Annotated in this window: 222 protein-coding genes, 4 tRNA genes and 1 pseudogene (3 of these 227 running past the window's edge); 84 read left to right on the top strand and 143 right to left on the bottom strand. The window is 60.7% G+C overall.

What is annotated here, in order from left to right:
• On the bottom strand, window positions 1–122 hold the beginning of the coding sequence (locus RAS12_RS22745) for a metal ABC transporter ATP-binding protein (RefSeq protein ID WP_306951574.1). 601 nt of this gene lie to the left of the window's left edge; only the first 122 of its 723 coding nucleotides appear in the window; the start codon lies at window positions 120–122; its stop codon lies beyond the left edge, outside the window.
• Between the two features lie 339 nt (window positions 123–461).
• Here RAS12_RS22745 and RAS12_RS22740 point away from each other — a divergent pair, with 339 nt between their 5' ends.
• From RAS12_RS22740 to hslU, 5 genes are all read left to right on the top strand, one after another.
• Complete coding sequence (locus RAS12_RS22740) at window positions 462–968, top strand: Fur family transcriptional regulator (protein ID WP_306941650.1); 507 nt, start codon at window positions 462–464, stop codon at window positions 966–968.
• A gap of 369 nt (window positions 969–1,337) precedes the next feature.
• Window positions 1,338–2,462, top strand: coding sequence for a CobW family GTP-binding protein (locus RAS12_RS22735; RefSeq protein WP_306941648.1), 1,125 nt, complete (start codon window positions 1,338–1,340; stop codon window positions 2,460–2,462).
• A 126-nt stretch (window positions 2,463–2,588) separates the two neighbouring features.
• The gene (gene dksA, locus RAS12_RS22730; protein ID WP_006216410.1) at window positions 2,589–3,053 is read left to right on the top strand and encodes an RNA polymerase-binding protein DksA; all 465 of its coding nucleotides are present in this window, start codon (window positions 2,589–2,591) and stop codon (window positions 3,051–3,053) included.
• A gap of 166 nt (window positions 3,054–3,219) precedes the next feature.
• Window positions 3,220–3,759 (top strand): ATP-dependent protease subunit HslV, encoded by a 540-nt coding sequence (gene hslV, locus RAS12_RS22725; protein ID WP_306941634.1) that lies wholly within the window; start codon window positions 3,220–3,222, stop codon window positions 3,757–3,759.
• 84 nt (window positions 3,760–3,843) lie between these two features.
• Window positions 3,844–5,178, top strand: a complete 1,335-nt coding sequence (gene hslU / locus RAS12_RS22720; protein ID WP_306941632.1) for an ATP-dependent protease ATPase subunit HslU — start codon at window positions 3,844–3,846, stop codon at window positions 5,176–5,178.
• Between the two features lie 75 nt (window positions 5,179–5,253).
• On the opposite strand, the gene RAS12_RS22715 is transcribed toward hslU, so the two are convergent.
• Window positions 5,254–5,559 (bottom strand): copper-binding protein, encoded by a 306-nt coding sequence (locus tag RAS12_RS22715; RefSeq protein ID WP_306941631.1) that lies wholly within the window; start codon window positions 5,557–5,559, stop codon window positions 5,254–5,256.
• Between the two features lie 208 nt (window positions 5,560–5,767).
• Here RAS12_RS22715 and RAS12_RS22710 point away from each other — a divergent pair, with 208 nt between their 5' ends.
• The 5 genes from RAS12_RS22710 to rfbC are packed head-to-tail and all read left to right on the top strand — an operon-like array spanning window position 5,768 to window position 9,756.
• The gene (locus tag RAS12_RS22710; RefSeq protein ID WP_306941629.1) at window positions 5,768–6,322 is read left to right on the top strand and encodes a cob(I)yrinic acid a,c-diamide adenosyltransferase; all 555 of its coding nucleotides are present in this window, start codon (window positions 5,768–5,770) and stop codon (window positions 6,320–6,322) included.
• Window positions 6,323–6,372: 50 nt separating this feature from the next.
• Window positions 6,373–7,443 (top strand): dTDP-glucose 4,6-dehydratase, encoded by a 1,071-nt coding sequence (gene rfbB, locus RAS12_RS22705; protein ID WP_306941626.1) that lies wholly within the window; start codon window positions 6,373–6,375, stop codon window positions 7,441–7,443.
• A complete protein-coding gene (gene rfbD / locus RAS12_RS22700) occupies window positions 7,440–8,336 on the top strand; it encodes a dTDP-4-dehydrorhamnose reductase (RefSeq protein ID WP_306941625.1) in 897 nt (298 codons plus the stop codon). Before rfbB ends, rfbD begins: the two co-directional genes overlap by 4 nt.
• Window positions 8,333–9,214 carry a glucose-1-phosphate thymidylyltransferase RfbA gene (gene rfbA, locus RAS12_RS22695; protein ID WP_306941624.1) on the top strand — a complete coding sequence of 294 codons (882 nt, stop codon included), beginning with the start codon at window positions 8,333–8,335 and terminating at the stop codon, window positions 9,212–9,214. The genes rfbD and rfbA overlap by 4 nt, the downstream gene beginning before the upstream one ends.
• Window positions 9,214–9,756 (top strand): dTDP-4-dehydrorhamnose 3,5-epimerase, encoded by a 543-nt coding sequence (gene rfbC / locus RAS12_RS22690; protein WP_306941622.1) that lies wholly within the window; start codon window positions 9,214–9,216, stop codon window positions 9,754–9,756. Before rfbA ends, rfbC begins: the two co-directional genes overlap by 1 nt.
• 35 nt (window positions 9,757–9,791) lie before the next feature.
• Here the strand turns inward: rfbC and lipA are convergent, their stop codons facing one another.
• The gene (lipA, locus tag RAS12_RS22685; protein ID WP_306941620.1) at window positions 9,792–10,796 is read right to left on the bottom strand and encodes a lipoyl synthase; all 1,005 of its coding nucleotides are present in this window, start codon (window positions 10,794–10,796) and stop codon (window positions 9,792–9,794) included.
• Between the two features lie 184 nt (window positions 10,797–10,980).
• Here lipA and RAS12_RS22680 point away from each other — a divergent pair, with 184 nt between their 5' ends.
• The gene (locus RAS12_RS22680) at window positions 10,981–11,793 is read left to right on the top strand and encodes a substrate-binding domain-containing protein (protein ID WP_306941618.1); all 813 of its coding nucleotides are present in this window, start codon (window positions 10,981–10,983) and stop codon (window positions 11,791–11,793) included.
• A gap of 83 nt (window positions 11,794–11,876) precedes the next feature.
• Here RAS12_RS22680 and RAS12_RS22675 read toward each other — a convergent pair whose 3' ends face one another.
• The 10 genes from RAS12_RS22675 to RAS12_RS22630 form a co-directional block, all read right to left on the bottom strand.
• The gene (locus RAS12_RS22675; protein WP_306941616.1) at window positions 11,877–12,596 is read right to left on the bottom strand and encodes a tetratricopeptide repeat protein; all 720 of its coding nucleotides are present in this window, start codon (window positions 12,594–12,596) and stop codon (window positions 11,877–11,879) included.
• On the bottom strand, window positions 12,593–13,234 hold the full coding sequence (gene lipB / locus RAS12_RS22670) for a lipoyl(octanoyl) transferase LipB (protein ID WP_306941614.1): 642 nt from the start codon (window positions 13,232–13,234) through the stop codon (window positions 12,593–12,595). Before lipB ends, RAS12_RS22675 begins: the two co-directional genes overlap by 4 nt.
• Window positions 13,235–13,246: 12 nt before the next feature.
• Window positions 13,247–13,519, bottom strand: coding sequence for a YbeD family protein (locus RAS12_RS22665; RefSeq protein WP_306941612.1), 273 nt, complete (start codon window positions 13,517–13,519; stop codon window positions 13,247–13,249).
• Window positions 13,520–13,631: 112 nt separating this feature from the next.
• Entirely contained in the window at window positions 13,632–14,498 is an 867-nt protein-coding gene (locus RAS12_RS22660) for a D-amino acid aminotransferase (RefSeq protein WP_306941611.1), read from the bottom strand.
• Between the two features lie 136 nt (window positions 14,499–14,634).
• Window positions 14,635–15,897, bottom strand: coding sequence for a D-alanyl-D-alanine carboxypeptidase family protein (locus tag RAS12_RS22655; RefSeq protein WP_306941609.1), 1,263 nt, complete (start codon window positions 15,895–15,897; stop codon window positions 14,635–14,637).
• 154 nt (window positions 15,898–16,051) lie between these two features.
• Entirely contained in the window at window positions 16,052–16,705 is a 654-nt protein-coding gene (locus RAS12_RS22650; RefSeq protein ID WP_306941607.1) for an alpha/beta hydrolase, read from the bottom strand.
• A 31-nt stretch (window positions 16,706–16,736) separates the two neighbouring features.
• Complete coding sequence (locus RAS12_RS22645) at window positions 16,737–17,336, bottom strand: ABC-type transport auxiliary lipoprotein family protein (protein ID WP_306941605.1); 600 nt, start codon at window positions 17,334–17,336, stop codon at window positions 16,737–16,739.
• Window positions 17,333–18,289, bottom strand: a complete 957-nt coding sequence (locus RAS12_RS22640) for an MlaD family protein (protein WP_306941603.1) — start codon at window positions 18,287–18,289, stop codon at window positions 17,333–17,335. Before RAS12_RS22640 ends, RAS12_RS22645 begins: the two co-directional genes overlap by 4 nt.
• Window positions 18,276–19,115: an ABC transporter ATP-binding protein gene (locus tag RAS12_RS22635; protein WP_306941602.1), complete on the bottom strand. Its 840-nt coding sequence runs from the start codon at window positions 19,113–19,115 to the stop codon at window positions 18,276–18,278. Before RAS12_RS22635 ends, RAS12_RS22640 begins: the two co-directional genes overlap by 14 nt.
• On the bottom strand, window positions 19,115–20,245 hold the full coding sequence (locus RAS12_RS22630; RefSeq protein ID WP_306941600.1) for an MlaE family ABC transporter permease: 1,131 nt from the start codon (window positions 20,243–20,245) through the stop codon (window positions 19,115–19,117). The genes RAS12_RS22635 and RAS12_RS22630 overlap by 1 nt, the downstream gene beginning before the upstream one ends.
• Window positions 20,246–20,338: 93 nt before the next feature.
• Between RAS12_RS22630 and RAS12_RS22625 the strand changes: the two genes are divergently transcribed.
• Genes RAS12_RS22625 through RAS12_RS22615 form a run of 3 tightly spaced genes read left to right on the top strand, consistent with a single transcriptional unit; the run spans window position 20,339 to window position 22,176 of the window.
• On the top strand, window positions 20,339–21,193 hold the full coding sequence (locus RAS12_RS22625) for a biotin--[acetyl-CoA-carboxylase] ligase (protein WP_306941598.1): 855 nt from the start codon (window positions 20,339–20,341) through the stop codon (window positions 21,191–21,193).
• Window positions 21,190–21,996 (top strand): type III pantothenate kinase, encoded by an 807-nt coding sequence (locus RAS12_RS22620; protein ID WP_306941595.1) that lies wholly within the window; start codon window positions 21,190–21,192, stop codon window positions 21,994–21,996. The genes RAS12_RS22625 and RAS12_RS22620 overlap by 4 nt, the downstream gene beginning before the upstream one ends.
• Before the next feature lie 15 nt (window positions 21,997–22,011).
• Window positions 22,012–22,176, top strand: coding sequence for a hypothetical protein (locus RAS12_RS22615; protein WP_306941592.1), 165 nt, complete (start codon window positions 22,012–22,014; stop codon window positions 22,174–22,176).
• Window positions 22,177–22,225: 49 nt separating this feature from the next.
• Here RAS12_RS22615 and RAS12_RS22610 read toward each other — a convergent pair whose 3' ends face one another.
• Window positions 22,226–23,524: a 3-deoxy-D-manno-octulosonic acid transferase gene (locus RAS12_RS22610; RefSeq protein WP_306941590.1), complete on the bottom strand. Its 1,299-nt coding sequence runs from the start codon at window positions 23,522–23,524 to the stop codon at window positions 22,226–22,228.
• 1 nt (window position 23,525) lies between these two features.
• Entirely contained in the window at window positions 23,526–24,554 is a 1,029-nt protein-coding gene (gene waaC / locus RAS12_RS22605; protein WP_306941588.1) for a lipopolysaccharide heptosyltransferase I, read from the bottom strand.
• 118 nt (window positions 24,555–24,672) lie between these two features.
• On the opposite strand from waaC, the pseudogene RAS12_RS31085 reads away from it, so the two are divergent.
• Window positions 24,673–25,153, top strand: a pseudogene (locus RAS12_RS31085) (Gfo/Idh/MocA family protein); the annotation flags it as partial.
• Between the two features lie 229 nt (window positions 25,154–25,382).
• On the opposite strand, the gene RAS12_RS22590 reads toward RAS12_RS31085, so the two are convergent.
• From RAS12_RS22590 to RAS12_RS22520, 15 genes are all read right to left on the bottom strand, one after another.
• Entirely contained in the window at window positions 25,383–26,249 is an 867-nt protein-coding gene (locus tag RAS12_RS22590; protein WP_306941581.1) for an NAD-dependent epimerase/dehydratase family protein, read from the bottom strand.
• Window positions 26,249–28,135: a polysaccharide biosynthesis protein gene (locus RAS12_RS22585; protein ID WP_306941580.1), complete on the bottom strand. Its 1,887-nt coding sequence runs from the start codon at window positions 28,133–28,135 to the stop codon at window positions 26,249–26,251. The genes RAS12_RS22590 and RAS12_RS22585 overlap by 1 nt, the downstream gene beginning before the upstream one ends.
• A 62-nt stretch (window positions 28,136–28,197) precedes the next feature.
• Window positions 28,198–28,773 carry an acetyltransferase gene (locus RAS12_RS22580; RefSeq protein ID WP_306941578.1) on the bottom strand — a complete coding sequence of 192 codons (576 nt, stop codon included), beginning with the start codon at window positions 28,771–28,773 and terminating at the stop codon, window positions 28,198–28,200.
• A 452-nt stretch (window positions 28,774–29,225) separates the two neighbouring features.
• A complete protein-coding gene (locus RAS12_RS22575; protein ID WP_306941576.1) occupies window positions 29,226–30,251 on the bottom strand; it encodes an MraY family glycosyltransferase in 1,026 nt (341 codons plus the stop codon).
• A gap of 22 nt (window positions 30,252–30,273) precedes the next feature.
• Complete coding sequence (wecB, locus tag RAS12_RS22570) at window positions 30,274–31,401, bottom strand: non-hydrolyzing UDP-N-acetylglucosamine 2-epimerase (protein ID WP_306941574.1); 1,128 nt, start codon at window positions 31,399–31,401, stop codon at window positions 30,274–30,276.
• Window positions 31,394–32,404, bottom strand: a complete 1,011-nt coding sequence (locus RAS12_RS22565; protein ID WP_306941572.1) for a polysaccharide biosynthesis protein — start codon at window positions 32,402–32,404, stop codon at window positions 31,394–31,396. Before RAS12_RS22565 ends, wecB begins: the two co-directional genes overlap by 8 nt.
• 19 nt (window positions 32,405–32,423) lie before the next feature.
• Complete coding sequence (locus RAS12_RS22560) at window positions 32,424–33,290, bottom strand: dTDP-4-dehydrorhamnose reductase family protein (RefSeq protein ID WP_306941571.1); 867 nt, start codon at window positions 33,288–33,290, stop codon at window positions 32,424–32,426.
• A gap of 13 nt (window positions 33,291–33,303) precedes the next feature.
• The gene (locus RAS12_RS22555) at window positions 33,304–34,536 is read right to left on the bottom strand and encodes a glycosyltransferase family 4 protein (RefSeq protein WP_306941569.1); all 1,233 of its coding nucleotides are present in this window, start codon (window positions 34,534–34,536) and stop codon (window positions 33,304–33,306) included.
• Window positions 34,533–35,594 (bottom strand): glycosyltransferase, encoded by a 1,062-nt coding sequence (locus RAS12_RS22550; protein ID WP_306941567.1) that lies wholly within the window; start codon window positions 35,592–35,594, stop codon window positions 34,533–34,535. The genes RAS12_RS22555 and RAS12_RS22550 overlap by 4 nt, the downstream gene beginning before the upstream one ends.
• Window positions 35,595–35,659: 65 nt before the next feature.
• The gene (locus tag RAS12_RS22545; protein ID WP_306941566.1) at window positions 35,660–36,928 is read right to left on the bottom strand and encodes a glycosyltransferase family protein; all 1,269 of its coding nucleotides are present in this window, start codon (window positions 36,926–36,928) and stop codon (window positions 35,660–35,662) included.
• A gap of 13 nt (window positions 36,929–36,941) precedes the next feature.
• The gene (locus RAS12_RS22540; protein WP_306941563.1) at window positions 36,942–38,018 is read right to left on the bottom strand and encodes an acyltransferase; all 1,077 of its coding nucleotides are present in this window, start codon (window positions 38,016–38,018) and stop codon (window positions 36,942–36,944) included.
• The gene (locus tag RAS12_RS22535) at window positions 38,015–39,313 is read right to left on the bottom strand and encodes a glycosyltransferase family 4 protein (RefSeq protein WP_306941562.1); all 1,299 of its coding nucleotides are present in this window, start codon (window positions 39,311–39,313) and stop codon (window positions 38,015–38,017) included. Before RAS12_RS22535 ends, RAS12_RS22540 begins: the two co-directional genes overlap by 4 nt.
• Before the next feature lie 113 nt (window positions 39,314–39,426).
• A complete protein-coding gene (locus RAS12_RS22530) occupies window positions 39,427–41,313 on the bottom strand; it encodes a class I SAM-dependent methyltransferase (protein ID WP_306941560.1) in 1,887 nt (628 codons plus the stop codon).
• Window positions 41,314–41,345: 32 nt separating this feature from the next.
• Window positions 41,346–42,731: an ABC transporter ATP-binding protein gene (locus RAS12_RS22525; protein ID WP_306941558.1), complete on the bottom strand. Its 1,386-nt coding sequence runs from the start codon at window positions 42,729–42,731 to the stop codon at window positions 41,346–41,348.
• A complete protein-coding gene (locus tag RAS12_RS22520) occupies window positions 42,721–43,512 on the bottom strand; it encodes an ABC transporter permease (RefSeq protein ID WP_306951572.1) in 792 nt (263 codons plus the stop codon). The genes RAS12_RS22525 and RAS12_RS22520 overlap by 11 nt, the downstream gene beginning before the upstream one ends.
• A 515-nt stretch (window positions 43,513–44,027) precedes the next feature.
• On the opposite strand from RAS12_RS22520, the gene RAS12_RS22515 reads away from it, so the two are divergent.
• From RAS12_RS22515 to RAS12_RS22505, 3 genes are all read left to right on the top strand, one after another.
• Complete coding sequence (locus RAS12_RS22515) at window positions 44,028–44,597, top strand: SRPBCC family protein (RefSeq protein WP_306941556.1); 570 nt, start codon at window positions 44,028–44,030, stop codon at window positions 44,595–44,597.
• A gap of 99 nt (window positions 44,598–44,696) precedes the next feature.
• A complete protein-coding gene (locus tag RAS12_RS22510) occupies window positions 44,697–46,049 on the top strand; it encodes an MFS transporter (protein ID WP_306941554.1) in 1,353 nt (450 codons plus the stop codon).
• A 51-nt stretch (window positions 46,050–46,100) separates the two neighbouring features.
• Entirely contained in the window at window positions 46,101–46,970 is an 870-nt protein-coding gene (locus tag RAS12_RS22505; RefSeq protein WP_306941552.1) for a DMT family transporter, read from the top strand.
• An 11-nt stretch (window positions 46,971–46,981) separates the two neighbouring features.
• Here the strand turns inward: RAS12_RS22505 and clsB are convergent, their stop codons facing one another.
• From clsB to msrC, 12 genes are all read right to left on the bottom strand, one after another.
• Complete coding sequence (gene clsB, locus RAS12_RS22500) at window positions 46,982–48,193, bottom strand: cardiolipin synthase ClsB (protein ID WP_306941550.1); 1,212 nt, start codon at window positions 48,191–48,193, stop codon at window positions 46,982–46,984.
• A complete protein-coding gene (locus tag RAS12_RS22495; RefSeq protein ID WP_306941548.1) occupies window positions 48,190–49,056 on the bottom strand; it encodes an endonuclease/exonuclease/phosphatase family protein in 867 nt (288 codons plus the stop codon). The genes clsB and RAS12_RS22495 overlap by 4 nt, the downstream gene beginning before the upstream one ends.
• Before the next feature lie 115 nt (window positions 49,057–49,171).
• Window positions 49,172–50,959 carry an aspartate--tRNA ligase gene (gene aspS / locus RAS12_RS22490; RefSeq protein ID WP_306941546.1) on the bottom strand — a complete coding sequence of 596 codons (1,788 nt, stop codon included), beginning with the start codon at window positions 50,957–50,959 and terminating at the stop codon, window positions 49,172–49,174.
• Between the two features lie 40 nt (window positions 50,960–50,999).
• The gene (locus RAS12_RS22485; RefSeq protein WP_371321312.1) at window positions 51,000–51,665 is read right to left on the bottom strand and encodes a DUF502 domain-containing protein; all 666 of its coding nucleotides are present in this window, start codon (window positions 51,663–51,665) and stop codon (window positions 51,000–51,002) included.
• A gap of 15 nt (window positions 51,666–51,680) precedes the next feature.
• Entirely contained in the window at window positions 51,681–52,016 is a 336-nt protein-coding gene (locus RAS12_RS22480) for an FmdB family zinc ribbon protein (protein WP_306941544.1), read from the bottom strand.
• Window positions 52,017–52,220: 204 nt separating this feature from the next.
• Window positions 52,221–53,504 carry a putative Na+/H+ antiporter gene (locus RAS12_RS22475; RefSeq protein ID WP_306941543.1) on the bottom strand — a complete coding sequence of 428 codons (1,284 nt, stop codon included), beginning with the start codon at window positions 53,502–53,504 and terminating at the stop codon, window positions 52,221–52,223.
• Window positions 53,505–53,658: 154 nt separating this feature from the next.
• Window positions 53,659–54,555 carry a DUF6999 family protein gene (locus RAS12_RS22470; protein WP_306941541.1) on the bottom strand — a complete coding sequence of 299 codons (897 nt, stop codon included), beginning with the start codon at window positions 54,553–54,555 and terminating at the stop codon, window positions 53,659–53,661.
• Entirely contained in the window at window positions 54,552–56,495 is a 1,944-nt protein-coding gene (locus tag RAS12_RS22465) for an iron-containing redox enzyme family protein (protein ID WP_306941540.1), read from the bottom strand. Before RAS12_RS22465 ends, RAS12_RS22470 begins: the two co-directional genes overlap by 4 nt.
• Before the next feature lie 34 nt (window positions 56,496–56,529).
• The gene (locus tag RAS12_RS22460) at window positions 56,530–57,438 is read right to left on the bottom strand and encodes a fatty acid desaturase family protein (RefSeq protein WP_306941538.1); all 909 of its coding nucleotides are present in this window, start codon (window positions 57,436–57,438) and stop codon (window positions 56,530–56,532) included.
• A complete protein-coding gene (locus RAS12_RS22455) occupies window positions 57,422–58,198 on the bottom strand; it encodes a sterol desaturase family protein (RefSeq protein WP_306941535.1) in 777 nt (258 codons plus the stop codon). The genes RAS12_RS22460 and RAS12_RS22455 overlap by 17 nt, the downstream gene beginning before the upstream one ends.
• Before the next feature lie 124 nt (window positions 58,199–58,322).
• Window positions 58,323–59,216: a 4-hydroxy-tetrahydrodipicolinate synthase gene (dapA, locus tag RAS12_RS22450; RefSeq protein WP_306941534.1), complete on the bottom strand. Its 894-nt coding sequence runs from the start codon at window positions 59,214–59,216 to the stop codon at window positions 58,323–58,325.
• Window positions 59,217–59,535: 319 nt separating this feature from the next.
• Window positions 59,536–60,021 carry a free L-methionine (R)-S-oxide reductase MsrC gene (gene msrC / locus RAS12_RS22445; protein WP_306941532.1) on the bottom strand — a complete coding sequence of 162 codons (486 nt, stop codon included), beginning with the start codon at window positions 60,019–60,021 and terminating at the stop codon, window positions 59,536–59,538.
• A gap of 169 nt (window positions 60,022–60,190) precedes the next feature.
• Between msrC and RAS12_RS22440 the strand changes: the two genes are divergently transcribed.
• The 5 genes from RAS12_RS22440 (at window position 60,191) to RAS12_RS22420 (ending at window position 64,955) form a co-directional block, all read left to right on the top strand.
• Window positions 60,191–61,393 (top strand): aminotransferase-like domain-containing protein, encoded by a 1,203-nt coding sequence (locus RAS12_RS22440; RefSeq protein ID WP_306941530.1) that lies wholly within the window; start codon window positions 60,191–60,193, stop codon window positions 61,391–61,393.
• 99 nt (window positions 61,394–61,492) lie between these two features.
• Window positions 61,493–62,419: a 4-hydroxybenzoate octaprenyltransferase gene (gene ubiA / locus RAS12_RS22435; RefSeq protein WP_306941528.1), complete on the top strand. Its 927-nt coding sequence runs from the start codon at window positions 61,493–61,495 to the stop codon at window positions 62,417–62,419.
• Between the two features lie 71 nt (window positions 62,420–62,490).
• Complete coding sequence (locus RAS12_RS22430; RefSeq protein ID WP_306941526.1) at window positions 62,491–62,895, top strand: DUF1090 domain-containing protein; 405 nt, start codon at window positions 62,491–62,493, stop codon at window positions 62,893–62,895.
• Window positions 62,896–63,240: 345 nt separating this feature from the next.
• Window positions 63,241–63,633 carry a DUF4148 domain-containing protein gene (locus tag RAS12_RS22425; RefSeq protein ID WP_306941524.1) on the top strand — a complete coding sequence of 131 codons (393 nt, stop codon included), beginning with the start codon at window positions 63,241–63,243 and terminating at the stop codon, window positions 63,631–63,633.
• 203 nt (window positions 63,634–63,836) lie between these two features.
• Window positions 63,837–64,955, top strand: coding sequence for a saccharopine dehydrogenase family protein (locus RAS12_RS22420; protein ID WP_306941522.1), 1,119 nt, complete (start codon window positions 63,837–63,839; stop codon window positions 64,953–64,955).
• A gap of 27 nt (window positions 64,956–64,982) precedes the next feature.
• Here the strand turns inward: RAS12_RS22420 and glcC are convergent, their stop codons facing one another.
• A complete protein-coding gene (gene glcC, locus RAS12_RS22415) occupies window positions 64,983–65,747 on the bottom strand; it encodes a transcriptional regulator GlcC (protein ID WP_306941520.1) in 765 nt (254 codons plus the stop codon).
• Window positions 65,748–65,985: 238 nt separating this feature from the next.
• Between glcC and RAS12_RS22410 the strand changes: the two genes are divergently transcribed.
• From RAS12_RS22410 to RAS12_RS22400, 3 genes are all read left to right on the top strand, one after another.
• Window positions 65,986–68,160 (top strand): malate synthase G, encoded by a 2,175-nt coding sequence (locus tag RAS12_RS22410; protein ID WP_306941519.1) that lies wholly within the window; start codon window positions 65,986–65,988, stop codon window positions 68,158–68,160.
• 115 nt (window positions 68,161–68,275) lie between these two features.
• Window positions 68,276–68,893, top strand: coding sequence for a TetR/AcrR family transcriptional regulator (locus RAS12_RS22405; RefSeq protein ID WP_306941517.1), 618 nt, complete (start codon window positions 68,276–68,278; stop codon window positions 68,891–68,893).
• 250 nt (window positions 68,894–69,143) lie between these two features.
• Window positions 69,144–70,001, top strand: coding sequence for a cysteine hydrolase family protein (locus RAS12_RS22400; RefSeq protein ID WP_306941516.1), 858 nt, complete (start codon window positions 69,144–69,146; stop codon window positions 69,999–70,001).
• A 76-nt stretch (window positions 70,002–70,077) separates the two neighbouring features.
• Here the strand turns inward: RAS12_RS22400 and RAS12_RS22395 are convergent, their stop codons facing one another.
• The 6 genes from RAS12_RS22395 to RAS12_RS22370 all read right to left on the bottom strand — a co-directional run bounded on the left by RAS12_RS22395 (window position 70,078) and on the right by RAS12_RS22370 (window position 75,184).
• A complete protein-coding gene (locus RAS12_RS22395) occupies window positions 70,078–70,665 on the bottom strand; it encodes a TetR/AcrR family transcriptional regulator (protein WP_306941514.1) in 588 nt (195 codons plus the stop codon).
• Between the two features lie 131 nt (window positions 70,666–70,796).
• A complete protein-coding gene (locus tag RAS12_RS22390) occupies window positions 70,797–71,108 on the bottom strand; it encodes a DUF4148 domain-containing protein (RefSeq protein WP_306941513.1) in 312 nt (103 codons plus the stop codon).
• Between the two features lie 75 nt (window positions 71,109–71,183).
• Window positions 71,184–71,495 (bottom strand): DUF4148 domain-containing protein, encoded by a 312-nt coding sequence (locus tag RAS12_RS22385; protein WP_306941511.1) that lies wholly within the window; start codon window positions 71,493–71,495, stop codon window positions 71,184–71,186.
• A 319-nt stretch (window positions 71,496–71,814) separates the two neighbouring features.
• Window positions 71,815–72,771, bottom strand: a complete 957-nt coding sequence (locus tag RAS12_RS22380) for a DUF3829 domain-containing protein (protein WP_306941509.1) — start codon at window positions 72,769–72,771, stop codon at window positions 71,815–71,817.
• Window positions 72,772–73,171: 400 nt separating this feature from the next.
• Window positions 73,172–73,693, bottom strand: a complete 522-nt coding sequence (ssb, locus tag RAS12_RS22375; protein ID WP_306941508.1) for a single-stranded DNA-binding protein — start codon at window positions 73,691–73,693, stop codon at window positions 73,172–73,174.
• A gap of 306 nt (window positions 73,694–73,999) precedes the next feature.
• Window positions 74,000–75,184, bottom strand: a complete 1,185-nt coding sequence (locus RAS12_RS22370) for an MFS transporter (protein WP_306941505.1) — start codon at window positions 75,182–75,184, stop codon at window positions 74,000–74,002.
• A gap of 177 nt (window positions 75,185–75,361) precedes the next feature.
• Here RAS12_RS22370 and uvrA point away from each other — a divergent pair, with 177 nt between their 5' ends.
• Both uvrA and RAS12_RS22360 read left to right on the top strand, forming a co-directional pair.
• Window positions 75,362–78,220 (top strand): excinuclease ABC subunit UvrA, encoded by a 2,859-nt coding sequence (uvrA, locus tag RAS12_RS22365; RefSeq protein ID WP_306941503.1) that lies wholly within the window; start codon window positions 75,362–75,364, stop codon window positions 78,218–78,220.
• 56 nt (window positions 78,221–78,276) lie between these two features.
• Window positions 78,277–78,939, top strand: a complete 663-nt coding sequence (locus tag RAS12_RS22360; RefSeq protein ID WP_306941500.1) for a glutathione S-transferase family protein — start codon at window positions 78,277–78,279, stop codon at window positions 78,937–78,939.
• 5 nt (window positions 78,940–78,944) lie between these two features.
• Here the strand turns inward: RAS12_RS22360 and RAS12_RS22355 are convergent, their stop codons facing one another.
• Genes RAS12_RS22355 through RAS12_RS22345 form a run of 3 tightly spaced genes read right to left on the bottom strand, consistent with a single transcriptional unit; the run spans window position 78,945 to window position 81,811 of the window.
• Window positions 78,945–80,072, bottom strand: a complete 1,128-nt coding sequence (locus tag RAS12_RS22355; RefSeq protein ID WP_306951570.1) for a deoxyguanosinetriphosphate triphosphohydrolase — start codon at window positions 80,070–80,072, stop codon at window positions 78,945–78,947.
• Between the two features lie 24 nt (window positions 80,073–80,096).
• Window positions 80,097–81,173, bottom strand: coding sequence for a 3-dehydroquinate synthase (aroB, locus tag RAS12_RS22350; protein WP_306941499.1), 1,077 nt, complete (start codon window positions 81,171–81,173; stop codon window positions 80,097–80,099).
• Window positions 81,170–81,811, bottom strand: a complete 642-nt coding sequence (locus RAS12_RS22345) for a shikimate kinase (protein WP_306941498.1) — start codon at window positions 81,809–81,811, stop codon at window positions 81,170–81,172. Before RAS12_RS22345 ends, aroB begins: the two co-directional genes overlap by 4 nt.
• Before the next feature lie 114 nt (window positions 81,812–81,925).
• Here RAS12_RS22345 and RAS12_RS22340 point away from each other — a divergent pair, with 114 nt between their 5' ends.
• On the top strand, window positions 81,926–84,376 hold the full coding sequence (locus RAS12_RS22340; protein WP_306941495.1) for a penicillin-binding protein 1A: 2,451 nt from the start codon (window positions 81,926–81,928) through the stop codon (window positions 84,374–84,376).
• A 51-nt stretch (window positions 84,377–84,427) separates the two neighbouring features.
• Here the strand turns inward: RAS12_RS22340 and cyaY are convergent, their stop codons facing one another.
• Entirely contained in the window at window positions 84,428–84,757 is a 330-nt protein-coding gene (cyaY, locus tag RAS12_RS22335) for an iron donor protein CyaY (protein ID WP_006216501.1), read from the bottom strand.
• On the opposite strand from cyaY, the gene lptM reads away from it, so the two are divergent.
• Window positions 84,708–84,971 (top strand): LPS translocon maturation chaperone LptM, encoded by a 264-nt coding sequence (gene lptM / locus RAS12_RS31080; protein ID WP_371321216.1) that lies wholly within the window; start codon window positions 84,708–84,710, stop codon window positions 84,969–84,971. The genes cyaY and lptM overlap by 50 nt on opposite strands.
• Window positions 84,968–86,260 carry a diaminopimelate decarboxylase gene (gene lysA / locus RAS12_RS22330; protein WP_306941493.1) on the top strand — a complete coding sequence of 431 codons (1,293 nt, stop codon included), beginning with the start codon at window positions 84,968–84,970 and terminating at the stop codon, window positions 86,258–86,260. The genes lptM and lysA overlap by 4 nt, the downstream gene beginning before the upstream one ends.
• A gap of 55 nt (window positions 86,261–86,315) precedes the next feature.
• Here lysA and ccsB read toward each other — a convergent pair whose 3' ends face one another.
• The 3 genes from ccsB to RAS12_RS22315 form a co-directional block, all read right to left on the bottom strand.
• Window positions 86,316–87,683 carry a c-type cytochrome biogenesis protein CcsB gene (gene ccsB / locus RAS12_RS22325; RefSeq protein WP_371321215.1) on the bottom strand — a complete coding sequence of 456 codons (1,368 nt, stop codon included), beginning with the start codon at window positions 87,681–87,683 and terminating at the stop codon, window positions 86,316–86,318.
• Between the two features lie 7 nt (window positions 87,684–87,690).
• Window positions 87,691–89,769 carry a cytochrome c biogenesis protein ResB gene (locus RAS12_RS22320; RefSeq protein WP_306941491.1) on the bottom strand — a complete coding sequence of 693 codons (2,079 nt, stop codon included), beginning with the start codon at window positions 89,767–89,769 and terminating at the stop codon, window positions 87,691–87,693.
• A 116-nt stretch (window positions 89,770–89,885) separates the two neighbouring features.
• On the bottom strand, window positions 89,886–90,587 hold the full coding sequence (locus RAS12_RS22315; RefSeq protein ID WP_306941489.1) for a c-type cytochrome: 702 nt from the start codon (window positions 90,585–90,587) through the stop codon (window positions 89,886–89,888).
• 223 nt (window positions 90,588–90,810) lie between these two features.
• Here RAS12_RS22315 and yihA point away from each other — a divergent pair, with 223 nt between their 5' ends.
• Window positions 90,811–91,434 carry a ribosome biogenesis GTP-binding protein YihA/YsxC gene (gene yihA, locus RAS12_RS22310; RefSeq protein ID WP_306951567.1) on the top strand — a complete coding sequence of 208 codons (624 nt, stop codon included), beginning with the start codon at window positions 90,811–90,813 and terminating at the stop codon, window positions 91,432–91,434.
• On the top strand, window positions 91,431–92,447 hold the full coding sequence (hemB, locus tag RAS12_RS22305; protein WP_306941488.1) for a porphobilinogen synthase: 1,017 nt from the start codon (window positions 91,431–91,433) through the stop codon (window positions 92,445–92,447). Before yihA ends, hemB begins: the two co-directional genes overlap by 4 nt.
• A 48-nt stretch (window positions 92,448–92,495) precedes the next feature.
• Here hemB and RAS12_RS22300 read toward each other — a convergent pair whose 3' ends face one another.
• From RAS12_RS22300 to cutA, 3 genes are all read right to left on the bottom strand, one after another.
• Window positions 92,496–93,365, bottom strand: coding sequence for a DMT family transporter (locus RAS12_RS22300; protein ID WP_306951565.1), 870 nt, complete (start codon window positions 93,363–93,365; stop codon window positions 92,496–92,498).
• 128 nt (window positions 93,366–93,493) lie between these two features.
• Window positions 93,494–95,308 carry a protein-disulfide reductase DsbD gene (dsbD, locus tag RAS12_RS22295; protein WP_306951564.1) on the bottom strand — a complete coding sequence of 605 codons (1,815 nt, stop codon included), beginning with the start codon at window positions 95,306–95,308 and terminating at the stop codon, window positions 93,494–93,496.
• 89 nt (window positions 95,309–95,397) lie between these two features.
• Entirely contained in the window at window positions 95,398–95,745 is a 348-nt protein-coding gene (gene cutA, locus RAS12_RS22290) for a divalent-cation tolerance protein CutA (RefSeq protein ID WP_306941486.1), read from the bottom strand.
• A 122-nt stretch (window positions 95,746–95,867) separates the two neighbouring features.
• Here cutA and RAS12_RS22285 point away from each other — a divergent pair, with 122 nt between their 5' ends.
• Window positions 95,868–96,305, top strand: a complete 438-nt coding sequence (locus tag RAS12_RS22285; RefSeq protein ID WP_306941484.1) for an HIT family protein — start codon at window positions 95,868–95,870, stop codon at window positions 96,303–96,305.
• Between the two features lie 111 nt (window positions 96,306–96,416).
• Here the strand turns inward: RAS12_RS22285 and rplQ are convergent, their stop codons facing one another.
• The 19 genes from rplQ to RAS12_RS22190 form a co-directional block, all read right to left on the bottom strand.
• Window positions 96,417–96,809, bottom strand: coding sequence for a 50S ribosomal protein L17 (gene rplQ / locus RAS12_RS22280; protein ID WP_306941482.1), 393 nt, complete (start codon window positions 96,807–96,809; stop codon window positions 96,417–96,419).
• 189 nt (window positions 96,810–96,998) lie between these two features.
• Entirely contained in the window at window positions 96,999–97,985 is a 987-nt protein-coding gene (locus RAS12_RS22275) for a DNA-directed RNA polymerase subunit alpha (RefSeq protein ID WP_169270117.1), read from the bottom strand.
• Between the two features lie 217 nt (window positions 97,986–98,202).
• Window positions 98,203–98,826: a 30S ribosomal protein S4 gene (rpsD, locus tag RAS12_RS22270; RefSeq protein ID WP_306941479.1), complete on the bottom strand. Its 624-nt coding sequence runs from the start codon at window positions 98,824–98,826 to the stop codon at window positions 98,203–98,205.
• Window positions 98,827–98,837: 11 nt separating this feature from the next.
• The gene (rpsK, locus tag RAS12_RS22265) at window positions 98,838–99,239 is read right to left on the bottom strand and encodes a 30S ribosomal protein S11 (RefSeq protein ID WP_006216516.1); all 402 of its coding nucleotides are present in this window, start codon (window positions 99,237–99,239) and stop codon (window positions 98,838–98,840) included.
• A 15-nt stretch (window positions 99,240–99,254) separates the two neighbouring features.
• Window positions 99,255–99,620, bottom strand: a complete 366-nt coding sequence (gene rpsM / locus RAS12_RS22260; protein WP_006216517.1) for a 30S ribosomal protein S13 — start codon at window positions 99,618–99,620, stop codon at window positions 99,255–99,257.
• 43 nt (window positions 99,621–99,663) lie between these two features.
• The gene (rpmJ, locus tag RAS12_RS22255; protein WP_003806928.1) at window positions 99,664–99,777 is read right to left on the bottom strand and encodes a 50S ribosomal protein L36; all 114 of its coding nucleotides are present in this window, start codon (window positions 99,775–99,777) and stop codon (window positions 99,664–99,666) included.
• A 34-nt stretch (window positions 99,778–99,811) separates the two neighbouring features.
• A complete protein-coding gene (gene infA, locus RAS12_RS22250) occupies window positions 99,812–100,030 on the bottom strand; it encodes a translation initiation factor IF-1 (RefSeq protein WP_003806927.1) in 219 nt (72 codons plus the stop codon).
• A gap of 7 nt (window positions 100,031–100,037) precedes the next feature.
• Window positions 100,038–101,363, bottom strand: coding sequence for a preprotein translocase subunit SecY (secY, locus tag RAS12_RS22245; protein WP_039882533.1), 1,326 nt, complete (start codon window positions 101,361–101,363; stop codon window positions 100,038–100,040).
• A gap of 14 nt (window positions 101,364–101,377) precedes the next feature.
• Window positions 101,378–101,818, bottom strand: coding sequence for a 50S ribosomal protein L15 (gene rplO / locus RAS12_RS22240; RefSeq protein ID WP_042884491.1), 441 nt, complete (start codon window positions 101,816–101,818; stop codon window positions 101,378–101,380).
• 9 nt (window positions 101,819–101,827) lie between these two features.
• Window positions 101,828–102,013 carry a 50S ribosomal protein L30 gene (rpmD, locus tag RAS12_RS22235; protein WP_006216520.1) on the bottom strand — a complete coding sequence of 62 codons (186 nt, stop codon included), beginning with the start codon at window positions 102,011–102,013 and terminating at the stop codon, window positions 101,828–101,830.
• A 3-nt stretch (window positions 102,014–102,016) separates the two neighbouring features.
• Complete coding sequence (gene rpsE / locus RAS12_RS22230; protein ID WP_006216521.1) at window positions 102,017–102,538, bottom strand: 30S ribosomal protein S5; 522 nt, start codon at window positions 102,536–102,538, stop codon at window positions 102,017–102,019.
• A 15-nt stretch (window positions 102,539–102,553) separates the two neighbouring features.
• Complete coding sequence (gene rplR, locus RAS12_RS22225) at window positions 102,554–102,919, bottom strand: 50S ribosomal protein L18 (protein WP_306941391.1); 366 nt, start codon at window positions 102,917–102,919, stop codon at window positions 102,554–102,556.
• A 21-nt stretch (window positions 102,920–102,940) separates the two neighbouring features.
• Complete coding sequence (gene rplF, locus RAS12_RS22220; protein WP_306941390.1) at window positions 102,941–103,474, bottom strand: 50S ribosomal protein L6; 534 nt, start codon at window positions 103,472–103,474, stop codon at window positions 102,941–102,943.
• 12 nt (window positions 103,475–103,486) lie between these two features.
• Window positions 103,487–103,882 (bottom strand): 30S ribosomal protein S8, encoded by a 396-nt coding sequence (gene rpsH, locus RAS12_RS22215; protein ID WP_006216525.1) that lies wholly within the window; start codon window positions 103,880–103,882, stop codon window positions 103,487–103,489.
• A 10-nt stretch (window positions 103,883–103,892) separates the two neighbouring features.
• Window positions 103,893–104,198: a 30S ribosomal protein S14 gene (gene rpsN / locus RAS12_RS22210; RefSeq protein ID WP_306941375.1), complete on the bottom strand. Its 306-nt coding sequence runs from the start codon at window positions 104,196–104,198 to the stop codon at window positions 103,893–103,895.
• Between the two features lie 12 nt (window positions 104,199–104,210).
• On the bottom strand, window positions 104,211–104,750 hold the full coding sequence (gene rplE / locus RAS12_RS22205; RefSeq protein ID WP_306941372.1) for a 50S ribosomal protein L5: 540 nt from the start codon (window positions 104,748–104,750) through the stop codon (window positions 104,211–104,213).
• A gap of 12 nt (window positions 104,751–104,762) precedes the next feature.
• Window positions 104,763–105,083, bottom strand: coding sequence for a 50S ribosomal protein L24 (gene rplX, locus RAS12_RS22200; RefSeq protein WP_306941370.1), 321 nt, complete (start codon window positions 105,081–105,083; stop codon window positions 104,763–104,765).
• Between the two features lie 11 nt (window positions 105,084–105,094).
• Window positions 105,095–105,463 (bottom strand): 50S ribosomal protein L14, encoded by a 369-nt coding sequence (rplN, locus tag RAS12_RS22195; protein WP_306941368.1) that lies wholly within the window; start codon window positions 105,461–105,463, stop codon window positions 105,095–105,097.
• Between the two features lie 414 nt (window positions 105,464–105,877).
• Window positions 105,878–106,663, bottom strand: a complete 786-nt coding sequence (locus tag RAS12_RS22190; RefSeq protein WP_306941366.1) for an aspartyl/asparaginyl beta-hydroxylase domain-containing protein — start codon at window positions 106,661–106,663, stop codon at window positions 105,878–105,880.
• A gap of 156 nt (window positions 106,664–106,819) precedes the next feature.
• Between RAS12_RS22190 and RAS12_RS22185 the strand changes: the two genes are divergently transcribed.
• Both RAS12_RS22185 and RAS12_RS22180 read left to right on the top strand, forming a co-directional pair.
• Complete coding sequence (locus RAS12_RS22185; protein WP_306941365.1) at window positions 106,820–108,247, top strand: NAD-dependent succinate-semialdehyde dehydrogenase; 1,428 nt, start codon at window positions 106,820–106,822, stop codon at window positions 108,245–108,247.
• A 191-nt stretch (window positions 108,248–108,438) separates the two neighbouring features.
• Complete coding sequence (locus tag RAS12_RS22180) at window positions 108,439–110,604, top strand: metallophosphoesterase (RefSeq protein WP_306941364.1); 2,166 nt, start codon at window positions 108,439–108,441, stop codon at window positions 110,602–110,604.
• A gap of 116 nt (window positions 110,605–110,720) precedes the next feature.
• Here RAS12_RS22180 and RAS12_RS22175 read toward each other — a convergent pair whose 3' ends face one another.
• On the bottom strand, window positions 110,721–111,680 hold the full coding sequence (locus RAS12_RS22175; RefSeq protein WP_306941361.1) for a helix-turn-helix domain-containing protein: 960 nt from the start codon (window positions 111,678–111,680) through the stop codon (window positions 110,721–110,723).
• A gap of 183 nt (window positions 111,681–111,863) precedes the next feature.
• On the opposite strand from RAS12_RS22175, the gene RAS12_RS22170 reads away from it, so the two are divergent.
• Genes RAS12_RS22170 through RAS12_RS22145 form a run of 6 tightly spaced genes read left to right on the top strand, consistent with a single transcriptional unit; the run spans window position 111,864 to window position 117,551 of the window.
• On the top strand, window positions 111,864–112,742 hold the full coding sequence (locus RAS12_RS22170) for an alpha/beta fold hydrolase (protein ID WP_306951562.1): 879 nt from the start codon (window positions 111,864–111,866) through the stop codon (window positions 112,740–112,742).
• A gap of 15 nt (window positions 112,743–112,757) precedes the next feature.
• Window positions 112,758–113,930 (top strand): substrate-binding domain-containing protein, encoded by a 1,173-nt coding sequence (locus RAS12_RS22165; protein WP_306941360.1) that lies wholly within the window; start codon window positions 112,758–112,760, stop codon window positions 113,928–113,930.
• A 15-nt stretch (window positions 113,931–113,945) separates the two neighbouring features.
• On the top strand, window positions 113,946–114,716 hold the full coding sequence (locus tag RAS12_RS22160) for an ABC transporter ATP-binding protein (protein WP_306941358.1): 771 nt from the start codon (window positions 113,946–113,948) through the stop codon (window positions 114,714–114,716).
• Complete coding sequence (locus tag RAS12_RS22155) at window positions 114,713–115,465, top strand: ABC transporter ATP-binding protein (protein WP_306941356.1); 753 nt, start codon at window positions 114,713–114,715, stop codon at window positions 115,463–115,465. Before RAS12_RS22160 ends, RAS12_RS22155 begins: the two co-directional genes overlap by 4 nt.
• Complete coding sequence (locus RAS12_RS22150; RefSeq protein ID WP_306941354.1) at window positions 115,462–116,472, top strand: branched-chain amino acid ABC transporter permease; 1,011 nt, start codon at window positions 115,462–115,464, stop codon at window positions 116,470–116,472. The genes RAS12_RS22155 and RAS12_RS22150 overlap by 4 nt, the downstream gene beginning before the upstream one ends.
• 11 nt (window positions 116,473–116,483) lie before the next feature.
• Complete coding sequence (locus RAS12_RS22145) at window positions 116,484–117,551, top strand: branched-chain amino acid ABC transporter permease (protein ID WP_306941352.1); 1,068 nt, start codon at window positions 116,484–116,486, stop codon at window positions 117,549–117,551.
• Window positions 117,552–117,582: 31 nt separating this feature from the next.
• Here RAS12_RS22145 and RAS12_RS22140 read toward each other — a convergent pair whose 3' ends face one another.
• The 12 genes from RAS12_RS22140 to rplC form a co-directional block, all read right to left on the bottom strand.
• Entirely contained in the window at window positions 117,583–117,999 is a 417-nt protein-coding gene (locus tag RAS12_RS22140; RefSeq protein WP_306941350.1) for a hypothetical protein, read from the bottom strand.
• Window positions 118,000–118,092: 93 nt separating this feature from the next.
• Complete coding sequence (locus tag RAS12_RS22135) at window positions 118,093–118,719, bottom strand: hypothetical protein (protein ID WP_306941349.1); 627 nt, start codon at window positions 118,717–118,719, stop codon at window positions 118,093–118,095.
• Window positions 118,720–118,823: 104 nt separating this feature from the next.
• Window positions 118,824–119,105 carry a 30S ribosomal protein S17 gene (rpsQ, locus tag RAS12_RS22130; protein WP_306941348.1) on the bottom strand — a complete coding sequence of 94 codons (282 nt, stop codon included), beginning with the start codon at window positions 119,103–119,105 and terminating at the stop codon, window positions 118,824–118,826.
• A 2-nt stretch (window positions 119,106–119,107) separates the two neighbouring features.
• Window positions 119,108–119,299, bottom strand: coding sequence for a 50S ribosomal protein L29 (gene rpmC, locus RAS12_RS22125; protein ID WP_003806912.1), 192 nt, complete (start codon window positions 119,297–119,299; stop codon window positions 119,108–119,110).
• An 11-nt stretch (window positions 119,300–119,310) separates the two neighbouring features.
• Complete coding sequence (rplP, locus tag RAS12_RS22120; protein ID WP_006216552.1) at window positions 119,311–119,727, bottom strand: 50S ribosomal protein L16; 417 nt, start codon at window positions 119,725–119,727, stop codon at window positions 119,311–119,313.
• A 2-nt stretch (window positions 119,728–119,729) separates the two neighbouring features.
• A complete protein-coding gene (rpsC, locus tag RAS12_RS22115; protein ID WP_306941285.1) occupies window positions 119,730–120,524 on the bottom strand; it encodes a 30S ribosomal protein S3 in 795 nt (264 codons plus the stop codon).
• A 9-nt stretch (window positions 120,525–120,533) separates the two neighbouring features.
• The gene (gene rplV, locus RAS12_RS22110) at window positions 120,534–120,863 is read right to left on the bottom strand and encodes a 50S ribosomal protein L22 (protein WP_006227021.1); all 330 of its coding nucleotides are present in this window, start codon (window positions 120,861–120,863) and stop codon (window positions 120,534–120,536) included.
• A 3-nt stretch (window positions 120,864–120,866) separates the two neighbouring features.
• A complete protein-coding gene (rpsS, locus tag RAS12_RS22105) occupies window positions 120,867–121,142 on the bottom strand; it encodes a 30S ribosomal protein S19 (protein ID WP_006216555.1) in 276 nt (91 codons plus the stop codon).
• A 12-nt stretch (window positions 121,143–121,154) separates the two neighbouring features.
• Complete coding sequence (gene rplB / locus RAS12_RS22100) at window positions 121,155–121,982, bottom strand: 50S ribosomal protein L2 (protein ID WP_306941281.1); 828 nt, start codon at window positions 121,980–121,982, stop codon at window positions 121,155–121,157.
• The gene (gene rplW, locus RAS12_RS22095) at window positions 121,983–122,279 is read right to left on the bottom strand and encodes a 50S ribosomal protein L23 (RefSeq protein WP_006216557.1); all 297 of its coding nucleotides are present in this window, start codon (window positions 122,277–122,279) and stop codon (window positions 121,983–121,985) included.
• Window positions 122,276–122,896 carry a 50S ribosomal protein L4 gene (gene rplD / locus RAS12_RS22090; protein ID WP_306941274.1) on the bottom strand — a complete coding sequence of 207 codons (621 nt, stop codon included), beginning with the start codon at window positions 122,894–122,896 and terminating at the stop codon, window positions 122,276–122,278. The genes rplW and rplD overlap by 4 nt, the downstream gene beginning before the upstream one ends.
• 4 nt (window positions 122,897–122,900) lie before the next feature.
• Entirely contained in the window at window positions 122,901–123,590 is a 690-nt protein-coding gene (gene rplC / locus RAS12_RS22085) for a 50S ribosomal protein L3 (protein WP_306941273.1), read from the bottom strand.
• 452 nt (window positions 123,591–124,042) lie between these two features.
• On the opposite strand from rplC, the gene RAS12_RS22080 reads away from it, so the two are divergent.
• Window positions 124,043–124,849, top strand: coding sequence for an aspartate dehydrogenase (locus RAS12_RS22080; RefSeq protein WP_306941271.1), 807 nt, complete (start codon window positions 124,043–124,045; stop codon window positions 124,847–124,849).
• Window positions 124,850–124,953: 104 nt separating this feature from the next.
• On the opposite strand, the gene rpsJ is transcribed toward RAS12_RS22080, so the two are convergent.
• The 6 genes from rpsJ to RAS12_RS22050 all read right to left on the bottom strand — a co-directional run bounded on the left by rpsJ (window position 124,954) and on the right by RAS12_RS22050 (window position 130,956).
• On the bottom strand, window positions 124,954–125,265 hold the full coding sequence (gene rpsJ, locus RAS12_RS22075) for a 30S ribosomal protein S10 (protein WP_003806903.1): 312 nt from the start codon (window positions 125,263–125,265) through the stop codon (window positions 124,954–124,956).
• A 74-nt stretch (window positions 125,266–125,339) separates the two neighbouring features.
• On the bottom strand, window positions 125,340–126,530 hold the full coding sequence (tuf, locus tag RAS12_RS22070) for an elongation factor Tu (protein WP_306940817.1): 1,191 nt from the start codon (window positions 126,528–126,530) through the stop codon (window positions 125,340–125,342).
• 77 nt (window positions 126,531–126,607) lie between these two features.
• Window positions 126,608–128,710: an elongation factor G gene (gene fusA / locus RAS12_RS22065; protein ID WP_306940874.1), complete on the bottom strand. Its 2,103-nt coding sequence runs from the start codon at window positions 128,708–128,710 to the stop codon at window positions 126,608–126,610.
• Window positions 128,711–128,728: 18 nt separating this feature from the next.
• A complete protein-coding gene (gene rpsG / locus RAS12_RS22060) occupies window positions 128,729–129,199 on the bottom strand; it encodes a 30S ribosomal protein S7 (RefSeq protein WP_006216561.1) in 471 nt (156 codons plus the stop codon).
• 166 nt (window positions 129,200–129,365) lie between these two features.
• Entirely contained in the window at window positions 129,366–129,743 is a 378-nt protein-coding gene (rpsL, locus tag RAS12_RS22055) for a 30S ribosomal protein S12 (RefSeq protein ID WP_025513351.1), read from the bottom strand.
• 514 nt (window positions 129,744–130,257) lie between these two features.
• Window positions 130,258–130,956: a response regulator transcription factor gene (locus tag RAS12_RS22050; protein WP_306940842.1), complete on the bottom strand. Its 699-nt coding sequence runs from the start codon at window positions 130,954–130,956 to the stop codon at window positions 130,258–130,260.
• 266 nt (window positions 130,957–131,222) lie between these two features.
• Here RAS12_RS22050 and RAS12_RS22045 point away from each other — a divergent pair, with 266 nt between their 5' ends.
• Genes RAS12_RS22045 through RAS12_RS22035 form a run of 3 tightly spaced genes read left to right on the top strand, consistent with a single transcriptional unit; the run spans window position 131,223 to window position 135,419 of the window.
• A complete protein-coding gene (locus tag RAS12_RS22045; RefSeq protein WP_306940840.1) occupies window positions 131,223–131,939 on the top strand; it encodes a response regulator transcription factor in 717 nt (238 codons plus the stop codon).
• Window positions 131,940–131,974: 35 nt separating this feature from the next.
• A complete protein-coding gene (locus RAS12_RS22040) occupies window positions 131,975–133,084 on the top strand; it encodes a FecR family protein (RefSeq protein ID WP_306940838.1) in 1,110 nt (369 codons plus the stop codon).
• 10 nt (window positions 133,085–133,094) lie between these two features.
• Window positions 133,095–135,419 carry a CHASE2 domain-containing protein gene (locus tag RAS12_RS22035; protein ID WP_306940837.1) on the top strand — a complete coding sequence of 775 codons (2,325 nt, stop codon included), beginning with the start codon at window positions 133,095–133,097 and terminating at the stop codon, window positions 135,417–135,419.
• 6 nt (window positions 135,420–135,425) lie between these two features.
• Here RAS12_RS22035 and RAS12_RS22030 read toward each other — a convergent pair whose 3' ends face one another.
• Window positions 135,426–136,700 carry a serine/threonine-protein kinase gene (locus RAS12_RS22030; RefSeq protein WP_306940836.1) on the bottom strand — a complete coding sequence of 425 codons (1,275 nt, stop codon included), beginning with the start codon at window positions 136,698–136,700 and terminating at the stop codon, window positions 135,426–135,428.
• A gap of 155 nt (window positions 136,701–136,855) precedes the next feature.
• On the opposite strand from RAS12_RS22030, the gene RAS12_RS22025 reads away from it, so the two are divergent.
• On the top strand, window positions 136,856–137,251 hold the full coding sequence (locus RAS12_RS22025; RefSeq protein WP_306940835.1) for a TssQ family T6SS-associated lipoprotein: 396 nt from the start codon (window positions 136,856–136,858) through the stop codon (window positions 137,249–137,251).
• 107 nt (window positions 137,252–137,358) lie between these two features.
• On the opposite strand, the gene rpoC is transcribed toward RAS12_RS22025, so the two are convergent.
• The 17 genes from rpoC to hisN all read right to left on the bottom strand — a co-directional run bounded on the left by rpoC (window position 137,359) and on the right by hisN (window position 156,171).
• Window positions 137,359–141,603 carry a DNA-directed RNA polymerase subunit beta' gene (rpoC, locus tag RAS12_RS22020; RefSeq protein WP_306940834.1) on the bottom strand — a complete coding sequence of 1,415 codons (4,245 nt, stop codon included), beginning with the start codon at window positions 141,601–141,603 and terminating at the stop codon, window positions 137,359–137,361.
• Window positions 141,603–145,715: a DNA-directed RNA polymerase subunit beta gene (gene rpoB, locus RAS12_RS22015; RefSeq protein WP_306940833.1), complete on the bottom strand. Its 4,113-nt coding sequence runs from the start codon at window positions 145,713–145,715 to the stop codon at window positions 141,603–141,605. Before rpoB ends, rpoC begins: the two co-directional genes overlap by 1 nt.
• Before the next feature lie 161 nt (window positions 145,716–145,876).
• Window positions 145,877–146,254, bottom strand: a complete 378-nt coding sequence (gene rplL / locus RAS12_RS22010) for a 50S ribosomal protein L7/L12 (RefSeq protein ID WP_306940831.1) — start codon at window positions 146,252–146,254, stop codon at window positions 145,877–145,879.
• An 82-nt stretch (window positions 146,255–146,336) separates the two neighbouring features.
• Window positions 146,337–146,861: a 50S ribosomal protein L10 gene (gene rplJ / locus RAS12_RS22005; protein WP_306940829.1), complete on the bottom strand. Its 525-nt coding sequence runs from the start codon at window positions 146,859–146,861 to the stop codon at window positions 146,337–146,339.
• Between the two features lie 256 nt (window positions 146,862–147,117).
• The gene (rplA, locus tag RAS12_RS22000; RefSeq protein ID WP_306940827.1) at window positions 147,118–147,819 is read right to left on the bottom strand and encodes a 50S ribosomal protein L1; all 702 of its coding nucleotides are present in this window, start codon (window positions 147,817–147,819) and stop codon (window positions 147,118–147,120) included.
• 2 nt (window positions 147,820–147,821) lie between these two features.
• Entirely contained in the window at window positions 147,822–148,253 is a 432-nt protein-coding gene (gene rplK, locus RAS12_RS21995; RefSeq protein WP_046806050.1) for a 50S ribosomal protein L11, read from the bottom strand.
• A gap of 63 nt (window positions 148,254–148,316) precedes the next feature.
• Window positions 148,317–148,850 carry a transcription termination/antitermination protein NusG gene (nusG, locus tag RAS12_RS21990; RefSeq protein ID WP_306940820.1) on the bottom strand — a complete coding sequence of 178 codons (534 nt, stop codon included), beginning with the start codon at window positions 148,848–148,850 and terminating at the stop codon, window positions 148,317–148,319.
• Between the two features lie 9 nt (window positions 148,851–148,859).
• The gene (gene secE / locus RAS12_RS21985) at window positions 148,860–149,240 is read right to left on the bottom strand and encodes a preprotein translocase subunit SecE (protein WP_306940818.1); all 381 of its coding nucleotides are present in this window, start codon (window positions 149,238–149,240) and stop codon (window positions 148,860–148,862) included.
• Window positions 149,241–149,304: 64 nt separating this feature from the next.
• Window positions 149,305–149,380, bottom strand: a tRNA-Trp gene (locus RAS12_RS21980).
• Between the two features lie 163 nt (window positions 149,381–149,543).
• On the bottom strand, window positions 149,544–150,734 hold the full coding sequence (tuf, locus tag RAS12_RS21975) for an elongation factor Tu (protein ID WP_306940817.1): 1,191 nt from the start codon (window positions 150,732–150,734) through the stop codon (window positions 149,544–149,546).
• Window positions 150,735–150,791: 57 nt separating this feature from the next.
• Window positions 150,792–150,866, bottom strand: a tRNA-Thr gene (locus RAS12_RS21970).
• Window positions 150,867–150,879: 13 nt separating this feature from the next.
• A tRNA-Gly gene (locus RAS12_RS21965) sits at window positions 150,880–150,953 on the bottom strand.
• A gap of 145 nt (window positions 150,954–151,098) precedes the next feature.
• Window positions 151,099–151,185 (bottom strand) — tRNA-Tyr (locus tag RAS12_RS21960).
• Between the two features lie 113 nt (window positions 151,186–151,298).
• Window positions 151,299–152,462, bottom strand: coding sequence for an iron-containing alcohol dehydrogenase (locus RAS12_RS21955; protein WP_306940816.1), 1,164 nt, complete (start codon window positions 152,460–152,462; stop codon window positions 151,299–151,301).
• A 24-nt stretch (window positions 152,463–152,486) separates the two neighbouring features.
• Entirely contained in the window at window positions 152,487–153,875 is a 1,389-nt protein-coding gene (locus RAS12_RS21950) for an aldehyde dehydrogenase family protein (RefSeq protein ID WP_306940813.1), read from the bottom strand.
• A 46-nt stretch (window positions 153,876–153,921) separates the two neighbouring features.
• Window positions 153,922–155,307 carry a glutamine synthetase family protein gene (locus tag RAS12_RS21945; RefSeq protein ID WP_306940812.1) on the bottom strand — a complete coding sequence of 462 codons (1,386 nt, stop codon included), beginning with the start codon at window positions 155,305–155,307 and terminating at the stop codon, window positions 153,922–153,924.
• A 57-nt stretch (window positions 155,308–155,364) separates the two neighbouring features.
• Entirely contained in the window at window positions 155,365–156,171 is an 807-nt protein-coding gene (hisN, locus tag RAS12_RS21940) for a histidinol-phosphatase (protein ID WP_306940811.1), read from the bottom strand.
• A 148-nt stretch (window positions 156,172–156,319) separates the two neighbouring features.
• Between hisN and RAS12_RS21935 the strand changes: the two genes are divergently transcribed.
• The 4 genes from RAS12_RS21935 to RAS12_RS21920 are packed head-to-tail and all read left to right on the top strand — an operon-like array spanning window position 156,320 to window position 160,865.
• Window positions 156,320–157,330 carry an ABC transporter substrate-binding protein gene (locus RAS12_RS21935; RefSeq protein ID WP_306940809.1) on the top strand — a complete coding sequence of 337 codons (1,011 nt, stop codon included), beginning with the start codon at window positions 156,320–156,322 and terminating at the stop codon, window positions 157,328–157,330.
• A 46-nt stretch (window positions 157,331–157,376) separates the two neighbouring features.
• Entirely contained in the window at window positions 157,377–158,384 is a 1,008-nt protein-coding gene (locus tag RAS12_RS21930; RefSeq protein ID WP_306940807.1) for an ABC transporter ATP-binding protein, read from the top strand.
• 19 nt (window positions 158,385–158,403) lie between these two features.
• Window positions 158,404–160,086 (top strand): ABC transporter permease subunit, encoded by a 1,683-nt coding sequence (locus RAS12_RS21925; RefSeq protein WP_306940806.1) that lies wholly within the window; start codon window positions 158,404–158,406, stop codon window positions 160,084–160,086.
• Between the two features lie 17 nt (window positions 160,087–160,103).
• Window positions 160,104–160,865, top strand: a complete 762-nt coding sequence (locus RAS12_RS21920; RefSeq protein ID WP_306940804.1) for a DeoR/GlpR family DNA-binding transcription regulator — start codon at window positions 160,104–160,106, stop codon at window positions 160,863–160,865.
• 61 nt (window positions 160,866–160,926) lie between these two features.
• Here the strand turns inward: RAS12_RS21920 and RAS12_RS21915 are convergent, their stop codons facing one another.
• The 4 genes from RAS12_RS21915 to RAS12_RS21900 form a co-directional block, all read right to left on the bottom strand.
• The gene (locus tag RAS12_RS21915) at window positions 160,927–161,940 is read right to left on the bottom strand and encodes a Bug family tripartite tricarboxylate transporter substrate binding protein (RefSeq protein WP_306940803.1); all 1,014 of its coding nucleotides are present in this window, start codon (window positions 161,938–161,940) and stop codon (window positions 160,927–160,929) included.
• 163 nt (window positions 161,941–162,103) lie between these two features.
• Window positions 162,104–163,702 carry a rhodanese-like domain-containing protein gene (locus RAS12_RS21910; RefSeq protein WP_371321311.1) on the bottom strand — a complete coding sequence of 533 codons (1,599 nt, stop codon included), beginning with the start codon at window positions 163,700–163,702 and terminating at the stop codon, window positions 162,104–162,106.
• Complete coding sequence (metC, locus tag RAS12_RS21905; protein WP_306940800.1) at window positions 163,702–164,895, bottom strand: cystathionine beta-lyase; 1,194 nt, start codon at window positions 164,893–164,895, stop codon at window positions 163,702–163,704. Before metC ends, RAS12_RS21910 begins: the two co-directional genes overlap by 1 nt.
• Before the next feature lie 2 nt (window positions 164,896–164,897).
• Window positions 164,898–165,485 carry a cysteine dioxygenase family protein gene (locus RAS12_RS21900; protein ID WP_306940798.1) on the bottom strand — a complete coding sequence of 196 codons (588 nt, stop codon included), beginning with the start codon at window positions 165,483–165,485 and terminating at the stop codon, window positions 164,898–164,900.
• Window positions 165,486–165,605: 120 nt separating this feature from the next.
• Between RAS12_RS21900 and RAS12_RS21895 the strand changes: the two genes are divergently transcribed.
• A complete protein-coding gene (locus RAS12_RS21895) occupies window positions 165,606–166,499 on the top strand; it encodes a LysR substrate-binding domain-containing protein (protein WP_306940797.1) in 894 nt (297 codons plus the stop codon).
• Here the strand turns inward: RAS12_RS21895 and RAS12_RS21890 are convergent.
• The 8 genes from RAS12_RS21890 to RAS12_RS21855 form a co-directional block, all read right to left on the bottom strand.
• Window positions 166,493–167,497, bottom strand: a complete 1,005-nt coding sequence (locus RAS12_RS21890) for an asparaginase (protein ID WP_306940795.1) — start codon at window positions 167,495–167,497, stop codon at window positions 166,493–166,495. The genes RAS12_RS21895 and RAS12_RS21890 overlap by 7 nt on opposite strands.
• Complete coding sequence (locus RAS12_RS21885) at window positions 167,490–168,413, bottom strand: ParB/RepB/Spo0J family partition protein (protein ID WP_306940793.1); 924 nt, start codon at window positions 168,411–168,413, stop codon at window positions 167,490–167,492. The genes RAS12_RS21890 and RAS12_RS21885 overlap by 8 nt, the downstream gene beginning before the upstream one ends.
• Window positions 168,414–168,456: 43 nt before the next feature.
• Complete coding sequence (locus RAS12_RS21880) at window positions 168,457–169,281, bottom strand: GNAT family N-acetyltransferase (RefSeq protein WP_306940791.1); 825 nt, start codon at window positions 169,279–169,281, stop codon at window positions 168,457–168,459.
• A gap of 9 nt (window positions 169,282–169,290) precedes the next feature.
• Window positions 169,291–170,091 carry a ParA family protein gene (locus tag RAS12_RS21875; protein ID WP_306940789.1) on the bottom strand — a complete coding sequence of 267 codons (801 nt, stop codon included), beginning with the start codon at window positions 170,089–170,091 and terminating at the stop codon, window positions 169,291–169,293.
• Window positions 170,088–170,789, bottom strand: a complete 702-nt coding sequence (rsmG, locus tag RAS12_RS21870) for a 16S rRNA (guanine(527)-N(7))-methyltransferase RsmG (RefSeq protein WP_306940787.1) — start codon at window positions 170,787–170,789, stop codon at window positions 170,088–170,090. Before rsmG ends, RAS12_RS21875 begins: the two co-directional genes overlap by 4 nt.
• A complete protein-coding gene (gene mnmG / locus RAS12_RS21865) occupies window positions 170,786–172,705 on the bottom strand; it encodes a tRNA uridine-5-carboxymethylaminomethyl(34) synthesis enzyme MnmG (RefSeq protein ID WP_306940785.1) in 1,920 nt (639 codons plus the stop codon). Before mnmG ends, rsmG begins: the two co-directional genes overlap by 4 nt.
• Before the next feature lie 2,650 nt (window positions 172,706–175,355).
• Window positions 175,356–175,562: a cold-shock protein gene (locus tag RAS12_RS21860; protein WP_306940783.1), complete on the bottom strand. Its 207-nt coding sequence runs from the start codon at window positions 175,560–175,562 to the stop codon at window positions 175,356–175,358.
• Between the two features lie 233 nt (window positions 175,563–175,795).
• Window positions 175,796–176,830 (bottom strand): AbrB family transcriptional regulator, encoded by a 1,035-nt coding sequence (locus RAS12_RS21855; protein ID WP_306940782.1) that lies wholly within the window; start codon window positions 176,828–176,830, stop codon window positions 175,796–175,798.
• Between the two features lie 112 nt (window positions 176,831–176,942).
• On the opposite strand from RAS12_RS21855, the gene RAS12_RS21850 reads away from it, so the two are divergent.
• Window positions 176,943–178,109, top strand: a complete 1,167-nt coding sequence (locus RAS12_RS21850; protein WP_306940780.1) for a pyridoxal phosphate-dependent aminotransferase — start codon at window positions 176,943–176,945, stop codon at window positions 178,107–178,109.
• A gap of 212 nt (window positions 178,110–178,321) precedes the next feature.
• On the opposite strand, the gene RAS12_RS21845 is transcribed toward RAS12_RS21850, so the two are convergent.
• The 5 genes from RAS12_RS21845 to RAS12_RS21825 all read right to left on the bottom strand — a co-directional run bounded on the left by RAS12_RS21845 (window position 178,322) and on the right by RAS12_RS21825 (window position 183,703).
• Window positions 178,322–179,848: a tripartite tricarboxylate transporter permease gene (locus tag RAS12_RS21845; RefSeq protein ID WP_306940779.1), complete on the bottom strand. Its 1,527-nt coding sequence runs from the start codon at window positions 179,846–179,848 to the stop codon at window positions 178,322–178,324.
• Window positions 179,845–180,282 carry a tripartite tricarboxylate transporter TctB family protein gene (locus RAS12_RS21840; protein WP_306940777.1) on the bottom strand — a complete coding sequence of 146 codons (438 nt, stop codon included), beginning with the start codon at window positions 180,280–180,282 and terminating at the stop codon, window positions 179,845–179,847. The genes RAS12_RS21845 and RAS12_RS21840 overlap by 4 nt, the downstream gene beginning before the upstream one ends.
• Window positions 180,283–180,436: 154 nt before the next feature.
• Window positions 180,437–181,435: a Bug family tripartite tricarboxylate transporter substrate binding protein gene (locus RAS12_RS21835; protein WP_306940775.1), complete on the bottom strand. Its 999-nt coding sequence runs from the start codon at window positions 181,433–181,435 to the stop codon at window positions 180,437–180,439.
• Window positions 181,436–181,551: 116 nt separating this feature from the next.
• Window positions 181,552–183,036: a sensor histidine kinase gene (locus RAS12_RS21830; RefSeq protein ID WP_371321214.1), complete on the bottom strand. Its 1,485-nt coding sequence runs from the start codon at window positions 183,034–183,036 to the stop codon at window positions 181,552–181,554.
• Complete coding sequence (locus RAS12_RS21825; RefSeq protein ID WP_306940773.1) at window positions 183,026–183,703, bottom strand: response regulator; 678 nt, start codon at window positions 183,701–183,703, stop codon at window positions 183,026–183,028. The genes RAS12_RS21830 and RAS12_RS21825 overlap by 11 nt, the downstream gene beginning before the upstream one ends.
• A 489-nt stretch (window positions 183,704–184,192) precedes the next feature.
• On the opposite strand from RAS12_RS21825, the gene RAS12_RS21820 reads away from it, so the two are divergent.
• Window positions 184,193–185,569 (top strand): ClcB-like voltage-gated chloride channel protein, encoded by a 1,377-nt coding sequence (locus RAS12_RS21820; RefSeq protein WP_306940772.1) that lies wholly within the window; start codon window positions 184,193–184,195, stop codon window positions 185,567–185,569.
• A gap of 31 nt (window positions 185,570–185,600) precedes the next feature.
• On the opposite strand, the gene RAS12_RS21815 is transcribed toward RAS12_RS21820, so the two are convergent.
• Both RAS12_RS21815 and mnmE read right to left on the bottom strand, forming a co-directional pair.
• A complete protein-coding gene (locus RAS12_RS21815) occupies window positions 185,601–186,053 on the bottom strand; it encodes a GNAT family N-acetyltransferase (RefSeq protein WP_306940771.1) in 453 nt (150 codons plus the stop codon).
• A gap of 20 nt (window positions 186,054–186,073) precedes the next feature.
• Window positions 186,074–187,426 (bottom strand): tRNA uridine-5-carboxymethylaminomethyl(34) synthesis GTPase MnmE, encoded by a 1,353-nt coding sequence (gene mnmE, locus RAS12_RS21810; RefSeq protein WP_306940770.1) that lies wholly within the window; start codon window positions 187,424–187,426, stop codon window positions 186,074–186,076.
• Between the two features lie 115 nt (window positions 187,427–187,541).
• Between mnmE and RAS12_RS21805 the strand changes: the two genes are divergently transcribed.
• The 10 genes from RAS12_RS21805 (at window position 187,542) to RAS12_RS21760 (ending at window position 198,327) form a co-directional block, all read left to right on the top strand.
• A complete protein-coding gene (locus tag RAS12_RS21805) occupies window positions 187,542–189,128 on the top strand; it encodes an ABC transporter substrate-binding protein (RefSeq protein ID WP_306940769.1) in 1,587 nt (528 codons plus the stop codon).
• A gap of 22 nt (window positions 189,129–189,150) precedes the next feature.
• Window positions 189,151–190,125, top strand: coding sequence for an ABC transporter permease (locus tag RAS12_RS21800; RefSeq protein ID WP_306940768.1), 975 nt, complete (start codon window positions 189,151–189,153; stop codon window positions 190,123–190,125).
• Window positions 190,122–191,042: an ABC transporter permease gene (locus tag RAS12_RS21795; protein ID WP_306940766.1), complete on the top strand. Its 921-nt coding sequence runs from the start codon at window positions 190,122–190,124 to the stop codon at window positions 191,040–191,042. The genes RAS12_RS21800 and RAS12_RS21795 overlap by 4 nt, the downstream gene beginning before the upstream one ends.
• Window positions 191,043–191,053: 11 nt before the next feature.
• A complete protein-coding gene (locus RAS12_RS21790; protein WP_306940764.1) occupies window positions 191,054–192,064 on the top strand; it encodes an ABC transporter ATP-binding protein in 1,011 nt (336 codons plus the stop codon).
• Entirely contained in the window at window positions 192,061–193,080 is a 1,020-nt protein-coding gene (locus tag RAS12_RS21785; protein ID WP_306940762.1) for an ABC transporter ATP-binding protein, read from the top strand. Before RAS12_RS21790 ends, RAS12_RS21785 begins: the two co-directional genes overlap by 4 nt.
• Before the next feature lie 50 nt (window positions 193,081–193,130).
• Window positions 193,131–194,330 carry a M20 aminoacylase family protein gene (locus RAS12_RS21780; protein ID WP_306940761.1) on the top strand — a complete coding sequence of 400 codons (1,200 nt, stop codon included), beginning with the start codon at window positions 193,131–193,133 and terminating at the stop codon, window positions 194,328–194,330.
• Between the two features lie 232 nt (window positions 194,331–194,562).
• Entirely contained in the window at window positions 194,563–195,489 is a 927-nt protein-coding gene (locus tag RAS12_RS21775) for a TauD/TfdA dioxygenase family protein (protein ID WP_306940759.1), read from the top strand.
• A gap of 50 nt (window positions 195,490–195,539) precedes the next feature.
• Entirely contained in the window at window positions 195,540–196,583 is a 1,044-nt protein-coding gene (locus tag RAS12_RS21770; RefSeq protein ID WP_306940757.1) for an ABC transporter substrate-binding protein, read from the top strand.
• Window position 196,584: 1 nt separating this feature from the next.
• Window positions 196,585–197,427, top strand: coding sequence for an ABC transporter ATP-binding protein (locus tag RAS12_RS21765; RefSeq protein WP_306940754.1), 843 nt, complete (start codon window positions 196,585–196,587; stop codon window positions 197,425–197,427).
• 21 nt (window positions 197,428–197,448) lie between these two features.
• On the top strand, window positions 197,449–198,327 hold the full coding sequence (locus RAS12_RS21760; protein ID WP_306940752.1) for an ABC transporter permease: 879 nt from the start codon (window positions 197,449–197,451) through the stop codon (window positions 198,325–198,327).
• Window positions 198,328–198,415: 88 nt separating this feature from the next.
• On the opposite strand, the gene RAS12_RS21755 is transcribed toward RAS12_RS21760, so the two are convergent.
• The 5 genes from RAS12_RS21755 to rpmH all read right to left on the bottom strand — a co-directional run bounded on the left by RAS12_RS21755 (window position 198,416) and on the right by rpmH (window position 202,753).
• Complete coding sequence (locus RAS12_RS21755) at window positions 198,416–199,861, bottom strand: catalase (RefSeq protein WP_306940750.1); 1,446 nt, start codon at window positions 199,859–199,861, stop codon at window positions 198,416–198,418.
• Between the two features lie 269 nt (window positions 199,862–200,130).
• Window positions 200,131–201,813, bottom strand: a complete 1,683-nt coding sequence (gene yidC / locus RAS12_RS21750; protein ID WP_306940748.1) for a membrane protein insertase YidC — start codon at window positions 201,811–201,813, stop codon at window positions 200,131–200,133.
• A 48-nt stretch (window positions 201,814–201,861) separates the two neighbouring features.
• Window positions 201,862–202,134 (bottom strand): membrane protein insertion efficiency factor YidD, encoded by a 273-nt coding sequence (gene yidD, locus RAS12_RS21745; RefSeq protein WP_306951558.1) that lies wholly within the window; start codon window positions 202,132–202,134, stop codon window positions 201,862–201,864.
• Window positions 202,134–202,505, bottom strand: coding sequence for a ribonuclease P protein component (locus RAS12_RS21740; protein ID WP_306951557.1), 372 nt, complete (start codon window positions 202,503–202,505; stop codon window positions 202,134–202,136). The genes yidD and RAS12_RS21740 overlap by 1 nt, the downstream gene beginning before the upstream one ends.
• A 113-nt stretch (window positions 202,506–202,618) precedes the next feature.
• A complete protein-coding gene (gene rpmH, locus RAS12_RS21735) occupies window positions 202,619–202,753 on the bottom strand; it encodes a 50S ribosomal protein L34 (RefSeq protein ID WP_003816025.1) in 135 nt (44 codons plus the stop codon).
• A 439-nt stretch (window positions 202,754–203,192) separates the two neighbouring features.
• On the opposite strand from rpmH, the gene dnaA reads away from it, so the two are divergent.
• The 3 genes from dnaA (at window position 203,193) to gyrB (ending at window position 208,305) form a co-directional block, all read left to right on the top strand.
• Window positions 203,193–204,650, top strand: coding sequence for a chromosomal replication initiator protein DnaA (gene dnaA, locus RAS12_RS21730; RefSeq protein WP_306940070.1), 1,458 nt, complete (start codon window positions 203,193–203,195; stop codon window positions 204,648–204,650).
• A gap of 2 nt (window positions 204,651–204,652) precedes the next feature.
• Window positions 204,653–205,762 carry a DNA polymerase III subunit beta gene (gene dnaN, locus RAS12_RS21725; RefSeq protein WP_306940068.1) on the top strand — a complete coding sequence of 370 codons (1,110 nt, stop codon included), beginning with the start codon at window positions 204,653–204,655 and terminating at the stop codon, window positions 205,760–205,762.
• A gap of 95 nt (window positions 205,763–205,857) precedes the next feature.
• A complete protein-coding gene (gene gyrB / locus RAS12_RS21720; protein ID WP_306940066.1) occupies window positions 205,858–208,305 on the top strand; it encodes a DNA topoisomerase (ATP-hydrolyzing) subunit B in 2,448 nt (815 codons plus the stop codon).
• Window positions 208,306–208,411: 106 nt separating this feature from the next.
• Here the strand turns inward: gyrB and RAS12_RS21715 are convergent, their stop codons facing one another.
• Window positions 208,412–209,317, bottom strand: coding sequence for a LysR family transcriptional regulator (locus RAS12_RS21715; protein WP_306940065.1), 906 nt, complete (start codon window positions 209,315–209,317; stop codon window positions 208,412–208,414).
• A gap of 163 nt (window positions 209,318–209,480) precedes the next feature.
• Between RAS12_RS21715 and RAS12_RS21710 the strand changes: the two genes are divergently transcribed.
• Window positions 209,481–209,999: a VOC family protein gene (locus RAS12_RS21710; RefSeq protein ID WP_306940063.1), complete on the top strand. Its 519-nt coding sequence runs from the start codon at window positions 209,481–209,483 to the stop codon at window positions 209,997–209,999.
• A gap of 18 nt (window positions 210,000–210,017) precedes the next feature.
• Window positions 210,018–210,686 (top strand): flavin reductase family protein, encoded by a 669-nt coding sequence (locus tag RAS12_RS21705; RefSeq protein WP_306940061.1) that lies wholly within the window; start codon window positions 210,018–210,020, stop codon window positions 210,684–210,686.
• A 36-nt stretch (window positions 210,687–210,722) separates the two neighbouring features.
• Here RAS12_RS21705 and RAS12_RS21700 read toward each other — a convergent pair whose 3' ends face one another.
• A complete protein-coding gene (locus RAS12_RS21700) occupies window positions 210,723–211,655 on the bottom strand; it encodes a LysR substrate-binding domain-containing protein (RefSeq protein WP_306940059.1) in 933 nt (310 codons plus the stop codon).
• A gap of 171 nt (window positions 211,656–211,826) precedes the next feature.
• On the opposite strand from RAS12_RS21700, the gene RAS12_RS21695 reads away from it, so the two are divergent.
• The 6 genes from RAS12_RS21695 to RAS12_RS21670 all read left to right on the top strand — a co-directional run bounded on the left by RAS12_RS21695 (window position 211,827) and on the right by RAS12_RS21670 (window position 217,117).
• Window positions 211,827–212,738 (top strand): amino acid ABC transporter substrate-binding protein, encoded by a 912-nt coding sequence (locus RAS12_RS21695; protein ID WP_306940057.1) that lies wholly within the window; start codon window positions 211,827–211,829, stop codon window positions 212,736–212,738.
• Window positions 212,739–212,824: 86 nt separating this feature from the next.
• The gene (locus tag RAS12_RS21690) at window positions 212,825–213,592 is read left to right on the top strand and encodes an amino acid ABC transporter permease (RefSeq protein ID WP_306940055.1); all 768 of its coding nucleotides are present in this window, start codon (window positions 212,825–212,827) and stop codon (window positions 213,590–213,592) included.
• A 9-nt stretch (window positions 213,593–213,601) separates the two neighbouring features.
• A complete protein-coding gene (locus RAS12_RS21685; RefSeq protein WP_306940053.1) occupies window positions 213,602–214,291 on the top strand; it encodes an amino acid ABC transporter permease in 690 nt (229 codons plus the stop codon).
• Window positions 214,292–214,369: 78 nt separating this feature from the next.
• Entirely contained in the window at window positions 214,370–215,104 is a 735-nt protein-coding gene (locus RAS12_RS21680) for an amino acid ABC transporter ATP-binding protein (RefSeq protein WP_306951555.1), read from the top strand.
• Window positions 215,105–215,110: 6 nt separating this feature from the next.
• Window positions 215,111–216,169, top strand: coding sequence for a threonine aldolase family protein (locus tag RAS12_RS21675; RefSeq protein WP_306940051.1), 1,059 nt, complete (start codon window positions 215,111–215,113; stop codon window positions 216,167–216,169).
• Window positions 216,170–216,211: 42 nt separating this feature from the next.
• The gene (locus tag RAS12_RS21670) at window positions 216,212–217,117 is read left to right on the top strand and encodes an EamA family transporter (protein ID WP_306940050.1); all 906 of its coding nucleotides are present in this window, start codon (window positions 216,212–216,214) and stop codon (window positions 217,115–217,117) included.
• A gap of 97 nt (window positions 217,118–217,214) precedes the next feature.
• On the opposite strand, the gene RAS12_RS21665 is transcribed toward RAS12_RS21670, so the two are convergent.
• Entirely contained in the window at window positions 217,215–217,511 is a 297-nt protein-coding gene (locus tag RAS12_RS21665) for an acylphosphatase (RefSeq protein WP_306940049.1), read from the bottom strand.
• 163 nt (window positions 217,512–217,674) lie between these two features.
• Here RAS12_RS21665 and RAS12_RS21660 point away from each other — a divergent pair, with 163 nt between their 5' ends.
• Together RAS12_RS21660 and RAS12_RS21655 are read left to right on the top strand one after the other, a co-directional pair.
• The gene (locus tag RAS12_RS21660) at window positions 217,675–218,571 is read left to right on the top strand and encodes a phytanoyl-CoA dioxygenase family protein (RefSeq protein ID WP_306940047.1); all 897 of its coding nucleotides are present in this window, start codon (window positions 217,675–217,677) and stop codon (window positions 218,569–218,571) included.
• A gap of 206 nt (window positions 218,572–218,777) precedes the next feature.
• A complete protein-coding gene (locus RAS12_RS21655) occupies window positions 218,778–219,941 on the top strand; it encodes an alpha-hydroxy acid oxidase (protein WP_306940045.1) in 1,164 nt (387 codons plus the stop codon).
• A 91-nt stretch (window positions 219,942–220,032) separates the two neighbouring features.
• Here RAS12_RS21655 and RAS12_RS21650 read toward each other — a convergent pair whose 3' ends face one another.
• Window positions 220,033–220,875, bottom strand: a complete 843-nt coding sequence (locus RAS12_RS21650; RefSeq protein WP_306940043.1) for an IclR family transcriptional regulator — start codon at window positions 220,873–220,875, stop codon at window positions 220,033–220,035.
• Between the two features lie 214 nt (window positions 220,876–221,089).
• On the opposite strand from RAS12_RS21650, the gene RAS12_RS21645 reads away from it, so the two are divergent.
• The gene (locus tag RAS12_RS21645) at window positions 221,090–222,157 is read left to right on the top strand and encodes an ABC transporter ATP-binding protein (protein WP_306940041.1); all 1,068 of its coding nucleotides are present in this window, start codon (window positions 221,090–221,092) and stop codon (window positions 222,155–222,157) included.
• Between the two features lies 1 nt (window position 222,158).
• Window positions 222,159–223,046: an ABC transporter permease gene (locus RAS12_RS21640; protein WP_306940039.1), complete on the top strand. Its 888-nt coding sequence runs from the start codon at window positions 222,159–222,161 to the stop codon at window positions 223,044–223,046.
• Between the two features lie 19 nt (window positions 223,047–223,065).
• Window positions 223,066–223,860, top strand: coding sequence for an ABC transporter permease (locus RAS12_RS21635; RefSeq protein ID WP_306940037.1), 795 nt, complete (start codon window positions 223,066–223,068; stop codon window positions 223,858–223,860).
• A 37-nt stretch (window positions 223,861–223,897) separates the two neighbouring features.
• The gene (locus tag RAS12_RS21630; RefSeq protein WP_306940035.1) at window positions 223,898–224,239 is read left to right on the top strand and encodes a (2Fe-2S)-binding protein; all 342 of its coding nucleotides are present in this window, start codon (window positions 223,898–223,900) and stop codon (window positions 224,237–224,239) included.
• Window positions 224,236–225,621, top strand: a complete 1,386-nt coding sequence (locus tag RAS12_RS21625) for an FAD/NAD(P)-dependent oxidoreductase (RefSeq protein ID WP_306940033.1) — start codon at window positions 224,236–224,238, stop codon at window positions 225,619–225,621. Before RAS12_RS21630 ends, RAS12_RS21625 begins: the two co-directional genes overlap by 4 nt.
• Window positions 225,618–226,788 carry the 5' portion of an NAD(P)/FAD-dependent oxidoreductase gene (locus RAS12_RS21620; RefSeq protein WP_306940032.1) on the top strand. Its footprint extends 2 nt past the window's final position, so only the first 1,171 of its 1,173 coding nucleotides appear in the window; the start codon lies at window positions 225,618–225,620; the stop codon is cut by the window's right edge — 1 of its three bases falls inside, at window position 226,788. Before RAS12_RS21625 ends, RAS12_RS21620 begins: the two co-directional genes overlap by 4 nt.
• Window positions 226,787–226,788, top strand: partial view of an ABC transporter substrate-binding protein gene (locus RAS12_RS21615; protein ID WP_306940031.1) — a 2-nt sliver only. The gene runs 1,069 nt beyond the window's last position; a 2-nt sliver of its 1,071-nt coding sequence is all that appears in the window; only part of the start codon is in view: it crosses the right edge, with 2 bases visible at window positions 226,787–226,788; the stop codon falls past the right edge of the window. The genes RAS12_RS21620 and RAS12_RS21615 overlap by 4 nt, the downstream gene beginning before the upstream one ends.

Genomic DNA, 226,788 nt, shown 5'->3' with positions numbered 1-226,788 from the left:
GGGCCAACCACGGCCGTCATGCCACCCGCGGCAAAGCGCCCGGACACCGACTTCAGCGCGGCATGACCGTGCCATCCAAAAGACGCGTCGGCCAGTTCAATCGTGATGGGCGCCGCGCTCACCGCGGCCACCAATCCAATGCCCACCCAGTCAGCGCCCACAGCGCCAAGGCGGCAAGCAGCGCAAACGCCATGCGCCGCCAGGCGGAGACCAGAAATGCAGAACGGGGCGGGGGGGCTTGCCGCGATGCAGCGCCAGGCCGCGCGGGCAGAAGCGAAAAGTGAGACATAAGGAAACGCAGGGCGAACCGCAAAGAAAAGCCGTGAAGCCAGAATTCATTATGTTATATCATAACCATACTTGCTTGATTCCGCCGCATTCGCCCGCATAAGAAGGTTTTCTGCTACCTTCCAGGCATCTCGCGCGCGTTGCGCGCGTCTTCCATTCAGATAAAGCCCGCCATGCCCGCTCCGCCCCGTTCCCCCCGCAGCGACACCGTAGGCGCCCAGCTCAGCGTCGCCGAGACGTTGTGTGAGCAACGCGGACGCCGCCTGACCCCCATCCGCCGCAAGGTGCTGGAATTGCTGTTGCGTCACGGACGCAGCTTGAAGGCGTACGAATTGCTGGACGCCATGCGCGCCGTACACCCCGGCGCCGCGCCTCCGACCGTATATCGCGCCCTGGACTTTCTGATGGACGAAGGCCTGATACACCGGCTGGACGCCGTCAACGCCTGGAGCGCCTGTCATGACGCCGGCGGCGCCCCGCATGACCTGCTGGTAGTCTGTACAGGTTGCGGCGCAGTGGCCGAAATTTCCGATCCCGCCATGAGCCGCCAACTGGCCGAACGTGTCGCCCAAACGGGTTACGCCCTGGCCACGCACGAAACGGAAATCCGAGCGCTGTGCCCTCAATGCCAGCAGAAACAACCGGCGGACGCCGGGCATGACCACCATCATCATCATTAAGCATTAACCACGCCGGCGGATCTCATCCGCCGGGTGCAACATGCCAGCCACATGGCCGGCTTGCAGGCCGCCAATCTCAAGGGCGGGTTCCACCCTTGAAATTCGGAAATCCGCCCCAAAATAGTGATATCGCCCGATACTTGACGGTGTACAGCCGCGATCCGGACAGCTATCGCCCCTGGGTTGACCCGGGGTTTGCCCCCTGCCCCCGACTGTGCTGTAATCCTGCGTCCGGCCGCTATCGGCGGCTTACGCAGCCTGTGGCAAACATCATCCGGCAGCCTTGCAACACACCCTGCCGGGTCTTCGTAAGACACCTTTTTTCGGGTCTTATGTTTAACGCCTTGACTTCACGCTAGCAGCTTCGCCATGAACACCCCGCGCAGTTTGGACAAAATGGTTCCCGTCACCATCCTCACCGGTTTTCTCGGTGCGGGAAAGACCACCCTGCTCAAACGTATCCTGACCGAATTTCACGGCCGCCGCGTTGCGGTCATCGAAAACGAATTCGGACCGGAAAGCATCGACAACGACCTGCTTGTGCAAGACAGCGATGAAGAAATCATCGAACTGTCCAACGGCTGCGTCTGCTGCACGGTGCGTGGCGATTTGATGCGCACCCTGTCCGAGCTGCGCGTCAAACGCGAAGCCGGCGAACTGAAATTTGAACGCGTCATTCTGGAAACGACTGGCATGGCCAACCCCGGCCCCGTCTGCCAGACGTTCTTCATGGATGACGACATCGCCGAGTACTACCGCCTGGATGCGGTGGTTACCGTGGTTGATGCCAAGCACGGCATGGCCACCCTCGACGCGCAGCCCGAAGCCCAGAAGCAGGTCGGTTTTGCCGATCGCATCCTGATCTCGAAGCGAGACCTGGTCAACGAAGTCGACTACGAAGCGCTGCGCCACCGCCTGGTTCACATGAACCCGCGCGCGCCGATCACGCCGGTCAACTTCGGCGAAGTCGACCTGAAGTCCATCATCGACATCAGCGGCTTCAATCTGAATTCCATTCTGGACATCGACCCGCAGTTCCTGGCCGATGAACACCCCGACGCCGCCCATGACCATGGTCATGACCACGGACACGATCACGGCCATGACCATGACCATGACCATGATCACGACCATGAAGGCGATTGCGGGGCGCAATGCAATCATGCCCACCATCATCACCATCACCAGCACGACGACGAAATCGGCGCGTTTGTGTTCCGTTCCAACAAGCCGTTCGATCCCGCACGTCTTGAGGAATTCCTTGGCGGCGTTGTGCAGGTCTATGGTCCCGACCTGATGCGCTACAAGGGCATCCTGTACATGAAGGGCATCAACCGCCGCATGTTGTTCCAGGGTGTACACATGATGATGGGCGCCGAACCCGGCAAGCCGTGGACCGCGGCCGAAAAACCGTCCACCAAGATGGTATTCATCGGACGTAAGCTGCCCCAGGAGATTTTCACCCGGGGCTTGGAGCAGTGCCTGGCGGGGTAATCCCCCTTCCCGACGTGACGCAATGCGACGAAGGCAGTACTGTGAGGTACGGATAGCGTAGTCAACCAGCAACACGGACCGGGAAAGGACGCCCGCGCCAGGATCGATTCATAGTGGAGTGTTTTCATGGCTACCAAGGCAGCAACCAAAAAATCAAGCAAGTCGACGAGCGATACGGCGATTGATCTGCCCAGCGAGAAGGAATTGCTGGCCATGCCCGAGTCCGACTATATGAATGAACGCCAACTGGCTTTCTTCAAAGAACGGCTCAAACAACTCGAACAGGACATCCTGGCCAACGCCGGCGAGACCACTGAGCACCTGCGCGAAACGCAGTTCGTGCCCGATCCCGCCGACCGCGCAACCATCGAGGAAGAACACGCCCTGGAGCTGCGCACCCGCGACCGCGAGCGCAAGCTGCTGAAGAAGGTGCAACAGTCCATCGCCCGCATCGACAGCGGCGAATACGGCTGGTGTGAAGAAACGGGCGAACCCATCGGCGTACCCCGCCTGTTGGCGCGCCCCACGGCCACCCTGTCGCTGGAAGCGCAGGAACGCCGCGAAATGCGCCAAAAGCTGTACGGCGACTAATCCGTCCCGTTATTTTGGCCATGCCTGAAGGGCTATGCTGGTTTCCGGCATAGCCTTTTTTATTTGGCAGCAAGCACTCGAAGCGCGCGCGGCGTGGGGGCAAGGTCCCTTTTCCCTTGATTTCCGCATAACCGCCCCCAGCTAGTTCTTTCAAAGGAAGGAACGCATGGAACAATTTCACGCCACCACCATCTTGTGTGTACGCCGCGGCAATCGCGTCGCGCTCGGCGGCGACGGCCAGGTCACCCTGGGCAACATCGTCGTCAAGGGCACGGCCCGCAAGATCCGCCGTCTGTACCACGACAAGATACTGGCCGGTTTCGCCGGCGCCACTGCTGATGCCTTCACGCTGCAGGAACGCTTCGAAGCGAAGCTGGAAAAGCATCAGGGCAATTTGATGCGTGCGGCGGTCGAACTGACCCGCGACTGGCGCACCGACCGCGTCCTGCGCCGGCTGGAAGCCATGCTGATCGTGGCCGACGCCGAACACACGCTGGTGCTGACCGGCAACGGCGACGTGCTGGAACCCGAGCATGGCCTGGCTGCCATCGGCTCCGGCGGCGCCTACGCCCAATCGGCCGCACTGGCGCTGCTGCGCAACACCGAGCTGCCACCTGAAGTCGTCGTCAAGCAATCGCTGGAAATCGCCGGCGACCTCTGCATCTACACCAATCAGAACCACGTCATCGAAACGCTGGGTGACTGACGCCCGTCACGCGGTGCGCGGGGCTTCCCCCCTTGCGCCGCGGCCGTCTCCCCAGCCCGCCACCAGCTTCAAGGATTCGCCCTCATGTCCGCATCCAACATGACGCCCGGAGAGATCGTCTCCGAACTCGACAAGTACATCGTCGGCCAGAACCGCGCCAAGCGCGCGGTTGCCGTGGCGCTACGCAACCGCTGGCGCCGCCAGCAGGTCGCCGAGCCTCTGCGCCAAGAGATCCACCCCAAGAACATCCTGATGATCGGCCCCACCGGCGTGGGCAAGACCGAAATCGCTCGCCGACTGGCCAAGCTGGCCAACGCGCCCTTCATCAAGATCGAAGCCACCAAGTTCACCGAAGTGGGCTACGTCGGCCGCGACGTCGACACCATCATCCGCGACTTGACCGAATACTCGATCAAGCAAACGCGTGAATTGGAAATGCGCCGCGTGCGCACCCAGGCCGAAGACGCCGCCGAAGACCGCATCCTGGACGCCCTGGTGCCGCCCGCGCGCGGCGCCTCCGGCGAGCCGGAACGCGGCGAAGACAACAGCGCCCGCCAGACCTTCAGGAAGCGCCTGCGCGAAGGCAAGATCGACGATCTGGAAATCGAGATCGAAGTCGCCCAAGCCGCGCCGCAAATGGACGTCATGGCGCCCCCCGGCATGGAAGAGATGGCCGAGCAGCTGCGCGGCATGTTCGCCGGCATGGCGCGTGACAAGAAAAAACCCAAGAAAATGAAGGTGCGTGAAGCCTTCAAGCTGATCGTCGACGAAGAAGCCGCCAAGCGCGTCAACGAAGAAGATCTGCGCACCGTGGCCATTAACAATGTCGAACAGAACGGCATTGTCTTCCTGGACGAAATCGACAAGATTGCGGCCCGCCAGGAGTCCGGCGGCGCCGACGTGTCGCGCCAGGGCGTGCAGCGCGATCTGCTGCCGCTGGTTGAAGGCACCACCGTCAACACGCGTTACGGCATGGTTCGTACCGATCACATCCTGTTTATCGCCTCTGGCGCTTTCCACCTTGCCCGCCCGTCGGATTTGATTCCGGAACTGCAAGGCCGCTTCCCGATCCGCGTTGAACTGGAATCGCTGACCGCCGAAGACTTCGTCCGCATTCTGTCCGACACGGACGCGTCCCTGACCAAGCAGTACACGGCGCTGATGGCCACCGAAGACGTGCAGCTGGAATTCACCGAAGAAGGCGTGCGCCGCCTGGCCGAGCTGGCTTTCGACGTGAACGAAACCACTGAGAACATCGGCGCCCGCCGCCTGTACACCGTGATGGAAAAGTTGCTGGACGAACTGTCGTTTGACGCTACCGCCAGCAGCGACAAGAGCGTGAAGATCGACGCGGCCTACGTGAACGCGCAACTGGCAGAAGCCGCCAGCAGCCAGGACCTGGCGCGCTACGTGCTGTAACCCGCGCCCTCCATCTGGCAAAACGCCGTTTATCGCAATGCGATAAACGGCGTTTTTTCCTGGCGGCGGTATTGATCAGTTCGCGATCGCCGTCACGACGTATTTCCCATCCTTGCGGGTAGCCGTGAAGCGGACCTTGTCGCCCGCCTTGATCTTGACCAGCAAGGCAGGATCGGCGTCATAGACCAACGTCATCGCAGGCAGGTCCAACGCCTTGATTTCGTCATGCTTGATCGTCACCTTGCCTGCAGCGGGGTCTACCCGGCGGACTTCTCCGCTCGCATCGGCTTGTTGGGCGAACGCCAGCGGCGCAGCCACCGTAACAACCGCTATCGCGGCAGCGACAGCCATGGGCATTGCATATTTGCGGTCAAAAGCCATACGGCATCCTCCATTGACAGCGAAAGCCGGCGGCCGGAACCTGCACCGTACCTGCTTTCCACAATGCTAGGATACCGCCGTTATGAAACAGTTCCGGCAGTAGAACGAAACAGTTCTGACCGATGTTTGCGAACCTGCCCCGCTTGGCCGTAAATGCTTACCGCCTGACGCAAACCTGCCTTCTTCCACACCCCAATCAGGAATTTCCATGGCCAACCGCTTATCTGTCATTGCCACCCGCACGGGGGACGACGGCACAACTGGCCTGGGGGACGGATCACGCACGCCGAAGGATGCCCCCAGAATCGCCGCAATGGGCGATGTAGATGAGCTGAACAGCGTCATCGGCCTGCTGCTGACAGAATCCCTGCCAGCCGACATATCCACAGATCTCCTGACGATTCAACACGACCTGTTCGACATGGGCGCCGAGCTTTGCATTCCAGGCCATACGGCCGTCAAAGACGAGCAGATCGCGCACCTGGATGCGCGCCTGGCCCACTACAACGCCGCTCTGCCGCCCCTGCGCGAATTCATCCTGCCTGGCGGTACGCGTGGCGCTGCACAAGCCCACGTGGCGCGTACGGTGTGCCGGCGCGCAGAACGCGCCGTGGTGGCGTTGGCAAAAGTGGACAATGTGAACCCGCCGGTCCGCCAATATTTGAACCGGCTGTCAGACCTGATGTTCGTGCTGGCGCGTTGTATAAACCAGCATGCAGGGCAGAAAGATACGTTTTGGGCAGGCGCCCAGGCGCGCCGATAGTCCACAGCCGGGACTGATCAGCCGCCATCAGTCGTAAAGGCTTGAGGTATATGAGTATTCTTGTCACCGGCGGTGCCGGCTTCATCGGTTCCAACTTCGTGTTGGACTGGCTTGCGCATCACAACGAGCCGGTCGTCACGCTGGATAAGCTTACGTATGCAGGCAACCTGGACAATCTTGCATCCTTGCAAGACGATCCGCGACACGATTTTGTCCAAGGCGACATCGCTGACCAAGACGCGATGTTGCGCCTGCTGCAGGCTCACCAACCGCGCGCCCTGATCAACTTTGCCGCCGAGACCCATGTCGACCGCTCCATTGCCGACCCGGGCTCATTTGTCCAAGCCAATATTGTTGGCACCTTCCATTTACTTGAAGCGGCTCGCCATTACTGGACGGCGCTAGACGGCAGCGCCAAAACTGATTTCCGCTTTTTGCACGTCTCAACCGACGAGGTTTACGGCTCGCTCGCCGCTGGCGATCCGCCATTTACGGAGCAGACCTGTTACGCGCCGAACAGCCCCTATTCGGCAAGCAAGGCAGCCAGCGATCATCTGGTCCGCGCATACCATCAGACCTACGGTCTGCCGGTATTGACGTCGAATTGTTCTAACAACTACGGTCCGCTGCAATTTCCCGAGAAACTGATTCCGCTGGTGATTCACAACGCATTCGCCGGCAAACCGCTGCCTATCTACGGCGATGGATTGCAGCGCCGCGATTGGCTTTACGTGGGCGACCATTGCGATGCCATACGCAGAATGCTTGAAGCCGGCGTGCCAGGGGCCACCTATAACGTAGGCGGTTGGAATGAAAGGACCAACCTGGAAGTCGTCCACGGCCTGTGCACGCTGCTTGATGAACTCAGCCCACGGGCAGACGGGCATTCCTACGCGACGCAAATCGTCCATGTCACGGACCGCCCGGGCCATGACCGCCGCTACGCCGTAGACGCCACCCTGCTACAACGCGAACTGGGATGGATACCCGCGGAGACTTTTGATTCCGGCATCCGGAAAACGGTCCGCTGGTATCTGGATCATCCGCAGTGGGTGGCGCGCATAACAAGCGGCGCCTATCGCCAGCCACCAGCTGGCTGCGCACAGGCAGAAACCGCGTGAAAATTCTCCTGTTTGGCAAAGATGGGCAGATCGGCCGCCACTTGCGGGGTTTGTTGCCCACGCTTGGGGAGCTGGCAGCATTGGGACGCGACGATGTGGATCTCCGTGACCAGAACGCCTTGATGCTGGCGCTGTCGGTGCACCGTCCTGACGTGATCGTGAATGCCGCAGCCTATACGGCCGTAGACCAAGCGGAAACCGATCAGGACACAGCCACGCAGGTCAACGTGTTGGCGGTATCCACATTGGCCAGCTATGCAAAAAATGCTGGCGCGCTACTGGTGCACTATTCCAGCGACTACGTATTCGATGGCGAGAAATCGCTGCCTTATACGGAAGCCGATGCCCCCAATCCTTTGAATGTTTATGGGGCAACCAAGCTGGCGGGCGAGTCTGCGATTCTGCAGAGCGCTTGTGATGCCCTTATCCTGCGTTGCAGTTGGGTATATTCGTCGCAAGGCAAAAACTTCCCGGCCACGATTCTTCGACTTGCGCGCACCCGGCAAGAGCTCGACGTCGTAGCGGATCAGCATGGCACCCCGACGTCAGCCGCGCTGATCGCCGACGTCACCACGATGGCAATCCAACAGCACCGCAAAGACGCCTTGGCCTCTGGCATCTACCATCTGGCCGCTGCCAGCGACACCACCTGGCACGCGTTCGCCCAGTATCTGGTTGCCGGAGCGGCGGCGCGCGGCGCCGTCCTTGCGCTGTCGCCTGATCGGATTCGCGCCATCGCGTCAAAAGACTATCCAACCGCAGCGCGCCGCCCGCACAATTCACGGCTGGACGCGACGCGGCTTTCGCACGCGCTCGGCATTCAACCTGACTCCTGGAACGTCTACGCAGACCGCGTACTGGATCAACTTTTCAAACGCGGAGGTGCCGCATGAGGCGCAAAGGCATCGTGCTGGCCGGCGGCTCTGGCGAGCGGCTGTACCCGGCGACGCTGGCAATGAGCAAGCAATTGCTGCCGGTCTTTGATAAACCCATGATCTATTACCCGCTGACCACACTGATGCTGGCGGGCATCCAGGACATTCTGATCATTGCGACGCCGCAGGACGCCCCTCGGTTTCAACAGCTGCTCGGAGACGGGTCGAAGTGGGGGCTGAACCTCAGCTATGCGGTTCAGCCGTCGCCCGACGGTCTGGCCCAGGCGCTCATCATCGGCGCGCCATTTATCGGCCAAGGCCCGTCTGCACTGGTGCTGGGAGACAACGTCTTCTATGGGCACGAACTGCCCAAGCTGCTGCAAAATGCCAATGCGCGCACGGACGGCGCCACCGTCTTCACCTACCATGTGCAAGATCCGGAACGCTACGGCGTCGCGGAATTTGATCGGGACGGCAACGTGCTGTCCATCGAAGAAAAGCCGGTCAAACCTCGATCAAACTATGCGGTGACCGGGCTGTATTTCTATGACAACGATGCCGTCGATTTCGCCAGCAGTATCCGGCCGTCCGCGCGCGGCGAACTCGAAATCACTGATCTGAACCAGCGTTATCTGGAACAAGGCCGCCTTGCCGTGGAGATCATGGGGCGCGGCTTTGCATGGCTGGACACCGGCACGCACGAATCGTTGCTGGAAGCCAGCCAATTCATCGCGACCCTGGAACATCGCCAGGGCCTTAAAGTCGCCTGCCCGGAAGAAATCGCTTTCCGGCAAAAATGGATTACGGCTGAAGCGCTGGAAAAGCTGGCCGCCCCACTCGCTAAGAGTGGTTACGGCAAATACCTGATTCGCATTTTGGTGGACAAGGTGTTCTGATGAAAGTCATCCAACAAACCATTCCCGATGTGCTGATTTTGGAACCCCGAGTCATGACAGATGACCGTGGCTTCTTTTTCGAGAGTTTCAATCAGGCTGCGTTCGAAGCATGTACCGGCTTGCAGCGCCGCTTCGTACAGGACAATCACTCGCGTTCCGCCAAGGGCGTGTTACGCGGCTTGCACTATCAAGTGCAGCAACCACAAGGGAAACTGGTGCGTGTATGCGCTGGAGAGATTTTTGATGTCGCCGTCGACTTGCGCCGCGCCTCACCTACATTCGGGCAATGGACCGGTGCGGTGCTCAGCGCGGACAACAAGCGCCAGCTGTGGATACCCGAAGGATTTGCGCACGGCTTCCTGGCGGTGTCAGAGTGGGCCGAGGTCTTATACAAGACCACCGAATACTACGCGCCGCAACACGAGCGGTGCATACGCTGGGATGACGCCACACTGGCAATAGCCTGGCCTTGGAAGGACACGCCGTTGCTATCCGCAAAGGATTTGAAGGGCGTATCTTTGAACAACGCGGAAACCTGCTGAACCCAGCAGGTTTCCGCGCAGACGCGAACCTGAACTCAATTCACCCCAGCCGCATGCGCCTGTTCGTCCGCATGGTACGACGAGCGCACCATCGCGCCCACCGCTGCATGCGAGAACCCCATCGCATAGGCTTCACGTTCAAACATCGCAAACGTGTCCGGGTGCACATAGCGCAGCACGGGCAGGTGATGTTCCGACGGTTGCAGATACTGGCCGATCGTCAGCATGTCCACATTGTGTTCACGCATGTCGCGCATCACCTGCAGGATTTCCTCGTCCGTCTCACCCAGCCCGAGCATCAGGCCGGACTTGGTCGGAACTTCCGGATGCAGCTTCTTGAACTCGGCCAGCAGTTTCAACGAGTGCATGTAGTCCGAGCCCGGACGGGCCTGCTTGTATAGACGCGGCACCGTTTCCAGATTGTGATTCATGACGTCCGGGGGGCCAGCGTTCAGAATAGTCAGTGCGCGGTCCAGACGGCCGCGGAAGTCGGGCACCAGGACTTCGATTCGGGTCGTGGGGGACAGTTCGCGGATATGGGTAATGCAATCCACAAAGTGGCCAGCGCCGCCGTCGCGCAGGTCGTCGCGGTCGACCGAGGTGATTACGACGTAGGACAACTTGAGCGCGGCGATGGTGCGGCCCAGGTTCTCGGGTTCTTTGGTGTCCAGCGGGTCGGGGCGTCCATGGCCCACATCACAGAACGGGCAGCGGCGCGTGCACTTGTCGCCCATGATCATGAACGTGGCGGTGCCCTTGCCGAAGCATTCGCCGATGTTCGGGCAGGACGCTTCCTCGCAGACCGTGTGCAGATTGTGTTCGCGCAAGATACGCTTGATGTCGTAGAAGCGCGAGCCGGGCGCTGCGGCCTTCACACGGATCCATTCGGGTTTTTTCAGGCGTTCGGCCGGAATGATCTTGATGGGAATGCGTGAGGTCTTGGCCTGCGATTTTTGCTTTTGCGTCGGATCGTAGACTGCCTCCGCGGGCGCGGCAGCGGGTTCGTTCGAGGGAACAGGGGACTCGGCGAGCGTAGACATGGGGCACCTTCGCAACCGGTGCGCAAGACGGCCCGGTCTAGACAAAAAAAGGCATTTTACCCTCCAAGGCCAGGATTCGCGACGAAGGGGCCCGTTCACGGGATGCGCCCCCCTGCCCGCCACGCGCAAGGCCGTGCCCGGGCTGGGTTATCGTCACGCCTGACAAATCCGTAGAATTTCCCCCATGTCTTCCCTGCCTACGCTACGCGCTATTGCGCTCATCGCCCCCCGCCTGGACGCCGGCCCGGCCTTACGCGCCATCCAGGCTTGCGCCGAACGTTTGGCGCCTGCCGGTTATTACCTGGCTGCCGGCCCCTGGCACGACGCTCAAATGCTGCCTCAATTGGCCGCCTTGCGTCCGGCGGCGGCGCTGGTCATCGGACCGCTGGACGAACCCGCCGTGCGCGAGTGTGTGGCCGCCCTGGAAATTCCTGTGGTGGAAACCTGGAGCGCGTCCGCGCACCCGCTGGATAGCGCCATCGTCATCGACAACGAGGAAGCGGGACGCGCGGCGGCTCGCCACTTGTCGGAAAAGCGCCATGCGCTGGTCGCTTGCATCAGCGCCGATAATCCCTGGGAACGGGCTCGCCGCGCAGGATTCATCAGTGCCGCCGCGTCTTTGGGGCTGGAACTGGTGGCCGATATCGTTCAGCCGGAAGTTCAGCAAATGAATGACGGCCGCATGGCCTTCCTGCGCCTGCTGGCCACCAATACGATTTTCGACGCGGTTTTCTGCACATCGGATCTGCTCGCCGCAGCGGCAGTGTCGGAAGCGCACAACCGCGACCTGCATGTGCCGCAGGATCTGGCGGTGCTGGGTTTCACGGACGACGGCAGCGCGGCGCAATGGGCGCAGGGGCTGACCACGCTGGGCGTGGATGCGGCGGGACTAGGCGCAAGGGCTGCCCAGTTGCTGCTGGACCGGCTTCAAGGCGAACTAGGCGCCAGCCAGTGGGAAACGCTGGACGTCGTGTTCCAGGCACGTTTGAGCACGTAGGACGGGTTTTGCGGCGGGGGGAATGCCAGGGTTCTTGCCCTTGCCCCCTCGCGCTGCATCCACCTACGGCAGATATCGCCGTTTCAGATCTCGTACAACGCCGGAAACCCCAAGTCCTGCAACATGCCGTTGGCTTCCTTAAGGAACGCCGGCGTCGAGGTCTCGGGAACGCGCACCAACCATTGCACTGCGTCTTCCTTCTCGCCGCGCAGCAACAGCAGACGGCCCAGGTGGAACATGCCGCGGAAGTCGCCGCCGTCGGCGCAACGCTGATAGCAATCGAACGCACGATCCATGTCTTGCGGCACGACATCGCCCGCTTCGTAAAACCGGCCAACCACGCCAATGGACTTTACGTGCCCGGTCTGCGCTGCCTGCTGATATAGGGCCAGAGCTGCGGCGCGGTTTTGCGTAACACCCCCACGGCCGCTGCGCAGCATGTGGGCGTAGTTGTACATGCCCCAATCCAGCCCGCGATCAGCGGCCAGCCGGAACCAGTAAGCGGCAACGGTGTCGTCCTGGGCCACGCCCCAACCGTTTTCGTAGCAGCGGCCCACCATATTGATGGCCATTACGTTGTCTGCATTGGCCGCGCGCTTGAACCACGCCAGCCCCTCTTCGGGTTGACGATCAACGCCCACCCCGTCCAACAGCATCTGCCCGTAGATCGTCTGCGCTTCGACCAGCCCCAGATTTGCGGCGGCTTGGATCCAGGCGGCGTAGTCTTCGGCCGGGCCTTCGCGCAAGCGGGCCAATTGTTCGGGCGAGGTCGAGGCGACATCCGCCGCGGTGTAGGTTTTCATGTTGTGCTCCATGCGCGGCGGCGCCAGGCGTTCGCCAGATTTTGCGCCAGCGCGTCGCCAACTTCAGTAGGCGTGCGCTGTACGCCACAGGCTGCCATATCAACGGTGCGCAGGCCTTCGTACCCACAGGGGTTGATGCCCAAAAAAGGCGCCAGGTCCATCGCCACATTCAGCGACACGCCATGATAGGCCCGTCCGTTGCGAATCTTGATACCCAAAGCGGCGATCTTGGCCGGCGCGCCCCCATCGGGATCAGGCACGTAGACGCCCGGCGCGCCGGGTTTGCGACAGGCGCCTTCGACACCATGCTGGGCAAGCGTGTCAATGACAGCGCCTTCGAGCAGGGTGACGTATTCCTTCACGTACATATCAATGCGGCGCAGGTCGAAAAGCGCGTACGCCATCACTTGGCCTGGCCCGTGATACGTCACCTGACCACCACGGTCGCAGTGCACGATGGGGATGTTGCCCGGGTTGAGCACATGTTCCGGCAAGCCCGCCTGGCCCAGCGTGTAGACGGGCGCATGCTCGCACAGCCAGATCTCGTCAGGCGTATCGGCGCCGCGCAGATTGGTGTAGGCCTGCATGTCCTGCCAGACCGGCAGATAATCCGCCGGCCGCGCGAGCCACTTGATCACGACGGTCTTGCCTTACAGAACGATGGACACCATCGGATGGCCGTGCAGCGCTTGGTAAAGCGCATCCAGCTGTTCGCGCGAGGTCGCGCGCACGGTGAAGGTCAGCCCCATGTAGTTGCCGCCCTTGCTGGGGCGCATCTCGACCGTGGCGGCGTCAAAGCCGGGGTCGAACTTCAGGACGACTTCGGTCAGCGTCTGCGCGAATTCGGGGTGCTGCTTACCCATAACTTTGATGGGGAAGTCGCTGGGATATTCAATCAGTGAATCTTCGGGCGGAATATGCATGATGTGCCTTGAGAGGTAGTTGCCCTGAATCTTCTTATATGGGGGCAAGCCGCGCGCTGGCAAGTGCCGTCAACAACAGCGGGCGGCCGTGACAGCCGCCCGGGGCAACGATTTACAGCGCGGCGATGCGGGCATCATAACCCGCTCGCAATTGCTCAAAAACGGGGCCGGGCTTGCCCGTTCCGACGGGTTTTCCGTCCAGCGTGACGATCGGCAGCACTTCCTTTGTAGCGGAAGACAGCATCAATTCGTCAGCCTGCAGAACCTCTTCCTGAGAGATCGGGCGCGACTCAAACGGAATGCCCGCTTCGGCGGCCAGTTCGCCCATCAACCCGTAACGGATGCCCTCCAGGATCAGGTTGTTCTTGGGCGGGGCCAGCAGCTTGCCGCCGGACGCCACCCAGATATTGGTCGACGAGCCTTCGGTCAGGAAGCCGTCGCGGAACTGCACGACTTCGTCGGCCTGCGCGTCCACGGCCTGTTGCTTGGCCAGCACGTTGCCCAACAGCGACACCGACTTGATTTCACAATGCAGCCAGCGCTCGTCCGGAATGCTGATGGCGGTCAGGCCTTGGGTACGCTGCGCGGCTGGCGGCGGCGACCACGGCGAAATCATGCCGAACACGGTGGGCGTGACGGGTGTAGCCGGAAACTGGTGATCCCGTTTTGCGACGCCGCGCGTCACCTGCAAATACACGATGCAGGTATCCAGGTTCGTGCGTGCCAGCAGTTCTTCGATCAGGTTGATCCAACCCGCCCGGTCAAACGGCTGCGTGATCCGCAACGCAGCCAGGCTGCGATCCAGACGGTTGAGGTGCTCGGCCATACGGAACGCATTGCCGTGATAGACGGGCACGACTTCATAGATGCCATCGCCAAAAATAAAGCCGCGGTCGAGGACGGAGATTTTGGCCTCGTCCACACGCAGGAACTCACCGTTTAGATACACCTGGCTTTCGCCTGGCACGCCCGGAATCATGAGGCACTCCTGAAAATAGCGTCAAAAGCGATAGGGACGGACCACGTGGTCCGTCCCCATGAAATGAAAACGGGCGTTTCGCGTACGAAACGCCCGCTGCTAGCTTACACCCGCGGCTACGCCGATGGCGCGCCGTTTATTGGAACCAGCGCTTGACGGTATCTGCCATGCGGCCGAAGAAGCCGGCGCGTTCCACGGCGTCCTGCACCACCAGGGGTTCAGTGCGCAGCACCTTGCCGTCCAGCGTGAATTGCAGCGTGCCCACCTGTTGGCCCTTGGCCAGCGGGGCGATCAGCGGATCGGTACGTTGAGCAACCGGCTTGAGATCGCCGGCCTTGCCGCGCGGCACCGCGATCGACACCGGGTTGGGCGGGCCCAGCTTGACGTTGTCAGCCGTGCCTTCCCACACGCGGGCATCGATGCCGGGCTGGCTCTTGTCGAAAAGCTTCACGGTATCGAAGTTCTGGAAGCTCCAGTTCAAGAGCTTCAGACTTTCTTCAGCGCGCGTGGCTTCGCTGTCCGTACCCACCACGACGACCAGGATGCGGCGGTCGCCACGCACTGCCGTAGACACCAGGCAGTAGCCGGCCGAATCGGTGTGACCCGTCTTCATGCCGTCCACCGACGGATCAGCCCACAGCAAACGGTTGCGGTTCGGCTGAGTGATCTTGTTGTACGTGTAGCTCTTTTGCTTGTAGTAGTGGAAGTAGTCCGGGTGATCGGTGATCAAGTGCGACGACAGCGTCGCCAGATCGCGCGTGGACGTTGTGTGCTGCGGATCAGGCAGGCCGGTCGCGTTCATGAAGTGCGTGCCCTTCATGCCCAAACGTTCCGCTTCTTGATTCATCAGCGTTGCAAAGGCGGCTTCGCTGCCCCCAACCGCTTCAGCCAGGGCCACCGACGCGTCGTTGCCCGACTGCACGATCATGCCCTGGTTCAGCTCATCCACCGTAACCGGCTTGCGCGGCTCGATGAACATGCGCGAACCGCCAGTGCGCCAGGCGTGCTCGGACACCGGCACGGTTTGTTCCAGCGTCAGGCGTTTTTCTTCCAGCGCGTTGAACACGACGTAAGCCGTCATGATCTTGGTCAGCGAGGCCGGTTCGACCTTCATGTCGGGGTTGGACGCCGCCAGGGTCTGGCCGCTGTTCACGTCGATCACGATCCAGGCCTTGGCCGCGATAGTGGGCGCCGGCACCGCCGACACATCACCCACAGGAACCACGGCGGAGGTATTGGGAGCCGGCGCGGCAGCGCCAGCCGCGGCCGGTGTGGCTGCGGGAGCCTGTTGCGCAAAAACCGGCATCGAGGCCGCGAGCATCGCCGACAGCACCGCGCCAGAAAGCAGGCGGCGGGCAAAAACAGCGGGGGATTGAGCGGAGTAAGGCAAGTTCTTCATCGGCAACGTGGGTCCAGGAAAGACGCCCGCTGGCGCGGGGCTAGTGGCTGACAATTATAGGCAGTCGATTGGACCCGTCCGGCCCCTGCGGGGTTCCGCGCGCACTTAAAACATGCAACCTGATGCAACCTGGGGCCGCTCGGCGGCGCTGACGTTAATCCAGCGCGACTTTTAAGCGCGCTTGCACCAACTGGCGCAGCACAAGCAGCTTGCCGTGGAAGAAGTGGGATGCTCCGGGCACCACCACGACCGGTATGGAACGCGGGCGCGCCCAGTCCATCGCTTCAGACAGCGGCACGACTTCGTCTTCTTCGCCGTGCACCATCAGCGTGTCGTCAGGCACCTGCACTTCGTGCGACTGGAAGCGATTCACGGCGGGCCCCATCAGCATGAGCGCGACGGGCAAGGCCGCATCGCCCTGATCCGCCAGCGCAGCGTAGGTTTGCGCGGCCACTGCCGTGCCAAACGAGAAACCGGCCAAGACCCAAGGCGCCTGCGCCAGTTCAGGGTGCAGCTCGCGCATCTGCGCCACAACCGCCAACATGTCTTGCGTCTCGCCCACCGACTTATCGAACACGCCTTCGGACAAACCCACGCCACGGAAGTTGGGACGCACCGCCACCAGGCCATGCTGCACGCAGGCGCGCGACAACGTCGTGACCACCTTGTTCTCACGCGCGCCGCCCTGCAAGGGATGCGGATGCAGGACCAGGGCCCAACCACGCGGCGTGCCGGCAGGCCAGTCAATGGCGCAGTCAATGCGGCCGGCGGCCCCGGTGAAGGCGTGGGTATCAGTACGTGCGGACATGGATCAACTCAGCGTGCAAAAAAAATCGATGTTAACCGCCCGGCTTACCGGCGGGCTTCAAGGTGACGGCCAGCCATTGGGCCAGTTGATCAGCCGCTTCGTCAGTGGCTTGGCGCAGCGCCGCCACCCCGCCTGCCGCATCCTGCGTGGGGGCAGGCGCCTGCACCATGATGCGCTTCTGATCCACTACGGAACGGCCGCTGACCAGCACCGCTTGCAACAAGACGCGCCCCTGACTGGACTGGCCGTCTTCGGCGTAGACCTGCTCAAACTGCGACAGCGACACCTGTAATTGCGGCGTCTGGAGATTGATGCGCTCTGTCAATACCGGCCCTTGCCGCGACAAGCGGTCGGTAATGCGCTGGCGCACCAGCTCCGCCGGCGCCGAAGCCCAGCGGTAGGTTGCATAGGCCTTGGGGGCAGCGCTATCGCCCACCCGCCAGATCACACTGGTGTCGGACAGCGCGGGCGACGACTGGAACATCAGCGCAACCGGTTCGCGCGATGGCAAGGCCGGCACCGGCCTGGCATCCAGCCCCAGGTCGAATACGGCGGGCGGCGCCGCCACGCGGCCCACGCTGCAACCCGCCAGGGCCAGCGTCAAAACAAGAATGGCGCTACGCATCTTCATTTGGTTGGTCTCCCGAAACCGGCAAAGCCAGGTTCGCCTGGCCCGGGCTGTATGGGCGCCGGGCCGAACAAGAATGATTGCGGCGTGTTGTCCACACGGCGCAGGGTAACGGCGGCGCCACGCGCCGCCGCCGAGACGCTGGTTGCCATCCCGGTGATGGCGGGCAAGGTCTCGCCGTCCAGCCGCGCCGCGGCAAGTGCAATATCGTTAAGACTGCGCGTGGCCACTGCCAAGGCGCCATCCGGCGCGTTCAAGCGCGCCAGCGCTTGGCGCGCCTGCTGCGCCAGATCACCGATTTCGCGCGCGGCTCGATCAGCCTGGCGCGACGTATTGCCCAGCGAATCCACCAGCGGACCCAGCTTGGCCATCATCGGCGCCAGATCGCGGCTGGCGTCTTTCAGCGATTGGGTAATGTCGGTAGCGTTTTGCAGACTGGCGGTCAGCGCCTGCACGTTTTGTTCGCTGAGCACGCGGCGTAGTTGTTCGGTCGCCTCTTCCACGTTCGAGATCAGCTTGCCGCCTCGCTGTTCGATGCGATCCAGAAAGCCTGGGCGCAACGGAATCGCGGCGGGGTGCTGTGCCGTGGACGCCAGGCGCTTTAACGAGGTGCCGTCGTCGCGCAATTCAACATTGGCCATGCCCGTCACCCCCTGCACGCCCAGTTCGGCCCAGGTCGATTCGGTAATAGGCGTATTCGGCGCGACACCAATGCGAATACGCACCTGGCCCGGCTTTTCCGGATTCAACGCGAGCGACTGCACCTTGCCGACAGGCACGCCCTGATAGCGCACGGCCGATTGCGGATTCAAGCCGCTGACCGCGGTGGCCGAGACGATTTCGTACGTTTGCAGCTGGGTCCGGTCCCGGCCGATCCAGATGGCTACCAATGCGGCAGCGGCCAGCAAGACCAGCGTGAAGATACCGGCCATGAGCGCATGACTACGGTTTTCCATGATGCAATCCCTTCGGCGCCAGATCCCCAAGCGCGCGCAAACCGCGTTCGCCCAGGAAGAATGTGTGAATGAACGGGTGATCGACCTTCAGAACTTCCGGCACCGTGTCGCACACGATCACCCGCTTGTCCGCCAGTACTGCCACACGCGTGGCCAACGCCAGCAGCGTGTCCAGATCGTGCGTCACCATAACGACGGTAAACCCCAACTGCCGGTGCAGACTGCGCACCAGATCCACGAACTCGTCTGAGCGCAGCGGATCCAGGCCCGCCGTGGGCTCGTCCAGGAATAAAAGCTCTGGATCCAGCGACAACGCTCGGGCCAACGCTACCCGCTTGACCATGCCGCCTGACAGGTCCGACGGCCGCTTGTCCGCATCGCGAGACGACAAGCCCACCATCGCCAGCCGGCACATGACGACGTCCTGCACCAGATCTTCCGGCACTGTGCGCAACTCGCGCAGCGGCAACGCCACATTGTCGAACACGGATAGCGCCGAGAACAGCGCCCCCGCCTGAAACAACATGCCCCAGCGGTACGACAGGCGGCGGCGTTCGCCAGGCGACAGATCGAACAACGAGTGCCCCAGCACCTTCACCGTGCCCGCCGCGGGCTTATCCAGCCCGATGATCTGGCGCAGCAACACTGTCTTGCCGGTACCTGACCCGCCCACCAAAACCAGGATTTCGCCCGGAAAGACGGTCAGATCCAGATTGTCGTGAACGACATGGTCGCCAAAAGCAGTGCGCAGACCCCGGACCGTGATGACGGGTTCGACTGTGACGCTGTCGTCAGTGAAAAGCCGATGTTGGGCGGCGCTGCTCATCAGATGCCCACCGAGCTGAAAATAATGGCGTATAGCGCGTCGAGCAGAATCACGCCGGTAATGGAGGTCACGACAGAGGTTGTCGTGCCGCGCCCCAGGCTTTCCGTATTGGGTTGGATGCGCAGACCGAAGTGGCAGGCGATCAACGCAATCAATATGCCGAACGTTACGCCCTTCAGAATGCCAATCCAATAATTGGTCAGCGAAATCGCGTCGGGTAACGAACTCAGGAACCACTGCGCCGACACGCCCAGCTGCATCTGCGCCGCCAGCATGCCGCCCAGGATCGCCATGGCATCCGTCCACAGCACCAGCAGCGGCATGGTCACGGCCAGCGCCACCACGCGTGGCAAGATCAGCCGCTGGCCGTGTGAAATGCCCATCACCAGCATGGCGTCCAATTCCTGCGTCACGCGCATTACGCCGATCTGTGCGGTTATTGCCGACCCGGACCGGCCCGCCACCAGAATGGCCGCCAGCACAGGTCCAAGCTCGCGCACGATCGAAACGCCCAGCAGGCGCACGATGAACCGGTCGGCCCCTATCATCTGTAATTGCTGGGCAGACAGGTAGGACAGCACCACGCCAATCAGAAAACCCACCAGCGCCGTAATCCCCAGCGCCTGGGCGCCGGTGCGGTATACCTGCGCTGAAATCTCGCGCCAGGGTCCCAGCCGCGGGCGGCGCAGCATGCCGCCCAGGTCCAGGATCAGTTGGCCCAGCATGACCAACAAGGCTTTGCCGTTCTCGGCGCCCTGAAGAATGGCGCCGCCCAAGGCGCGCACCCAAGCCCAGGATTCGGCTTTGGGCGCGGCCGCCTGGGCCTCGCCCTTGTTCATCGCCAGCGCGTTGAACACGTCCTGCTGGCCAGCAGCCCAGCGCACGCGCTCCGGCAGCTTTTCGCCCCAGGCCTGCCAGATCAGCAGGGCGCCGATCGTGTCCAGCCGGCTGATACCGTGCAAATCCCAGCGTACGCCGTCATTCGCGGCACGGGCCATTGCATCGCGTCTGCGCTCGACCTCGCCCGCCTCGGCCAAGGCCAGGACACTCCAGTCGCCCGCCACATGGCAGACGTTCCCATCCTGACGGAACGGCGTAGCGGCGCGAGCGGATGTAGCAGAATGCGGCATGAAGACAGGATACAGATGCAAAATGTATCGCCAATGATATACGCAGGGGCCCTAAGACCGCGAGTGCGAGCCATGTGCCCTACAATCGCCGCCATGTCCGATCACGTCCGCCCTATCGACCTGCCCGCGCCGGAAACCCTGGCCCGGGCGCTAGGCTCGCGCCTGCCCGCATTCCAAGACATTGCCTGGACAGGCAGCACCGGGTCGACCAACGCCGACCTGCTGGCCCGAGCTCGCTCGGGCGCCGGTGGCGGCAAGCCCTGGCTGCTGGGTACCCACTTGCAGGAAGCCGGCCGGGGACGCGCCGGCCGCCCTTGGCAAAACAGCAGCGGCTCCACGCTGATGTTCTCTTGCGCGTTCGATGTGCACCTGCCCGCCGCGCAATTGCCGGCGCTGTCTCCGCTGGCCGGCGTCGCCGCCTGCGAGGCGCTGCGCGCTGTTGCCGGTCCGCAAGCGAAAGGCCTGTGCATGAAATGGCCCAATGACGTGCAATGGCATGACGCCAAGCTGGCTGGCGTGTTGGTAGAGACCACCCGCAACCCGGGCGGCCGCGAAGCCGGTTATACCGTCGTCATCGGCATGGGCATCAACCTGATTGATGCGCCCCAGCTGTCGCTTGCGCTGGGCCGCGAGGTTGCTGACTGGACGCAGGTCCAAGCGGCATCACCCGATCGCGTGTCGATCGCTGCGGACCTGATCTGCGCCAGCGCCATGGCCTGGCACGACGCCGTCCAAATGCTTGAGCGAGAGGGTTTTGGCGCGTTCAAGCAGCGCTTTGATCAGGTGGACGCGTTAGCGGGCCGCAAGGTCAACGTGCTGGACAAGGGCGATATTATTTATAGCGGCACTGCCTGTGGCGTGGATGAACAAGGCCGCCTGCTGGTGCAAACGCCCCAGGGCGCCACACCGATCTCGGTGGGTGAAATTTCGATTCGACGCCAAGCATGATTATTCTCATCGACTCCGGCAACAGCCGTCTCAAGGTGGGTTGGCTGGACGCCAGCAACCCCGATATGCCGCGCGAACCGGCGGCGGTCGCTTTTGACGGCCTGGATCTGGACGCGCTGGACCGCTGGCTTACCGCCCTGCCGAGCCCGCCGCTGCGCGCCCTGGGCGTCAACGTGGCAGGCGAGGCGCGTGGCACGGCCATTTCCGCCATTCTGCAGAAACACGGCTGCGCCATTACCTGGTCGCCTTCCCAGGCCACCACACTGGGTCTCATCAACAGCTACCGCAATCCGACGCAATTGGGCGCCGACCGCTGGGCCTCGTTGCTGGGCGTGTTATCGCGCTTGCCCGGCGCCCACCCGCCCTTTGTGCTGGCCAGCTTTGGCACCGCCACCACGATCGATACGGTCGGCCCGGACAATGTCTTTGCTGGCGGCCTGATCCTGCCCGGCCCGGCCATGATGCGGCATGCGCTGGCTCATGGCACCGCCAACCTGCCCATCGCCAACGGTCAAGTCGTGCCCTACCCCATCGATACTCACGAAGCGATTGCGTCGGGCATTGCCGCGGCCCAGGCAGGCGCCGTGGTGCGCCAATGGCTGGCCGGACGCCAGCGCTACGGCCAAACCCCGCAGATCTATGCGGCGGGCGGCGGATGGCCCGAAGTCCATCAGGAAATTGAACGCCTGTTAGCGGATGCCGGTGGCGCATTTGGCGCAGCACCCGTGCCGGTTTATCTGGATCACCCCGTCCTGGACGGACTGGCGGCAGTCGCACGCGCCACCCTGGACACCAACGCCTGAGCGAGGACGCCCGCCATGCGAGTGCTCTTCATCCTGATCCTGCTCGCGAATCTGTGGGCACTTGCCTTGGGCCAAGGCTGGGTCGGCATGCGCCCGGAAGATGAAGGGCGAGATACGCGGCGATTCAGCCAGGAATTGAATCCGGGCGCGGTGACGTTGGTGCCTAGGAACAACTCTTAACGCTGTGGTTCCCGCCGGGTAGCGCACCGCATGATGATGGCGGACACGCTTATTTCAGCCAGGGCATTAACGCGCTCAACGTGCGACTGGTGGCGCCGGCATGCTGCTCGAACCAGCTTCGAGCAGCGCGGCTGGCTTTTTGCCGCCGCCCCTCATCAGCCAGCAAAGACAGCGCAGCATCAACTGCCTGTGCTGGGTCAGACACACGAAACACAGCGCCCGCAGCAATTGCATCGTCTGCGGCCTGCTTGAAGTTGAACGTGTGCGGCCCCACGATAACCGGCACGCCGGCGGCGCAGGCCTCAATCAGGTTCTGGCCGCCCAACGGCGCAAAACTGCCTGCCACAATCGCCACGTCGGAGGCGGCGTAGTAAAACGCCATTTCTCCCAGCGTATCGCCCAGCATGACCGCCGTATCCGGGCCCGGCTCGGCGCCTTGTGCGCGCCGGACGTAAGGCACGCCCGCACTCGCCAAAAGTCCGGCCGCCTCGTCAAAACGTTGCGGATGGCGGGGGATCAACACAAAGAGCGGCGTGTCCGGCGCGCCGCTGCAACGCTTGATAGCGTCGATAAACAGCGCATCCTCGCCCTCGCGCGTGCTGGCGACCGCGACGATCCGGCGGCCCAGTCGTTCGCGCCAAGCCTGACCGGCCTGCACTTGCGGCGCAGGCAGGACCAAGTCGAATTTCAGATTCCCAGTCACGACCGGCGCCGGCGCGCCGGCCTGCACCAGCCTGGCCGCATCTTCTTCAGTCTGCGCCAGCACGGCATCCAGTCCGGAAAGCGCTTCGCGCATCACGCTACCCATTCTGGCGGCTTGGCGCAGTGAGGACGCGGAATACCGAGCGCTGACCAACGCCACTGGGACGCCCGCCTGGCGCGCTGCGGCAAGCAGGTTGGGCCAAATCTCGCGCTCGATCAGCAAGCCGCAGCGCGGCTGGTGGCTGGCCATGAATCGGCGGGTTGCACCGGGAAAGTCATAGGGCAGCCACGCTTGGCGCAATTGCGATCGCGCGATGGCATCCTGGAAAAGCCGCTCGCCCTCGGCGCGCCCAGTAGCAGTCATGTGCGTCAACAGCACCGGCAGACCCAAATCGAGCAGCGCCTGAAGCAGTGGTTGCGCCGCGCGGGTCTCGCCCAGACTGACGGCATGCACCCAAACAGGCCGATTGGCGGTCTGCGACTCGGGAGTGGAAGCCGAAGATAAACCGGGCTCGGCAGCGTGACCGAAGCGCTCTGGGGAAAAGATCTCCCAGCGGCCGCCAGCGCGCTTGGCGCGTCTCGCCATCCACAACCAGACCAGCGGCGCCAACGCTCTTAGCGCCAGTGTGTAGACGCCGCGATTCATATCACTGAGCGGCCAGCGCCTGCTCGACCGACGCCATCACCGCTTCGCGCGATGGCGATGCGCCACGGTCGCCTAGGCTCGCGGTGTAGTTCGAACCGATCAGCGGCGTACGCACGGGGGTGGACGCGCGGTAGATGCCGATAGTCGGTCTACCCAGCGCGGCCGACAAATGCGTCAAGCCGCTGTCCAAGCCCACCATCAGGCGTGAACCGGCCAACAAGTGCGCCACCGAGGTCAGATCCATACGAGGCATCACTTCGGCCCCTTCCATGCCCGCGACAAGCAGTCGGGCGCGCTCAGCCTCTTTTTCGTTGCCGCACAGCAGACGCAAGGTGCAGCCCGCATCGCGCAGGCGGCGAAAGACCGCACGCCAGTCGTCTTCGGGCCAGAGTTTATCGTCGCGGCTGGCGGAAGGCATGATCACCGCGTAACCGTGGTCGGTGTCCAGATGGTGCAAACGAGGGGGGTCAGCTTGCTCGGCATCCACCTGCGCATCCTTCTCGCGCGAGAGTGCGGCCTGCTTGGAAAAGGCCTGCAAACCGAAGTCTGGCAATCCGGCATATTGGTAACCAAATGTTAGTGCAGCGAGCTTGCGTTGACGTATGACTGCCGGCTGCCAGAACTCCACTCGATGGCGCACATTATAGAAAAGCGATGCCAGGGGTTCTCTTGCCGAACGCCAGTCCAGCCCGTGCCGGACCCCGCGCGCCTGACGCACGAGCCAGGCGGATTTCAGCAACGCCTGCATGTCCAGCACAACATCGTATTCCTTGGACCGCAGCCGTTCTCTCAACGCCTTGCGCTCTGCCTTTACCTGGCTCGACCACCACGACTTGCGCCATCGGCGGTGCGCAACCTTGATTACCTCGTTTACGGCGGGGTGCCAGGCCGGAATATCTGCAAATGCCTCTTCCGCCACCCAGTCGATCTCAGCGTCCGGCACGTGTCGGGCGATGTCGGATATTGCGGGCAGCATATGCACCAGATCGCCTAGCGACGATGTACGAACAATAAGAATTCGATTTGGCATCAATAAGAAAGCAGGTGTTTTCAAGCCGTGAATTGCGAACTTATCACGGGTATATTGGCCGCAAACCGGCAGCGGAAAGTCTGAGAATTCCGGCAATTTACAACAAACCGTTCGGCTAATGAGTCCTTCCCCCATCACCGAGCGAAAAATCCGCTTTGCCTTGGTTGGCTGCGGACGTATATCCAAGGACCGCTTCGCCGCGATTGCGCGACACGCAGATCGCGCTGAAATCGTGGAAGTCTGTGACACGCACGAGCCATGCCTGGCTGCCGCAGTAGAGGCGACCGGCGCCAAAGCCTACAGCTCACTGACCGAACTGCTCGCGCATGGCACAGCCGACGCGGTCATTCTGGCCTCGCCTTCCGGTTTGCATCCACCGCAAGCCATTGAGGTGCCCACGCAGGCCGTCACGTAATCAGTGAAAACCATGTCTACCCGTTGGGAAGACGGCAAAAAACATGGTCAAGGCGTACGACGAAGCAGGCGTCCATTTATTTGTGGTCAAGCGGAACCGCCGCAACACCACGCTGCCATTTCTGAAGAAAGCCATCAATGCTGGCCGTTTCGGCCGTATATACATGGTGACCGTCAATGTCTTCTGAAGTCGCCCACAAGAGTACTACGCGCCGCAAGGTGGCGGGGTTAGCTGGGCCTGGCGTTTGCCGCGCTGGTCTTGCTGCTGGATGCGGACTGGCGCAAGACGCTGCTGGCCTTTTCGCTTCAGGACACCGCCTTCAATTGGGGTGCGCGGCCGACGCGGGCAAAGCAAGCGGATGAACAATGCGCATCGGTCTACAAAGACGCCGCGGTGACAGCCATAGCATCTGGTCAGGGCTCAAATGCCGACGGGCGGTATCCAAGATCACGGCGGGCATCGTCGTGGGGAAACACCAGGTCTTCATTCATGCGCTGCGCCATGCCGACCGTCCAGTGCCGGTAGCGCGGAAGGCGGCGCGCCAGCGTCAACGCCAGCCGAAATACGCCTAGCGGCACCGTCAAAATACGCGGGCGCAACCCCAACGACGTAAACACCCGCGCAACCATTTCCCGGTAGGTCAGCGTTTCGCCGCCCGACAGGTTGTACGCCTGATTCGCTGCCACGGGCGCCATCAAAGCCGCCACGCTTGCCGCGGCGATATCGGCGGCTTTTACCGGTTGGCGCAGTCCGCGCGCGGCGCCAAATACGGGAAACAAACCAAAACGCCGGATAAAGCGCGAGATTTCCGAAACGTTGCCGTCATGTTCCCCGCCGTAGATCAGGGTCGGCCGAAGAATCACGTATTCGATCCCGGCGGCCGTTGCCCATTCAATCAAGGCGGCCTCGGCGTCGGCCAGCCGGCGCGCCAAGGCTTGTTCCTTCGGCACAGACGAGGTGGTCTTGGTAAACCGGCTGGTGGAAGACAACGCGACAATTCGCTTCGCTCCAGCGGCCTTCAGCTCGTCGAAATACCTGGGCAATATCCAGATCGGGGCCAGCGACACCCACAACGAAATAGGCAGGTCGCCGAAAACAGGCGCTGACGCGTTCTCGGAATCCGGCAATGAACACCACTGAATCCGATCACTGTCGGGCAAGGGCAATCGTCGGGTGAATGCAACCGGGGCCAATGCCTGGGCGAGCAACTCGTCCAGGAGCGCGCCGCCAACAAGGCTTGTCGCGCCCAGCACTCCGACGCGGCTTGCCGCAGCGTCCATCACAACACACCAGCAACGTGCGCTGTCTTGGCCGGAGCGTCCTGAATCGCAGCATCAGCAATCCTGGGCGTGTACTCAGGCACCCAGCGCAACAGACCCGTGCGCACGGCTTCGTCGCTGGCGCCGGATTCGTTGTCCAGCCATGTCGTCAACTCAAGCAAAAAGTCCGGCGGCACCTCGCGCGAACGCGCGATCCGCAATTTCGTATGAGGCGTGGGCCCGGTCTGTTCACAATCCGCCAACAGTTCTTCGTACAGCTTTTCTCCGGGCCGCAAGCCCGTGAATTCAATTCGGATCTGCTCTTCGTCGTAACCGGAAAGCCTGATCATGTTCCGCGCCAAATCGACGATCTTTACCGGATAGCCCATGTCCAGCACATAGACCTCGCCGCCCTGTCCCATGGAAGCCGCCTGCAGCACCAGCTGCGCCGCTTCCGGAATGGACATGAAATAACGCGTGATGTCGGGGTGCGTGACGGTCACGGGCCCGCCGCGCTGAATCTGCTCTTGGAACTTCGGGATGACGCTGCCAGTGCTGCCCAACACGTTGCCAAACCGGACCATGCCAAAACGTGTTGGGCCTTTACAGACGTGAAAGGCCTCGCAGACCATCTCTGCCAGCCGTTTGGTTGCGCCCATCACGTTGGTGGGATTGACCGCCTTGTCCGTGGAAATCAGAACAAAACGCTCAGCTTCGTATTTTTGCGCGCACCTGGCGACCACCAGTGTCCCGCCAACGTTATTGCGCACCGCCTGCCATGCATTGCCGACTTCCATCAACGGTACGTGCTTGTAAGCCGCAGCGTGGAACACCACTTGCGGCCTGTACAAGGTGAATATCTCGTCCATGCGATGCGCATCTTTAACGTCGCCCGCCAGCGCGACGATGCGTATGTCGGGCCGATGCTGCGTGAACCACTGTTCAATCACGTACAGCGCAAATTCACTGGTTTCGACCAGAACCACCTGCGACGGCGCAAACCGGACCAACTGATGACACAGTTCGCTGCCGATCGAGCCGCCGGCGCCCGTTACCAATACGGTTCTGCCGTTCAGCATCGTGCTGACGTGCGCGGTATCGATATGCACAGGATCTCTGCCCAGCAAATCCTCGATTTCCACCGGCCGCATCTGACTGATGGCGACTCGTCCGCTCATCAGGTCGTCCACTTCGGGCAGCACAAAGACCTGCGCGCCGGAATGCACCGCCAACTGAGTTACGCGGCGCCGGACCTCGGGCGCCGCACTGGGCATCGCCAGAATGATGTGGCGCGCCTTGAACTCCTCCAGCACCGTTGGCAGGCTGTCGAGCGAACCCACCACCGGATGGCCGCCCAGCTCGCGCCCCCACTTGTTGCGATTGTCGTCCACCAGCGCAACCACTTTCCAGTCCGGGCTGCGTTCCAGCTCTCGCACCAGGGATGCCGCCCGGCTGCCCGCCCCAACCAGCACGACGGGCTTGCCCTGCGCGATCAAGCCGCCATACAGGCGATGCTCCTTCCACATGCGCCACGCGGCGCGGCCGCCTCCCATGAAGAGCAGGAGCAGCAAGGGATACAACAGGAACAAGGAGCGGGGAACCGAGAAATTCGGGGGCACCAGCTGCGCAACTATCAGCAACGCCAACGCGGAAACCGCTACCGCCTTGAGCACCCGCTTCAGATCCGGCAGGCTGGCGAATACCCACATTCCGCGATACAACCCCGCCCACCGGCAGGCCACCGTGTGAACGACAAGCAGCAAGGGCAATCCGAACAGAATCTGATTCACATACCCGACTGGCCATTCGAAATTGAAGCGCAGCAAGAAGCCGCCTACCCACGCGACGAACGCCGCGAACAGGTCGAACAGAAATACCAGAAGCGAACGAAATGCGATGGGTAACAAAACGGCCTACGCTTTCCAGCGTCCTATTAAATGAATCACAACAACATCCCGGCCGCTGCAGATCAACTGCTTAGCGCGGTCCCGGGCGGAGACACCTGACCCTCCGGCACCACCACGCCATATCCGGCGCAGCAGCCGGCCTGAAGCCAGGCCCCTGCTCCGATCTTCACGCCTCCCGCAAGATGCACGCCAGTGCCCAAGTGGGCATATGGCTCCAGCAGAGTGTCATGATCGGCGGTGCAATGCGCGTTCAGGATCGAAGCGGTACCAATATAGGCGCCTGCTCCGACCATCGCCATCGCCAGAATGGCTGTCCCTGCCTCGATAGTGGCGCTGGGACTGACGCTTGCCGCGGGATGGATGACAGTGGCCAATGACACCCCCGCGTCTTGAATGGTCTGCACCCACTTGGCTCGCAGCGCATTATTGCCAACTGCGGCAATCGCCTGGGTGTCATGGTCTGCAATGCCAGGCAGCCCTGCAAGATTGCAGACAACCCTACGTCCGCCTGTCTCCTGCAACTCAGGCCAACGATCATCCACAAACAGAATTTCCGCCCACATCCCGCTTAGCTGAGCGGCCTCTGCTACTGCGCGTCCATGCATGCCCGCGCCGACAACCAACAGCGATCTCGCCATCGTCTTTATCTGTCCCTATTCAGTCGTCCAATCTACCCGCAGAGCGCCTGTTAGAAAGGTTGTCAGCTGTGGGGGCAGTGCCTATTTCGCTTATTTTTCCTGGTGTTTCGACCGCTAAACGACCGCCGGATACATCATGAAAATAGAATTGTAACGATATGGTCGTAATATTAGGAAATATTTCGCGCCCAATTCCCGACCACAGCGAAAGTTCACCCTGGCCAGCACGCAGACGTTATCACGCAGATCGGCAAAGAAGCGCTAGAAGGTGTACCAATTCGCGGCGCGTTCATGCAGAGAATTACGCTGCAAAACGCACCATGAATGGCCCGCGCACATCGATATCTCCATACAGGCGTAGCTTGGCCAAACCTGGCCTGAGGCTGGCGTGCATAGATACCGCGCGCGGCTTGCGACATCTTCAGAAACACACGCCGCTAACGGCTGGAGGCTCACGCTTCGCGTTCGCCTGCCTTGCAGCCAATCGCCAGCGCCAACAGCGGTCCATAGGCCAGGGGGACGCCGGCCCACGCGGGCAACCAGCCGTAAGCCACGCATAGCGCCATGGGAAAAAGCCACACTGCATTCAGCGCAATGACCGTCAGCAGCACGGGTCTGTGACCGCCAAACCGGCGCGTCGCATGCTGATATGCGTGCATCCTGTGGGCCAGATACACGCGCTCACCGCGTGCGAGCCGCCGCGCAAGCGTCCAAGTGGCATCCACCACGAACACGCCCAACAAGATGACCCACGCCCAAAACAAAGAAGGGTCCTGCCACGCAGCCTGCAAAGCCAGTCCGCCCAGCACAATCCCAAGGAAGCTGCTGCCCGCGTCACCCATGAAAATCCGGGCGGGCGGAAAATTCCACAACAGGAACCCCACCACTGAGACCGCAAGCAGAAGCGGCGCCGCCACGGCGCCCGCATGGCCGGTCAATGCATATAACACTGCTCCGCCGCCCGCCACGCAGATGGCTTCCGACGCAGCCAGGCCGTCGATCCCGTCCATGAAGTTGTACAGGTTCAACAGCCAGACCAACGCGAACAATCCAACCGCGCTTGCTGCCAGCGCCCATGCAGTCGAACTGCTGGAAAACACGTCCGCCGGCAGCCCCCCGAACCAGACCAGCAGCCAAAGGGCGCTGCCAAAGTGCACCAGCAACCGCCACCGGACCGCCACATGGCCACGGTCATCCAGAAAGCCAATCATCGCCACGGCGGCGCCGGCGCCGCCCAAAGCGATAGCGGCAGGCTCGGTCAACAAACCCAACCAGATCAGCACCGGCAAACCGGCAAGAAAGCTCAACACGAAAGACACCCCGCCGCCCCGAGGCGTCGGAACGACGTGTGAACTGCGGCTGTTGGGAACGTCCAGCAAACGGCTGCTGGCCAGCGCATAACGGCGCAACGCCCCAGTCAGCAGCCATGCCGCCGCCAGGGCTACCGCCAGAACGCACCAAAGAAACAATGAAGGCATGACTCAGCTAGCGGATATCGGGTCAGGACTTCGACCAGACGGTCCGGTTCACATAGTCGGTGTAGCTCAGCACCACGCGCACGACCTGCTTGGACACCGGCCCCCCCTCGTAATCTTTGACGATGGGAATGACGCGTTCGTCACGCCGATGCTGACTGGTCACCACCCGAACCGCGTCGGCAACGCGATCCGCCTTCAGGCCGCTCATGATCAGCGTGCCTTCGTCCATGCCTTCAGGACGCTCGTGCGCATTGCGCAACGTGATGGCCGGCAAGTTCAGCAGCGAAGCCTCTTCCGTGATCGTGCCGCTATCGGACAACACGCAGAATGCGCCCATTTGCAGCTTGATGTAATCAAGCAGGCCAAACGGCTTCACAAAGCGGATCAGCGGATGATCCAACGCGTCGCCCAAAGCCTCCAGACGCTTGCGCGTCCGCGGATGCGTCGACACGATGATGGGGTGCCCGTGCGTATCCGCAAGATTGCGCAGCGTCTCAAGCAGGTCGCGCAGGTTTTGCGGCGTATCGACGTTTTCTTCGCGGTGCACGCTGACGACAAAATACTTGCCTTCCGTCAGGCCTTCACGCGTCAGCACATCCGACGCCAGGATGTCGGCCATGTAGTAAGCCAGCACTTCTTGCATGTGCGAACCGGTCTTGATGATCGTTTCCGGGCGAATACCCTCGGCGATCAGGTAACGGCGCGCATGCTCCGTCAGGACCATATTGATGTCGCTCAGATGATCCAGCACCTTACGGTTCAGTTCTTCTGGCACACGCTGGTCAAAGCAGCGGTTTCCCGCTTCCATGTGAAACACCGGGATCTTGCGGCGCTTGGCTGCGATCACCGCCAGGCAGGTATTGGTGTCGCCATACAGCAGCAAGGCATCCGGCTTTTCTTGATCGAAGATCTCGTCGGACTTGATGATGACGTCGCCAATTGTCTTGGCCGCGGTATCTCCCGCTGCGCCCAGAAAATAATCGGGCTTGCGGATGCGCAGGTCATCAAAAAAGACCTGGTTGAGTTCGTAGTCGTAGTTCTGGCCGGAGTGCACCAGTACGTGATTGACTTGAGCGTCGAGCTCGGCAATCACGCGGCTCATCTTGATCAATTCAGGCCGCGTGCCGACCAGGGTCATTACCTTAAGCATTGATCTGCCCCCGGATGTATTCCAGCTTCAACAGCAACTCCTTGACCCCTTCGACGTCCAGCCGGTCCGTATTATGGGACGTGTAGTCGTCCAGTTCCGAGATATGGGTTTCGCCTTCGACGAAGTACTTCTTGTAGTTCAGATCGCGGTTGTCGGCAGGAATGCGGAAATAACGGCCCATGTCCTCGGCCTTTGCCATCTCTTCACGCGAAATCAACGATTCGTACAGCTTCTCGCCATGGCGCGTGCCAATAACCTTGACCGGGCTGTCACCGCCAACCAGTTCCTTGAGCGCGACAGCCAGATCCGCGACCGTCGAGGCTGGCGCCTTCTGAACAAAAATGTCGCCTTGCTGCGCATGTTCGAATGCGTACAGCACCAAATCGACTGAGTCTTCAAGCGACATCAAAAAGCGCGTCATGTTCGGATCAGTGACCGTCAACGGCTCGCCCGCCTTCAGTTGGCTGACAAACAGAGGAATCACCGAACCGCGCGAGGCCATGACGTTACCGTAGCGCGTGGCACAGATCACAGGACCGGACTTGATGTTGATGCGCGACTTGGCCACGACCAGTTTCTCGGCCATGGCCTTGGAGATACCCATGGCATTGATGGGATACACCGCCTTATCCGTGCTCAGCACAACCACGCGCTGAACGCCCGCGGCGATTGCCGCATTCAACACGTTCTCGGTGCCAAGGACGTTGGTCTTTACGGCTTCCATCGGATAGAACTCGCACGACGGCACTTGTTTAAGCGCTGCCGCGTGAAACACGTAATCCACGCCTATCATCGCTTGCGCAATGCTGTCGTAGTCGCGGACGTCACCGATGTAGAACTTCACCTTGTCATCGGCAAGCGCGATGCGCATGTCTTCTTGCTTCTTTTCATCACGGCTGAACACGCGAATTTCGCGCACATCCGTGGAAAGGAACCGCTTCAGCACCGTGTGTCCGAACGAACCAGTGCCGCCGGTAATCATGAGAACTTTATCGTCAAACATAGATCAACCATTCAATCTGTTAATGAATCTCACGACGGGCGTGCATTTCTTTAATCAATTCCGGCCAGGAAGGCGGCTTGTATCCGGTCGCCTGCAACAGGCGGCTGGCATCCAATGACCGGTCAATTTTCACCTGATCATCGGGAATAATATCTATTTGCTTGCCGTACACCTGAGCCACCAGCGTCAGGAGCGAATACTTGTCGATCGGTGCGACAGCGCAATGGTAAAGCCCGTGCAATGAGGGATTCGGAATTACGAAATCCTTCATCACACGCGCAAGTTCGGTGGTCGGCAGGCCGGAAAACACGGCGTGCTTGTAACCCTTTACCGGACCCGCCTGAGACAAGAACCAATCAACCAGCGCAACATTGCTGCCAATCTCGTGGCCAATGATCGATGTCCGCAGGGTAATCGCGTGGGGATCGGAGACGACCTCGCCAATATACTTCGACTTGCCATAGAGGTCTTCGGCATCGGAAGAATCCGATTCCAGATACATACCCTTACGGCCATCAAAAACGCAGTCGGTGCTCACGTGAATCAAGCGGGCCGAACTCAATGCGCAAAGACGCGAAAGACGGTGCGGCAGCATCGCGTTCACCGGCAACGCCACCAAGGGATCGTTGGCGTCCGCAAGCTGCTTGATAAGGCCGATGCAGTTGATCACGACGTCGGGCTTGACCCGGCCCATCGCCGCAACGAGAGAATCGTTGTCCAGCACATCGACACCCGTCAGCAACCTGGGGCGCGCAGCTTCATTGAAATGGCGCAATCCCGCCGCGCTGCGCAGCGTTCCCCAAGTTTCGAATGCAGGGTCCTCGCTGAAGCGCGAAAACACCGCGCTGCCCAGCATGCCTGTTACACCTAGAACTAATATCTTCATGCTAAGCCTTCTCTTAATGCGAATTCATGTTCTCGGAAAGAATACTCACTAATCGGCGCGCCTGCCGGCCTATCTCGAAATGCTCAAGATAGTAGGCCCGGCCTGCGGCGCCCAGGTCGCCGCGCTGCCCGGCGTCCATTGCGTACATACGCCCAATGCAATCGGCCAGGCCGTCCGCGTCTTCGGCGGCGCATACCAGCCCGCCGCCGGACGCATTAATGATCTCTGCGCCCGCCCCGTCCAGCGCGCCAATGATGGGGCGGCCTGCGGCCAGGTAGGCCTGAACCTTGCTGGGTATGGTCTGCGTCAGGATGGCATCGCGCTTCAGGGTCACCAGCAGCGCGCCCGCCCGATCAAATATATGCGGCATCTGCTCATTCGGATATCGCCCAGCCAGCACCACGTTATCTAGGCCTTCGCGTTCCACCTGTTCCCGGATCTGGCCCGACATGCTTCCGCTGCCGACCAGCACGATCTTGCAAGCTCCCAGCTCGCGAACCTTGCGCGCGGCTGCCAGGACGGTGTGCAGGGATTGCGCGGTGCCCAGGTTTCCGGCAAATACCACGCAAAAGTGGCTTTCCAGCGTGGCTAGCAACACCGGATTCACCGCGCAGGCGACGGGGGCTTCAGCCTTGGGATCGCGGCTCGAATTCGGGTAGTAGACGATTTTTCTGGCCTCAGCCAAGCGGGCGACGGGTGCGCGAAAGGCCTCGGACTGCACCAGCAATTGCGATGCGGCACCGTATATCGCCCGGACCATCAAGCCCACTCCGGCAAGGATGGCGCGGCTACGTACAAATCCGGTGGCGCTCAGGCTTTCGGGCCACAGGTCCTGAATCCAGATGGACAACGGCCGCCTCAATCGCCACTTCAAGTAGATCGCGGGAATGACCGAGGTAATCGGCGAAAAAGCGACGGCCAGAATTACGTCAAAGTCCTTTCCACGCACGGCGCGATGCCCGAAACGCAAGCCGTTCACCACGAACGACAGATAGTTCAACACCAGATTCTTGCCGCCGCCCTGACGCCGGGCGCGCAATGGCACCCGATGAATCACCGTGCCATCGTTTAACCGCTCCTGAGTGCAACCGCGCTCGTCATAGCCGTCGAATACCTTGCCATCCGGATAGTTGGGTTTGCCGGTCAGGACTTCGACCACGTGGCCCTGCGCCACGAGCGCGCGCACGAAGTCGTTGACAAAGAATTGCTCAGGCCAGAAATACTGGGTGACGATCAGGATCTTCAATCGATGCTCGCTTGAGGGCCACTACCGCGCAGCATGGACCAAAATTGTTCTGGGCTCACCGGTTCCGCGGGACCCGACTCCTGCCCCAACTGGCGTCGCACTGCACGCGCAATCGACACCGCCGAGCCGGGGTCAAACGTCTGAGCCGGCACACATACGTCGCGCACGTAATCCAACTCTGATGCCACGATCGGCAAGCCAGCCTTGGACGCCTCGATCAGCGGCAATCCGAAAGACTCTCCAAATGACGGGAACACAAGCGCGCCAGCCTGCGCATATAGCCGCGACACATCCTCGCGGCTCAACTCACCTTGGTTGTCGATGCGCAATCCGTGTTTGGCGGCAATGGCCAGCAGTTCGGCTGCAAGCGACTCGTCCCTTGGGCCCAGCGTGACGGCAAGAGACGGGTAAAGCCCCTTTTCGGCCAACAGGGCCCAAGCTTGGACCAAACGCCGGTGATTTTTGTGCGCCACACCATCGGCCACATACACAAAGTCCCAGCGGATGGTTTCACGGCCGTCCGGCACAGCGTGAGCCGGCATGCTGCCGGCGAACGGCGAAATGCGCACCATCGGCGACTGGGCCGGTTCCCCGAGCCAGTCCAGGACCGCGCGGCGCATTGTCGGTGTTTGCACGACATACTCGGCCACGCGATGGCGGAACAAGCGGCCGATGGATCGCTCGAACATCAGCCGCAGACGCGTCTTCAATGGAAACTGGGACAGCTTGATGCCACCCAGATAATTCCGGTTCTGCAGAAAAACCACGACCCGCGCCCGTGATGGGAGAACCGGGGGCAGTCCATGAAAACAGAACAGAATCGAGCCTGCCTCGGCAGCGCGCCGCGCGGCAAATTCCCCAGCAAGGCGCGCTAGCGCCTGCGGGCGGACCCAATACACCGACGCTCCTTCCGGCACGGCCAGCCGCCCCTCTACGCGGGCATCCAGAAACAGGCGGAGCGGCGCAGCGGACGGCCACGCGCCGAGCAGTGCCTGCAACAGCACAAACCCGCCGCCGGTATGCACATTGGGTGCGTAGAGGACGACTTCCGCCGGCATGATCAAAAGTGATTGGGAAGCATGGTTGTGATCGGAATCAGCGTTCGCGCGGCAAGGCGCGAGCGTCAGAGCCTCTCCAGGATGTCGCCAAACTGCTGCGCGATTTGCCGGCCGCTAAAAGAGTCGCGGTACGTTTGATCACACCAAGCGGCTCCATCGCGGCGCAGGACGTGATCCACGGCGCCCTCAACCGCTTTTTCAATTCCTTCGACGTCTGAGGGCCGGGCATGCCAGCAACCCAGCTGCTTCATCGCGTCTTCGGAGCCTCCGGGCGGCGTCAGGCCGACGATCGGCGTATCGGCGCCGATATAGTCGGACAACTTGCTAGGCAGGAACAAGTTCTGCCGAATATCGGCCTCGATCAACAGCAGAATATCCGCGTCGTACATTTGCTCTAACGACTCGACAAACGAGACGTTGCCCATCGCCTGCACGGTACCCTCGGGCAGGCTCTTGGCCGCCTCGCTGGCAAGCATCTCGGGCGGGACCAGGCCGATCAGTTCAACGCGAAGCTGGCCACGCAACTCAGGCCGTCTGTTGAACAGGCCCGCCAAAGCCTTGAACAAGGGCTCGGGCGAACGCCTGCCGTACAACACGCCCACATAACGCAACACGATGCGATCATTCTTCGCCTTCATCCGCTGCGGGAAGAGCGCTTCGTCGTACGCGTGGGGAATCACCTCTGTGCGCCGGCGCGCTGCCTCAGGCTGATCGCGCATCATAAGATCCAGCGAATAGCGGGAGCTGTGCACGATAAAGTCGGCGGCGGCCACAGCACGCGGCTCATTTCTGGCATTCCACATCTTGGTCAGACGGCTGATCTCAAGCGGGTTGCCCGCCCAAGGGTCGCTGAACTGCGCCAGCCATTTGACGTTCGGACGCGCTTTCTTGACGCGCGTCATGACGGCATTGATCGAATGGAAAGGCGACCACGTCATCACCGCATCGTACTGGCTCAGATCCGAATCCATCAGCTTGCTGTAGGCGGACTCTCGCAACACGGTCATCAAATCCGGCACACGGTCCAGGACTCGCGACGCTTTGCGCAGGCGGCTTACCAGCCCATCGGCCGGACGAAGCCGCTCGATCTTTCCGAACGTCTTTTCAGCAAATGCCAGCAGACTTTGATCCAGGGGCAGCTCTGGGCAGAATGAGTCTGCGCACAAGACATCGACGTCATAGCCAGAACGGGCAAGAGCGGCCATCGGCTTATACACAGCCGCGGTCATCTGCACCTGCATTGGCGGGAAGGCGTAGCTGAAAAGCAGGATTTTGCCTTTGGAAGCAGCCAGTGCCTGACCTGCCCCATCCGGCACAGCGGTCCGAGTATTCATAGTGTTCGCAACGTTACCCGGCAACACGGCTGGCTCCCGGAATCAATCGAATGACAGCTGCAATAAGGCAACTGAAGAAAAAGGTGCTCAACGAAATCAGCAGGATCACGAAGAACATGGGCAAGTGTTCGGTCAGCATCCGGATTGTGGCGCTGTAGCGCACATGTTCCAGCACGACCACGTGCACGAAGAAAATAATGAAGCTGCGGTCTCCCAGCCATTGAAAGAACGCGGCAGGCCGGCCGGAGAGCTCAATTGTGGAAAACGCCAGGAATGCCGCGATAGTGCCAATCACGACGTTCGGCGTGAAGTACACGTAAGCCCGCTCGACAGCCACGCCCGCTTGCTCGCTGAAGCGCCAGGTCAGGTAGAACGTGATGGCGGAGCAAGCCGCGTACACAGCCACACATAACCAGCGCGGTATGGATTCGCGTCTGATGCCGTTGATCAGCCCGCCCAAAATGAAGAAGCCGCCATACCCTAAAAAACTGCCTTGCTGCATGATGCCAAGCACCCGCAACGGCCAATACAGCGGCACGCAGGTAATCACGAACCACACCACGAAGAAATAGACACTGAGGGCTGGCTTGGTGCGCAGCGCTTCGTAGATCGCCTGGAAAAACGGCAACAACAGGTACAGCCCGACAATCATGTACACGAACCAAAGGTGATACATGGCGGGCTGGGTAAAGATCGTCAACAGACCTTCACCGTAGCTGCCCAGCGCATTATTGCGATACAGATGCGCCGCGCTCCAGAAGATCAGCGGAATCAGCACCTTCAGCACACGGCGAAGAATATCCCGCGGTGTCGCGATGGGCATGCCGGGTTTGAGCAGCATCGCACCCGAGATCATCACAAAAAGCGGGACCGCTACGCGCACGACCGAATCCAGCGCATTGGCGGACAGCCAGTCCGTCAGGGGCGACTTGCCAAACGCATAAAACGCCGCGCCGCAAGAATGGATCAGGATCACGCCATAGATGGCCACCACGCGGCACAAGTCCGCCCACGCCACTCGCTGGCCTCGCTGCACGCCGTCGGGTTTTGCGCTGGCCACGGGTTGGATCGATACGCTCTGAGCCGTCATTGCGCCTTCCGTCTGTTGTTGATCACGCGTTCGTACACGGCCGCCATACGCTCGGCCTGCAAGCGTATGTCGTAATGCTGTTCGGCCAGTTGACGAGATTTTTCGCCTCGGCGCAGACGCTCTTGCGGGTCGTGAATAAGTCGTTCGATCGCTGCGCACAATGCAGCGGAGTCGCGAGAAGGCACGGCTAAACCCGCGTCCGGCGTAAAGATCACATCTGGCAATGCCGTTCCTTCGAAACAAACCGACGGCTTGCCGCTGGCCATGGCCTCGACAGCCATCAGGCCGAATGAATCCGCCAGCGATGGCATAAGGAAAAGGTCGGTCGCGCTGTAGACGTCCTGCATGACGGTGTCGTCATTGGTCCAGCCCAGCTCGACCATCTGGAAACGGTTCTTGAACTGGTCGACCCGGCCCTTGTCATTGAGCGTCAGCAGACAAATCGGCACTTGCGTCTGCAGCCTTTCCAACGCCTCAATGACGTATTGCAGGCCCTTGAAGTCATTCACAACGGAACGGAAACACAGCACAAGCCGATTTTGCTCTATGCCCAACCGGGCCTTGGCTTCAGCCTGATTACCCGGCTTGAAGAAGTTCAAATCCAGGCCGAAGGGAATCTTGTGGACAGGCACGCCTTCCATCAAAGGCGATTGGCGCACCATGTTCTCCATCCAGGTCGAAGCGACCAGCACTTCGAACTGCGAGCGCTTATAGGCGAAACGCTTCAGACGGAAATTAAGCGCCGTGGTGTCGCGATGGATGGCGAAATCCGTCTTGAGGTCCGGGCACTGGCCACAACCGGTCTTCCAGCGCTGGCATGCAAACGGATGGATGCAATGGCCGGTCATGGCCCACGGATCGTGCAGCGTCCAGAGCGTAGGCTTGTCGGCCGTCAGCGACGGCAGGGACTGCATGCTCAAAAAGCCGGAATGGATGATGTGGTAATGGACCAGATCGGCTTCGCGAAACGCTTCCATCCGGCGCATATGCATACCGTTGGAATAGAGCTGCGACTGCAACGAGAGCGTCTTTTCCACTCCCCGCGTAAAGCGGTTGATCTTGCGCAGGATTTTGCCATCAAGGCTCACGACATCCTCTTCCTGCCTGTCGTGCTCCCACACGAAATGCTTGGAGAATACGCCATGCGCCTCGAGATGCGGTTTCAGGGATAACCCATTGAAACGACGTCCGGGGGACTGATATCCGTTTACTTGCAAAACCTTCATGGTATGCCCGCCTATCCTCTTATGCCGAACCAGGCTTTGCGCAAGCGCACACGACGCGCCTGATGTCATACGCAAGCGATCTGCCTGGTACTGCAAGGGATCTGAATTGCTTTTATAGGAGGAGCAACGAGACTAAAACCCGACGTTCCCGCTCCCGGAAAACACATTTGTATCAGGCAAAACTAGCTTGATTTGCTAAACAGCGCTCTATAGGCGCGCGTCCAGCGCGATCCGGCTTCTGCAAGTGCCCTGCTTTGATACTGTTCCACCGTGCCGCGCAACGCAGCAATTTCAGCGGCTTGCGCCTGCAATACCTGCTGCTGGCTGACATCGTGACCTTCGGCCTGTTCCAGCAATGCCCGCATGTGGCGGCTGTCAACACGCACGAGCAGCTTTGCCGTCTTGACGTAAGCCACCCAGGGCTCGCCAATGCGCCCTTCAACGCCGCCATTGATCCAGTGCTGCACGCTCGATTCCTGCGCGATGTAGCTCTCGATGTGATGATCCGTAATGCCAATGCTCTGCATCCGCAACGCTTCACGCAGCAACTCAAGAATATGCAGCGGCGTACCTTCGGCCGGTCTGGCGACACTGGCAACGCTTGCCATGCTGCCAAACAAACCGCGCAAAATAACGTAGGACAGGCTCAGTTCCGACTCGATCGTCCATTCTTTATCAAAGAATGTCAGCTCGCCTGGAGCTGTCTCGATGCAATTGAGCGGCGTCCAATCGAACAGTGCGCCAGGCACTGACTTATCTAACGACAAAGATACCGCAGCGCCCAGATTGGCTTCCCGGCAAAGCGCATCGATCCAAGGCCTGGCCCATTCACAGACGTCCGCGACAGACCATCCCGGCGTGTTCAGGATTTTGCAGAGCCCCAACCACCAGACCGGCCCGTTCAGGTAAGGGCCGTCCTCGATCGTATGCGACACAGGCACGGCAGGCGCCTCAGCCTGCGCGACGCGATGCCGGGCAGTGTGCACCGTGCCATCTTGAAGGAAGAAGCGCTTGGCGGTGGCGAAAGCGGGATGACGCTCCACGCTGTAGTGCCACGCCAGATCCGGAGCTTCGCGCACAGGCTCGACCGCCTTGGGCGTCTTGCCGGCAATGATCAGGAACGAATTCGCCAGATCTTCAGCCAGCCCGTTTTCGTGGATGGACTCCCAGACCTGCTCCAGCGAGAACGACGGAATGATCCAATCCGGCCGGGCGCGGTCGCGTCCAACCGTACCCGACAGGAACGCCCGAGCGCCGAACGGACCCTTGGGATCCATCCCTTTTGAGCTCAGCAGCGAGACCGGCATGTGGTAATCCGGGAGCGGGAACAGCACTTCCTGCGCGCTCAGGCCCACCGAACCCAGAATGCCCTTCAACTCGTCCAAACCAAACCGGATGATCGTATCCGGACCATATTGGCCTTCAATGCCGTAATACGGCACATCAACGTTAGGCTCCGGAAAACCCGAGAAGTACTTGAGTCCCAGCTTGTTCTGGATCGCGATGACCAAAACGCCGTCGTCCTTGAGCTGGCGAGCCGCGTTCTGGAGCAAATCCAGTTCGGCGCGATCGCCGCAATGGGAAAAAATGCGGGCGTATTGCAACACGCCAATCATCGTCACCACGTCGAACTTCTGCTCAGCATTGAAGTCTTCAATGCGGTCACAGACAACAGACACGTTCTTCAGGTCAGCCGTGCGTTGACGCGTAATCGAAGCGCGATGCGCAGAGGCTTCCAGAGCGACAACGTCGCCTCCAAGCTCGCCAAGATAGCGCGTAATGATCCCGCAGCCCGAGCCCAGTTCAAGCACTCGCCCGCGGCACAACGCTTCCAGCGGCCGCAAGATATTGGCGCGCACCGGCGAAAGATGACAGGCGGACCGCCAGTCCCAGATCGCACCCGTCAACTCGCGTGAAAACAGCGAACGATCTTGCGCTCGGGCAATGATCCGCTCAATTTCCAGCTCGAAGTCCGCGCCATCGGTATAGGTAAATTCAGGAATGCTGCCATCCGTTTGCGGAAACAGCATCCCATTCATTTCTTTGTAATCGGTCGGAAGATTGTGCATATGTATTCTTTAATTGCGGGAACGTTACGCGTTCACTTGGTCGAGGCATCCAACACGATTCGGGGCTGAAAACCAATATCAAAAAGACCAGTGGATGGCTTAGGTTCGTCCGCCATGACTCTGAAGACGAGCGCATCGACGATACGGTGATGCAGCGAACCGTCTTCACCTTGCATTGCAAACGTGCAGAAATAAGTCGCAGGATTCAACGAGCACTCAAATTCGAATTCAAGATCCAAAGTTGTGCCCGCCGTGAAATCGATGCCGTGGTCATCCAACATGGGATGCGCGCAGCCCGCCAGATCGATACCCGACGTGGTGCGGATCAGCGCATAAAATCGAACAGCCGAACAATCCTCGACGACTTGGACGCTGCACTTCAATTTATAGCGGTGACCACGAAGGATGTGGTTTACGCGAGCCCCAGCCATCGTTTGCAGTTCGGGAGCCGTAAGCTTCGCGCCGACCTCATCATAGGACAGCGTGTCTGGCACAAAGGTCGCGTCGTAGAACGGCTCCAGGCCGCCAACAGGCGCTTTGTTGGATTCCTGGGTATCGGCGCTTGTTTGCGGTGCAGCAGGGGCGGCGGCAGCGGCATCCCCTTCGGCATCAGTCCGACGAATTTCGGCGATCAGCTCCAGGGCCTTGTCGCTGGTTGTATTGCCCAGCTTCTGTCCGAAATAAACAGCGCGCTTGGGAATACCGGTATACAGACGTTCACCCGCATTCAACAAAACAGCGCGATCGCACAGATTGATAATAGCGGCGCCGGAATGCGAGACAAACAAAATCGTGGCGCCACGATTTTTGATTGCATCGATCCGCGCAAAACACTTCCGCTGGAATGGCTCGTCGCCCACAGCGAGCGCTTCGTCCACTACCAGAATGTCCGGATCAACGTTGATCGCCACGGCAAAGGCCAAGCGTGCGTACATCCCGCTTGAATAGTGCTTTACGGGCTGCTCGATGAATTGGCCAATGTCGGCAAAGGCGGCAATAGCATCAAAGCGGGATTCAATTTCGGCCTGATTCAGACCAAGCACCATCGCGTTGAGAAAGACGTTTTCGCGGCCGGTGAACTCGGGATTGAACCCTGCCCCCAGCTCCAACAGCGCGGCCACACGGCCGTTCGTTTCAACCTTGCCCGAAGTTGGCGCCAGCGTTCCGCAAATCATCTGCAGCAGCGTGGACTTACCAGAGCCATTGCGGCCGATGATGCCCACGGTCTCGCCGCGACCCACATTGAAAGAAACGTCGCGCAGCGCCCAGAATTCCCGGAAGTAATTGACCGGCGGCCGGCCAAGCATGCTGCGCATACGAGGGGCGACGAATTGCTTCAGCCGATCATGCGGCCGATCATAAATCTGATAACACTTGCTCAGACTGTCAACGCGAATGACATCGCTATCAAAGGACATCAGCAAACCCCTTCCGCGCTTTTTGAAACCACCAGAATCCGGCCCATGCAATCACCAAACTGATTGCCGCATAAATTCCCAGCGCCCCCCAATTCGGAAGCTTGCCATACAGCAGTACGTTTCTGGACTCCTCGATGATCAATGTCAGAGGATTAAGCATGACAATCGCCTGAGCCTTCGGCGGCAAATTCGAAATCGGATAAAACACGGGCGATATGAATAAGAGCACCGACATCACCAAACCGATTGTCTGGCCAATATCGCGCACATACACGCCGGTTGCGGATAAAAACCACGCGAATCCCATCGTCACCAGCAACAGCGGGAACAGCACGATCGGGAAGAATATGGCTGTCCAGGAAATGGAACCGCTCAGGACCAGCTGCGCAATCAACAGCACGCACACACTGATGGCCGCGTGGAATAGGGCCGCGCCCATCGCCACCCAGGGGAATATTTCCAGCGGAAATACCACCTTTTTCACGTAGGTAACGTTGCTTTGAATCAAGCCCGGGGCACGGCTAATGCACTCGGAAAACAATCCGTGCACTATCAGGCCCACAAACAGCACCACCGCGAAGTTGGCGTGGCCGGCATCCTGACTGACACCCCAGCGCGACTTGAACACGACAGTGAAGAAGAAGGTATATACCGTCAACATGAGCAATGGCGTGAAAAAAGACCACGCCAAACCGAAGATCGAACCGCGATATCGGCCCAAGACTTCTCGTTTGCACATTTGAACGGCGAGCTTTCGATTGCTCCAGATGCTGGAAAGCATTGCTGCTGGAGATACACGCTGTGCCTGATGAGGATTCACACTACCTATTCCACTTAAACGTCCTGTTTCTTCAAATGCGAAGACCCGAGCCGGACATGAAGTTATTAGAATGTATACAAACAGGGCGTCGATAAAAACCGTTAGGCGCGTGTCTGACCACCGTTTTTTTGCTGCACAACCGCATCTGGTTGAATATGCCTGGACCGGCTGAAAATCAAAAAATTCAATTCAGCACCCAAGGCAACTGGCAACAATGTCTTAACAAACTATTCAAATTGAAAGCCGGCGATCGCTAAGCGCAAGAACCGCATACTAGGCATCAAATTAACCCTGAATCATAACATGCACGCATGGCCCACCTGACGCGGCTGACTGCTATAACCCGACGCAATCCACGCTGAATAATAGTAAATCTCAATAGCCGCCAATGCCGCGAAAAGACGCCAAGACGTGGCAATTTTCGCAATGCAGGTCCACAATGGGTTCATAACGCCTCTAACAGCAAGGAGACAACCATGCGCATTGCCGATGCCCAGTGGATTCCTTCAACCCAGCACCAGACTTGGGATGCGTTGACCGACCCGAGAGTGTTGCAGAAGTGCATACCGGGCTGCGTAGAAGTCGCAATGCGCAGTCCCACCGAATACGCCGTGACGCTGCGCGCCAAGCTCGCCGGCATCGATACCGACTACGAGGGCGAAATCCTGATGTCGGACGTTGCCGCTCCTGACAGCTGCACGCTAGTCTTCGAAGGCAAAGGCCGAGCAGCCTGCCTGGCGATTGGCACCGCCCAGATCAACCTCACCACTAAAGATCATGGCACGCGTGTGGCCTACACCGTCGCCGGCATGGCGGGTGGCAAGCTGGCGGAATGCGGCGAAGGCCTGCTGCTGAAAGCCGGCGAGAAAATCATCCAGAATTTCTTCGCCGCCTTTATCGACCACATGGCCGTACAACCACGCATCGCGCCACCGCCGCCGCCACCGGAACCCGAACCCCGAGGGCTATCGAATTCGCGCTGGTCCTGGATTCTTGTCGTGCTGGTCATTGCAGTTTTCTGGGGTTATCACTCGTTTTACAAGTGAAAACCCTAGTGGGCCGGTGATATCCTACGCGGCATGACTCCGCCGCCACCATCGCCCTCGCCAGCCGCCGATTCACCACATTCCCGCCGGGATTTGCTGATGGCCATGGCTGGGGTGTCGGCAACCGTGGTGCTTGCCGCGTTGGATTCCACCATCATCAGCACCACGCTGCCGCGGGTGGCCGAAGCGCTGAACGGTATGGCGCTTTACGCTTGGGTGGGGACCGGCTACCTGTTGGCCACAGCCGCATCCATCCTGATTTTTGGCCGGCTCGGCGACATGTTCGGCCGCAAGCCTCTGATGCTGGTGTCAGTGCTGATCATCGCGCTCGGGTCCATCGCCTGTGGCCTGGCGCAGTCCATGACGCAGCTGATCGTATTTCGCACCTTGCAAGGCGTGGGAGGCGGCATGATGATCGCCACGGCTTTCGCCGCGCCCGCAGATCTGTTCCCCGACGCCAAACAACGCGTGCGCTGGATGGCTCTGGTGTCGGCCGCATTCGCCATGGCCAGCGGCATAGGCCCCGTCTTGGGCGGCGCGGCCACGCAAGCCCTGGGCTGGCGCGCGGCCTTCTTCATTTCGCCAATTGCGGCGGCCGGCGCGTTCTTTTTGCTGGCCAGATATTTCCCCCGTATCCGTCCGATTCATGATGGCAGCCGCAAGATTGACTGGCTGGGCGCCATCCTGCTGGTGCTTGCTGTCGGCGCGCCGCTGGCCGCCTTGGAGCTGGCCTTTGCCAAGGGCGAGCACGCGCATCCGTTATTGGGTCTGACCCTGGCGGTCATCGGCGTAATTGCCATTGTTATTCTGATTCCCACTGAACGCCGCGTAACCTCGCCGATTTTCCCGCTCCGCGTGCTGCAAGGACAGGAGTCGCGCCTGCTGAATCTGTCCGCAATGATGGTGGGCGCGGTGATGTTCATTCTGATTTTCTACAGCCCGCTGCTGCTTCAGCAGGTGCTGGGCTACACGCCCAGCGAAGCCGGCCTGCTGTTGACGCCGCTGGTTGCCGCGATCTCGGTGGGTAGCATTGTCAACGGCCGGCTTTTTCCCAAACAAACTGAACCGCAACGGCTGATGGTGTTTGGCGGCGGGCTGTTGGCGGCAGGAAGCCTGATGGTGCTGCTGATCTCCCCGGGCACGTCGGCGTGGTGGATACTGGCCGCGTTTTTCGTCAATGGCTGCGCCTTGGGCTTTCTGTTGCCCAATTTGACGCTTTTCATGCAGATGCTGAGCGAACGCCGCGATGTGGGCGTGGCCTCGGCCTTGGTACAAACGACGCGCGCCATCGGCAGCGCGCTGGGCACCGCCGTGGTCGGCATTCTTATTTCCCACAGCACGGTACTAAACGGAGTGCGCACGGGACTCGTGTTGTGTATTGTGCTGTCCCTGGCCTGTGCGCTTCTGGCGCACAGGGTCAAGATGAAGAACCTGGTCACAAGCCGCAAATAGCGCAGACCCAAGGCCTGCCATGACCAGGCCCAAGACGAATACGAGACAACCATGCGTCAACGCAATTTACTGGACCTGCTGCTTCTGGCGGCCGTCTGGGGCGGCTCCTTTCTCTTCATGCGCGTTGCCGTCAAGGATTTCGGTCCCGTCGCGTTGATTGAATTGCGCGTAGGTCTGGCCGCGCTGTTCCTGCTGCCCGCCGCGATTTGGCGCGGTAAGTTGCCGTTGATTGCCCGCCACTGGAAAGCGTTGCTGGTGGTCGGCACACTGAACGCGGCCGTGCCGTTTCTGCTGTACGCCTACGCCGCCCAGTCTTTGGGCGCGGGCTTCCTGTCGGTCGCCAATGCGGTCACGCCTGTCTGGGGTGCAGTTGTCGGCTGGTTATGGCTGAAGGACAGGCTGCCGTGGATGCGATCGCTCGGCCTGTTGATCGGCCTTGTCGGCATTGTCGTGCTGGTATGGGACAAGCTGAATTTCCAGGCGGGAGGCACTGGGCCTGCCGTGCTGGCGGCGGTCTCCGCACCTGTGTTCTACGGCATTGCCGCCAACTGGACCAAACGTTTCCTGACCGGCGTGGATGCCCTGGCCAGCGCCACGGGCAGCATGATCGCAGCGTCGCTGGTGCTGCTGCCGCTGGCCATCTCTGCATGGCCCGAAGCGCCCGCTTCGATGGCCGCCTGGATTTCCACAGTTTTGCTGGCGGTGGTCTGCACCGGCGCCGCCTATATCGTCTTCTTCCGCCTGATTGCCAACGTCGGGCCCACGGCAGCCGTCAGCGTCACCTTCCTGGTGCCGATTTTTGGCGTGGTATGGGGCGCATGGTTCTTGGACGAGGTCATCACCCCGTCCATCGCGGTAGGCGCAGCCATCATTCTGGTAGGCACCGCGTTGGCGTTGGGGCTGATCAAACGACGCGCCTGAGCCGCGAGCGTTCAGTATTTGTCCGACGTGCCCGTCAACGCCACGCCGATCCGCAGCAGCGTGTAGGACGCCGCATCGACCCAGCGCCTCACCCAGCCGCGGCGCTGATAATCCAGCGGACGAATGAAGTGCCCGCCTTCGGCAATCGCAGTCTCAAGCCGTTCCTGCAAATCCCAGGCAAAGGCCGGGTTGTCCACAACCACGTTGGCCTCGCGCGCCAGCAACAGGCTGAATGGGTCCAGGTTAGAGGAACCCACCGTAACCACGTCGTCGATCACCGCGACCTTGGCATGCAGATAGCTGGGCATGTATTCATAGATCTCGATGCCATCGCGCAGCAGCTGGTCATAGAGCGAGCGTGTGGCGTGATACTGCATGCGGTATTCGACCTTGCCTTGCAGCAGCAGCCGCACTCGCACGCCGCGCGCCGCGGCCTTGGCCAGTGCGCGGCGGAATTGAAGGCCTGGAAAGAAGTAGGCGTTCGCGATCAGAATGTCGCGGCGCGCCTGCGATATGCCGAACAAATAGGCGCGTTCAAACGTCTGGCGAAAGCGCAGGTTGTCGCGCAACACCAGCGCGGCGCGTAGTGTTCCGCAAGGCCCCACCCAGGCATGATGCGGTTTTGTGAGCCGCATACGGCTCCAGTCGCGCGGGTGGCGCCGTAACCGCGCCCAGTTCAGACGTACCCACAACAAATCCTGGGCATACGCCGCATCGGTGACCAGCGGACCTTCAACCTGCACGGCAAAATCAAACCGTGGCGCGGCAATGCCGTCGGTCGGGTCCAGGTCATCATAGTCATCGACGACATTGATGCCACCGATGAAAGCAATGCGGCCATCCACGACCGTCACCTTGCGATGCAGCCGTCGCAAGCGGCTGCGCGATGGAATCAGGCGGGCGAACCAGCGGGGTTCGGGACGGAATATGCGGCACTGCGCGCCGGCGTCCAGCAATTGCGCGCGCACATCGTCCACGCTATCGGCGCTGCCGAATCCATCAAGCACGACACGGACCTTGACGCCGCGCCGCGCCGCGGCCGCCAGGCTTTCCAGCACTCGTGAACCGCTGCGGTCCACGATGAAGATGTAGGTCTCAAGATGCACGCTGACCTGGGCCGCATCGATCGCCGCACACAGCGCAGGAAAGAAGTCTCCGCCGTTTTGAAGCAAGCGGATGTCATTGCCCTCTGTCCACTCCAACTTGACCTGCTCGGCCTTCACGGTAGTTCCAACTCGGCCAGCAAAGGAGAGTGATCGGACAGCCGCGCCCATTCCCGCCCGCGCAGCACGCGCGCGCTGCGCACGGCAAAACCGCGTTGATAGATGCGGTCCAGGCGAAACCAGGGAAAGACAGCGGGGAACGTGCGGGGCGGCGGCAACGGCGAACGCGAGCTGCCGTCCATGCCCAACTGATTCGTGCGTTGCGTCGCAGACACGCCGCTGTTGGGCAATCCGCGCAATGCGTTGCTCAGACGTTTGACGGAATCTCGCAAGCGCGGCAGTTCGCCGCCATGACTGCGCGGCGCATGGGAAAACACCTCGTACAAGCCCAATTGCTGCACGAACAACGGCGCCAGGCGGTCGCCCCAGTCATTGAAGTCGCCCGCGATCAGAATGGGTTCGCCGTCCGGCACCATGCGCCCGATACGCTCGGTCAGCGCCAGGATCTGCCGGCTGCGGCTGCCCGCGAACAATCCCAGATGCACCACGAAGCAATGCACCGCGCGGCCATCGACTTCGATGCGCGCATGCAAGAGCCCGCGCTGCTCCATCCGATGATCGGAAATGTCCACGTTTTCGTGGTCAAGAATGGGGAAGCGCGACAACAGCGCATTGCCATGGTCCGTCGTGTCACGAATGGCATTGCGGCCATAGGCAACATCCAGCCGCAAGGCAGCGGCAAGCGATTCGTGTTGGGCGTCGAGCAGCGTTTTGTGCTCGTTGCGGCCTTGGACTTCCTGCAGGAAGACCAGGTCTGGGCGCAGGCCATACAGGCCCAGGCGCAGTTCATTCAGCGAGGCGAGCCGGCCCGATGCCGAACGGCCTTTGTGAATGTTGTAGCTGACGACTCGAATAAGCGACATAGAGGATATGACGCCTTTTCAACATCGGGCGTGCGCCAAAAATCTGGCGCACCCCCCGAGAGAATAGGCTGGCTGAGCGCCACCGCACCAAGCGGCAGCGCTACGCCAGATTACTTCATTTCGGTTCGACGTTACGCAACCGAATGTGCAATTCGCGCAGTTGCTTTTCATCGACTTCCGATGGAGCTTGCGTCAGCAGATCCTGAGCGCGTTGCGTCTTCGGGAAGGCGATCACGTCGCGGATCGATTCGGCGCCGGTCATCATCGTTACGATGCGGTCCAGACCGAAAGCAATGCCGCCATGCGGAGGCGCGCCATACTGCAACGCGTCCAGCAGGTAGCCGAACTTCTCGCGAGCTTCTTCAGCGCCAATCTTCAGCGCGCGGAACACCTTGCTCTGCACTTCTTCGCGGTGAATACGGACCGAGCCGCCGCCGATTTCCCAACCGTTCAGCACCATGTCGTAAGCCTTGGCGAACGCCTTGCTGGGATCGGTTTCCAGGAAGTCTTCGTGACCATCCTTCGGGCTGGTGAACGGGTGGTGGGCAGCGGTGTAGCGGCCGTCTTCCTCGTCGTATTCGAACATCGGGAAGTCCACAACCCACAGCGGCTTCCAGCCGGGGGTGAACAAACCGGTCTTCTTGCCGAATTCGCTGTGGCCGATCTTCACGCGCAGCGCGCCGATGGCGTCGTTGACGACCTTCTCGCGGTCTGCACCGAAGAAAATGATGTCGCCATCTTGCGCGCCGGTGCGCTTGACCAGTTCGGCCAAGGCTGCGTCGTGCAGGTTCTTGACGATGGGCGATTGCATGCCGTCGCGGCCCTTGGCCACGTCGTTGACCTTGATGTAGGCCAGGCCCTTGGCGCCGTAGATGCCGACGAACTGCGTGTAGCCGTCAATCTCGCTACGCGACATTTCGGCGCCGCCCGGCACGCGCAAGGCGACCACGCGGCTGCCCGGCGCCGTAGCGGCGGCGGCAAACACCTTGAAGTCCACATCGCGCATCACGTCGGTAATGTCGGTGAATTCCAGTTGCACACGCAGATCCGGCTTGTCCGAACCGTAGCGGCGCATCGCTTCGATCCAAGGCATGATCGGGAACGGCGACGGCAGATCAACGCCTTGCACCACCGAGAACACATGACGGATCAGGTTCTCGAAGATTTCACGGATTTCGAATTCGTTCAGGAACGAGGTTTCGCAATCGATCTGGGTGAATTCGGGCTGGCGGTCAGCACGCAAGTCTTCGTCGCGGAAGCACTTGGTGATCTGGTAGTAGCGGTCAAAGCCCGACACCATCAGCATCTGCTTGAACAGCTGCGGCGACTGGGGCAGCGCGAAGAAGTGGCCGGCGTTCACACGCGAGGGCACCAGATAGTCGCGCGCGCCTTCGGGCGTGCTCTTGGCCAGCATCGGGGTTTCGATGTCGATGAAACCCAACTGATCCAGGAACTTGCGCGTTTCGATCGACACGCGGTAGCGCAGCATCAGGTTGCGCTGCATCTGCGGGCGGCGCAGGTCCAGCACGCGATGCGTCAGGCGAGTGGTTTCGGACAGGTTGTCGTCATCCAGCTGGAACGGCGGTGTGACCGACGCGTTCAGGATCTCGACTTCCTTGCAGAGCACTTCGATTTCGCCCGAGGCCAGTTCGCTGTTGGCGGTGCCGGCGGGACGCTCGCGCACCAGACCGGTAACGCGAATGCAGAACTCGTTGCGCAGACGCTCTGCGGTGGCGAAAGCGGCGTTGTCCGGATCGAACACGATCTGAGCCAGGCCCGCGCGGTCGCGCAAGTCGATGAAGATGACCCCGCCGTGGTCGCGGCGGCGATTCACCCAGCCGTACAGGGTGACAGTCTGGCCGAGATGGTCACGGCAAACCTGGCCGGTGTAGCAGGTACGCATGCGGGATGACTCCGTTGTGTGCTTAGTTTGAGCGTAAGGGTTACGAATCGGCGCGCGGCGCGTCTTGCACGCCAGGCTCCGGAGAGAGCGGGGCCGGCCGGTCCACGGGCGCGAACGCCTGAGCCGGGGCGACCACGCCCATGGAAACGATGTACTTCAAAGCCGCGTCCACGCTCATCTGAAGATCGATCGCTTCTGAGCGAGGCATCATCAGGAAAAAGCCGGACGTGGGGTTCGGCGTCGTCGGCACATACACGCTGATGTGGTCGCCCGACAGGCGTTCGGCCACTTCACCGCTGGGCGTGCCGGTGACAAAAGCGATAGTCCAGGAACCTGCGCGCGGATACTGCACCAGCACTGCGCGGCGAAACGCCTGGCCATTCGGGGCAAGCACGGTATCGCTGACCTGCTTGACCGAGTTGTAGATGGAGCGCACCAGAGGAATGCGGCCCAGCAGGTTTTCCCACTGATCCACCATGGTACGGCCAATCAGGTTGGCCGCGAATACGCCCGTCAACAACACCACCACAATCACCAGAACGAAGCGGAAGCCAGGAATGTCGATGCCGAACAGCGATTCGGACGACAAAAAGCCAGGCACGAACCCTTCCAGAGTCGTGACCAGCAAACCCAGCACCCACACCGTGATCGCCAGCGGAACCCAGATCAGCAGGCCGGTGATGAAGTACTTTTTGAAGACGCGCATTCGCATCGCGAGCGCCTAGGAAGCGGACGACCCGCCAGCCGGAGCCGCGGGAGCCGCCGCTGCGGGGGCAGCCGCTGGGGCAGCCGGCGTCGCAGACGCTGCAGGCGCAGCAGCCGGCGCGGCGCTTTCAGCGGACGCCGACGGGGCGGCCTGGCCGCCACCGTTGCCATTGCCACGGAAATCGGTGACGTACCAGCCGGAGCCCTTGAGCTGGAATCCAGCTGCGGTCACCTGCTTGGAAAACGAGCTTTGGCCGCATTCGGGGCAAACCGAAAGCGGCGCATCGGAAATCTTCTGCAAGACGTCTTTGGCATGGCCGCAGGCGCTGCATTTGTACGCATAAATGGGCATCGAGGGCTCCCAGGCGCGGGCCCGGTGTTTCAAAAGCCGTCAGTCGCCGGACGGAAGGGTCCGGGGTGGCAGGCGGGCGAGGCCGGAAAAATACGGGAAAGTCTTGAATTTTAGCGGTTTTTCATGAACCGTCGGAGTCAGGCTCCGCCGGGCTTGCCCGAAGGGCCTGCACGGGCTCGCAGCCCGGGCAGGCAAGACCCATTTTTAGACGGGAAGCAGGAACATGACGGCGGCCACCAGTGTCGGCCCCAGGGCGGACAAAAACAACCTGCCCGACGAAATACTGCCATCCGGGAAGTGATTCTTAAGAATGGCGAAACCCGCCGGATTCGGCGCGTTGGCAATCACCGTCAGGCCGCCCCCCGTCACCGCGCCAGCCACCAACATATACCGCCAGGCCTCGCTCGTGCCTTCCACCAACGAACCCAGATAGGTCAGCGCGGCGTTGTCGGTGATGGCCGTAAGCGCGGTGGCGCCCCAGAACAGCACGAAGGGCTCCAGCCCCCCCAGCAAATCCTGCAACCACCATTTCTGCAATCCGCCCAGCACCACCAGCCCGGCCAGGAAGAACCCCACCATCAACCCTTCCTTGATCATCAAACGGTTCTGATGGCGCTTATAGGCTTCCGAAAAGCCGATAAACATCATCAACAGCCCAAGAAAGATTGCCGGATGGTGCGCGGTGAGCACCACCGCCACCAGAAACATCAGGTGGACCAGCACGACAATCCACGGCACCGGCGGCCGGTTATCAGCCCCGTCGAGCCCATCCACGCCTCCGCCCGTTCCCACAGAGCGCTCAAGCAGCGCTTTGCGGCAAATAAAGGTCAAGAGGCCCGCATTCAGGCAGACCGCCACGGCGGCGCGCCAGCCAAAGTGCTGAACCATGAACGTGGAATCCCACCCGAAGGTCGAAGCCACCATCAGCACGGGCGGCGCCGCATACGACGTCAGCACCCCGCCAATGGACACGTTCACGAACAGCACACCCAAAGTCAGATACTTGAAGCCCGCGTGTCCGCTTGTCCGGAAATAGGCATCGCGCAACAAAATGGCAGCCAGTGTCATGGCCGCGGGCTCGGTAATGAATGACCCGCCTAACGGCACCAGGGCCATCACCACGAAAAAGGTCGCCAGCGCGCGCGGCAACGGCAGCGCACGCGCCACACACCGCACCACCAGCCCCACCAGTTCCAGGATCGGCCGGCTGGCAGCCACCACCATGATCGCGAAAACAAACAGCGGCTCGGTGAAGTTGCGCGTGTCCATGTAGCCGATTGCCGCGGACGGACCCGACAATGCCGCCATCGTCACGATCAGCGCAAAGGCCCACACGCCGAAAACGGCCTCGACTTCCGAAAACAGGTGCCAGAAACCCGCATGCGGGCCGCCACGATGCGCCAGCCGCGCAAAGAACGGAACGGAAAAGGTATGAAGCACCGCCACGGCAAACAAAATGGTGGCGATGACTTCAATGGACTGGGGCATATCGGAGATTTCCGGAAGAGGAATTTCGCAGCGGCGCTGCACGCGGTAAAGACGCGGCCCGGCAGCTTGACGGGCAAGGGTCGCAATATAACGCGGCGATATGCCCGTGTAACCAGAGGGTCAACACTAAGCCGCCCCCTTCGCGCAATCTTGCTTATGCGATAGGCGCAGGCGGCTCGGCGCCCTGCTGCGCCGCCTTCATCTCCATCAGCAAGCTGTGCAGCATCTCGGTCGACAAGCCATGCAGCACCAGGCGATAACCGGCGCGCAAGGTGGACATCGGCACCAGCGGATGGCTGTTGTTGACCAGAATCAGATGCTGCGGCGCGCCCAGCAGCTTGGCGGCATAGATGCCGATCGTCTCATCCAGCTGCAGCGAATTGGCCGCGCGCCAGAAGTCGTTATCGGTCAGCATCAGCTGGTACAGCGGCGTAAACAACTCGATGGCGCTTTGCAGATCCAGAAAATTGAGTTTGCCCTGCGGCATGTCTTCCAGCTTCAGGGGCGGGTCCTCGAGCATCGAGAAGTCGACCGTCTCCGGCGCGTGCATTTCCACACCCGCATCGCGCAGCGCCTGGTTCAGGCGGATCACGAAATTGAACAGGTTCAAATCGTGTTTAACGAAGAGTTCGTCCTTTAGATCATCGATCTCAAGGGGCTTGAGCGGCGTGGTGGTGATGCTTACCGGCGAGTTCGCGGCAATGAAAGACAGCGCCTGCGCGCCCAGATGGAAGTGGCGCAGAATCAGCCAATTCGCTTCGGGCGACACAAAGCGCTTGAGGCCCCAGGCCAGAATGCGATGCAGCAGTTTGGAATGCGACCAGCGGCGCGGCAGAAAGGTCTTCACCACCTGAATCACGATGATGAAGGCGCGTGCCAGCGGCCTCAGAAACGGCAACAGGTATTGACGCGACGCGCAGCTGGAATCCGTCAGCCAGGCCTTTTTAACCTTGTCCGGCAACGGCGTGCTGCGATCCAGATACAAAGCCAGCCACGGACTGGGATCTTTCGGGTCATGCGGTTTGGCAAGAAAATCGGGGTCCGGAATCATGCCGCATCACCCTCCATCACGTGATGAAATTGCATCAGGTACAACGCGGCCGTGCGGCGCGCCGTAGCAACGATGCGCTGCTCGGCGCGGCCGTCTTCGTCGCAATCCAGCGCCAGTTCCACGGCCGACAACCAACGTGCCAGATGATGTTCGTCGTTATGGCCGTGATACTCCAAGAAGCGGAAGGCATCTGGCGGCAGCTTCAGGCTGGCCTTCAGCAAAGGCAGCAAGGCCGGCACAATGCGCTGGCCCGTGCCCTCAATGATGTAGATCGCGCCCAAGAGGCCGATCGGATCGTTGGTTGCGGCCAAGCTGTGCAGATAGGCGTTCAGCGCTTCACCGCCCGGGTTGCGCCGCAACGTGTCAATGCTATCGACCGTGCCGCCCGCCTTGCGATAGTCCTGGAACAGGATTTCGAAGTCGTTCTGCTCTTCGCCAGCATGCAGGTCGATCAGCGCGGCCAAGGGCGCGTACTGCTCGGACAAGGACGCCGCGCCTTCGCGCATCCATTTGCTGCCTTCTCGCACCTGCGGAATCCAGTTTTCCATCCAATTCAGATAGTCGGCCGTTTCAAACTGGCGATTGCGCAATCGGCGCACGACCGGCGTGCGCCAGACGCGCGAGCGGTAATCGTGCCAGATGGCGGCCAGTTCAGTCAGCAACTGGCCCAGACCTTGCGGGGCCATATCGGGGTCATGCGGCGGGGCAATGGCGTCGGCGTCACCGCTCTGCATATCGGTGGCAGACGCGGTGGCAGACGCGGCGGCGGATGCAGCGGGCTTGCCTGCCGCCACCGCGCCGGTATGCACTGCCTCGGCTTCCAGCAGCATATAGGCCGCCATGAAACGCCCGGATTCGGGGATGTAGCAGAAGATCTGTTCGCCCGGCTTCACCTCGCGGGTTTCCAGGAACTCCGCCAGCATGACCAGAATTGATGCCGCGCCCGTGTTGCCGCGCCAGGCCAAGTTGCTGAACCAGCGTTCACGCGGAATCACCAGGCCCGCTTTCTCCATCAGGTCTTCCACGACCGGAATGAATTTCTCGGACGAGTAATGGCACAGGAAGTGATCCACCTGATCCGGGTCCAGCCAGCCGTCTCGCACCAGCTTGGCGTACTCATGGATGCCAATGTCGAACAAATGCGGCAACAAGCGGATGTCTTGGCGCAATGACAACGCGCCATCGGCCTCGGCCTCATTCCAGGACGGATAATCCAGATGCCCCTTCTGGCGGTCGGCCGACAGCCCCAGCTGCATGCACACAGGATAATCGCCCGAAAACGACCGCTGGTGGACCCACTTCAAGCGCAAGCGCACGCCGCTGGACGCGCCAGGCAGCGCGCGCCCGGTATTGCCCAGCAGCACAGCGCCCGCGCCGTCAGATAGCATCCAGCGCAGAAAGTGCGCGTCAAAATCGGCGTCGTACCCGCGCGCCGCAAAACGCGAACGTTTGAACATGCGCGACGGCAATTCACTGGCCACGGCCAGCGCGCTGGCATGCCCGCCCATTTCGACGCCCTGCGCCGCCACCTGGATAGCCGATACGCCAGCGGCGCAAATGCCGTGGACCGACAGGGTCTCCATCGGCTGCGCGGCCAATTCACCTTGGATCATGTTCGCAAAGCCGGGCATCAGGGCATCACCGCCCGAAGAGCCGCTGGTCAGCAGCGACACCGCCGACAGATCGCTGTCGTGACGCCGCAGGCAGTCGCGAATGGCATGCGCCGCCAACTGCGCGTTGGTGAACACCGTCTGGCCTTCCGGATCAATGGCGTAGTAACGCTGCTTGATGCCGTTCTCGGCCAAGATCCGGCTCTTGATGCGGCTGGACATCCGGTTCAGCGGAGCGATGTAGTCGTCCATGGCTTCGTTGGACACGGGCTCGCCCGGCATGAAATAGCCGGCGCTCTCCAGGTAGACACGATGAAACGCAATGGGCATGGCGGGTCTCTAGTAGGAGTGTAAGGTTGCGGCGCTACCGGACGTGCTCGGGCGCCATGCAAGAACGGCTGCGATAACGCGGCAGGATCGCGCCCAGCACAAAGACGCGGAACATATAAGGCGTCAGACCGCCCTCGTTCAAAGCCGGATTCACGCGCGCACGGTAGTGCTCGCGATGCAGGTGCGTCAGTTCGGACCAGTGCGCGCGCGGATGCTCGTGATGCGCAGTGTGCAGGCCAATGTTGAACAACAGGGGATTGACCAGGCCTTCGAAATTACGCGCGTAGTTCAGCCCGGCCAGCTTGCGCGGGCCGCCATCGGCATGCGCATGCTGCAAATAGTTGGTCGCCAACAGCCAGTGCAGGCCATGCAGCTGCGGCACGATCACAAACACCAGCGCCTTCATCGGGTTCACGGCAAGCAAGCCGCCCCACAATCCCAGCCACGCTCCGTATTGCGCCAGGCAATACCGCCACGCGCCTGGCCAGTGGCGCCGCAAGCGGCCCAACCATGCGAAGAACAAGGGATACAGCACCCAGCCCGCCTGCAAGGGATGGATCAGGTAGCCCCAAAGATGATTCGTATCGCCGCCAAAGCGATAGGTGCGGGCCACATCCTGCGCGCCATGCTTGTAGCGGTGATGGTTGGCCACGTGCGCCGGATAGAAAACGAAGGTCGGATGCCCTTGCAGCAGCGTGATCCAGAAGTCGGTGGCGCGATTGGTCCAGCGCCCGTGCCACATCCGGATATGCGTGTGATTGTGGTGGATAACGCCGATGCCCAACGTCAGAAACAACATCAGCGCGTACAGCGGCCACCAAAAGCCATAGATCCATTGCCAGGCTGACAGCGCAGGCAGCGCCGCCAGATAGGTCAGGCTTTGCCAGTCACGCCGATTGCGCAGCGCCGGCAGCCGACGCCGCAGACTAGGCCCGTCCGCCAATCGATTCTCGCTGCCGGAACGCGTCCAGCTGGGGGCCGGCCGCCTCGGCCTTCAGGCGGGTGCGGAACAAGCGGTCCATGAAGGTGAACTGGAATCCGTAATTGCCGTTGTAGCAGGCATGGTGCAGGTGATGCCTGCGGCTGGCGGCGAACCAGTGGGCGTAGGACACCTTGGGGAAAAAGTCGTAGTTGGCGTGCCCGATGCAGTTAAAGAACAGGCTGAACAGCGGCACGGATGCCAACGCCCAAAAGCTGAAATCATGCAGCACCATGGGCAGCATGATCACATTGCCCAGCATCAGGGCCTCAATGGGGTGAAAGCTATAAGTCGAGAACGGGGTCGTCACGACTGAGCGGTGATGCGGCAAATGGAAGCGGCGCAGCGGCTTGGTATGTAGCAAGCGGTGATTGATCCAGAAATGCACGTCGTTCCAGGCAACCAGCACCAGGATCTCGACCACGACCTTTTGCCAGCTGGGATCTGGGTCCAGATGCGCCCACCCCAATTGCAAGAGGCCCCATGGAAAAATCATGCCTGTCCCGAACAACAGAATGGACAGACCGGACTGCGCAAATTCCCGGCGCAATTGGCCCGCTGCCAAGGGCCGCGGATCGAGCGGACGGCCGATGCCCAACGCCGGCAACACGTACTGCGTAAGCAGCCAGGTTGCCGCGCCGAACACCAGATAAATGCCGCCGAAGAACAGCAGTCCCGCCAGCATCACCTGCCAGGCGGACAAGGCTTCAAAAGCTTGGGCCATGAACGTTTTGTTTCACCCCGAAGAATGGCCGCATCATAAGCAATCCGTCAGCTTCCCGGTAGGTGATTTATTACCAAATGAATCCGGGCACCACAAAGCTGACGAACGAAACGCCAACTTCGGGCTATTGGCAGGGAAACTGCCGGTTCAATCCCGCTACCGCCGCGTCCATGCGAGCCGCCAATGCAGCGCTTGCCGCGGGCATGGGCAGACGCAGCTCGTCGGTCAGCAATCCCTGCCGCCCCAATTGCGCCTTCAGCGGACCCGGATTGGGCTCGGCAAAGGCCAGTTGAATGACCGGCACCAGCGCCTGGAAGAGCTTTCTAGCCAACTCCAGTTGCTGCGCCCGCACGGCTTGATACATGGCGACGAACAGATCGGGGCGGATGTGCGCGGCAGCAGCGATCATGCCTGTCCCGCCCAGACACAGCACGGACAGCGATTGCAGATCTTCGCCCGCCAGCACATTCATTTGCCCATCGGCAATCAGCGCCAGCGTCTTTTCCAGGGTGCCCCCGCAATCCTTGATCGCCGCAATGTTCGGGTGCGCGGCCAGCGCCAGCAACGTCGCCGTATCCAGCGTTGTGCCCGTCCGGTAAGGGATGTCGTAGAGCACCAGGGGCGCGCGCGAGGCATCAGCCAGGCAACGGAAATACGCGGCGGCGCCTTCCTGCCCCGCTCGCACGTAGTAGGGTGCGGGGGCCAAGATGCCAGCCAGCGGCCGAGTGCCAAACGCCGACAGCCGCTGCAATACGTGGCCCTGGTGATTTCCCGCCAGCCCCATGATCACGGGCAACTTGCCGGCCTCGGTCAGCACGGCGTCCAGCACAGCCAGTTGCTCGGCATCATCCAAAGACGCGGCCTCGCCCGTGCTGCCGCATACGACCAGCCCGTCTACGCCAGCGGCGGCATAGTGGCGCACCAGCCGGCGCAGCGCTCCGCCATCCACGGCGCCGCCGGAAAACGGCGTGACGAGAGGCACCCAGACGCCCTGGAACAAAGATTGATGAGATTGCATGTGAACACTCCTTCGGTGTAAGCGGACCGCGGTTGGACCGTACAGAAGTGCTCGGGATACTAGAGGTGCGCGCAGAGGCGCCAATGCGCCGCCAGGAGGCCGCCGTTCCGTCGCCCATCTGACGGAACAGCTGCTCCGGTCAGATGAGCGGCTGTTTTTTGGATTTCAGGCCGGCAGCAGCCAGCGCCACGCACAGGGCGCGGGAGCAAGCAGCGGAAGAAATGGCCTGAGGAATCATGAATGAAATAGACGCCGGAATGGGCGGATGCAGAAATCTACCGGGCGCCCGGCGCCGTGTCAACGGCCGCGCGGGGCTTGCTTAACGCAGGCTGGCCAGAAACACCGCGCACAGCGCTTCCATACCCTGGCGGTCGTCTTCGTCGAAGCGATCCGGCACGGGGCTGTCCACGTCCCACACACCGATCAGCTTGCCATCGCGAACCAGCGGCACCACGATTTCGGAGCGCGACGCGGCATCGCAAGCGATATGGCCCGGAAACGCATGCACGTCCGGCACCAATTGCGTCTGACGCTGGCTGGCGGCGGCGCCGCACACGCCACGGTTCAGCGGAATGCGCACGCAAGCGGGCTTGCCCTGGAAAGGCCCCAGCACCAGTTCCGTGCCATCGAAGAAATAAAAGCCTGCCCAGTTCAATTCGGGCAAGGCCTGATAGGCCAGCGCGCTCAAATTGGCAGCGTTGGCGATGCGGTCGGGTTCGTCTTCCAGCAGCGCGCGGGCCTGGAGGACCAGTTCGGCGTACAGAGCGGCTTTGGAGTCGGCAACGATGGGAGCGGCTTCAAACATAGCGGTAAATGTAACTGTACAGGCGGTTATCGATGCAGGTGATTTTAGGGGTTTCGCGCGTTAAAGGGGCCGGGCTGCTACCGTATGGGACAATACTTTTTTGTTGCAGTCCCCCAAGCATTACCCCTGCAAGTCACTCCCTTTACCCTTCTTGATCAAGAAGCAATCCATGGACAAGCCTTTCGAACCTGCGTTTTCCTTCTCGGAACGCGCTCAGCAACTTACCAGTTCCGCCATCCGCGAAATCCTCAAGGTCACCGAGCGCCCTGAAGTCATTTCGTTCGCAGGCGGCTTGCCCGCGCCCGGCGGTTTCCCGGTAGAAGTGGTACGTGCTGCATTCGACAAGGTACTGGCCACCAACGGCCGCGCGGCCCTGCAATACGGCCCGACCGAAGGTTTTGCGCCGCTGCGCCAATGGGTTGCCGACGACCTGAACCGCGCTGGCGCCAATGTTGCCGCCGATCAGATCCTGATCGTGTCGGGTTCGCAGCAGGCCCTGGATCTGCTGGGCAAAGTGCTGATCGACAAAGACAGCAAGGTGTTGGTCGAAGACCCCAGCTACCTCGGCGCGCTGCAATCGTTCAGCCTGTACCAGCCCAAGTTCGTGCCGGTACCCACCGACGAAGGCGGCCTGGTCCCTGAAGCCATCACCCCTGAACTGGCCGACGGCGCACGCTTCCTGTACGCGCTGCCCAACTTCCAGAACCCCACGGGCCGCACGCTCAACCTGGAACGCCGCATTGCGCTGGTCAAGCGCGCAGCCGAGCTGAACCTGACCATCATCGAAGATGATCCCTACGGTGAACTGCGTTATGCAGGCGAGCCGCAGCCGGGCCTGATCGCGCTGGCCGCCGAATACGGCGCCAATGTCGTGCGTCTGGGTACGTTCTCGAAGGTGCTGGCCCCCGGCCTGCGCCTGGGCTACATCGCAGGCGCCCGCCAGTTGATCAACAAGCTGGTGCAAGCCAAGCAAGCCACTGACCTGCACACGCCCACGCTGACCCAGATGGCCGTGTACGAAATCGTCAAGGACGGCTTCCTGGAAGAGCACCTGCCCAATGTGCGCGAAATCTACCGCGCCCAGGGCAGCTGCATGCTGGAAGCCATTGCTCGCGAATTCCCGTCCACCGTCAGCTGGACCAAGCCGGAAGGCGGCATGTTCATCTGGGTGACCTTGCCCGAACACATCGACAGCACCAAGCTGCTGGAAAAGGCCATCGCGCAAAACGTGGCGTTCGTGCCCGGCGCGCCGTTCTATTGCGGCGCGGGCAAGCAGAACACGCTGCGCCTGAGCTTTGCCACCGTGCAAGAAGACAAGATCCGCACCGGCATCGCCATCCTGGGCAAGCTGCTCAAGGAATACACGGCGTAATTGCCCCGGCCTGACCGGCACTGAAGTTCCACGGCCGGGCGCAATGCCCGGCCGTTGTTTTATGCTGTCGGCTTTCCCTCCCCTACTTTGGCCGTGACAGTGAGCGCCTCGCAACAACCTCCCGTCGATCTCAGCGACATCGTCTTCACCGACTGGGTCGAACGCTGGCTTCCCAAATCGTGGCGGCCTTACGCCCGCCTGTGCCGTCTGGATCGCCCCATCGGCACATGGCTGACGCTGCTGCCTGCCATTGCCGCGCTGATTCAGACGGCAGGCGGCCTGCCCGACTTGCAGCGCCTGATTGTTTTTTCGCTGGGCGCGCTGCTGATGCGCGGCATCGGCTGCACCGTCAACGACATGTGCGACCGCAACTTCGACAAACACGTCGAACGCACGCGCTTTCGCCCCTTGACCAGCGGCCAGCTGTCGATGAAGAACGCTGTGTGGTTCCTGATCGGCCAGTTGCTGGTCTGCGGATCGCTACTGTTTTTCTTGAACGACATGAGCCGCTGGCTGGCTGTGGCCGTGCTGCCTTTCGTCTTCATCTATCCGCTGTGCAAACGCGTCACGTATTGGCCGCAAGTCGTGCTGGGCATCTGCTTTAACTGGGGCATGCTGATGGCCTGGTCGGACACGCAGAACCACGTGCCGCTGGCAGCGGTCGCGATGTGGTTGGGCGCGGTGCTCTGGCAAGTCGGCTACGACAGCATCTACGCCTACGTAGACGTGCGCGACGACCGCAGCCTGGGGCTGCATTCCACCGCCATGCGGTTCGGCGATCAAGGCAAGCTGTGGATCGGCGGCTTCTACTTGGCGACCGTGGTGCTATGGGCTTGGGGCGGCTACGCCATGGGTCTGTCGTGGGCGTATCAGGTGGGTATCGCCGCCGTTGCCGTGCATTTGGCGTGGCAATTGAAGGTGTTTGATATCCAGCGTCCTGATCGCAACTTCATGCTCTTTCGCGCCAACCTGTGGCTGGGCGCCCTGCTGGTCGCCGCCGCGCTGGCAGGCACGCTGATTCGTTGATGCTGCACATTGCGGTCTGCGCGCGCTCAGGCGATGATGGCGCTTCCGCAATACGTTTTCGGAGACACTGCATGCCCTCTTTCATCAAATCTCTGACTGCTGCTGCCGCCGTCTGCGCCCTGTTCGGCGCGTTGCCGGCACAGGCCGCTACCGATTGCTCCGCACAACGGGGTTGCGCCGCCAAGTTCTGCGAGATCGAAAACGACATCGCCGCCGCCAAGGCACAGAACAACACTCGTCGTGAAGCCGGTTTGCGCAAAGCTCTGGCCGAAGCCCGGGCCCATTGCACCGACAGCCGCCTGCAATCACAGCGGGAAGCCGATGTCCGCGAAAAGCAGACCAAGGTGTCCGAGCGTGAACAAGAGCTGAAGGAAGCCCGCGCCAAGGGTAAGCAAGACAAGATCGAGAAGGCGCAACGCAAGCTGGAAGAGGCTCAGAAGGAATACAACGACTCGTTGGTCGAATTGAACCGCTGACCCCAGCCGCAGCCTGCCGCGCTGCTCCCTCGCGTCGACTTTTCGCAGACTTAGCCCCGGGCACGCCCCGGGGCTAGTCATTTCTGCGCCGCGCGTACCGCCCATCGCCGCGCTCCGCAGACCACCAGCTATGGTGTCACCAAATGGAAATATCGCCACCCATGGTGCTATTTGGAGAAATCCAAACCGATTAGGCACGATTTTGGAAATATGTTTTCAGGTAATAAGGGTTTATCCCAGGGTTCTTTAGGGCCAGAATGCATCTCATCGGGACACAGCAAGCGAACCCCCAGCAATGACGCTAGTGGTTCGGATCCCAAGCTCACAAGACACTGGAGGTCTGCTATGAAAACCCTTGCAACCGCATTGATGCTGTCCATGACCGTTCTGGCCGCCGGCGCTCAAGCCGCTGAAGCCGACCAAACCGCCACCCGCGCTCAGGTCCAGGCCGAACTGCAACAAGCCAAGGTTTCGGGCCAATACACGTTCGGCGAAGAAGGCTACCCCGCCCCCATCGCCCAGAAGTCCAGCCTGACCTCGCAACAAGTGCAAGCTGAACTGGCCCAGGCCAAGACCGCCGGCGAAGTCACCTTCGGCAACCTGGACTACCCGCCCGTCGCCGCTGCTGAAACCGCCACGTCGCTGACGCGCGCTCAAGTGCAATCGCAACTGGCGCAAGCCAAGGCAGAAGGCCTGGTCACCTTCGGCAACATGGACTACCCCCCCATGGGCAGCTGATCCACGGGCCTGAACAGGCCGTGTCAGCCCCTGAAAAGCCCTTCGGCCACAAGCCGAAGGGCTTTGTTTTTGACGTTTCGACATCAAATTAAGTCATAACGACGTTAACTTAAACCGTTACGCCACTTTCGGATCTACAAATCGACACTGCTCGCGCATAGGATGAGGCCAACCCATCCCCCTTTGATTGCAGGAGCAGCATCATGTCCACCACCACCCGTCCCGTCGTACTGCTTGGCGCTGGAAAAATCGGTTTCGCCATCGCGCTGATGCTGGAACGCAGCGGCGACTATTCGGTACTGGTTGCTGACCAAGACCCCGCCCGTCTAGCCGTTGTTGCCGAGCTTGGCTGCGAAACCCGCCAGATCAGCGACGACGCCTCGGTGGCGCGCTGCATCGAAGGCGCCTATGCCGTAGTCAACGCCCTGCCATTTCATCGCGCGACAGCAGTCGCCGGTTTGTGCGCCCGTGCTGGCGTGCATTACTTCGATCTTACCGAGGACGTGGCCAGCACCCACGCCATTCAGGCGCTGGCGGAAAACGTACGCAGTGTGTTGATGCCGCAATGTGGTCTGGCACCCGGCTTCATCGGCATCGTGGGCAACGCTTTGGCTCGCCGCTTTGACACCTTGTTGGACCTGCGCATGCGCGTCGGCGCCCTGCCGCGCTACCCCTCCAACAGCCTGCGCTACAACCTGACGTGGAGCACCGAGGGCCTTATCAACGAGTACTGCAATCCTTGCGAAGCCATTGTCGACGGGCAATTGACCAGCGTACCGGCCTTGGAAGGCTACGAAACCTTTGCGCTGGATGGCGTGGAATACGAAGCCTTCAACACATCAGGCGGCCTGGGCACCTTGCCTGCCACCCTGCTTGGCCGCGCGCGCAATGTGGACTACAAGTCGGTGCGCTACCCCGGCCACTGCAACATCATGAAGCTGCTGCTCAATGATCTGCGCCTGCGTGACCGCCGCGATCTGCTGAAAGAAATTTTTGAATCCGCCATCCCCACTACCGAGCAGGATGTCATCGTCATTCAGGTGTCGGCTTCGGGCCATCGCCACGGCCGCCTGGAAGAAGAGTCCTACCCGATCCGTGTGTTCGGCGCAGATGTGGACGGCCACCGCTTGAGCGCCATTCAGTTGTCGACCGCGGCCGGTATTTGCGCCGCGCTGGATCTGGTGGCGCAGGGCGTGCTCGCGCAACAGGGATTCGTGGGCCAGGAAGCCATCGAACTGGACGCGCTGCTGAACAACCGCTTTGGCCGGATCTACGCGGGCAAGCCGCTGGCATTGGCCGGCAGCGCCATGGCCGACCGCTAAAGCAACACGCAGCTCGACCGCGCGGCGCTACGTCCACCCTTCAAGACGCAGCGTCGCGCGCACCAGGCGCTGTTCTTCCTGTTCGATATCGGACAGGCTCTGACGCACACTGTCCACATGGTCCGCTGCGGCCTTACGCGCCTGTTCGGGCTGTCGTCCGATCACCGCGTTGAACAGCCGGGTATGTTGCCGGTCAATCTGGCGTTTCTCGGGTTCGCGGTGGTAGAGATTGTTTACGCACGCGAATACCGATCCCAACAGCAGATCGGTCAGCGATTGCAGCGTGTGCACCAACACCGGATTGTGCGAGGCCTCGCAGATCGCCAGATGGAACGCGTGGTCCAGGTGCGCGTGCGTGGCGGTGTCCGTCGCAGTGCCTTGCGCGCTCACCATTTCGTCATAGCGTCGGCGGATCATGATGAAGTCCGCCTCAGTGCCGCGAATTGCAGCCAGCCGCGCCGATTCAGCCTCAAGCAGCGACCGCACCTCCAACAAGTCATATAGCGTGCGCGGCTGCGAGTTGAACAAGTGCATCAACGGGCCGGCGTCCACCTTCGAGATATGCGCCACATAAGAGCCCTTGCCCTGCGCGGTATGAATGATTTCGCGCGCCCGCAACAGCTTCAGGCCTTCGCGCAACGCGGTACGCGATACCCCAAGCTTTTCGGTCAAACGGCGCTCGGACGGCAGCGCCTGCCCGGCCTTGAGCACGCCATCCAGAATCAGACGCTCGATCCGTTCGGCCACCTCGTCCGCCACCTGGCGGGGCTTTTCTTCTGTTTCCGCGTACATGCGTTCTCCGGCCCAGTGGTATGACCATGCTCCTCATTGATTAGAGCAGTTTGACCAAGCCTCTGTAAGTAGCTGATATAGAAACATAAAAATCAGCGATTTGTCTGAAGCCGCGAACACAAACTGGTATGACCAGTGAGTTTTGATATAGACATTGCCGCGGACGCGAACGATGATGTCAGGACAGATTCGCCCGGCGCCCGGCGTCGGCCAGCCCTACTTACCGCTAGAGACCCGCATGACTCAACGCATCCAGCACCACGGCCTGCAAGTGGCGGCCAATCTCAACCAATTCATCGAACAAGAAGCCCTGGCCGGCTCCGGCCTGGACACCGACGCGTTCTGGCAAGGGTTTGCCGCGCTGGTCCATGACCTGGCGCCCAAGAACCGCGCACTGCTGGCCGAGCGCGACCGCCTTCAGGCCGAACTCGACGCCTGGCATCGCGCCCATCCGGGCCCTATCGCCGATCCGGCCGCATACCGCAAATTTCTGGAAAGCATCGGCTATCTGCTGCCGCAACCGGCCACGGTTCGCGCCACCACTGACAACGTCGATACCGAAATCTCGCAACAGGCTGGCCCGCAATTGGTCGTGCCGATGTCGAACCCGCGCTACGCGCTGAACGCCGCCAACGCGCGCTGGGGCAGCCTGTACGACGCGCTCTACGGCACCGACGCCATTCCCGCCACGCCCGGCGACACCGGCCGCGGCTATAACGCGGACCGTGGCGCAGCCGTCATCGCGCGCGCCCGCAGCTTTCTGGACACAGCCGCCCCGCTGGCCCAAGGCTCGCATGCCGATGCTCGCGGTTATACCGTTGAGGGCGGCCAACTGCGCGTCGCAACGGCAAACGGCGTCACCGGCCTGAAGGCCGCTACGCAGTTCGCGGGCTACCAGGGAGCGGCTGCCGCCCCCACGGCCATCCTGTTGAAAAACAATGGCCTGCACTTCGAAATCCAGATCGATCGCGCAAACAGCATAGGCAGCACCGATGCCGCAGGCGTCAAAGACGTGTTGGTGGAAGCCGCACTGACCACCATCATGGACTGCGAAGATTCCGTCGCGGCCGTCGATGCAGAAGACAAGGTCCACATCTATCGCAATTGGCTCGGCCTGATGCGTGGCGATCTGACAGAAGACGTCACCAAGGGCGGCAAGACCTTCACCCGCAAGCTCAACGCCGACCGCGACTACACGCGTCCCGATGGCACCGCGCTGACCCTGCATGGCCGGTCGCTGATGTTCGTGCGTAACGTGGGCCACTTGATGACCAACCCGGCCATCCTGGACCGCGACGGCCTTGAAATTCCCGAAGGCATTCTGGATGCTGTCGTCACCAGCCTGGCCGCGCTGCAAGATCGCAAGCACAAGCTGAATTCGCGCACCGGTTCGGTCTACATCGTGAAGCCCAAAATGCACGGCCCGGTCGAAGCCGCGTTCGCCAGCGAACTCTTCGATCGTGTTGAAGACCTGATCAAGGTACCGCGCAACACCCTGAAAATGGGCATCATGGACGAAGAGCGTCGCACCAGCATCAACCTGAAAGCCTGCATCGGCGCGGCCGCCTCGCGCGTGGCGTTCATCAACACGGGCTTTCTGGATCGCACCGGCGACGAAATGCACTCCAGCATGGAGGCCGGCCCGATGCTGCGCAAGGGCGACATGAAATCCACCGCCTGGATCACCGCTTACGAGCGCAACAACGTGCTTGTCGGGCTGGACACTGGCCTGCGCGGCCGCGCCCAGATCGGCAAAGGCATGTGGGCCATGCCGGACCTGATGGCGGCCATGCTGGAACAAAAAATCGCGCATCCCAAGGCTGGCGCGAACACGGCATGGGTGCCTTCGCCCACCGCCGCCACGCTGCACGCCCTGCACTACCACCAGATCGATGTCCAAGCCGTGCAGCAAGAGCTGGAACGCACCAAGCTCGACAGCGTTCGCGACGATCTGCTGGGCGGTCTCTTGACCGTGCCGGTTGGCGACCGGTCCAAGTGGTCCGCTACCGACATTCAACAAGAGCTGGACAACAACGTTCAAGGCATCCTCGGTTACGTGGTGCGCTGGATCGACCAGGGCGTTGGATGCTCCAAGGTGCCCGACATCCACAACGTGGGTCTGATGGAAGACCGCGCCACGCTGCGTATTTCCAGCCAGCACATCGCCAACTGGCTGCGTCATGGCGTGACCAATAAGGATCAGGTCATGGAAACGTTCAAGCGCATGGCCAAGGTCGTTGACGGCCAGAACGCGGGCGACGCGCTGTACCAGCCTATGGCCGGCAATTTCGATACCTCGCTTGCCTTTAAGGCTGCATGCGCGCTGGTGTTCGAAGGGCTGACGCAGCCCAACGGCTACACCGAACCGCTGTTGCACAAATACCGCCTGGAATTCAAAGCCGCGCAAGGCTGAATTACCTGAGATACCGTACCGGACCGGGCAGCCTTGGCTGCCCGGTTTTTTTATTCGTGCCAGACGTGAATTAAAGATTCACCAAATTTCGCACGTCCGTGCTAAATTTGCCGCCATGACAGCAAAAACCGAGAAAAGCGAACTGACCTTTGCGGCCATTGTGGACGCTGCCGTGGACATGGCAGCGGCGCAAGGCATGGAAAGCCTGTCGCTCGGCCAAGTCGCCAAGCACCTGGGGATCAGCAAAAGTGGCGTGTTTTCTCGCGTCGGGTCGCTAGAGGCGCTGCAACAGGCCGTGCTGGATGAATACGACCGCCGTTTCGTCGCCGCCGTCTTCACGCCCGCCATGGCGCATCCCCGCGGCCTGCCGCGCTTGAACGCGCTGGTCTCGCTGTGGATCGAACGCGCCAGCAACGTAGAACTGCTGACAGGCTGCATCTATGTCGCCGGCGCCTTCGAGTACGACGATGTGGAATCTCCCATCCGGGCAGTGCTGGAAAGCAACCTCAGGCGCTGGCGCGGCGCGATGGTGCGCACGGTGAATCAGGCTTTGGAAGCTGGCCATCTACGCCCTGACACTGACGCCGAGCAGCTCGTGTTCGAGGTCTACAGCCTGATGATCGGCCTGATGCACGACGCCCGTTTTCTACGGGACCCCAAAGCGCCTGCGCGAGTCCGCGCCGCCTACGAACGGCTGATTTCCACTTACCGCAGCTTTAAGTACCTGGAGTAGTCCCCATTCCGGGCCGGCAATCGCTGGCCTTTTCTTGCAACTAATTTCGCACGGTCGTGCGAATATCGTTCGGAGTTTGCCATGTGGATCGCCACCGCAATCGTTGCCTTCGCTACCCTTGCCTACCTATGGCGCCAATGGAGCGCGTTGCTTCGGCAATTGCCCAACTGCGCGGCTCATCTCGTGCTGTTCTAGTGACCGCGAGCCTTCCGGTCTATATTCTTCCGGGATATCCCCACCGAATTTCGCCATGCCGCGCTCCATCCATCTACTGCTCGTCGATCCGCAAAATGACTTCTGCGATCTGCCCGAGACTTATCTGCCGCCCGACCCGCTAACTGGACAACTCACCCGGCCCTCACTGCCGGTCTCGGGCGCGCACGCCGACATGCAGCGTCTGGCGCGCTTTATCGATGCGACCGCATCCGCGCTGACGTCCATCACGGTGACGCTTGATACCCACCACCGCCTGGACATCGCCCACCCGACCTTCTGGGCCACCGGTGACGGCCAGCCGGTGGAACCCTTCACGCCCATCACCGCTGCGCAGGTGCGCGCCGGGGCCTTTCTTCCGCGCCACGCGGACGACCTGCCGCGCACCATGTCCTATCTGGCCGAACTTGAGGCACGCGGCCGCTATACGTTGATGGTGTGGCCGGTTCATTGCGAGATCGGGACGTGGGGCCACAACGTGCACGCGGACGTGCGGGCGGCATACAGCCGCTGGGAAGACGATGGCCAGTTCATCGTGCGCAAGGTGCCCAAAGGCACGAATCCCTGGACCGAGCATTACAGCGCGCTGATGGCCGAAGTTCCAGATGCCGATGATCCGCGCAGCCAACTCAACCGGGGCTTGGTCGATTCGCTGGACCGCGCAGAACTCATCGTGATCGCGGGTGAAGCCGGCAGCCATTGCGTCAAGGCAACCGTGGAACACCTGGCCGAACATCTGCCGGGCGGGAATCTCTCACGCATTGTGCTGCTGACCGACTGCATGAGCCCCGTCGCTGGATTCGAAGATGCGCAGACCACCTTCCTGCAACGCATGCGCGACCTGGGCGTGCAGGAACGTACCAGCGTGGATATGGCGCGGGCCCTGCAGGTCTGAATCTTGAAATGACAACGGCCGCCTTGCACATGCAGGCGGCCGTAGTGGTGAAGCGCTCGCGTAAGCGAGCTGCCCGTCAGGCGGATTTGCCAGCCTTGTCGCACTCGACATACAAGGTGCTGATCGCTTCGCACAGCGCAGGCGGCTGCTGAAACAAGCGAGACACGAGCAGGCAGCCCTGCACGGTCGCAAACACGGCGCGGCCCGCAGCTTCGGACGTGCCCGAAAATTTCAAACTTCCTTGCGCGGCGCCTTCGGCCAACACACGCGCCAGCCACACTTCATGCGCGCGGAAGAAGCCTTGCAATGCGCCGCGTACGCGATCGGACAGGCTCATGATATCGGCCGCGAGCATGCCGCCCAAGCAGAGTTCGCCAGAGCCACAGGCGCGCGACTCCATCATCGACAGGTATTGCTCAAGCTGCTCCTGCGCGGGCAGCGCCGTATCAATGGCTCGCACCGAACCCAGCGCGCGTGCGCTATAGGCCTCGACCGCCTCGTACAGCAGGTCGTCTTTGCCCGGAAAGTAATAGTGAATGCTGGACGTCTTTACGCCCACATGTTCAGCCAGGTCTCGATAGCTGAAACCATTGCAGCCGCGTGTGCGGATCAACTTCTCGGCGTGGGCCAGAAGCAGTTCGCGGGTCGTGTTGGGAGTGTCCATGGCTGAATATTACCTACTAATAGGTCGGTTCGTCATCGGTGGCCGCCCTAAGCAAGCGGGCCGGAACGCCCGTGCGAACCCCGGCCGGAAAACTTTCCGCCCCCCGGGGTTCGCATGTGCCGGCATCCTGTTTAGCCTTGCACGGGCGGGTATTGCAGCTCGCCGCTTTCGGTCAGGCCTTGTGCACGGGCGGCAGCCAGTTCTTGCTGCACCTGAGCGCGCGTCTTCTCGCCGGTAGTGGCAGCGGTCAGCGTCGTGGCGGCATAACCTTCTTCGCCGGATACCAGTTGGCCTTGAGCACGAGCAGAAGCCAGCTCTTGTTGCACTTGGGCGCGGGTTACCGAGCTCTGCGTGTTCAGTGCGGGCGGGTAATCCAGTTCACCGGCTTGAGCGGCGCCAATGAACGAGGCGGACAAAATCAGGGCGGATACGAGGGTCTTCATGGTTGATCTCCAGATTGGATCGATGTGGGTTGGATGGAACGCTATCTATGACTAGATAGATAAAGAGTCAAAAATTCAGCCTTGAACGGGCGGGTAATCCAATTCACCGCTTTCGGTCAAACCTTGAGCACGGGCGGCGGCCAATTCTTGCGTCACTTGGGCGCGGGTCTTGTTGCTGGTGCTGGCAGAAGCGAAAGCCGTGGCGGCATAACCTTCTTCACCGGACACGAGTTCACCGTTGGCGCGGGCCGCTGCCAGTTCTTGCTGTACTTGGGCGCGGGTAACAGTGCTTTGGGTGTTCAGGGCGGGCGGATAGTCCAGCTCGCCAGCTTGGGCGGCGCCAATGAACGAGGCGGACAGGATCAGGGCGGATACGAGGGTCTTCATGGTTGATCTCCAGATAACGATTTCAAAGTGAGTTTCGATTAAACTATCTACTTATAGGTAGACAGCTAGATAAATAAAAAAGCGGTCCTACTGTATTTCTGGCTTCGGCGTCTGGCGGTTTGTTTGGTTCGCTGCGTCGATGGATGAATCTTACCTACTACTAGATAGATAGCGCAATAGACTTTAGTGAAACGAAATATTTCCGCGTGGTAATTGCAGACTCCTTGCGGAAACCGTAAGGCCGCATGGAGTCTGCTTTGTAAGCGGCCTGGACACCAAAGTCACAGGCAGCCAAGCCTAAGAGACTACTCAGGGCAAATCAGCAGCGCCGCTGGTTGAAGGTAGTGATCATGTTGGAAAAATTCTGGCGCAACCGGGACCCATCACTGTCCATGGTGCTGGTAAGGGCAAAACCCTTGGGCTTGCCGTACGTGCCGTCAGCAGAATGCTCCAGCACCGTGCGGCCCGCAGCGAGGTATCCGTTGATGTGGCTACTGCAACCGGACAAATCGCTTTTGGGACCCGTTTTGTCGTACCCCAACGCCATCTCATTCATGCTGTCCAGCGCCTGCTTGAACGCGGCCTGCCGCTCTCCCAGTCCAGTGCCCTCAAAAATGCCATCGGCTTCGGCCAGACTGGCTTTGCCGTAGTAGACCAGCCCAGCGCGGTAGTAGTTGAACGTGTCTTTTTCGGCGGCGGTGAAGGTTGCCTTGACGTTGGCCAGATCTTTTTCAGACATACCCCGGAAAAACGCGGCCTCGGTTTTGGCCGCTTCGGTCAAGGCCGCGACATAGGCCGGACTCTTCTCTCGCGCCAGCGCTCCGTTATCTGCCATATAGGCCCGCGAGCTGGCGTAGTTCGCCAATTCCCGGCTGAGGGGCGCCAGGGTACCCAAGGCTTCCGAAAAAGCTTTGGCCGGGCCATCGAGCTCGGCGATGGCCACGTCCTGCTCCAGGGCCTTGTCCAGCCTTGCCTTGACGCGGTCCACATGGCCATCGGTCTGGACGGCAAAACTCTTCAGCGGTTCGCCACTCTTGAGTTCGGGCAGCGCGTACTGCTCATATTTCCCCAGCATCTCTCCGAAAGACGAGGTAATGCTGTTGGCCGCATCCACGTAGCTGTTGTACTTGGTGATTTCGGCCTGGGCAGAGCTCGATTTGGCGGCAGCAGCGGCAGCAGGAGCAGCCTGTGATTTGGCATCGTCATCGCCGCAACCGGCCAGCATCACACCAGCGCTCAAAACCAGAGACAAGCCAAGAATGCGAGGTAAAAACATGTACTGCCTTCCTTTGTGCAAGTTGCAACACATGGCCAGCAGGTAGTAGATCTGCCAGAACGAATGTGCCGCGAACGACGGCAAGCCACGCGCCGCTGAAGTCTGGCGTAGCTGATCGTCTGGGAATCGATGGAGTCCGTTTCGCGAACGCCATGGGTACAGCTCAGTACCCAGCGGAAACGGTAACGCCTGGAGGGCACGCCGGTTCTAGGATCAATCCGAAATCCCGCATACAGCAGGGGCGAATTGTCTGAAAGTGGCGGCTAGAAGTGATTAGCCGCGATTTTGGGGAAAGCACCTGAATGCGCTATCCCGCTATTCATTCGCGCAAATGACAAAGCCCTCGCATTGCGAGGGCTTTGTAGCGAAGGACGCGTGATAAACGCGTCACAGGCGTGAATCAGAACGGAATATCGTCGTCCATATCCGCCAGATTGGCGCCGCTGCTGGCCGGAGCTGCTGCGGGGGCCGGACGCTGTTGCGGCGCCGGGCGTTGCGCCGGGGCGCGTTGTTGTTGCGGACGCGACGGAGCGTCGTCGTAACCGCCGCCGCCGCCGTAGCTTGCGCCACCGCCACCGCCGTCTTCGCGGCCACCCAGCATTTGCATCTGGTCGGCAACGACTTCGGTGCTGAAGCGGTCAGCGCCGGTGTCCTTGTCTTGCCACTTGCGCGTCTTCAGACGGCCTTCGATGTAGACCGAACGGCCTTTCTTCAGGTATTCGCCGGCGATTTCAGCCAAGCGGTTGTACATGACGACGCGGTGCCATTCGGTTTCTTCGCGCTTTTCGCCGCTGGCCTTGTCCTTCCAGGACGAGGTCGTGGCAATGGACATATTGCAGATTGCCGCCCCGTCCGGGCTGTAGCGAACTTCCGGGTCACGTCCCAGATTGCCCACGAGTATGACTTTGTTAACCGATGCCATGCCGATGTCCCTCTGTTGTTGACAGCCTGCGCCTGTGCGTTGCCGCGAGCGCGCCAGCAACAACATAAAAAGCGATGTTGAAGACCGGCTTCATGAAACACGCCGGTCATCGTAGCGATGACCGGCGATGCCGTTGAAGCCCTATTTGGTACGTATTATCGACGAAAAGCGTCCGCCACGCCAAATGGGAAGAGTGACAAAGCTGCCCGGTCCTGGAAACGGATTTCCCGGCTGTTGGCAGCAGTTCACGACCCAATCAGCGACTTTCCGACCCATGTCGGGGACGCATCCCCCGGGGAGGCAGCTTCAGGCCAGTGGCCTGAGCGCCCAAGTAACAGCCAGCCAGATTGCCGACAGGATGGCAGCGCCCACGAAGACCGCGCTGGCCCCTGAATGCGACGCCAGCCAGCCACCCAGCGCACCACCGGCGAACAGGCCAGCCGCCTGGGCGGTGTTGTAGAAACCCAGCGCCAAGCCCTTGTACGCCTGCGGCGCCACTCGGGACACCAGCGATGGCTGCAAGGCTTCCAACACGTTGAAAGCTACGAAAAAGCCGGTCAACGCGATGGCCAGCGTGTAAAAACCGTGGCTGGCCGCAGGCAGCAAGGCGCACACCAGCACCAGCCCCGCAACCGCGGCACGCAATGCGCCGCGATGCGCGCGGCGCTTTTCCGCCACGAACACCACCGGCACCATCAGCACGAAGGACACCAGAATGACCGGCAGATAAACCTTCCAGAGCTCACGCGCGTCCAGGCCGCCCACCTTGGCCAGCAGCGCAGGCACGACGACAAACAACGACACCTGGATCAAATGCAGTACGAAAACGCCGAAATTCAAGCGCAACAGGTCGCGATGAGTCAGCACTGACCGCGGATTCGCGGCCTGCATGGTGCGGGCCTGGGTGCGCGGCACCACCGGCACGACCCAGCGCGCCACGCCCAGGCAGATGACGCCCAGACAGGCGATGGTCCAGAACAGGCCTGACAGGCCCCACCACCCCACCAGCACGGGCGACAACACCAGCGACACCGCAAACGAAAGACCAATCGACCCGCCAACCATCGCCATGGCACGCGTGCGCACTTCGTCCCGGGTAGCGTCGGCCAGCCAGGCGGTGACCGCGGCGGAAATGGCGCCCGCCCCCTGGATGGCGCGGCCAATGGTGATCCAATACACATCAGTCGCCTGCGCACAGACGATACTGCCGGCCACGAACAGCAGCAGACCGAACAGCACGACCGGACGGCGCCCCCAGCGGTCGGACGCCATGCCGAAGGGAATCTGCATAAAGGCCTGAGTCAGCCCATACATGCCCAGCGCCAGCCCGACGCGTGCCGGGTCATCCCCGCCCGGCATACCGGCCGCTGCGACGGCAAACACCGGCAGCAGCAGGAACAGGCCCAGCATCCGCGCGGCAAACAGGCCGGCCAGCGCGACGCTGGCGCGGCGTTCGGAAGGGGTCAATTTCAGTTTGATGTCTGCCGGCATGCGGAAATTTCAACAATGACAAGGGCGCGCCCGCGTGGTTGTCACACGTGCGCGGTCTGATCTGGCGAAGCGGCGCCGGCCCCCGGGTCAGCCCAACTTCAAGGACTACCCCAAACGCAAGGGGGATCGGCGCGCTATAGTACCAAGTTGGCCTTTGAAACCGCTTAAAAGAGCCCGATGGACGCGATACGCATTCGGGGTGCACGCACCCACAACCTTAAGAACGTCTCGCTGGACCTGCCGCGCCACAAACTGGTGGTCGTCACCGGCTTGTCCGGCTCGGGCAAGTCTTCGCTGGCGTTTGACACGCTGTACGCGGAGGGCCAACGACGTTACGTAGAAAGCCTTTCTGCCTACGCCCGCCAATTTCTGCAGCTGATGGACAAGCCGGACGTGGACCTGATCGAAGGCCTGTCACCGGCCATTTCGATCGAGCAAAAGGCTGCGGGGCACAACCCGCGCTCCACGGTCGGCACCATCACCGAAATCCACGACTACCTGCGGCTGCTCTACGCGCGGGTGGGCACGCCCTATTGCCCGGACCACGGTCTGCCGCTGCAAGCGCAAAGCGTCAGCCAGATGGTGGACGCGGTGCTGGGCTGGACGCCCGAGACGCGCCTGGCTGTGCTGGCGCCCATTGCGCGCGGCAAGAAAGGCAGCTTTGAAGACGAATGCGCCAGCCTGCAAGCGCAGGGTTATGTCCGCCTGCGGGTTGACGGGCAACTGGTGGAAATCGACGGCATGGCGCCGTTAAAGAAAACCGAAAAACACGACATCGATGTCGTGATCGACCGGCTGCGCATCAAGCCCGAAAGCAAGCAGCGTCTGGCAGAGAGCTTCGAAACGGCCTTGCTGCTGGCCGACGGGCGCGCGCTCGCGCTGGACATGGACAGCGAACGCGAGCAGGTCTTCTCCAGCCGCTATGCCTGCCCGGTGTGCAGCCACAGCCTGCCCGAGCTGGAACCGCGGCTGTTCAGTTTCAATAACCCGATGGGCGCCTGCCCCAGTTGCGACGGCATCGGTCAGGTGGGTTTCTTTGACCCGAAACGCGTGGTCGCCTTCCCGGAACTCAGTCTCTCCGCCGGTGCCATCCGTGGCTGGGACCGCCGCAATGCCTTCACGCATTCGCTGTTGACGAGCCTGGCCGCGCATTACGAATTCGATATCGAAGCCCCCTACGAAGAGCTCCCCGAAGCGCTGCGCGACAAGGTGCTGTACGGCTCGGGCGAAGAAGAAATCTCTTTCCTTTATCTGAACGAAAAAGGCCGCAGCACCGTCAAGCGCCACACCTTCGAAGGCGTCATCCCGAACCTGGAACGCCGTTGGCGCGAAACCGATTCGGCGACCGTGCGTGAAGAGCTGGGCAAGTACCGCAACATCAAGACTTGCCCGGACTGCGCCGGTTCGCGGCTGCGCCCGGAAGCGCGCAACGTGCTGATTGGCCATGACCCGCGCGGCGGCGAACGCCACGGCCAGGCAATCTACGAAGTCGAAGCCATGCCGCTGTCGACCTGCCTGACGTGGTTCCGAGACCTGAATCTGACGGGCGCCAAACAAGAGATCGCGCAGCGCATCGTGCGTGAGATCGAGGCGCGACTGAGCTTTCTGAATAACGTCGGTCTGAACTATCTGTCGCTGGACCGCAGCGCCGATACGATCTCGGGCGGTGAAGCGCAGCGCATCCGGCTGGCCAGCCAGATCGGTTCGGGCCTGACCGGCGTGATGTACGTGCTGGACGAACCGTCCATCGGCTTGCACCAGCGTGACAATGATCGTCTGATCGGCACCCTTCAACACCTGCGCGACCTGGGCAACAGCGTCATCGTCGTCGAGCACGATGAAGACATGATCCGCATGGCCGACTGGGTCGTGGACATGGGGCCGGGCGCGGGCGAACACGGCGGCGAAGTGGTGGCCCAGGGCGATCCTGAAACCGTGCAGCGCGATCCCAATTCCCTCACCGGCCAATACCTGAGCGGCGCGCGCGAGATCGCGATCCCTGCGCGACGCCCCGTCAACGACGAACTGCCTTGGCTGACCCTGACCGGCGCCAGCGGGAACAACCTGAAAGACGTGGAACTGCGCCTGCCTGCGGGCCGCCTGGTCTGCGTGACAGGCGTGTCCGGTTCCGGCAAATCGACGCTGATCAATGACACGCTGGCAGTCGCCGTGTCGCGCCAGCTGCATCATGCGCAAAGTGAACCCGCCCCCTACGTATCGATGCTGGGGCTGGAGAACTTCGACAAGATCATCAGCGTCGACCAAAGTCCCATCGGCCGCACCCCGCGCAGCAACCCCGCCACCTACACCGGCCTGTTCACGCCCATCCGCGAATTGTTCGCGGGCGTGCCCGAAGCGCGCACCCGCGGCTACGATCCTGGCCGCTTCAGCTTCAACGTCAAGGGCGGCCGATGCGAAGCCTGCCAGGGCGATGGCGTGGTCAAGGTCGAGATGCACTTCCTGCCCGACATGTACGTCCCCTGCGACGTCTGTCACGGCAAGCGCTACAACCGTGAAACGCTGGAAATCCGCTATCGCGGACGCAACATCAGCGAAGTGCTGGACCTGACGGTGGAACAGGCGCTGGAATATTTCGAATCCGTGCCGGCCATTTCCCGCAAGCTGCATACCCTGATCGATGTCGGTCTGTCTTATATTCGCCTGGGCCAAAGCGCGACCACGCTGTCGGGCGGTGAAGCGCAACGCGTCAAGCTGTCGCAAGAGCTGTCGCGCCGCAGCACGGGACGCACGCTGTACATCCTGGACGAGCCCACCACAGGCTTGCATTTCCGCGATATCGAGCTACTGTTGCAAGTGCTGAATCAGTTGGTCGACAGCGGCAACACCGTGCTCATCATTGAACACAATCTGGACGTCATCAAAACCGCCGACTGGCTCATCGACATGGGTCCGGAAGGTGGCGATGGCGGCGGTTACGTGGTGGCCCAAGGCACACCGGAAGATGTAGCGGCCACGCAAGCAAGCCACACCGGGCAGTACCTGGGCAAGCTGCTGCGCCGCAATCTCAGCAGGTAGATCGGCAACAACACAAACAAGTCGATTCAGGCATTCAACGCGTAGGGGAAAGCAGCATGTACACCTTGATCATCGGCAACAAGAATTACTCTTCCTGGTCTTTGCGTCCGTGGATCGCGCTGCGCGCCACGGGCGTCGCGTTCACGGAACAAAAACTTGGGTTTTTCACCGAGGAATTCTCGCGCCGGGTGGGCGCCGTATCTCCCGCAGGGCTGGTCCCGGTGTTGCTGGACGGCGACTTCGCAATCTGGGATTCACTGGCCATCTGCGAATACGTCGCCGAACACCATCCAGAAGCGGGCCTGTGGCCGCAAGCCCCGAAGGCACGCGCTCGTGCGCGTTCTTTGGCCGCACAGATGCACAGTGGTTTTGGCGCCTTGCGCCAGGCCCTGCCGATGAATGTCGAAGCGCACCTGCCCGGAATCACCATCCCGGAAGCCGCGCAAAAGGACATTTCGCGCCTGCATGCCATCTGGCATGACACGCGCGCCGAATTTGGCCAAGGCGGTCCATTCCTGTTCGGCGCATTCTCTATTGCCGATGCCTTCTTCGCACCGGTCGTTTCGCGTTTCGCCACCTATGGCATCACTGCCACCGGTACGGTGCGCGACTACATGGACGCTGTCCTGGCCTTGCCTGCCATGCAGGACTGGATGCGGGATGCGCGCGCTGAAGCCACCTTCGTCCCCGAAGACGAACCCTACCGCAAGCATCGGTAGGACGGTTACGCCATCTCGAACAGGCGCTTGTGTTCGCGGATGGCGTAACGGTCTGTCATGCCGGCGATGTAATCGGAAATCGCGCGCGCTTGCTCATTGAAGCCTGCGCGTCGGTAATCCGGCGGCAACAGGCGCGGATCATCCAGAAATGCCGAGAACAACTCACGCACGATGCGGCGCGCCTTGGTGCTCATGCGCAATACGCGGTAGTGCCGGTACAGGTTGTCGAACAGGAATTTCTTCAGGGCATCGGCCTCGCGGCGGATCTCGTCTGAAAACCCTGCCAAAGGCGGCGCACGCCGCACATCATCCACACTGGCCGGCGCTGCATCGCGAATGCGCGCAAGCGAAGTCTGCGTCAGGTCGACGATCAGCGTATTGATCATGCGCCGTATGGTCTCAGCCACCGCGCGGCGCGAAGCCAGGCCCGGATACCGGTCCAGCACCGCCGCGTGATGACGCTCAAAGATCGACACGTCCTGTAGTTGATCCAGCGTGATCAGTCCGGACCGCAAGCCATCGTCGATATCGTGATTGTTGTAGGCCACCTCGTCCGCAAGGTTGGCCAATTGCGCTTCCAGCGAAGGCTGCATGCGCGTCAGAAAGCGTTCGCCTACATCGCCCAACTGGCGCGCGTGCGCAGCCGAGCAGTGCTTCAAAATGCCTTCCCGAGTTTCAAAGCACAGGTTCAAACCATTGAAGTCCGCATAGCGTTCTTCCAGTTCATCCACCACGCGCAGGCTTTGCAGATTGTGCTCGAAGCCGCCTGCCTCGGGCGCCAGTTCGCGCATGCAGGCGTTCAGCTCGTCCTGGCCAGCGTGGCCGAACGGTGTGTGGCCCAGGTCATGCGCCAGCGAAATCGCTTCGGTCAGGTCTTCCGACAGCCCCATGCTGCGAGCCAGCGTGCGCGCAATCTGTGCCACTTCCAGGCTATGCGTCAGCCGGGTACGGAACAGATCGCCTTCATGGTTCACAAAGACCTGGGTCTTGTATTCCAAACGGCGAAACGCGCCGGAATGCACGATGCGGTCCCGGTCGCGCTGAAACTCGGTTCGATTTTCCGGCGGCGGCTCTGCGCAGGCTCGCCCGCGCGATTGAGACGGGTCGGATGCGTAGGAAGCCAATTCTTTCATCTGCAACACCGTCTCTCCTGGCGTTTACTGGGTGGTGCGGGCCAACACGGCGCGCACAGCATCATCGGGAGCTGCCCGGGTGATTGCCTCACCAATCCGGGTCATCAGCACGTAGCGGATTTCGCCGCCTTCCGTTTTCTTGTCGACCTGCATCAGATCCAGCCAACGGTCCGCGCCCAGATCGGGCGCCACCGCCGGGCAGCCAATGGCGGTCACGAGCGCGCGTACACGCTCCACATCCGCCCGGTCAAAACCCGCCACATCGGCGGACAGCTCGGCTGCCTGCACCATGCCGCAACCCACGGCCTCGCCGTGCAGCCAGGCGCCGTAACCCAGTCCGGACTCGATCGCATGGCCAAAGGTATGGCCGAGGTTCAAGATGGCCCGCAACCCAGATTCGCGCTCATCCTTGCCCACCACCTGCGCCTTCAGTTCACAAGACCGGCGGATGGCATACGTGACGGCCTGGGAATCCAGCGCGCGCAGTTTTTCGGCATTGACCTCGCACCACGTCCAGAAGTCCGGGTCCAGGATCAGGCCGTACTTGATCACTTCGGCCAGCCCCGCAGACACTTCGCGCGCGGGCAACGTATTGAGCACGTCGGTATCGATTTCCACCGCCAGCGGCTGATAGAACGCGCCGATCATGTTCTTGCCCAGCGGATGATTGACGGCCGTCTTGCCGCCGACGGACGAATCCACCTGCGCCAGCAGCGTCGTTGGGACTTGCAGAAAACGCACGCCACGCATGTACACGGCAGCTGCAAAACCCGTCATGTCGCCGATCACGCCGCCCCCCAACGCCACCAGCACACAGCGGCGGTCCAGGCGGTGGGTCAGCAAGGCGTCAAATATCAGATTCAGCGACTGCCAGTCTTTATAGGCCTCGCCGTCCGGCAGTTCGATCCGCAGCACCCGTTTGCCCGTGCGCGCCAAGGCGGCTTCGGCCCGTTCGCCATATAGCGCCGCAACCGTGGGATTGGTGACCACGGCGATCGCTGTGGCGTCGGCGGGAATGCACTGGTCCAGGGCATCCAGGCGGCCAGGACCGATGTGGATCGGATAGCTTCCGCCCGGGGTATCGACGTCAACAACGTTCATATGCGCTTCTCAAAGGCTTGTAATTGCGGCAGCAGCGCCTTGACGAGGGTGTGGATGGGCATCGAGCCGGTTTCCACTACCAGGTCCGCTACTTCTTTATAGAGGGGTTCCCGCAGGGTCATCAGGTCCCGCAGCGTGCCGCGGGGGTCCGCAGTGGCCAGCAAGGGGCGGTTCCGGTCGCGGCAAGTTCTGCGGAACAATTCGTCCACGCTGGCTCTCAAATACACGACAATGCCCCGTTCGTGCAGCCGCTGACGATTTTCGGCCGCCAGGATCGCGCCGCCACCCGTGGCAAGAATAATGTTGCGCCGTTGGGTACACTCTTCCAAAGCGGCGGACTCCCGGCGACGAAAACCGGCTTCGCCCTCGATTTCGAAGATTACCGGCACCCGCACGCCGCAACGCGCCTCGAGCTCATGATCCAAATCCATAAACTCGCGCCCCAACGCACGCGCCAGACTACGGCCGATGGTCGTCTTGCCGGCTCCCATCATCCCAACCAGGAAGACGGGCAGGTCGTGCGGCAACGACACGGTTTTGCCTGTGCACTCCAGGGCGCAAGGCAAGTTTTCATGCGCCTCGTCGGAGGGCACTGGGTCCGGGTCAGCCTCCGGACATGAGTGAGCGGAAAAGTTCATGACGGCATTATCACATCTGCCGCCAGTTGCCCGCGCACCACACTGAACAATCTTGTTACAGAAACCGATACCCCGCACCGAGGCGGGACCGGAGTTACCCGTAAAATCGCCGCGATGAGCAAGCCCCAGAATTCCTCCAAGAACGACAAACCCGCCAAGAGCGGCTCCCCGATACTGCGATTCTTCGTAAAAACCGGCATCCTCTGTGCCGGCCTGTTCCTGTGCGGCGTGCTGCTGGCAGGAATGGCGTTGGCGCTGGCCTGGCCCAATCTGCCAGACCTGAATGCCATGACGGACTATCGCCCACGGGTGCCGCTGCGCGTCTATACGGCAGATCGCGTCCTGATCGGCGAATTTGGCGAAGAACGCCGCAACGTGCTGCGCTTCAATGAAATCCCGGACGTCATGAAGTCTGCGGTGCTGGCAGCCGAAGACGACCGCTTCTATCAGCACGGCGGGATCGACTGGACCGGCGTGGTGCGGGCTGGCCTGACCAACCTGATCAACATGTCGAAGACGCAGGGCGCCAGCACGATCACCATGCAGGTCGCGCGCAACTTCTACCTGTCGTCCGAGAAAACGTACTCGCGCAAGTTCTATGAATTGCTGCTGACGTTCAAGATCGAGTCCGAGCTCACCAAGGACCAGATCCTTGAGCTCTACATGAACCAGATCTACCTGGGCCACCGCGCCTATGGTTTCGCCGCGGCGTCCCGCACCTACTTCGGCAAGCCGCTGTCGGAAGTGACGCCTGCCGAAGCCGCCATGCTGGCCGGTATTCCGAAGGCGCCCTCGCGCTTCAACCCGATTTCGAACCGCCCCCGCGCAGAATTGCGCCAGCGTTACGTGCTGGGCCGCATGCAATCGCTGGGCTACCTGACCGAACCCGAATACAAGCAGGCGATGGCGCAGCAAATCGTCATGAAGTCGGCGGAAGGCACCCCGGCCGGCGGCTACTCCATCCATGGCGAATACGTGGCCGAACTGGCGCGCCAGCTGCTGTTCAACGTGTACCAAGACAACGTCTACTCGCGCGGCATCAATATCTACACCACCGTGCAGTCCAAGGACCAGGAAGCGGCCTATCGCGCCGTGCGTGAAGGCGTGCTGGAATACACGCGCCGCGCGCCCTACCCCGGCCCCGAAGAACAACTGGACCTGCCCCCGGGCACCGAGAACAACCCGGCAGCGCTGGATGAGTTCCTGGACGGTGTGTTCGATAAGTTCAGCGACAGCGGCGACCTGCTGACGGCGCTGGTGCTGTCTGCCAGCCCGACTGAAGTCAAACTGGCCCGCAGTTCGCGCGAAGTCATCACCGTTACCGACAAGAAAGTGCTGGGCGTCGTAGCCCGCGCGCTGAACGACAAGGCCAAGCCAGAGCAACGCATCAAGCGCGGCTCGGTCGTCTATATCCGCAAGTTCGGCGACAACTGGGAAATCATCAACCTGCCCGCAGTGCAGGCAGCGTTTGTGGCCTTGTCGCCGCAAGACGGCGCCATTCGCGCCATGGTCGGCGGATTCGACTTCTACCGCGGCAACTTCAACCGCGTGACGCAGGCATGGCGCCAGCCGGGCTCGAACATCAAGCCCTTCATTTACGCCGCCTCGCTGGAACGCGGTCTGACCCCGGCCACGCAGATTTCGGACCAGCCGTTTGAGCTGACCGCCGCGCAAACCGGCTCCAAGGCCTGGAACCCGAAGAACTACGGCAATCAGTACGAACCCATGCTGACCTTGCGTCAGGGTCTGTACAAGTCGAAGAACATGGTGTCGATCCGCATCTTGCAGGCCATTGGCCCGCAGTACGCGCAGGACTACCTGACCCGCTTTGGCTTTGACAAGGCCCGCCAGCCAGCGGTGCTGCCGCTGGCCCTGGGCGCAGGTTCGGTCACGCCCCTGCAGCTGGCCGGCGCGTTCTCGGTATTCGCCAACGGCGGCTATCGTGTCACGCCCTACCTGATCGACCGCGTTACCGACAGCAACGGCAAGGTCATCATGCAGTCCAAGCCGGTCGTGGCTGGCGACGCAGCCGCACGCGCCATCGATCCGCGCACCGCCTGGGTCATGGACGACATCCTGCGCGGCGTTGCTACTTTCGGCACTGCGGCACGCGCCCGCGTCCTGCTCAAGCGCAACGATATCGCCGGCAAGACGGGTACGACCAATGAATCCGTCGACGCCTGGTTCTCGGGCTACACCCCCTCGCTGGTGGCCACCTCGTGGCTGGGCTTTGATCAGCCCAAGTCGCTGGGTTCGCGTGAAACCGGCGGCGGCGTGGCCATGCCAATCTGGGTCGATTACATGCAGGAAGTGCTCAAGGGCGTGCCGGAAGAAAAGCCGCGCCCTCGTCCTGACGGCATCATCGTGGAAAACGGCGAGTTCTATTTCTCGGAATTTCCGCCTGGGCAAGCGGTGGCCCGTTTAGGGCTGGCCGAGGCCGATACCTTGGGTGAATTCCTGCACGGTCTGGGCACAAGCAACAGCAACGAAGACACCAAGATCAAGGTCGCCCCGGGTGTAGGTACGCAAAGCAACACGCCCTGGTCGCAGAAGATTCCGTTCTGATGCGAAAAGGCCGGCCCTGATAGGCCGGCCTTCTTTTGTCTGCCGCCGTGTTTACAGTTTGAGCGTCACAGGGACACCGGCAGCAGCGGAACAAATTTGCGACAGCGCATCCGGTAATTGAGGACCGCCTCGGGTATCGTTCCAATGTTGGCCATCGTAACGGTAGTGAAAGCCGCCGCTACGCGCAGCAACCCACAGTTCCTGCATAACGGCCTGGCTGTTCACCACGACGTGGGTATTGTCTTCAAATACCATCGTCAACACATTACCGCTGCGGCTGGTTTCAACATCGACGTCGAGCGAAGCCGCCCAGTCATCGGCCTGGCTTTCGATGCTATCCAGCACCTGGTCGATCAACGCAAGAAATTCGGTTTCGGTCATAATCGAGCCTGCAAGAATTACGGAGTTCCCAGTGTTCCAATTGGCATTCAGCCGCATGGCTTTCCGCATTGTAGCCACGCTCTTGGCCTCCGGCATGGTTACCGCCTGCGGGTACAAAGGGCCTTTGTATATGCCGACGCCTGATGGCAAGCCGCCGTCGGGTCCGCAGAAAAACGTGCCGCCCCCCATTCCGCCGGTCCAGTCACTGCCATGACCGCCCCTTTCCCTGCGCTGCCCGAGCTGGCTGGCCAGCCGTACTTCCAGTATCGCAACAATGTGCTGTACGCGGAAGACGTGCCCTTGGACCATCTGGCCGGTCAACTGGGAACGCCGCTCTACGTGTACTCACGCGCGGCACTCAAGGCAGCCTGGGAAACCTACCGTAGCGCCATCGGGCAACGTCCCGTCCTGGTTTGCTATGGCATGAAGGCCAATTCCACCCTGGCCGTGCTGAAGGAATTCGCACGCTTGGGCGCTGGCTTCGATATCGTGTCTGGCGGCGAACTCAAGCGCGCGCTTGCGGCGGGCGCAGATTCATCCAAGATCGTATTTTCTGGCGTCGGCAAGCAAGCCTGGGAAATGCGCGACGCGCTCGCGGCCCAAGTGAAGTGCTTCAACGTCGAATCCGAAGCCGAACTGCACCGATTGTCGGAGGTGGCTCTGGACCTGGGCGTGCGCGCGCCGGTATCGCTACGCGTTAACCCGGATGTAGATGCGCAGACCCATCCGTATATCTCTACGGGCCTGAAAGAAAACAAATTCGGTATCGCCATCGAATCGGCGCTGGACGCCTATCGCGTGGCGCAATCGCTTCCGGGGCTGGATATCGTGGGAGTGGATTGCCACATCGGCTCCCAACTTACCGATATCACCCCCTATTTCGACGCCCTGGAAAAGCTGCTGGACCTGATCGAAAAACTGGATCAGACCGGCATCAGGATCAAGCATCTGGACCTTGGCGGAGGTCTGGGCATCCGCTACACGGATGAAACGCCCCCGTCGCCCAAGGCGCTGCTGGATCGTGTGTTTGAACGCCTGAACGCCCGTGGTCAGGGCCATCTGCAACTGGTGCTGGAACCGGGCCGGTCGCTGGTCGGCAACGCGGGCGTGCTGCTCACCACGGTCCAATACCTGAAGCACGCCGAAGCGCGCAATTTCGCCATCGTCGATGCCGCCATGAACGACCTGCTGCGTCCCGCCCTCTACGAGGCGTTTCATGGGGTCCGCGCCCTGCGCCCCCGTGCAGGCAAACCCACCGAATACGACATCGTCGGCCCCGTGTGCGAAAGCGCCGACTGGCTGGCCAGGCAGCGCCTGCTGACCCTTGAACAAGGCGATGTGCTGGCGGTGGAATCGGCCGGCGCCTACAGCATGGCCATGGCCAGCAACTACAACACGCGCACCCGGGCGGCCGAAGCCATGGTCGATGGCGACAAGTACTACGTGGTGCGCCAGCGTGAAACGCTGGACGATTTGCTACGCGGCGAATCCACTCTGCCTTGAATTCCTGAGCAACAAAAAAAGGCCCCTAGGGGCCTTTGTTGTTGATGCGGCGAACTTACAGCTGTCCGTACGAGTGCAGCCCGGACAGGAACATGTTCACGCCCAGGAAGGCAAAGCCCGTAATCAACAGACCCATCAGCGACCAGTAGGCGGCCATCGTGCCGCGCAGGCCCTTGATCAGCCGCATATGCAGCCAGGCGGCGTAGTTCAGCCACACGATCAGCGCCCAGGTCTCTTTGGGGTCCCACTGCCAGTACGCGCCCCAGGCGTCCGCCGCCCAAAGCGCGCCCAAAATCGTGGCGACCGTGAAGAAGGCGAAGCCGATCGCAATCGCCCGATACATGATGTCGTCCAGCACTTCCAACGACGGCAGAGCTTCGGCAATACGGCGACGCCCCAGCAGGATTGCACCCACAATCACCGCACCCACCCCGAAATACAGCATCCAGGTGGCCGACAGCCCATCGGTGCGGAACACCATCGGCTCGGCGCACAGCAGCACGCCCAAAATGAACAACGGCGCCAGCTTGGCCCACGACGTAGTCTGTCCGTGTTGCTTGACCAGGTAGGCAAAACCCACCATCGCCGCCAGCGAGAACGTGCCGTAGCCGATGAAATTGGCTGGCACGTGCAGCTTCATCCACCAGCTCTTCAAGGCGGGCACCAAGGGCTGGATCTGCCCGGCGTCGCGTGTAAATGAATACCAAAGCAGGAACACCACGGCCGACGACACCACCAGCAGCACAAAACCGCCCAGCGCGCGCGTAGCGTACTTGCGTTCGTAATACAGGTAGAACAACGCCGTGATCAGCGAAAACAGCACAAACACTTCGTACAGATTGCTGACCGGAATATGGCCCAGATCAGGGCCCATCAAGTGCCCTTCGCGCCAACGTACCAGCAAACCCGTCACACCCGCGAAGACGGCGCCCCAAGTCAGCGCCGTACCCAGCCAGGCGGCCGTGGGGCTGAACACGCCGATCCAATAGCAGATCATCGCTATCACGAACAACGCGCTCATCCACAGAATGGCGGATTGCGAAGAGAACAGGTACTTCAGGAAGAAGACCTGTTCAGCGCGGGCCAAATCGTTGCCATACAGCATCAGCGCCAGCCCGGCCGAGATCGCACAGGCAATCATCAAATGACGCAACGGGCGCCACAACCAGCCCAGCCAAGCCACTGCGGGTACAGCGCCGCAGAGAATGAGCTTCTCGTAGTAGTCCATGGCGTCGCCGTGCCGAGTCAGCGCGTAACCCGCGCCCACCGCCAGCAACAGGAAAAAGACGACGTCGGTCCAATCGGGCATGCCGCGCCTGGCGCGGCTGTCGCCCGTTTCAGACAGGCTGTCTTGCCAGAGCGTTTCCGGCGAAGCGGCCATCGATTCCGGCGGCGAGGGATGCGTAGTGGTGGTCGTGGACATAAAAACCTTAAGACCTCTTCTGGCGCAGCAGCGCCTGCTTGAAGCGTTCAAACTCTTGATTGAAGTCGAGTGTACGCTTCTGGGATGTCATGGCCGCCAGGACGCTGCTGCCGCTACCTTGCGGCTTGACCCAGATCCAGATGCGGCGATCCCGGATATAGAACATCGAAAACACCCCCAGCACCAGCAAGAGGCTGCCCAGATAAACCGTGTTTTTTCCCGGTGTGCGGCTGACCTGGAATACGCTGGCCTGCACATGGTTGAAATCCGCCAAAGACAGGAAAACCGGCGCCGGATAGACCGTCAGGTCGGACAACGCCGCCACCGCCAACCTCGACCAGACCGCCGCGCGTTCACCCTCGGCACCTTCAACCGGCACGGCCGGCAAGCCTGCGCGCTCACGTGCGATGCTGCGCAATTCGTTCATGCTGGCGCCGATCAGGCGGATCACGACATCGGCTGCGCGCTCCAGATCGGCAGCGGGCGTATTGGCCTGTAAAAATGCAGCCACGGCTTGCAGGCCGCCGGTTGCAAAAGTCTCAAGCGCGCGCTCGGCGGCTGTCTGCAAGGGCTGGCGGTCTGCGCCTGACGGGCTGTTACGCTCGGCAAAACGGCGGGCTGCCTCCTGGCGGGCAGCCGGATCGGCCAAGACCGCGCGCAGACGCATGAACTCCGCAATCGAACTATCGTCATCGGCGGGAATGCGTAAGTAGCGGAAGGGTTCAGCGGCGCTGTTGCGCACGCCCGCCAAGAACACGCTGGCGCCGTCCAACTCCATGGGCAGCATGTAGTTCTGGAATTCGTGGGCCTGACCGGCGTCGTCAATCAGCTTGTATTCGACGCTGGGACCAACGTTGCGCAGGTTTTCGTTTTTCTTGCCTGCCGCGCTGCCGGATACCGAAGCGACGTGCTCGGCAAAACTCTGGTTGGCGCCCTTGGGCTCGCCGCGGGTCAGGTCTTCCACATTGATAGGCCGCATGGCGGTGATCTCAATGCCCATGCTGCGCGGCCCTTTGGCCGTGTGAGCAGTCACTTCGCTGGTCTTGCCCACTGTGCCGTCAACGGCGAACGTGGCATCGCCAGAACCTACTAGTGGGTAGCCTTTCAGCACCACCGTGCTGCCGCCGTCATCAAAACTGGACTGATAGACGGTCATGCCCTTGAAGCGCAGCGGCTCGTTGACCTCGATCGTGGAATCAAACGTTTTGCCGGTGTCGGGGTCAGTGACTTCGACTTCGCTGGCAAAACGGCTGGGCATGCCCGTGGAGTAGTAATCAACGATGAATTTCTTCAGCTTCAACGTGAAGGGCATCGGTTGCACCAACGCGCCATCGCCCACCATCACGACAGCCGTGCTGGCCTGCCCGCCTTCGGGCACCAGCACGCTGGCCCGAAAGCTTGGGTTGTCGACAGACAAACGCCCGCTTTCCGGCACTTCGGAAATCAGCATGTTTTCGACAATGGGATGCTTGCCGCCAAACATGACTTGCAGGCGCACTGGCAATTCACTGTCCAGCAATCCGCCAATGCAGATGATGACCATGGCCGCATGGGCAAACACATAACCCAAGCGGTTGGCGCTGCCTTTCTTGGCCGCCAGCAGCACGCCGTCGTTATCGTGGCGTTCGCGCACCGCATAACCCAAGCGCTGCAGCAATGCCTTCAGGCCAGCGGCCGTTTGCGGCACATCCGTGGGTTCTTCGGTTTCCACGCGATGGGGAAACGCCCGCAGGCTGCTTGCTCGCACGTGCTCGCGAAACGATCGCGCATCTCGCAGCATCTTCGGGGCATTGCGGATCAAACAGACCGAGGTCGACACGACCAAAAAGCCCATGATCAGCAGAAACCACCAGCTGTTGTAGACGTGCCAGATCGAAAACTTGTCGAATACCTCGTACCAGAACGGACCGAATTGATCGATGTAGTTGCTGGACGAACGATTCTGCTGCAACACCGTCCCGACCAGACTCGCCACGCAAATGAACATCAGCAGGCTGACGGCAAAACGCATCGAACCGAGTAGTTCGAAGAAGTCGCCGGGCAGGCTGCGCAAAGAGGGGCGGGTATGGGTTCGAGTCGAATTCATGAAAAAAGGGGGGCCGCGCAATCGGCTACCCCCCTCATAGACAGCGCGCAACGGAACCAGGTTCCGTAACGCTCAAGTTGCGTAAACGCGGACCAGCCGCGCGCGTTGCAGAATGCCTAGCGCAAGCCAGCCGCGTAATCCGACACCGCTTTGATATCGGCATCCGACATACGGTCCGCAATCGCGAACATGATGTCGTTCTTGCGGTCGCCGCTGCGGAACAGCTTCAACTGCTCTTCAATGTACATGGGGAACTGCCCCGACAAACGCGGGTACTGGCCAGGGATTCCGGCGCCATTGGCAGAGTGACATGCCGCGCACGCCGGAACATTGCGCTCAGGCAAACCGCCGCGCCAGATCTTTTGACCCAGATCAACCAACTTCTCATAGCCGGCCGTGGCGGGCTCTTTCAGCGGCTGCTGCGCCAGATACAACGCGATGTTTTGCATGTCGGCCGGCGTCAGATTCTGCGCCATTGCGGTCATTGGGGTCGGATTGCCGCCAGCGCCATTGCGCACCGGCAACTTCGCGCCCTGCTTGATCTGGAAATCTGCCAATTGCTTGGCCAGATATTCGTGGGGTTGCGCGGCCAGGTTAGGGTTCACCGGGATGGTGCTGTTGCCCGCCGCGCCATGACAGGACGCACAGGCGATGATGCCTCTTGAGGCATCGCCTTGGTCAAACAGCTGGCCACCCTTGGCGGCATCCGGCTTGGCCGGCCCCGCAGCGCCGTCAGCGGCGAAACTAGGTGTAGATAGGGCGGAGGCGCCGAGCAACAGCCCGCTCGCAACCAACATCCGGGACAGCACACGCTTCATGAAGACCTCGACGATCGCATCGATCAAGGCGCAAAAAGGCGCCCACGCCTGCCCCGCACACCCTGGAAAACCGTATCGAACCTCATTTGCCCAATTCGCCTGCCAAGCTGCCATCGGCAACCTAAACAGTAAGCAAAAAAGACGGCTCCGCGCACGGGGACCACTGTTGCAAACGCCGGATTATACAATAGGGCTCGAAACCAACCGTATCCAAAGCCCATCCGTGTCCCTCCTACATCGCGCCTCCTTCCTTACCTCCGCAGCTCGCCTCGACCAGTTGCCGGCCGCCGGCGCTCCCGAGGTCTGCTTTGTCGGCCGCTCAAACGCCGGCAAATCCACGGCCATCAACGTGCTCTGCAACCAGCGCCGTCTTGCGTTTTCAAGCAAGACGCCGGGCCGCACGCGCTTGATCAATATGTTCGGCTTGCCCGACCCGCTGGATCCGGAAGGCCACCTCGGTTTTCTCGTCGACTTGCCCGGTTACGGCTACGCATCCGTGGCTCGCAACGAAAAAGAAAAATGGGCCGACATCCTTGGCGGCTACCTGCGTGACCGTGAATCGCTGGCCGGCATCGTGCTGCTCATCGACATCCGCCGCGGCGTCACCGAACTGGACCGCCGCCTGGCGAACTTCATCGCCCCCACTGGCCGCCCAGTGCTCGCTCTGTTGACCAAGGCCGACAAGCTGCCCTATGGCCAGCGCATGCGCACCGTGTTCTCCGTGCGCAAAGACCTGGCCGATATTGGCGCTCTGCACACCATTCCGTTCTCGGCGCCCGAGCGCATCGGACTGGAAGAAGCCGGCGCCCATATCGAAAATTGGATTTCTCCCAAGGTTGAAACATGAACCCGCAGATCATCACCCCTGAGTTTCCGGTTTCCCGCCCTCGCCGCCTGCGTCGCGACGACTTCACCCGCCGTCTGGTGCGTGAAAACGCATTGACGGTCAATGACCTGATCTACCCCGTCTTCGTCGCCGACGGCGCTGGCTTGCAGCAAGCCGTGCCCTCGCTGCCCGGCGTGGTCCGCTATTCGCTGGATACGCTGCTGCCGGTGGCACAACAGTGCGTCGAACTGGGCATTCCCGTATTGGCGTTGTTCCCCGTTATCGACCCGTCGTTGAAAACGCCGGACGGCATCGAAGCCACGAATCCCAATGGCCTGATCCCGCGCGTGGTCGGCGAACTGAAGAAGCGGTTCCCTGAACTTGGCATCCTGTGTGATGTCGCGCTGGACCCCTACACCAGCCACGGCCAGGACGGCGTTATCGACGACAACGGCTATGTGATCAACGAGATCACCGTCGAAATCCTGGTCAAGCAGGCGCTGACGCAAGCAGCAGCCGGCGTGGACATGGTGGCGCCCAGCGACATGATGGACGGCCGCATTGGCGCCGTGCGCCGCGCGCTGGAAGCCAACGGCCATATCCACACGCAGATCATGGCGTACTCCGCCAAATATGCCAGCGCGTTTTACGGCCCGTTCCGCGACGCCGTAGGCTCGGCCACCAACTTGGGCAAGTCCAACAAAATGGCTTACCAGATGGACCCGGGCAACCTCGATGAAGCGCTGCGTGAAGTCGCCGCCGATTTGCAGGAAGGCGCCGATATGGTCATGGTCAAGCCCGGCATGCCCTATCTGGACGTGCTGCGCCGGGTCAAGGACACCTTCCGCGTGCCAACGTTTGCCTACCAGGTCAGCGGTGAATACGCGATGATCAAAGCCGCGTCGGCCAATGGTTGGCTCGACCACGACAAGGTCATGATGGAAGCGTTGCTTGCGTTCAAGCGCGCTGGCGCAGACGGCATCCTGACGTACTTCGCGATCGAAGCCGCGAAGCTGCTGAAAGCCCAGCGCTAATCACGCAAAGCGTTGCGTGCCGGGCCTCTTGGGCCGGTACGCAACGTTTCAGCGAAAGCGCTGACGCGGGTCGCTGCGGCGCAGTCCCAACCAGGTTCCGCCCAACACGCAGGCCAGGCCTACGATGTGCGTCAACGTGACCTGCTCGTCCAAGAACAGCGACGCGAAAAGCAGCCCGAAAATGGGCAGCCAATTCACAAACAACGCTGCACGGCTGATGCCCAAACGTGCGATGCCAGCATTCCAGACTATATTGCTGACGCCGGACGCAATCACGGCTGAAAACAGCAAGACCAGCCACGGCCACCACGTCATCTGCCAAGTATCGGTCTGATACGACGACGGCGTAATGGCGGCATGCACCACCAGCATCAATCCGCCGGCCAGGTACATGTACCAGAGCATCCCCAACGGATCCATCATTCGCGACATGCGCTGAATGACCAGTCCGCCGAACACGAACACCAGCACCGCCACAAAGACCACCGCGTCACCCCAGCCGGTCAAGCCAAATTGCGCGCCGCTGCCGGCAACTACCATGCCCACGCCAAGGAGCCCCAGCAACGCGCCTGAGATCCGGACCAACGTGAGTTTTTCGCGATAGAAAATGGCGGCAAGCAGGGCCGACAGCAAGGGGCTGGTCGCCATGATCAGCGTGCCGTTGGCTGCCGACGAAAACCGCAGCCCCGAGACCAGCGCCACCTGGTGCGCATAGACCACCAAGAAGCCCGCCAGCGCCACCCAGCCGAGCTCGACGCGCCCCAGCTTGGGAATGCGGCCGCGCCGCGCCTTGATGATGAGCGTGACGGTAATGAACGCAACCACGATCCGCACGGCAGCCAGCGCCTGGATGTCCATGTGCTGCGTCAGATACTTGATGGAGACGATGTTCAGGCCCCAAGTGGCCATGACGAACATCAATTGAAGATAGATAAGACCGTGCTGGTCCTCGCTTGCATCAACTGTTGGGGACGTCACGGCGCTGGCCTGATGGAGGTGGATTGCGCCACCCACGCGGCGCCGCAGCCATGGTATCCCGGGCGCGCTTAACGCACCAGCACGCGATCCAGTGATTCCGTAAAGCGCTTGGCGTCCTGGAAACCCACCACGCGGGCATCCGGCAGCTCCTTGCCTCCGGGTTCGAAGAACATGATGCCCGGCGGGCCAAACAGACGGAACCGCTTTAACAGCGCGCGATCGTCAGCATTGTTGGCCGTCACATCCGCCTGCACCAGCACCATGCCCGCCATACGTTGCGCCACACCCGGATCACTGAACGTGAAGCGCTCCATCTCGCGGCACGACACACACCAGTCCGCATAGAAATCCAGCATCACCGGCTGGCGGCTCTGCGCCAGCAGCGCGTCCAGTTCGGCGTTGTTGCGCACGCGGGTGAAGTGAACTTCGCCGCTCGCGCTAGCCGTACCAGCTGGCGCCCCAGCGCGGGCAGCCAAATGCGACAGGGGTTGCAATACATCACGCCCGCCACTGGCTGCGCCCACAAGCCACGCAGCGGCCGCCAACGCCAAGAGCAAGCCCAAGCCCTTGCCGAACATTCGAGCCGCGCCTGCGCCCGCTGGCAGGGCGTCAAAGGCCCTCAGCATCACGGCAGACACCACTGCCAGGAATGCCCACCCCGTCATTTGTACCCAAGTCGGCACCACGGGGATCAGCATCCACCAGGCCGTCGCCAGCAACAGCATGCCGAACAGACGCTTGACCCCGTCCATCCAGGGGCCCGCTTTGGGCAGCAGCGCGCCCGAAGACGCGCCCACAATCAGCAACGGCACACCCATGCCCCAGGCCATCGCGAACAGCGCCGACCCGCCCAGGAATACGTCGCCCGTTTGCGATATATACAGCAGTGCGCCCGCCAGCGGCGCTGCCACGCAAGGCCCGACGATCAACGCCGACAACGCGCCCATCACCAATGCGCCGGTGTAGCGCCCGCCCGGCACGCGAGAAGAGCGTTCGGCCAGCTTGGCCTGGATACCCGAAGGCATCTGAAACGTGAAAGCATCGAACATCGCGAGTGCCAGCACGGTCAGCAAGATCGCGAAAAGGGTCAGAATCCAAGGCGTTTGCAGCCAGGCCGCCAGACCCGCGCCGCTCAAGCCCGCAGCCACACCCAGCGCGGTGTAGACCACCGACATACCCAACACATAGGTGGCTGCCAGCGCCAATCCGCGTCCACGCGTCGGGCGGGGCTGCGCCACGCCGCCCAACACAATCGAAGACAGAATCGGAATCATCGGCAGCACGCAGGGCGTAAAGGCCAGCAACAGGCCCAGCACCAGGAAAACGCCTGCCGTCTTGGCCCAACCCAGGCCGCCCAGGGCGTCGGCCAGGCTGGTGTCGCCAGCATTGACCAGCGCGCCCAAGCCGCTTGGAGACGCCGCGCCTGCTGATGCCAGCACCGCACCGGCGCCCGCCAGCGCATAACCTCCGGCCACCGGCGTCAACTTGACGCTGCTGTCCATCGGGGGATAACAAAGCCCCGCGTCAGCGCAACCCTGGCCAGTCAGCGTCAGCGTAAAGGGCTGGACGCCCGAGCCCACCGGGACGCGAATCGCCACATCTTTGTGAAAGACCTCCATGTCTTTCTCAAACGTCGGGTCATATTTGACCTCGCCCTTTGGATAGACCGCCTCGCCCAAGGTCGTCGCGCCTGCCGGGCTGATCGTAATGCCAAAGCGCTCGCGGTACATGTAGTAGCCAGGCGCGACGCGGTAGCGCAACTCCAGGGTGTCGGGCGCCGTCATCTGAGCGCTGAAGACAAATGCTTTCTCAGGCTCCAGAAACTCGGCTTCGGCATGCGCCGCTGCCTGCCACCCAACCATCAGCAGCACCATTGCCAGCATGGCCAGGCACTGCCTGAGAACCGCGTAAGCCGCGCGAGTAGCGGGATGGGTGCGCCTTGGCGCGCCGACGAAACCGGCAAGTTGCAACATCAGTCTCTCTTGTTCTGCGTGATGGCCGTTTGTGCACGCACCCAGTCCAGATAGGGCGCGGCGCCGCCAATGACCGGCAGCACGATGATTTCGGGCACATCATAGGGATGCATCTGCGCCAGGGCCTGCACTACAGCCTGGTGGCGCGCGTAGGTGGTTTTTATCTGGAGGGGAATCTCTTCCGCCCCTTCGACCTCTCCGTTCCACATGTAGATGGACAGGCCCGGCGCGCCAAGGTTCACGCACGCCGCCAGCCCGTCTTCGACCAGCACATGGGCGATCCGCTTGGCGAGCAACAGGTCGGGGGCATTGCTGATGACCAGCACGACGTCGTCATCGCGCAACATGGAACCTCCTTGGGATACCCGTGTGAGATGTAACTCGGGGTATTTTATCGGTATTGCGGCAGCCAGCCGGATTCGCCGGGACTGAACTCGCCGCCATGCCACCCGTATTCACCGAGGCCCGCATGACTGATAACTGTCTGTTCTGCCGCATCGCGCGCCGGGAGATCCCCGCGCACATCATCCACGAGGACGAGCGCCTGCTGGCTTTCCTGGATATCCAGCCGGTGCGCCCCGGCCACACCCTCATCATTCCGAAGCAGCACTATCCCTATTACGAAGACATGCCGGCCGATCTGGCGGGCAACATCCTGAACCTGGGGCAAAAACTCGGCCGCCACATGAAGGCGCTGTACGGCGTGGAGCGCGTCGGTTTCGCTTTCACTGGCATTCACGTCGCCCACGCTCACGCGCATGTCATCCCCATGCACCACACGCAGGACGTCACGTCCACGCAGTACATCGAACAACAAAACCTGACCTTCAAAATGCCGCCGCAACCGCCGCAAGAGGTGCTTGCGCAAACGGCAGAGGCGCTGCGTAGCGCGCTGCACGCAACCTGATAACGGGTAGTCGCGGCAATCCTGCCCATGCGTTCGCGCGCTTTGCGGCGCGCAAATAAAACAAGGGCGGGTCCGAAGACCCGCCCTTGTCGCTTATCGAGCTACTGAGAATTACTCAGCGCTGTCCGCAGCGGCTTCATCAACTTCCGGACGGTCAACGAGTTCCATGAAAGCCATGGGAGCGTTGTCGCCTTGACGGAAGCCCATCTTCAGCACGCGGGTGTAGCCGCCGTTACGGGCCGCGTAGCGCGGGCCGATTTCGGCAAACAGCTTGACCACCGCATCGCGATCGCGCAGACGGGCAAAAGCCAGACGCTTGTTCGCCAGCGTGGGTTCTTTGCCCAGCGTGATCAGGGGTTCGATGACGCGGCGCAATTCTTTCGCCTTCGGCAGCGTGGTCTTGATTGCTTCGTGGGTGATCAACGAAACAGCCATGTTGCGAAACATGGCAAGACGGTGACTGCTGGTGCGGTTGAGCTTACGCAAGCCATGACCGTGACGCATGATAAGTTTCCTTTGAATCTAGTGACAGCGTTTCCGCCATCGGGTTGTCCGGCTCTTCTATCAACCTGCAATCAGGCCGCGGTCCGGTAAAAAACGGTGCATTTTATGACGATTTCGCAAACTGCCCGGCGAACAAGCCGGGCACTGCGGGAAACGCCCCGGAAATCCAGGGCGGCACCCTTTTAAGACTTAGGGACGTTCCAGGCCCAGGGGCGGCCAGTTCTCGAGCTTCATGCCGAGCGTCAAGCCACGTGCAGCCAGAACTTCCTTGATCTCGTTGAGCGACTTGCGACCCAGGTTCGGGGTCTTGAGCAGCTCGTTTTCGGTACGCTGAATCAGGTCGCCGATGTAGTAGATGTTTTCGGCCTTCAGGCAGTTGGCCGAACGCACGGTCAGTTCCAGGTCGTCGACCGGGCGCAACAGCACCGGATCGATCTGCGGCGTGCCGCGGACCGGAGCTTCGTACGAATCGCCAGCGCCTTCCAGAGCAGCGAAAACCGAGATTTGATCCATCAGGATGCGAGCCGATTGGCGCACCGCTTCCTCGGGCGAGATCACGCCGTTGGTTTCGATGTCCAGAACCAGCTTATCCAGGTCGGTACGCTGTTCCACACGGGCGCTTTCAACCGCGTAGCTCACGCGGCGGACCGGGCTGAACGAAGCGTCCAGAACGATGCGGCCGATGGTGTGGGTGCGGTCTTCCGACAGCGCGCGCACGTTGCCCGGCACGTAGCCGCGGCCCTTTTCAACCTTGATCTGCATTTCCAGCTTGCCTGCATCCGTCAGGTTGCAGATGGTGTGGCCGGGGTTGATGATCTCGACGTCATGCGGCAGCTCAATGTCGCTGGCCAGCACGGTGCCCGCGCCGGTCTTGCGCAGAACCAGGGTCACTTCGTCGCGATTGTGCAGCTTGAAGACCACGCCCTTCAGGTTCAGCAGGATGTCGACGACATCTTCGCGAACGCCCGGGATGGTCGAGTATTCGTGCACCACGCCCGTCATCTGGACTTCGGTCGGCGCGTAGCCGGTCATCGAAGACAGCAGGATGCGGCGCAGGGCGTTGCCCAGCGTATGACCGTAGCCACGCTCGAACGGCTCCATCACGATCTTGGCATGGTGCGTGCCGACCGGTTCGACTTCAATGGAGCGCGGCTTCAGGAAACCTTGAGTGGACATTTACTGTGTTCCTTTTCAATACCCTCGGCTCGTTACACCGATAAGGCTGATGGACAGGGTGAAACTTGAAACTCGGACAACGCGAAAAACGTTGGCCGATACTTACCGCAAAGCCCGCTCCACCAAAAGGTGAAAAGCGGGCTGCTGCGAGACGTGCAAACGAGTCGCGAAACCAGCAAGCCGGCATGCCTCTCGAAAGAGGCGCCGGCAGGCTTGATTAACGCGAGTACAGTTCCACGACCATCGATTCGTTGATGTCGCGAGCGACATCAGCACGATCGGGGGCCGACTTGAACGTACCGGTCAACTTGGTCGCGTCGACTTCCACCCATTGGGGGATGCCGATGCTGGTGGCCAGGTCGAGCGCTTCTTTGATACGGCCTTGAGTCTTGGCCTTTTCGCGGATCGAGATAACGTCGCCAGCCTTGACCAGCATCGAAGCGATGTCAGCCGTGTGGCCGTTCAGTTCGATGGCGCGGTGGCTCACCAGCTGGCGAGCTTCGGCGCGCGTCGAGCCGAAGCCCATGCGGTAGACGACGTTGTCCAGACGCGATTCCAGCAGCTGGATCAGGGTTTCGCCGGTGTTGCCACGGCGACGCTCTGCTTCAGCGAAGTACTTGCGGAATTGCTTTTCCAGCACGCCGTACATGCGCTTCAGCTTTTGCTTTTCGCGCAGCTGCAGGCCGTAGTCGGAAGTGCGGGCACCCGAAGTGCGGCCGTGTTGGCCAGGCTTGGAATCCAGTTTGCACTTGGAATCCAGCGAGCGACGGGCGCTCTTCAGGAACAGGTCAGTACCCTCGCGGCGCGAGAGCTTGCATTTGGGTCCAATATAACGTGCCATGTGGATTCCCTTTAGATACGACGACGCTTCGGCGGACGGCAGCCGTTATGCGGAACAGGCGTGATGTCAGCGATGGACGAAATCTTGATGCCCAGCGCGTTCAGAGCGCGGACCGACGATTCGCGACCGGGGCCGGGGCCCTTGATACGCACTTCCAACGTCTTGATGCCGTACTCGAGAGCGACACGGCCAGCCGTTTCAGCAGCGACCTGCGCGGCGAACGGGGTCGACTTACGCGAACCCTTGAAACCAGCACCGCCCGAAGTGGCCCACGACAATGCGTTGCCCTGACGGTCAGTGATGGTGATGATGGTGTTGTTGAACGAAGCGTGAACGTGCGCGATGCCGTCCGAGACGTTCTTCTTAACCTTTTTGCGCACGCGCGAAGCGCCGCTGGTGGAAGCTTTCGCCATAATCCAGTTCCTCGATTATTTCTTCAGGGACGCAGCAGCACGACGCGGGCCTTTACGGGTCCGGGCGTTGGTGCGAGTGCGCTGGCCGCGCACGGGCAAACCGCGCTTGTGACGCATACCGCGGTAGGTTCCCAGGTCGATCAAACGCTTGATCGAGAGCTGTACTTCACGACGCAGGTCGCCTTCAACCGTGAACAAACCAACATGTTCGCGGACGCGTTCCAATTCAGCGTCGTTCAGATCCTTGACCTTTTTGTCAAAGGGTACGTTTGCCGCTTCGCAGATTTTGCGAGCGCGCGTACGACCAATGCCAAAAATGGCGGTCAGTCCGATCTCGGCGTGCTGTTGCGGCGGGATGTTAATGCCAGCAATACGGGCCATGACTATTCCTTGAATAAATCTGTTGCGTAGTCGCTAACCCGAGTTAGCCTTGACGCTGCTTGTGACGCGGGTCGGTGCAGATAACACGCACCACGCCGTGACGTTTGATAACTTTGCAGTTGCGGCAAATCCGCTTAACCGATGCCATTACTTTCATGGTTGACTCCTAATTTTCCGTAATCCGGTTCCGCTCATTTCGAGCGGAAAACTATCCTGGCTCGCGTCAGATCATAGGGCGTGAGCTCCACTGTGACCTTGTCACCCGGCAGGATCCGGATGTAATGCATACGCATCTTGCCGGAAATATGGCCCAACACCACGTGGCCGTTTTCGAGCTTGACGCGAAATGTCGCGTTCGGGAGGTTCTCAAGAACCTCGCCTTGCATCTGAATGACGTCGTCCTTGGACATCTTTTGCTTACCGCATCGGCAAACCCGCGCCCTTGAAGTTGGCCTTCTTGAGCAACGAGTCGTATTGGTGCGACATCATGTAGGCCTGAACCTGCGCCATGAAATCCATCGTCACCACCACAATGATCAACAGAGACGTACCACCGAAGTAGAAGGGGACATTCCAGCGCATCACCAAGAATTCCGGCAACAGGCACACCAACGTTATGTAGATGGCACCTGCGAGCGTCAAACGCATCAGGATCTTATCGATGTAGCGCGCGGTTTGCTCGCCCGGACGGATGCCCGGAACAAACGCACCACTCTTCTTCAGGTTGTCCGCCGTTTCGCGGCTGTTGAACACCAGAGCCGTGTAGAAAAAGCAGAAGAAAATAATCGCGACTGAATACAGCGTGATGTAGAGCGGTTGACGAGGCGACAGGGCCGCAGCCAAATCGCTAAGCCAGCGCATGTTCTCACTACTGGAGAACCAGCTCGTGATCGTGGCCGGGAACAGAATGATCGACGATGCAAAGATCGGCGGAATCACCCCAGCCATGTTCAGCTTCAGCGGCAAATGCGAGCTTTGACCACCGTAGACCTTATTGCCGACCTGACGCTTGGCGTAGTTCACCGTGATCTTGCGCTGTCCGCGTTCCACGAACACCACAAAAGCGGTAACCAACACCACCAGAGCCACAATGAACAGTGCCGAAAGCACAGACATTGCGTTGGTGCGTACCAGGTCCAACAGTGCAGCCAGCGCCGCGGGCAAACCCGCCACGATACCTGCGAAGATCAGGATGGAAATCCCGTTGCCCAGACCGCGTTCCGTGATTTGCTCACCCAGCCACATGACGAACATGGTGCCAGTGACCAAAGTCACAACGGTCGTGAAGCGAAACAGCATACCCGGATCGATCACCAGTCCCTGTTGGGACTCCAACGCTACCGAAATGCCCACTGCTTGCACAAGCGCCAGCACAACCGTGCCGTAGCGAGTGTATTGGGTAATCTTCCGACGACCGGATTCGCCCTCTTTCTTGAGCGCTTCCAGCGACGGCACCACCACCGACATCAACTGCATGATGATGGATGCCGAAATGTACGGCATGATCCCCAGGGCAAAAATCGAGAAACGCGAGAGCGCCCCACCCGAGAACATGTTGAACAGGCCCAGGATCCCGCCCTGGTTCTGACGGAACAAGTCCGCCAGCGCATCCGGATTAATACCCGGTACGGGGATGTGTGTACCCAAACGGTAAACCACCAGAGCGAGCACCAGGAACACAAGACGGCGCTTTAAATCACCGTACCGTGCTCCGGTTTTGCCCAATGCCTGCGCGTTAGCCACTCGTCACCTCTAGATCAAGCAAGCGAGCCGCCCGCGGCTTCGATGGCGGCGCGAGCGCCGACCGTCGCGGTAATGCCTTTCAGCACTACCTTGCGCGAGAGTTCACCCGACTTGATGACCTTGGCGTAACGAACCGCCTGGCCAATCACGCCAGCCGCCTTCAGCACTTGCACGTCGACTTCGTCGATGGGCAGGGCTTGCAGGTCCGACAGACGAACTTCGGCGTACAGGTGCTGACCGAGCGGGGTAAAACCACGCTTGGGCAGACGACGCTGCAGCGGCATTTGACCGCCTTCGAAGCCAACCTTATGGAAACCGCCCGAGCGCGACTTCTGACCCTTGTGGCCACGGCCGGCGGTTTTACCCAGACCCGAACCGATACCACGGCCTACGCGGCGCTTGGCGTGCTTGCTGCCCTCAGCGGGCTTCAGCGAATTAAGTTGCATATCCGACATGGTGATTCCTTAGGCTTCCGAGACGGAAACGAGATAATCCACCTTACGGATCATCCCACGCACCTCGGGCGTATCGACCAACACGCGGCTGCTGTTGATGCGGCCCAAGCCCAAACCGCGAACCGTATCACGGTGCGATTGCTTGGTACCGATCACCGAGCGCACGAGGGTCACTTTGATCTGCTTCTGAGCCATGATTTATCCCAGGATTTCTTCGACCGACTTGCCGCGCTTGGCAGCAACATCAGCCGGGGTCAGGGAAGCGCGCAAGCCATTCAACGTGGCGCGAACCATGTTGTAGGGGTTGCTCGAGCCAAGGCTCTTGGCAACCACGTTACGCACACCCATCACTTCGAAAATAGCGCGCATCGGGCCGCCGGCGATAACGCCAGTACCTTCAGCTGCCGGGGAGATCAGCACGGTAGCGGCGCCATGCTTGCCGACCACAGTGTGGTGCAGCGTGCCGTTCTTCAGTGCAACCTTGAACATGCCGCGACGGGCCTGTTCCATTGCCTTCTGAACGGACACCGGCACTTCACGCGCCTTGCCCTTACCCATGCCGACGCGACCATCGCCATCGCCAACCACGGTCAGCGCGGCAAAGCTCATGGTGCGACCACCCTTGACCACTTTGCTCACGCGGTTGACCGCGATCATCTTTTCGCGGAGGCCGTCATCGTTCTCTTTTTCCGCGGCGTTCTTGCCTTGTACTTTAGCCATTTGACAGATCCTCGCTTAGAACTTCAGGCCGGCTTCACGCGCGGCATCGGCCAGCGCTTTCACGCGGCCATGGTAACGAAAGCCCGAGCGATCGAAAGCGACCAGTTCGATACCGGCAGCCTTGGCCTTTTCGGCCACGCGCTTGCCGACCAGCGAAGCTGCGGCAGCGTTGCCGCCCTGACCGGTTTGACCGGCCAGTTGGGCACGCACTTCGGCTTCCACCGTCGATGCGCTGACCAGAACGCGATCGCCTTCCGGCGAAATGATGTTGGCGTAGATGTGCTGGTTCGAGCGGAAAACCGAGAGGCGGTGAACGCGCAACTCGTTGATCTTCCGGCGGGTCGGAACCGCACGACGCAAACGGGAAACTTTTTTGTCCATGATTCGTCCTTGCGTGCGCCGTTATTTCTTCTTGGTTTCTTTGATGACGACGCGTTCGTCCGAGTAACGCACACCCTTGCCCTTGTAGGGTTCGGGTTCGCGATACGCGCGGATTTCAGCGGCCATCTGACCGACGACTTGCTTGTTGGAGCCCTTGATGACGATTTCCGTCTGGGTGGGGCATTCGGCCTTGATACCGGCCGGCAACTGATGCAAAACGTCGTGCGAGAAACCGAGCTGCAGCTTAACGGCGTCGCCTTGAATCGATGCGCGGTAACCCACGCCGACCAGGTTCAGCTTGCGCTCGAAGCCCTTGCTCACGCCGATGACCATATTGGCCACCAGTGCGCGCACGGTACCCGACATGGCGTTGGCGTGACGCGTTTCGTTGGCGGCGACAAACGTGAGTTTGCCTTCGTCCAGCGCAACGGTAACGTCGCCAGTCAGGGCTTGGGTCAAGGTGCCCAACGGGCCCTTGACAGTGATCTGATCCTGCTTGATGTCAGCTTCGACACCCTTCGGCAGTTCGACCGGATACTTAGCGATACGTGACATTCGAATTTCTCCTTAGGCCACGTAGCACAGGACTTCGCCGCCGACGCCGTTTGCACGGGCCTTACGGTCGGTCATGACGCCGCGCGAGGTCGAAACGATAGCCACACCCAAGCCATTCATGACTTGAGGAATGCTGGTACGGCCCTTGTAGATACGCAGACCGGGGCGCGAAACGCGTTCGATGCGCTCGATAACCGGACGGCCAGCGTAGTACTTCAGGGTGATCTCGAGCTCAGGCTTAGCCTGGGTGCCCTTGATTTCAAAGCTGTCGATGTAGCCTTCGTCTTTCAGCACAGCGGCAATTGCCGCCTTCAGCTTCGAGGAGGGCATGCTCACCGTAACTTTGTCCACTTGCTGCGCATTGCGAATGCGGGTCAGCATATCGGCGATGGGATCGCTCATGCTCATAATGTATCTCCTACCAGCTGGCCTTGGTGATGCCGGGGATTTCGCCCTTCATCGCCATTTCACGCAGTTTGTGACGCGTCAGGCCGAACTTGCGGAACACACCGCGCGGACGACCGGTGACCACGCAACGGTTACGTTGGCGCGTCGGATTGGCATTGCGCGGCAGCTGTTGCAGCTTGAGCCGAGCTTGGTAACGATCTTCGTCGGTCTTCGACTGATCGTCGATGATCGACTTCAACTCAGCGCGCTTTGCAGCGAACTTGTCAGCCAGCTTGGCGCGCTTGATGTCGCGATTGATGAGGGAAAGTTTTGCCACGTCATCAGCCCCTTAGTTACGGAACGGGAAGCTGAAGGCCGTCAACAGCGCCTTGGCTTCTTCGTCGGTCTTCGCGGAGGTGGTGATGCTGATGTTCAGCCCACGCAGCGCGTCGATCTTGTCGTACTCGATTTCGGGGAAAATGATTTGCTCTTTCACCCCGATGTTGTAGTTGCCGCGGCCGTCGAACGCACGACCCGAGATACCACGGAAGTCGCGCACGCGAGGCAGCGCAACCGCAACGAGGCGATCCAGGAATTCGTACATACGTTGACCACGCAACGTGACCATGCAACCAATCGGGTAGTTTTCGCGGATCTTGAAACCGGCGATAGCCTTCTTGGTCTTCGTCACGACAGGCTTTTGGCCAGCGATCTTGGTCAGGTCCGACACCGCGTGTTCGATAACTTTCTTATCGGACACGGCTTCCGAGACACCCATGTTCAGGGTGATCTTGGTGATGCGCGGCACTTCCATGACGCTCTTGTAGCCAAACTTGGCCTGCAGGTCGACAGCGACCTTGCTCTTGTAGAAATCTTGCAAACGGGACATGTCTATCGCTCCTTACGCCTTGGCGCCGACAACGGCACCATTGGAACGGAACACGCGGACCTTGCGACCTTCGACTTCTTGAACGCCCACGCGGTCGCCACGACCGGTTGCGGGGTTAAAGAGCGCCACGTTCGAAACGTGGATCGGCATGGTCTTTTCGACAATCCCGCCCGGGTTGTTAGCCATCGGGTTTGCTTTGACGTGCTTTTTGACGATGTTGACGCCTTCGACCAGAACGTGGTCGGCATCAACGCGCGCCAGCACGGTACCGCGACGCTTCTTGTCGCGACCGGTCAGGACGATGACTTCGTCGCCTTTACGAATATTGTTCATCGTAGGGCTCCTTACAGCACTTCCGGGGCCAACGACACGATCTTCATGAACTTCTCGGTACGCAGTTCACGCGTAACGGGTCCGAAGATGCGGGTGCCGATGGGCTCCAGCTTGGCGTTGAGCAACACGGCGGCATTGCCACCGAAACGAATCAGCGAACCGTCTTTACGGCGCACGCCCTTGGCGGTACGAACCACCACGGCATTGTAAATTTCGCCTTTCTTGACGCGTCCGCGCGGAGCCGCATCTTTGACAGTCACTTTGATGATGTCGCCGATACCGGCATAACGGCGCTTGGAGCCACCGAGCACCTTAATGCACATGACATGACGCGCACCAGTGTTATCGGCCACGTCCAGCGTGGTCTGCATTTGGATCATGATTTTTCCTGTTCCAACTTAACTGGAAATACGGTTTTCCCCACTAAGGGAACACTGCAATTCCTGCCAGTTTTGGTCCCGTCAGGTCTGCCGCCCTGCTTTAGTGTCACTGGGGGTTAAACAGAAAGCGCACTGGCTTTTTGTTCTATCCCTGCAACTGGTTGGCAACGCAACGACCCTGGGTTGAAATCCTGCGGGTATTCCCCCAACACGATTCACTTAAATTTACCTGTGACCATTTACCCGTGGGTTTTACCCTAGGCATTTGCCCCACAGAGGGCTTAAGTGAATTGACAATCTGGGAAAGCTGATCATTCTAGCGTGGTTAACTTTTGAGCGCAAGCACTTTGTTGGAATGCCGCACAAAAGACCACGCTTGCCTATGATAAGGCATCTGGCCGGGTTATCTGCCCCCTATTTTTGGCGGTAGTAACCCTTCTCCCAGGCATCGTGGTTGGCCTTGCCGCGACGGATTTCGTCCGTGAACGGAGCCGCCCTGAGCACCAGGCGATTCAACCATTTTACCGGAGCGCGGCAGGGACGTTCAAAATCCACAAATAACACTGCGCGCAGGCCCGTGGTGTCGTTGTGCACTTGATGGGGGTACAAGTCGTCGAACACCACGGCGCGCCCTTCCCGCCAGCTATACCGCTCGCCCCCGACTTCGATCCAGCATTGGTCGGCGGGCTCGGGCACGACCAGGCCCAGATGCAGGCGCAACACGCCGTTGTATGGCCCGGTGTGCAAAGGAATACGTTTGCCAGGTTCCAGGATCGAAAAGAACGCGCTGCGGATGCCGGGAATGTCTTTCAGCGCCTGGGCCGTTGCGGGACACCGCGCCAGGTTGCGGTCCGATTGCAGGCCGTAGCCCATGAAGAGAAAAGTCTTCCATTGGTCATCGGACGTGATCATGCCGACATCAGGCGAAATCTCGTGAAAGGCCGGAAGGCGATCGCGCTCGGACAATAAGTCCATTAACTCCGCGCGAATGGCCGGCGTCCGGGCCTCCAGGACGGGAATCCAAGAGAACTGACCATTCTGGAAGATGGGCCGGTCGCCGACGAGCGACGCCGCCGCGATCCGGTGGCGCAACCAGTCAATAAAACGGAACAGTACGCGGGAATAGATACTGGACTTGCCAACAGGACGCGCATCGACGGGTTGCACAATAGGATCAGGTGGCGGCCAAAGATGCCCCATTCTGGCTATCCCTGTCCGCACATGCAAGCGTGGCCCCCCGGATTGGCTCCTAGTCTGGTACTTGGATTGGACCTCCCCGCCGCGCGCAAGCTGGTTTAGACTGGCGTGGGCGACACGCGGTCGCTACCCACTCCTATTTCGCAAGGAAAGACAGGCATGTATGAACAGTTGGCGCTGTATATCGACGGCGAATTCGTCGCCGGAGAGGGCAGGCGCACCCAGGACGTCATCAACCCGGCCACGCTGGAAGTGCTCGGCCAGCTGCCCCACGCCACCGAAGCGGATCTGGATCGCGCGCTAGCCGCCGCCCAGCGCGCGTTCGAATCATGGAAGAAATCTTCTCCCATGGATCGTTCGGCCATTCTGCGCAAGGTGGCAACGCTGTCGCGTGAACGCGCCAAAGAGATCGGCCGCAACATGACGCTGGACCAGGGCAAGCCGCTGGCCGAAGCCGTGGGCGAAGTCACCTCCTGCGCCGAGCATGCTGATTGGCACGCCGAGGAATGCCGCCGCATCTACGGCCGCGTGGTTCCCCCGCGCAACCCGGACGTGCGCCAGTTTGTCGTCCGTGAACCCATTGGCGTCTGCGCCGCGTTCACGCCGTGGAACTTCCCGTACAACCAGGCCATCCGTAAAATCGCCGCCGCGCTCGGCGCCGGTTGCACGGTGGTGTTGAAGGGTCCAGAAGATTCTCCCAGCGCCGTCATGGCCATCGCCCGCATGTTCCACGATGCCGGCCTGCCCAAGGGCTGCCTGAACATCGTCTGGGGCGAACCCGCCAAGATCTCCGACTACCTGATCCGTTCGCCGATCGTGCGCAAGGTCTCGTTCACGGGCTCCGTGCCTGTGGGCAAGCAACTGGCCGCGTTGGCCGGCGCCCACATGAAGCGCGTCACCATGGAACTGGGCGGCCACTCGCCCGTATTGGTGTTCGACGATGCCGACATCGATCGCGCCGCAGAAATGCTGGCCAAGTTCAAGGTGCGCAACGCCGGTCAGGTCTGCGTGTCGCCCACCCGCTTCTACGTACAGGAAGGCGCCTACGAACAGTTCCTGGCCCGCTTCTCCGACGTGCTGAAGAACATCAAGGTCGGCGACGGCCTGGAAGCCGGCACCGACATGGGCCCGCTGGCTCACGAGCGCCGCGTGCCCGCCATGAGCGCCTTCATCGATGACGCCAAGAAGCACGGCGGCAAAGTCGTGGTTGGCGGCGGACCGCTGGATCGCAAGGGCTTTTTCTTCGCCCCCACGGTCGTGACCGATCTGCCTGACAACTCCATGCTGATGACCGAAGAACCCTTCGGCCCTGTCGCGCCCGTCGTCCGCTTCAAGGACACCGACGAAGTGCTGACCCGCGCCAACAGCCTGCCCTTCGGCCTGTCGTCCTACGTGTTCACGAACTCGCTGAAGACGGCCACCAAGGTGTCCAATGGTTTGGAAGCCGGCATGGTCAACATCAACCACTTTGGCAGCGCGCTGGCCGAAACGCCGTTTGGCGGCATCAAGGACAGCGGCATCGGCAGCGAAGGCGGCCTGGAAACGTTCGATGGCTACCTCGTGACGAAGTTCATCACGCACATCTGACGCTGACGCCAGTCAACGCAAAAAGCCCCGCAAGGGGCTTTTTTTCGTCTGACGGTACGGACTGCGAAACACAGCTTTCATGATGGTGTCATCCGCATCGCCGAGGATTGCGCCTCGCTCGCGGACGGCCTTCCCAGGAACAGGGGACTCCCGCCCGAAAAAAAACATGTTCCAGGAAGCCCAGAAAACCCATGAATACTTATTCACGCTACGCCCGTGCTGCGGGCACGATCGCGCTGGCCACGCTGCTGGCCGCGTGCGGCGGCGACAAAGATGACGACGACGCGCCCCCGGTAGCGGAAACGCCCGTTGTTGAAACGCCGGCCGTGCCGCCCGCCGCGGTTCAAATCGCGTTCATGCCCGACATCCATTTCCACGATGTTTACGCGGACTTCAAAGACGGTTCGTTTCCCGGCATTCCCAATCCAAAGCGAGGCGACAACGCCACCATCCGCACGATGTATGCGCAGTTGACATCGACGCGGCTGTTCAACGAAAACTACTTCGCTTTCCTGGCAGCACTGGACGACGCGGCGGCCCGAGGCGTGAAGTACATTGCCCTGCCCGGCGACTTCTCGGACGATGGTCAGCCCGTGCACATGCGCGGCCTGGTCAAGATCATGGACGAGTACTCGCGCAAGCATGGCATTCAGTTCTTTGCCGCCCCCGGCAATCATGACCCCGTGCGGCCCTACAACCAGGCCAACGGCAAGAGCGACTATCTGGGCCTGGACCCCGCGACCAACGCCATCGGCTTTTCGCAGCCCATCTACAGCCGCGGCGGCAATGCCGCTTGCAGTACGGCCTACGCCGGCGATTGGGCTCGTGTAGGCGATACCTATTGCACTGAGGAAGTGCTGCACATGGGCTACTCGGGCATCACCGAGGCGCTCACCCAACACGGCTTCATGCCTAAGCCGCAGTACCTGTACTACGAGACTCCGTACAGCACCTACAAATACGAAGACTACAACTACAACACCGCGCTATCGCAAGCCAGCTGGATCAACCGCCAGTACGAAATCTGCGCGCAAGGCACGGGCGGACCGAACAAGCCATCGAACTACACCTTGTGCAAGATGGTGCCGGACACCTCGTACGTGGTTGAGCCCGTCAAGGGCGTATGGCTGGTCGGCCTGGACGCCAACGTGTATGTGCCGACGGGTAACGGCCCGAACGATTTCACCGGCTCTGGCGACCAGGGCTACAACAAAATGCTTACCCACAAAGCCCATGTGATCAAGTGGCTGGCGGACGTTGTCGCGCGCGGCAAGGCGCAGGGCAAGCAGGTGGTCGCGTTCAGCCATTTCCCGATGAGCGAATTCTTCAACGGCGCATCGGACGATATCGAAGCGCTGTTAGGCGCCAACAAGATGCAGATGGTGCGCCGCCCGGCGGAAAACACCACGCGCGCGCTGGCCGAGACCGGTCTGAAGGTGCACGTGGGCGGCCATATGCACTTCAATGACATGGCCGTGCGCAACTATGGCGGCGACACGGCGCTGTTCAACATTCAGGCTCCGTCCATGGCGGCCTATGTTCCGGCGTACAAACTCATGACCATGCAGAGCGCCAGTGAGATCGAAGTGCAAACCGTTCGTCTGGATAAGGTGCCGCGCTTTGACGAACTGTTCGATCTTTATCGCGCGGAAAACGCGTATGACGTTCCTGCCCGCTGGGATGTGTCCATCCTGGATGCCAAGGACTATGGCGATTTCAACTACCGCTACATGAGCGAACTTGTCCGCCTGCGTTTGCTCAACGATGACTGGCGCTGCGAGATGCGCGAATTGGTCAAAAGCCCCCTGACTGGAGCCGACCTGCTGATCCTGTCGCAACTGCGCACCACGGTCACGCTGGCAGAACTGAAGAACACCGGCAACCAAAGCAAACTCGCCCCCGCGTTCTTCAACTGCCTGTACGTGGCAGGCGGCCCGAGCGCCAGCAACCCAGCCTATGCCGCAGACCTGGCCGACGCCGAAACCCGGGCGCAAGCGCTGGCGCAAGCCAATGGCATGCAGCTCGCGGACTTCGCAAAGTGGCAGGCGCTGGACATGGCAGGCGATTTTGTGCGTCTGGCCAACGCCGGTGACCTGGCCTTCGCTGACATTCCGGCGCAGCGCGCCAGCCAGTACAAGTTGCTGGCGCAAGCATTGAACCAAACCAACGCCGGACTGCAAATGAACGGCAACCAGGTCAGCGACGCGAACACGCTGGCTGACCTGTTCAAGGCGCGCTTCAAGCCCTTGATGGCGATCATGCTGAAGCTGGCGGATGGCGTGCCGTCCGAACACATCCGGCTGGATCTCAAGAGCAACAGCGTCGTCAACCTGTCGAACAAGCCCTCGCCGTTCTAACTATTCGGATGCAGGCATAGCCCGAAGCCACAAGGCCCGCGCAAGCGGGCCTTTTTTCGATGAGCCGCCCTGACAACCCGTCAGTGCATTGAATAGGCTCAAACACGGCGGCAGCGTTATGTTCTGCCGCGCAGATCACGCGGCGTCATGCCGAAGCGGCGCTTGAACAATCGGCTGAAATGCGAGGGATGGGAAAAGCCCACCTGGTAAGCCAGTTCGGCAATGCTGCGATGGCCGTGCAGCGGGTTCAGCAACAGCTCGCGGCACTTGTCCAGACGCTGGTCAAAAATGAAGGACTCCGCCGACAGCCCGCCGGCCTGCAAGATGCGGTGCAAGTACGCTACCGACAACCCGCAACCCTGCGCTACCCGCAACGGTGACAAGCCGGGGTCCGCCAGATGCTGGCGGATATAAGCCATCGCGCGATGCCGATGCGCCAGCGTGACACTGCTATCCGACTCCGATGCGTGCGCCTGCTCCGCCTGCACCAAGAACAGCACAATCAGGTCGATCAGGCGTTCACCCAGCTCTGTCACTTCGGTATCCGACCACCCGCCCATCCCCTTGAACAGATGATCCATATAACTAGCCAGCATCGCCCCCCTGGGCGAACCATCGTCGGCGCGCAGCTTATAGAAGGCGCCAATGCGGGAATCGCGCTGAGACAGCGCGCTGCGTGGAAACGACACGCTCAGGCTGCGATACCCCGACGCGCCCAATGCCGTTGCCTGATACGGCAGACTTTGGTTCATCAGATACACGCAACCGGGTTCCACCTGGAATTCACGCCCCTGCTGCTGCACCGCGAGCGGACCGCTCAGCGGTAGCCCAAAGGTGTAGAACTCCTGGTCCAGCCGGGACACGTTGCCCGCAGTACGCTCCAGCTTCTGTCCCTGATAGTGCAGATCATTGAATTGCAGGCTGGTGCGGCGCGCATAACGCACGTGTCCGGCAAAGTGATCCGGCTGGCCGCGATGCACCTCGAAAGGGCCAAAGGCATCCGACAGCGCCGCGCGCCACGCTTCGCGCCGGTCGGCGCCGGCGCTGGCCGAAATGGCGAATTCCGTATCGGGCATGCGCGGTCTCCTGGTGCGCGGGGATGGGATGAGCGCTTGTGATCTTGCGTCTACATATTCTTGACTCACCCTGCTCTAGGGGGTCCGGCGCATTGTGGTCACGCCTGGCGCAAGTCTATATTCAGCCCGATAAGCACACAACCTGGACAACCCGGGAGGAGACTCATGGCACACGCACCCGCGATGGCCGGCCGCCACACGCCGGCTTCACGCTATCTGCGCTGTGAAGGGCTTGAACTGCACTACATGGAATGGGGCGCCGCCGACGCGCCGCCCTTGATCATGTGGCATGGTCTGGCCCGCACCGGCCGTGACTTCGATACGCTGGCAGAAGCGCTTGCTGACGACTATCGGATCATCTGTCCGGACACGATCGGCCGTGGTCTGTCGCAATGGAGTTCAGATCCCGTTGCCGAGTATCGACTGGATTTCTACGCGCAACTGGCGCGTGCCTTGGCCGACGGCTTATCGCTGGCGACAATGCGCTGGGTAGGCACGTCCATGGGTGGCGCGACAGGCATGCACGCCGCCGCCTCAACGCTGCGCGACCGTATCTCGCACCTGGTCGTGAACGATATCGGCCCCGAACTGCCGCAACCCGCTATTGAGCGCATCCTGGCCTATGCGGGCAACCCGCCGGCCTTCGACACGGTAACGGAACTGGAAACCTGGCTGCGTGCCGCATACAAGCCGTACGGCTGGCAAAGCGACGCACAGTGGCGCACGATGGCCGAAACCTCGGTGCGCCGTCTGCCAGACGGCCGCGTCACTGCCCACTATGATCCCGCCATCGTCGGCCAATTCACGCATCACCCCGCTGACTACGATCGTTGGAGCGGCTACGACACGCTGCGCATGCCGCTCCTGCTGCTGCGGGGCGCTGATTCGGATCTATTGCTGCCCGACGTCGCGCACGCCATGACCCAGCGCGGCCCGCGCGCGCAACGCATCGACTTCCCCGATTGCGGCCATGCCCCCGCCTTAAACGTTGCGCCCCAGATCGATGCCATCCGGCAATTCCTTGCCACGCCGGAATTGACAGCGCCCGCTCGTGCCCACTGATAACAGGAGTCACCCATGAATCGTATTTTGATAGCTGCGCTGGCCGCCCTTTGCATGAATTCGGCCATGGCCGCAAAGGACTTCGTCGTCGCTCACGTCTATGACAAGACGGGGCCGCTCGAAGCCTATGCCAAGCAAACGCAGAACGGCCTGATGCTCGGTCTGGAATACGCGACCCAAGGCACCATGACAGTGGCGGGCCGCAAGATACGCGTGATCGAGAAAGACAACCAGGGCAAGCCCGACGTCGCCCGCGCTCAACTGGCATCGGCCTACGCGGACGACAACGCCGATATCGCCGTCGGACCCACCTCCTCTGGCGTGGCGCTAGCCATGCTGCCCATCGCCGAAGAGTACGAAAAGATTCTGCTGGTTGAACCCGCGGTCGCGGATTCCATTACCGGTGAAAAATGGAACAAGTACATCTTCCGCACCGGCCGCAATTCATCGCAGGATGCGATCGCCAACGCAGTCGCGTTTGATCAGCCAGGCACCTCAATCGCCATGCTGGCGCAGGACTATGCCTTTGGCCGCGACGGGGTGAAGGCGTTCAAAGGCGCCCTGAAAAATGCGAAGATCGTGCATGAGGAATATCTGCCCGCCAACGCCACCGACTTCACAGCGGGCGCGCAACGGCTGTTCGATGCGCTGAAGGACAAACCCGGCCGCAAGATCATCTTCATTCTTTGGGCCGGCGCGGGCAATCCGTTCAAGATTGCCGACCTGGACCCCAAACGTTTCGGCATCGAGATCGCAACGGGCGGCAATACGCTCGCCGCGATGACGCCGCTGAAATCGCTGGCCGGCATGGAAGGCGCAACCTACTACTACTACGGCATCCCGAAGAATCCGGTGAATGACTGGCTGGTTGCCGAACACCAGAAGCGCTTCAACCAGCCACCGGATTTCTTCACGGCGGGCGGCATGTCCGCAGGCGTGGCCATCGTGGCAGCGCTGAACAAGACTGCGGGCAACTCCGATACCGACACGCTGATCAAAGCGATGGAGGGCATGAGTTTCGACACGCCCAAAGGCAAGATGACCTTCCGTCCCGAAGATCATCAGGCGATGCAATCCATGTACCACTTCCGCATCAAGAATGATCCGTCTGTGCCGTGGGCCGTGCAGGATCTGGTCAAGGAAATCACGCCGGACCAGATGGCCGTGCCGATCCAAAACAAACGCTAACGTCCCGCTCCCACAATGCTGGAAACCCAATCGCTCACGATCCGTTTTGGCGGACATGTGGCCGTCAACGAAGTCAGTTGCAGTTATGCACCTGGCACGTTGACCGCCATTGTCGGCCCGAACGGCGCGGGCAAGACCACCTACTTCAACCTGATCTCGGGGCAATTGCGCGCAAACGCGGGTTCGGTGCGCCTGAATGGACGCGACTTGACCGCGCTTGCGGCCCCGGCCCGCATGCATGCAGGGCTGGGCCGCGCGTTTCAATTGACGCAGCTGTTCCCGCGCTTGAGCGTGCATGAAAACGTGCGCCTTGCCCTGCAATCGCGCCAGCAGGGTATAGGCTGGCGGCAAATCCGATTCTGGCGCACGTGGAGTGAAGATCGGCAGTTGCTGGCGCGTGCCGACGCGCTGCTGGAACGCACGCGGCTGCATGCGCGCCGTGACCAGGCTGCCGCGGATTTGCCCCACGGTGATCAGCGCAAGCTGGAAATCGCCATGCTGATTGCGCTGGAGCCGCAAGTGTTCATGTTCGACGAACCGACAGCCGGGATGAGTGTGGACGATGTACCCGTCGTGCTGGAGCTGATCCGCGAGATCAAGAACGATCCGTCCAAGACCATTCTGCTGGTTGAACACAAAATGGATGTGGTGCGCGAACTGGCCGACCGCATTGTCGTCCTGCATAACGGCCAATTGATGGCGGACGGCGAACCTGCGGCCGTCATCGCTTCGCCTATCGTTCAGGAAGCCTATCTGGGCGTCGCCCCGCGGGAGCCTTCCGCATGAACGCGACTCCCCTGCTGGAATTGAAAGACGTGCATACGCATATCGGCGCGTATCACATACTGCATGGCGTCGACCTGGCCGTGGCCCCCTCTGCGGTCACGATGCTGCTGGGCCGCAACGGCGCAGGCAAGACGACGACATTACGCACGATCATGAGTTTGTGGCGTGCGTCGCAAGGTCAGGTGTGCTTTGAAGGCGTGCCGGTTGGCGGGCCGGGCACACGCAGCTCACCGCCCGACATGGCACGCTTGGGACTGGCATACGTGCCCGAGAACATGGGCATCTTCGCCGACCTGTCGGTCAAAGAGAACATGCTGCTGGCAGCACGCCAGGCTAAGCGCGAGAACCAGTTGGATACCGCCAGGCTTGAATGGATCTTTGGGTTCTTTCCTGCTCTCAAGAAATTCTGGCTATACCCCGCAGGCAAACTGTCGGGCGGCCAAAAGCAGATGCTTGCGGTGGCACGCGCCATCATCGAGCCGCGCCGGCTATTGCTGATCGACGAACCGAGCAAGGGACTTGCGCCCGCCATCATCCAAAACATGATCGAAGCATTCATCGAGCTCAAACAGGCGTCCACGACGATTCTGCTGGTCGAGCAGAACTTCAACTTTGCCCGTCAGGTCGGCGATCACGTGGCGATCATGGATAACGGACGCGTCGTGCATGCAGGCGGCATGCAGGAACTGGCGGACGACGACGCGTTGCAGACGCGCCTTCTGGGTCTGTCGCTGGGAAGCCATCAATGAACGCGATCAACACTGACACCCCGCTGCCCCGCACCCGCGCTGACCTGCGGCCGATTGTGCTGGTGCTTGCGCTGGCAGCATTGGCGTTGCCCCTGGTCGGCTCATTTTCTACCTGGGTCACGCTGACCTTCGCCGGTTTGGCGATGGGCATGATCATTTTCATTGTCGCCTCGGGCATGACGCTCGTCTTCGGGCTGATGGATGTTCTGAATTTCGGACACGGCCTGTTCATCGCCATCGGCGCGTATATGGCCGCCACTGTGCTCGGCTCCATGGCGGACTGGACGCAGTCCGGCAGCCTGTGGCTGAACGTGGGCGCCGTGCTGCCCGCCATGATTGTCGGCATGTTGGTAGCTGGCGCGGTGGGGCTCGCGTTCGAACGAGTGATTGTGCGCCCTGTCTACGGACAACACTTGAAGCAGATCCTGATCACGATGGGCGGCATGATCATCGGCGAAGAGATCATCAAGATGTTGTGGGGTCCGCAGACTCTTACGCTGCCTTTGCCCGAAGCGATGCGCGGCGCGTTCCTCGTGGGTGACGCGGCGATCGAGAAGTTCAGAGTCGTGGCGCTGGTCGTGGGTTTGCTGGTTCTGGGCGGCATGCTGTGGCTGCTGAACCGCACCAAACTCGGTCTGCTGATCCGCGCTGGCGTCGAAGACCGCGAGATGGTGGAGAGCTTGGGCTATCGCATCCGCCACCTCTTTATTGGCGTGTTTGTGGCCGGCTCAATGCTGGCCGGGCTGGGCGGCGTGCTTTGGGGCATGTATCAACAGTCGATCGTGCCGCAACTGGGCGCGCAGGTGAACGTGCTGATCTTCATCGTCATCATGATTGGAGGTCTGGGTTCCACCGTGGGGTGCCTGATTGGTGCGTTGCTGGTCGGTCTGATGGCCAACTACACCGGTTTTCTGCTGCCTAAGGCCGCCCTGTTTTCCAACATTGCGCTGATGGTTGCCATTCTGTTGTGGCGTCCGCAGGGCGTGTATCCGGTCACGAATCGCTAGGAACCGCCGACATGATCCGACGATTGCTCTCCGGCGATCCGCCACGCAGTACCGTACTTGCCGTCTTGCTTGTTCTGATCGTTGCCGCTTTGGCTGCGGCGCCCTTTCTCTTTCCCGGCCCCAAGTCGCTGGCTGTCGCGGCCAAGATTCTGGTATTCGTGATTCTTGTCGCCAGCTACGACCTGCTGCTGGGCTATACCGGCATCGTGAGCTTTGCGCACACCATGTTCTTCGGTATTGGCGCGTACGGCGTGGCGATCGCCAGCGTGCGGTTGGAGCCAGGCTGGACAGCCGTGTTCTCAGGAGTGGCGGGAGGGCTTGCCGTGTCACTGGCCTTCGCCTTGTTGATCGGGTTGGCCAGCCTGCGGGTACGCGCCATCTTCTACGCCATGATCACGCTGGCGGTGGCTGCCGCATTCCAGACGCTGGTATCGCAGCTGTCGGATCTGACGGGCGGCGAAGACGGCCTGAATTTCAAGGTGCCGCAAATGTTGCGTCCGGCATTCCGGCCCTTGTCGGAGCCGTTGTTCGGCGTCACGATCGACGGGCGCATCATCACGTATTACTTGATCGCGGCAGTCAGTGTCGTGTTGTTCCTTATGCTGCTGCGCATCGTGAATTCTCCGTTTGGCCGCGTGCTGCAGGCCATCCGCGAAAATCCCTTCCGCGCCGAAGCCATCGGTTATCGGACCGTGCTGTATCGCAGCCTGTCCAATTTGCTGGCCGCCGCCTTCGCAACCTTGGCTGGCGCTATGTATGCGTTATGGCTGCGCTACAACGGCCCCGATACCTCTTTGTCTTTCGAGATCATGCTCAACATCCTGTTGATGCTGGTGATCGGCGGCATGGGAACCATGTACGGCGCAGTTGTGGGCGCAAGCCTGTTTGTGTTCGCGCAGAGTTATCTGCAAGACGGCTTGCATGTGATCCATGACGCCGTGGCAGACGTCGCGCCGCTCGCGCTATTGTTTGAACCAGACCGCTGGCTGTTGTGGCTCGGGATCTTGTTTGTGGTGTCGGTGTACTACTTCCCTAGCGGGATCGCGGGACAGTTGCGAGAACGAGCGCGGGGACGTTAGGAAGAGGACCGCGCGCACCCTGGAAATTCCGCTACTTCACGCGGCGGCGCAGGTCATCGACACTGCTCTTGACGTCGGCAATACGCCTGCGCAAGTCATCGAATTTTCGATCGTCCGAACTGCTGCCGCTATTCTGTTTAGAAGCACTGCGCGACAGCTTATCAAGTTCATTTTTCTGGGCATCTACTTTGCGGCTCAGCGCGTCATTCGCCTTGCGCAGTTCTTCCAGAGCTTTGCCCTGCTCTTCTAGACGATTGACCACCTTTGTGAGCTCGGTCACTTCCATGCCCGTACTGACCTGGCCGTCGTTGCCCAAAATCATCAGGCTTGGTCGATAGGGCCTTGTGACGGTCCGATCTTTCAGTGGCACTTGTTGCGCCCAGGCGGCGGAGGACGCCAGCCCTCCCGCTACCAGCAACGCCTTGCACACCAATCCAAGTTTGCTCACTGACCTACGCATACGTTCAGCTCCTCAGGGAAAAAGCGGGAGGCGCACAGACGCCGTGCGGCCATTATTGTCTGAGGCGGCTCGACAGCGCCACTACCTTCCATTCTGCCGAAGCGTGTCGGCATCGCGCCGCAAGCCGTTAACACGCCGCTGCATCTCGTCGATGCTGCGCTGCGTTTCACTGTTGCCTCTGTCTATTTGCGAGCCCGACGGCGTAGGCGCCAGGGGTTGCATGTTCATCGGTGCACGCGAGCCGTTCAATGGAATCATTGCTGGCGGCGGTGGATGTGCCGAAGCCGGAGTTCCGGTCAACAAGCGCTCAAGCATGTGCAATTGATCACGTTGAACCTGTAGCGCTCGTTCCTGATCCATCAGCGCCTGTTCGTTTTCATCTTCGGTACCGAAGATAGCTGCGTGTTCACGCGACAGACCATCCATTTTGACGCGCGGATCGGGGCCAGCATTCAACAGGCTTTTGCCTAACGATGTCAGATCCGTCGGGGCCGTGGCTGGTGCGCCACCGCCCGCTCCCTGCAAGGCTTTAGCAGATGGCGCCGCGCCGACAGCAGCGCCTTCAGGGCTGATTCCATTCTGTGCGGACGGCTCGGATTGGCCTTGACCTTGTTGGCCTTGACCTTGGGCAAGCGTCTGCTGGGAAACCGTAGCCAGTGCCATCGCGGCCATCAACCCAAGCGGAATTGCCTTCTTGAAGCCGCGCATGATGTTCTTTGAATTCCGGAATAAAAGGCAAAAAAAAACGGCAAGGGGTTTAGCCCTTGCCGCTTTATATCAGAACAGCGAACCGTTCCGATGATCTGCTTTACTTAGATGCCACGTGCGGCTTCAACCAGACGCACCACACGCCACGACTTCGAGCGCGAGATGGGACGGCCTTCAGCGATTTCAACCGTGTCGCCTTCGTTGTATTGGTTCGATTCATCGTGCGCCTTGTACTTCGCGGAGCGCATGATGATCTTGCCGAAGATGGGGTGCTTGACGCGGCGTTCAACCAGAACGACGACAGTCTTGTCCATCTTGTTGCTTACGACCTTGCCAACCAGCGTACGCTGGCGCTTGGCCACTTGGGTGTTTTGAGTTTCGCTCATCTTTATTTCCCTGCCTTCTCGGTCAGCAAGGTGCGAACGCGTGCAATGTCACGACGCACATTGCGCAGCTGGCTGGTGTTGGCCAGTTGCTGCGTGGCCTTCTGCATACGCAGACCGAATTGTGCCTTCAGCAGGCTTTCGAGCTCTTTGCCGAGCTCGGCGGCATCTTTCGAACGGAGTTCGCTAGCTTTCATGTTAGTACTCCTTAAGCACCGATATGACGCGCGACGAACGTGGTCGAAATCGGCAGCTTGGCAGCGGCCAGGCGGAAAGCTTCACGCGCGATCTCTTCGCTCACACCTTCCATTTCGTAGAGCACTTTGCCGGGCTGAATTTCAGCGACCCAGTACTCAGGATTGCCCTTACCGTTACCCATACGGACTTCGGCGGGCTTTTGCGAGATGGGCTTATCCGGGAAAATGCGAATCCAGATACGGCCGCCACGCTTGATGTGACGATTGATAGCACGACGAGCGGCTTCGATCTGACGAGCGGTCAAACGGCCACGGCCGGTGGCCTTCAGACCGAATTCGCCGAACGACACGTGGGTACCACGAGTCGCCAGACCGGTGTTGCGGCCCTTCTGCTCTTTGCGATACTTTCTGCGAGAGGGTTGCAGCATGGTTATTCTCCTTCAGGCGCCGGAGCAGCGTCCGCCTTGCGGGGACCACCACGACCGCGACCACCCGGACGACCGGTGCGAGCACCGTCCGGACGATCACCACGCGGAGCGCGGCGCGGACGACGTTCTTCTTCGCGCGGGGCTGCGGTTTCCGGCGGCAATTCGCCGTTAGCCAGCATGTCGCCCTTATAGACCCAGACCTTGATGCCAATCACGCCATACGTGGTGTGGGCTTCGGAGGTGCCGTAGTCAATATTGGCCTTGAGGGTGTGCAGCGGCACACGGCCTTCGCGATACCACTCGGTGCGAGCAATTTCGATACCGTTCAGACGGCCGGCGCTCATGATCTTGATGCCTTGGGCACCCAGACGCATCGCGTTCTGCATCGCACGCTTCATTGCGCGACGGAACATGATGCGCTTCTCGAGCTGTTGCGAGATCGAGTCGGCGATCAGTTGAGCATCGGTTTCCGGCTTGCGGATTTCTTCGATGTTGACGTGCACAGGCACGCCCATCAGACGCTGCAGATCAGCCTTCAGGCTTTCGATGTCTTCGCCGCGCTTGCCGATCACCACACCCGGACGAGCCGAGTAGACGGTAATGCGGGCATTCTTGGCGGGACGCTCGATGATCACACGACCAACGGAGGCGCTCTTGAGCTTCTTTTTGAGGTACTCGCGAACACGAATGTCTTCGGCCAGCATGGCACCGAAGGACTTGTCGTCGGCGAACCAACGCGAGGACCAATTACGGGTGACCGCGAGACGGAACCCAGTGGGGTGAATTTTCTGACCCATCGTGACTCCTTAAGCTCCGACCTTAACCGTGATATGGCAGGTCTGCTTCTCGATACGGTTGCCGCGGCCCTTGGCGCGAGCGGAGAAGCGCTTCATCGACTGAGCCTTGTCCACAAAAATCGTGGTGACTTTCAGTTCGTCGATATCGGCGCCGTCGTTGTGCTCGGCGTTGGCGATGGCGGACTCGACAGCCTTCTTCAGGATGACGGCAGCCTTCTTCGGCGAGAAGGTGAGGATCTCCAGGGCACGGCCGACCTTCTGACCACGGATCAAGTCCGCAACCAGACGCGTCTTCTGTGCCGAGATGTGCACCCCACGGATAATGGCAGTAGTTTCCATCGCTTACCTCTTCGCCTTCTTGTCCGCAGCGTGACCCTTGAACGTACGGGTCAACGCGAACTCGCCCAGCTTGTGACCGACCATGTTCTCGTTGATATACACGGGGACATGTTGCTTGCCGTTGTGCACAGCGATCGTCAGACCGATGAACTCGGGCAGGATCGTGGAGCGACGCGACCAGGTCTTGATCGGCTTCTTGTCTTTGCCCGCGACGGCCGTGTCCACCTTTTTGATCAGGTGAGCATCGACAAACGGGCCTTTCTTGATCGAACGTGACATAGTGTTCGCCTCTTACTTGCGCTTGCGCCGTTGGACGATCATATTGTTCGTCCGCTTGTTGCGACGGGTCTTGAAACCCTTCGCCGGAGTACCCCACGGGCTGACCGGTTCGCGTGCTTCACCGGTACGGCCTTCACCGCCACCGTGCGGGTGATCCACCGGGTTCATGGCAACGCCACGGACCGTCGGGCGGACACCACGCCAACGCATTGCACCGGCCTTGCCAATTTGGCGCAGGCTGTGTTCTTCGTTACCGACTTCACCAATGGTGGCGCGGCATTCGATGTGCACACGGCGGACTTCACCAGAGCGCAGACGCACTTGAGCGTAGATGCCTTCGCGAGCCAGCAGGACGGCGGAAGCGCCGGCCGAACGGACCATTTGAGCACCCTTGCCAGGCAGCATTTCGACGCAGTGAATCGTCGTACCCACCGGGATGTTGCGGATCGGCAGCGTGTTACCGACGCGGATCGGAGCTTCGACGCCCGACAGCACGGTAGAACCCACTTCCAGACCACGCGGAGCGATGATGTAACGACGTTCGCCGTCGGCGTAGCACAGCAGAGCAATGTGCGCCGTACGGTTCGGGTCATATTCCAGACGCTCGACCTTTGCCGGGATACCGTCCTTGTCACGACGGAAGTCGACGAGACGGTAGTGCTGCTTGTGGCCACCGCCACGATGACGGATCGTGATGTGACCGTTGTTGTTACGGCCCGAACCACGGATCTTCTTTTCCAGCAGCGGCGCGTAGGGGTCACCCTTGTGCAGGTTGGGACTAACAACCTTCACCATGCCACGACGGCCAGCCGAAGTCGGCTTAACTTTTACGAGGGCCATTTACTTCACCTCCGCAAAGTCGATTTCCTGGCCGTCTTTGAGCGACACGTAAGCCTTGCGCTCATTACGGCGGCGGCCAACGAATCGGCCAAAGCGCTTGACTTTGCCCTTACGGTTGAGGACCTGCACGGACTCGACCTGCACTTTGAAGAGCAGTTCGACGGCAGCCTTGATTTCCGGCTTGGTAGCGTCAGCCACGACACGGAAAGCGACTTGCTGATTCTTCTCAGCGACGAACGTGGCCTTTTCGGTCACGATCGGAGCCAGAATGACTTGCATCAAGCGTTCAGCGTTCATCCCAGCATCTCCTCGAGTTGAGCGATGGCCGGCTTGGTGATCAGCACTTTCTTGTAGTGGACCAGCGACAACGGATCGGCATAACGGGGCTCGACAACAGCAACGTGCGGCAAGTTGCGGGTGGCGAGGTAAACATTCTCATCAACGCTGTCGGTGATGATCAGGACCGAGTCCAGGCCCAGGCTCTTCAGCTTTGCAGCAGCGTCCTTGGTCTTCGGCGATTCCAGATCAAACGATTCGACAACAGCGATGCGGTCTTCACGAGCCAGTTGCGACAAGATCGAACGGATCCCGGCGCGGTACATCTTCTTGTTGACCTTCTGGCTGAAGTTCTCTTCGGGCGAGTTCGGGAAAATCCGACCACCGCCACGCCACAACGGCGACGAAGTCATACCAGCGCGTGCGCGGCCGGTACCCTTCTGGCGCCAGGGCTTCTTGGTCGAGTGCTTAACTTCAGAACGATCCTTCTGAGCGCGGTTGCCGGCACGGGCATTGGCTTGGAAAGCCACCACGATCTGATGAATCAGAGCTTCGTTAAAGTCACGGCCGAAGATCGTGTCGGGCGCGCTGAACGTAGCAGCGGCCTGACCTTGGTCGTTCAGGAGCTTGAGATCCATTTACTTACGCTCCCTTCTTGGCCGGGGCCTTGATGGCCGGGCGCACGACGATGTCGGCGCCAGCGTGGCCGGGGACAGCGCCCTTGACCAGCAGCAGACCACGTTCAACGTCAACGCGAACGACGTCGAGGTTTTGCACGGTGCGGGTGACATCACCCAGGTGACCAGCCATGCGCTTACCCGGGAAAACGCGACCCGGATCTTGTGCTTGACCAATCGAGCCGGGAACGCGGTGCGAACGGGAGTTACCGTGCGAAGCGCGTTGCGAACCGAAGTGGTGACGCTTGATGGTACCGGCGAAGCCTTTACCAATGGTCGTGCCCGTCACGTCGACCTGTTGGCCGGCTTCGAACACGGTTTCCACGGCGACCACAGCACCAGCCACAAATTCTGCGGCGCGAGCGGGATCAAGGCGGAATTCTTTCAGGATGCTACCGGCTTCAGTGCCGGCTTTGGCGTAGTGGCCCGTTTGCGGCTGAGCCACACGCGAGGCACGACGAGTGCCATAAGCCAACTGGATCGCGGCGTAGCCGTCGGTTTCCAGCGACTTAATTTGGGTCACGCGGTTGTTAGACACGTCCAGCACGGTCACAGGGATGGATTCACCATCCTCGGTAAAAATGCGGGTCATGCCGACCTTGCGACCCACCAGCCCCAGCCGGTGAGCGGCGGGCGTGGGTGTCGAATTCGACATCGTTTTCTCCATTCCCGACTGCGATTGGTCGGGGCTAATCGGGCAAAAGGTAACGGCCTTTGCCCTACGACTATGTTCAACCAGGGTTGGGTTTAACTAGCTCTAAGCTTGTTGCGGCTTACTCAGGCTTGCCTTGCGGCTTACCCCAAGCACTTACCCCAAGCACTTACCCCAAACTTTGAGCGGGCTGAACTTTTCCCATGGTTTGACTTGCCACAAAATGGCAAGCTTGGCATATTAGCACGTTTTTTTCAGTCAGCACAAGCACTTAGCCCGCTTTGGACAGGTACAGGACGCGGATTTGCCACAACCATTCACCCGTATTGAAACCTGGTCGCCGGCAGCCCGGTGAACAGACGCCGAATTGGGCAGTAAGCGCCCGCTAACACGAGGCAGCCCCCTCATTGACCACTGTGCTGCACCTCAAAACCACTATTTCCAAGGACGTTTCGATGTTTAAGATTGCCATGGTGGGCTATGGCGCGATCGGTATTGCCACTCTGACTTTGCTTGCCCGGCGCACCGACCTGGCCGTCACGACAGTGCTGGCTCCGGCGGCGCGGCTGGACGCCGCACGAGAGCGCATCAAACCGTGGGCGGCGCAAGCGGCTGTTCATGCCAGTCTGGACACCGTGGCGCAACGCCCCGACTTGCTCGTGGAGTGCGCGGGTCATGGCGCGATTGTCGAACACGTCATCCCCGCACTGCGCGCGGGCATTCCGTGCGTGATCGCCTCCGTCGGAGCATTGGCCGCGCCAGGCCTGGCGCACGACTTGGAACAAGCAGCCATCGCCGGCGGGACACGCGTTCAATTGCTGTCGGGCGCTATCGGCGCCATCGATGCTCTGGCCGCCGCACGCCATGGCGGATTGGAGCGGGTGATCTACACCGGCCGCAAGCCGCCGCTGGCCTGGAGCGGTACACCCGCAAGCACCCTCTTCGACCTGCCGGCACTGACCGAAGCGGCTGTTATTTTCGAAGGCAGCGCGCGCGAAGCCGCGGCGGCTTACCCCAAAAACGCGAATGTAGCGGCGACTCTGGCCTTGGCGGGCCTGGGCCTGGATCAAACACGTGTGCAATTGCTGGCCGACCCTGGCGTGCAAGACAATGTCCACCATGTACACGCGCAAGGCGCGTTCGGCGAGTTCGAATTAACCATGCGGGGCAAGCCGCTAGCCGCCAACCCCAAGACCTCTTCATTGACGGTCTACAGCCTTGTGCGTGCGATCTGCAATCAGGTCGAACCTATTGTGATCTGACCAACGCCGCACATTGCCGCCACAAAAACAAAATGGCCGCACTCCCTTGGGAATACGGCCATTTTTTACGAGCCTACCGGCGAAGGTAGCAGGCCCGGTACGCCTTACTGCAGCGCGATTTCGACGTCGACGCCGGCCGGCAGGTCCAGACGCATCAGAGCGTCAACGGTCTTGTCGGTGGGATCAACGATGTCCATCAAACGCTGATGGGTACGGATTTCGAACTGGTCGCGCGACGTCTTGTTGACGTGCGGCGAACGCAGAACGTCGTAACGACGGATACGCGTGGGCAGCGGCACCGGGCCGCGGACGACTGCGCCCGTGCGCTTGGCGGTGTCAACGATTTCAGCGGCCGATTGATCGATCAGCTTGTAATCAAAAGCCTTCAAGCGGATGCGAATCTTTTGGTTTTTCATGGCGTTTCCTAAAGAACGAGAGACGAGGGCGGCATTGCGCCCTCGCTGGTTGGGTGCTGCTTAACTGATCCGAATTACTTCAGGATCTTGGCGACGACGCCGGCGCCGACGGTACGACCGCCTTCACGAATGGCGAAACGCAGACCTTCTTCCATGGCGATCGGAGCCAACAGCTTGACCGTCATACCGACGTTGTCGCCCGGCAGAACCATTTCCTTGTCGGCCGGCAGCTCGATCGTGCCAGTCACGTCCGTCGTGCGGAAGTAGAACTGGGGACGATAGCCTTGGAAGAACGGAGTGTGACGGCCGCCTTCTTCCTTGGACAGGATGTACACCTCGGACGTGAAGTCCGTGTGCGGGGTGATCGAGCCCGGCTTGGCCAGAACTTGGCCGCGCTGGACGTCTTCACGCTTGGTGCCGCGCAGCAGAATGCCCACGTTGTCGCCAGCTTGACCTTGGTCGAGCAGCTTACGGAACATTTCAACGCCCGTGCAAGTCGTCTTGACCGTCGGAACCAGACCGACGATTTCGATTTCTTCGCCAACCTTGACGATGCCGCGCTCGATACGGCCGGTAACCACCGTGCCGCGACCCGAGATCGAGAACACGTCTTCAACCGGCATCAGGAACGCGCCGTCAACGGCACGCTCAGGCGTCGGGATGTACGAGTCCAGAGCGTCAGCCAGGTTCATGATGGCCTGTTCGCCCAGTTCGCCCTTGTCGCCTTCCAGCGCCAGCTTGGCCGAACCCTTGATGATCGGGGTATCGTCGCCCGGGAAGTCGTACTTCGACAGAAGCTCGCGAACTTCCATTTCCACCAGCTCGAGCAGCTCGGCGTCGTCAACCATGTCAGCCTTGTTCAGGAAGACGATGATGTACGGCACGCCAACTTGGCGCGACAGCAGGATGTGTTCACGCGTTTGCGGCATCGGGCCGTCAGCGGCCGAAACCACCAGAATCGCGCCGTCCATTTGCGCCGCGCCCGTGATCATGTTCTTCACATAGTCAGCGTGGCCCGGGCAGTCAACGTGCGCGTAGTGACGCGCTGCCGTTTCGTACTCGACGTGAGCGGTGTTGATCGTGATGCCGCGAGCCTTTTCTTCAGGAGTCGCATCGATCTGGTCGTAGCCCTTGGCTTCGCCACCGAACTTGTTCGACAGAACGGTCGTGATAGCTGCCGTCAACGTCGTTTTGCCGTGGTCAACGTGACCAATCGTACCCACGTTCACGTGCGGCTTGGTACGTTCAAACTTGCCTTTTGCCATGATCTCTATCCTTTAACTTTCAAGGAAACTTGATTTCTGCCAGGGCCGTCCGACTGGACGGACCTGACAAGGGTTATTTACTTGGCCCGAGCGGCGATGACTTCGTCAGCGACGTTCTTGGGGGCCTCGGAGTAATGCTTGAATTCCATCGTGTACGTGGCACGACCTTGCGTCAACGAACGCAGGCTCGTGGCGTAACCGAACATCTCAGCCAGGGGCACTTCAGCCTTGATGGTCTTGCCGCCGCCAACCATGTCGTCCATACCTTGAACCATGCCGCGACGCGAGGACAGATCGCCCATCACGGTGCCAGCGTAGTCTTCAGGCGTTTCGACTTCGACGGCCATCATCGGTTCCAGCAGCACGGGGCTGGCCTTGCGCAGACCTTCCTTGAATGCCATGGAGCCGGCCATCTTGAACGCGTTTTCGTTCGAGTCCACATCGTGGTACGAACCGAAGAACAGCGTGACCTTGACGTCGACGATCGGGTAGCCAGCCAACACGCCCGAAGGCAGCGTTTCCTGGATGCCCTTGTCCACTGCGGGGATGTATTCGCGAGGAACCACACCGCCCTTGATGGCGTCCACGAATTCGAAACCACCGCCGGGAGGCAGGGGCTCGACCTTCAGGACCACGTGACCGTACTGGCCGCGACCGCCCGACTGCTTGACGAACTTGCCTTCAACTTCTTCGCAGACCTTGCGAATGGTTTCACGGTAGGCCACTTGCGGCTTGCCGACGTTGGCTTCAACGCCGAACTCACGCTTCATGCGGTCGACCAGAATTTCCAAGTGAAGCTCGCCCATACCGGAAATGATGGTTTGGCCGGATTCTTCGTCGCTGCGCACGCGGAACGACGGATCTTCCTGAGCCAGACGCGACAGCGCCAGACCCATCTTTTCTTGGTCAGCCTTCGACTTCGGTTCCACGGCCTGCGAAATCACGGGCTCAGGGAAAATCATGCGTTCGAGCAGGATGTGGGAGTCGATGTCGCAAAGCGTTTCGCCGGTGGTCACGTCTTTCAGACCCACCACGGCGGCGATGTCGCCTGCCAACACTTCCTTGATTTCTTCGCGGTTGTTCGCGTGCATCTGCAGAATGCGGCCAATACGTTCTTTCTTGCCCTTGATGGGGTTGTAGACCGTATCGCCCGACTTCAGAACGCCCGAGTAAACGCGCACGAAGGTCAATTGACCCACGAACGGATCGCTCATCAGCTTGAATGCCAGAGCCGAGAACTTCTCGTCGTCGTTGGCTTCACGCGTGACGGGATTGCCATCGTCGTCCTGGCCATCAACCGCGGGAATATCCACGGGCGAGGGCAGGTAGTCGATGACCGCGTCCAACATGCGCTGCACGCCCTTGTTCTTGAAGGCGGTGCCGCACAGCATCGGCTGGATTTCGCCAGCGATGGTGCGTTGACGGATGGCCAGATTGATTTCGTCTTCGTCCAAGGAACCCGTTTCCAGGTACTTGTTCATCAGTTCTTCCGACGACTCAGCAGCGGCTTCGACCAGCTTTTCACGCCATTCGTTCGCCAGGCCTTCCAGCTCAGCGGGAACTTCGTGGTAGTCGAACTTGATACCTTGGCTGGCTTCGTCCCAAATGATCGCCTTCATCTTGACCAGGTCGACCACGCCTTGGAACGTGTCTTCGGCGCCGATCGGAATCACGATCGGCACGGGATTGGCGCGCAGGCGATTCTTCAGCTGGTCATAGACCTTGAAGAAGTTGGCGCCGGTGCGGTCCATCTTGTTGACGAAGGCCAAACGCGGCACGCCGTACTTGTTGGCTTGGCGCCACACGGTTTCGGACTGAGGCTGAACACCGCCCACCGCGCAATAGACCATGCAAGCACCGTCCAGGACGCGCATGGAACGTTCCACCTCAATGGTGAAGTCCACGTGACCCGGGGTGTCGATGATGTTGATGCGGTGTTCGGGATAGTTCTTCGCCATGCCACGCCAAAACGCCGTCGTTGCAGCCGACGTAATGGTGATGCCACGCTCTTGCTCTTGTTCCATCCAGTCCATGGTGGCTGCGCCATCATGCACTTCGCCAATCTTGTGATTGACGCCGGTGTAGAACAGGATACGTTCGGTCGTGGTGGTTTTCCCTGCATCGATGTGCGCAGAGATGCCAATGTTGCGATAGCGCTCGATCGGGGTTTTGCGGGCCATGGTGGATTAGTCCTTAAATTACCAGCGGAAATGGCTGAAGGCCTTGTTGGCCTCTGCCATCTTGTGCGTGTCTTCGCGCTTCTTCATGGCGGCGCCACGACCTTCGGAGGCGTCGATCAGTTCGCCAGCAAGACGCAGATCCATCGACTTTTCGCCACGCTTCTTAGCGGCTTCACGGAGCCAACGCATAGCCAGGGCCAGGCGGCGCACAGGGCGCACTTCAACCGGCACTTGGTAGTTGGCACCGCCAACGCGGCGGCTCTTGACTTCGACGATCGGCTTGATGTTGTTGATCGCCAGGCTGAAAACTTCGATCGGCTCTTTGCCGGTCTTGGTTTGCACTTGCTCGAGGGCACCGTAAACGATGCGCTCGGCGACGGCCTTCTTACCGTCCAGCATGACGACGTTCATGAACTTGGCGAGCTCGACGCTGCCGAACTTAGGATCGGGCAGAATCTCGCGCTTGGGTACTTCGCGACGACGGGGCATTGTTGCTTCCTTGTGTCTTTTCAGTTGAACCGTGTTTCATTACACGGCCATGGCCGTCCATTGGGACGACCCCTTACGTACCGCGCTCCATCCCAAAAACCGGAGGGCGCGGTCGCACTGCCCTAGTGACGGACTTCCGCCACGCGGGGGTACTGCTGACTTGTTATTAAGCCTTTTTCGGGCGCTTGGCGCCGTACTTCGAGCGGGACTGCTTACGGTCCTTGACGCCTTGCAGGTCAAGGGAACCGCGCACGATGTGATAACGCACACCGGGCAAGTCCTTCACACGACCGCCACGCACCAGAACGACCGAGTGCTCTTGCAGGTTGTGGCCTTCACCGCCGATGTACGAAATGACTTCGTAACCGTTGGTCAGACGCACTTTGGCAACCTTGCGCAGAGCAGAGTTCGGCTTCTTGGGGGTGGTGGTGTACACGCGAGTGCACACGCCGCGGCGTTGCGGGCAGTTTTCGAGCGCGGGGCTCTTGCTTTTGATGATGCTGACTTCGCGCGGCTTGCGCACGAGTTGGCTAATGGTAGGCATGACCTTTGAAATCCCTTTTACGTACCACTGGTAAGTACTTGCGTACTCGTCTCCGGAAGCAGTGAATTTTCGGAGAAGGCAGTTCGCGCAAAACCGCCTCAAACGTTCGTATACGTAAAAGAGCGGGCTTGCCAACAAACTATGACAAACGCACAAAGCTGAATGCGGCAAGACAACAGTCGGACTGATGGCCGCACAAACAAAAGGCTCGTGACGCACCTTTGTTTGTGTAGACCTAGACTGGTTATCCTTCGGCGTACAGAATTTGCGCGCGAAATAAAGCAGTAAGCCCTTTAGCATAACTGAGATAAAGGTGCACTGTCAAAATTTTTTGTAAGTGCTGCGTCGCGGCGCGTTGCCGGCAAAAAGACCGCCAGTTAGGCGCGAGTCGCGAAAATTGGGGTCATGTACCGGTGCGTATCCATACCGCCTGCCAGACTGAAACCAGCCGGACCGCCCAGGTAATTCATGAGCCCTCGCGAGCGCGTAGGGGCAAGTGTACTCGCCCGCGAGCCTACTGGTCAGCGAATAGATAGCCGCTGCCGTAAACCGTGCGGATGGGCAACATCACGCCAGCCAATTCGGCCTTGCGGCGCAGCCGGCTGACAATCACGTCGATGCTGCGGGACCCGCTGGAGCGCACTCCGCCGCCTTCAACCCGAAGCTCATCGCCCAGCTCGGACCGGCCCACTGCCCTGCCCGCCACTTCCAGCAAGGAGCGGACAATCAGACGCTCATTGGCGGACAGGGAGATCGCCGCGCCAGAGGGAGCAACCAGCGTCCAGCCCTGGTCACGCAATTCCCATTGCGCATTAAGGCCCGCGTCACCCGGCGAATCCAGTCCGGCGGGCAGGCGGCGAGCCAGAGCCAGCAGAATACAAGCCAGTTCGCGCGGATCATGGGGATCAGTCAGGCATGCGTCCGCCCCGCTTTGCAGGCAACGCAGGCGGCTGTCCACGGACATGCCGAGGCCTGTAACCACGATTCCCATCGGCGACGACCCATGTAGCCGCGCCACGAGGGCATAGCCGATTTCGCCCAACGTCCCAACATCCAGGACAACAGCGTCGTATACACCGCTATTGAGCAGTCCAAACAATTCGAGAGACGTCGTGCAACCGCGGGCGGAAATCCCAGCCTGCAGCAGCGTGGACACCGCAGTGTTGCGTGCGGGTTCGTCCGGCGACATCATAAGTATGCGCAATTGATTCATAGCTCTTTCCACCCCCAACCCGAAACCGAACCGTGTTGCCAGCTAGTTGCTGACTATTGGAACAGTTGAGACAGTGTGGCGGCTTGTTGCGCAACAACTCCAGTCAAGATTCGTTAACTTTGCAATGTTTGACAGTTCTTGCCCAGACGTAGCCAGCGCTGGCGCTGCCCGAGTTATCATTCGTTTACACAATTTCCCCCACCCCTCTTGCAGTAGGGCGCCGACTGGGCGCGCTTGCGTAGCAAACCTTCGCGAGAATACGTCTGATGAAAATCGCGTCGCTGGAAGACGACTTAGATCAAGCCCGCCGTATCCAGCAAGTTCTGACCGCTGCCGGATATACCTGCACCAGTTATCACCAAAGCCGGGATCTGCTGGCTGCGCTGCGCACCGAGAGTTTCGATCTGGTGCTGCTGGACTGGCATTTACCTGATATCGACGGCGACGATGTGGTGCGCTGGTTGCGCGCCAACATCGGCCCTCGCGTTCCCGTCATTTTCCTGACCAACCGGTCCAGTGAAGATGATCTGGTAGAAGGGCTGCGGGCGGGGGCCGACGACTACATCGTCAAGCCACTGCGTCCACTCGAACTATTGGCCCGCGTCGCCGCATTGCTGCGGCGCAGCCAGATCGCCGAGCCCGCCAACGATTCGTTCGATGTGGCGCATTACCACATCGAGCCCGCAGCGCGCGCCATCTCGCTTGATGGCGCCACCGTGACTTTGGCGCCCAAGGAATTCGAATTGGCGCTGCTTTTTTTCCGCAATCTGGGCCGGCTGATGTCGCGCGACGTACTAGCCGAATGCGTATGGAACCGGGAAATTCCCGCCACCTCGCGAACGTTGGACACTCACTTGTCGAACATCCGGCAAAAGCTCCAATTGCGTCCCGAGCACGGTGTGCGGCTGACCTCGTCCTACGCCCTGGGCTACCGGCTGGAGCTGGTCAGCACGTCCGACGACAACCAGGCCAGCCCCTCATAGACGCTTTCGCGCGAACCTCCGGAGAACCGATTTTCATGAGCCGCTGCCGCGCGCTTTCTTCGCTTGCCCTCTTTGCCTGCCTGACGCTTTCCGCCCCCGCGAACAGCCAACCTGCCGGCGCCCTGGGCGACGATTTCATCTATCGCATTCGTCAAGGCGACACGCTGATCAATCTGGCGACCCTGTACACGCGAAATCAAGCCAACTGGGCGCAACTGCAAACCTTGAACAAGGTGATCAGTCCGGAAGCGCTGCCAATCGGGCTTGAGCTGCGTATTCCTCTTGCGATGATTCCCGAACGCGCCGCTCCCGCGCGCGTGGTGCACGTAAGCGGACAGGCCAATATGAACGGCAAGCCGCTGCAACCTGGCGCCACCTTGGCCGAGGGCAGCACCGTCGTCACCGCGCCCAACGGCTTTGTCACGCTGGAACTGGCTGATGGCTCCAAGCTCACGCTACCGGCCGATGGCTCGGTTGAACTCACGCGTCTGCGTCAATTTGAAGGCGCCGAGCTGACGGACTCCGTTATCCATGTCCAACGGGGCAGTGTCGAATCCACCGTTGCTCCCACCGGACAAGGGGTGGGCCGATTTGAAGTGCGCACGCCGGTTGCGGTGACGGGCGTACGCGGCACGCGCTTCCGTGTGCAAAGCGGGTCTGGTGGCGTGCAAAGTGAAGTGCTGGAAGGCAGCGTACGCCTGCAAGCTCACGCGCCCGGCACGGCGCCCGCCAAGCCGGTTGCTGTGGCTACGGGTTACGGCGCAGCGGTCCGCGCGGACGGTAGTGTGTCTGGCGTGCGCGCGCTGCTGACGGCGCCTGAACTGAGTCAGCCCGTCCGTTCAGGCGGCGGCGCATGGACCAGCACTTTCGCCCCCGTGCCCGGCGCCGAACAGTACCTGGTGCGTGTCTCACGTGATGCCGAAGGCGCCCTGCCCGTGTCGTCAACCAGCTTTCCCAGCAATGACATCCGATTCACCGCGCCCGGTCCCGGCACCTACTATGTGTCGGTGCGCGCCGTGGACGAACTAGGCCTGCGTGGCCGGGATGCGGTCGCCTCGTTCGAAGGCGCGAATCAACTGATGACGTCTTTCGGCGTGGGCGTAGGCAGCGGCACAGGCGGTCTCATCACGTTGACTGAATACTAGAGCCCGCCCAATGGCCGACACAGCCGACCCTCTCGACCGGACCTCGCACTCAGGGCTGTGGTTGACAGTGGTGTTGGCAGTGTTGGCTGCCGTACTGGGCTCGCTCAACGGATTGGGCCGCGTTGACCAGATCCTCTACGACCGCGCCGCGATGATGTCCGGACGCGAGGCAGATCCCGATATTCTGATCGTCGCGATCGACGACGCCAGTATCGATACGCTGGGCCGCTGGCCTTGGCGCCGAGCCGTCCATGCAGCATTGCTGGACCGTTTGCAAGGCGCCCGCGCGGTGGGATTGGATCTGATATTCGCGGAAAACGACACGGTCAATCCCAATGACGACCTGATATTGGCCAACAGCATCCGTCGCAATGGACATACCGTCCTGCCGGTTGTGCTGGACCGGCTACACCGCCCTACCGCTATCGAGGTGCCTATCCCCGCGCTGGCGCAAGCCGCTGCATCGGAAGGCTTCATCAACGCACGCATCGACTCGGATGGCGTCGTGCGCGAGGCCGTGCTGTCTACGCAATTCCGGGGAGATCGCTGGAACCATATGGCGATTTCCATGCTGGAGGTCGGCGGACAGGCGGAACAGGCACAACGGCTGCTGCAGCGCGCAGGCCCTGACGCCACCATACTCATCCCTTACGCCGGGCGAACGGCGCATATGCGGACAGTCTCGTACCTGTCGGTGCTGCGCGGTGATCTGCCGGCTGAGGAGCTGCGCGGCAAGTATGTGCTGGTCGGCGCCTGGGCCACGGGTCTTGGCGACGCCTACCCCACGCCCGTCTCGCACGACATCAGCGGTATGTCGGGCGTGGAGATCATCGCCAACCTGCTGCAAGCCGCACGCGACAACAGATCGTTCCTGCGCCCGCCCCCCGCATGGAACGCGCTATTTTCGGCCCTTCCAGTGCTCTTGGCCTGCCTGGCTTTGTGGCGCTTGTCGCCCAAACGCGCCTTGCTGGTCAGCATTGCATTGTTTGGGTGCATTCTGTTGGCGTCTTGGCTACTGCTGGTCAATGCGCAGCTGTGGTTTGCTCCGACCGCAGCCTTGGCGGGCGTGGCGCTTTGCTACCCCTTATGGAGCTGGCGCAGCCAGGAAGCCGCGCTGCGCTATATGGACAACGAACTGCGCCGCCTGCAACGCGAGTACCCGCCTATCCTGAATGAAGCCCGGGCGCAGGTGACCAGCACCAGCGCATCGCTGGAAAGCCGGGTTGGCGAGTTGCAACGCGCGCTGGCGCGGGTTCGCAACTTGCGGCGCTTCCTGGCCGATGGCTTGGACGGCATGCCGGACGCTACGCTCGTTTTTGATCAGGAAGGCCGCATGCAATTCCGGAATCAAGCGGCGGTCATGTACTTCCAGCGCCTGGGCATGCGCCCCCCGCGAGTGGGCCATCCCGCAACGCATTTGCTTGAGAAAACGATATCAGACGATGCCACGCGCCAACGCGTAGCCGACGCGCTTAGTGGCCAGCAACCGGCCGACACGACGTCGCCTTGGAGCGCCGACCTTGAAGTGCGTGATTACGCTGGCCGCGACCTGATTCTGAAATGCGCGCCGATTCACACCGCTGAAGGCCACTTCGCCGGCACCGTCGCCACATTGACCGACATATCACGCATCCGTCAGGCAGAACGCCAGCGGGAAGAGACCCTGCGCTTCATCTCGCACGACATGCGGGCTCCGCAGAGTTCCATCCTGGCGCTAGTCGAAATGAAGCAGGAAAGCGGCGCGGAGACAGATCAAGGCGACACCCTTGCGCGCATCGCCATGCTGGCCAACCGAACCTTGCATCTCGTCGACGACTTTGTGCATCTGACTCGGGCGGAGTCTATGACGATCAGCGCAGTCGAGTTGGATTTAGGAAGCCTGCTGCAAGACGGTGTAGATGAATTCTGGGCATCGGCGCACAAGCGGAACATCACACTGGCGCTGCAAATGCCCTTGCCTGCCGCCTATGTGCGCGGCGACCAGACTCTGCTGATGCGTGCGCTGTGCAATCTGATCGACAACGCTATTAAATACAGCCCGGCGCACACCCGCATCGAATGCGGCATCAACGAAGAGCCGGGCTTTTGGCGAGTGAGTATCCGCGACCAGGGGCAAGGTATTGCCCCCGAGGATCTGACGCGGCTGTTCGAGCCATTCTCACGCGTAGGCGTGGAAACCCGTGGCGACGTGGGCGGTGCGGGATTGGGATTGGCGTTCGTGCGCACGGTGGCCGAACGCCATGGCGGATCAGTGGAAGTCAGCAGCGAACCCGGCGCCGGGTCGGTATTTTCCCTGCGTCTGCCTGCCGCGCCGGAAGACGCAGCGGCAGCCTGACACCGCTTACTGGAAGACGTGCGAGATCACCGCGGGCTTGCCCGGTTTGATTTCGATCGTCGCTTTGTAGGGCGGTAAGTCCGCGTTCCTCAGCACCACCTGGTACTTGCCCGGAATCAGCCGCACTTCTTTCACGGGCGGACTGATGCCGCGCGCGATCCCGTTGATCCACACCTCGCCCCAAGGGCGTATATCCAAGCGGACAGGCACGAGTACAGGCTTGGGCTTGACGGCAGCTTCGTCGGCAGGCAGCGCAGGCGCCGGCTCCAGGGTGGCAGGCGCTGCGGAAAGCGCAGCAACCGCGGACACCGCCGAGTTGGCCGCAGCTGACTGCGGATCATTCGGAGGAGCCCAACGGGCGGTCAATTCACCTGCCAGCAATACCGGTTGAGGCGAAGACGTGGCCACCGCCACTGGCGGTGGTGCGACCGATCCCGCCACAGGCGGGACAGGCGGCAAAGGGTGCACCACCGGAGGATTCGGCGTGACGAGCTCCGATCGGGTGATCAGGGCGTTGGGAGTGCCCATACCCCAATGAAACCAGGAATACACACCCAGTCCGATAAAGGCGACGACAGTCAGCATTCCCAGGAGCGACCGGCGCATACGGGAGGACTTGCGCGTCACGCTGGCAGAAGCCGCTGGCGCGGCCCGCTGTGCGCCAGCAACGGCATCGTCGCCAGAAGGCTCGGGTTCGATATACGCCGCCACACCCAACACGCTGGCAAACTCGGCCAAGGTCTGCGGCCGATCCGCCGGCGCCATGGCCAGGCCGGCATCGATGATGCTCAGAAAAGCCTGGTCATACTTGGGCAGGCCCATCGATGCCAAGGGTTCGTATGTATCCATGGCGCGGCGCTCCGGCGACGGAGGGGGCCGGTGCCCGGTCACTAGTGCATGCATCACGGCGCACAGCCCGTAAACGTCACTCCAGGGGCCTCGCGGCCATTCCGTCGAGTCGGAATAGAGTTCGAATGGCGCAAATCCGGGTGTAGGGCTGCGAGTGGTCCGGCGCGAACGGGCAACCACCAATTCGGGCAGTAAATGCGCGCGAGCGCCTTCATCCATGCCTACGGTCTCCAGCGAGATATCGCCGCAGATCTCTCCTTGCGCATGGAGCGCAATCAAGGACGGAAGCAGGTCTGACACTAACCGCTTAATGCGTGTTTCTGGAACGCCGCCTGCCGAACTGGCCGCGATCGCACTTAACGGACGCAACGCGAGCGGCGCAGCGCCGGAAAAGGGGCCACGCGGCGTCAGCAGGCCCGCGGTAGAAGACATGATCGATGCTGCGCTCATGCGCTGAGAACAAGTTTAAGGATGAACAGCCAGAATATTATCCAATCCGCACCGCAAGGACATTGCCGAAAATGTCCGAGCGCATCAGGCTGTGGCACGATAGCGTATCGCCAAATCTCTCAATACCTTTGGAAGCCATGAAAATTCGCCTTCTGAGCCCTCTGCTCGGCGTGTCTCTGATGCTCGCTGGTTGCGCTGGAACGCCGTCCCAGCCGCCCGAAAGCCCGCCAACGCCCGAAGCGATGGCGCAATTGCAACAAGTACGCGACGCCTATGGCGCCGGCCGCTATGGCGAGGTCATCCGTAATGTTGCCAAGTCTGACGCGCTGGCCACCTCGCCCAAAGCCGTCCGTATCGAGGCCTACAAACTGCAAGCCTTCAGCTACTGCGTCAGCAACTATGCCCGGCTGTGCGAAGACAGTTTTACCCGCATCCTGGGGTTAGACCCAGGGTTTGAACTGGCCCCCAATGAAGCCGGCCACCCCGCTTGGGGGCCCGCCTTTCAGCGCGCACGCGCTCAGACTACGAAGTAATCCTTACGCACGAGAAACAAAAAGGCCGCTGATTCGCATCAGCGGCCTTTTTTTACAGGCTCCCCGCGCCGGTGCTGCGCGCGGGGGACCCGTCCAGGATATTCCGCTTATTCGGCGGAATCCTCGGTACCGACATCGGCTGCCGGGGCTTCTGCGTCCGAGCCCACCGTAACCGGCGAGTCTTCGAACGGGTTGGCCTGCTGGCGAGCGGCTTCGCGTTCCGCCGCCTCCAGCTCTTCCTTGTCGCGGCGAGCGTGGTGATAAGCCAAGCCCGTACCTGCCGGAATCAGACGGCCGACGATAACGTTTTCCTTCAAGCCACGCAGATCGTCGCGCTTGCCCATGATGGCGGCTTCGGTCAGGACACGAGTGGTTTCCTGGAACGATGCAGCCGAAATGAACGAGTCGGTCGACAGCGAGGCCTTCGTGATACCCAGCAACACGTTGTCGTACACGGCGGGGATGCGATCTTCCGCTGCGCAACGATCGTTCGCGTTCAACAGCTCGGAACGCTCAACCTGCTCGCCCGGGATGAACTCGGTATCGCCCGCGTCAACGATGTTCACACGACGCAGCATCTGACGAACAATCACTTCAATGTGCTTGTCGTTGATCTTCACGCCTTGCAGACGGTAAACGTCTTGGACTTCGTCGACGATGTAGGTCGCCAGCTTTTCGATGCCTTGCAGGCGCAGGATGTCGTGGGGATCGGCCGGGCCGTCCACGATCATTTCGCCCTTGTTCACCACTTGGCCGTCGTGCACCAGAACCTGCTTTTCCTTCGGAATCAGGAACTCGTGGCTCACGCCTTCCAGGTCGGTGATGACCAGACGTTGCTTGCCCTTCGTATCCTTACCGAACGAGACCGTACCGGTAACGTCGGCGAGCATGCCGGCGTCCTTCGGCGAACGGGCTTCGAACAGCTCGGCCACTCGCGGCAGACCGCCGGTAATGTCGCGGGTCTTTTGCGATTCTTGCGGAATACGCGCCAGAACTTCACCCACGGCAACCTGCAAGCCGTCACGCACGGTAATCAGCGCGCCCACCGGGAACGTGATGTTCACCGAGTGGTCGGTGCCAGCGATCTTGACGTCTTCGCCATTCTCGTTGACCAGCTTGATCTGCGGACGCATGACGATCTTGCCGCCACGGGTCTTCGGGGTAATGACAACCAGCGTCGACAGACCGGTGACTTCGTCCACCTGCTTGGCAACGGTCACGCCTTCTTGAATGTTCTCGAAGCGGACAGCGCCACTGTATTCCGACACGATCGGACGGGTCAGCGGGTCCCACGATGCCAGACGCGCGCCAGCCTTCACAGCTTCGCCATCACCAACCAGCACGGTCGCGCCGTACGGGATCTTGTGGCGTTCGCGTTCGCGGCCGTTGTCGTCGAAGATCGCCAGTTCGCCGGAGCGCGAAATCGCCACACGTTCGCCCTTGGCGTTCGTGACATAGCGCATCGTGCTGGCAAAACCGACCAAACCGCTGGACTTGGTTTCCACCGCGCTGGCCAGAGCCGAACGCGACGCCGCGCCACCGATGTGGAACGTACGCATCGTCAGCTGCGTGCCCGGTTCACCAATGGATTGGGCGGCGATAACGCCAACCGCTTCACCTTGGTTGACCGGCGAACCACGACCCAGGTCGCGGCCGTAGCAGTGAGCGCACAAACCATGACGCGTTTCGCACGTCAGCGGGGTGCGGACCTTGACTTCGTCCACGCCGATACGGTCGATGGTTTCGACCAGATCTTCGTCCAGCAGGGTACCGGCAACAATCGCCGTTTCCTGCGTGTCGGGGTTGATGATGTCAATGGCGGCAACACGACCCAGGATACGGTCGCGCAGCGGTTCGATGACTTCACCACCTTCGACCAGCGCCTTCATGTTGTAGCCCAGCGAAGTGCCGCAATCGTCCTCGGTGATCACCAAGTCTTGCGTCACGTCGACCAGACGACGGGTCAGGTAGCCGGAGTTAGCGGTCTTCAGTGCCGTATCGGCCAGACCCTTACGCGCACCGTGAGTCGAGATGAAGTACTGAAGAACGTTCAGGCCTTCACGGAAGTTCGCGGTAATCGGCGTTTCAATAATGGAGCCGTCCGGCTTGGCCATCAGGCCGCGCATACCAGCCAGCTGGCGGATCTGGGCAGCCGAACCGCGGGCGCCCGAGTCAGCCATCATGTAGATGGAGTTGAACGATTCCTGGCGCACTTCTTCGCCGTGACGGTTGATCACGGGTTCGGTAGCCAGTTGTTCCATCATCGCCTTGCCGACCTTGTCGCCAGCCTTGCCCCAGATGTCCACAACGTTGTTGTAGCGTTCTTGGGACGTGACCAGACCCGACGAGTACTGCTTGTCGATTTCCTTCACTTCGCGGCTGGCTTCGGCCAGGATGCCTTCCTTGGCGGTCGGGATCAGCATGTCGCCCATGGCGATGGAGATACCGCCGCGCGTGGCGAGCTTGAAGCCCGACTGCATCAGCTTGTCAGCGAAGATCACGGTGTCGCGCAGGCCGCAACGGCGGAACGACTGGTTGATCAGGCGCGAGATTTCCTTCTTCTTCAGTGCCTTGTTCAGCACCGTGAAGGGCAGGCCCTTCGGCAGAATTTCGGACAGCAGCGCACGGCCGACCGTCGTCTCGTGACGACGGATAACCGGTTGCCATTCGCCAGCTTCGTCGCGCTCGTGCTCTTTCAGACGCACGGTGACGCGGCTTTGCAGCTCGACTTCGCCGTTGTCGTAAGCACGTTGCACTTCAGCGACGTCGGTGAAGAAAATGCCTTCGCCGCGGCCGTTGATGCGCTCACGCGTCGTGTAGTACAGACCCAGCACGATATCCTGGGACGGCACGATCGACGGTTCGCCGTTGGCCGGGAACAGCACGTTGTTGGACGCCAGCATCAGCGTACGCGCTTCCAGCTGGGCTTCCAGCGACAGCGGCACGTGAACAGCCATCTGGTCACCGTCGAAGTCGGCGTTAAACGCCGCGCAAACCAGCGGGTGCAGCTGGATGGCCTTGCCTTCGATCAGGACGGGTTCAAACGCCTGGATGCCCAAACGGTGCAGCGTAGGCGCACGGTTCAGCATGACCGGGTGTTCGCGGATGACTTCTTCCAGGATGTCCCAAACCACCGGTTCCTGGCTTTCCACCAGTTTCTTGGCAGCCTTGATGGTCGTGGCCAGGCCCATCATCTCCAGACGATTGAAGATGAACGGCTTGAACAGTTCCAGGGCCATCAGCTTGGGCAGACCGCACTGATGCAGCTTGAGCTGCGGACCCACCACGATGACCGAACGGCCCGAGTAGTCGACGCGCTTGCCCAGCAAGTTCTGGCGGAAACGACCGCTCTTGCCCTTGATCATGTCGGCCAGCGACTTCAACTGACGCTTGTTGGCGCCCGTCATGGCCTTGCCACGGCGGCCGTTGTCCAGCAGCGAGTCAACCGCTTCTTGCAACATCCGCTTTTCGTTGCGCAGGATGATTTCCGGCGCCTTGAGCTCCAGCAGGCGCTTCAAGCGGTTGTTGCGGTTGATGACGCGGCGGTACAGGTCGTTCAGGTCGGAGGTCGCGAAGCGGCCGCCGTCCAGCGGCACCAGTGGACGCAAGTCCGGCGGCAGCACGGGCAGCACTTCCATGACCATCCACTCGGCCTTGATGCCCGACTTCTGGAAGCCTTCCAGCACCTTCAGGCGCTTGGAAATCTTCTTGATCTTGGCTTCCGAGCTGGTGGCCTTCAGTTCGCCGCGCAGCGTTTCCACTTCGCGGTCGATGTCGATGGTACGCAGCAGTTCGCGCACGGCTTCCGCGCCCATCAGGGCACGGAAATCGTCGCCGTACTCTTCGGTCTTGGCGAGGAAATCGTCATCCGACATGATCTGACCGCGCTTGAGCGGCGTCATGCCAGGTTCGATCACGCACCAGGCTTCAAAGTACAGAACGCGTTCGATGTCCCGCAGGGTCATGTCGAGCACCATGCCAAGACGCGACGGCAGGCTCTTCAAGAACCAGATGTGCGCGACAGGGCTGGCCAGCTCGATGTGGCCCATGCGTTCACGGCGAACCTTGGCAACGGTAACTTCAACGCCGCACTTTTCGCAGATCACGCCACGATGCTTCAAGCGCTTGTACTTGCCGCACAAGCACTCGTAGTCTTTGATCGGGCCAAAGATCTTGGAGCAGAACAGACCGTCACGCTCAGGCTTGAACGTGCGGTAGTTGATGGTCTCGGGCTTGCGAACTTCGCCGTAAGACCACGAACGGATCTTCTCGGGCGACGCGATGCCGATCTTGATGGCATCGAACTGCTCGTCTTGCGAGACTTGCTTAAATAGGTCGAGTAGCGCTTTCATTAGTTACGCTCCAAATCCATGTCCAGGGCCAACGAGCGGATTTCCTTAACCAGCACGTTGAACGATTCCGGCATGCCGGCGTCGATGACGTGGTCGCCCTTGACGATGTTTTCGTAAACCTTGGTACGACCATTGATGTCGTCCGACTTCACCGTCAGCATTTCTTGCAGGGTGTAGGCGGCGCCGTATGCTTCCAGCGCCCACACTTCCATTTCCCCGAAACGCTGACCGCCGAACTGCGCCTTACCACCCAGCGGCTGCTGAGTAACCAGCGAGTACGGGCCGGTGGAACGCGCGTGCATCTTGTCGTCGACCAAGTGATGCAGCTTCAGATAGTGCATGTAGCCGACAGTCACGGGGCGCTCGAACTTCTCGCCCGTACGGCCGTCGTACAGCCACGCTTGCGTACGCGAAGGCGTCAACGCCATGCGCTCGGCGACGTCGTCCGGATAGGCCAGCTCCAGCATCGTGGTGATTTCCTCTTCGGTCGCGCCGTCGAAGACGGGCGTCGCGAACGGCACGCCGTTCTTGAGGTTCTGGGCCATTTCCATGACTTCTTCGTCGGTCAGCTCGTCAATGCGGGCGCCGGAGCCGGTCGTGTTGTAGACCTTGTCCAGGTAAGCACGGACGTTCTTGACCTGCGCAGTGCGCTCGTCGCGCAGCAGATCGGCAATGCGGTGGCCCACACCCTTGGCAGCCCAGCCCAAGTGAACTTCCAGCACCTGACCGACGTTCATCCGCGAGGGCACGCCCAGCGGGTTCAGAACGATGTCGGCCGGCGTGCCGTCAGCCATGTGCGGCATGTCTTCCACCGGGGTGATACGCGAAACCACACCCTTGTTACCGTGACGGCCTGCCATCTTGTCACCAGGTTGCAGACGACGCTTCACGGCCAGGTAGACCTTGATCATCTTCAGCACGCCCGGGGGCAGCTCGTCGCCTTGCGTCAGCTTCTTGCGCTTCTCTTCGAAGGCCAGATCAAACTGGTGACGCTTCTGCTCGAGCGATTCCTTGGCTTGTTCCAGGACGACAGCGTGCGGCTCATCGGCCAGACGGATGTCGAACCACTGCCAACGGTCCAGATCAGCCAGGTAAGCCTTGGTGATCGTGGCGCCCTTGGCCAGCTTGCGCGGGCCGCCGTTAACGGTTTTGTTGACCAGCATCTTTTCGATACGGTCGAACTGGTCGTTTTCAACGATGCGCAATTGGTCGTTCAGGTCTTGGCGATAGCGGCGCAGTTCATCATCAATGATGGACTGAGCGCGCTTGTCGCGCACGATGCCTTCACGGGTGAACACTTGCACGTCGATGACGGTGCCGGTCATGCCCGAAGGCACGCGCAGCGAGGTGTCCTTAACGTCCGAAGCCTTTTCACCGAAGATGGCGCGCAGCAGCTTTTCTTCCGGAGTCAGCTGGGTCTCGCCCTTCGGCGTGACCTTACCAACCAGCACGTCGTCAGCGCTGACTTCGGCGCCGATGTAGGTGATGCCGGAATCGTCCAGACGGTTCAACTGCGTCTCAGCCAGGTTGCTGATGTCGCGGGTGATTTCTTCCGGACCGAGCTTCGTGTCACGAGCAACAACCGTCAGTTCTTCGATGTGAACCGAGGTGTAGCGATCGTCAGCCACAACCTTTTCGGAGATCAAGATCGAGTCTTCGAAGTTGTAGCCGTTCCACGGCATGAACGCGATCAGCATGTTCTGACCCAGGGCGAGTTCACCCAGGTCGGTCGATGCGCCGTCGGCCAGCACGTCACCCTTGGCAACCTTGTCGCCACGCTTGACGATAGGACGCTGGTTGATGTTCGTGTTCTGGTTCGAACGCGTGTACTTGATCAGGTTGTAGATATCGACGCCAACTTCACCGGCGACGTTTTCTTCGTCGTTCACGCGAATCACGACGCGCTCGGCGTCAACGTGATCGACCAGACCGCCACGCAGTGCTTGCACGGTGGTACCCGAGTCAACAGCCACGGTGCGCTCGATACCCGTACCCACGACCGGCTTTTCCGGACGCAGGCAAGGCACAGCCTGACGTTGCATGTTGGCGCCCATCAGTGCGCGGTTCGCGTCATCGTGCTCAAGGAACGGAATCAGCGAGGCAGCGACCGACACGATCTGCGACGGGGCAACGTCCATGTAATGCACGTTGGCCGGCGACGTCAGCATCGTTTCGCCTGCTTCACGGCAAGCAACCAGATCGTCAACGAAGCTGCCTTGCTCGTCCAGCGCGGCGTTAGCCTGTGCAATGACGTAGTGGCTTTCTTCGATGGCCGACAGGTAATCGATCTGCTCGCTCACGCGGCCATCGATAATCTTGCGGTAAGGCGTTTCCAGGAAGCCGTACTCGTTCAAACGAGCGTACAGCGCCATGGAGTTGATCAGACCGATGTTCGGGCCTTCCGGCGTTTCGATCGGGCAGACGCGGCCATAGTGGGTCGGGTGCACGTCACGGACTTCAAAGCCGGCGCGCTCGCGAGTCAGACCGCCAGGTCCCAGTGCGGAAACACGACGCTTGTGCGTGATTTCCGACAGCGGGTTGGTCTGGTCCATAAACTGCGACAGCTGGCTCGAACCGAAGAACTCCTTGATAGCTGCCGAAATCGGCTTGGAGTTGATCAGGTCGTGCGGCATCAGGTTTTCCGTCTCGGCCTGGCCCAGACGTTCCTTGACGGCGCGCTCAACGCGCACCAAGCCGGCGCGGAACTGGTTTTCAGCCAGTTCGCCCACGCAACGTACGCGACGATTGCCCAAGTGATCGATGTCATCGATCTGGCCACGGCCGTTACGCAGCTCAACGAGCACCTTGATGGTTTCAAGGATGTCTTCGTTGGTCAGCGTCATCGGGCCGGTGATGTCTTCACCACGGCCCAGACGGCTGTTGACCTTCATGCGGCCGACGCGCGACAAGTCGTACGTCTCTTCGCTGTAGAACAGACGCTGGAACAGCGCTTCCACCGCTTCTTCGGTGGGGGGCTCGCCAGGACGCATCATGCGATAGATGGCAACGCGCGCGGCCATCTGGTCGGCGGTTTCATCGGTGCGCAGGGTTTGCGAGATGTACGGACCACGGTCCAGGTCGTTCGTGTAGAGCGCCTGAATGTCGTAGACGTTCGAGTCGCGCAGAGCGCCCAACACGCTTTCCGTGATTTCGTCGTTGGCGTTGGCGATAACTTCGCCCGTATCTTCGTCAACGATGTTCTTGGCCAGCACACGGCCGAACAAGAAGTCTTCGGGCACGGAGATACGCTGGATGCCAGCGGCAGCCAGATCGCGCAAATGCTTGGCATTGATGCGCTTGTCTTTTTCGACGATGACCTTGCCATCGCGATCCGAGATGTCGAAGCGGGCCATTTCGCCCTTCCAACGCTCGGGCACGAATTCCATCATTGCGCCTTCGCTCTTGAGTTCGAAATTATCGAAGTCGAAGAAGTTGGCCAAGATGGATTCCGGCGTCATGCCGATGGCCTTGCACAAAATCGTGACAGGCATCTTGCGACGACGGTCGACACGGAAGAACAGGACGTCCTTCGGATCGAATTCGAAGTCCAGCCACGAGCCACGGTAAGGAATCACGCGGGCCGAGAACAGGAGCTTGCCGGAGCTGTGCGTTTTGCCGCGGTCGTGTTCGAAGAACACGCCAGGCGAACGGTGCAGCTGCGACACGATGACACGCTCGGTGCCATTGATAACAAAGGAACCCGTGCCTGTCATGAGCGGAATTTCGCCCATGTAGACTTCCTGTTCCTTCACTTCTTTCACGGTCGGCTTGCTGACTTCGCGGTCAAGCAGCACCAGGCGGACCTTGGCTCGCAGGGGCGAGGCATAGGTCAAACCACGTTGCTGACATTCCTTGACATCGAACACCGGTTCGCCGAGCACGTAGCTCACGAACTCCAAGCGCGCCATACCGTTGTGACTAACGATCGGGAAAATCGACGAGAACGCCGCCTGCAAACCGTCGGCTAGGCGATCGGACGGGGCGGTATCCGCCTGCAGGAAAGTTAGGTAGGATTGAAGCTGTGTCGCCAAAAGGAAAGGAACGTTTTGAACGTCTTCACGCTTGGCGAAGCTTTTGCGGATGCGCTTTTTTTCGGTGTACGAGTAAGGCATGAGCACTCCGACTCGAGGTTGCATGGGCCGTCAACCACGGCCCTAGGTGATACGACTCCAGGAAACCCCCCTGAAAGGGCATGCCCCCAGTAGGGGTTTCCTGGAAACGCAAAAGCCCGGGGACTGCAAACTGTGCTGTCCCCGGGCAGTTGACGCAGGTCTTACTTGACTTCGACCTTGGCGCCAGCTTCTTCCAGCTTCTTCTTGGCGGCTTCGGCGTCAGCCTTGGCCACAGCTTCCTTGACGGGCTTCGGAGCGCCGTCAACCAGGTCCTTGGCTTCCTTCAGACCCAGACCGGTCAGCTCGCGCACGGCCTTGATGACGCTAACCTTGTTCGCGCCGGCTTCCAGCAGGACGACGTTGAACTCGGTTTGCTCTTCAGCAGCGGCAGCGGGGCCGGCCGAAGGAGCAGCAACAGCAACAGCAGCGGCAGCAGCCGACACGCCGAACTTCTCTTCCATTTCCTTGATCAGCTCGGACAACTCGAGCACGGTCATGCCAGCGATGGCGTCAAGGATTTCAGCTTTGTTAAGTGCCATTTTTCAGAACTCCAAATATTTTGGTAATGCCAGGGTTTGGGTGTCGCTTCGTCGTTCAGCGAATTCCGGACAGCAGGGCGATTTAGGCCGCTGCCTTTTGGTCGCGCACGGCCGCGAGGCCACGGGCAAACTTGGTCGGAACTTCGTTGAGCGTACGCACGAATTGCGCGATCGGGGCTTGCATGGTGCCCAGCAGTTTCGACAGCAACTCTTCGCGGGAGGGCATGGTGGCCAGAGCCTTCACACCTTCTTGGTTCAGCAAGTTGTTGGGCAATGCGCCCGCCTTGATGACCAGCTTGTCGTTGCTTTTCGCGAAACCTGCGAGGACCTTGGCCGCCGAAACCGGATCAGCGCTGATACCATAGATCAGCGGACCGGTCAGTTGCTCAGCCAACGGCTCGAAAGCCGTGCCGGCAACAGCACGACGGGCCAGCGAGTTCTTCAGAACACGCAGATACACGCCCGATTCACGCGCAGTTTTGCGCAGTACGGTGACAGAGGCGACGTCCAGACCACGGTACTCAGCGATAACAATCGATTGTGCCTTGGCAACTTCTGCCGAGACTTCCTCGATTACCACCGCTTTCTCTTGACGATTGAGACTCACGGTTTGAACACTCCATCAAAAGACGCTTGGGGCCTGAGCCTTGCGCGTCAACCGAATGCGGCGCCTGGTCGAGTTCTTCGTGTAAAGAAATCTTCCTGGGGACGCCGTCTACGCTGGATTCGAACTATCCAAGCTTCGGGATTAAGCGGAGCGGCGGGGATACCGAGTACCCTGCCACCACCCTGCTCCAGCGGTCTTTGACAGCAACATCCAGAGGAATCCGGATGCAGCCCAAAGTACGTTTACTGCTGTTGGCTTAGTTAGAAGCCGACAGCGAGGCAAGTTCCACGCGCGCACCGCCGCCCATCGTGGACGAAACGGCGAGCTTACGCAGGTAAATGCCCTTGGCAGCTGCGGGACGAGCCTTTTGCAGGGCGTCGACCAGAGCGGCCAGGTTGGTTTGCAGCTGTTCCACGCCGAACGACGCGCGGCCGATCGTTGCGTGGATGATGCCAGCCTTGTCGGTACGGTACTGAACCTGACCGGCCTTGGCGTTCTTGACAGCGGTCGCGACGTCAGGCGTCACGGTGCCGACCTTCGGGTTCGGCATCAAGCCACGGGGACCCAGGATCTGGCCCAGGGCACCCACGACACGCATCGTGTCGGGCGAGGCGATGACGACGTCAAAGTCCATTTGACCGGCCTTGATTGCGTCAGCCAGGTCGTCCAGACCGACGATGTCGGCGCCAGCGGCCTTGGCGGCTTCAGCCTTTTCGCCTTGGGCGAACACGGCAACGCGAACCGACTTGCCGGTGCCAGCGGGCAGAACGACCGAACCGCGAACCAGTTGGTCCGACTTCTTCGGGTCGATGCCGAGCTGCACAGCCACGTCAATGGATTCATTGAACTTGGCGACGGCGGTTTCCTTGACCAGGGTCAGGGCTTCAGCGACCGGGTACAGCTTGGTGCGGTCGATCTTTTGCGCAATGCTTGCGGCGCGCTTGGACAGTTTTGCCATGATTAGATCCCCTCAACCGTGATGCCCATGCTGCGGGCGCTGCCAGCGATCGTACGCACAGCGGCGTCCAGATCAGCGGCGGTCAGATCGGGGCCCTTAGCCTTGGCGATTTCTTCAGCCTGGGCGCGGGTCAGCGTACCGACCTTGTCGGTATGCGGCTTGGGCGAACCCTTTTGCACGCCGGCAGCCTTCTTGATGAGGACCGTCGCGGGCGGGGTCTTCATGATGAAGGTGAAGCTCTTGTCCGCGAAGGCGGTGATCACCACCGGAATCGGCAGACCAGGCTCCATGCCTTGGGTCTTGGCGTTGAACGCCTTGCAGAATTCCATGATGTTCAGGCCGCGTTGACCCAGTGCCGGGCCAATCGGGGGGGAGGGGTTAGCCTTACCAGCCGGTACTTGCAGCTTGATAAAGCCGACGATCTTTTTCGCCATGCTTTGCTCCTTGCGGGTTATATCGCCCGGGCCTTAATGGCCTGGGCTCCCCGGGGGTTAAATTCAGGTCTTTTCGACCTGGCTGAAATCGAGTTCGACGGGTGTGGCACGACCAAAAATGGTGACCGACACGCGCACCTTGCTCTTTTCGTAATTGACTTCTTCGACGTTGCCGTTGAAGTCTGCAAACGGACCTTCCTTGACCCGAACCATCTCGCCCACTTCGAACAGAATCTTGGGGCGGGGTTTCTCGACACCCTCTTCCATCTGGGAGAGGATCTTCTCGACTTCCTTGGCGGAAATCGGGGTCGGACGATTACCCGAGCCACCCAAAAAGCCGGTGACGCGGTTTGTATTCTTGACCAAATGCCACGTTTCGTCGGTCAGGTCCATTTCAACCAGGACATAACCGGGGAAAATGCGGCGTTCGGTGATCGACTTCTGGCCACCCTTGACCTCGACGACTTCTTCGGAGGGCACAAGAATTTGGCCAAAAGACGTCTGCAAGGCCGCGCGCTCGATGCGCTCGAGCAGGGCCTTGTGTACGCTTTTTTCCATGCCGGAATACACATGGACGACATACCAACGCTTACTCATTCGCCGTCCTTATTTCCAGCCCAACAACAGGCCGTAAAGAATCCATTCGATGCCCTTATCGAGCACCCACATGAAAATGCCCATGATCGCCACAAACGCAAAAACGATACCCGTCATTTGGGTCGTTTCTTTGCGAGTAGGCCATGCGACACGCTTGACTTCGTTGTAGGACTCGCTGGCAAAGCTCAAGGTACGGCGGCCGGGTTCGCTGAACCATGCAATCGCGGCTGCGATGACTAGGCCGCCGACAAACACGCCGACACGAGCAGGCATCGGCTGTGCGCTAAGCACGGAAAACCCGACGATGCCAGCAATAACGACGAGAACCGCCAGTCCGAGCTTGACCCGGTCGGCGGTACTAGTTACGGTTTCTACGCTGGTATTAGACATATTGCGACGCGAGCCGCCGTGAATGCGTAACTCGCGATGATCTCCCGCGGGTTTATCCTGGCGGTGGCAGGGGCAGTAGGAATCGAACCTACAACCTTCGGTTTTGGAGACCGACGCTCTGCCAATTGAGCTATGCCCCTAAAACACTACTGGCTTGCACTACATTCACTGGCATCCTGGGCCGTTCGCGCGAATAAAAATTAACTATTCAGCGCAAATGATCGCGGAGCCAAACATCATAACACTTTTACGGCAAAAATGGGTAGAGGGACTTTTGGTCCACTCTACCCACTTGGGTATTGATTACTTCAGGATCTTGGCGACGACGCCGGCGCCGACGGTACGACCGCCTTCACGAATGGCGAAACGCAGACCTTCTTCCATGGCGATCGGAGCCAACAGCTTGACCGTCATACCGACGTTGTCGCCCGGCAGAACCATTTCCTTGTCGGCCGGCAGCTCGATCGTGCCAGTCACGTCCGTCGTGCGGAAGTAGAACTGGGGACGATAGCCTTGGAAGAACGGAGTGTGACGGCCGCCTTCTTCCTTGGACAGGATGTACACCTCGGACGTGAAGTCCGTGTGCGGGGTGATCGAGCCCGGCTTGGCCAGAACTTGGCCGCGCTGGACGTCTTCACGCTTGGTGCCGCGCAGCAGAATGCCCACGTTGTCGCCAGCTTGACCTTGGTCGAGCAGCTTGCGGAACATTTCAACGCCCGTGCAAGTCGTCTTGACCGTCGGAACCAGACCGACGATTTCGATTTCTTCGCCAACCTTGACGATGCCGCGCTCGATACGGCCGGTAACCACCGTGCCGCGACCCGAGATCGAGAACACGTCTTCAACCGGCATCAGGAACGCGCCGTCAACGGCACGCTCAGGCGTCGGGATGTACGAGTCCAGAGCGTCAGCCAGGTTCATGATGGCCTGTTCGCCCAGTTCGCCCTTGTCGCCTTCCAGCGCCAGCTTGGCCGAACCCTTGATGATCGGGGTATCGTCGCCCGGGAAGTCGTACTTCGACAGAAGCTCGCGAACTTCCATTTCCACCAGCTCGAGCAGCTCGGCGTCGTCAACCATGTCAGCCTTGTTCAGGAAGACGATGATGTACGGCACGCCAACTTGGCGCGACAGCAGGATGTGTTCACGCGTTTGCGGCATCGGGCCGTCAGCGGCCGAAACCACCAGAATCGCGCCGTCCATTTGCGCCGCGCCCGTGATCATGTTCTTCACATAGTCAGCGTGGCCCGGGCAGTCAACGTGCGCGTAGTGACGCGCTGCCGTTTCGTACTCGACGTGAGCGGTGTTGATCGTGATGCCGCGAGCCTTTTCTTCAGGAGTCGCATCGATCTGGTCGTAGCCCTTGGCTTCGCCACCGAACTTGTTCGACAGAACGGTCGTGATAGCTGCCGTCAACGTCGTTTTGCCGTGGTCAACGTGACCAATCGTACCCACGTTCACGTGCGGCTTGGTACGTTCAAACTTGCCTTTTGCCATGGCTGACTCCTGACCTGGATTGCGCTTCAGACTGAAGAAAAGAACTCGGGAAATTTGTGGTGCCCATGGCGCGGATCGAACGCGCGACCTCTCCCTTACCAAGGGAGTGCTCTACCACTGAGCCACATGGGCATTTAAAAATCTTTGGAGCGGGTGAAGGGAATCGAACCCTCGTCGTAAGCTTGGAAGGCTTCTGCTCTACCATTGAGCTACACCCGCGGCATACCCATTCACCTTCTCTTTCCCAAACCTTCAAAATCAAGGCCTGGGGAACCTTACAGCCTTCTTTGCGAAAGCCGCCCAGTTCCCTAGGCCTACATTTTAAAATCCAGGCAGACATCGCCTGGATTTAGGTATGGGTCTCTGGTGGAGGAGATTGGATTCGAACCAATGTAGGCGCAAGGCCAACAGATTTACAGTCTGCCCCCTTTAACCACTCGGGCACCCCTCCAGCGGAGAACTTGAGATTATGAACACATTCAAATCCGCTGTCAAACCAATCGGACCAAAATATTCAAAAACTTTTGTTCTGCCACACGCGTTACCGCGCAGAGGGGCCGAATCTTACAGGATTCCGCGGATTGCTGCTTGAAAAAGTGAAGAATATTGATCGGCCGTGAAAATAACGGGGTTCGTTCCCCCTGAAGCGTCTTCACTGGCCATGCGGCCGACCCGCTCTGCCTGGGCATCGTCAATGCCAATTTCGGCGAGCGTATGGGGGATGCCCACCGTCTCCCGCAAACGCAACACCCAGTCCAATACCGCGCCCGGGCCTGCTTCGGGCAGATCCAGGTAGCGCGCCAACGCTTCCAGCCGCGGCGCGACCGCATGCTGGTTTGCCTTCAATACATAAGGCATGAGAATGGCGTTGAGCATGCCGTGGTGCGCGTCATACAGCGCTCCCAGGGGATGCGCCAACGCATGCATGGCGCCCAGCCCCCGCTGGAATGCGGTCGCGCCCATGCTTGAAGCCACAAGCATCTGCTGACGCGCCTGCAAGTCGCGGCCGTCCGCTACTGCTTGCGGCAGATATTCCTTGATGAGCCGCATACCCTCCAGCGCGATGCCCGCCGCCATCGGATGAAAGAACGGCGAACAGTAGGCTTCCAGGTTGTGCGACAGCGCATCCATGCCGGTGGCGGCGGTAATTTTTGGCGGGAGGCCGACAGTAAGTTCGGGGTCCAGGATAACGATGGACGGCAACATGCGCGCATGAAAAATGATGCGCTTGACCTGGGCTGACTCGTCGGTGATAACGGATGCGCGCCCGACTTCCGACCCCGTGCCCGCTGTCGTCGGTATGGCGACGACAGGCGCCATGCCAGCCACATTGACACGCAGATAGTTGTCACCGATATCTTCGAAGTCCCACAAGGGGCGCTTCTGCCCTGCCATCAAGGCAATAGCTTTGGCTGCATCCAATGCAGATCCGCCCCCGAAAGCGATCACGCCATCGTGGCGTCCCTGTTTGTAGGCGGCGACACCCTCATCGACATTGCGCCCGGTGGGATTGCCTTTGATCTCATGGAACAAGCCGCATTCGAGACCCGACTGGCGGCACGCGCGCACCGCGTCGCCGATCATCGGCAACGCCGCCAGGCCCGGATCTGTCACGAGCAAAGGCCGCGTCATACCCAATTCCCGGCACCAGTCCGGCAGCTCTTTGATACGGCCTGGACCGGCCTTGATCGCCGTCGGGTAGTTCCAATTTACGCTGGGCACTGTCATGGCTCGTTTCCTGTAACCGTCTTGTCAGACGCTGCGCAGATGAAAGGATTTGGCTTGCGTGAGTTGTTCGTATCCCACTGCGGACAACGATACGCCACGCCCTGTGTTCTTAACGCCGGTCCAGGCCAACGCCGGGTCCAGATAGTCGCACCGGTTCATGAAGAACGTGCCTGTGCGAACCTGCCTGCCAATACGCAGCGCGGCATCTTCATCTTGCGTGAACACCGCAGCGGTGAGCCCATACGGGCTGTCATTCATCAATGCGATCGCCTCTTCATCGTTATCCACAGGCATGATTCCAACGACAGGGCCAAAGCACTCATCGTTCATGATACGCATATGATGGTTTACTCGCGTTAGCAAGGCCGGCGCGACATAAGGCGAGCTTTCACTCGCTTCTTTGAAATGCGAGGGATCTATCATATTTTGTGCGCCAGCTGAAACAGCTTCGGCGATGATGCCGCGGATCTCAGCCGCGGCGCGCGTTCGGACGACCGGCCCCAACGTAGTATCGGCATGCAGCGGATTTCCCAGCACATAAGCGCGCGTCAAGGCCTCGGCGCGCTCAATGAATTCGTCGTACAGCGGCTTGGCCACATAGATGCGCTGAATACCGCAGCAGGATTGCCCGGAATTGAAGAAGGCGCCGTCCACCAGCGTTTCAACGGCATGCTCGATCTTGGCGTCGGCCCGCACGTAGGCGGGATCATTGCCGCCTAGCTCCAGACCCACGCCGATGAACCGCCCTGCCGCGCTTTCCTCGACATTGCGTCCACCGCGTACAGAACCCGTGAAGGACACATAACCGATCTCAGGGGCGCGTATCATTCGCTGCACAATCTCGTGCGAGGCATGCACATACTGGAATACGCCTTTAGGCAGGCCCGCGTCGCGAAATGCGCGTTCAATCAATTCAGCACATAGCGGCGTCTGGTCGGAATGCTTGAGGATGACGGTGTTGCCTGCCATCAACGCCGGAACAATGCTGTTCACTGCCGTCAGCAGGGGGTAGTTCCACGGCGCGATGGTCAGCGCGACGCCGATGGGTTCCCGGCTGATGTAGCGGTTAAAACCTGCCTGCGGCGGCGCTGGAATCGGCGCCAGCGCCTCGTCCGCAATGGCGATCATGTGCCGCGCGCGCGCCTCAAAGCCCGCCACCTCGCCCGGCGTGTAACGCAAGGGCCGGCCCATCTGGATGGTGATGGCGCGCGCGATCTCGTCTCGCGCTTCCACAAATCGGTCGACGGCCGCCGACACAAGACGTCCCCGTTCCTGCACGCCCAACGCATGCCACGCGGGTTGCGCGGACTGCGCGTTTGCCAGCGCCTGCGCAATCTGCGTCTCGCTGGCGTAGGCGCGGCGAACAACCTCGCGCCCGTCGATGGGACTGATGGTGATGAGTTCCTGGGTCATGGCGGCCCTATGCAAGCGGTTGATCTGGCATCGGTTCGGCCGACGCTTAGATGATTTCGAAATAGCGCGCCAACTCCCAATCAGTGACGTGGCGCCTGAACTGTCTTTCTTCCCATTCCCGCGTGGCGACATAGTGTTCGACGAAAGCATCGCCAAACAGGTGACGCGCGGCGTCCGATTCACGCAGTCGCTGGGCCGCTTCCCACAACGTGGTGGGTAGACGCAGATGGCTGGGGAACTGCTGTGTGTAGGCATTGCCGTGCACGATGGGCTCGGGCTTGAGGCCCTGCTCGATGCCATACAGTCCCGAGGCGAGAGCGGCTGATAAGGCCAAATAGGGATTGGCGTCGGCCGAACCTATGCGCACCTCGACACGCTGCGATTTGTCGCCACCGGGAATGAGCCGCAACGCAGTGGTGCGGTTCTCCATGCCCCAGGTTGCATCCAGCGGCGCCCAGTAACCAGGCACCAGACGCGAATAGCTATTGATGGTCTGCGCATACAGCGCCATGAATTCCGGCAAGTAGCGTTGCACACCCGCCATGAAAGCCGATTGCACGGCGCTCATCCCGTGCGGCTGAGACTCGTCAAAAAAAGCGGAACGTCCACTTTTCTTGTCGCGTAAAGACAGGTGAATGTGACCGCTCTGGCCTGGATGATCGTGCGACCACTTGGCCATGAAGGTCGCCATCAAGCCATTCTGCTGCGCAAGCGCCTTGGTAAAGGTCTTGAACAGGAATGCCTTGTCGCCGGCAGCGGCCGCCAGATCCACCGCAAGCGCGGCTTCCAGCACGCCTGGCCCCGTCTCGGTGTGCAGGCCTTCGATAGGCATGTCCATGCGCTCGCACATGTCCAGCAGCTTGCGATAGAAGTCGCCCTCGACGGTGCTGCGCAACACGGAGTATCCGAAATTGCCGGGCGTCCAGTTCTCAAGATTGCGATAGCCTTTGGCGCGCACAGAGTGCGGCGTTTCGCGGAACATGAAAAACTCGTATTCCAGCGCGGCATACACGTCAAAACCCATGCCCGCAGCGCGGTCCAACGTGCGATGCAGCAGCCGCCGCGGGCAGATAGCGCCCGCATCCCCTTCGAATTCGGCCAGGAACAGCAACATGTCTTCGCCGCCCGGCCCTTGCTCCAGCGGCAGCCTGCGGCCGGTATGCGGCAAAATCCGCAGCTTTGCATCGGGGTAGGCGGTGTGCCAGCCGGTGTACTTGGTGTTGTCGTAGAGCTGGTCATCCAGATCCCAGCCCAACACCACATCGCAGAACGCCAGCCCTGAACGCAGCGCGCTCAGGAACTTGTCGCGCCGCAAGTACTTGCCCAACATGACGCCGTCTATGTCGGACAAGCCCACCTTGATATGCGAGAGCGGGCTGGCTTGCACCAACCGCTCTGCGTCTTCCACCGTTGCTACCCCTAGTGCATGCATGCTTGTTCACCTTGTGACTGAAGCGTTGCGTTGTCCTGCGGGCGGGCGGCGCGGCGTTCAGGTCAGGGCCGCCCCCAGCACGCGCATCGCCTGGCGATGCAGTTGCGGTGTGGCGGCCGCGACGACGCGGCCCAGGGATTCGAGGCATAGCGGCTGCCCCGACCAATCGGTAATGACGCCGCCCGCACCTTCAATCACGGGCATCAGCGCCAGATAGTCATAGGGTTGCAGGCCGGCTTCGACCACCAGGTCGACGTGGCCGCTGGCCAAGAGGCCATAGCTGTAGCAGTCACCGCCAAATCGCCGCATACGCGCGGCCTCGGCCAGGGCATTGAATCCCGCCAGTTCCGCGCCTTCAAAGATATCGGGCGACGTGGCGTACAGGATGGCGTGGCGCAACTCGGTACAGGCGCTGACGCGGCAGATCTCTCCGTTCAGACGGGCGGGCGAGGCCGCCGCGCCTATCCAGCGTTCTTCAAGCATGGGGATATCGATGACGCCCAGCACCGGCTTGCCCTGATGCAAAAGGGCCAACAAGGTGCCCCATAGAGGATTGCCGGAGATGAAAGCACGCGTGCCATCGATAGGATCAAGGGACCACACCAGTTCGGCTTCGGCATGCAAGGCGCCGAATTCTTCGCCGAAAATTCCATGGTCTGGATAGCGCTGGGTGATCGCCTCGCGCAAGGCCGCTTCAACTTCCCTGTCCGCCTGGGTCACCGGACTGGCGTCCGCCTTGGTGTCGATCGACAGCGCATGGCGGAACCACTTGCGCGACAAGGGGCGGACGCGATCCGCCAAGGTCTGTGCGAACGAGGAAAACTCGGCCAGTTGTTGCGCCGACAGCGGCGGAGACGTTTGCATCAATGCGCTCCCAGGGGTTTTTCCAGTCTAGACACGTTGCCACAAATTTGCAAATATACTTAAAACTGCAACCACGCCCTGGATTCAGGCGGGTCGCCGTCCGCATAAGTCGCTCACCGTTGCCGTGTATTCCCACCGGAGTTCCATCATGCAATGTATGAAGAAGCTTAGCTTTGTGGTTGCAGTAATTTCCCTAGGTTGTGCGCAAGCCGCTCACGCGGGCCCCATCACCGTCTACACCGCCCTTGAAGAAGACGAGATCGCCGCCTATCTCAAGGCGGCCAATGCGGCCATGCCGGACGTGAAGGTCAACGTCTTGCGCCTGTCTACCGGCGACCTGGGCGCCCGTCTTATCGCCGAGGCATCCAACCCGCAGCAAGATGTCATCTGGGGATTTGCCGTCAGCAATATGCTGGACCCGCGGCTACAGAATCTGCTGGAGCCTTATGCGGCCAAAGGCATTGATGCCTTGCCCGCCCAATACAAGGGTGCGGACAACAAATGGTTTGCCGCCACGGGTTATGTCGCGGCCTTCTGTGTCAACACCGACCGGCTGAAATCCAAGAATTTGCCCATGCCCACTTCGTGGGAAGATCTGACCAAGCCTGAGTACAAAGGCGAGATCGTTATTCCAAGCCCCGCCGCATCGGGCACGGGATATCTACAGATCGTCGCGCTATTGCAGGGCATGGGTCCGGAAAAAGGCTGGGCGCTCTTGAAGGATCTGGACAAAAACGTGGCGCAATACACGCCGTCGGGTTCACGGCCCTGCAAGATGGCGCGCGCTGGCGAATACGCCATTGGCGTGTCCTTCGCCTTTCCCGCCATGCAGTCCATCGAAGAAGGCTTCCCCGTCAAGATGGTGATTCCGTCGAAATGGGTAGGCTATGAGCTCGAAGCATCCGGCTTGATGAAAACGGCCAAAAATCCAGCCGATGCCAAACGCTTTCTGGACTGGACGCTGTCCGCGCAGGCCGGCGGCCTCTACAGCAAATACAAAGAGCTGGTGACGATCCCCGGCGCCGCCCCCAACAAGGCCGCGGAAGCAGCGGGTCTGCCTAAAGACCTGACCGCCGTGCTGTATCCCGTGAACTTCCAGCAATCCGCCGCCGAGCGGGACGCCACGATTAAAACCTGGCAGGACACCATCAAGCGCTGATGCGTTTGCGGCCGGCACGCCGGCCGCAAACCATCGTGGAGACGCCATGTATCTGGAATTGCGTGGGATACGGAAAACCTTCGACGCGTCGGTGGCGCTGGAAGATATCGATCTATCTGTAGGCGAACACGAATTTGTCTGTCTGCTCGGCCCCAGCGGCTGCGGCAAGACCACCTTGTTGCGCATCGTGGCGGGGCTGCTGCCGTTTGACCACGGCACGATCACACTGGGCGGACGCGACCTGAGCGCGCTGCCTGCGCGCAAACGCGGATTCGGCATCGTATTCCAGTCGTACTCGCTGTTTCCCAACATGACCGTCGCCGAGAACGTCGGCTACGGTTTGCGCATACGCGGCGAATCACGAGAGCGAATTGCCACGCGAGTGCAGGAACTGCTGACGCTGATCAAGCTGCCCGACTATGCGCCGCACTATCCGCATCAACTGTCGGGAGGCCAGCAGCAACGCGTCGCGCTGGCGCGCGCGCTGGCCGTGGACCCGGCGCTGATTTTGCTGGACGAACCGCTGTCGGCGCTGGATGCCCGAGTGCGGACCGATATGCGGGCCGAAATCCACGATGTACAACGACGGCTGAAAATCCCCACGGTCATGGTCACGCACGACCAGGAAGAAGCGCTGACGCTGGCCGATAAGATTGTGTGCATGAACGAGGGGCGTATTGAGCAAGTAGGCTCGCCCTCCGACCTGTACTTGCGGCCCCGCACGCGATTCGTCGCGAACTTTGTGGGACTGAGCAATCTGCTGCCCACGGATTGGGTAAGCCAGGCCATGCCTGAACTGCTGGCGACCCGGCCAGACGGGAACGGTGAACGATTTGAGGCTTGCCTGCGCCCGGAGAACCTGCGCATCGCCGCCGACGAGCAAGGTCCCGGACGGGTGCAGGACATGACCTTTATGGGAAATCTCACCCGTTTGCGCGTGGCGTGGCTGGGACGCGAACTTGTCGTTGAACAGCATGGCGCGGCGGGCCTGTCGCGCGGAGCGGCGGTGCGGCTGGAAACCGATCCGGCACTGTGCGCATGGGTCAGCGCATGACAGCGCCAAGGAACATCGCATGAGCACCCTGCACGCCGGTGCAGCCATTGCAGCGCCAGCCGGCCGCGCCCCCTGGACAGCGGACCGCCTTTTGCTATGGACCTGCGTCGCGATTCCTTTGGCTGGCTTGGCACTGTTTTTTCTCTATCCCTTGGCTTGCGTTGCCTGGCGCAGCCTGATCGAGAAAGATGGCTCGGTGGGTTTGGGCAACTATGCCGAGGTGTTTGCGACGCGCGGCATTCTGACGGCGACCGTGAACAGTCTGGCGATGAGCGCCGCCACCACCGTCATCAGTGTCGTGCTGGGTTTCGCAATCGCCTATGGCCTGGACCGCAGCTGTATGCGGGGCAAACGCATTGTGCAGTTGGCGCTGGTGCTGCCCCTGCTGGCGCCTTCGCTTGTGCAGGGCCTGGGCCTGATCTTTATCCTGGGACGCAACGGACTCGTGCATCGATGGACCGGGTGGGAAATCGATATCTACGGATTCTGGGGCTTGTTGATCTCGAACGTGTTCTACGCCCTGCCCCAAGCTGTGCTGATCCTGCAGGCGGCGTTGCGCAACATGGACGCCCGCTATTACGACGCGGCCGAAGTCATGGGCGCGTCCAGCACGCGGCAGTTCTTTGACCTGACCCTGCCCAACTGCAAGTTCGGTTTGCTTAGTGCCGGTTTCGTGGTGTTTGTCATCACCATCACGGACTTCGGCAACGCCGCAGTGATCGGGGGTAATTACCGGGTACTGGCAACAGAGATCTACAGCCAGGTGTCCGGCCAAATGAACTTTGGCATGGGATCGGTGGTGGGCATCTTGTTGTTGCTGCCTTCGCTGATCTCGGTGCAGATCGAACGTGTGGCCTCGCAGCGCCAGTTTGGATCGGCATCACCCAGCGGGCTAAGAGTGACGCCGCAGCCCGCCCGCGGACGCGACACGGTCTTCACCATTGGCGTGCTGCTGGCTTGCAGCACGATCATCCTGACGGTCGCGACAGTCATCTTTGCAAGCTTCATGCGGCTCTGGCCTTATCGCATGGAATGGACGCTCAAGCATTACGACATCACTGTCAGCGGCGGTTACGCGCCACTGTGGACGTCGCTGTACCTATCGCTGGCTGCGGCGGGCGGCGGCGTGCTGCTGCTGTTCTTCCTGTGCTTTGGCGTGTGCCGCATTCCGCGGGGCTGGGCGAAGATGGTGTATTTGATGTCGGTGCTGCCGGTGGGCGTTCCGGGACTGGTGCTGGGGCTGTCATACATCTTTGCGTTCAATTCACCCGGAACGCCTCTGTACGCACTGTATGGCAGCGCCGCGCTGATCGCGCTTTGCAATTTCTACCACTATCACACGCAGGGCTTCCTGACGATGATGACGGGGATGCGCGCCGTGCCGCAGGCGCTGGAAGAAGCGGTCAGTTGCCTGGGCGGCGGCACGCTGCATGTACTGCGCGACACCGTGCTGCCGCTGATCGGGCCAACCGTGCTGGGCGTGTTCTTCTTTCTGTTCATGCGTTCGATGGTGACCTTGTCGGCCGTGATCTTTCTGGTGACTCCGTCAGTCAGCGTGGCGCCGGTCTCTGTGCTGCGGCTGGACGAAGCCGGATTCGTATCCCAGGCTGCGGCGTATTCAACGCTTATCATGCTGGTCGTGGGAGGTTCTCTGCTGATGCTGCGCGCGTTGATCGCCGGGGCTGCGCGGCGGCGGAGATAGATTAGGAAGCATCAGATATGTGGCAAGAAGAGCGGTACCAGAGAATCCGCGCCCTGCTGTCTTCATTGCAGCAGGTATCGACAGACCGTATCGTCGGTGAACTCGGCGTATCGCGTGAAACCGTCAGGCGGGACCTGCTTGAACTGGAAGCCATGGGCGAGTTGCGGCGCGTGCATGGCGGCGCTGTACCGGTGCATAGCGAGCCGCCCATCGCCGAACGCGTGCACACACGGGTCAAATACAAGCGCGCCATTGCGCGCGCGGCAGTGGGACTGGTCGCCAGCGGGCAGACCTTGTTTCTGGATGCAGGCAGCACGACCAGCGTGCTGGCGGACGAACTGGCCAAGTTGTCGGGGCTGACCATCATCACCAATTCATTCGATGTGGCCTTGAAGGTGGGCGCGGCGGGCAACGGCGCCAATCAGCTGATCATGCTCGGCGGCTCTGTCGATGGCCCGGTATGCGCCACGGGGGGAGACATCACCATTGCCGAGATCCACCGCTACCGGGCGGATCTGGCATTGCTGTCGCCGGTAGGCATAGATGCGGAATGCGGCGCAACCAACTACGACTTGCGCGAGGCCGAGGTGGCTCGCGCGATGACTGCGAATGCCAAGCAACTGGTGCTGCTGGCCGACTTCAGCAAGATTGGACTGTGCAGCCGCGTGTCCTACTGCGCGGCCGATCGCGTCGACCATCTGGTGACCAACACCAGTGCGCAAAAATCACCCGGCTACGAGGCGCTAACCGCTGCCGTCGGCAATACTCTGGCGGTCTGACGGCCGGCCGGCGGCATCACGCCCCGGCCCCAGCCTCCGGACCCAGCCTCCGGACCCAGCGTCAGTCCAGCGAGACGCCAGCAGTTTTCACCATATCGGCCCAATAGACCGTGTCTTCTTGCAGGCGCGTCTTGAACGCGGCCGGCTGACTGCCAACAGGCCAGCTGCCGCCACTGTTGATCTTGGCGATCACGTTGGGGGATTTCATCGCTTGAGTCACCGCTTGCGCCAGGTACGCCACACGATCGGGCGGAGTACCGGCAGGCGCGAACAAGCCATACCAGTCATCCGCAGTGATGCCGTCCAATCCGCTCTGTTTAAGCGTTGGCGCCCCCTTGAAGATGCCGATGCTGTTTTCGTGGCTTAGGGCCAAGATGCGCAGCTTGCCGGCTGCCACCATGGGTTCAGCGGAAGCAGGCGACGTGATCAACATGTCTACCGTGCCTCCCATCAAATCGGTGATGGCGGGCGCCGCCCCGCGATACGGCACATGCACCAGGGTCACGCCCGCCTTCTTCGACACCAGCGCGCCCATCAGATGGCTCATCGTGCCGTTGCCAGGCGTGGCATAGGTGATGATGCCGGGCTGCTTGCGCGCGGCATCCAGGTAGTCGTTCATGCTTTTGTACGGGCTTTCCGTACGGGCGACCAGCACCAGCGGCGCAGACGTGATCTGCGAGATCGGTACAAAGTCCTTTACCGGATCAAAGCCTACGTTTTTGTACAAACGGGGATTGACTGCCATCACGCTGGTCTGCGACATCACCAGCGTATAACCATCTGGCTTGGCACGCGACACCTGCGCCGTGCCAACATTGCCGCCCGCCCCGGAGCGGTTTTCAACCACGACGCTCTGACCAATGATGGTGCCAAGTTCTTGGGCGATCAGGCGCGCCACCCCATCGTTGCCGCCCCCGGGAGGAAACGGCGACACCACGGTAATGGCCTGCTTGGGATAGTCAGCCAGCGGCGTCAGTGACTGAGACTGCGCTTGGGCGTGAACGGCCGAACCCCATAACAGACCAGCCATGACCACGGCGGCTGTCTTGCAAGCGTGCAATGCAGGTTGCTTCATTTGGACTTCCCCTTGTGTTGGCGGCCGGATACTCGGCCGTCCTTTGCGTTCCGGTTCGCCATGAACCGTCCGCGCCCCGCCGGCGAAAGCCGCCGGGGCGTGTTGATCTGCTTGATGCGTGTTGGTTGCCGCTCAGCCTCTGCGGGCTGTCGCGGCGGCCGGGCTATCCGTGCGCGGGAAACCGGTAGGCCGCGCGTTCGCGTTCGTCGATCTGTTTGACCAGATTGGTTTCCCAGGCCAAGTACTGGCGCGCCGCCGCCTTGTTGCCGTCATGCCGGTCATGGACGAAGAACAGATAGTCAATGCAGTCGCTGTCAGCCGGTTCGGCTGGCGTGGATTCCAGGGCAATAGCGTGCTCGGTCCAGCTGTCTGGCGTGCCTGTATTCACCTTGATGTCCTTCACACCCGACGCGCGGAGGTCGCCGGCGGCCCAGGCGGCCAGCGCTTCGTCTTCCGCCAGCAGAATCACTGGACGCGTCGTGTCCAGATTCAGCTGGTCCAGACGTGGCCGCACTCCCCAGCGCGCACCGGCAATATGGCTGGCGCGGTATTGCATGCTGGGGCGGATATCAATGAGTTGCGCGCCATCCGCCAGCACTGCGGCCAGGCCTGCATCGGACAGATTGGTCAACGCTGGCGTGCTCACCTGCGCAACGGGGTGCGTCAGCGATGCTTTCACCCCCTCTTTCAGCACGGTGGCGTCCCAGCCCATCTGACGCAACCAGCTGGCAACGACGGGGGCACGCACGCCCTCGTCATCAAAAACAACTATGCGTGCGCCGCGCACGGCCAGATATTGATCGGTTGCCTGAATCAGTTGCCCGCCCGGCGTGTGCTGCGCGCCAGGCAAAGAACCTTGCGCATGCTCGTTTGCGCTACGCACGTCGCACAGGAACGTGCTTCGGGCCGCGTCGCTCAACCAGGCTTGCACCGTATCCGCATTCACATACGGCACACCATGACGTTCGGCTAGTTGCGCTGAGCGCGCGGCAAGTGCGGGCACGGCTGCCTGATCGATGTGGTCGTCATAGCGGCGGCGCGCGCCATGGTCCAGTTGCAGGTCTTCCAGGTACCAGCCCTGCGTGCCGTTTTCCAGTGCATAGACCGGGTTGGGCACGCCCAGATTGATGAGAGTCTGCGCGCCGATGATGCTGCGCGTGCGGCCAGCGCAGTTCACCACAATGGTGGTCTTCGGATTCTTTGCCAGCGTGTGGGCGCGTAGCGCCAGCTCCCCGTTCGGGCAGCACACGCCGCCGGGAATGCTCATCTTTTGATATTCGGCATAAGGCCTGCCGTCCAGCACGATCAGATCGTCGCCACGCTGCTGGCGCGCGGCCAATTCGCGGGCGCCGATGCGAGGGGTGTGGAAAACTTCTTCCGCCAGTTCACCGAACGTCTTGCTGGGTACGTTCACCCCGGCAAATGCGGCATAACCGTCTTGCTGCCATTGCGCGATGCCGCCAGCCAGGCCGTGCACCTGCGTATAGCCCAGTGCAGCCAGCGCACGGGCGGCCCGCGCAGCCGTGTCGTCCAAGCCACCGTTGTCGTACACAACGACACGGACGTCGCGCCGGGGCGCAAGACGCACAATGTCGACCTCGATCCGGCTGTACGGTACGGGCGCGGCATAGAACAGATGCGACTCACCGTATTGGCCGTGTTCGCGTACATCCAGCAGCGCGATTTCGCGCCCGTCGTGCAACCATTGTTTTAGCGTGTGCGAGTCGATGGTGGCGAAAGCTTGATCGGAAATGGAAGGCATCATGAAATTCGAATGGAACGGGGGGAGTGAGTCAGTGTGGACAAGCCTTGTTCAAGATCACCGATCAAATCTTCAGGATCTTCCAGGCCGATATGTAAACGGAACATGGCGCCGTGAGGCGTAGCGCTGGGCAAGGAACGCGTGGTGTTCAACTGCACCGGGACGGCCAGGCTTTCAAAGCCGCCCCAAGATGCGCCGATGCCGAACAACTGCAAACTGTCGATCAGACGCTCGGCGTCCGCATTGTTGAAGGCAGCTGACAGTTCGATGGTCAACAGCCCGTTGGCGCCGCTGCAATCGCGCCGCCAGATCGCATGTGAGGGATCGCCGGGCAAGGCCGGACACAGCACGCGCGCCACCTCTGGACGATCCAGCAGCCATGTCGCCACCTGCATGGCATTGCGGGCGTGCTGCGCCATGCGTAGAGGCAACGACCGGATTCCGCGCAGCACCAGGAACGCATCGTCGGCGCCAACCGTCTGGCCGAAATCTATCGTGGCCCGTTCCAGCGCCCGCCAGGCGCGGTCGTTGGTGACAACCGCGCCCATCATGACGTCGGCGTGTCCGCCCAGATATTTGGTGGCCGCAAGAATGGAAATGTCGGCGCCCAAGGTGAGCGGTTTGTATATCAAACCCGACGCCCACGTGTTATCCACAGCCAGCCAGCAATCGTTTTTTCGGGCGGTTGTGGATAACTTGGTGAGGTCCGGCATTTCATACGTCAGTGAACCCGGGGACTCTGCGTAAATCATGCGGGTGTTGGGCCGGATCAGCGCTTCAATGCCGTGGCCGTCAGGCGAGTAATACGTGTGTTCGATACCCAGCCGGGTCAGATGTTCGGCGCAAAAGCGGCGCACGGGTTCATAGACAGCATCGGTGATCAACACATGATCGCCTGCGCGCAGATAGGCCAACAGCACCGTGGCGATGGCAGCCTGCCCTGTTGGGTACAGCTTGGCCCGAAAGCCCTGTTCAAGTTCGATCAACGCGTCTTCCAGCGCATGCGTGCTGTCGGTGCCGCGAGCGCCGTAAGAAGGCAGGCGCTCTTGCTCGCGACGCGTTCGCGTGTCGCGCCACGCGGCAACGCTATCGAAGACGTACGTGCTGGCGCGTGTGACCGGGGTATTCACCCATCCCTGATGGGGACGCCCCGCTCGCAGCAGGCGCGTTGCGGACTTGTAGGGCTTGTTCATGATCAGCGCCGCGTCTTCACGCCGATAGGCATGACTTTGCAAGTGCCGTTGGCCAGATCGAATCCCAGGCGTTCGTTCAGCGTTTCCAGCGCGCGGCCATACATATGCAGATGCCGGATCACGCTGTCGCCCTGGATCTCCACGGCATGGATATCGTCGGGCATCAGTGCTATGCCCGAACCCGGACCCACCACGACAGTGCCAGTCTTCTGCAAATGCCCCACACCGGGCACCGTGCCGTCATCGGTACGGTCGTAAACGTAGTTGTATTCCACCCCTTCGACCGCAGCGATACAGGCCCAGGTGGTGTGGTTGTGGGGCACGATCTTGTTGCCCGGGCGCATGACATTCAGGTACAGCGCATAGCTCTTGTCTTCATCTTCGGCGATGAGGTAGCGCGCCTGGCGCTCACCATCTTCCGGCGCCGGATAGCGGTCGTCAGCCCACCAATCGGTATGCGACGCCAAACCGACCAGATCTGCCAGCACGGCTTGCAGGCTGTCGCGGTTCAGGCCCTTATTTCCTACAGTTTTTTTAATATTTCCAATGGCAGTAGTGATGCCGTTTTGATGAGGATGTGCAGTGCTCACGTTGGCTTTCCCTCGTTTTTCATGAGTTATTGCACTTACTGTATCCCCCAGCCTTCAACGCAACAATTTAAATTGCGACAAGAATCCATTAGCATTGCTAATACTTTTTCTGAGCTCGCTATGCGCAATCTGGATCTGGACCTGCTACGCACGTTAACCGCCATCGCCCAGCACGAGACTTTCTCTGAAGCCGCCAACCGGCTGCACAAGACGCAGTCAGCCATCACGCAGCAGATGCAACGGCTGGAAGTGATGATCGGCCTGCCATTGTTCGAAAAACAAGGGCGCAATAAGGCCTTGTCGTCGCACGGACGGCGCCTGGTGGAATATGCACGCCACATGTTGGCCATCAACGATGAAGCGCTGCGGGCCTTGCAAGCTGGGCCGCTGGAGGGTGACCTGCGTCTGGGCGCGCCGCTCGATGTTGCGGACACCATCCTGCCTACGCTGTTGACGCACATCGCACGGTCCGCCCCCCGCGTGAAACTGGAAATCCGCGTCGACCGCAGCCCGTTTCTGATGGATGCCTTGCGAGCCGGCGAGATTGATCTGACGATTTCCACTCGCTTTGATCAGGACTTTGAAGGTGTGGCATTGCGCACCTCGCCCACCGTGTGGCTGGCGTCCGCCGATTATGTGCACGACGTGCATGCGCCCGTGCCGCTCGTGCTGGCAGACGAGCCCAGCATCTTTCGCCGCCTGGCGCTCAATGCGTTGGAACAGGCGCGCGTGCGCTGGCACACCAACTATGTGGCGCCGAATCTGGTGGGAATCAAAGCAGCGCTACGCGCCGGCCTGGGCGTCACAGCGCGCAGCGTGGAACTGCTTGGGCCTGAGATGCGCGTACTGGGAGAAAAGGAAGGGCTGCCGCCGCTGCCGGATGTGACCTACTTCCTGTGGATAAGGCGAGATCTGATCAATCCGCTGACGCGGCAGGTCTACGACATGCTGCGCAGCAACCTGGGGTTGGCGCAACATGGTGGCGCGGCGGATGAGCCGCCCGGGGTTCAATAGCGGTCGAAGACGCCCTGAAGCGCGGCCGGATCACGGGTGACGGACAACGCCAGCATCAGCAGGATGCGCGCCTTTTGCGGATTCAAATCGCGCGCGGCGATAAAACCCAGGCTGCCGTCATCCAGTTCGACATCGCGTGCGACAAAGCCGCTGCCCGTGCGGCTTGAGCGCACAACCGGCACGCCATCTGTGGCGGCACGGCTCAAGGCATCGATGGCCACATCCGTCGCATTGCCGTCGCCCACGCCTGCCAGCACAATGCCATCAGCAACGCCTGCCATGAAGTCGATCACATCAGCTTCCAAGTTGGCGTAGGCATAGACGATTTCCACGCGAGGCCAACCGGCCTTTTCCAACAATGCGAGTGAAAACTCGCTTTGTGTCGTGTGCAATGTGGTGTTGCGAGAATAGAAACACGGCACACCGCCATGCATGACGCCAGCACGGCCGCGATTAGGCGATGTGAATGCACATAGACCGGCACTGGCGATCTTCTGAACTTCACGCGCGTAGTGCACGTCTTCATTCATGATGACGAGCGGTCCGCGCCCGCGTGCATCCGGATGGCGCGCCAGCGCCACCGCGTTATACAAATTGGCCGGGCCTTCCGCGCCCAGCGCAGTAGCAGGACGCATGGCGCCCACGAGCACGACAGGCTTGTCGTGGCCGATTACCAGGCTGAGAAAATAAGCCGTTTCTTCAAGTGTGTCCGTGCCATGCGTGATGACAATGCCGGCCACCGAGGCGTCCTGGCATAGCGTCTCCACGCGAGCTGCCAGCGCACGCCACACGTCGTGCGTCATGTTCTGGCTGCCGACATTGGCGACCTGTTCGGCGCGGATATCGGCGATGCCCGCCAGTTGCGGCACTGCTGCCAGCAGATCGCTGACCGAGAACGAACCGGACTTATATCCTGCGGACGTGGCATCAGCCTGAGCGCCCGCGATAGTGCCGCCCGTTGCCAGCACCGCGATGACCGGCAACGCGTGCTCAGGCATCGACCACTCCGGACAAGCCCTGGCGTTCCAGCAACGAATTCAGATGCTCAAAGCCATGGAAATCGATGACGATCTGCCCTTTTTCCTTGGCGCCGACCTTCAGGGCCACTCGAGTGCCCAGGTGATCGGACAAAGCTTCTTCCAGACGCGTCAGGTCGCGCGAAGCGCCATTGGTCTTCTTTTTGGGAGACGTCGCGGATTCCGATTCCTTGGCCGTCTTGGCAACCAGTTTTTCCGCTTCCCGCACCGACAGGCGGCGCGCGATGATCTGGTTGGCCAATTGGATCTGCGTCGCCGCGTCGACCGCCAGCAGCGCACGCGCATGGCCCATGTCGACATCGCCCGCCAGCAGCATGGTTTGCACGGCAGATGCCAGATTCATCAGGCGCAGCAAATTACTGGTGGCGGAACGGGAACGGCCGATCGCTTGCGCGGCCTGTTCATGGGTCAGGCCAAATTCGTCCAACAGGCGGCGCACGCCGTGCGCCTCTTCGAGCGGATTCAGGTCTTCGCGCTGGATGTTTTCAATCAGCGCCATGACTGCCGCGTTTTCGTCGGCAACTTCACGCACCAGCACCGGCACTTCTTTCAAGCCAGCAATCTGCGCGGCGCGGAAACGGCGTTCACCCGCGATGATCTCGTAATGGCCGGGTGCAGACTCGCCAAGCGGGCGCACAAGAATGGGTTGCATGATGCCTTGCGTGCGGATCGATTCGGCCAGCTCACCCAACGCGCCCTCGTCCATGCGCGTGCGCGGCTGATACTTGCCGGCGCGCATCTTCGAGATGGGCAAGGTGGATGGCGGACCCTCGGGCTTGGCCGCAACGGCGCGGCCGATGTTATCGATCGCTGGCGCGTCTGCGCCCAGCAAGGCGTCCAGTCCGCGACCCAATCCCTTGGGTTTCTTGGTGGCCATAGTTAAATCCTCTTTCCTTCTGTTTTTGTATCCTGAGCCAGGCTCAGGCGTCCGCCTGCTCGGCAGGCAGGCGGTACCAATACGCGTAACAGTCTTTGAAACCGTAGCGGCCGTACAAGGCCCGCGCGGCTGTATTCTCCGGCTCTACCTGCAAATAGGCGGTGGTGGCGCCGCCGGCGGCGCCCTCAGCCAATAAGTGCTCTACCAGGGCATCGGCGTAGCCTTTACGCCGCTGCCCCGGGTCTGTGACGATGTCGAACAGGCCCAGCAGGTCATCGTCGCGGACGGCCAGGCCCGCAGCAACGCACTGGCCTGCGGCGTCGATCGCCAGCACCGGCTGTTTATCCACAGCCAGCCCCTGCAGGCGCGCTTGATGTTCGCCGATGTGCTCTTGCGCCGAGCCGCGCATGGCGCCAACCGCTTGAGCAAAGCGATCAGTGCCGACTTTCGTAAAGAGCAAGCCACCCCGGCCGCTGGGCCTGGGGCCAAGCGGCATGCTCATGACTCGGGTCTCACCGGTGAAGGTATAACCACGGGCCTCCAGTTCGGCGTCCAGGGAAAAATCGGGGCCGATGGAGGTAATGCGCAGCACCATGGGCAAGCCATGGCGCGCATACAACGAAGAACAATACGCCAGCCGCTCGTCCAGCGGACGTGTGGATAACCCCAGCACATTGACGCTGCGCACTCGTTTGGCCACGGACGGCGCAAAGCGCACGAGCCAACCATCATAGAGCACCTGCGCACGCACTGCCGTGGCGTTCAACGCGGCCTCTTCGAGACGCACGCGCAGGCCATCACGCACGTCGGCTTGCGTCGTGTGTTCGGCTTGTTGCGGCGTCTGAGAAAAGAGCGTTGCGACGGACATAAGCACTACTTACTTCAAGTCTTTCCTGACGCGCTCGATCATTTCGGCGCCAAACGAGATATACGCCTGAGCGCCCCGTGACGCGCGGTCATAGACCACGCCCGGCATGCCGTAACTGGGTGCTTCGGCCAGACGCACATTGCGCGGCACTACGGTCTTGAAAACCTTGTCGCCAAAGTGCGCCTCGAGCTGCGCGGACACTTGCTGTTGCAACGTCATGCGCGGATCGAACATCACGCGTAACAATCCAATGACGCGCAGGTCGTCATTGATATTGCGATGCACGCGCTTGATGGTGTTGACCAGATCAGACAAACCTTCCAGGGCGAAGTACTCGCACTGCATCGGGATGATGACGCCATGAGCCGCGGCCAGGCCGTTCAAGGTCAGCAGCGACAGCGTCGGCGGGCAATCGATCAGCACGAAGTCATACTGATTGGCCACGGTATCGATCGCGGTCTTCAACTGACGCTCGCGTTCGTCCATTTGCACCAGGTCGATCTCGGCGCCGGACAATTCCCGGTTGGCCGGCAGGACGTCATAGCCGCCCGACTCCGACCGTACACGAGCTTGCTCAATGGTGGCCTCGCCAATCAACACTTGGTACAGGTTGGATTTCAGCGCGTTCTTGTCAATGCCGCTACCCATCGTGGCATTGCCTTGAGGGTCCAGGTCCACCAGCAGCACGCGTTGATTGTGCGTGGCAAGACCAGCCGCCAGATTGATGGCGGTCGTTGTCTTGCCCACACCGCCCTTCTGGTTGGCAATGCAGAATACTCGGGCGGTGTCGCTGGGGGGTAAGTTCTTCATAGGGTTCCTTCGTTGCGTCCGCCGTTGCGGCGCATCCAGATCAGGCAGCGTTCTGCTTGCAGCTCCGGAACACGGAGCGGCTGAATGTGGTCGACTTGCCATTCCCCGCGCGCATGCAACGCTTGAATTTCTTCTTCGGGGACCTTGCCCTTCATGGCGACGAGGGTACCATCGTTGCGTACGTGGCGACCCGCGAGCTGAGCAAAATCGTCCAGAGACGCGAAGGCGCGCGAAGTGACGATGTCACATTCGGCGGGGTCCAGCGTTTCAATGCGGGCATGACGTGCTTGCAGATTGGGCAAGCCCAGCGCACCGCTCATTTGGCGGACGAATGCGGTTTTCTTTTCGACAGCATCGACGCAGCTCACGGACCAGGCAGGCCGCATGATCGCCAGGACCACGCCAGGCAGGCCGCCACCCGAACCCACGTCGTAGACCTTGGCAGACACGTCAGCAGCGCCTAGCGCCTCGCTGAACGGCGCTACGGCGGCCAAGCTATCGAACAGATGCTGGATCAACATCTGCTGCGGATCGCGGATGGCGGTCAGGTTGTACGTGCGGTTCCAGCGCTGCATCTGCGACAGATAATTCAGCAGCTTGGTCTGAGCGGCGGCGTCGGCGTGTACGCCGAGCTGTTCGCATGCGCGAGAAAGGCGGCCGGCCATGTCTGTGCCGGCCTGATTGGTGTGAACAGTCATGCGGCTTGCTTGCGCGAGCCGTAATGCAGGCGCTTCAAATGGATAAGCAGCAACGAGATGGCTGCGGGGGTCACACCAGAAATGCGCGCGGCTTGGCCGACTGTCTCGGGACGATGCGTCTTTAACTTCTGACGCACCTCGAACGACAGGCTGGTCACTGCGTCATAGTCCACATCCGCCGGGATCGGCTGCTGCTCATGCGAAATCTGCTTTTGCACTTCGTCCTGCTGGCGTGCGATATACCCGGCGTATTTCACCTGGATCTCGACCTGCTCGGCCAGAACGGGGTCTGCCGACACGCCGGGCCCCGCCAATAGCGAGCCATCGGCATTGAGGGTGGTCATCAATGCTTCATAGGAAACATTCGGCCGTTTAAGCAGATCTGCTAGTGAGTACTCACGTTCAATCGCCTTGCCGAGCAAGGGTTCGGCCACTTCAGCCGGCAGCAGGCGCGGGTTCACCCACGACGACTTCAGGCGCTCAACTTCTGCGGCTACCGCGTCGCGCTTGCGATTGAAAGCGTCCCAACGCACATCGTCGACAATGCCCAGCTGGCGGCCAATTTCGGTCAGACGCAAGTCGGCATTATCTTCGCGCAGGCTAAGGCGATATTCCGCGCGCGACGTGAACATGCGATAGGGCTCGGTCACGCCACGCGTGACCAGGTCATCCACCAGTACGCCCAGATAGGCCTCATCGCGACGAGGCGTCCACTGATCCCGGCCCAGCGAAAGCAGTGCAGCATTCACACCGGCCAACAGGCCTTGGGCGGCGGCTTCTTCGTAGCCCGTCGTACCGTTGATCTGGCCGGCGAAAAACAAACCGCCAATTGCCTTGGTCTCAAGCGTGCTCTTCAATCCACGTGGATCAAAGTAGTCATATTCAATCGCGTAGCCGGGGCGCATGATGTGCGCATTTTCCAGACCGCGCAAGGAATGGATCAGGTTCAGCTGCACATCGAAGGGCAAGCTGGTCGATACGCCGTTCGGATAAACCTCGTGCGTATCCAAGCCTTCAGGCTCCAGGAAGACCTGATGGGATTCCTTATCGGCGAAGCGATGAATCTTGTCTTCGATTGAGGGACAGTAACGCGGACCCACGCCTTCAATCACACCGCTATACATGGGCGAACGATCCAAGCCGCCACGGATGATGTCGTGGGTACGGGCGTTGGTGTGCGTAATCCAGCAAGGCAGTTGGCGCGGGTGCATGCCCACGTTGCCCATGTAGGAAAACACGGGCACGGGGTCCAAGTCGCCAGGCTGTTCGTCCAGGATGCTGTAGTTGATCGTGCGGCCATCGATACGCGGTGGCGTGCCGGTCTTGAGGCGCCCCTGCGGCAGCTGCAATTCTTTCAGACGCTGACCCAGGGAGATCGCGGGAGGATCTCCGGCACGGCCGCCCGAGTAGTTTTGCAGTCCCACGTGAATCAAACCATTGAGGAACGTTCCCGCCGTCAGGACCACGGTCTTGGCACGAAACTTCAGGCCCACCTGGGTAACGGCGCCGACGACTCGGTCGCCCTCCACCATCAGATCTTCCACCGCCTGCTGAAACAACCAGAGATTCGGCTGATTCTCCAGACGTCCACGGATCGCTTGGCGGTACAGCACCCGATCTGCTTGCGCGCGGGTGGCGCGCACTGCGGGGCCTTTCGATCCGTTCAGAATGCGGAACTGAATCCCGGCTTCGTCCGTTGCCAAAGCCATCGCTCCGCCCAAGGCGTCGACTTCTTTGACAAGGTGGCCCTTGCCGATCCCACCGATAGAGGGATTGCAAGACATTTGGCCTAGGGTCTCGATGTTATGCGTCAGCAGCAGCGTCTGGGCGCCAGCGCGTGCGGCAGCCAAGGCGGCTTCAGTGCCGGCGTGGCCGCCACCGACGACGATGACATCGAATTCGCGGGGATAGTCCATGATGGGGGAAAGGTAAGAGAGCGTTCGGTGCCCATTATAGAGGCAGGGGTTCCATGTTTCACGTGAAACATCAAAAGAGGACAGGAGCGGCTTGCCATCTACCTATTGACCGTAGGAAAAAGGCGACGGCAGATGGTGCCGAGGTGTGTATATGTCGGCATCTGCCGGTGTTTCTTTACTTGTGACCACCGCTTGCGCCCTGGCCAGAGAGTGCTGACTACGGCGATTCAGGTACTGACGTTTCGCGGGGGCCCTCGTGGTCAATAGAGAAAGATCAGGGCGGGGATGTTCCACGTGAAACATAGGTGTATAGCAATTCACCCTTCCCTCGCACAAGAAGGGGTCGTGGAGAGTCAAAGTGTTCCACGTGGAACATTAGCGGATAGCACATAGCTTGCAGTTGACCTCGACTACGCAAGGCTGTCTTGTTCCACGTGGAACACTCTATATAAACGAAGTGCCGGTATCCAAAAGCAGGCCTATAGGCGCACGCGATTGTGATGTTGCAGGTGGAACATATGCACCTACCCATCCCCATCGTTGTCGAACGCACCTGCGCAAGTAGTCCGTGTTCCACGTGAAACATTCACGGCGCGAACGAGAACAGGCAGAGAAGCGGCTGCTCAGACCCGTCGATGTTTCACGTGGAACACCAGACCCAGCGTAGCCCTAGCCGCTGCACCCCAACTAAAGACAGCCAAACGATGTTGATTTGCGAGAGTTCCACAGGCACACACGGGTAGGTGTTCCACGTGAAACACCGCCCTTCTCCACAATTTGAACTGGTTTCAACGCTGCCAACTCGATATTCAAATTAGCCGGCGATCGCAGGTTTCACGTGAAACACATCCGAAGCCAGATGCGATTCTGCACCCTGCGTTTCACGTGAAACACTACTTTCAATAAATTTTCGTAGCCCAACGGTCCACTCCTAGTCTTCCGGAAGACGGTTGAGCTTTCAAAAATAGGAGTTGGGCGAGCGAGAGAACTTCGAATCGAGGGTTGCCGCCATCTTCTTAGTCGATCGAACGAACAAGAGTCTGGATGAAAAAAAATGATTTTTTCCACCCTACCCTACCCCTTACCCCAAAAACGATGAATTTTTTTGGATTTTCATGTGAAATCACACGTCCGTGATAAGCCGATTAACGCGGATAAGGCCGGACCTCTGAACACAGGGAGCTTGAATGACGAACCAACATTCAAAGTCGGGCACAGACAGAAGAGTCTTTGGCGCCTCAAAATCAAACGGCCGCCGCCATGAGCAAAAATAAAAAAATAGAAATTATCCAAATCGACGACGCAAATACCAGCCGATGATTTATTCACACGCAGCGGTGGATATCTTATTGGGAGTCAAAAAGTCGCCTTCACTGCAGCCTATGAGTTCTGCACATTGTTATCAACAAGCAGCCCCAATTGTCCGCTCGCGGATAGCCGAATTCACGTGGAACAACTTTGGGGATAACTCAGAAATCTAACGGGAATTTGATCGCCGCCGCCAGGTGAATTTCGACGCTCCTTGCAAACCGCTCAGATCGTCGAAAACGCACAAATAAACAACGATCCTCATAGGGCAATAGGCATGCCAGCCGGCACGCGCGACGGGCTTGCAAACGTGCTTTACGTCGGCCTTGCAGCGTCTATCGAACAGCGGAAAAAACCGTGGAAAACTTTGTGGATAACATTCAACTATCGACTCGCTAAACGAATTACGCCGTGGGTCTGGCTGTTAATAAATTCGTTTGGAACTACCTCGTATTCGGCCAGTCAAACCGCGCGTAAATGATGATCAGGCAAGTTATCCCCAAAGTTATCCGAGTATTTTTTCACGCGCTGGTCGTGAAAGGTTTTGCCGTCTTCAAGTGAAGTCTTTCAATCCTTTGACTGAACAAACATCTTGCTTGAGCGCCAGCTGGCGCGCCATCATCCATTTGGCGGATACGCCGGATTTCATGTGAACCCTGTGGAAAACTCGGAATGCTCCTTTTAAGGAGTTCTCAGATTCCAGCCAACGCCTGCGTTCAAGTGACGTCGAGTAGCGGTGTGAAAATCTCACGCACTCATCACAACCACCCGGATTGAGCGTCTCGAACGATCAGTATCCCCATTTCTATCCACAGGCTGAGAGGTCGATTTTTCGACCCCAAACGTCGAATTCTGTGCATAACCTGGGTGGGGATATCTTTGTGAACAACCTTGCTTCACTGGCCCCAAAATTGAGGTCCGAGCATCCCGGCGATAATCAACACTAACGCGCGCACATCAAAAGATTCATGTGAAAAATCATGCTAAATGCCCGTTTTCCCTAGGGAAAGGCCTGTTTTGCCGGTGAATGCAGGGGAACACTCCATTCAATGGAAACCAGAAATAGAGCCACTGCGGGATCAGATTTTTCACTGCACAATCTGTGCAAAACTATGCAATCAGCGATGCATCTGCTTCATTACTGATCATTAAAATGCTCATGCCCAAAAATAATTATCCACAGACTTATCCAAGGGTAAATGGCTAAGTTAGTAAACACTAACTCCTGGGATTGAGCCGCCGCTCTTTGCGCGTCCCAAATGAAACAACGCCCCAGACCAGAAGGTCTTGGGGCGTTGCAGCCAGGTCGGACCTGGCAAACGGGAAATTGGGATTTCCCGATTTAAAGCGGGCGAATTTCGGCCGCTTGAGGTCCTTTCGGACCATCCTTAACTTCAAATTCGACTTCCTGCCCTTCGTTCAGGCTGCGATAGCCGCGGCCCTGGATGGCGGAAAAGTGTGCGAAAACGTCGGTTCCGCCGATATCCGGCGTGATGAAACCGTAACCCTTGTCAGCGTTGAACCACTTAACTTTGCCCTTCTGAGCCATTTTTCTAGCGTCCTGTGATTATGTCGAAATGCAATGAATCAAGGACGCCGTGAGAACTGAACGACCGGTAGTAGTACCTGCGTTGCTGCTGCGTTCCCGCCTGCCGTCAAGCAACAGAACGAGTCCGCGCGCTGCTTGAATCAACTGCGGAATCAGCATACTCATCCGGCAATACCGACTCATATTGTTGTTTACCCCAATGTCGCTTTTTTCTGACTCGGCCGGTAGTACCGCTAGGCGGAATTACGCTGCCGGCGAGCCAGAAACGCGTAGATGGGACCGGTCACAAGCACGACAAAAACCATGCGCGATACGTGAAATGCGGTGACCACCGGAACGCCCAATTGCAGCACCTTCGCAGTAATTGCCATCTCGGCGATACCACCCGGGGTCGTGCCAAGAATCAGCGTCGGAATGGGTGCCGCCGACCACAGCGACAACAATGCGCCCAGTCCGAATGCAAGCGCCAGTGCGCCTACCGTGAAGGCTGCCACGACCGCCATGAAGCGCGGCGCAGCGCGAAAAAAGTCAGGCCGATACCGATCGCCCAGCGACCAGCCGATAAAGAGTTGGCCAACTTTTGGCACGAATTCCGGCAAGCCCGACAGTTCCACGCGATTGGACGTCAGCAACATGGCGATCAGCATCGGCCCCAACACCCAAGGGTTAGGCAATCGCAGCTTCATGAAGGCCAGCCCGCCCACGCAGGTCAAGGCCACCAGCGCAACCAAACCGGCGCCATGAACATCCCGCGGCCCGGGCACAGTGGGGTCCAAACCCGCCACGCCCCACCATTGAAAGATGAACGGCACCGTCACCACCACGAGCAACACGCGCACGCTGTGGGCCGTCGCCACACGATCAATGCGCGCGCCGTGGCGCTCCGCCAGACTGGCCATTTCGCTGGCGCCGCCAATCGCCGATGAGAACCAGGCGGTCTTGAAATCTACGTCGGTGTACCGGCGCAACATCGCCGTGCCCATGAAGGCCAACCCCAGCGCAAACAACATGCCCGCAACAATAGGCCCCGCGTTCGCGCCGATGTGCCCAATCACCTGGGGCGTGAAGTAAAGCCCGAGCGATGTGCCTATCACCCACTGCCCTGCGTTGCGCGCCGGCCGCGGGCACGCGGTGCCCAGCCCCGCGATCCGTGTCGCTGCGGTAACCAACAGCGCGCCCAACATCCAGGGCAAGGGTATGTGGGCCCACACGGCCAGCAATGCGCCGGCCAGCGCAATCAACAAACCGCCTGCCACCCTCAACAACATGTTCTGACCCACCGTCCTGTCCAATCTATGCACATAAGAAAAACGAATTATGAGTTAGTGGGATACTTACGAATACTTTCTTTGCCATCCAGCGTTCATCTTCGCGTCCACCATGATCCGATCCAAACTTCCCGACGTCGGCACCACCATCTTCACCGTGATGAGCCGCCTGGCCATCGAACACAAGGCCATCAATCTGGGTCAGGGCTTTCCTGACTTCGATCCAGACCCCGCGCTATGCGCCTTGGTGACCAAGGCCATGGCCGATGGCCACAACCAGTATCCCTACATGCCGGGCGTGGCGCCCTTGCGTGAAGCCATTGCTGCCAAGACGCGCGAACTCTATGGTCACGCCTACGATCCTGAAACCGAGATCACCGTCACCAGCGGCGCCACCGAAGCATTGATGGCTACCGTGCTGGCCGCGGTGGGCAGCGGCGACGAAGTGGTCGTCATCGAACCCTGCTACGACTCCTATCTGCCTGCGATCCGTCTGGCGGGCGGCACAGCCGTCCCAGTGCCTTTGCGCGCACCTACCGAGACCGACCCCTACTACCGCATCGATTGGCAGCGTGTGCGCGACGCCATCACGTCCAAGACGCGTTTGCTGATGCTGAACTTCCCGCACAATCCAACGGGCGCCGTGCTTGAAGAAAGCGACCTGGATGCGCTCGAAGCCATTGTGCGCGACACCGGCGTGCTGCTCGTATCCGACGAGGTCTATGAACACATCGTGTTCGATGGCAAGCCGCATGCCAGCGTTGCCCGGCGACCGCTGTTGGCCGAACACGCCTTCGTGATTTCCTCCTTCGGCAAGACCTATCACACCACCGGCTGGAAGATCGGCTACTGCTGCGCCCCGCGCCAGCTCAGCGCCGAACTGCGCAAGGTGCACCAATTCATGGTGTTCACCGTGCCATCACCCATGCAATTCGCCCTTGCGGAATTCATGCGTGATCCCAAACCCTATCTGGACCTGCCGGCGTTCTATCAGGAAAAGCGCGACCGCCTGTCGCAAGGCCTGGCCAAGACCCGCTTCCGCCCATTGCCCAGCCCCGGCACCTTCTTTTTGTTGGCCGACTACAGCCAGATCTCGAAACAGAATGAAGCCGACTTCGCGCGTGACCTCACGGTCAAGCATGGCGTCACGGTGATCCCGGTCTCGGCCTTCTATCGCCAGCCCGACGCGGCAGAGTCCAACCACCGCATTGTGCGTTTTTGCTTTGCCAAGAAAGACGCGACGCTGGATGCGGCTTTGGAACGACTGGCCAACGTCTGACGGAATTTTGCCGTCCAATGACTATATGCGAGCAATTACTCGTATATAGTCATTGGAAATAAATTCCCTGCGCCCCCAGGATTGCTGCGGCCGATCCGGGCTGGCGCCGCCGCTTTCCCATGTTCGCCGCAAGAGATATGCCGCACGAGGTTTGGCTCACGTGACAAGGGGCGCCTTTCAGCGCCCCCGAAAATTCGCGGCATTGCTTTGCGTCAAGCCGCTCCAGCCGCCACCTTTCGAGCCCTGCGCACGCGCCGCAACACCTGCGGCACCACCACCACTGCCGCCGCCCCCGCCCACAATGCCATCGACACCGGGCTGGCGAACAGCACGCCTACATCGCCATCGGTCATCGACAACGCGCGGCGCAGATTCTGCTCCATCATGTTGCCTAGCACCACGCCCAACACCAGCGGCGCCATGGGCACGCCAAATTTGCGCAAGAAGTAGCCCAAAGCGCCAATGCCCGCCACCAGCAGCAAGTCGAACGTCCCGGCGTTGATCGCGTACACGCCGATATAGCTGATGCACAGAATGCCAGGCACCATCAACCAGCCAGGCACGGACAAGACCTTAGAAAAGAACCGGACCAGCGGCACGTTCATGATGAAGAGCAGTACGTTCGCGACAAACAGCGACGCGATCAATCCCCACACAAGCTCGGGCTTGGTTTCAAACAGCACAGGGCCCGGCGTGATGTTGTAGAGCGTGAGCGCACCCATCATGACTGCGGTAGTGCCAGAGCCCGGCACGCCTAACGTCAGCATGGGTACGAAGGAGCCAATCGCAGACGCGGTGGCGGCGGCTTCTGGCGCGACCAGACCGCGCATGTCGCCCTTGCCAAACTTTGCGTCCGGGTCCTTCGCTTCGATGATGCGCTTTTCTTGCGAGTACGCAACTGCTGCGGCCACACTGGCTCCAGCGCCTGGTAGCACACCCACGCCAAAGCCCACCAATGCGCTGCGTACAACGCTCCACCACGTAAACGCCATCTCTTTCAGATTGAAGAGTTTGCGGCCGCTGGGCTTGACCTCGACACTGTGCCCGGCCATCACTTTCTCCAGCATTTCCAACATCTCGCTGACAGCAAACAAGGCAATGACAACGACAACAAAATCTATGCCATCAGCCAGATGCACGGACTCGAATGTATAGCGGTACACGCCCGAATTCGCATCCACTCCAACAACCGAAATAGACAGGCCGATCATCGCGGCCAGCACGCCTTTTACCGGTTGTTTTCCCAACAGACTTGTCAGGCAGCAGAACGCGAAAATCATCAATACAAAGTACTCGGCAGGACCAAAAGCCAATGCCCATTTCGCCAGCATAGGAGCCAGCAAGATAATGCCAACCACCGACACGATCGCACCGAAAAAGGCAGACCATGCAGACAGCGACAACGCCACATTGGCCAGCCCCTGACGCGCCAGTGGATAACCATCCAACGTCGTCATGATGGCGCTGGCTTCGCCCGGCACATTCAACAAAATGGCGGTGATGCGGCCGCCGTACTCCGCCCCCACGTACACCGCAGCCAGCAGGATCAGCGCAGTTTCCGGGGGAAGATTCATGGCAAAAGCGATGGGTATCAGCATCGCCACACCGTTCACCGGTCCCAGGCCAGGCAACACGCCCACCATCGTGCCGATGAAGGACCCAATCGCCGCAACCAGAAGATTGGTGAGCGAAAACGCCACCCCAAAACCAATCGACAGATGATCAAGAATGCCGCTCATATCAAGGTCTCCAGCAGTCCGCCGGGCAGGACGACGTCCAGCACCTTGTCGAACAGCACGAAAAAGAAAAGGCTCATGACGACGCCGCCAATGGCGCACTTGACCCATCCGCCTCCAAACAAGCGTCCGACAAAAATCGTCATCAGGGACGTCGCAATGACAAAACCCAGCCACTGAAACAGGAAGGCGTAGGCCACCGTGAACGCCATCATTAGCGCGATGCGCGCGTTCGCTCCTGGCGGGTTCGCTTCAGTGCGGTGGCCGCCTTTGTAGACCAGCCACAGCCCGCACAAACCGATGATGGCGGCCAGAAGCAACGGGAAGGCACGCGGGCCCACGGGTTCGTACGCGAATGGGGCTTCGATGCCCCACCCAGCCGCTGTCATGAAGGCAGCGAGCGCCAGTGCGCCGATGCCCAGGATTCGATCATTCATGATCACCTTCCGTTGTAGTCGCGATCAATTCGCGTTGTTGCCATGGTGTTTTCAGATTCTGCGGCGCGCCCCTGCCCGTAACCTCCGGACAAGCAGGAGGCATGGGTGCAATCAAAGGGCAATGGGCGGCAGCGTCAGCGGCCGAAGGGCGCGCTTATTTCTTGATCAGACCAAACGAGTCGGCCAGTTCGCCGTACACCTTGACTTGGTTCTTCACGTAGGCGTCCAGCTCAGGCCCCGTCTTGTTGAACGGGAACAAGCCCTGTTGCTGCCGCAGTTTTTCAAACTGGGGCGCCGCGGTTGCCTGGTTGAACGCGTTGACCCAGAACTGGTAGTCGCTGTCCGACACCTTGGGTCCCACGTAGAAACCCCGGATGATGGGCCAGACAATGTCGTAGCCCTGTTCCTTGGCCGTGGGGACCGTGCTGAGTTTGCCCGGCAGACGCTGATCGTTGAACACTGCCAGCACGCGAATGGGGGCGCCACCTTCAAGCATGGTGAAGGCTTCCGCGGCGTCGCCCATATAAGCCTGAATGTGACCCCCGCGCAGCGCGGTAACGGCTTCGCCGCCGCCCTCGAACGCCACGAAGCGCATCTTCTTGAAGTCCACGCCAGCCGCCTTGGCCGTTAACGCCGCCTTCATCCAGTCCTGGCTGCCTACGGTGCCGCCCGCACCCAGCACGATCTTGGTCGGGTCCTGCTTGAAAGCGTCCATCAAGCTTTTCAGATCGGTATAGGGGGAATCGTTGCGGACCACGGCCACGCCGTAGTCCGTGCCGATCGCCGCCAGCCAGCGCACGTCGTTGACGTTGTATTTGCCGAACTTGCCTTGGGCCAGATTAAGCAGCGATCCCCCGGAAAACGCCACGATCGTGCCCGGCTCGTTGGGATGCTGGGCCACGATGTTGTTGTAGGCAACCGCTCCGATGCCGCCCGGCATGTAAACGATGCGCATGGTGCTTTTGAGCGCGCCGCTCTGCTTCAAGCCTTCGGTTGCCAGGCGGCAGGTCAGGTCAAAGCCGCCGCCAGGCTGGGCCGGTGCGATGCACTCGGGGCGCCGGGGTTCGTCGGCCGCTTGGGCCGCGCCCAGGGAAAGGGTGATTGCGCCAAGCGCCGCCAAGGCGGCCAGGCGCAGCTTCTGGCTGGTCTGCATTCTTGCGTCTCCGAGTTTTATAGGTATTTGTCTGGCTGGTTGTGCCCTCGGGCGGCTTCATGCCTTAACGGGCCCAGCGGACGCTACCGTACAAAACCGAAGCTTTCCAACACCTTTCAACTTTGGCCGTTTTCGTGACGCGGCGCAGCATCCGAGGCGGATTTCAGGGAAAACACCAAGGCCGCTCGCAAGCCCGGCAATGGCGCGCGATTTTCCAAAACCAGTTTGGCGCCCAGCGTTTCGGCAATGGTGCCCACGATGGCCAATCCCAGGCCTGCTCCGGACTTGTTCTTGCCCGCTGCTCCCCGCCGAAATCGGACACAGGCACGGGCGATGTCTTCTGCCGACATTCCCGGGCCGTCGTCCTGAACGATCAGACGGGCCTGACTGGCATCCGCTTCTACGGTGACAGTGACCTGACCACCATGGGAGGTATAGCGGATAGCGTTGTCCACCAGGTTGCTGACGGCTTCCCGCAAGAGCCAGTCGGCTCCGCTGACGAAGACTGGGCGCTGATGAGCCTCCAGGCCGATGTCGAGTTGACGGGCACGGGCGGCCGGTAAAAGCGTGCGGATCACGCCGTCAGCCAGATCCACCAGGTCTACCGGCTCTGGCATTACCCCCCCATCGGCCAGCGAAGCGTCCTTAGCGCGCGCCAGAGCGAGCATTTGGTTCGTGGTGCGTACGGCCCTGTCCAAGCCCTCTTGCATCGCCAGAAGGGCTGTACGGACCTCCTGGGGGTCTGTTTCGCGCAGGGCAAAGGCGGTTTGGGTCCGCAAAACCGATAAAGGCGTCCGCAATTGGTGCGAGGCATCGTCCAGGAACTGGCTCTGCACCCTCGCCTGAGCCGCAAAACGGGCCATGTGGAGGTTTACAGCGGCAACTAGGGGCAGGACCTCACCCGGCATGTCGGACGCGCTGACGGGGCTTAAATCGTCTCCAGATCGGCCTTCTACCTCTTGTCTAAGTCTCTCGAGGGGCCGCAACGCCATGAAAACACCCAGGATGATCACCAGGACGCTGATCAGGATCACGGCAAGGTCGCGTTCAACGGAGCGCAATAGCACCTGATGCAGGAAGGCTTGACGGCTATCCAGGCCTTCCGCGACCTGCACGATAACCCGTCCCCCTTTGTTCGCGTACAGCGGCGGGTCCATGGGTCGAGCCAGCGCCGCAACCCGGACGGGCGTCCCCTGATAGGTCGCGTAAAAAAAACGCGGTTCGCCAGATATCAGCGGTTCGGCAGGCATGGGCAGGCCGGGATGACCAATTTCGGCCAGCTCGTCCTCCGTTGCCACTCGGTAGAAAACACTTCCATTGGCCGTAAGCTCGAAAAATTCGAGCATCAGATAAGGCTGCTCCATAGCTAATCCACCGCTAGCTGTGGATATGTTGTGGTCGATCGCGCGAAGCGCTCCAGAAAGTGAACGGTCGTAGGCATTGTCGATCTGGTTGCGCAGCTGGTGGTTCGATAGCCACAACGCACCCATCATCACCAACACCAAAGTCGGTATCAGCCACCAGAGCAACTGCGTTTTCAGCGTCCGATTGCGTTTTTTCGCCGAAAAAAAAGCGATTTTTTTCGGACTTCTAGTTGTCAACAAGGTTCTCCAGGCAGTAGCCCATGCCCCGCATGGTCACAATTTGCACATCGGTATCTGCCAATTTTTTGCGCAAACGGTGAACCAGAACCTCGATGGCTTCCAGGTTGATATCTGCATCGTCCGTCAGGATGCGGTCAAGAATTTGCTGCTTGTTGATCGGTTCGCCACTTTTCTGGATCAGTACTCGTAGAACGGCATGTTCACGTGGGGATAACTGCAAAGTCTGTCCCAAGACAGAAAATTTTTGCGAAGCCGTCTCAAAAACCAGGTTTCCCAGAGCAAGCCTTGGATGTTCGCGTCCCCGGCTGCGTCTGATCAGTGCGATCAATCGCGCTTCCAACTCTTCCACAACAAACGGTTTCGGCAGGAAATCGTCTGCTCCCTGGTGAAGTGTTCCGATTTTTTCGGCTAGTGAATCGCGCGCGGTCAAGACCAACACCGGCGTACGGTCGTCTCGCGCGCGAATCTTCGCCAGCAAAGTATGGCCATCCATGCCCGGAAGTCCGAGATCAAGGATGACCGCATCAAATTCTTCGACGGCCAGCCTTCTTTCGGCAACCAGTCCGTCATCAGCCCATTCAACGACGAAGCCCGCATGTCTGGCCAGACTTCTGGAAAGCCAACGGGCAAGTTCGGCTTCGTCTTCTATCAGAAGGATGCGCATGGACGGAGTCCGGGGGGGAGTGGCTGGGCGGAATGGGAAAGCATGTTTGGCTTTTCCTTTATTTCTCTTTATATAAAGACTAATGATTAATAAGGCCTGTGGATAACTACCTTAACCTTGAAAACCTCATTCTTTTCATCAGCTTGCAGCCGTTTTTGCCTGTGCAAGAACTCTGTGTGGGAAAAAAGTTGAAGTTGGACAACATTTCGGACCCCCCCAAAAAACCCGGCTTGTTCAACATGCGTCCACACACTGTGCACAACTTGGCTACTTAGGAGTTATCCACAGGCTGATTTCTGGAAACGGGGGTCGGGATCGGCACTTTTACCCTGAAAAACAGCCCGTTGCCTACCCGTATTTCTGCCCTCTCAGGGTCTCTAAAACGACCCAGGAGACGCGTTTGGAACCAGGGACTTGAGGGCTCATATCGGCTAATTCATTACAGGGGACTGAACAAAAAGTGAGCAGATTCCGCCGTAGAATCCGGCCATGGCTAGAGAAATCAGAAGCAGGAAATGGGCGTGGTTGAACGCGCTCAGAGGCCGTTTATTGGCTGATAATTTGCCGGCAACGCTCTGCGCGGCGGCCCTCATGGGACTCTTCGGCGCACTCGCGACCGTTGTTTTCCGTGAGCTCTTGGACTGGACACAGATGGTGCTGGGCGGGGAAGATGCGCCGCACGGAATGGTGTCGTTGGCGCGTGGTTTAGACCCCTGGCAACGTTTCCTGATACCCGCCGTAGGGGGCGCGATTGCGGGTGTCATCCTGCAAATGGCCGCTAAATGGTTGCCCAAACGCGGGGCTGCCGACTATATGGAAGCCATATCCATCGGCCGCGGAGTCATTGGTTTTCGGCAGACCATCGCCCGCAGCGTGTCGTCTATCTTTTCCATCGGTTCTGGTGCATCCATAGGCCGTGAAGGACCCATGGTGCAACTGGCAGCCATGTTTTCGTCGCTGACGGGGCGCTTTTTGCTGCTGCCGCCCCGCCATCTGCGGCTGTTGGTCGCTTGTGGCGCCACCGCCGGCATCACGTCGGCGTACAACGCGCCAATTGCTGGCGCATTGTTCATTTCAGAGATTGTTTACGGCGTGATTTCCACGGCCACGCTGGTGCCGCTTGTCGTGTCTTCGGTAGTGGCGAACATCGTCACGCGCCAGATCCTGCATTACGACGCGGTGTTCCACATGCCGCACTTTGAGTTTGTTTCGGGCTGGGAAGTCATCAATTATCTTGGCCTGGGCGTGATTGCGGGCCTGGCAGCGCCGCAGTTTCTGCGTTTTCTCGATGCATCGCGTCTTGTGTTCGGCAGGCTGCCCTTCCCGCTGTGGGCACGGATGGCACTGGGCGGCCTGGTTGTCGGCGCGCTGTCCGTCATCAATCCGCAAGTCTGGGGCAATGGATATAGCGTGGTTAACAGCATGCTGCACACGCAATGGGCTTGGCAGGCTGTTGCGGCAATTCTGTTGATGAAGATAGTGGCCACTGCCGCCAGTGTGGGATCGGGCGCGGTGGGCGGGGTATTCACTCCAACCCTATTTGTAGGCGCGGCGTTGGGTGCGCTATATGCCAGCGGACTGCATGCCTTGTTTCCGGCGGGCGATTTATCTGCTGTATCAAGCTATGCCGTGGTCGGCATGGGGGCGCTGCTGGCCGCCACGACCTACGCGCCGCTGATGTCTATTTTGATGATTTTTGAGATGACACTGAGCTATGAAGTCATGCTTCCGCTCATGCTGGCGTGCATTTCCGCTTATGTGATTGCACACCGGATACGGCCTGAATCGGTGTATGCGAAGTCGTTGGCGAGCAATCGGCTAGCGCAGTTTCGCATCGAAAATAGTTCGAATACTAAAAGTGAGTAAAGGCTCGCATATTGAAATAAAGCCGATATGATCAGTCCAGAAGTTTTTGCATGAATACGCGGTTCAGGCCTATTTCCACGGCACGATGCGTTTCTACGTAGCCGTATCGCGTATAGATGGCGATGTTCTCCGTCATTTTTTCTTGCGTGTAGAGACGGATAAATCGGTAGCCGGTCTCTCGGGCTGTCGTCTGTGCGAACTGCATCAACACGCGTCCGTATCCCTTGCCTTGGGCTAACGGCGAAACCGCAACATTGTCTAGCAGCATGCAGTCCGCTTCGGGAATCAGCACCACAACGCCTAGGATCACATCCTGTTCCTCCAGGACGCGGACGGCGCCTTGTGCGACGAGCATTGCATAGTCATCGCGCATCGGTCCAGGCGTGGCGCCTATGCGAGCAATGTAGGGCGTATAGGCATCAGTAACGATACGTTCGATGGCGGATACATCGCTCGCAGTGGCCATGCGTATACGAAATGGCATGACAATAGCTCCCTCTGGATCTATTTCCCGATGCAAAAACTGGAAAAAATCTCGCCCAACAGATCATCGCTGGTGAACTTGCCGGTGATGCTGGACAGGCTGTCATGCGCCAGCCGAAGTTCTTCGGCAAACAGATCCAGCACGCGGTCGTCCTGGCCCGCGTGTTCGCCTGCCAGTTCCAAGTGACCGGCGGCATCTTGCAACGCGTGCAAATGGCGTTCGCGTGCCAACCACGGCGACTCGGCGCCCGGATTCCAACCGGCAATCTTCAACAGCTCGGCGCGTAGCGCGTCCAGGCCTAGGCCGCGCTTGGCGGATATGCCCAGTTCGTCCGCACCCGGCGTAAACGGTGTGGATAACAGGTCCACTTTGTTGAAGACCTTCAGCACCGGGGTGCGCGGCGGCAATCGCGCCGTGATCTGCGCGTCCAGTTCGTCGCCGGGTTGGGTCGCGTCTTGCAAGTGCAAAATTACGTCAGCGCGTTCGATTTCCTGCCAGGTTCGCGCAATGCCAATACTCTCGACGGTGTCTTCGGTTTCACGCAGTCCAGCCGTGTCCACTATGTGCAATGGCACGCCATCGATATGGATTTCTTGCACCACTTTGTCGCGTGTGGTGCCTGCGATGGGGGTCACGATGGCGATATCGTCACCCGCCAAGGCGTTGAGCAGGCTCGATTTCCCCACGTTGGGCTGACCTGCCAGCACCACGTGCAGACCTTCTCGCAAAATGACTCCCTGACGCGCTTGCGCAATCAGGTGAGTCAGGTCTGCGGTTAGGGCATCCAGCGTAGGACGCGCCTGGTACTTTTCCAGAAAATCGATTTCTTCTTCGGGAAAATCCAGCGTCGCTTCGACCAGCATGCGCAGGTGGATGATGCGGTCTGAGAGGTCATTCACGCGGGACGAAAATTCGCCCGATAAAGACGCCATGGCGCCGCGCGCAGCCGCTACCGACGAGGCTTCAATCAGATCAGCCACCGCTTCGGCCTGCGCCAGATCCATGCGGTCATTCAAGAAAGCGCGGCGCGTGAATTCGCCGGGTTCAGCCAGCCGCAGATCCAGGTCCCGGCCCGCAGCCAGGCAGCTGTCGAGCACGCGGCGCAGGACGGCGGGGCCACCGTGTCCCTGTAGTTCCAATACGTCTTCGCCGGTATAGGAATGCGGTGCGCGGAAGTAGATTGCGAGGCCTTCGTCCAGTACTTCGCCGTCTACCGATTTGAATGGCAAATAGTGCGCATGACGCGGCGTAAGTTCGCGCTGGAACAGGCGGCGCACCAATTCGGACAAGTCCGCACCAGAAATGCGCACGACGCCGATGCCACCTCTTCCGGGGGCAGTGGCAATAGCGGCAATGGGGGAGTAAGCGGACATATCTGAGCGTAGGCGGTGCGAGAACAATAGGGGAATATAACTGTTGCGCGGCTCCTTGTTTGCTGGTTAATGTGGCCCCGAGGTTCAAAACCCGAAACAACTCAGGGAGATCACGATGGCATCTCGGTTTTCGCGTGTCTTGGCCTGCGGCTCTGCCGCGGTGATGTTGGCCTTTGGCACATTCAGTTCCGCAATGGCTCGCGATCTGGTGATCGCCTTGAAGACCGAGCCCTCATCGATGGATCCGCAGTATCACGCGTTGACGCCGAATACGCAGATCTCCCAAACCATCTTCGACACCCTGGTTGCCACCGACGCGCAGCTCAAGCCGCAGCCCGCGTTGGCTGAATCGTGGACCGTGGACGGCAAAGTCTGGACGTTCAAGCTGCGTCCCAATGTGAAATTCTCTGACGGCACACCGTTTACGGCCGAAGACGTAGTCTTTACCTATGACCGTGTGCCCAAGGTTCCTAACAGCCCCTCGCCATTCACGCTGTACCTGGGGTCGGTCGCCAAGACGGAAGTGGTTGATCCCATGACCGTGCGCATCACCACCAAAGAAGTCGCGCCGAACCTGCTGGTGAATTTGGCGCAGTTGCCCATCATGTCCAAGAAGGCTGCATCTGGTCCTGCGGCCGAAGGCAAGACCACGACGGAATTGAATAGCGGCGACGGCCTGGTAGGCACGGGCCCGTACAAGTTCGTGTCGTGGAAGCGCGGTGCCGAGTTCGTGCTGGCGCGCAACGACAACTACTGGGGCAAGAAACCTGAATGGGACCGCGTGGTCTATCGCCCGATCAGCAATGCCGCAGCACGCGTCGCTGCCCTGCTGGCCGGTGACGTGGACATGATCGAAGATCCCCCAACCGATGACTTGCCCAAGCTCAAGGGCGACAAGAAGCTGTTCGTCGAGGAAACGCCTTCCGTGCGCGTGGTGTATGTCGCGCTGGATCAATACGCCGAGCCTTCGCCCGGTATCCAGGGCACCGACAAAAACCCGATGAAGGACAAGCGCGTGCGCGAGGCGCTGTCGCTGGCTATCAATCGTGATGCGTTGGTTGAACGTGTGATGGGCGGTGTGGCCTTGCCATCGGGCAATCTGCTGCCCTACCCCATGTTCGGCTCCAGCAAGGAACATTCGAAGGCGCCCAAGGCCGATGTGGAAAAGGCCAAGGCGCTGTTGAAGGAAGCGGGTTATCCCAATGGCTTCTCGATTACGCTGGGTTCACCTTCGGGCCGCTATGTGAACGATTCGAAGGTGGCGCAAGCCATCGCATCGATGTGGACGCGTATCGGCGTGAAGACCAGTGTGGACGCGATGGCGCCCCCGGTGTTCTTCAAGAACCGCGATAGCTACGCGTTCTCCGCTTACCTGGCGGGCTGGTCCGTGACCAGCGGCGAGATGTCCAACGCGTTGACGTCGCTGTTGGTGACGCGCAATCCGGAAGCGGGTCTGGGCACGACCAACCGCAGCCGCTATTCCAATCCAAAAATGGACGAGCTGGTGAAGGAAGCGTCGTCAACAATGGATGACGCCAAGCGCGCCGATCTGCTTGCCAAGGCCAGCAATATTGCGATGGATGACTTTGCCATGCTGCCGGTTCACTTTGAACTGTCGGTGTGGGCCATGAAGGGCGATATCCGCTATCAAGGCCGTCCCGACCAGGTCACGCTTGCGCAGTTTGCAACCTTGAAGAAGTAATGCGCGTAGCAGGCGGTATCCCGTGCTGGCAACAATAGTAAGAAGACTGCTGCAAACCATCGTCGTCATGCTTGTCATGTCGGCGCTGGTTTTTGCAGGCATCTACATGGTGGGCGACCCGGTGTCGATGCTGGCCAGCCCGGAAGCCACCGAGGCGCAGCGCGCCGCCATCAGTGCATCGCTAGGCCTGGATCTGCCGCTGTGGCGGCAGTATCTGATTTTCATGGGTCAGGCGGTACGCGGTGATTTCGGCAACAGCTTTCTTACCGGCGAGCCGGCCATGCACCTGATCCTGGAGCGCATGCCAGCCACGGTGGAACTGGCCTGTGTGGCCATGCTGTTTTCGGTGCTGATTGGCGTGCCGCTGGGCATCCTGGCGGGCTTGAAGCCCAAAGCCCCCGGTTCACGCGCGATCATGACCGGTTCGGTGCTGGGCTTTTCACTACCCAATTTCTGGGTAGGTCTGATGCTGATCATGGTGTTTGCCGTGATGCTGGGTTGGGTACCGGCAGGCGGGCGCGGCAAGACGGTCAGCATCGGCTCGCTGGAGCTCAGCGTGCTGACCTTGAATGGCTGGCTGAGTCTGGCTTTGCCGGCCGCCACGATCGCATTCGCCAAATGCGCCATGATCATCCGCGTGACACGGGCTGCAACCCGCGAAGCGCTGCCCATGGACTACATCAAGTTTGCGCGCGCCAAGGGCTTGTCCGAAAAGCGTGTGATGGGCGTGCACCTGTTGAAGAACATTCTGATTCCCGTGGTGACGGTAGCGGGCTTGGAATTCGGCCAAGTGATGGCGTTTGCCGTCGTGACCGAAACCGTATTTTCCTGGCCGGGCATGGGCAAGCTGCTGATCGATTCCATCATCAACCTGGATCGTCCGGTGGTGGTGGCGTATCTGCTCTTGATTGTGTTTTTCCTGGTTATGTTGAATCTGGTGGTGGACATCATCTACACGGTGCTGGACCCCCGCGTACGCCTGGATAGCCGCCGATGAACACCAACGTCACCGCTGCCGCCCCCGCGGCAGCTCCCAAGGAACAAACGCCGTGGCGGCGCTTCGTTTCGGATTTCTTTGCCAGCAAGCTGGCCACGCTCGGTCTGGTGATGTTGGTGGTGATCGTGGGGGCGGCATTATTGGCGCCGTGGATAGCACCGCAGAATCCCTATGACCTGGCAAGCCTGGACATCATGGATTCCAAGCTCAAGCCTGGCAGCGAAAGCGGCGACGGGTCCATGCGTCACTGGTTGGGCACTGACGGTCAGGCGCGGGATTTGTTGTCCGCCATTCTTTACGGCATGCGCACCAGTCTGATGGTGGCGACTGTGTCGGTGCTGGCGGCCTTCGGCATTGGCGCCACGGTGGGCCTGATTGCCGCCTATTTCGGCGGACGCATTGATGCGTTGCTGATGCGCATTGTGGATATCCAGCTGTCGTTTCCTGCCATTCTGGTGGCTCTGATGCTGCTGGCGATTTTGGGCAAGGGTGTGGATAAGGTGATCATCGCGCTCATCGTCGTGCAATGGGCTTACTTTGCCCGTGCTGCGCGGGGTGCGGCGCTGGTGGAACGTGGCAAGGAATACGTGGAAGCGGCTCGCTGCATGTCGCTGTCGTGGGGGCGCGTGTTGTTCCGGCATGTGCTGCCCAACTGTATGCCGCCGCTCATCGTGATCGCCACGATCGATCTGGCGCACGCCATTGCGCTGGAAGCCACACTGTCGTTTTTGGGCGTGGGCGTGCCAGTGACCGAGCCCTCTTTAGGCATGCTGATCTACAACGGCTTTGAATACCTGTTGTCGGGCCAGTACTGGATATCGTTCTTTCCCGGTATTGCGCTGGCCTTGGCGATCATTGCCATCAATCTGGTGGGTGACCACTTGCGTGATGTGCTCAACCCGCGTCACGCGAATTGAAGGCGGACGCGATGCAGATACCTGCTGTGGATCAATCGCTAGCGGCCGCGCCCCCCGTGCTGGAAGTGCATGGGTTGAAGACGCATTTCTTCACACGCAATGGTGTGGTGAAGGCAGTGGATGGCGTGGACCTGACGCTGGCAGAAGGGGAAATCCTGGGTTTGGTCGGTGAGTCAGGGTCGGGCAAAAGCATTACCGGCTTTTCGTTGATGGGTTTGCTGGATGAACCCGGGCGCATCGTCGACGGAGAACTACGCCTGAATGGCGAGGATTTGCGCGGGGCAAGCCCTGCGCGCTGGCGCCAGTTGCGGGGCCAGGACATCGCCATGATCTTCCAAGATCCAATGATGACGTTGAACCCGGTGCTGCGCGTGGACACGCAAATGATCGAAGCGGTCCGGGCGCATCACAACGTTTCGCGCGGGCAGGCTCGTGAGCGCGCGTTGCAGACGTTGACGATGGTGGGTATTCCGTCGCCCGAGGAACGCTTGCGGGCGTATCCGCACCAGTTGTCGGGCGGTATGCGGCAACGCGTGGCGATTGCGATCGCATTGCTGAATTCACCACGGCTGATCATTGCGGATGAACCCACGACTGCGCTGGACGTCACCATCCAGGGCCAGATTCTGTTCGAGGTGCAAAAGCTGTGCCGCGAAACGGGCACGGGCTTGATCTGGATCACGCATGATCTGGCCGTGGTGGCTGGCCTGGCCGATCGCGTGTCGGTGATGTACGCGGGGCGTGTCGTTGAGAGCGGCAGCACGGTGGATGTGATCAGCCATCCGATGCACCCGTATACACACGGACTGATCGCTTCCATCCCTACCCCTGAATCACGCGGCAAACCCCTGGTGCCGATTCCAGGCATGACGCCGTCATTGCTGAACCTGCCGCAAGGCTGTGCGTTTCGCGGGCGTTGCCCGCGTGCGACCGACGCCTGTCTGATCGAGCCGCAGCCTGTTGAAGTCCGCCCGGCGCAATGGGTGCGCTGCTGGCATGCCGGAGCCCCAGACATCAAATGAGCGCAGCAGAACGCGATGCCGTGACCCCCATCCTGTCCCTGCGTGGTGTGGAACTGCGCTTTGTGCAGCCCGTGGACCTGGCCGGGCGCATCGCGAACCTGTTGGGGGCGGGATTGAAGATACAGGTGGTGCACGCAGTGGGCGGCGTGGACCTGGAAGTGCAAGCCGGTGAGGTGATCGGCATTGTGGGTGAATCGGGTTGCGGCAAATCCACGCTGGGCCGGATCGTGTCGGGGATTCTGCCGCCGTCTTCTGGTGATGTGCACTATCACGGCAAGGCGGTTAAAGCCATGACGGGCCCTGAACGGCGCGCCTATGAGCTGGGTGTGCAGATGATCTTCCAGGACCCCTATGCCTCGCTGAATCCCCGCATGCGCGTGCGTGAAATCATTGGCGAGGCACCCGTTGCGCATGGTCTTATCCGTTCACGTGACAAGGCTGAGTATGTGGCGGGACTGATGCGCCAGGTGGGTCTGGACCCGAGTTTTGCGCAGCGCTATCCCCATCAGTTTTCGGGCGGCCAGCGCCAGCGGATCGGCATTGCGCGGGCGCTGGCGTTAAAGCCTTCGGTGATTGTGTGCGACGAAGCCGTGGCCGCGCTGGACGTATCGATTCAGGCACAGGTACTGAATCTGTTTGAACAGCTGCGCGATGATCTGGATCTGACTTATCTGTTCATCAGCCATAACCTGAGCGTGGTCAGCCATATCTCGGATCGCGTCGCCATTATGTATCTGGGGCGCGTGGTCGAACTGGCCCCGACCGACACGGTTTTTCAACGAGCAAATCATCCGTACACGCAGGCTTTGCTTAAAGAGCTGCCGACGCTCGTGCCAGGACGGCGCACGTATCAACCGATCAAGGGCGAATTGCCATCACCGTTGGACCCGCCCACCGGATGCGCGTTTCATCCTCGTTGCCCGCATGCGATGGCGCGTTGCAAGGCGGAACGGCCCTTGCTGCGTGAGATATCGCCAGGTCAGTTCAGCGCTTGCCACTTGAACGACGTTGCCTGACAGGCGTATAAACGGGCAATCGTTCTCACCTTTACTGCTTATCCACAGCCATGAAAACCATAGCCGAAATTGAACGCGTGCACGGTGAACTTACCGCGTTGCGCCGGGACATCCACGCCCATCCCGAACTGGCCTTCCAGGAAACGCGCACGTCCACGATGGTGGCTGACCGTTTGCGCGGCTGGGGCCTTGAAGTGCACACAGGGTTGGGAAAAACCGGCGTGGTGGGTGTTTTGCGTGCCGGCAGCGGCGGCAAGACCATCGGCCTGCGCGCCGACATGGATGCGCTTCCCATGCCTGAGCACAATCGCTTTGCGCACAAGTCCACCATCAGCGGCCGTATGCATGGCTGTGGCCATGACGGCCACACGGCGATGCTGCTGGGCGCGGCGCAATACCTGTCCACGCACCGCAATTTCGACGGTACGGTTGTGTTTATTTTCCAGCCGGCTGAAGAAGGCGGCAATGCTGGCGCACGCGCCATGATGCAAGATGGCCTGTTCGACAAATTCCCGTGCGACGCGGTCTTTGGCATCCACAATATGCCTGGCATGCCGGTGAACCAATTCGGTTTCCGCGCTGGCCCGACCATGGCGTCGAGCAACCGCTGGGACATCGTCATCAAGGGCGTGGGCGGTCACGCAGCGCAGCCGCACGCCTCGGTGGACCCGATCATCGTGGCAGCCGATATGGTTCACGCCTTGCAGACCGTGATCTCGCGCAGCAAGAATCCGTTGGATCAGGCAGTGCTGTCGATTACACAGATACATGCGGGCGATGCCTACAACGTGATTCCTGGCGAAGCGGTGCTGCGCGGTACGGTGCGGACGTATTCGGTGGAGACATTGGACAAGATCGAAGCGGACATGCGCCGCATCGCCACGACGTTGCCGCAGGTCTACGGCGGAACAGGCGAGCTGGACTTTGTGCGGGCGTATCCGCCGCTGGTGAATTGGGAAAAGGAAACTGCTTTTGCAGCCAAGGTTGCAGAGGATGCTTTTGGCGCAGAGCACGTGCTGCGCGACATGCCGCCATTCATGGGCGCGGAAGACTTTTCTTTCTTCCTGGAAGCGATTCCGGGGGCGTATCTGTTCTTGGGCAACGGCGACGGCGATCACCGCATGGAAAGCTATCACGGCATGGGGCCCTGCCAGCTGCATAACCCGAACTACGACTTTAACGATGCCCTGCTGCCCGTTGGGGCGACGTATTGGGTGAAGCTTGTCGAGGCGTTCATTCCTGCCGCCTGATTACGGCCACGGCGACTGTGCATCGCCGTTATTTACTTATGTGCTTTTGTGACGATGCCGCAGCTTTTTGCTCTGCGGCATTGTCCTATATGACGCCAGGCTTTGTTTAAACGCCGAGAACTTCGTTTGAGATACAAGCCCGGCTTTCCATAATCGATCATTCCTGATCCGCACTTCCGTGGATCGCAGAGCCAGACATGGCGCAACGCCGCGAGGCGGCCAGGAGTGATCGATGTCCCCAAGCAATGCCTTGCGCCGCGATGACAGCACCCTGGGTGCTGCCGTGGCCCGTCAGCAGCCCGTCCCGCAGTCTTTCGAGGTTCGCCGCCTGAGCGGGCCTGTGGGAGCCGAGATCATCGGCCTGGACCTGTCGCACGAACTGACGCCTGCTGATTTTGCGCGCGTTCACAAAGCGCATCTTGATCATCATTTGCTGATCTTTCGCGATCAGCGCATCACGCCGCAGCAGCACATTGATTTCAGCCGCCGTTTTGGCCCTTTGATGATTCATGTGCTGCATCAATTCCATCTGGCCAATCACCCTGAAATCCTGATCGTTTCCAACATCGTCGAAGACGGCAAGCCCGTCGGTCTGGGGGACGCCGGGAAGTACTGGCATTCGGATATCTCGTACAAAGAGCTGCCCAGCCTTGGGTCGTTGCTGCATGCGCAAGAGCTGCCATCTGAAGGCGGCGACACCTTGTTTGCCGACATGCATCTGGCTTACGACACCTTGCCCGCCGCGCTGCTCAAAGCGATTGAAGGCAAGCGCGCCGTGCATTCGTATCTTGCCCAATATGGGCAACTGCAGAAAGAAGGCAACTGGCGTCCCAACCTGAGCGCGCAACAGATTGCGCAGGTGCAGGAAGTGGTGCATCCCGTCGTGCGGACGCATCCGGAAAATGGCCGCCGCGCGCTGTTTGTGAGTGAAGGATTCACGACTCGCATCGTGGACATTCCTGAAGATGAAAGCCGCGCCCTGCTTGCGGAACTGTTTGCCCACAGCATCCGCGCTGAACACATTTACCGCCACCGTTGGCAGCCGCACGATCTGGTGTTCTGGGACAACCGGTCGCTGATTCATCTGGCAGGCGGCACGCCGGATCAGTTGCGCCGGAAGCTCTACCGCACCACGATCGAAGGCGACACGCCCCGCTAGCGTCGCCTTTATCAATCCGGCAGCACAAGAACTTATCCACAAGGAATACCATGCGTCTGTCATCCGCACTCCGCGACCGTTTGGTCCAAACCGCAACCGGCGCTGGCCTGGCGCTGATTTTGGCAGTGGTGGCATTAGCCTCGCCCACTCCCGCCATGGCCGAGGGACGCATCCGCATTGCCGAGCAATACGGCATTGTGTACTTGCTGTTGAACGTGGCGCGTGATCAGCAACTGATCGAAAAACACGGCAAGGCCGAAGGTGTGGATATCTCGGTCGAGTGGGCCAAGCTGTCTGGCGGTTCGGCTGTGAATGATGCGCTGCTGTCCGGGGCTGTGGATATCGCGGGAGCGGGTGTCGGCCCGTTATTGACGATCTGGGATCGCACGCGCGGCAAGCAAAATGTGAAGGGCGTGGCGTCACTGGGCAACTTTCCCTACTACCTGGTGACGAACAACCCGAATGTGAAGACGATTGCAGACTTTACGGACAAGGATCGCATTGCGGTGCCTGCTGTGGGCGTGTCGGTGCAGTCGCGTGTCTTGCAATTAGCGTCTGCCAAGCTGTGGGGCGACGCGCAATTCAACAAGCTGGATAAGATTTCCGTGGCGCTGCCGCATCCCGACGCCGCCGCCGCAATCATTGCAGGGGGCACGGAAATTACCGGCCACTTTGGCAATCCGCCGTTCCAGGAACAAGAGCTGGCCGAAAATCCCAAAGCGCGCATTGTGCTGAATTCGTACGACGTGCTGGGCGGACCCAGTTCGTCCACAGTGCTGTTCGCCACCGAGAAATTCCGCAAAGAAAATCCCAAGACGTATAAGGCGTTCCAGGGCGCATTGAAGGAGGCCGCCGCGTTTGCAGCGGCCAATCCGGAAAAAGCGGCGGACACGTACTTGCGGGTAACGGGCGCCAAGCAGGATCGCGATTTTCTGATCAAAGTGATCAAGAATCCTGACGTGCAATTCAAGCTGGAGCCGCAGAACACCTTTGCGCTGGCCGAGTTCATGCACAAGGTTGGCGCCATCAAAAACGCACCGGCCAGCTGGCGTGATTATTTCTTTGAAGATCCTCTGACGGCGCAAGGCAGCTGATATGCCTGTGATCGCCGCCAGCCCTGTGGATAACGTTGAAAAGACGGCGCCGCTGCTAGCTGTGGATAAGGTGTCGATCGAATATAAGACGCGTGAACGGCGCGTTCGCGCCACGCATCAGGTCAGTTTCCAGGTGCATGAGGCGGACCGGTTTATCTTGCTGGGGCCGTCCGGCTGCGGCAAATCCACGCTGCTTAAAGCGGCTGCCGGTTTTATTGCGCCGACCGAAGGGCGAATCACCATCGACGGCCAGACCGTGCAAGGCCCGGGCCCCGATCGCATCGTTGTCTTCCAGGAATTCGACCAGTTGCCGCCATGGAAGACCTTGCGGCAGAACGTGGCGTTTCCGCTGTTGGCCTCGCGCAAGCTGGGGCGTCGCGAAGCCGATGAACGGGCGATGTACTATCTGGACAAGGTGGGTCTGGCCGGTTTTGCAGATGCGTATCCGCATACGCTGTCTGGCGGCATGAAGCAGCGTGTGGCGATTGCCCGTGCGCTGGCGATGCAACCGCGTGTGTTGCTGATGGACGAGCCGTTTGCCGCGCTGGATGCGTTGACGCGGCGCCGTATGCAGGAAGAGTTGATGGCGTTGTGGGAAGACGTGCGGTTCACGCTGCTGTTCGTCACCCATTCCATCGAAGAGGCGCTGGTGTTGGGTAGCCGCGTGCTGTTGCTGTCGCCGCATCCAGGGCGCGTGCGCGCCGAATTGAATGCCCATGTCTTCGGCCTGCATAGCCAAGGCTCTGCGGGCTTCCAAGCGGCTGCCAGACGCATCCATGACTTGTTGTTTGAATCGCCCGCGCCTCACGGTTCGCCCTTGCAGGCCGAGCGAGCGGCCGCTTGAAGATCCCTGTTTGAGACATCGATGAATAGCATCCACGCCGCAATACCTCCTATCCGGCCAGAGGTGGAATACGACTTGCCGCCCTTGCCTGCTCAGGCGGCCGAAACACCGCTGCCGTGGCACGAACGCGTGTGGCAGCACGCGAGCCTGCGCAAGCTGGTGATCCTGATGCTGCTGGCGGGCTTGTGGGAGCTGGCGGCGCGCTACACCGACAACGATCTGCTGTTGCCCGGCGCTTGGCAAACCGCAGAGGCGTTTGTTCAGGGGATAGCGAATGGGGAGTTGCTGGCGCGGGCCGGGCAGTCCTTGCGCGTCTTGGTGCAAGGTTATCTGGCCGGCGTGGTGCTGGCGTTTGTGCTGACGACGTTGGCCGTGTCGACCCGATTCGGGCGCGATCTGCTGTCCACCCTGACTGCGATGTTCAATCCGTTACCTGCTATTGCGCTGCTGCCCTTGGCGCTGCTGTGGTTTGGTTTGGGTGAAGGCAGTCTGGTGTTCGTGCTGATCCATTCGGTGCTGTGGGCGCTGGCGCTGAATATGTATGCGGGATTTCTGGGCGTATCCGAGACACTGCGCATGGCCGGCCGGAATTACGGTCTGACCGGCCTGCGCTACGTGTTGCAGATTCTGGTGCCGGCAGCGCTGCCGGCAATACTTGCGGGCTTGAAGATCGGCTGGGCTTTTGCCTGGCGCACGTTGATCGCGGCCGAGCTGGTATTTGGCGCGTCCAGCGGCAAAGGCGGTCTGGGCTGGTACATCTTTCAGAACCGAAACGAGTTATACACAGACCGCGTGTTTGCTGGGTTGGTCGCGGTGGTGATTATTGGTCTGCTTGTGGAAAACCTGGGATTTGATAATTTGGAACGCCTGACGGTGCGCAGGTGGGGCATGCAGCGGTGAAGGGTTGCGGGCACGCAAGGCTCAATCTTTAATCCCAAAAAAAAGGCGGCCCCGAATTCGAGCCGCCTTTTTCCATTCCCAGTCGTGCCTACATCTTCAGGCCCAGCGCCTTCGCAACGCCTGCGGCATAGGCCGGATCGGCTTTCTTGAAGTGCTCCAGCTGACGGCGCTGAATCGCTTCAGGGATGCCCGCCATGTGGCGGCCGATATTGCCGAACAGCAGCTCCTGCTTTTCCGGCGTCATCAAGCGGAACAAAGCGCCTGGCTGCGAGTAGTAGTCATCGTCCACGCGATGGTTCCAGCGCGCGGCGGCCTGGCCGTCCAACGGCAGCGGCGGTTCGCCAGCTGATGGGGTTTCTTTCCACTCGCCTGCGCTATTGGGCTCGTAGTTCAGCGTGCCACCCACGTTGCCGTCCACGCGGCTGGCGCCGTCACGGTGATAGCTGTGGAACGGGCAGCGCGGCGCGTTCACGGGGATCTGGTGATGGTTGATACCCAGGCGGTAGCGATGCGTGTCGCCATACGAGAACAAGCGCCCTTGCAACATCTTGTCCGGTGAAAAATCGATACCCGGGACGATGTTGGCTGGCGTGAACGCGGCCTGCTCCACTTCCGCGAAATAGTTTTCGGGGTTCTTGTTCAGCTCCAGCACGCCGACCTCAATCAGCGGGTAGTCGCCGTGCGGCCAGACCTTGGTCAAGTCGAACGGATTGATGTGATAGATCTCGGCTTCGGCTGCGGGCATGATCTGCACCTTCAGCGTCCACTTCGGGAAGTTGCCCTGTTCAATATTGTTGAACAGGTCGCGCTGCGAGCTTTCCCGGTCGTGGGCCACGACTTGCGCCGCTTCCTCATCGCTCATACAGACCACGCCCTGCTGCGACTTGAAGTGGAATTTCACGTAGAAGCGTTCGCCGTCCTTGTTGACGAAGCTGAAGGTGTGCGAGCCAAACCCGTGCTGTTGGCGCAGATTGGCGGGTATGCCGCGATCGCTCATCAGGATAGTGACCTGGTGCAGCGATTCGGGGCTGAGGGACCAGAAGTCCCACGCGGCGGCGGCGTTGCGCAGGTTGGTCTTGGGATCGCGTTTCTGGGTGTGGATAAAGTCAGGAAACTTCAGCGGATCGCGGATGAAAAAGACGGGGGTGTTGTTACCCACCAGGTCCCAATTGCCTTCATCCGTGTAGAACTTGATCGCGAATCCGCGCACGTCGCGCTCGGCATCTGCCGCGCCGCGTTCGCCGGCTACGGTGGAAAAGCGCAGGAACAAGGGGGTTTGCTTGCCGACCTGGGAGAAGATGCTGGCGCGTGTGTAGCGCGAGATGTCGTGCGTGACGGTAAACGTGCCATAGGCGCCTGAGCCCTTGGCATGAACGACGCGTTCCGGGATGCGTTCGCGGTCAAAGTGGGCGAGTTTTTCAATCAGCCAGAAGTCTTGCAACAACGCGGGGCCGCGGGGGCCTGCGGTCAGGGTGTTGTTGTTGTCTGCCACCGGTGCGCCAGAGGCGGTGGTCAGAGGCTTCTTGTCGGTCATAGCTCACTCCCTACGTAATTCTTTCGGAATGCGCGGCGGCTGGGCCGGCCCGCGCCGAGTTGAAAATACTCGCAGCCTTGGCGGCTGCGAACATTTCCGACACATCATAGGGGTCAAGGTTTCCCTTGTGAAGTTGATTGAAGTATCAAATCTGATAAAGATTAACTATCGGCAGTGCAGGGAAAAGCGGCTTTTCTCTGGTGCGTGCAACCGCCGCAGGCATAAAAAAACCGGCCCCTTGAGGCCGGTTTTCATGATTGCAGCGGGGCTTAACGATTCGCCGCAGCTTCTGCCTTGCGTTGCATGGCGCGGGTGATCGACCACTGCTGCGCGATGGACAGCGTGTTGTTGACGCACCAGTACAACACCAGGCCGGCCGGGAAGAAGAACATCATCCCGCCAAACACCAGGGGCATGATCATCATGACCTTGGCCTGGACGGGGTCCGGAGGCGTCGGGTTCAGTTTGATCTGCAGGAACATGGTGGCCATCATGATGGCGGGCAAGATGAAGAACGGGTCGCGGATCGACAGGTCATGGACCCACAGAATCCACGGCGCTCCGCGCATTTCCACGCTGGCCAGCAGCACCCAGTACAGCGAGATGAACACCGGGATCTGCACCACCATCGGCAAGCAGCCGCCCAGCGGGTTGATCTTTTCGGTGCGGTACATCTCCATCATGGCCGCATTGAGCTTTTGCTTGTCGTCGCCGAATTTTTCCTTCAGCGCTTGCAGACGCGGGGCCACTTGCTTCATGCGGGCCATCGAGCGGTAGCTTGCGGCGGCCAGCGGGTAGAACAGGGCCTTGATCAGCACGGTCAGAGCGACGATGGTCCAGCCCCAGTTGCCCAGGAGCGAGTGCAGCCACGTCATCAGCTTGAACAGCGGCTTGGCGATGATGGTCAGCCAGCCATAGTCCACAACCAGTTCCAGGCCGGGGGCGAGCGCTTCCATGGCCTTCTGGTCTTGCGGACCAACCCACAGGTGCGAGTCAACGCGCGAGGCGGCGCCAGGGGCGATTTCGCCAACGGCTTCAACGGTGCGGGCGGCGTACAGGTTCTTCTGCACTTCCAGCACTTCGTTGGTGCGCGGCTTGCCTTGCGGCGGAACCCAGGCGGTGGCGAAGTAATGCTGAACCACGGCAATCCAGCCGTTGTCCGTCTGCTTGATGTAATTGGCCTTCTTCTTTTCGATATCGGAGAAGGTCATCTTCTGGAACTTGTCTTGTTCCGAGTAGACGGCGATGCCGGTAAACGTGTGATAGAAGCTGGACGTGTCGGCCGGGTCGTTGCCGTCGCGCTCAAGCTGCAGGTACAGCGAAGGCGTGACAGGAGCGGCGCTGACGTTGGCCAGATCGTGGCGCACGTCGATATCGTAGCGGCCGCGATGCAGCGTGAACGTCTTGGTGACCTTGACGCCGCCAGATTCGCCTTCGAACGTCACGGCCAGGTTGTCGCCGGTCAGTTGACGATCGGTGGACACCATGCGGAAAGGCGTTTGATGCGTGGGGAAGCTCTGGCCGCTGGCTGCGCCAACAACACCGGTCTGCACCACGTAATTCAGGCCTGCCGCGCGGTCCAGCAGCACGGTGGGCTTGTCGGGCTGGCCGGTTGCCGGGTATTTCAGCAGCTCGGCACGCACCAATTGAGCGCCCATCGTGTCAAACGTCAGGCGAAGCACGTCGGTCGTGATGACGATTTCTTCAGAGCGCGAGGTGGCGGGCGTCGAAGCGCCAGGCACCGCGGACGGTGCGCCGCCAGCCGCTACGGCTGGAGCGCTGGGCACCGACGGCGTTGCGCCGTTTGCGCCAGCCTGCGGTTCGCTCGTGCTGGCCGCGGGCGTAGGGCCCCCAAACAGCGACGGCTTGCCGTTATGGATCTGCCAGTTGTTCCAAAGGAGCAACAGCGAGAAGGAAAATATCATCCAAAGGACGGTGCGTCGGATATCCATGGTGCCTACTGAAGTGAATACGGGCCAGCAAAGCCCGCCAGTTTAGCGTCAATCATGCTCGATGCGGTGGCTGTGGGAGCAGCACGAGGGGCTGTTGGTTCCCTTGGCCGGCGGAACCGGATCTAACCCGCCGGGCGACCACGGATGACAACGGCCAATACGGCGCACTGCCAGCCAGAATCCGCGCCAGGCGCCATGGCGTTCGATCGCTTCAATCGCATACGCCGAGCAGGTGGGGGTAAAACGGCACTGCCTGCCAATCCAGGGGCTCAGGAAAAACCTGTAGAACCGGATAGGGGCGATAAGCAGTGCCTTGAAAATCATCGTGCGATCCGCTCAAAGTGAGCGTCCACTTCGGCTCGCACCGCGTGTTTAAGCGCGGTGAGCGTGGCGGGTGCGACCTTGCTGTGCAGGCGCACGACGTAATCTTTCGCCGGTAATGCCAAGCGCCGGTGGCGAAACGCTTCGCGGATAACCCGCTTGATGGCGTTACGCGTTCTGGCGTGGGCGGCATACCGCTTGGCGATCACCAAGCCCAGGCGCGCACAGGCAGCCTGACCAGGAGGCAACTCATTGGGCGCAGACGTCACAATGAATAACGCCCCTCGGGCAAGACGCCGGCCTTTGAGGGCTGCGGCGAACTCGGAGGGGCGATGCAGCCGCGCCTCCGGGGGAAGCGTGGAGCGCGGCATGGACTGCGGGTCAGGCGTTTGCGCGGAACCGGGACGAGATTGCGAGGGGTCTTGCAATATGGCCGGTCCGTGCATTAGTGAGGTTTTCCGAAAAAATCCGGAAAAGCCAAAACTTAGACGGCCAGACGCTTGCGGCCCTTGGCGCGACGGGCGTTCAGGATGGCGCGGCCAGCGCGGGTTTTCATGCGAACGCGAAAGCCATGAGTGCGCTTGCGGCGAGTAACGGAAGGTTGGTAGGTACGTTTCATGGACGATCCACAAAAAGAACAAAAGTCAGAAGGGACCTGCCCGGAGGGTTCCAGGACGCGCATTCAGGAAGCGGGTATCTAGTAAGCATTTTTGCAACATGTGCAAAAAACAACTTGTAGACGGGGCTCTGACTGAGAATTTCTTCTCAGGCGACCTATTCAGCAAAGCTACAAACCAGCCAGTTGTCGAGGCAGACGCATCTGTTAAGACGCTACTTCCTGTAAGGCACCTGTAGGCCCGCTAGGTGTGTACCTTGGGGGCCCGGTAATAGCTTTCTGTGAAACCTTCTGACAGACAGAATTCGGAAAAGCCCACCATTTCAGCAAGTTTTCCCTGTCTTGTCAAACAGTTAAGCTAGCGCAGTGTAGACGGTAATGTCCTACCCTGTGGATAACCCCAGCCCAGGCAAGGTAGAATCGAGGTTTGAATAAGAGCGACATGAAAGAATTCTGGCAGACCTGCGTCAGTCGTCTTGAGCAGGAACTCCCCCCCCAACAAATCAGCGCGTGGATACGACCGCTGGTCCCGCTTGCGTACGACGAGACGCAGGCGGTGCTGCGCGTTGCCGCGCCCAACCGCTTCAAGCTGGATTGGGTACGGAAGAACTTTTCCCACCAGATCGAAGCGTTGGCCGCGGAGTGGTTCAAGCGACCGGTACAGGTTTTGTTTGAGTTGCCTTCACACGGAGCTGCGCCGCGTATGCCGGTCGCGCCCGTGCGTTCGCCGCAACCCGAGCAAGCGCATCTGTCCGCTGCCCAGCCCGCAGGCGGCGCGCCGCCTGTGCACGTATCGGTCACATCCGCGCCCCCTCCTCCCGCCACGACGACGGCGGCACAGTCGGCAAACGCGGAAGCGGCCAACATCGTGTACGAGCGCTCGCGCTTGAACACCGATCTGACGTTTGAGAACTTCGTGACCGGTAAGGCCAACCAGCTGGCGCGCGCTGCCGCGTTGCAGGTGGCCGAGAACCCGGGCACTTCGTACAACCCGCTGTTCCTGTATGGCGGCGTGGGCCTGGGCAAGACCCACTTGATCCACGCCATCGGCAACGCCATGGTGGCGGCGGGTACCGGTGTGCGCGTGCGCTATGTGCATGCCGACCAGTACGTGTCAGATGTGGTGAAGGCCTATCAGCGCAAGGCGTTCGACGATTTCAAGCGTTACTACCATTCGCTTGATCTGCTGCTGATCGATGACATCCAGTTCTTCTCTGGCAAGAACCGCACGCAGGAAGAATTCTTCTATGCGTTCGAAGCGATGGTCGCGCAGCGCAAGCAGATCATCATCACCAGCGATACGTATCCGAAGGAACTGTCGGGCATCGACAGCCGCCTGATCTCGCGCTTTGACTCCGGTCTGACGGTGGCTATTGAGCCGCCCGAACTGGAAATGCGCGTGGCGATTCTGCTGCGTAAGGCGGAATCCGAAGGCGTGCCCATGCCCGAGGAAGTGGCGTTTTTCATCGCCAAGCATCTGCGCAGCAACGTGCGCGAACTGGAAGGCGCGCTGCGCAAGGTTCTGGCCTACGCCCGCTTCCACGGCCGCGACGTGCTGACGGTAGATGTTTGCAAGGAAGCTCTGAAGGACTTGCTGTCGGTATCCAACGGCCAGATCACTGTAGAAAATATCCAGAAGACGGTGGCGGATTTCTACAAGATCAAGGTGGCCGACATGTACTCGAAACGGCGGCCCGCCAATATTGCATTGCCGCGTCAGGTTGCGATGTACCTGGCGAAGGAGCTGACTCAGAAAAGCCTGCCGGAAATCGGCGATTTGTTCGGTGGCCGTGATCACACCACCGTACTGCATGCCGTACGCAAGATTTCCGACGCCCGCGCAAAGCAAGCGGAGCTCAACCATACCCTGCACGTGTTGGAACAAACTCTAAAAGGATGAACATGCAACTCGTACAAACCACACGCGATGCATTGCTGAAACCGTTATCGACTGTGGCGGGCATCGTCGAAAGACGCCATACCCTTCCCATTCTGGCGAACATCCTGATGCGCAAAGAAGGCAACAAAGTTGCTTTCATTGCGACCGACCTGGAAGTACAGATCACCACTCATGCGGATTTCGGCGTGGGCCAGGACAACGAGTCCACCACCGTCGCAGCGCGTAAGTTGCTGGATATCCTGAAGGCATTGCCAGACACTGGCGATGTGCGCCTGGCGCTGGCCAGCAATAAGTTGTCGGTTCAGTCCGCCAAGAGCCGCTTTGCGTTGCAGACGTTGGCTGCAAGCGAGTTCCCCACCGTTGCTCAACCCGAGCATTGGGACGTCTCGCTGACCATGCCCCAACGCACCTTGCGCCATCTGTTCAACATGGTGCACTTTGCCATGGCGCAACAAGACATTCGTTACTACCTGAACGGCATGCTGCTGGTGTTTGAACCGGGCCGTGTGCGCGCTGTTGCCACCGATGGCCACCGCCTGGCGCATTGCTCGACTGAAGCCGACGGCATCGCCGAACGTCACGAAGTTATCGTGCCGCGCAAGACCGTGCTGGAAATGCAGCGCCTGCTGGAGGACTCCGACGAGGTGGTCTCCATTGATGTGGCGCCGGGCCAGATCCGCTTCCGCTTCGGCGATGTGGAGCTGGTGTCCAAGCTGGTCGAAGGCAAGTTCCCCGACTTCACCCGTGTGATTCCCACGAACTACACGCGTCACTTCATGGTGAGCCGCGAAGCGCTTCAGGGCAGCTTGCAGCGTGCAGCCATTCTCACGACCGACAAGTTCAAGGGTGTGCGTCTGCAACTGGCGCAGAACCAGATGAAGATTTCGTCTTCCAACGCCGAGCAAGAAGAGGCGCAGGAAGAAATCGACATCGACTACGGCCATGAGGCCCTGGATGTGGGCTTTAACGTGGGCTATTTGCTTGATGTGCTGGCCAACGTGAAAGTCGACAATATCCAGTGGTCGGTCATGCCCGATGCCAATGCGTCGGCGCTCATCACCCTGCCCGAAGACGACCAATTCAAATACGTCGTCATGCCCATGCGGATTTAATCCGCGCGCCTATTGTGGGTTTGTGCCGCTTGCGGGCTTAGGCTCGCGGGCGGTCCGGCCGCCAGGCCGTTCTTTAAAGCGTTATCGATACAGACATGTCAGATCAGCAGAACACCACTCCCGAGAACAGCGGCTACGGCGCTGACTCGATCAAGATGCTCAAGGGGCTGGAGGCCGTGCGCAAGCGCCCCGGCATGTACATCGGCGACACGTCGGACGGTACCGGCTTGCACCATATGGTGTTTGAAGTCGTGGATAACGCCATCGACGAAGCCCTGGCCGGACATTGCGACGACATCGTCGTGACGATCCACACCGACAACTCGATTTCCGTGACCGATAACGGCCGCGGTATCCCGACCGATATCCACAAGGAAGATGAATTCCACCGCAGCGCGGCGGAAATCGTCATGACCGAACTGCACGCCGGCGGCAAGTTCGACCAAAACTCGTACAAGGTGTCTGGCGGTTTGCACGGCGTGGGCGTGTCTTGCGTGAACGCCCTGTCCGAATGGCTGCGTCTGACCATTCGCCGCAATGGCCAGGTGCACCAGATGGAATTCCGCCAAGGCGCGCGCGTTGCGCCGCTGGCGGTGACCGGCACGACGGACATGCGCGGCACGGAAGTGCGCTTCCTGGCCGACCCGGTCATCTTCAACAACATCGAATACCACTACGAGATCCTCTCCAAGCGCTTGCGCGAGCTCTCGTTCCTGAACAACGGCGTGAAGATCCGCCTGGTGGATCAGCGCAACGCCAAGGAAGAGAACTTTGCGTTCTCGGGCGGCGTTAAGGGTTTTGTTGAATACATCAACCGCAGCAAGACCGTGCTGCACCCGAACGTGTTTTCGGTCAGCACCGAATCGGCCGCCGGTGGCGTGTCGGTGGGCGTTGAAGTGGCGATGCAGTGGAACGACAGCTACAGCGAAAGCGTGCTGTGCTTCACCAACAACATCCCGCAGCGCGATGGCGGTTCGCACTTGACGGGTTTGCGTGCGGCCATGACCCGCATCCTGAACAAGTACATCGCCGACAACGAGCTGGCCAAGAAGGCCAAGGTTGAAACGTCGGGCGACGACATGCGCGAAGGCCTGGCCTGCGTGCTGTCGGTGAAGGTGCCCGAGCCCAAGTTCAGCAGCCAGACGAAGGACAAGCTGGTCTCCAGCGAAGTGCGTCCGGCCGTTGAAGAAGCCGTGGCGCGCACGCTGGAAACCTGGCTGCTTGAAAATCCGAACGACGCCAAGTCGCTGTGCAACAAGATCGTTGAAGCCGCCCGTGCTCGCGAAGCCGCGCGCAAGGCTCGCGAAATGACGCGCCGCAAGAGCGTGCTGGAAGGCGCTGGCCTGCCCGGCAAGCTGGCTGACTGCCAAGAGAAAGACCCGGCGCTGTGCGAGCTGTACATCGTCGAGGGTGACTCCGCAGGCGGCTCGGCCAAACAAGGCCGCGACCGCAAGTTCCAGGCCATCCTGCCGCTGCGCGGCAAGGTGTTGAACGTTGAAAAGGCGCGCTTTGACCGCCTGATCGCCAGCGAACAGATCGCCACCTTGATCACGGCGCTGGGCACCAGCATCGGCCCCGATTTCAACGTGGACAAGCTGCGTTATCACCGCTTGATCATCATGACTGACGCGGACGTTGACGGCGCGCACATCCGCACTTTGCTGCTGACGCTGCTGTATCGTCAGATGCCTGAACTGGTTCAACGCGGCTATGTGTATATCGCCCAGCCGCCGCTGTACAAGGTGAAGGTTGGCCGTGAAGAGCGGTATCTGAAGGATGACCAGGAAGAAGCGCAGTTCATGCTGCAACTGGCCCTGAAGGACGCGGAGATCATCTCGGGCGGCAACATCATTCGTGGCGAAGAGCTGACCGATCTGGCCCGCCAGTACGTTGCTGCCGACGGCGTCATTGCCCGTCTGTCGCGCGTGTTCGACGTGGGCGCGCTGTCGGCCATGGCCGAAGGCGTGGAAATCAATCTGGATACGGCCGAAGCCACCGCAGACTCGGCCAAGCGCCTGGCCGACGCCATGCGTGATCCGGTCAACGGCAATGGCGTGGATGTGGTGCCGCAGTTCGACGAGACGACCGAACGTCACCGCCTGTCCGTGCAGCGCATGCACCATGGCAACGTGCGCGTCAGCATCATCGATGCCGACTTCGTCAACGGCGCTGATTACGCCATCTTGTCCAAGGCGGCTTCCAGCTTCCTGGGCAAGGTGGGATCGCGTTCGCTGGCCGCTCGCGGTGAAGGCGACAAGCGCAAGGAACAGACGGTGTCCGACTTCCGCGAAGCCATGCAATGGCTGCGCAGCGAAGCCGATCGCAGCATCTCGAAGCAGCGCTATAAGGGTCTGGGCGAAATGAACCCGTCCCAGCTGTGGGAAACCACGATGGACCCGAAGGTGCGCCGCCTGTTGCGCGTGCAGATCGAAGACGCGCTGGCGGCTGACGAGGTCTTCCAGACCTTGATGGGCGACGACGTGGAACCGCGCCGCGCCTTCATCGAAAGGAATGCGCTCTCGGCAGGCAATATCGACGCCTGATCGCCACCGCGTTGGTATAGCGAAGGCCAGCCTGAAAAGGCTGGCCTTTGTTTTTTGGGGCGGGCCAAGAGCCTGCAGCGCGAGGTGCGCCAAGGTCCGACGGGGATTATGCCGTGGCGTCGCAAACCTGCTTGACCGTTTGCCTCAGCCAGCGATGCGCCGGGTCGCTATCGAGCCGCGGCGGCCACGCCTGGATGACCGTCACCGGCGTCATCGGCACCGGCGACTCAAAGGCGCGCAGCTTCAGTCCAAGGCGTTCGATGCCGGGCATCAGGTGCTGGGGCATGGACGGCAGGATCAGGTCGGAATCAGCCAGCGCAAAGATGGCGGCGTGAAACGTGGGTGTGATCAGTGAGACATGGCGTGTCAGGCCCAGCTCGGCCAGGGCAAGGTCGATGGGGCCTTGCGCGCGGCCGCGGCGGGACACGCTGATGTGGTCATAGGCGACGAATCGTTCAGGCGTGACGGCGCCTTTGAAGATGGCGTGTCCGGCGCGGGCGAGACCGCAGAAGGACGTGGTGAACAGACTCTGCACCTTGATGTCGGCGCCGAACTTTTGCGATGAGCCAATATAAAGGTCGGCCTCGCCGCTGAGGGCATCGGTGTCGTCTTCACCTTCGGAGACGAAACGCAGCACCGTGCGCGGGGCATAGCGGCGCAAATGTTCGCGCAGGCGGCCGCCGTAGCCGCCGATGAAAACGTCGTTGGCGCGCAGGGTGAAGACGCGGGTCAATGTGGCCAGGTTCAGGTCTTGGCTGAATGCGGAGAAGACCGATTGCGCCTGTTCGACCACGCTATGGACCTGCGCTTGCAGTTCCAGCGCGCGCGGCGTGGGCGCCAGGCCGCGGCCCGACCGTACCAGCACGGGATCGCCCACGGCGTCGCGGATGCGGGCCAGACTGCGGCTCATGGCCGGGGTGCTCAGGTTGAGGCGGCGTGCGGCGCCTGCGACGCTGCCTTCCTGAATCAGCACGTCCAGGGTCAGCAACAGGTTGAGGTCTGGCAATTTCATACGGGCAAGCATAGCGCGGCGCGGGCCGCCAGCGCGTGCGCCAATGTTGCGCCCGGTGCAATCGTGAATTGCTTTGAGCGGCATTCCTCAGCGTGCAAACGACCGCCAACATGGCCGCTTTGGCGGCGCATGGGCGCCAGCCGGAGACACCAAGGAGAGACAAATGGCGCTGGATGTTCTGGAGCTGCATCATCACGCGGTGCGCATGCCGCTGGCCAAGGTGACGGCCATGGGCGCGTTCTACGGGGGCGTGCTGGGGTTGGATACCGATCAAGGGCGCTGGGAGATTCCGGGCATCGCGGGATACTTCCTGGACCTGGGCAATGATTGCCAGATCCATCTGCTGGGCAGCGACGGCCCCTCGCCCTATTCTCAGGGGCCAGGTTGCGACCCTGTGGAAAACCACGTGGCGCTGGCGGTGCGAGACATCGCGGCTGCCGAACTGGAACTGCAACGCCAGGCGGTGGATTACTGGAAGCTGGATAACGTGGCGGCGCCTGAACTGATGCAGCTGTTCCTGCGCGACCCGGTGGGCAATCTGATCGAACTGCATCAGATCGGCCGTTGCCGCTGTAAGCGCAGCGACCGCCAGTTTGCCGATGCGAAGGCGGCGGGCGGCGCCGCGCCTGCGCCGGCCGCACCTAAGCCGGCCGCGCCTGAGCCGGCCGCCACGCAAGACTGACGCGGCTGGGGACAACTCATGTTCATCGATTTGAATGCCTTGGCGGGACCGGCCCGATACAAGCTGCTGACTGCGGCGATTGTGCCGCGCCCTATCGCCTGGATCGTGTCCCGCGATACCGAGGGGGCGACAAACGTGGCGCCCTTCTCGTTCTTTAACCTGATGTCGGGAGATCCGCCGCTGATCTGCGTGGGGATCGGCGTGCGTGATGGCGTGCCCAAGGACACGGCGCGCAATGTTGCCGAGCGAGGTGAGTTCACCGTGAACCTGGTGTCGGCCAGGCTGGCTGCAAGGATGAACGTGACGGCCGTGGACTTTCCAGCGGGGGTGGACGAATCGCTGGAAGCCAGGCTGGTGCTGTCGCCATCTACCCGGATCGGCGTGCCGCGCGTGGCGCAGTCGCCGGTCGCGTTCGAGTGCCGGGTGCATGAACTGATCCGTATCGACCGCCGCAGTCTGGTGGTCGCCGATGTGGTGGCGATGCATGTGCAGGACGACATGATGGCCGACCGGGAACACCTGTATCTGGACGGCCCGAAAATGGACCTGCTGGCGCGGCTGCACAATCCTGGCTGGTATTGCCGTCCGCAGCCAGCCTTCCAGATGCCACAGTTGACGCTGGCGCAATGGGAAGCGCTAAAGCTGTCGGGCGAGGCGGACAGCTACTTGGAACAACATCTGAGCTAGACGGGCCGGGTGCGCATCCAAGACCGGCCTGCCCCATCAGCGGGCGGGCCGCGTTTTCAAGTCGCCCATTTCTTCTTGCATGAGCTGGTGCGCATAGCGTGAGAACACGCTGACCAGCCGGGTGCGCGTGTGATACGGCGGGTACAGCAACGCCACCGTGACCGTAACCGAGGGGCTGAAAGGCCGGACCTCGACGCCGTTGGCTTCGTATTCCTCGCGCGCGGCCAAGGGGTTGATCAGCGCCACGCCCAGGCCTGCGCCCACCAGCGCGCAGACGGACGAGCCCAGCCCGGCCTCGGCCACGGTCTGCCTTTCGACCTTGGCCGCCTTGAACACGGCGTCGATCTTTTCACGCAGAGGGGTCGCGCTGGGAAAGGAGATGAAGGGCTCGCCAGCGAAGTCGGCGGGTTTGAGCTTCTTCAGCTTGGTCAGGCGGTGCCCTTTGGGCAGCACGGCCACGCAGCTCATCGTCAGCACCGGTTCAACCTGTATGCCTGGGCTTTCCCCGGACAGCATGGCCAGGCCCGTGTCGCAAAATCCCGAACTGATCCAGTTGTGCACGGCACTGGCGTTGCCGGAGTGGATGGACACCATCACGTCCGGATATTCCGTCTTGAAGGCGGCGACGATGCGGGCCAGCAAGCCGCCAGCCAGCCGGGGCATGGCCGCCACGCTCAGGCGGCTGGCGCTGAACGAGCGGATGCTGGCCGCTGCCGATTCCAGGCCGGCCAGGCCGATAAAGGTCTTTTCCACCTCTTGAAAGAAGCGCGAACCGTCTTGCGTGGGGCTTAGCCGGCTGCCATTGCGATCGAACAAGGGGAACTGCGTGATCGCTTCCAATTGCGCAATTAAGCGGCTAACGTGCGGCTGCGAGGTATGCACGCGCCGCGCGGCGGCCGTCATCGAGCCCGTCATCATGACGGCTCGGAAAGCCTCGATGTGTCTTAAGCCCATCCGTGGAATGGCCATATCAAATCCGTATAGAGGAATACCCGATTGGAACTGGATAAAACCATACTGCTAGTTGATACTTTTTGCCAGCCGCGGGGCTCATCGCGGGACGCGGCGGTTACCAATCAGTTTGGCACCGCTGTTCGTGAACATAAATACGCGCCGCACGTACGGCGCCAAGGGATTCAAATGAAAGCTTTTGCTGCGATTTCCGTCGCCGCTGCCCTGCTGGGCGGCGCCGCTACCGCTCATGCCGAAGGCCCCAGCCGCCTGGACAAGATCCGGGAAACCGGCGTGATCACCATTGGCCACCCTGAAACTTCGGTTCCGTTCGCCTATCTGGACGGCAATCAGAAGCCGGTGGGCTACACGGTTGAGATCTGCCAGGAAGTCGCACAGTACGTGAAGGCCGCACTGAAATTGCCCAAGCTGGACGTGCGCTACAACCCGACGACGTCCGCCACGCGCATTCCGCTGCTGGCTAACGGCACCATCGATCTGGAATGCGGCAACACCACCAATAATGTGGACCGCCACAAGCTGGTGTCGTTCGCGCCTACGACTTTCGTGGCGCAAGTCGTGCTGGTGGCGCGCAAGGATGGCGGCGTGGACCCCAACAATCTGGAGTCCTTCCGTGGCAAGACCATTGCTGCGCAAGCTGGCGGCCAGACGTTCCGGCTGATTTCGGGCCTGAACGCCAAGGGCAACCTGGGCATCACGATGGCGCCCACCAAAGACACCGCCGAAACCATCCTGATGGTGGAATCCGGCCGCGCCGCAGGGTCGGCCAATGATGACGGTATTGCCTACGGCGCCGTGGCTTCGTCGAAGAACCCCGATGCGTTCGTGATTGGCAAGAAGGGTCTGGAAATGGCGCCCTACGGCATCATGGAACCCAAGGACGACCCGGCCTTCAAGAAGGTGGTGGACGACGCCGTGCTGGACTTGATCAAGACGGGCAAAATCGCCGCGATCTACGACAAGTACTTCAATTCGCCGATTCCTCCGAAGCAAATCAACCTGAAGTATCCGATGAGCGACGCGTTGAAGCGCGCGCTGGCCAACCCGACGGATTCGGGTGACCCCAAGGCATACGAGTAAGCAGGTAGTCCGCGGGACGCCAAGTGCGTCCCGCGGCGGTTTTGGGGCAAGGCGCCGCGGCCGGCGCCGCCATCTAGGGCATAGGCATGAATTACAACTGGAGTTGGAGCGTCTTCCTGGAGATGTCGCCTGATGGCGTACATACCTTCCTGGAAACGATCCTGATCGGCGTGGGGTGGACGCTGGCGTTGGCGCTGACGGCGTGGGTCTTCTCGCTGTTGCTGGGTTCTTGCCTGGCCGTGATGCGCACCGCACAGTCGCGCTGGATGAACGCGCTGGGCGCGACGTATGTGGAGATCTTCCGCAACGTGCCGCTGCTGGTGCAGATGTTCTTATGGTATTTCGTGTTGCCCGAGCTGCTGCCACATGCCTGGGGTTTGGCAATGAAGCAGATGCCGCAGCCTTGGGGGCAATTCGTGCCTGCGGTGCTGTGTCTGGGTTTTTATGGAACGGCGCGGGTGGCCGAGCAGCTGCGCGCGGGCATTCAGTCATTGCCGCGCGGCCAGTTTCAGGCGGGTACGGCGCTGGGTCTGACCGAAGTGCAGGTGTACCGCTACATCATCCTGCCCGAAGCCTTCCGCATTGTGCTGCCGCCGTTGACGTCTGAATTCATGGGCACCATCAAATATTCGTCGGTGGCGCTGACGATCGGTCTGTTGGAGCTCACGGGCCAGGCGCGGTCCATGCAGGAATTCAGCTTCCATATCTTCGAGGCGTTCTCCGCAGCAACGGTGATCTATCTGATCCTGAACGGCACTGTTGTGCTGGGCATGCGTCTGCTGGAACGCCATGTTGCGGTTCCTGGACTGATCGGTGCGGCGGCCAAGAATGGTCCGGCCGCGGCAGGCCGATAGGGGACCGCCATGGGTAAATTCGATTTTGATGTGATCTGGACCGCCCTGCCCTATCTGTTCAAGACGGGCATGACGTTCACACTGACGCTGACGGTGCTGGCCGCAGTGATGGGTCTTGCGCTGGGCACGCTGCTGGCGATGATGCGTTTGTCGCGGTTCAAGATTCTGTCTGTGCCAGCAGGCATCTATGTGAACGTGATGCGTTCGATCCCGCTGCTGCTGGTGATCTTCTGGTTCTACTTCCTGGTGCCGTATATCGCTGCCTGGATTGTGGGGTCGCCCACGCCGTTGCGCGTGGGGGCGTTCAACTCCGCGGTGATCACCTTCACCATGTTCGAGGCCGCCTACTTCTGCGAAATCATGCGCGCCGGCATCCAGTCGATTGCGCGCGGCCAGGTGTCGGCCGGGATGGCGATAGGCCTGAGCCCGTGGCAGGGCATGCGCTACGTGGTGCTGCCGCAGGCGTTTCGCAACATGATTCCGGCACTGCTGACGCGAGTCATCATCCTGTTCCAGGATACGTCGCTGGTGTATGTGCTGTCTTTGACGGACTTCCTGGGGGCGGCGTCCAAGATCGGCCAGCGCGACGGCCGCTTGGTGGAACTTTATCTCTTCGTGGCGGTGGTGTATTTCGTGATCTGCTTCACGGCATCCCGTCTGGTCAAGCTGCTGGAAAAGCGCACCCGGGTGTTGCGTTAGGGCTGGCGAGACATCGCCCCGATTCCAGCTAACTAGTTATCCACAGGTTTAACGATGCAACTCTCTCCGATGCCTCCGATGATCGAGATCAAGCAGGTCAGCAAGTGGTACGGCTCCTTTCAGGTGCTGGATGAATGCACGACGCGGGTCGGCAAAGGCGAGGTCGTGGTGGTCTGCGGGCCGTCCGGTTCGGGCAAGTCGACGCTGATCAAAACCGTGAACGCGCTGGAACCCTTTCAGAAGGGCGACATCGTGGTCAACGGCATTTCCGTCGGCGATCCCCGTACCAATCTGCCCCAGCTACGCGCCGTTGCCGGCATGGTGTTTCAGCACTTTGAATTGTTTCCCCACCTGTCGGTGACCGAGAACCTGTGCCTGGGGCAGATCAAGGTGTTGCGCCGCAGTAAGGACGAGGCCCGTGTGCGGGCACACGCTTTGCTGGAACGCGTGGGACTGTCGGCACACAAGGACAAGCATCCCGGCGAGCTCTCGGGCGGCCAGCAGCAGCGCGTGGCGATTGCGCGCGCGTTGTCGATGGACCCGGTGGTGATGTTGTTTGACGAGCCGACCTCGGCGTTGGACCCGGAAATGGTCAACGAGGTGCTGGATGTAATGACCGATCTGGCCAGCGAAGGCATGACGATGATGGTGGTGACCCACGAAATGGGGTTTGCCCGCCGCGTCGCCGACCGTGTGATCTTCATGGACGGCGGCAAGATTGTCGAGGACTGCGCAAAAGACGCTTTCTTCGGCAACGTAGAGGAACGTGCCCCGCGCACGCGCCAGTTTCTTTCCAAAATTTTGCAGCACTAAAAAGCCATGACCCAGCGGACACCCGCCGAATTCCCGAGCGCCCTCGTCGACCTGCGCAGCGATACGGTTACCCACCCTACCGCAGCGATGTACGAGCGCATGCGCACCGCGCCGATCGGCGATGACGGCCTGGATGGCGATCCTTCCGTGCGCGCGCTGGAAGCGCACGTGGCGGCGCGCCTGGGTAAGGATGCCGGGCTGTTTGTGCCCAGCTGCACCATGGCCAACTTGCTGGCCGTGCTGGCGCAGACGCAGCGCAACGAGCAGGTGGTGCTGGAATCTTCCGCCCACATGTATACGTCCGAGCGCGGCGCGGCCACCTTTACCGGCCTGTTCTACCAGGGCGTCCAAGGCAGCGACGGCGCCATGGATCTGACCCGGCTGGACGATGCCCTGCTGTCTGGCGGCCACAGGCTGAAGACGTCGCTCGTGGCCATGGAGACCTCGCACAACAATGCCGGGGGCGCGGTATTGCCGCTGGATCATATGCAGGCGGTCTACGCCATGGCCAACAAGTCTGGCATTCCGGTGCACCTGGACGGCGCCAGGCTGTTCAACGCGGCGGTGGCGCTGGGCGTGCCGGCGGCGGAAATTACCCAGCACGCCGACACCGTGTCCTTATGCTTGTCCAAGGGTCTGAGCGCGCCGGTGGGCGCGGTGCTGGTGGGCAGCAAGCCGGTCATGGCCAAGGCCCGCACCTTGCGCCGCATGCTGGGCGGCACGCAGCGCCAGTCCGGCATCATGGCGGCGGCCGGCCTGGAAGGCGTGCAGACGATGACAGACCGGTTGATCGAGGACCACGTCCGGGCACGCCGTCTTAGCGACGGCATCAACGGGCTGGCGCCCGCGCTGACTGCCACGGTGCCGCAGACGAATATCGTGCAGGTTGAGACTGCCGGTACGGGCATGACGAATGCGCAGTGGGTGACCGCGTTGCAGGAAGCGGGCCTGTTGACGCGGCCCTGGGGCCGTACGCGCCTGCGTTGCGTGACCCATCGCCATATCGATGACGACGATATCGCCACGGCTGTGCAAGCCTTCGCCACGGTGCTTGACGCGCGCTGATTTAACGCTGTTGGGGTGTCGGGGACGGTGCGATAATGCCGCATGTCCACGACCCAACTTACCCGGAAAGACTATCTCTGCGCCTTGGCGGTTGTGGTTATCTGGGGCCTGAATTTCGTAGTCATGAAGGTCGGCATGCGGGGGCTATCCCCGATGATGCTTGGCGCGTTGCGGTTTGCGCTGGCGGCCTTCCCTTTGATCCTCTTTGTGCGCCGGCCGCAGCTGCCGTGGCACTGGATCGCGGCCTATGGGCTGGTGCAGGGGCTGGGCCAGTTTGGCCTGCTGTTTACGGCCCTGAAATTTGGCATGCCTGCCGGCATGGCCTCGCTGGTCATTCAGACCCAGGCATTTTTCACCCTGCTGTTGGCGGCTCCCGTGTTGCACGAGCGCGCGCGGATTCATCACTGGATCGGTCTGCTTGTGGCGGCGCTGGGGCTGGCGGTGATTGCCGGCGGCCGCGGCGAAGGGCCGGGGCAGATGACGATGCTGGGCTTTGTCTTGACGCTGGGCGGCGCGTTTATGTGGGCGGTGTCCAACCTGATTGTGCGGCTGGCCAGCCGCAAGACGCCCGGTTACGACCCGTTTGCCTTCATTGCATGGAGCAGCGCCGCGCCGGTATTGCCCTTTCTGTTGCTGGCCGTGCTGATCGACGGCTGGGACCCCGTGGTGGGCATGGTGACAGGCATGGGCTGGGGCGAGGCGCTATCCGTGTTGTACCTGGCGGTGCTGGCGACTTTAGTGGCCTACACCTTGTGGACAAAGTTGCTGACGCGCCACCCCGCCGCCAAAATCGCGCCCTTTTCCTTGCTGGTGCCGGTAGTGGGATTGTGGGCGGCATCCATGGCTTTTGACGAAAACCTGCAACCCTTGCAGTGGCTGGGCGCGGCTTGTGTGCTGGCCGGCCTGATCGTCAACCAGGTTGGCGGCCGCTGGTTGCGCACCCGCTGATCCGGCCCCTGGCTTGGCCTGGTTGACCCGGGCCGCGCGGGCCGCGCCGGGTCAACTGATCGGACTAAGCCATCGTGCAGATGGCTGATTCGTCTGACTAGACTTGCTCGAAGCGAATGTAACGCTTGTCGGTGTACTCCCGGCGCGTGGTGATTTCTTGCACCGTTGCGCCCGGCGGGCCGCGCCGCAACCATTCCAGCATGTGATCGACCTGGTCGGGCGTGCCCTGAACCAGAGCTTCAACCGTGCCATCCAACAAATTCTGCACCCAGCCGGTCGCGCCCAGCAGGTGGGCGCGCCTTACCGTGGCGAGGCGATAGCCCACGCCTTGCACGGTGCCGCTGATGGTGACGATGACGGTTTCGATATGGGGGTCGGATCGACGGTTCGGCATTAAAAATTTCCTTCGGATGATGCGCCGCCCGACGCGATATGTGTAGGCGGATATGGCTACAGCGGATGGTCTATAGGCCCGATAGGCTTCGAAGCGATACGTTAGTGCTCATGTCAAAACGTGCCAACGGGAACACCCGCTACTAGAGCTTGGAGAAGCCATTATGGAAGAGACCAGTTTGTTGTCGGAAGCAGAGACAGCGCGTTACCGGGATCAGGGTTACCTGGCCCTGAAGGAAATATGCCCGCAGGACGAAGTGGGCTACATCCGCCGGACGTTGCTGGATCTGTTCGCGAACAAAACCGGCTACAACGAGGGGGCGCAGTACGACTTCGTCAGCCGGGATGATCCGTCCAAGCCTGCCAAGTTTCCCAGTTTGCACGATCCGCGCCATTATGCCCCTGGTCTACTGAAGACGGCCTATCACGAGCGTACGCTCGATCTCGCGCGGCAACTGCTGGGTGAGGACGCGGCGCTGTATGGCGAGCACGCCTTGCTTAAACCCGGTCCGCACGGGCCGGAGACGCCGTGGCACCAGGATGAAGCGTTCCGCTCGCCCGATTTTGTCTACAACGAACTGAGCATCTGGCTGGCGCTGCAACCGGCGACGGTCGAAAACGGCTGCATGCAATTCATACCCGGGTCGAACAAGTGGGACGTGCTGGAGCACCGTTCGCCGGGTGGCGACAAGACCCTGCATCCGCTGGAATGCTGCGGCGACTTTGCGCGCGACCAGGCGGTGCCTGAACCGCTGGAGCCAGGCGGGATCACCGTGCACGATGCCCGCACGCTGCATTTCACGGGGCCGAATACGTCGCCGTCGCCTCGGCTGGCCTACATTCTGATCTACAACACGCCGCCGGTATACAAGCCCGGGCGCCGTGAGTTTCCATGGCTGGAGGGCCGTTGGACGGACAGTCAGACCCGTAAAAAGCAGTGGCACAAGCGCGGCGGTCTGGCCGTGGATGTGATGCGCCGCCTGCCGGGCGCGCGCTTGACCAGCCCGCGGTGGGTGGCTTGGGCCACGATCCGCGCGGTGTCCAAGGTCTGGCCGCGATAGCTTGGGTGAGCAGAGGCCAAAGAGCCTCTGCAAGAGGGGGGGCGAACGAGGCCGGCAAGCGACGCTTGCCGGCCTCGGCGCGTATACTGGGCGGCGCCGCAGGGCGTTATGCCCTTTTGCAGTGGCAAAGCCGCCCGCAGCTGGTGGCCCAGACTCAAAAAAACGAATCGCAGCTGGCGCACCTCTATCACTCCTTAGACCACTCCATGACCGCTAACCTTTCTACGATCACCTGCATCGAAGATTTGCGCGCTATTGCGCAAAAGCGCGTGCCGCGCATGTTCTACGACTACGCCGACTCCGGCGCCTGGACCGAGGGCACGTACCGCGCCAATGAGAGCGACTTTCACAAGATCAAGCTGCGCCAGCGCGTAGCGGTGAACATGGAAGGCCGGTCGTTGCGCACCACCATGGTGGGTCAGGATGTGGTGATGCCGCTGGCCATTTCGCCCACCGGGCTTACCGGGATGCAGCATGCGGACGGAGAAATCCTGGCCGCCAAGGCCGCGGCCGATTTCGGCGTGCCGTTCACGTTATCCACGATGAGCATCTGCTCTCTGGAAGATGTGGCCGAAGCGACCAAAAAGCCTTTCTGGTTTCAGCTCTACGTGATGCGCGACCGCGAATTCGTGGCCAACCTGATCGACCGCGCAAAAGCCGCCGGCTGCTCGGCGCTGGTGCTGACACTGGACTTGCAGATCCTGGGCCAGCGTCACAAAGACATCAAGAATGGCTTGTCGACGCCGCCCAAGCCCACCTTGCGCAACCTGATCAATCTGGCGACCAAGCCGCGCTGGTGCATGGGCATGCTGGGTACCAAGCGCCGCACCTTTGGCAACATCGTTGGCCACGCCAAGGGCGTGAGCGATTTGTCTTCGCTGTCGTCGTGGACGGCCGAGCAGTTTGATCCGCGCCTGAGCTGGGACGATGTGGAATGGATCAAGCAGCGCTGGGGCGGCAAGCTCATCATCAAGGGCATCCTGGATGTGGAAGACGCGCAACTGGCTGCCAATAGCGGCGCCGATGCGCTGATTGTCAGCAACCATGGCGGCCGTCAGCTGGATGGCGCCATGTCGTCGATTGCAGCGCTGCCGTCGATTGCCGATGCCGTCGGTTCGAAGATCGAAGTGTGGATGGACGGTGGCATCCGTTCGGGTCAGGACATCCTCAAGGCCGTGGCGCTGGGCGCGCGCGGCACGATGATCGGCCGCGCCTTCCTGTACGGCCTGGGCGCGTACGGCCAGGCAGGCGTGACCCGCGTGCTGGAACTGCTCTACAAGGAAATGGATACGACGATGGCGCTGTGCGGCCGCCGTACGATCGAGCCCGGCGACCGCAGCATCCTGCTGCCGGGTACGTATCCGAACTGATCAGAAAGCCGGGCTTGTTGTGTAGCCCGCCCTCAACGCGTCGTCCATGAACTTGGATCGACGCGTTTTTTTTGCACCTTGCGGCGGCACGTCACGCGCCATTGCCCGCGCCCAAATATTGGCTGGGCCGGCGCAGCGCGGGATCAAAGGGATTGATCTGCGCGCCCACGGCGTCCGCTTCGCGGCGCAGCATCTCCACAATGAGCGGCAGGCGTTCGTCGTTGATGCGTTCAATGGGGGCGGCAACGCTCAACGCCGCCACGGTGACGCCGTTCGGGTCGTAGATGGGCACCGCCAGCCCTGCGATATTGGGAAACACGCCCTGCCCCTGGCTGCGCGCGTACCGCAGTTCCAGGCATTCCCGGATGCGCACCCGCATCGAGATTTCGTCCACGAAACCCAGGTGATGCAGCCGCGGAATGTTGAAGCGGATCACTTCTTCGCGCTCGGCTTCCGGCAGGCTGGCCAGCAACACCAGGCCGCCCTGACCCATGCCGAGCGGCACCCGTCCGCCGATATCGCCTGTGTGCGAGCGCACCGGGAAGGCGCCATCCACTCGGTCCACGCAAACCGCATCAAACCCGCTGCGCACCAGTAGAAAGACGGTGTCGTTCAGCATGCCCGACAAGCGCAGCAAAGCGGGACGGTACAGAGAGCGCAGGCTGGACTGATGGGTGCCCGCCGCTGCCGCCAGCGAGAAGAAGGCCACGCTGAGCTGGTAACCCTTGCTTTGCGCGGGTTGTTCCACGACGCCCTCTTGCATCAGCCCTTGCAGCACGCGGTGCACGGTTGCCTGGGCTTGGCCGGTACGCGCCGCGATGTCGGTCAGGCGCAGCTTTTCGCCTTTGGCATCCGCCAGCACGCGCAGTACGGCAAAGGCGCGTTGCAGCACGCCCTGGCCGCTGGAATCTTCCGTTGTCTCTGATTTCTTCATTCTGTAGTTCCGATAATCAAAATAGTCAGGCGTATTTTTATCAGTAAATTCAGCTAGATGGAAATATTAGTTAAAAAATTCGATTCTTCGGAAAACCCTAATTGACCCGGGGTTTTGGCAAATCCTAGACTGCCCCATCGAATAAGCCGATCTGACGCCGGTAATGGCGAGACAGGTGGCGCACCGCCCTCGATGGGGCGACGGGGTTTGGAATATGTCATTTCTGCGGCTGGACAACGTCTCCAAGAACTACGGCGACCTGCGCGTCGTTTCCGATCTGAGCCTATCGGTTGAACAAGGAGAGTTTGTGTCCTTGCTGGGCCCATCCGGTTGCGGCAAGACCACGACCCTGCAAATGATTGCGGGTTTTGCCGACGTGACCCGCGGCAAGATCACGCTGGACGGGCGCGACATCACCCACGCAAAACCGAACACGCGCGGGCTGGGCATCGTGTTCCAGAGCTATGCGCTGTTTCCGCACCTGACCGTGGCTGACAACGTGGCCTTCGGCTTGAAGATGCGCAAGGTGGATCGCGCCGAGCGCGCAGAGCGCGTGCGAGAGGCCCTGGCGCTGGTGAAACTGGACAAGCATGCCGATCGCTTCCCGCGTGAACTGTCCGGGGGGCAGCGGCAACGCGTGGCGCTGTCGCGCGCGTTGGTCATCCGGCCGCCGGTGTTGCTGCTGGATGAACCGCTGTCCAACCTGGATGCCAAGCTGCGTGAGGACATGCAGTTTGAGTTGCGCAGCATTCAGAAAAAGATCGGCACCACGACGGTGATGGTGACGCATGACCAGTCCGAGGCGCTGTCCATCAGCGATCGCGTGGTGGTGATGGAAGACGGCCGCGCAACCCAGGTGGATGCGCCCTATCGCATGTACGAACATCCCCAAACCGAGTTCATCTCACGCTTTGTGGGTAAGACCAATCTGCTGCCCGGCCGCGTGACGCGCTGCGGTGCGCAGGCCGAAATCGAAACAGGCGCGCTGCGTGTGCTGGTGGATGGCGAAGGGCTGCGCCATGGCGACAACGTGCAACTGTCATTGCGCCCCGAGAAACTGGTGCCGGTGGCGGCGGGACTGGGCAAGCTGGCCTGTGTCGTCAATACGCGCTATTTCCTGGGCAGCCAGTGGATGTATGACCTGGACTCGCCCGTGGGGGCGTTGACCATCCTGACCCCCAACGACGGCCGCCGCCCGCATGATGACGGCGACACGATAGGCCTGGATTGGGCGGAAGGCGTGCTGCGCGTCTTGCGCATGCCTGTGGCGCAAGAGGCCTGACATGGCGACTCTGACGCAACCGGGCGCATCCAGCGCGCCCAAGCCGCGCAACGAAGGCTTGCTGGCCATTCTGGGATCGATCCCGTTGGCCATCGTTTTCCTGACGCTGGTGCTGACGCCCTTGGGGCTGACGCTGGTGTTGTCTTTCCGACCGTTCGATTACAGCGCCGGGATTCTGCCGGGCCACACTTTCGAACATTATCTGGCGGTCGTCACCGACAGCTATTTTCTGGAAATCTTCTGGCGTACCTTCTGGATTGCAGGCGTCACAACGCTGATCTGCGTGCTGATCGGCGCGCCCGAGGCCTACATCCTGTCGCGCATGGGCAAGCCGTGGCGGTCGATATTTCTATTGGTGGTGTTGTCGCCGCTGCTGATTTCGCTGGTGGTGCGCGCCTTTGGCTGGAGCATGTTGCTGGGCCCGAGCGGCGCAATCGGCAAGGCCGCCGCCGCGCTGGGATTGGGACCGCTGTTGTACACGCCCACCGCGGTCATCATCGGCCTGGTTCACGTGATGCTGCCCTTCATGGTGATTCCCGTTTGGACGTCATTGCAGAAGTTGGACCCCACCGTGGAACATGCCGCGTTGTCGCTGAATGCCTCGCGGTTTCAGACGCTGACGCGCATCGTGCTGCCGCAGGCCATGCCGGGCATTTTGTCGGGCAGCCTGATTGTGTTTGGGTTGTCGGCCAGTTCCTTCGCCATCCCTGCCCTGCTGGGCGGCCGGCGGCTGAAGATGGTGGCGACCGTGGTGTACGACGAATTTCTGACCGAGCTGAATTGGCCCTTGGGCGCCGCGATTGCGATCATTTTGCTGGTGGTGAATGTGATCATCATGATGGCGTACAACCGCGTTGTTGAACGCTCTTACCGGCGCAGTCTGGGCTGACCCGGGAAAGGAATCGAACATGCAGAAGAACGGTCCTTTCGCGCTGGCCTTTAACTTTCTGGTGGTGGCGTTTGTGTTGGCGCCGCTGCTTATCGTGTGTCTGGTGGCGTTCACGCCCGACACCACGCTCACGGTGCCCACCACGCAGTTTTCACTGCGCTGGTTCTATGCGGTCTTCGAGCACCCCAACTTCATGCAGGCGTTCAAGAACAGCCTGTGGCTGGCCTTTTTGTCGGCCACCATCGCGGTGTGTCTGGCAGTGCCCGCGGCAATCGCCATCACGCGCTATCGCTTTCCCGGCCGGGACGCGCTGAACGGCCTGTTCCTGTCGCCACTGATGATTCCGCATCTGGTGTTGGGCGTGGCCTTGTTGCGTTTCTTTGCGCTGATGGGCATGGCCGGCAGCTTTCCGTGGCTGGTGGCCAGCCATGTCGTGGTGATCACGCCATACGTGATGCGGCTGGTGATTGGCGCGCTGGTCGGGTTTGACCGGTCAATCGAACACGCCGCGCTGTCGCTGGGCGCAAGCCGCGCGACGGTATTTTTCCAGGTGACCTTGCCTTTGATCATTCCTGGCGTGTCGGGCGGCTGGCTGCTGGCCTTTATCAACAGCTTTGACGAGCTGACGATGTCGGTGTTCATCACAGCGCCGTCCACGATCACATTGCCGGTGCGCATGTACATGTACGCCACGGAATCCATAGACCCGATGATGGCGGCCGTGTCCGCACTGGTCATCGGCCTGACCGCCGTGACGATGCTGCTGCTGGATCGCGTGTACGGGTTGGACCGCGTGCTGGTGGGGCAAAAATGAGAATGTTGTCGGATGCTGCACAGGAGACGCCGGCGCCATGGCAATACTGAAACGCTTGGCCGAAACCGGCCGGCCCGCTTTGAGCTTTACGCTGGACGGTCAGACCTGCACAGCCTTGGCCGGCGACACGGTACTGACGGCGGTGTTGACTCAGGCTGACCGCCTGCGGCATTCCGAATTTGGCGGCGGCCCGCGCGCGGGCTTTTGCATGATGGGCGCGTGCCAGGACTGCTGGGTGCAGTTGGAAGACGGATCGCGTGTGCGCGCCTGTTCCACCTTCATCGAGCCCGGCATGCGTCTGCAAAGCGCCGCGCTGGCGCCTGTTGCCGTGCCCGGCACGCTAGCGGCGGCTGCCTGGCCAGAGGACGACGCATCATGAGCATTGTGATGCCGGTGATTATTGGCGCAGGGCCTGCTGGCGTACGTGCAGCCCAGGCGCTGGTGGCGCAGGGACTGCGGCCCGTCATTCTGGACGAAGGGTTGCGGCCCGGCGGCCAGATCTACCGCCAGCCGCCGCCAGGGTTCAAGCGCTCGAAATCTGTCCTGTATGGATTCGAACATCGCAAGGCAAAAGCCGTGCACGACACCATGCAGGAGCTGCTGTCCCAGGTGGACTACCGCCCAGGCAGTCTGGTGTGGAACGCAGAAGGCAAGACGCTGGACGTTCTGCGTGATGGCGTCAGCACGGCGGTGCCGTATACCCACTTGATTCTGGCTACCGGAGCGACGGACCGCGTGTTGCCGTTTCCCGGCTGGCTGACGCCGGGCGTCTACACCTTGGGCGGTTCCCAGGTGGCCTTGAAGTTTCAAGGATGCGCGATTGGTTCGAGCGTGGTGTTCATGGGCACCGGACCCCTGCTGTATCTGGTCGCCTATCAATATGCCAAGGCCGGCGCCAAGGTCGCTGCGGTGCTCGACACCTCGCGCTTTGGCGACCGTCTGGCGGCGTTGCCGGGCATGTTGCGCGCGCCGGGGTTGCTGGCCAAGGGTCTGTACTACATGGGATGGTTACGTGCGCATGGCGTGCCGCTGCATAGCGGTGTGCGTCCCGTGGCCGTTCATGGCGGCGACCGCGTGACCGGCCTGAGCTACCGCCAAGACGGCCAGACGCGCACGGTGGATTGCGATGCCGTGGCCTACGGGCTGGCGCTGCGGTCGGAAACCCAATTGGCGAGTCTGCTGGGATGCCAGTTTGAATTCAACACGCGCGACCGCAACTGGACACCGTTGCGCGATGCGGCCGGACGCAGCAGCGTGCCGGGTATCTATGTGGCGGGAGACGGCGCGGCCATCGCAGGCGCCGATGCTGCTGAATTGTCAGGCGAGCGCGCCGCGCTGGCGTTGCTGGAAGATACGGCGGCTCACTACGATGCACAACGCGCCCAAGTGCTGGAAGCCCGGTTGGCTGCAAATAGCCGTGTGCGGGACGCGCTGGAACGCGCCTTTCCTTTTCCTGTGGATTGGGCTGAGAGCATCGCAGATGACACCGTCATCTGCCGCTGCGAGGAAGTGACCGCAGGCACCCTGCGCCACGCCGCGCGCGATACTGGCGCACAAGAAATGAACCGCTTGAAAGCGCTGACGCGTGTGGGCATGGGCCGCTGCCAGGGCCGCATGTGCGGCACGGCGGCGGCGGAAGTGCTGGCGCATGCTGTGGGCCGTAAGCCGGCTGATGTTGGACGCTTGCGCAATCAGCCGCCGGTCAAGCCGATACCGGTGCGTGTCGTGTGCCTGGAGCGGCCGGAAAAGGTGTCGACATGACGCAGCGCATCGAAACGGAAGTCGCGATCATCGGCGGAGGGATCGTAGGCGCAAGCGCCGCGTTGTTCCTGCGCCGCCAGGGCGTGCCGGTAGTGCTGCTGGAGGCCGCGCTGTGTGGCGCCAAGGCCAGCGGCGTGAACTATGGCGGCGTGCGCCGGCAAGGACGCGGACTTGAGCAGATGCCGTTGACGCAGCGCGCGCATGAGCTCTGGGGACAGCTGCCGGAACTGATCGGCATCGATGGCGAGTACGTGCGTTCAGGTCATCTGAAGTTGGCTTTCTCCGACGCGGACATGGCATTGCTGGAGGCATACCGCGACCGCACGCGCGGCTTTGGCATGAATCTGGAATTGCTGGACCGCCGCGCCCTGAGCCAGCGTTTCGGCTGGCTGGGCCAAAATGTAGCGGGCGGTTCATTCTGCCCCGAAGACGGCCACGCCAACCCGAGGTTGGTCTCCCCCGCCTTTGGACGCGCCGCCAGCGCCTTGGGCGCTGACGTGCGTGAAGGCGTGCGCGTGACCTCGGCTGAACATGATGGCTCGCGCTTCATTGTGCGCGCCGGCGATGAGCTGGAGGTGCGTTCGCGCTACCTGCTCAATTGCGCGGGCGCGTGGGCAGGCCGCTATGCCGAGAGCTTTGGTGAAGCCGTGCCAGAGACCGCCATTCATCCCCTGATGATGGTGACCGAACCATTACCGGTTTTCATGCACGTCAGCTTGGGCGTGCAAGGCGGCGGCATCTACGCGCGCCAAGTCGCGCGCGGCAATTGCGTCATCGGCGGCGGACGCGGCGTGTCATCGGGCCCGGACCTGGCGCGGCCTGGCCGCGCCAACGTGGGCGCACTGATGGCCAACGCCACCCAACTGCTGCCCGTCTTGCAAGGCGCGCAGGTCATACGCTTCTGGACCGGCGTGGAAGGCAATATGCCTGACCACAACCCGGTGCTGGGCCCCAGCGCCAAAGTGCCGGGTCTGTTCCACGCCTTTGGCCTGTCTGGCGCGGGTTTTCAGATTGGTCCGGCCGTGGGCGAAGTGCTGTCCGAACTGGTCGTGCGCGGCCAGTCCTCTATTCCTATCGATGCCTTTCGCATTGAACGGTACACGGATGCCGCTCACGGCGCCGTGGCTCGGCCTGAGAGTGTTCGTGAGCAAACGCTGGAGTCACCAT

The sequence above is a fragment of the Achromobacter seleniivolatilans genome (assembly GCF_030864005.1).
Classification (GTDB): domain Bacteria; phylum Pseudomonadota; class Gammaproteobacteria; order Burkholderiales; family Burkholderiaceae_B; genus Achromobacter; species Achromobacter seleniivolatilans.
Note: the sequence above shows the minus strand (reverse complement) of the source record. Positions and strands in the feature narration are given on the sequence as shown.

Excerpts from the sequence above, each read along its gene's own strand:
- RAS12_RS22740 (WP_306941650.1), top strand. The coding sequence starts at position 462 with ATGCCCGCTCCGCCCCGTTCCCCCCGCAGCGACACCGTAGGCGCCCAG.
- RAS12_RS22735 (WP_306941648.1), top strand. The coding sequence starts at position 1,338 with ATGAACACCCCGCGCAGTTTGGACAAAATGGTTCCCGTCACCATCCTC.
- dksA (WP_006216410.1), top strand. The coding sequence starts at position 2,589 with ATGGCTACCAAGGCAGCAACCAAAAAATCAAGCAAGTCGACGAGCGAT.
- hslV (WP_306941634.1), top strand. The coding sequence starts at position 3,220 with ATGGAACAATTTCACGCCACCACCATCTTGTGTGTACGCCGCGGCAAT.
- hslU (WP_306941632.1), top strand. The coding sequence starts at position 3,844 with ATGTCCGCATCCAACATGACGCCCGGAGAGATCGTCTCCGAACTCGAC.
- RAS12_RS22715 (WP_306941631.1), bottom strand. The coding sequence starts at position 5,559 with ATGGCTTTTGACCGCAAATATGCAATGCCCATGGCTGTCGCTGCCGCG.
- RAS12_RS22710 (WP_306941629.1), top strand. The coding sequence starts at position 5,768 with ATGGCCAACCGCTTATCTGTCATTGCCACCCGCACGGGGGACGACGGC.
- rfbB (WP_306941626.1), top strand. The coding sequence starts at position 6,373 with ATGAGTATTCTTGTCACCGGCGGTGCCGGCTTCATCGGTTCCAACTTC.
- rfbA (WP_306941624.1), top strand. The coding sequence starts at position 8,333 with ATGAGGCGCAAAGGCATCGTGCTGGCCGGCGGCTCTGGCGAGCGGCTG.
- rfbC (WP_306941622.1), top strand. The coding sequence starts at position 9,214 with ATGAAAGTCATCCAACAAACCATTCCCGATGTGCTGATTTTGGAACCC.
- lipA (WP_306941620.1), bottom strand. The coding sequence starts at position 10,796 with ATGTCTACGCTCGCCGAGTCCCCTGTTCCCTCGAACGAACCCGCTGCC.
- RAS12_RS22680 (WP_306941618.1), top strand. The coding sequence starts at position 10,981 with ATGTCTTCCCTGCCTACGCTACGCGCTATTGCGCTCATCGCCCCCCGC.
- RAS12_RS22675 (WP_306941616.1), bottom strand. The coding sequence starts at position 12,596 with ATGAAAACCTACACCGCGGCGGATGTCGCCTCGACCTCGCCCGAACAA.
- RAS12_RS22665 (WP_306941612.1), bottom strand. The coding sequence starts at position 13,519 with ATGCATATTCCGCCCGAAGATTCACTGATTGAATATCCCAGCGACTTC.
- RAS12_RS22660 (WP_306941611.1), bottom strand. The coding sequence starts at position 14,498 with ATGATTCCGGGCGTGCCAGGCGAAAGCCAGGTGTATCTAAACGGTGAG.
- RAS12_RS22655 (WP_306941609.1), bottom strand. The coding sequence starts at position 15,897 with ATGAAGAACTTGCCTTACTCCGCTCAATCCCCCGCTGTTTTTGCCCGC.
- RAS12_RS22650 (WP_306941607.1), bottom strand. The coding sequence starts at position 16,705 with ATGTCCGCACGTACTGATACCCACGCCTTCACCGGGGCCGCCGGCCGC.
- RAS12_RS22645 (WP_306941605.1), bottom strand. The coding sequence starts at position 17,336 with ATGAAGATGCGTAGCGCCATTCTTGTTTTGACGCTGGCCCTGGCGGGT.
- RAS12_RS22640 (WP_306941603.1), bottom strand. The coding sequence starts at position 18,289 with ATGGAAAACCGTAGTCATGCGCTCATGGCCGGTATCTTCACGCTGGTC.
- RAS12_RS22635 (WP_306941602.1), bottom strand. The coding sequence starts at position 19,115 with ATGAGCAGCGCCGCCCAACATCGGCTTTTCACTGACGACAGCGTCACA.
- RAS12_RS22630 (WP_306941600.1), bottom strand. The coding sequence starts at position 20,245 with ATGCCGCATTCTGCTACATCCGCTCGCGCCGCTACGCCGTTCCGTCAG.
- RAS12_RS22625 (WP_306941598.1), top strand. The coding sequence starts at position 20,339 with ATGTCCGATCACGTCCGCCCTATCGACCTGCCCGCGCCGGAAACCCTG.
- RAS12_RS22620 (WP_306941595.1), top strand. The coding sequence starts at position 21,190 with ATGATTATTCTCATCGACTCCGGCAACAGCCGTCTCAAGGTGGGTTGG.
- RAS12_RS22615 (WP_306941592.1), top strand. The coding sequence starts at position 22,012 with ATGCGAGTGCTCTTCATCCTGATCCTGCTCGCGAATCTGTGGGCACTT.
- RAS12_RS22610 (WP_306941590.1), bottom strand. The coding sequence starts at position 23,524 with ATGAATCGCGGCGTCTACACACTGGCGCTAAGAGCGTTGGCGCCGCTG.
- waaC (WP_306941588.1), bottom strand. The coding sequence starts at position 24,554 with ATGCCAAATCGAATTCTTATTGTTCGTACATCGTCGCTAGGCGATCTG.
- RAS12_RS22590 (WP_306941581.1), bottom strand. The coding sequence starts at position 26,249 with ATGGACGCTGCGGCAAGCCGCGTCGGAGTGCTGGGCGCGACAAGCCTT.
- RAS12_RS22580 (WP_306941578.1), bottom strand. The coding sequence starts at position 28,773 with ATGGCGAGATCGCTGTTGGTTGTCGGCGCGGGCATGCATGGACGCGCA.
- RAS12_RS22575 (WP_306941576.1), bottom strand. The coding sequence starts at position 30,251 with ATGCCTTCATTGTTTCTTTGGTGCGTTCTGGCGGTAGCCCTGGCGGCG.
- wecB (WP_306941574.1), bottom strand. The coding sequence starts at position 31,401 with ATGCTTAAGGTAATGACCCTGGTCGGCACGCGGCCTGAATTGATCAAG.
- RAS12_RS22565 (WP_306941572.1), bottom strand. The coding sequence starts at position 32,404 with ATGTTTGACGATAAAGTTCTCATGATTACCGGCGGCACTGGTTCGTTC.
- RAS12_RS22560 (WP_306941571.1), bottom strand. The coding sequence starts at position 33,290 with ATGAAGATATTAGTTCTAGGTGTAACAGGCATGCTGGGCAGCGCGGTG.
- RAS12_RS22550 (WP_306941567.1), bottom strand. The coding sequence starts at position 35,594 with ATGCCGGCGGAAGTCGTCCTCTACGCACCCAATGTGCATACCGGCGGC.
- RAS12_RS22545 (WP_306941566.1), bottom strand. The coding sequence starts at position 36,928 with ATGAATACTCGGACCGCTGTGCCGGATGGGGCAGGTCAGGCACTGGCT.
- RAS12_RS22540 (WP_306941563.1), bottom strand. The coding sequence starts at position 38,018 with ATGACGGCTCAGAGCGTATCGATCCAACCCGTGGCCAGCGCAAAACCC.
- RAS12_RS22535 (WP_306941562.1), bottom strand. The coding sequence starts at position 39,313 with ATGACATCAGGCGCGTCGTGTGCGCTTGCGCAAAGCCTGGTTCGGCAT.
- RAS12_RS22530 (WP_306941560.1), bottom strand. The coding sequence starts at position 41,313 with ATGCACAATCTTCCGACCGATTACAAAGAAATGAATGGGATGCTGTTT.
- RAS12_RS22525 (WP_306941558.1), bottom strand. The coding sequence starts at position 42,731 with ATGTCCTTTGATAGCGATGTCATTCGCGTTGACAGTCTGAGCAAGTGT.
- RAS12_RS22520 (WP_306951572.1), bottom strand. The coding sequence starts at position 43,512 with ATGCTTTCCAGCATCTGGAGCAATCGAAAGCTCGCCGTTCAAATGTGC.
- RAS12_RS22515 (WP_306941556.1), top strand. The coding sequence starts at position 44,028 with ATGCGCATTGCCGATGCCCAGTGGATTCCTTCAACCCAGCACCAGACT.
- RAS12_RS22510 (WP_306941554.1), top strand. The coding sequence starts at position 44,697 with ATGGCCATGGCTGGGGTGTCGGCAACCGTGGTGCTTGCCGCGTTGGAT.
- RAS12_RS22505 (WP_306941552.1), top strand. The coding sequence starts at position 46,101 with ATGCGTCAACGCAATTTACTGGACCTGCTGCTTCTGGCGGCCGTCTGG.
- RAS12_RS22495 (WP_306941548.1), bottom strand. The coding sequence starts at position 49,056 with ATGTCGCTTATTCGAGTCGTCAGCTACAACATTCACAAAGGCCGTTCG.
- aspS (WP_306941546.1), bottom strand. The coding sequence starts at position 50,959 with ATGCGTACCTGCTACACCGGCCAGGTTTGCCGTGACCATCTCGGCCAG.
- RAS12_RS22485 (WP_371321312.1), bottom strand. The coding sequence starts at position 51,665 with ATGCGCGTCTTCAAAAAGTACTTCATCACCGGCCTGCTGATCTGGGTT.
- RAS12_RS22480 (WP_306941544.1), bottom strand. The coding sequence starts at position 52,016 with ATGCCCATTTATGCGTACAAATGCAGCGCCTGCGGCCATGCCAAAGAC.
- RAS12_RS22475 (WP_306941543.1), bottom strand. The coding sequence starts at position 53,504 with ATGCCCCAGTCCATTGAAGTCATCGCCACCATTTTGTTTGCCGTGGCG.
- RAS12_RS22470 (WP_306941541.1), bottom strand. The coding sequence starts at position 54,555 with ATGATTCCGGACCCCGATTTTCTTGCCAAACCGCATGACCCGAAAGAT.
- RAS12_RS22465 (WP_306941540.1), bottom strand. The coding sequence starts at position 56,495 with ATGCCCATTGCGTTTCATCGTGTCTACCTGGAGAGCGCCGGCTATTTC.
- RAS12_RS22455 (WP_306941535.1), bottom strand. The coding sequence starts at position 58,198 with ATGGCCCAAGCTTTTGAAGCCTTGTCCGCCTGGCAGGTGATGCTGGCG.
- dapA (WP_306941534.1), bottom strand. The coding sequence starts at position 59,216 with ATGCAATCTCATCAATCTTTGTTCCAGGGCGTCTGGGTGCCTCTCGTC.
- msrC (WP_306941532.1), bottom strand. The coding sequence starts at position 60,021 with ATGTTTGAAGCCGCTCCCATCGTTGCCGACTCCAAAGCCGCTCTGTAC.
- RAS12_RS22440 (WP_306941530.1), top strand. The coding sequence starts at position 60,191 with ATGGACAAGCCTTTCGAACCTGCGTTTTCCTTCTCGGAACGCGCTCAG.
- RAS12_RS22430 (WP_306941526.1), top strand. The coding sequence starts at position 62,491 with ATGCCCTCTTTCATCAAATCTCTGACTGCTGCTGCCGCCGTCTGCGCC.
- RAS12_RS22425 (WP_306941524.1), top strand. The coding sequence starts at position 63,241 with ATGAAAACCCTTGCAACCGCATTGATGCTGTCCATGACCGTTCTGGCC.
- RAS12_RS22420 (WP_306941522.1), top strand. The coding sequence starts at position 63,837 with ATGTCCACCACCACCCGTCCCGTCGTACTGCTTGGCGCTGGAAAAATC.
- glcC (WP_306941520.1), bottom strand. The coding sequence starts at position 65,747 with ATGTACGCGGAAACAGAAGAAAAGCCCCGCCAGGTGGCGGACGAGGTG.
- RAS12_RS22410 (WP_306941519.1), top strand. The coding sequence starts at position 65,986 with ATGACTCAACGCATCCAGCACCACGGCCTGCAAGTGGCGGCCAATCTC.
- RAS12_RS22405 (WP_306941517.1), top strand. The coding sequence starts at position 68,276 with ATGACAGCAAAAACCGAGAAAAGCGAACTGACCTTTGCGGCCATTGTG.
- RAS12_RS22400 (WP_306941516.1), top strand. The coding sequence starts at position 69,144 with ATGCCGCGCTCCATCCATCTACTGCTCGTCGATCCGCAAAATGACTTC.
- RAS12_RS22395 (WP_306941514.1), bottom strand. The coding sequence starts at position 70,665 with ATGGACACTCCCAACACGACCCGCGAACTGCTTCTGGCCCACGCCGAG.
- RAS12_RS22390 (WP_306941513.1), bottom strand. The coding sequence starts at position 71,108 with ATGAAGACCCTCGTATCCGCCCTGATTTTGTCCGCCTCGTTCATTGGC.
- RAS12_RS22385 (WP_306941511.1), bottom strand. The coding sequence starts at position 71,495 with ATGAAGACCCTCGTATCCGCCCTGATCCTGTCCGCCTCGTTCATTGGC.
- RAS12_RS22380 (WP_306941509.1), bottom strand. The coding sequence starts at position 72,771 with ATGTTTTTACCTCGCATTCTTGGCTTGTCTCTGGTTTTGAGCGCTGGT.
- ssb (WP_306941508.1), bottom strand. The coding sequence starts at position 73,693 with ATGGCATCGGTTAACAAAGTCATACTCGTGGGCAATCTGGGACGTGAC.
- RAS12_RS22370 (WP_306941505.1), bottom strand. The coding sequence starts at position 75,184 with ATGCCGGCAGACATCAAACTGAAATTGACCCCTTCCGAACGCCGCGCC.
- uvrA (WP_306941503.1), top strand. The coding sequence starts at position 75,362 with ATGGACGCGATACGCATTCGGGGTGCACGCACCCACAACCTTAAGAAC.
- RAS12_RS22360 (WP_306941500.1), top strand. The coding sequence starts at position 78,277 with ATGTACACCTTGATCATCGGCAACAAGAATTACTCTTCCTGGTCTTTG.
- RAS12_RS22355 (WP_306951570.1), bottom strand. The coding sequence starts at position 80,072 with ATGAAAGAATTGGCTTCCTACGCATCCGACCCGTCTCAATCGCGCGGG.
- aroB (WP_306941499.1), bottom strand. The coding sequence starts at position 81,173 with ATGAACGTTGTTGACGTCGATACCCCGGGCGGAAGCTATCCGATCCAC.
- RAS12_RS22345 (WP_306941498.1), bottom strand. The coding sequence starts at position 81,811 with ATGAACTTTTCCGCTCACTCATGTCCGGAGGCTGACCCGGACCCAGTG.
- RAS12_RS22340 (WP_306941495.1), top strand. The coding sequence starts at position 81,926 with ATGAGCAAGCCCCAGAATTCCTCCAAGAACGACAAACCCGCCAAGAGC.
- lptM (WP_371321216.1), top strand. The coding sequence starts at position 84,708 with ATGCTATCCAGCACCTGGTCGATCAACGCAAGAAATTCGGTTTCGGTC.
- cyaY (WP_006216501.1), bottom strand. The coding sequence starts at position 84,757 with ATGACCGAAACCGAATTTCTTGCGTTGATCGACCAGGTGCTGGATAGC.
- lysA (WP_306941493.1), top strand. The coding sequence starts at position 84,968 with ATGACCGCCCCTTTCCCTGCGCTGCCCGAGCTGGCTGGCCAGCCGTAC.
- ccsB (WP_371321215.1), bottom strand. The coding sequence starts at position 87,683 with ATGTCCACGACCACCACTACGCATCCCTCGCCGCCGGAATCGATGGCC.
- RAS12_RS22320 (WP_306941491.1), bottom strand. The coding sequence starts at position 89,769 with ATGAATTCGACTCGAACCCATACCCGCCCCTCTTTGCGCAGCCTGCCC.
- RAS12_RS22315 (WP_306941489.1), bottom strand. The coding sequence starts at position 90,587 with ATGAAGCGTGTGCTGTCCCGGATGTTGGTTGCGAGCGGGCTGTTGCTC.
- hemB (WP_306941488.1), top strand. The coding sequence starts at position 91,431 with ATGAACCCGCAGATCATCACCCCTGAGTTTCCGGTTTCCCGCCCTCGC.
- RAS12_RS22300 (WP_306951565.1), bottom strand. The coding sequence starts at position 93,365 with ATGTTCGTCATGGCCACTTGGGGCCTGAACATCGTCTCCATCAAGTAT.
- dsbD (WP_306951564.1), bottom strand. The coding sequence starts at position 95,308 with ATGCTGGCAATGGTGCTGCTGATGGTTGGGTGGCAGGCAGCGGCGCAT.
- cutA (WP_306941486.1), bottom strand. The coding sequence starts at position 95,745 with ATGTTGCGCGATGACGACGTCGTGCTGGTCATCAGCAATGCCCCCGAC.
- RAS12_RS22285 (WP_306941484.1), top strand. The coding sequence starts at position 95,868 with ATGACTGATAACTGTCTGTTCTGCCGCATCGCGCGCCGGGAGATCCCC.
- rplQ (WP_306941482.1), bottom strand. The coding sequence starts at position 96,809 with ATGCGTCACGGTCATGGCTTGCGTAAGCTCAACCGCACCAGCAGTCAC.
- RAS12_RS22275 (WP_169270117.1), bottom strand. The coding sequence starts at position 97,985 with ATGTCCACTCAAGGTTTCCTGAAGCCGCGCTCCATTGAAGTCGAACCG.
- rpsD (WP_306941479.1), bottom strand. The coding sequence starts at position 98,826 with ATGGCACGTTATATTGGACCCAAATGCAAGCTCTCGCGCCGCGAGGGT.
- rpsK (WP_006216516.1), bottom strand. The coding sequence starts at position 99,239 with ATGGCGAAAGCTTCCACCAGCGGCGCTTCGCGCGTGCGCAAAAAGGTT.
- rpsM (WP_006216517.1), bottom strand. The coding sequence starts at position 99,620 with ATGGCCCGTATTGCTGGCATTAACATCCCGCCGCAACAGCACGCCGAG.
- rpmJ (WP_003806928.1), bottom strand. The coding sequence starts at position 99,777 with ATGAAAGTAATGGCATCGGTTAAGCGGATTTGCCGCAACTGCAAAGTT.
- infA (WP_003806927.1), bottom strand. The coding sequence starts at position 100,030 with ATGTCCAAGGACGACGTCATTCAGATGCAAGGCGAGGTTCTTGAGAAC.
- rplO (WP_042884491.1), bottom strand. The coding sequence starts at position 101,818 with ATGTCGGATATGCAACTTAATTCGCTGAAGCCCGCTGAGGGCAGCAAG.
- rpmD (WP_006216520.1), bottom strand. The coding sequence starts at position 102,013 with ATGGCTCAGAAGCAGATCAAAGTGACCCTCGTGCGCTCGGTGATCGGT.
- rpsE (WP_006216521.1), bottom strand. The coding sequence starts at position 102,538 with ATGGCTAAAGTACAAGGCAAGAACGCCGCGGAAAAAGAGAACGATGAC.
- rplR (WP_306941391.1), bottom strand. The coding sequence starts at position 102,919 with ATGGACAAAAAAGTTTCCCGTTTGCGTCGTGCGGTTCCGACCCGCCGG.
- rplF (WP_306941390.1), bottom strand. The coding sequence starts at position 103,474 with ATGTCACGTATCGCTAAGTATCCGGTCGAACTGCCGAAGGGTGTCGAA.
- rpsH (WP_006216525.1), bottom strand. The coding sequence starts at position 103,882 with ATGAGCATGAGCGATCCCATCGCCGATATGCTGACCCGCATTCGCAAT.
- rplE (WP_306941372.1), bottom strand. The coding sequence starts at position 104,750 with ATGTCCCGTTTGCAAGATTTCTACAAGAGCAAGGTCGCTGTCGACCTG.
- rplX (WP_306941370.1), bottom strand. The coding sequence starts at position 105,083 with ATGAACAATATTCGTAAAGGCGACGAAGTCATCGTCCTGACCGGTCGC.
- rplN (WP_306941368.1), bottom strand. The coding sequence starts at position 105,463 with ATGATCCAAATGCAGACCACGCTGGACGTGGCCGATAACACTGGTGCG.
- RAS12_RS22190 (WP_306941366.1), bottom strand. The coding sequence starts at position 106,663 with ATGGGGCATCTTTGGCCGCCACCTGATCCTATTGTGCAACCCGTCGAT.
- RAS12_RS22185 (WP_306941365.1), top strand. The coding sequence starts at position 106,820 with ATGTATGAACAGTTGGCGCTGTATATCGACGGCGAATTCGTCGCCGGA.
- RAS12_RS22180 (WP_306941364.1), top strand. The coding sequence starts at position 108,439 with ATGAATACTTATTCACGCTACGCCCGTGCTGCGGGCACGATCGCGCTG.
- RAS12_RS22175 (WP_306941361.1), bottom strand. The coding sequence starts at position 111,680 with ATGCCCGATACGGAATTCGCCATTTCGGCCAGCGCCGGCGCCGACCGG.
- RAS12_RS22170 (WP_306951562.1), top strand. The coding sequence starts at position 111,864 with ATGGCCGGCCGCCACACGCCGGCTTCACGCTATCTGCGCTGTGAAGGG.
- RAS12_RS22165 (WP_306941360.1), top strand. The coding sequence starts at position 112,758 with ATGAATCGTATTTTGATAGCTGCGCTGGCCGCCCTTTGCATGAATTCG.
- RAS12_RS22160 (WP_306941358.1), top strand. The coding sequence starts at position 113,946 with ATGCTGGAAACCCAATCGCTCACGATCCGTTTTGGCGGACATGTGGCC.
- RAS12_RS22155 (WP_306941356.1), top strand. The coding sequence starts at position 114,713 with ATGAACGCGACTCCCCTGCTGGAATTGAAAGACGTGCATACGCATATC.
- RAS12_RS22150 (WP_306941354.1), top strand. The coding sequence starts at position 115,462 with ATGAACGCGATCAACACTGACACCCCGCTGCCCCGCACCCGCGCTGAC.
- RAS12_RS22145 (WP_306941352.1), top strand. The coding sequence starts at position 116,484 with ATGATCCGACGATTGCTCTCCGGCGATCCGCCACGCAGTACCGTACTT.
- RAS12_RS22135 (WP_306941349.1), bottom strand. The coding sequence starts at position 118,719 with ATGCGCGGCTTCAAGAAGGCAATTCCGCTTGGGTTGATGGCCGCGATG.
- rpsQ (WP_306941348.1), bottom strand. The coding sequence starts at position 119,105 with ATGAGCGAAACTCAAAACACCCAAGTGGCCAAGCGCCAGCGTACGCTG.
- rpmC (WP_003806912.1), bottom strand. The coding sequence starts at position 119,299 with ATGAAAGCTAGCGAACTCCGTTCGAAAGATGCCGCCGAGCTCGGCAAA.
- rplP (WP_006216552.1), bottom strand. The coding sequence starts at position 119,727 with ATGCTGCAACCCTCTCGCAGAAAGTATCGCAAAGAGCAGAAGGGCCGC.
- rpsC (WP_306941285.1), bottom strand. The coding sequence starts at position 120,524 with ATGGGTCAGAAAATTCACCCCACTGGGTTCCGTCTCGCGGTCACCCGT.
- rplV (WP_006227021.1), bottom strand. The coding sequence starts at position 120,863 with ATGGAAACTACTGCCATTATCCGTGGGGTGCACATCTCGGCACAGAAG.
- rpsS (WP_006216555.1), bottom strand. The coding sequence starts at position 121,142 with ATGTCACGTTCGATCAAGAAAGGCCCGTTTGTCGATGCTCACCTGATC.
- rplB (WP_306941281.1), bottom strand. The coding sequence starts at position 121,982 with ATGGCCCTCGTAAAAGTTAAGCCGACTTCGGCTGGCCGTCGTGGCATG.
- rplW (WP_006216557.1), bottom strand. The coding sequence starts at position 122,279 with ATGAACGCTGAACGCTTGATGCAAGTCATTCTGGCTCCGATCGTGACC.
- rplD (WP_306941274.1), bottom strand. The coding sequence starts at position 122,896 with ATGGATCTCAAGCTCCTGAACGACCAAGGTCAGGCCGCTGCTACGTTC.
- rplC (WP_306941273.1), bottom strand. The coding sequence starts at position 123,590 with ATGTCGAATTCGACACCCACGCCCGCCGCTCACCGGCTGGGGCTGGTG.
- RAS12_RS22080 (WP_306941271.1), top strand. The coding sequence starts at position 124,043 with ATGTTTAAGATTGCCATGGTGGGCTATGGCGCGATCGGTATTGCCACT.
- rpsJ (WP_003806903.1), bottom strand. The coding sequence starts at position 125,265 with ATGAAAAACCAAAAGATTCGCATCCGCTTGAAGGCTTTTGATTACAAG.
- tuf (WP_306940817.1), bottom strand. The coding sequence starts at position 126,530 with ATGGCAAAAGGCAAGTTTGAACGTACCAAGCCGCACGTGAACGTGGGT.
- fusA (WP_306940874.1), bottom strand. The coding sequence starts at position 128,710 with ATGGCCCGCAAAACCCCGATCGAGCGCTATCGCAACATTGGCATCTCT.
- rpsG (WP_006216561.1), bottom strand. The coding sequence starts at position 129,199 with ATGCCCCGTCGTCGCGAAGTACCCAAGCGCGAGATTCTGCCCGATCCT.
- rpsL (WP_025513351.1), bottom strand. The coding sequence starts at position 129,743 with ATGCCTACCATTAGCCAACTCGTGCGCAAGCCGCGCGAAGTCAGCATC.
- RAS12_RS22050 (WP_306940842.1), bottom strand. The coding sequence starts at position 130,956 with ATGAATCAATTGCGCATACTTATGATGTCGCCGGACGAACCCGCACGC.
- RAS12_RS22045 (WP_306940840.1), top strand. The coding sequence starts at position 131,223 with ATGAAAATCGCGTCGCTGGAAGACGACTTAGATCAAGCCCGCCGTATC.
- RAS12_RS22040 (WP_306940838.1), top strand. The coding sequence starts at position 131,975 with ATGAGCCGCTGCCGCGCGCTTTCTTCGCTTGCCCTCTTTGCCTGCCTG.
- RAS12_RS22035 (WP_306940837.1), top strand. The coding sequence starts at position 133,095 with ATGGCCGACACAGCCGACCCTCTCGACCGGACCTCGCACTCAGGGCTG.
- RAS12_RS22030 (WP_306940836.1), bottom strand. The coding sequence starts at position 136,700 with ATGTCTTCTACCGCGGGCCTGCTGACGCCGCGTGGCCCCTTTTCCGGC.
- RAS12_RS22025 (WP_306940835.1), top strand. The coding sequence starts at position 136,856 with ATGAAAATTCGCCTTCTGAGCCCTCTGCTCGGCGTGTCTCTGATGCTC.
- rpoC (WP_306940834.1), bottom strand. The coding sequence starts at position 141,603 with ATGAAAGCGCTACTCGACCTATTTAAGCAAGTCTCGCAAGACGAGCAG.
- rpoB (WP_306940833.1), bottom strand. The coding sequence starts at position 145,715 with ATGCCTTACTCGTACACCGAAAAAAAGCGCATCCGCAAAAGCTTCGCC.
- rplL (WP_306940831.1), bottom strand. The coding sequence starts at position 146,254 with ATGGCACTTAACAAAGCTGAAATCCTTGACGCCATCGCTGGCATGACC.
- rplA (WP_306940827.1), bottom strand. The coding sequence starts at position 147,819 with ATGGCAAAACTGTCCAAGCGCGCCGCAAGCATTGCGCAAAAGATCGAC.
- rplK (WP_046806050.1), bottom strand. The coding sequence starts at position 148,253 with ATGGCGAAAAAGATCGTCGGCTTTATCAAGCTGCAAGTACCGGCTGGT.
- nusG (WP_306940820.1), bottom strand. The coding sequence starts at position 148,850 with ATGAGTAAGCGTTGGTATGTCGTCCATGTGTATTCCGGCATGGAAAAA.
- secE (WP_306940818.1), bottom strand. The coding sequence starts at position 149,240 with ATGTCTAATACCAGCGTAGAAACCGTAACTAGTACCGCCGACCGGGTC.
- tuf (WP_306940817.1), bottom strand. The coding sequence starts at position 150,734 with ATGGCAAAAGGCAAGTTTGAACGTACCAAGCCGCACGTGAACGTGGGT.
- RAS12_RS21955 (WP_306940816.1), bottom strand. The coding sequence starts at position 152,462 with ATGACAGTGCCCAGCGTAAATTGGAACTACCCGACGGCGATCAAGGCC.
- RAS12_RS21950 (WP_306940813.1), bottom strand. The coding sequence starts at position 153,875 with ATGACCCAGGAACTCATCACCATCAGTCCCATCGACGGGCGCGAGGTT.
- RAS12_RS21945 (WP_306940812.1), bottom strand. The coding sequence starts at position 155,307 with ATGCATGCACTAGGGGTAGCAACGGTGGAAGACGCAGAGCGGTTGGTG.
- hisN (WP_306940811.1), bottom strand. The coding sequence starts at position 156,171 with ATGCAAACGTCTCCGCCGCTGTCGGCGCAACAACTGGCCGAGTTTTCC.
- RAS12_RS21935 (WP_306940809.1), top strand. The coding sequence starts at position 156,320 with ATGCAATGTATGAAGAAGCTTAGCTTTGTGGTTGCAGTAATTTCCCTA.
- RAS12_RS21930 (WP_306940807.1), top strand. The coding sequence starts at position 157,377 with ATGTATCTGGAATTGCGTGGGATACGGAAAACCTTCGACGCGTCGGTG.
- RAS12_RS21925 (WP_306940806.1), top strand. The coding sequence starts at position 158,404 with ATGAGCACCCTGCACGCCGGTGCAGCCATTGCAGCGCCAGCCGGCCGC.
- RAS12_RS21920 (WP_306940804.1), top strand. The coding sequence starts at position 160,104 with ATGTGGCAAGAAGAGCGGTACCAGAGAATCCGCGCCCTGCTGTCTTCA.
- RAS12_RS21915 (WP_306940803.1), bottom strand. The coding sequence starts at position 161,940 with ATGAAGCAACCTGCATTGCACGCTTGCAAGACAGCCGCCGTGGTCATG.
- RAS12_RS21910 (WP_371321311.1), bottom strand. The coding sequence starts at position 163,702 with ATGCCTTCCATTTCCGATCAAGCTTTCGCCACCATCGACTCGCACACG.
- metC (WP_306940800.1), bottom strand. The coding sequence starts at position 164,895 with ATGAACAAGCCCTACAAGTCCGCAACGCGCCTGCTGCGAGCGGGGCGT.
- RAS12_RS21895 (WP_306940797.1), top strand. The coding sequence starts at position 165,606 with ATGCGCAATCTGGATCTGGACCTGCTACGCACGTTAACCGCCATCGCC.
- RAS12_RS21890 (WP_306940795.1), bottom strand. The coding sequence starts at position 167,497 with ATGCCTGAGCACGCGTTGCCGGTCATCGCGGTGCTGGCAACGGGCGGC.
- RAS12_RS21885 (WP_306940793.1), bottom strand. The coding sequence starts at position 168,413 with ATGGCCACCAAGAAACCCAAGGGATTGGGTCGCGGACTGGACGCCTTG.
- RAS12_RS21880 (WP_306940791.1), bottom strand. The coding sequence starts at position 169,281 with ATGTCCGTCGCAACGCTCTTTTCTCAGACGCCGCAACAAGCCGAACAC.
- RAS12_RS21875 (WP_306940789.1), bottom strand. The coding sequence starts at position 170,091 with ATGAAGAACTTACCCCCCAGCGACACCGCCCGAGTATTCTGCATTGCC.
- rsmG (WP_306940787.1), bottom strand. The coding sequence starts at position 170,789 with ATGACTGTTCACACCAATCAGGCCGGCACAGACATGGCCGGCCGCCTT.
- mnmG (WP_306940785.1), bottom strand. The coding sequence starts at position 172,705 with ATGGACTATCCCCGCGAATTCGATGTCATCGTCGTCGGTGGCGGCCAC.
- RAS12_RS21860 (WP_306940783.1), bottom strand. The coding sequence starts at position 175,562 with ATGGCTCAGAAGGGCAAAGTTAAGTGGTTCAACGCTGACAAGGGTTAC.
- RAS12_RS21855 (WP_306940782.1), bottom strand. The coding sequence starts at position 176,830 with ATGTTGTTGAGGGTGGCAGGCGGTTTGTTGATTGCGCTGGCCGGCGCA.
- RAS12_RS21850 (WP_306940780.1), top strand. The coding sequence starts at position 176,943 with ATGATCCGATCCAAACTTCCCGACGTCGGCACCACCATCTTCACCGTG.
- RAS12_RS21845 (WP_306940779.1), bottom strand. The coding sequence starts at position 179,848 with ATGAGCGGCATTCTTGATCATCTGTCGATTGGTTTTGGGGTGGCGTTT.
- RAS12_RS21840 (WP_306940777.1), bottom strand. The coding sequence starts at position 180,282 with ATGAATGATCGAATCCTGGGCATCGGCGCACTGGCGCTCGCTGCCTTC.
- RAS12_RS21835 (WP_306940775.1), bottom strand. The coding sequence starts at position 181,435 with ATGCAGACCAGCCAGAAGCTGCGCCTGGCCGCCTTGGCGGCGCTTGGC.
- RAS12_RS21825 (WP_306940773.1), bottom strand. The coding sequence starts at position 183,703 with ATGCGCATCCTTCTGATAGAAGACGAAGCCGAACTTGCCCGTTGGCTT.
- RAS12_RS21820 (WP_306940772.1), top strand. The coding sequence starts at position 184,193 with ATGGCTAGAGAAATCAGAAGCAGGAAATGGGCGTGGTTGAACGCGCTC.
- RAS12_RS21815 (WP_306940771.1), bottom strand. The coding sequence starts at position 186,053 with ATGCCATTTCGTATACGCATGGCCACTGCGAGCGATGTATCCGCCATC.
- mnmE (WP_306940770.1), bottom strand. The coding sequence starts at position 187,426 with ATGTCCGCTTACTCCCCCATTGCCGCTATTGCCACTGCCCCCGGAAGA.
- RAS12_RS21805 (WP_306940769.1), top strand. The coding sequence starts at position 187,542 with ATGGCATCTCGGTTTTCGCGTGTCTTGGCCTGCGGCTCTGCCGCGGTG.
- RAS12_RS21795 (WP_306940766.1), top strand. The coding sequence starts at position 190,122 with ATGAACACCAACGTCACCGCTGCCGCCCCCGCGGCAGCTCCCAAGGAA.
- RAS12_RS21790 (WP_306940764.1), top strand. The coding sequence starts at position 191,054 with ATGCAGATACCTGCTGTGGATCAATCGCTAGCGGCCGCGCCCCCCGTG.
- RAS12_RS21785 (WP_306940762.1), top strand. The coding sequence starts at position 192,061 with ATGAGCGCAGCAGAACGCGATGCCGTGACCCCCATCCTGTCCCTGCGT.
- RAS12_RS21780 (WP_306940761.1), top strand. The coding sequence starts at position 193,131 with ATGAAAACCATAGCCGAAATTGAACGCGTGCACGGTGAACTTACCGCG.
- RAS12_RS21775 (WP_306940759.1), top strand. The coding sequence starts at position 194,563 with ATGTCCCCAAGCAATGCCTTGCGCCGCGATGACAGCACCCTGGGTGCT.
- RAS12_RS21770 (WP_306940757.1), top strand. The coding sequence starts at position 195,540 with ATGCGTCTGTCATCCGCACTCCGCGACCGTTTGGTCCAAACCGCAACC.
- RAS12_RS21765 (WP_306940754.1), top strand. The coding sequence starts at position 196,585 with ATGCCTGTGATCGCCGCCAGCCCTGTGGATAACGTTGAAAAGACGGCG.
- RAS12_RS21760 (WP_306940752.1), top strand. The coding sequence starts at position 197,449 with ATGAATAGCATCCACGCCGCAATACCTCCTATCCGGCCAGAGGTGGAA.
- RAS12_RS21755 (WP_306940750.1), bottom strand. The coding sequence starts at position 199,861 with ATGACCGACAAGAAGCCTCTGACCACCGCCTCTGGCGCACCGGTGGCA.
- yidC (WP_306940748.1), bottom strand. The coding sequence starts at position 201,813 with ATGGATATCCGACGCACCGTCCTTTGGATGATATTTTCCTTCTCGCTG.
- RAS12_RS21740 (WP_306951557.1), bottom strand. The coding sequence starts at position 202,505 with ATGCCGCGCTCCACGCTTCCCCCGGAGGCGCGGCTGCATCGCCCCTCC.
- rpmH (WP_003816025.1), bottom strand. The coding sequence starts at position 202,753 with ATGAAACGTACCTACCAACCTTCCGTTACTCGCCGCAAGCGCACTCAT.
- dnaA (WP_306940070.1), top strand. The coding sequence starts at position 203,193 with ATGAAAGAATTCTGGCAGACCTGCGTCAGTCGTCTTGAGCAGGAACTC.
- dnaN (WP_306940068.1), top strand. The coding sequence starts at position 204,653 with ATGCAACTCGTACAAACCACACGCGATGCATTGCTGAAACCGTTATCG.
- gyrB (WP_306940066.1), top strand. The coding sequence starts at position 205,858 with ATGTCAGATCAGCAGAACACCACTCCCGAGAACAGCGGCTACGGCGCT.
- RAS12_RS21715 (WP_306940065.1), bottom strand. The coding sequence starts at position 209,317 with ATGAAATTGCCAGACCTCAACCTGTTGCTGACCCTGGACGTGCTGATT.
- RAS12_RS21710 (WP_306940063.1), top strand. The coding sequence starts at position 209,481 with ATGGCGCTGGATGTTCTGGAGCTGCATCATCACGCGGTGCGCATGCCG.
- RAS12_RS21705 (WP_306940061.1), top strand. The coding sequence starts at position 210,018 with ATGTTCATCGATTTGAATGCCTTGGCGGGACCGGCCCGATACAAGCTG.
- RAS12_RS21700 (WP_306940059.1), bottom strand. The coding sequence starts at position 211,655 with ATGGCCATTCCACGGATGGGCTTAAGACACATCGAGGCTTTCCGAGCC.
- RAS12_RS21695 (WP_306940057.1), top strand. The coding sequence starts at position 211,827 with ATGAAAGCTTTTGCTGCGATTTCCGTCGCCGCTGCCCTGCTGGGCGGC.
- RAS12_RS21690 (WP_306940055.1), top strand. The coding sequence starts at position 212,825 with ATGAATTACAACTGGAGTTGGAGCGTCTTCCTGGAGATGTCGCCTGAT.
- RAS12_RS21685 (WP_306940053.1), top strand. The coding sequence starts at position 213,602 with ATGGGTAAATTCGATTTTGATGTGATCTGGACCGCCCTGCCCTATCTG.
- RAS12_RS21680 (WP_306951555.1), top strand. The coding sequence starts at position 214,370 with ATGATCGAGATCAAGCAGGTCAGCAAGTGGTACGGCTCCTTTCAGGTG.
- RAS12_RS21675 (WP_306940051.1), top strand. The coding sequence starts at position 215,111 with ATGACCCAGCGGACACCCGCCGAATTCCCGAGCGCCCTCGTCGACCTG.
- RAS12_RS21670 (WP_306940050.1), top strand. The coding sequence starts at position 216,212 with ATGTCCACGACCCAACTTACCCGGAAAGACTATCTCTGCGCCTTGGCG.
- RAS12_RS21665 (WP_306940049.1), bottom strand. The coding sequence starts at position 217,511 with ATGCCGAACCGTCGATCCGACCCCCATATCGAAACCGTCATCGTCACC.
- RAS12_RS21660 (WP_306940047.1), top strand. The coding sequence starts at position 217,675 with ATGGAAGAGACCAGTTTGTTGTCGGAAGCAGAGACAGCGCGTTACCGG.
- RAS12_RS21655 (WP_306940045.1), top strand. The coding sequence starts at position 218,778 with ATGACCGCTAACCTTTCTACGATCACCTGCATCGAAGATTTGCGCGCT.
- RAS12_RS21650 (WP_306940043.1), bottom strand. The coding sequence starts at position 220,875 with ATGAAGAAATCAGAGACAACGGAAGATTCCAGCGGCCAGGGCGTGCTG.
- RAS12_RS21645 (WP_306940041.1), top strand. The coding sequence starts at position 221,090 with ATGTCATTTCTGCGGCTGGACAACGTCTCCAAGAACTACGGCGACCTG.
- RAS12_RS21640 (WP_306940039.1), top strand. The coding sequence starts at position 222,159 with ATGGCGACTCTGACGCAACCGGGCGCATCCAGCGCGCCCAAGCCGCGC.
- RAS12_RS21635 (WP_306940037.1), top strand. The coding sequence starts at position 223,066 with ATGCAGAAGAACGGTCCTTTCGCGCTGGCCTTTAACTTTCTGGTGGTG.
- RAS12_RS21630 (WP_306940035.1), top strand. The coding sequence starts at position 223,898 with ATGGCAATACTGAAACGCTTGGCCGAAACCGGCCGGCCCGCTTTGAGC.
- RAS12_RS21625 (WP_306940033.1), top strand. The coding sequence starts at position 224,236 with ATGAGCATTGTGATGCCGGTGATTATTGGCGCAGGGCCTGCTGGCGTA.